This is a genomic window from Nocardia sp. bgisy118, from assembly GCF_057708605.1.
In genome coordinates this window covers 230,687-456,154 of record NZ_JBYISM010000001.1, presented here as the reverse complement: position 1 = coordinate 456,154, position 225,468 = coordinate 230,687, and the positions used below count along the sequence as shown (strand labels likewise).

The window sequence follows — 225,468 nt, the reverse complement described above, 5'->3', positions numbered from 1 at the left end:
CTTGACTGGTGGAATCTGCGACGCTCGACGCGGTCGACCTCGGGTTGCTGCACGCCCTGCAGGTCGACGGGCGGGCGCCGTTCAGCAGGATCGCGCAGGTGCTGTCCGTCTCGGACCGCACCGTGGCGCGGCGGTTCGCGCGGCTGGCCGCGACGGGCGCGGTGCGGGTCACCGGCGTGACCGACAGCGGACGCACGGGCGGCGCGGAATGGGTGGTTCGCCTCCGGGTCCGGCCGCACCGGGCGGATGATCTGGCGCTGGCGCTGTCCGCCCGGCCGGACACCGCGTGGGTGACGGTGCTGTCCAGCGGCGCCGAGATCGTCTGCGTCTTCCGTACGGCGGCCGCCGAATCCGCACCATTGTCCGCGCTGGCGAGACATTCCGACATCCTCGGCGTCGACGCGCAGCGACTCGTTCGCCATCTCACACGTCAGCGCTGGCGCGGCCGCACCTCCGCGCTCGACGCCGACCAGGTGGCCGCGCTGCGCCCCGCACAGCCGGCCCAGAGCGCGCCGGTCGCCCTCGGCGACCTGGATAGGCGCATGCTGCCCCGGTTGGCCGCCGACGGGCGAGTCGCCTATCCGAGTCTGGCCGGTGCGCTCGGCTGGTCGGAGTCCGCGGTACGCCGCAGGCTGGACGAGCTGCGGCGGGCCCGCGTGCTCGGCTTCGACGTCGAGGTGGACGCCGCGCTGTTCGGTTACGGCTTCCAGTGCGTGCTGTGGCTGACGGTGGCGCCCCGGCATCTCACCGCCGTCGGCGCGGCGCTGATCGAGGACCCCGAGATCGCGTTCGCGGGCGCGATCACCGGACCGCACAACATCATCGCCGTTGCGGTCTGCCGCGACGCCGACGCGGTGTTCGACTACGTCGTCGACCGGGTGGGCGCGCTGCCCGGCGTGACGCGTCTCGACACCGCGGCGGTCACCAGGTACGCCAAACGCGCGGCGCCCGCGCTCATCCCGCGGTGAAGAACAGACCCGCTCCGTAGGCGTCGCGGCCGGAGACGAAGAATCCGCCTCGCACCTCACGCGTGGGAATGCCGCCGTGCTCGACCACCCCGCGCGCCGCGGAGACGTCGGCCACGCGGATCGTCATGGCGGCGAGATACGAAGGGGCCGGATCGGGTTCGCCGGGCAGCACGGCGGCGACATCGGCGGCGCGCAGCAGTTCCAGGCGCACGTCCTTCTGTTCGAGAACGGACAGCGGTCCGTCCGCCACCCATTCGGCTCCGAGCAGGTCGGCGTATCGCCGCGCGATGCCGTCGTATTCCTCGGCGGCCGCCACGATCAGCACCGCGGCAATGCCGCGCGCGCCGTTCGGATGCGTCAGATAGCGCGGCTGGTGCACGAAGTCGCGCGTGAGGTGTTGCGCGAGACCGATGTAGCCCTCCGGCGTGGTGCGCGGATCCAGGTGCACGGCGCGCGCCCGGACCGTGCGCGGTCCGTCGGCGGTCTCGACGTCGCGCTCGAGGTCGAGCACGCCGGAGGTCCGCATCCCCAGCGCCGCCAGCCGGTCGTGCGTGCGCGCCGCGTCCTCGGTGTCGAGGTTGAGAATGCGGAATCCCTCGTACCGATCGGCCATTGCCTTGGTGTGCCACGGGTCGGGCGCGGACTCGTCGACGATGCCGAGCAGTTCGATATAGGACCCGCCGAACAGGGCGCACAGATTCGCGGTGCAGCCCGGCTGCGGCGGCTCGCCGGGCCGTGCGCTCAGTAGGTGCCGCGAGCGCGGGCTGAGGGTGAAACCCATGGCGCGGTAGACGCTTTCGAGTCCGTCGAGATCGCGGGTGAGGATGCCGGTGTGGTGCACGGCGGTGATGTGGTTGACCATGGCCTCAGCCTGCGGGCCGCTGCCGCCGAGCACCCGTCCCCGGCCGGGCCGCGCCGGATTCCGGCACGGGCGCATCGCGGCCGGGCGGATTCCGACGCGCCGGATCCTCGTCCGGAGTCAGCGATCCGGGTCGAGCGCCGCGCGCAGTTCCTCGGTGTGCACGGTGGCGCCGTCGAGCAACTTCGCCTCGGTGATCTCCAGCCTGCCGGTGACCAGATCCAGCGCCAAGCGCAGCACTTCGCGCTCGGTCGGCGCGACCACCTGCGACTGCTCGAGCGACCGATCAGGACGCATCACCCACTGGTCACGTTCTCGTCGAGCGGCAAGGGCCACCGGTTCGCGCTGGAGCGCGGGGTGACCCCGTGCCGTGTGATCGCCTCGGCCCGATAGTGATTCGCCGTCATCGCGGCGGGGTACAGCGCCTGGGCCTCGGCCAGCCAGCCGGTCGCCTCCTCGACCGCGAGCGCGGGTGGCCGCGCCGGATCCGGCCCGAGCGCCTCGTCGGCGCAGCGTGGGTCGGCGATCACCGCCGCGGCGAGATGCTGGAGGCAGCGGGCGATGCCGTGATCGTCGCGCAACGCCTGGTAAGCGGTCAGCGACAGCCGCCAGCAGCGCAGCGCGCGCGTCCCTTCGCCGCGAGCCCACCAGACGTGGCCGAGGATCTCGTGCATGTGAGCGCGACCGTCCGGATCGCGGCCCTGCCTGGTCAGCGCCTCGGCCAATTCCAGGCGGTCCTGCGCGTCGTCGAGCAGACCCTGACGCAGCAGCACCACACCGAGGTTGACCAAGGCGCAGACCTCGCCCGGGATGTCCTCGCGCGGCAGCGACCACCAGACCCGATCCAACCGCAGGCGCGCCTGCTCCAGCTCCGCGGCGGTGCTCGCCGACGGGTCGGCGCCCAGCGTTTCGAGCGCTTTCGCGTGTTCGTAGCGTGCGGTCAGATCGGCGTAGCGACCTGCGTCGCCGCCGCGGCGCGGCGGTTCGGCGTCCGGCTGCGCGCGCAGCCGCACCTGCGCGGCGTGCGCGCCGAGCGCGTCCAGCTCGGGCAAGTGGCACAGTTTCAGAGCCAGCTCGGCGTCGTGTCCGCCGGTGCGCGCGTGCCAGACGTCCAGGGAGTCGGCGATCCGGATCAGGCCCGGTATCGCGGTCCTCGGCAGCTCGGCCCCGAAGGACGCGCACTCGATCACCAATCGCCGCAGGAACGGTTCCTCGGCCTCGAACCACCCACGCCCCGCGGCGGCGAAACGCGGCGTGCCGAGACCGATCGCCCACCGCTCGGCGCGCTCCGCGTGATGTCCCACCAGCGCCGTCACCGCGGCTTTCCAGCGCAGCCCGGACCGTGCCTCGGCCGGGGTCGGCGCACCGGGCGCCGCGACGACCCAGTACTGCTGCACTCCTCCGGCACCCCGGACGAATCCCCCATCCGAAAGCTCGGCGAGCAGCAGCGGCGCGGTGGTCGACGCGGGCGCACCGTCGGACGGATCGCGGGCGGGCGCGTCGAGTACGGCCGTGAGCACGGCGAGCAGCGCGGCCGCGCTGTATTCGCGCACCGGCAGCTCACCGAGCACCGCAGCCTCCTCGTGGGTGGCGGCGTACAGCGTCGTCAGCGGCGGCGCGGAGGTGGTCGGGCCTGCCCCGATCGGCGTCTGCGCGTCGTCGAACTCGCTGAGCAGCTCCAGTTCCCGTGCGGTGTGCGGGCTTTCGCGAAGCCTGCGCCGTTCGGCATGCAGCCAGCGACCGACGAGGAACACCACGGCGAGCAGCGCGACCGCCAACAGTCCCACCGACAGCACCACGCCGACACCGCGTTCGAGGAAGAGGCTGGACACGATATTGATGACCAGCCCGAGGAGTACTGCGCCCGCCAGCGCGCCACCGCCGAACCGAAAGCGCAGCAGCGCGGGCGGGGGCGCGGCGACCCCGGGAGACGGCGGCGGCGCGTTCATCGCAGCGCTCCCCCGGTCAGTCCCGGCACGAGGAATCGGCGCCAGGTCGCCAGCAGCAACAGGACGGGCACGATCGCGAACACCAGCGACCCGGCCGCCAATTGCGGCAGGTTCTCCTCGTACTGGCGGGCCTCGCCCCACAGCAGCAGCGACCACGGGCTGACTCCCGCACCGCTGATCATCAGGCTGACGAAGAAGTCGTTCCACACCAGGATGAACTCCAGCACCGCCGCCGTGACCACGGCGCGACCGGCGCCGTCCCACAGCCGTCGCGCCACGGCGCCGGGTCTGGCCAGCCCGTGCAGCGCGGCCGAACTCGGATTCTCCTCGGCCGCTCGCATCGCACCGCGCAGGATCAGCACGCTGACCGGCAGTCCCGCGGCGCCGTGCACCAGCATCAGCGGGTACTGGGTGCCGGACAGCCCGAAGGACTCGCTCACCTGGTCGATCGGCCCGAGATACATCTGGGCGGGCAGCACGGCGAGCACGACCAGGGCGGTGACGACGAGGCGAACAGCCCACGTGTCCGACGGCGTTGTGGCCAGCCACCGTGCGACCGGCAGCGCGGCCGACACCGCGAGCACGGTCGCGACCGTCGCCACCAGCGCGGTCAGCCCCAGCGTCGAGGGCAGCCCGGCCTGCCAGACGCGCCCGATCGCGGGCCAGCCGAGACCGTCCGGCCGCCGCATCGAAACCCACGCCAGCATCAGCAGCGGTGCCACGGAGACGACGGCCATCAGCACCGCGAATCCGGTGGCGAGCCCTCCGGCCCGCCGCGCACCGTACGCTTCGTGCGCGCTCGGGTGCGGCGGCAACCGCAGTTCGCGCGCGCCACCCGCCTGCCACAGCGCGAACGCGCAGACGCCGACCAGGACGGCCAAGGGAACCGAATAGGTCGCCACCCCCGCGGGGCCCTCCGTGGTGAGCAATCGCCACCAGCGCACGGTCGCGCTGTCGCTGTCGTACTGGTAGGCCGAGGGAATGCCGATGAGGATGACATCGAACACCCTGGCCGCCGCGACGACCGCCGCGATCCCGGCGATCAACACCACCGGCTGCACCAGCTGCCGAGCGCGCCACGCCATGACCGCGAACCGGAAACGCCCGGTCGGCGCGTTGAGGTACCCCCAGCGCACCGGGTCGGTCTCGATCGCCCGCAGACCCGCCGAGAACATCCCGGTGAGGAACCCGAACCAGGTCCAGCAATACGCGAGCACCGGCATCCACCGGTAACCGGACTGGAACGTCGCGACATCGCCCTCGGGCACCGCCGCCTCGAACATCACCCGGAACGCGAGGCCCGAGACGAAAGCGGCGACGCCGAACGGCACGACCAGCGGCAGCCACAACCACCGCACGTCGCGACTCCACCACGCGGTGCACAGCGCGGCCGTCATGACGCCGAGTCCGGCCAGCACGAAGAGCAGCGTCCGGCGGTAGACGCCCAGCGCGTCCGCGTCCGCGTTCACGACGAACAGCAGCGGCCCCGCCACCAAGAGAGCGACGGCGGCGACTTGCGCGACGACCCGCGACGCGCCGTGCGCGAACAATCGCGTCACGATCACGGTCCCGACGCCGACGGCGAAGACCAGCAGCGGCACCCACACCCACGTTCCCGCGGTGAGCAGCGTCCAGCCGGAAGCTAGCAGCAGGAGCGCCGCGAGCGACCACGCGGGCGCCACCCTGGCCCACTCCCATCCGCGCCAGGGATGGCGACCGCCGATCAGCGCCCCGCGCATGCGCCGGGTGGCGAGCTCGAGATGCAGTCCGTTGCTGGAGAATCCTGGCGGCGTCGTCATGTCGCGCTCACCGCCGATCGAGGGCGTGGACGGCGGCGTCGATCGCGGGACCGACGCGAAAGGGATCGCCGTCGACGGCGATCAGGAACTCGGTGAGTATCCGCCACAACCCGTTTCGGCCGCCGAGCGGTCCGATCCGATCGGACAGGTCGAACACCGTCTGGTCGTGCGGATCGGAGGCCGCCGACTCGCGCAGCCGCTGGGCCGACGGACGCAGGAACGGCGAATAGGCGGCGTCCGTGTGCGTGTTCGGCGCGAGAAAGCCGTGAAACCCGTTGATCCACGGCAGCGGCGCCGAGGGGGCGGCGAGGGCGGCGAGCACTCGTCCCGCGCGATCGTCCGCCGACCGGGTGAGCACGAGGACGTCGCCGCCGACGATGCGCGGGCGCGGCCCGCCGGGGCCGACGCCGGGAAAGGCCGTCACGCCGACGATATCGGCGGGATTGCGGCCGGAATCCGCGACGGCCTTGCGCACGACCGGTTCGGCGAAATCGGGCGCGACCACCATCACCGCGCGCTTGCGCTCGAACACCTCCCGGACGGCATCGGAGAACTGCATGGTCAGCGCGGTGCCGACCCCGCCGGCGAACGCCTCGCTGTTCGCCGCCCACGATCCGAGCAGCGCGAGCGCGGCGCGCACCGCGTCCTTCTCCCAGGTCACCGCCCCGACGCGCCGGGCGAGCGCCGCATAGGTGTCCGGGTTCTGCGCGTAGAGCAGGTTCTCGAACAGATCGGTCAGCGCCCATCCGTCCGCCGCGGCCAGCGCGAGCAGCCGCTGATCCTTGCCCGCGAGGAATTCGATGCGGTCGAGCCAGTAGTCCAGTGCCCACAGCGCCGGGGTGCCGACCCCGGATTCGGCCGCCGACTGACGGTCGAACCAGACCATCGACTTGTCGGCCGCTTTGAACGGCACACCGTACGGGCGTTCGTCGTAGTAGAGCAGGTCCGCCCACACGTCCGAATAGTTCGGCTGCTGGGCCTCGTCGAGCCACAGCGATTCGGGCACATCGCGCAGCACGCCGAGCTCGGCCAAGTCGCGAACCCAGCCCGCCTGCGGCAGCATGACCAATTCCGGCGCCGACCGGCCGCCCGTCAACGCCGTCTCGATCTCGTCGCCGAGCGGGATCACGTCGACCGAGTGCGACAACCGCAGCGCGTCGAGCACCGTGCGGAACGCGACCAGCTCGGAACCGCTCCACGACACCGCGATCCGCACCGTGCCCGGCGTGCCGAGCACGCCCGCGCCGCAGCCCGCCAGCGGCGCGACCAACGCCATCTGCACCAGCGCCCTACGGGTCAGCATGTTCCCCCGGATGTCGGTTTGCACGCGAGCACTGCCGATTATCCGCCGGGCCGGGGTTTTTCGGCGGAACACGGCGAAAAGCACTGTGCCCCTGATTACTTGGGCAACTCTCGAGTCACGACCGCACGCCGAGAAAACCGGCCCGCCGCTCGACGATCGGAGCGGCGGGCCGGTGCGAAAGGGCTACTGCCGGTAGTTCTCCGGCGGCTGCCACGGGCGCCCGTGCGGGTCGTCCGGGCGGTGCGCCGGGGGCTGCTGAGCGGGCAACGACTCGCCGCCGGGTGGGATCACCTGCTGGTGCGGGGAGGGTTCCTGCGGACGGGGCAGCGGGGTGGGCGTCAACCCCTCGACGGGCTGGCGCGCACTGGCCTCCGCGGCCCGCACGGCGCGTTCGATGGTGGGATCCGGTGCGGTGTCGAACCAGTCGGCGACGTCGGAATCGTCTTCCACCTTCACCGCGGCCACCTCCTCGGCGGGCGGCTCGTAGCGGAACACGCCGTCCTCGCCCTGGGTACCGAAGCTCTTGGCGAAGCCCTCGAGCGCCTTCCCGAAATCGCTCGGCACCAGCCACACCTTGTTCGCGTCGCCGCGCGCCACCATCGGCAGTGTCTGCATGTACTGGTAAGCGAGCAGTTCCGGCGTCGGCTTGCCGGATTTGATTGCGGCGAAGACCTTTTCGATGGCCTTCGCCTGACCCTGCGCTTGCAGGTAGGCGGCGGCGCGCTCACCCTGGGCGCGCAGGATGCGGCTCTGCCGTTCGCCCTCGGCGCCCAGGATGGCGGACTGCTTGGCGCCCTCGGCGGAGAGGATCTGCGCCTGCTTGGCGCCCTCGGCCGTCTTGATCTGCGACTCCCGCGTGCCTTCCGCGGTGAGGATCATGGCGCGCTTCTCGCGGTCGGCCTTCATCTGCTTTTCCATCGACTCCTGGATCGACGGCGGCGGATCGATGGCCTTGAGCTCCACCCGCGCCACGCGCAGGCCCCAGCGGCCGGTGGCCTCGTCGAGCACTCCGCGCAGCTGGTTGTTGATCTGGTCGCGGGAGGTCAGCGTCTCCTCCAGCGTCATGCCGCCGACCACGTTGCGCAGCGTGGTGACGGTGAGCTGTTCGACGGCGGCGATGTAGTTGCTGATCTCGTAGACCGCGGACTGCGGGCTGGTGACCTGGAAGTAGACCACCGAGTCGATCTGCAGCGTCAGGTTGTCCTGGGTGATCACCGGCTGCGGCGGGAAGGACACCACGCGCTCGCGCAGGTCCACTTTGGCGCGGATCCGGTCGGCGAACGGCACCAGGAAGGTCAGCTGACCGGACACCGTCCGCGAGTACCGGCCGAGCCGTTCGATGACCGCCGCCTCGGCCTGCGGCACCAGGGCGATGGATTTGAACACCACCACCACGACCAGCAGGACGAGCACGGCGGCGACGATCAGTACAGCCATTACGGCCCCTTCCAGACGACGGCCGTCGCGCCGTCGATCTTCATGACGTACACGGTCACGCCCGGCTCGTACACCTCGTCCGGGTTCATCGGCCGCGCGGTCCACACCTCGCCGCCGAGCTTCACCCGGCCCGAATGAGCGGCGACTTCCTCCAGCACCAAGGCCGACTTCCCCGGCAGCGCATCGACATTCGTCGGAATCGGCGGCGGCGTGCCGAACCGGCGGCGCAGCATCGGCCGCACCCCGAGCAGCAGCACCGCGGTGATCACCGCGAAGACCACCGCGTCGACCACCAGCGAGGTGTCCGCCGCGGCGCTCACCCCGGCCGTGCCGAGGGCCGCGACGCCGATCATCAGCAGCGTGAGGTCCCCGGTGAGCATCTCTGCCGCCGCGAGCAGAATCCCCGCGACCAGCCAAGCTATTGCGGCCACGCACCCCACTCTAACGGCGCTGTCGGCCGATGTCCGTCGAAAAACCCAGCCCAGCGCCGCACACCGCGCCCTTCCACGGCGGAACACACTGCGTCGCGCCCGCGAAATCCGCGCGCCACCGGGTAGTTTCGGGCGGGTGGGTACGCGCGACAGGTACGGCGACATCTTCGCCGGACACGACAGGTCCAAGAAGAATCCGGCGCCGCGGGTGACCGCCGAACGCGACCTGGTGGTGGAGGACGCGGCCAGCGGATTCTGCGGCGCCGTGGTCGGATTCGACCGCAGCTACGACGGCGAGTTCGTGAAACTGGAGGACGCGCGCGGTGCGGTGCGGCTGTTCGCGATGCGAGAGGCCGCGTTCCTCATCGACGGACGGCCGGTCACCCTGGTACGTCCCACCGCGGGCGCGCCGCGGCAGCCGACCAGGTCGGCCTCGGGTTCCACCCGCGTGACCGGGCTGCGCGCCCAGGTCGCCAAGGCCAGCAGGATCTGGGTGGAGGGCGTGCACGACGCCGCGCTGGTGGAGCGGGTGTGGGGCCACGACCTGCGGGTCGAGGGCGTGGTGGTGGAGCACCTGGAGGGTCTGGACAACCTGGCCGAGCGGCTGACGGAGTTCGGGCCCGGACCAGGCCGCCGGGTCGGCGTGCTGGTCGACCACCTGGTCACCGGCTCCAAGGAAACCCAGCTCACCACCGGCCTCGGCCCGCACGTGCTGGTGACCGGGCATCCTTACATCGATGTCTGGCAGGCCGTCCGGCCCGCGGCGCTGCGCATCGAGGCCTGGCCGCAGGTGCCGCGCGGGGAGGATTGGAAGACGGGCGTGTGCCGTCGCCTCGGCTGGGGCACCCCGCAGGACGGGTGGCGGCGGGTCTACGACGCCGTCGAGTCCTTCCGCGATCTGGAGGCTCCCCTGATCGGCGCGGTCGAACGTCTGATCGACTTCGTCACCGAGCCGGAGTAGCAGGCAGACGCGACGAGCGCGAGCGGACGCGACGCCGTCCCTGGCCGCCCGATTCGGGAGTGCGTGCAGCTCACGAGGGTTGGTGCGCCGATGCCCGCCGGTAGCGCCAAGCGTTTATGCTCGATGATTATGTGCTCTCCTAGTGCCACGCTGACGGTCTGGGCCGGCTCATGGCTGGCCGGATGCAGCGCGCCCGACGACGTCTTGGAGGCGCTGCACGCGTGGGCGCCGCGGCACACCATCGCCGCGGGCGACCCGATGACCGGCGGTCGCACCGACCTGCCGTGGTCCTCGCGCAGCGCGCTACCCGGGTCCGGTCTCATGGCGCTGCTCAAGGTGATTCGCGAGGCGATGGCCCAGCCCGGCGCACAGCTGCGCCTGGTGCTTCCCGTTCCCGGCGACGTGCGCGGACTGCCGCCGGGCACCGTGTTCACCGCCGACGCGATGGACGCCGAGGAGGGCACGCTCGTCGGCGTGCCCGGCGCCGAGGGCATCGGGCTGATCCCCCAGTGGACGGACGACACCACCCTCCAGTGGACGCTCTACAGCACTCCCATCCCGCCCCCGCCCGGCCCCGACATGTCGCTCGGCGAGGCCGAGTACACCATGCGAGAAGCCGTCCGCGACGCCGCCGACGCGCTGATGCAACTGCACACCACCGCGGTCGGTTCCGTCGAATCCGATCCGCGCGAACTCATCGAGGCCGAGCTGGCCGACTACGCCAGGCACGAATACCCCGGCTCGATTCCGCTGCGCGCCAAGCGCATCCTCGACACCGCCGATCACGTCGCCGCGATTCTCACGGTGGCGCAACACGAACCGGCCTCCGCTCCGACCTCTGCCAGCGCCATCGGCGCGCAGGAGACGCTGCTGCGCCCGCTGTGGGACGCGATCCGCGCGGCCCGGCTCGTCGCGGTGCACGCCGCGGCTCGCGGCGAGCGCTAGCAGGCCGCCGCCGCGAGCCCGGCGCCGCGGTACGCGAATCAATCACCCTGACAGCCACTTTCGGCGCTCTCTCCGCTTTGTCGCGCGAACAGGCGTTTCGGCGATCCGCGCAGACGGTGCAGAAAGTTTGTTACCGCATCGAAAGAGAACTCCTCGCATTGCTGCTAACGTGGGCGAGTTGTCGAGTTCTGGACGCTTGGGTCGGGATGTGCTCGGATCGACGGCGATCGCAGGCCCGGATCGCCTGTCCGGCAAGGACTGCGCGGTGAACCTGGCGAACGACGGTGCACCCCACCAGAGTTCCGGTCCTCGGCGCGGAGCACATGTCCCTCGTCTGGAGTACCGTCTTTTGACCTCGTCACAGCCCGCGGTCACCGCGCCGCACGCTACCGCACCCGGAGTCTGCCCCGTCCAGCACGGATCCCCGATCGGGCCCGACGGCCCCAGGATCCCGCTGCACGGACCGGAATTCGCCGCCGACCCGCATGGCGCCTACGACGGCATGCGTCGCCAGTACGGTTCGGTGATCCCCATCGAGCTGGCGCCCGATGTGCCCGCGACGCTGATCATCGGGTACAGCACGGCGCTGCGCATCCTCAACGACCCCGACCATTTCCCCGCCGACCCGCGGACTTGGCAGAAGGACATTCCGGCCGACTGCCCCGTCAAACCGATGATGGAGTGGTACCCGAACGCGCTGCGCAACGCCGGGGCGGTGCACGCGCGCTATCGGCAGGCCTACGTCGCCAGTATCGACGGGATCGACCTGCACGCGCTACACGCGACCGTCGAGAAGATCGCCATCCCGCTGATCAACTCCTTCTGCGAGGCAGGCTCGGTCGACCTGGTCACCCAGTACGCCTTCCCGCTCGTCTTCGAGGTCCTCAACCAGATGGTCGGCTGCTCGGCCGAGCTCGGCCAGCGCGTGGCGACCGGTATGGCGATGCTCTTCGACACCGTCGAGGCCGCCCGCGGCATGGAGATGCTCAGCGCCGCGCTGCTGGAACTGATCGCGCTGCGGCGTGCCGAGCCCGGCGACGACGTCACCTCACGGCTGGCGCACCACCCGGCGAAGCTGGACGACGAGGAGATGCTCTGTCAGCTGATCAGCTTCTACGGTGCGGGGATCGAGCCGCAGCAGAACCTGATCACCAACACCCTGCTGCTGATGCTCACCGACGACCGGTTCGGCGGGCACGTCCTCGGCGGCAGCCTCTCGACCCGCGACGCGCTGGACGAGGTGCTGTTCAACGACCCGCCGATGGCGAACTTCTCCATCACCTACCCGCGCCAGCCGATCCTGATCGACAACACCTGGCTGCCCGCGCACCAACCGGTCCTCATCAGCCTCGCCGGATGCAACAACGACCCGGCCGTCCGCGGCGGCGACCGCACCGGGAACCGCTCGCATCTGGCGTGGGGCGGCGGACCGCACGCGTGCCCGGCCCGCTCGGTGGCCTACCTGGTGGTGCAGGACGCCATCGATCAGCTGCTCGACGCGCTACCCGAGCTGGAGCTGGCGGTGCCCGCCGCCGAATTGTCCTGGCGGCCAGGGCCGTTCCACCGCGCCATGGCGGCGCTACCGGTCGTCTTTTCCCCGTCCCCTCCGTTGCATCTCGGGTAAGGAGCCCACCGATGGAGTATGAACCGATCGTCCTCGACCTGACCGGCGCCGATATCCAGGGCGAGTCCGCGCGGATTCGCGAGCGCGGGCCTGCCGCGCTCGTGGAACTGCCCGGCGGCGTGCCCGCCTGGTCGGTGACCGACGCCGCCGTGCTCAAGAGCCTGCTGGCCGATCCCCGAGTGTCCAAGGACGCGCGCCAGCACTGGTCGGCGTTCATCAACGGCGAGATCACCGAGGCGTGGCCGCTGCATCCCTGGGTGGCCGTGGACAACATGTTCACCGCCTACGGAGCCGACCACCGCCGCCTGCGCAAGCTAGTCGCCCCCGCGTTCACCCATCGGCGCACCGCGGCGCTGCGACCGCGCATCGAGGAGATCACCACGCAGCTGCTCGACGCCCTCGCCGCCACGACGCCCGGCGAATCGGCCGATCTGCGTGAGGGTTTCGCCTACCCGGTGCCGATCCAGGTCATCACCGAGCTGCTCGGGGTGCCCGAATTCCTCGGCCCGGGGCTGCGCAAGTGCGTGGACGGGTTCTTCGACACCTCGCTCGGTCCAGAAGAAGGAGTGGCCAACTACCTGGAGATGTACGGGCTCGTCAGCGAGCTCGTCGCCTACCGGCGCGACAACCCCGGCGACGACGTCACCAGCGTGCTGATCGCCACCCGCGACGAGGACGGCTCCCAACTGGCCGAGAAGGAGCTCGTCGACACCCTGATGCTGGTGATCAACGCCGGGCACGAGACCACGGTCAACCTGCTCGACCAGGCCATCTTCGCGCTGCTCACGCATCAGGGCCAGCGCGCCGACGTGGTCGAGGGCCGGGTGCCGTGGTCGGACGTGGTCGAGGAGTCGCTGCGCCACGAGTCGCCCGTCGCGCACCTGCCGCTGCGCTACGCGGTGGAGGACATCGAGATCGGCGACATCCGCATCCCGAAGGGCGAGGCGATCCTGGCGTCCTACGCCGCCGCGAGCCGCGACCCGAAGGTGCACGGCGCGACCACGAACGAGTTCGACGTGCACCGCGCGAACAAGGAGCACGTCGCCTTCGGCTACGGCGCCCACCACTGCCTCGGCGCTCCCCTGGCCCGGCTGGAGGCCGAGATCGCACTGCCTGCGATCTTCCGGCGGTTCCCGGCCATGCGGCTGGCCGTCGACCCGTCGGAGTTGCTGCCGGTCGGCAGCTTCGTCTCCAACGGGCACCGCACGCTGCCGGTGTATCTGGACGCGGCGCAGTAGGTTTCGATCGCGCTCGGGTGGGGTCCGTCCACCCGAGCGCCCGGCCTTCGCGGCCCGGCCCGTCCGCCACACGCGGTAGGCGTCGAAATGGGTTGCCGGACCGGCACGTTCACCGCAATCGCGCGCGGTGCTGCGGTCAGTAGTGCGGCGGGTACTGCGGCTGCTGCTGATACTGCGGCGGGTAGGGCTGCTGCGGATAGGGCGGCGGATACTGCGGCTGCTGCGGGTAGGGCACGTGCTGGTACTGCTGCTGCGCGTACGGGGCCTGGCCGTAAGGCTGCTGGCCATACTGCTGCTGCGGATACTGCTGCTGTTGCGGATACTGCTGCTGCGGCGGCAGCTGGTGCGGCGGAGGGGTTTCGGAGCTCTTCTTGTTGAAGTACCGAATCACCAGGACGAGCACGACGATCACCACGATCGCGAGGATGATCCACATGACGTATTCGGAGACTTCGACATCGGCGCCGCCTCCGCCGCTGCTCCCACCGCCTCCGCCGCGCCGGGCTTCATAGGAATCCAGCGCCGTCGTCCAGACGGCGCCGTCCGCCAGCAGATCGGCACTGGATAGCAGCTCGAGATACATCGAAAGGGCCTCCCCGGCACGAGTTACGGTCGGCCCTCCTCCCGAAGGCCGGCCCCGATGCTATCGCAGGCCATGGCGCCCGACGCAACCGGTGCGCTCGTAGCGACGACGCCCCGATCACGCTCGCGTCCAGGCAATGACGAATGCGGCTCGCGCACCGTCGTGGCACAGCGGCCCGGGATCGAGGCTCAGCCCCGCCCAGGCCGTCCGCCGCGGGCCGGTGCGCAGCAGCCGACGGCGCACGGCTCTCCGTCGCGGGTGCAGCCGTAACCCGGCACAGCGCCGAGCCGCCGCGGTTCGACACCGCCGATGCGCTCGCCGACCAGCTCGATCACCAGCCGCGCGAATCGCGGGTCGGTGCCGGGCGTGGCGGCGCGGGCGAAGGCCATCCCGAGTTCGGCCGCCTTGTCCTTGGCTTCGTTGTCCAGATCCCAGATGACCTCGAGGTGGTCCGACACGAAACCGACGGGACAGATCACCACGGCCCGCACGCCCTTCCCGGACAGCACGTCGAGGTGGTCCACGACGTCGGGCTCCAGCCACGGCATCTGCGGCGGACCGGAGCGCGACTGCCAGACCACGTCGTAATCGTCGAATCCGGTGGCGGCCGCGCACAATCGGGCCGCCTCGGCGACCTGGCGGCTGTACAGCCCGCCGCCGTCCGCGGGCGGGCCCGCGGTGGCGTCGGCGGACACCGGGATGGAGTGGGCGGTGAACACCAGACGAACATCGTCGCGGCGCTCCGCGGGCAGTTCGGCCACGGCGGCGCGGATCGCGTCGGCGAACGCCTCGATCAGCAGCGGGTGGTCGAAGTACTGCCGCAGCTTCACCAGTTCCGGTGCGCCGTCGCCGAAAGCCGTTCGCGCCCTGGCGATGTCCTCGTGGTATTGCAGGCAGCCGGAATAGCCGCCCCACGCCGAGGTGGGAAACACCAGGGCGGTGCGGACACCGTCGGCTGCCATGCGCGCGACGGTGTCCTCCACCAGGGGATGCCAGTTGCGGTTGCCGAAATACACCGGCAATTCCAAACCCGCGGCGGCCGATTCGCGCTCCACCGCCGCGATGATGTCGCGGTTGAGCGCGTTGATCGGGGATACCCCGCCGAAGTGCAGGTAGTGCCGCGCGACCTCTTCCAGGCGTTCGCGCGGCACCCCGCGGCCCCGAGTGACGTTCTCCAGGAACGGCATCACGTCCTCGGGGCGCTCCGGCCCGCCGAAGGACAGCAGCAGCAGTGCGTCGACGGCCGGTGCCACGGCATCTCCTCCGTTACGAACTCAGTTGTCCGACCAGTTCTCCGGGAACCAGGTGTTGTGGCTGGCGCCGCCGTCGACGTAGATGATCGAGCCGGTGGTGCCGGGCAGCCAATCCGAGAGCAGCGCGACGATCGACTTGGCGACCACGGTCGGGTCGTCGACGTCCCAGCCGATCGGCGAGGCGCCATCCCAGTAGGTGTTGAGCTGGTTCAGCTTGGCGGCGTCGTCGGTGGCGGTGCCCGCGATGGCCTTGGCGGCCAGGGTCTTGATCGGGCCCGCGGCGATCAGGTTGGAGCGGATCCGCTTGGCGACGCCGACCTCGCGGGCGACGTAGCGGTTGACCGACTCCAGCGCCGCCTTGGCCACGCCCATCCAGTTGTAGTACGGCATCGCGGTGCGCGGATCGAAGTCCATGCCGACGATGGATCCGCCCTCGTTCATGACGGGCAGCACCGCGCGGGCCAGCGAGGCGTAGCTCCACGCCGAGATCTCGAACGCCTTGGCGGCGTCGGGGCCGGGACCGTCCAGGAACGGACGGGCCTCGGGACCCATCAGCGTGCGCGGCGCGAAGGCGATCGAGTGCAGCACGCCGTCGACGCCCTCCGGCGCCAGCTCGCGCACCTTGTCGGCCAGCGCGGCCAGATCCTCTTCGTTGGTGACATCGAGCCCGATGGCGGGCGGGATCTCCTGGGGCAGCCGCTTGCCGATCCGGTCGATCAGCCGCAGCCGCTCCGGAATGCCGGTGATGATGACCTTGGCGCCCTGCTCCTGCGCGACCGCGGCCGCGTGGAACGCGATCGACGCGTCGGTGATGATGCCGGTGACCAGGATGGTCTTGCCTTCGAGCAATCCGCCCATGAGTTCTCGGTTCTCCTGAAGTTGAAAGTCGAGTGTGTCGCCCGTCGCCTGCGAGACATCGTCCCGCCGCGCGACGCCGCGGTGTTCGGGGCGCGCGCCCGGAACGAAAGTACTAGTGGCCCATGCCCATGCCGCCGTCGACCGGGATGACCGCGCCGTTGATGTAGGAAGCGTCGTCGGAGGCGAGGAAGCTGATCGCGGCGGCGACCTCCTCCGGCTGGCCGGGACGGCCCGCGGGCACGCCGTACTTCAGGACCACCTCGCGCATCTCCTCGGTGACTTCCTCGCGCGTCATGTCGGTCTCGATGAAGCCAGGGGCGACCACGTTGGCGGTGATGTTGCGGGAACCGATCTCGCGGGTGATCGAACGCGCCATACCGATCAGGCCCGACTTGGACGCCGCGTAGTTGACCTGGCCGGGACCGCCGCCGAGGCCGACCACCGAGCCGAGGAAGATGATCCGGCCGAACTTCGCCCGCAGCATGGCGCGGTTGGCGCGCTTGGCGCAGCGCCACGCGCCGGTCAGGTTGGCGTCGAGAACACGGGTGAACTGGTCTTCGCTCATCCGCATCAGCAGGGTGTTCTCGACGATGCCCGCGTTGGCCACCAGCACCTCGACGGGGCCCTGGTGGGCCTCGACCTCGGCGAACGCCCGGTCCACCGACTCGGTGTCGGTCACATCGCACTTCACGCCGAACAGTCCATCCGGCGCCCCCGACCCACGATGAGTGACGGCCACCTTGTGGCCGTCGGAGGCCAGACGCTGTGCGACCGCGAGTCCGATGCCGCGGTTACCACCGGTCACCAGGACCGACCGGGATGTGATGTTCGACATAAGCATCAACCTATCTGTTCGGGTTCGTGCACCGAGCCCCGGGCACCGCACCCTGTGCGATGCCACAGCGAGCGCGGCGTTACGGCAGGCGTTGACGATAGAGCAATCCGGTCACGATGCCTGCGGCGACGACCAGCATGCCGAGCAGCAGCCACGGCCTGCTCGCGTCGCCACGCGTCGTCTCGTAACCGATCTGCTCTTCGAGAGTGTCGTAGACGGCGGTGAGTTCCTCCAGGCTGGAGGCGGTGTAGAACTCGCCGCCGGACAGCTGGGCGATCTCTTGCAACGAGTCGTTGTCGACGGGCACCTTGACCCGCTGCGCGCCCTGCCCGTCCTGATCCGGGATCTCCACCGAACCCCATTCGGTGCCGAAGGAGATCGTCGACACCGGAATGCCCTTGTTCTTGGCCAAGCGAGCGGCGGTGAAGGCGTGCCTCGGGTTGTCCACGTCCTTGTCGTCGGGCACGGTCTGCTTACCGTCCGACATCAGCACGACGCGCGCCGGCGGCGGGGTCTCCGCTCCACCGAGCACGGTGGCCAGGGTGTCGATGGACTGGAGCGCGGTCAGGATGCCTTCACCGGTCGCGGTGCGTTCGGCGAGCTTGATGTTGTCGATGGCGGCCTTGACCGACTCACGGTTCGTCGTCGGCGACACCATCACCGAGGCGGTGCCCGCGAAGGTGACGAAACCGAGGTTGATGCCCTGGGTCAGCCCGTCGACGAACGCCTTGCCCGCCTCCTGGGCGACTTGGAGCCTGCTCGGCGGCACGTCGGTGGCTTCCATGGACAGCGAAACGTCCATCACCAGAACGACTGTCGCGCGGTTGCGCGGCACCTTCTTGACCGCCGTCGGACCGGCGGCGGCGACGGTCAGGAACATCAGGCCGACCAGCATCAGCGCGATCGGCACGTGCCGCATCGGACTCGGCCGCGCGGGCGCGACCTTCTCCAGCAGCTCCATATTGGTGAAGCGCAGCATCTGGCGGTGCCTGCTGCGCTGCACCAGCACGTAGCCGAGCGCGATCAACACGACGATCGCCAGGAAACCGAGCCAGATCAGTGCGGTGAAATGCGAAATACTCACTGGCGCGGCACCCGCCCGGTCGGGGCGCCGAAGCTGTGACGCCGGGTGGATACGAACCGGACCACGTCGGCGATCCAGTCCCGGTCGGTCTGCAGGGTCAGCACAGGCGCGCCGCAGCTGCGCAGCGCCTGCTCGACCTGCTCGCGGTGCCGCTGCGCGGCGGCCGCGAAATCGCTACGGAGCGTGGGGGTCACGCTGAACTCGCGGGTGCGGCCGGTCTCCGGGTCGTGCAGCACGACATCGCCCACATCGGGCAGCTCCAGATCCCGCGGGTCGAGTACCTCGACCGCGAGCAGATCGTGGCGCGCGGAGATGGCGCGCAGCGAACGCTGCCAATCGATCTCGCCGAGGAAGTCGCTGATGATCACCGCCAGACCGCGTTTGCGTTGCGGGCGGCGCAGCGACTCGATGGCGCCGCGCAGATCGCCGCGCACTCCGTCGCGGGCGTGCGGGGTGGTGGCCACGCCGCGCAGCAGCGACTGGGCGTGAATTCGCCCGCTGCGCGCGGGAATTCGCACCAGTTGCTCGCCCGTGGCGACGACCGCGCCGATCCGGTTGCCGCCGCCGCTGGTGAGGTGGGTGATCGCCGCGGCGGCCGCGATGGCCAGATCGCGTTTCTGGCAGGCCGCCGTGCCGAAGTCGAGACTGGCCGAGAGGTCGACGACCATCCAGGTCTCCAGCTCGCGATCGGCGATCATCTGCCGCACGTGCGGATGCGTGGTGCGGGCGGTGACCGACCAATCCATCTGGCGCACATCGTCACCCGGCTGATACATCCGGGATTCGCCGGGCTCGGAGCCAGGGCCGGGAATGAGGCCGAGGTGGTCGCCGTGCAGCACGCCGTCCAGCCGCCTGCGCACGGTGAGTTCCAGGGTTCTCAGCGCCGCCGAGAGCCGCGGGTCGGTCAGCTCTCCGGCTCGGAACGACGGCGGTGCGTGCGATGACGTTGTCACTCGGGAACCCTCGGGCGCGGCCGACGCGGCCGTCACTTGGTCTGGTGGTTGCCGGCGGCCGGAGCCATCTGCGGCTGGCTCTGCTGCTGCGGCGGCTGCGGAATCTGCTGCTGGTGCGGCGGCTGGGGCGCACCCGGCGCGGGCGCGGGCTGGCCGGAGTGCACCGCCTGCGGCGCGACCTGCGGCAGGCCGACGGTCTGCAGCACCCGCTTGATCACGTCCTCCGGGCTGACCTCGTCGGCCAGCGCGTCGTAGGACAGCACGAGGCGGTGGCGCAGCACGTCCGGGATCACCTCGACCACGTCCTGCGGCACCACGTAATCGCGGCCGCGGATCAGCGCGACGGCGCGGGCCGCGGCGATGATGCCGAGGCTGGCGCGCGGCGAGGCGCCGTAGGCGATCCAGTTCGCCACGTCGGCCATGCCGAAGTCGAGCGGCTTGCGGGTCGCCGCGATCACCCGGACCACGTAGTCGACCAGCGCGTGGTGCACGAAGGTGTTGGCCGCGACCTTCTGCAACCGGATCAGGTCCTCGGGGCCGAGGATCGGCTTGGCCTCCGGCGGGGTGACGCCCATCCGGTAGATGATCTCGCGCTCTTCCTCGACCGAGGGGTAGTCGACGACGACCTTGAACAGGAAGCGGTCGCGCTGCGCCTCGGGCAGCGGGTAGACGCCCTCGCTCTCGATCGGGTTCTGGGTCGCCATGACCAGGAACGGATCGGGCATCGGGTAGGTCTTGCCGCCGATCGACACGTGCCGCTCGGCCATCACCTCGAGCAGTGCGGACTGCACCTTGGCGGGCGCGCGGTTGATCTCGTCGGCGAGCACGAAATTGGCAACGACGGGGCCGAGCTCGGTATCGAATTCCTCGCGGCCCTGGCGGTAGATGCGGGTACCGATCAGGTCGGTCGGCACCAGGTCGGGGGTGAACTGGACGCGGGAGAACGAACCGCCGACCACCGTGGCGAAGGTCTCCACCGCGAGGGTCTTGGCGATACCCGGCACGCCCTCGAGCAGCACGTGGCCGCGCGCGAGGACGCCGACGAGCAAGCGTTCGACGAGCCGATCCTGACCCACGATGACCCGCTTGACCTCGTAGATCGCCTTCTCCAGGGTCTGAACGTCACGCTCCAGGGTGCCCGACGCGGGCTCCGGCGCCTCTTTCGCCAGATCTGCCCCGCTCACACTGTCCGTCGAAGTCACCAACATCCCCGCTTTCGCCTTGGTCTTAGTGCGTGCTCGCCCCAACTATTCCAGGTATTCGCGCAGCATGCCGCAACCGGCTCCGGTATCAGGGGAATTCGTGCCGTATCGATAACGGTTTCTCAGGTCACGATGCGGACCGCGTACGGCATGATGCCGCTCTCGCGGACCGGGGACACCTTCACCACGTCGCCGGATTGGGGCGCCTCCACCATCTTTCCGTCGCCCAGATACAGCGCCACGTGCTGGCTGCCGTTCGGGCCCCAGAACAGCATGTCGCCGCGGGCGCGCTCGTCCACGGGAACGCGGGTGCCCGCGTTGTACTGATAGCCGCTGTAGTGCGGCAGCGAGACGCCGATACCCGCGAAGGCGTAGATCATCAGGCCCGAGCAGTCGAAGCCGACCTTGTTGAAATCGCCGTGGCTGTCGGCGACGCCGCCGTCGCGAATACCGAGCGTCGGACCGTCCTCGTCGCCGCCGCCCCACGCGTACTGCACGCCGAGCTGCGAAAGTGCCCGGTCCACCACGATTTCCACCGCCTGCGAGCCGCGCACCGACGGCCCGCTCGGCCGCGGCGTGCTCTGCCTCGGGGCGGGCGCGTTCTCGAGCTGGGTGTGCGGGCGTCTGCCGTTGCCCGCCTGGGCGGCCCGGTCACGAGAGGCCTGGTCGGCAGCGGCGCGGGCCGCCGCGGCCGCCGCGGCGGCGCGGATCGCGGCTTCCTCGGCGCGGCGTTGTTCGTCCCAGGCCAGGAAGGCGTCGCGCTGGCTCTGCAATCCGGCGACGTTGGTACGGGCGATGTCGAGCCTGCCCTGCGCGGCGTCGCGCTCGCGCAGCAGTTCGTCGCGCCGCACGGTCTGCTGATCGAGTTCGGCCTTGGCCGCGGCCACCGCGTGCTCGGCCTCGTTCTTCTTCTCCTCGGCCAGCGCGGCGGCCGCGTCGGCCTCCGATTTGGCTTGGCGCGCACTGGAGTTCCTGTTGCCCTGGGCGATCTGGGCGCGGCGCAATTCGTCGAGCACCTGCTGCTGGTTCTTCGTCACCAGGCCGAGCAGCTGCGACCGGTCGATCGCGCCGCCGGGGGTCGAGGCCGACAGATGGGTGATCATCGAGCCGGTGCCTGGCCGGGTGTAGGCCTGGGTGGCGAACTCGTCGAAGTTCCGTCTGGCCTGCGCGACCTCGTCCCCGGCCTGCGAGAGGTCGGTCTGGGTCTGCACGACGACGGCGGCGGCCGCGTCGGCGGCATCGCGCGCGTTCTGCAGGTCGACCAGGGCCTTGTTGACTTCCTCGCGCTTGCGCGCCACCGCGTCGTCGAGTTCCTGCAGCTGCTGGTTCACCGCGCCGACCTGGTTGATCAGCGCGCCGACCTCGGTGACGCCCGCGTCGACGCGGGCCCCGGCAGCGGCGATCTCACCATCGCTCGGATTGGGCGGGGCGGGTGGCACGGCGGCGGTCGGTCCCGCGGTCAGCGCGACGGAGACCAGCAACCCGAGAGCGACCGATAGTCGGCGGCACCGACCGGTCGGACCTTTTTTGTGCATCGCATCTCCCAAGGACTCGAACGCGGCTTCGCCTCACGAGCCCCGACCGAACCATCCAGCTCAGTGGTCGGCGGGCAACCCTCGACTACACAGTTTCCCCATCAGTAGCCACTTGAACCGTACGACACTTCTTTCACCAAGAGAACTCCAGCAACACAATCACACGCACGCAATTTGCACATTGCCCGGAATTAGCCGGATCGCCGATCGGAGTGTGGGAGATGAAACAAACCGAACGTCAGGAAAAGTGACGGAAGGGAAACCGCTTATCGAATGGGAGCCGCGAGCTCATCGCCCTCGGCAACCGGCACGGCCGCGGATTCGCGAGCCGCACGCCGCGACTTCACCCAGTACAGCCCGGCGATGGCGATCGCCGTGCCCGCCAGCAACACACTGGTGATCGCGGTCCACGAGAGGGCCTCCGGCTCCTCGAGGCGGTCGACGAAGACCCGCGCGGCCTCGACCGAGTTGCCCTGCTTGCCCTTGGCGACGTCCTCGGCCCATTCCAGCTGCACGCGGCTGATGGAATCGCTGTAAGTGCCGACCCAGTCGTCGCTGAGCACGACCACGGTGCCGTGCTGGGACTTGCCGATCTCGGTGGCCAGGTCCCGTAGATTGGAGTCGTGGCCTGGATTGCCGGGGATGACCACGATGCTGAGCGGGATCCCGTGCGATCGAGCCTCCGTCACGATCGCCTCGAGTCCCGCCTGATCCTTCCCCTTCGGCGTCGCCACGTGATTGTCGGCGACGTCGGCCTTGATGGTCCGCAACGCGCTGTCGTTGATGGTGGGCGGCAGTTCCGCGGCCATGGGGGAGAACACCGAGGTGTACGAGGGGGCCATCTTCCATCCGGTCTGTCGATCCGCGTCAGCGGGCGCTGCGACGGGCATCCAACTCTGCAGGGTGAGCTACCTATACCCCGACTAGCTCGAAAGCACAGTACGCGACACGATGTTCGTTCACCGCCACCCGCCACACCGAACGGCCCCCGCGCATTTCACAGGACAAGCGTACTGTTAGAGTCGTGGCGCGAGGAACCGGCGCTCCCCCAGGCGCTGGAGCCCCTCCAAAGACTCGAGTCGCCGGCACAGCCCCGCCGGTGACCAACCCTCACAGACGAGTGGAGCTGACGTGACGACAAGTATCGATACTTTCGGCGCCAAGGGCACCCTCGAGGTCGGAAGCAACTCCTACGAGATCTTCCGTCTCTCGGCCGTGCCCGGCACCGAAAAACTCCCCTACGCACTGAAGGTCCTCGCGGAGAACCTGCTTCGCACCGAGGACGGCGCCAACATCACCGCCGACCACATCCGCGCCATCGCGAACTGGGATCCCTCGGCCCAGCCGGACACCGAAATTCAGTTCACCCCGGCCCGCGTGATCATGCAGGACTTCACCGGTGTGCCCTGTGTCGTCGACCTCGCCACCATGCGCGAGGCCGTCACCGCTCTCGGCGGCGACCCGAACAAGGTCAACCCGCTCTCCCCCGCCGACATGGTCATCGACCACTCGGTCATCCTCGACGTCTTCGGCCGCGCCGATGCCCTCGAGCGCAACGTCGACCTGGAGTACCAGCGCAACGGCGAGCGCTACCAGTTCCTGCGCTGGGGCCAGGGCGCCTTCGACGACTTCAAGGTCGTCCCGCCGGGCATGGGCATCGTGCACCAGGTCAACATCGAGTACCTGGCGCCGACCGTCATGGTCCGCAACGGCCAGGCCTACCCCGACACCTGCGTCGGCACCGACTCGCACACCACCATGGTCAACGGCCTGGGCGTGCTGGGCTGGGGCGTCGGCGGCATCGAGGCCGAGGCCGCCATGCTCGGCCAGCCGGTCTCCATGCTGATCCCGCGCGTCGTCGGCTTCAAACTGACCGGTGAGATCCAGCCGGGCGTCACCGCTACCGACGTCGTGCTCACCGTCACCGACATGCTGCGCAAGCACGGTGTGGTCGGCAAGTTCGTCGAGTTCTACGGCAAGGGCGTCGCCGAGGTGCCCCTCGCCAACCGCGCCACCCTGGGCAACATGAGCCCCGAGTTCGGCTCCACCGCCGCGATCTTCCCGATCGACGCGGAGACCATCAACTACCTGCGCCTGACCGGCCGCAGCGACGAGCAGCTCGCGCTCGTCGAGGCGTACGCCAAGGAGCAGGGCATGTGGCACGACGCCGATCACGAGCCCGCGTACTCGGAGTACCTGGAGCTGGACCTGAGCACCGTGGTGCCGTCCATCGCAGGCCCGAAGCGTCCGCAGGACCGAATCCTGTTGTCGGAGTCCAAGACCGCGTTCCGCAAGGACATCCACAACTACACCAGCGACGCCGAGAGCGGCCCCGCCGCCGTGACCCCGCACTCGCACCTGGACGAGGCCGTCGAGGAGTCCTTCCCGGCCAGCGATCCGGCCGTGCTGTCCTTCGCCGACGACGACGCGATCCTGCCGTCCGCCGCCAACGGCAGCGTCGGCCGCCCGTCCAAGCCGGTCAAGGTCTCCGATCCGGAGCGCGGCGATTTCGTGCTCGATCACGGCGCCGTCGTGGTCGCGGGCATCACCTCCTGCACCAACACCTCCAACCCGTCGGTCATGCTGGGCGCCGCCCTGTTGGCTCGCAACGCGGTCGAGAAGGGTCTGTCCTCCAAGCCGTGGGTGAAGACCAACATGGCGCCGGGCTCGCAGGTCGTCGCCGACTACTACGAGAAGGCCGGCCTGTGGCCGTACCTCGAGAAGCTCGGCTTCTACGTGGGTGGCTTCGGCTGCACCACCTGCATCGGCAACACCGGCCCGCTGCCGGACGAGATCTCCAAGGCGATCAACGACAACGATCTGTCGGTCACCGCGGTGCTCTCCGGTAACCGCAACTTCGAGGGTCGCATCTCCCCCGACGTGAAGATGAACTACCTGGCCTCGCCGCCGCTGGTCATCGCGTACGCGCTCGCGGGCACCATGGACTTCGACTTCGAGACCGACGCCCTCGGCCAGGACACCGACGGCAACGACGTCTTCCTGAAGGACATCTGGCCGTCGCCGCAGGAGATCGACGACACCATCAAGTCGGCGATCAACCGCGACATGTTCACCAAGTCCTACGCCACCGTCTTCAAGGGCGACGAGCGCTGGCAGAACCTGAGCACCCCGGAGGGCGACACCTTCGCGTGGGACGAGAACTCGACCTACGTCCGCAAGGCGCCGTACTTCGACGGCATGGAGATGGAGCCGGCCCCGGTCACCGACATCAAGGGCGCTCGCGTGCTCGCGCTGCTCGGCGACTCGGTCACCACCGACCACATCTCCCCGGCCGGTCCGATCAAGCCGGGCACCCCGGCGGCGCAGTACCTCGACTCGCACGGCGTCGAGCGCAAGGACTACAACTCCCTTGGCTCGCGTCGCGGTAACCACGAGGTGATGATCCGCGGCACCTTCGCCAACATCCGGCTGCGCAACCAGCTGCTCGACGATGTCTCGGGTGGCTACACCCGCGACTTCACCCAAGACGGCGGCCCGCAGGCCTTCATCTACGACGCCTCGCAGAACTACCAGGCCGCGGGCATCCCGCTGGTCGTGCTCGGCGGCAAGGAGTACGGCTCGGGTTCCTCGCGTGACTGGGCCGCCAAGGGCACCAGCCTGCTGGGCGTGAAGGCCGTCATCACCGAGTCCTTCGAGCGCATCCACCGCTCGAACCTCATCGGTATGGGCGTCATCCCGCTGCAGTTCCCGGCCGGTGAGTCGGCCGCGTCGCTGAAGCTGAACGGCACCGAGACCTTCGACATCGAGGGCATCACCCAGCTGAACGAGGGTGTGACTCCGAAGACCTTGAAGGTGACCGCCACCAAGGAGACCGGTGAGAAGATCACCTTCGACGCGGTGGTTCGGATCGACACCCCCGGTGAGGCCGACTACTACCGCAACGGCGGCATCCTGCAGTACGTGCTGCGCAACATGATCCGCGGCTAGGTCGGGTTCCGGGGATGATCCCCCAGCGGTCTTCCCCGACCGTCAGCTCGTGAAGGGTCCGCGCATCGCTTCGGCGATGCGCGGACCTCTCCGCATCCCGCCGCGCCACCCGCTTCGGAGGAGCCACGCCATGCCCAAAGTCAGTGATGATCACCTCGCCGCCCGGCGCAGTCAGATTCTCGACGGGGCGCGGCGCTGCTTTGCCGAATACGGGTACGACGGCGCGACCGTGCGCCGCCTCGAAGAGGCCATCGGCCTGTCCCGCGGCGCCATCTTCCACCACTTCCGCGACAAAGACGCGCTGTTCCTCGCGCTGGCGCAGGAGGACGCCGAGCGAATGGCCGACGTCGCGGCCAATCAGGGCATCGTGCAGGTGATGCGCGATATGCTCGCCCACCCCGAGCAATTCAATTGGCTCGGCACCCGTTTGGAGATCGCGCGGCGGTTGCGCACCGATCCCGAATTCCGCGCGGGCTGGACCCAGCGCTCGGCCGAACTGACCGCCGCGACCCTGGCGCGCTTGGAGCGCCGTAAGGCCGCGGGCGCACTGCGCGACGACGTCCCCACCGACGTCCTGCTCGGCTATCTCGACCTGGTCCTCGACGGCCTCATCGCCCGGATCGCCTCCGGCCACACCAACGAAAACCTCTCCGCCGTCCTCGATCTCGTCGAAGCCTCGGTACGCCGCAAGGACTGACCGGCGTCAGTGCGTGGCGTTCAGGTAGTCGGCCGCGTGTGTGGTCCAGAGGACGTTCGTGCCCGGCATGTTGTGGCCCGAGTAGAGGACGTGCTGACCGTCCGGCCACGGCGTGAGGTAGCCGATGACGCCCTGCACGGCCTTGGTGTAGCGGTCCAGGTTGGCCAGCGGGTTCTGCAACAGGAAGCGCAGCAGTTCGTCGAAGATCAGCGGGGTCACGTTCCCGAAGCGAGCGCCCTCGACGAACGAGAACGGGGAGATGCCGACGTCGATCACGCGCAGCGGCGAGTCCGCGGGCGAGGCCGTGATGATGTCGCCGGGATTGGCGTACTCCTTGACGTCGAGACTCGGCCACGCGCCGCGCTGCCCGTGCAGCCCGTAGGTGGACGGCGGGCACAGGTTGCCCACGGACTGGCCCGCTTTGCGCAACGGGTTGGCGATGTTCACCGTGAACGCGATCTCGAGCGGCGAACCGTCGACGTTGCGGTACTTGCCCGACCTGACGCCCTCCAGAATGCGGCTCGCGCAGATCCCGCCCAGCGAATAGCTCAGCAGCCCGCAGACATTGGGCGAATCCTGGATCGCGCGCACGCCGGCCGCGATACCGAGCCGCACCGAGGTCTCCAGCGAAGGACCCCATACGTCGGGCGCCGGGCCGACCGACGCGGGCCAGTTCGGCTCGAACGCGGTGAACTTCTCCGGATCGAGCAGCTTGGTGACGTCGCGCAGCATGCCCGCGGGGGCGCCGTCCGCGTTCCGGGGCTCGCCGGTGCCCCGGAGGGTGATGATGTCGATCATCGGTTCTCCTTGCCCGCCTGGAATTCTGGAGCCAGGGCCACACGGTAGGTCCGCGCGGCGCGGGGCACACGAGTAGCGCACTACTCGATTTCGCACGACGCTTTCCGCGACGCGCCCGGCCGAATGTCAGTCCTTGCCTTCGAGACTGGCGAGCAGGCGCCGCGCGATGCGGTCCAGATCCTTGCGGTCCTGCGCGGAGAGCACCGAGAGGATGCGGGTCTCGTTGAGGGTGTGCGCGGTCACCACGGTGTCGACCAGTTCCCTGCCCTCGTCGGTCAGCGCCACGCGAACGGCACGCCGGTCGGTCGCGTCGGCCAGGCGGCGCACCAGACCCGCCGATTCGAGCCGGTCGAGGCGCCCGGTCATGCCCGCGCGGGAGAGCATCAGCGTGTCGGCGAGCACCGAGGGGTTCAACTCGAAGGGCGCGCCGGAACGGCGCAGAGCGGCAAGCACATCGAACTCGCCGCGTTGCAGTCCATGCGCGGTGAACACCGCCTCGATCGCGTGCTGCGCCACGATCGTCAGCCGCCCGAGCCGCCCGATGATCGCCATCGCCTCCAGGTCGAGATCGGGTCGCTCGCGCCCCCACTGCTCGGCGATGGCGTCCACGGGATCCGTTGTCGTGTCAGTCATGGACACGATTCTATTCGCTGATATATAGTTCGGTAGCGAATTATCAATCACCGAACTACTGGAGTAGTCATGACCACCTCCCTCCCCCGCCGCGACTTCGCCATCCGTCAGCCGCACGAGGCGGAGAATCTCGGCACCGACACCGCGCGCATGCGTCTCTTGATCGACGCGAACGAGACCGGCGGGTCGGTCAGCAGCCTGGAAGTCACCATGGCCCGCGGCGCCGACGGGGCCGCGCCGCACTACCACACCAAGTCCGACGAGCTGTTCTACGTGGCGGAGGGCGAACTCCAGGTGCTGGCGGGCGACAAGATCGTCACCGTCGGCGCGGGCGGCGCGCTCGTGGTCCCCAAGCTCATGCCGCACGCGTTCGGCGCGTCGCCGGACAGCTCCGCGCGGCTGCTGATCGCGCTCATGCCGGGCGTCGAACGTTTCGAGTACTTCCGCCTGCTCGACCGCCTCGGCAGGGGCGAGGCGACGCTCGACGACCTGGCCGCTGCACAGGAGGAGTTCGACAACCACTTCGTGGACGCACCGCAGTGGTGGGCGGAGCGGAACGCCAACCGGCGGTAATGCGTTGGCGCGCAGGACTGTGGCGCATACTTCAGCCGGCCCGGGAACATCCGTGGGCCGCGACGGGTTCGACTTGGCATGACCTTTTCCGTCCCCGTCGTCGTCCGCGGATACGAGCTCGACACTCAGGGCCACCTGAACCAGGCGGTATACCTGCAGTACGCCGAGCACGCCCGCTGGGAGCTGCTACGCGCCGCCGGGATCGCGCAGGAAAAGCTCATCGCGGCAGATATCGGCCCGGTGGTCCTGGAGACCACGATCAAGTACTTCCGCGAACTGCGCGGCGGCGACGAGGTGACGATCAGCTGCGAATTCGAGTGGGCGGCGGGCAAGATCTTCCGGATGCGCCAGCAGATCCGGAAGCTGGACGGTACCGTCTCGGCCGAAGTCGCGGTGACCGGCGGCCTGCTCGATCTGTCCGCGCGCAAGCTGGTCGCCGAGCCGGGCGAGCGTTTCCGAGCTCTCGCCGAGCGACCGGATCTACTCGGTCTGTAGCACCGAGGCGCGGGCGGTATGGCCGCCAATCTTGGGCAATACTCGTCCGCTACCCCCATATGGAATTAGCTGAAAGATAGCGGCAGGGCTATTTTCGGACTGCCGAAAATCTTTCGGCGCTAGCGCCTTCCGCGTCCGGATCCGGTTTGCCAACGGCCGTGAAATCTTTCGATCTGGGCCGAGGGAGCCCCCTCCCGCGTTATGATTCGGTTCACGCTCGGGGGTCCTGGCAAATCGCGAGCAGATCGGAGAGCAGACCATGGCCGACGCAATCCACCGCCCCGGTGCCACGTCGACGGAAGACCGCGTACCCGCGCTGCAGGGCCGTTTGGTGGCCGAGTCGGAACGCGAGATCACCGTCCGCGTCGCCGAGGGCACGTGGACCTTCCGCCGTGACGATGTGCTCCGCGTGCTCGACAACGCCGCCGACGACCGCGTGGGCGACGGCAGGCCGGTGCTGGTGGACATCCGCCCCGGCGCCACCGCGGATTTCACCCGCAGGCTGCGCATCGATCTCGTGGACCGGCCGATGACCATCGCCGGGCCGCCCTCGGAAGCGCTGGGCGACGAACTGCTGCAACAACTCACGGCCACCTGGGCCGATCGGTTGCGGCTGGTGGACTATCCGGCGGGCAGCGGTGCGACCTATACCTATTGCCAGACGAAATCGTTCGCGACGAGCGACGACGGCATCAACTGCGACAGTCTCGACTGAGCGGATCTGTTGCCCATGGTGAGCCGTCTCCCAGGCTCGGTCCTGATCGTTTCCGAATCCGATGATCTGCACGCCACCGCGATGGCGGCGACATTGCGAGAACACCACGGACTCAGTCCGATACACCTCGACCTGCGCGATTTCCCGCGCGAGTCAGGCAGTTTCCGGCTGGACCGGCTCGGCACCACGCGCTCGCTCTCGCACGTCATCGGGCTCGACACCGTCCGCTCGGTGTGGTGGCGGCGACCGCACCCGTGCCAGGTGCCCGGCGGCGTCCGCGCCTCCGACGACGCCTACCGTCAGGCCGAATGCGACGGCTTCATCCAGGGCCTGCTGTGGTCGATCCCGGCGTTCTGGATCAACGATCCCGGCGCCGACCGCACCGCGGCCCGCAAGATCGTCCAGCTCGAGACGGCGCAGCGGGCCGGATTCGCGATACCGGAGACGCTGATCACCAACGATCCGGACGAGGCCCGCAGCTTCGCCGAATCACGGCCCGGCCCAGTGGTTTACAAGCGCACCGGCACGGGGCGCGCGGAGTTCGCCGAGACCAGGATCATCACCTTGGCCGACTTCGGCAAGCTGACCGGCATCAGGTCGGCGCCGACCACCTTCCAGGACTACATCCAGGCCGAATGCGATCTGCGGGTGGTATGGGTGGACGGCATCGCGTGGACGGTGCGCATCGACTCCCAGGCGGGCGTCGGCCGGGTCGATTCGCGGCTGGACACCTCCGTCGAGTTCGCCCGCGACCAGCTGCCCGCCTCGGTGAGCAAATCCCTGGCCACGCTCATGGGGGCGCTCGGCCTCAGCTTCGGCGTGCTCGACCTGCGCCTCGGGCTGGACGGCGAGTACTACTTCCTGGAGGTCAACCCGCAGGGCCAGTTCGCCTACCTGGAGATCAAGACCGGCCTGCCGATCTTCCGCAGCCTGTCCAACCTGCTCGTGCACAGCGACGGCATGGTTCCCGGCTACTGACCGAGGCTCGTCGGCCTCTCGCGATCTCTCGCCGGACCGGGTCCGCCTCGCCGCGCACCGTCGCGACATCTCGCCCGGTGCGGGCATCACGAAAGACCCCGCGGTGGCTGCGAAAGATACCGCGCAGCCACCGGATTCGAGCCGGCGCGGACGGCTACTTGCCTACGCCCTTACGGCGGTTCGCTCCACCGCGGCTGCGGAGTTGCACATGCGACTCCACCAGCACGTTGTGGATGAAACCGTAGGAGCGCCCCGTCGACCGCGCCAGCGAGCGGATGCTTGCACCCGCCTCGTATTGCTTCTTCAGCTGCGATTGCAGACGGTCACGCGATTTCCCCGTGACGCGTGTGCCCTTACCCAATACGGCCTTGCTTTGTGTGGCCCTGTCGCTCATGGCTTCCTCCGAGTCGCCGAGCAGCGCGTCTTTCCAGGCTAAGCACTGAGCAGTCCGTGATCAACGGGTTCGTGTGATGAAACTCACGCAAGCTGAATAAGTTCCAAATATTCCGCGGACCAGTGGTCTTCGGTGCCATCGGGGAGGAGAATGACCCGCTCCGGGGACAGCGCCTCCGCGGCGCCCGGATCGTGGGTGACCAGCACGACGGCCCCCGCGTACGTGCGCAGGGCGTCGAGCACCTGCTCACGGGACACCGGATCCAGGTTGTTGGTCGGCTCGTCGAGCAGCAGCACATTGGCCGCCGAGGACACCAGTCCGGCCAGCGCCAGACGGGTCTTCTCGCCGCCGGACAGGGTGCCCGCGGGCTGGTCGAGCTGCGGACCGGTGAACATGAACGCGCCGAGCAGCCCGCGCAGGTCCTGCTCCCCCGCGTCCGGCGCCGCGTGCCGGATGTTCTCCCAGACCGTGGCGTCGTCGTCGAGGGTGTCGTGCTCCTGGGCGAAGTAGCCGATCTTCAGACCGTGACCGGGCACCAGCCCGCCCGCGGTCGGCTGTTCCACCCCCGCCAGCAGGCGTAGCAGGGTCGTCTTGCCCGCGCCGTTGAGGCCGAGCACGACGACCCGGCTGCCGCGGTCGATCGCCAGGTCGACGCCGGTGAAGATCTCCAGCGAGCCGTACATCTTGGTCAGGTTCTCGGCCATCAGCGGCGTCTTGCCGCAGGCGGCGGGCTCGGGGAACTTGATCCTGGCCACCTTGTCGGCGACTCGCACGTCGTCCAGCTCGTCGAGCAGCCGCTCGGCCCGCTTGACCATGTTCTGCGCCGCAACGGCTTTCGTCGCCTTGGCGCCGAGCTTGGCGGCCTGCGCCTTGAGCGCGGAGGCCTTCTTCTCGGCGTTGGCGCGCTCGCGGCGGCGGCGCTGTTCGTCGGTGGCGCGAGCGTCGAGGTACTTCTTCCAGCCCATGTTGTAGACGTCGGCCTCGCCGCGTACGGCGTCGAGGAACCACACCCTGTTGACCACCGCGTCGAGCAGCTCGACGTCGTGGCTGATCACGATCAGGCCGCCGTCGTGGCTCTGCAGGAACCCGCGCAGCCAGGTGATCGAGTCGGCGTCGAGGTGGTTGGTCGGCTCGTCCAGCAGCAGGATGCGGTCCGAGCGCCCGCCGCTGCCGTCGGAGGCGGAGAACAGGATGCGCGCCAATTCGATTCGGCGGCGCTGACCGCCGGAGAGGGTGCGCAGCGCTTGACCGAGCACCCGGTCCGGCAGACCGAGGCTGTGGCAGATGCGGGCGGCCTCGCTCTCCGCGACATAGCCGCCGAGCGCCGAGAACCGCTCCTCGAGCCTGCCGTACTTGCGGATCGCCTTCTCGCGCTCCTTCTCGTCGGCCACCTCGGCCATCAGCGCCTGCTGCTTCTCCATGTCGCGGATCAGCGTGTCGAGGCCGCGGGCCGAGAGCACCCGGTCGCGCGCGAGCACGTCCAGATTGCCTTCCTTGGGGTCCTGCGGCAGATAGCCGATCTCGCTGGAGCGCAGGATCTTTCCGGCGTACGGCTCGCCCTCGCCCGCCAGGATGCGCAGCGTGGTGGTCTTGCCCGCGCCGTTGCGCCCGACCAGTCCGATGCGGTCACCGGCCTGCACCCGCAGCGCGGGACCGGGCGCCGACAGCAGGGTGCGGACTCCGGCCCGGACCTCGAGGTCGGTCGCGGTGATCACAGATGGGCTCCTCACGGATGGCGGTGCTGGGGTGTTACGGCCGGGGCCGGGCTCGCTGCCCGATTGTGCGCCCCGAAACGCACAAGAACCACCGATTTTACCTGTGCCCCGACGGGGCCTCGCACCAGAGGAAGCCGGTGTGACCGCGGTAACTGTCGTTCGCCCGGCTTCGGTAGCGTGCGGTGTCATGAGTACCGATCTGTTGGGCAAGAGCGCGCTGGTCAGTGGGGCCAGCCGGGGCATCGGCAAAGCGGTGGCGGCCGAGCTGCTGCGCCGCGGCGCGAACGTGGTGATCACCGCGCGGAAACCCGAACCGCTGGAGGCGGCCGCCGCCGAGCTGCGGGAGCTGGGCCACCAGGGCGAGGTCGTGGCGCTGGCGGGCAACTCCGGCGACGCGGACAGCCGCGCGGCCGCGGTCGCGCGCGCGGTCTCGGAGTTCGGTTCGCTCGACATCCTGATCAACAACACCGGCATCAATCCGACCTACGGCGCGCTGATGGACGCCGACCTGGATGCCGTGCGCAAGATCTTCGATGTCAACGTGGTCGCGGCGCTCGGGTACATCCAGGAGGCGTACAAGGCGTGGATGGGCGAGCACGGCGGCGCGATCGTGAACGTCGCGAGCGTCGCGGGCATCCGCTCCAGCGGCGTGATCGCGGCTTACGGTGCCTCCAAGGCCGCGCTCATCCACCTCACCGACGAGCTGGCCTGGCAGCTCGGCCCGAAGATCCGGGTGAACGCGGTGGCGCCCGGCGTGGTCAAGACCAAGTTCGCCGACGCGCTCTACTCCGCCGACGAGGAGCGGGCGGCGGCGATGTACCCGATGAAGCGGCTCGGCGCGCCCGAGGACGTCGCGCGGCTGATCGGGTTCCTGGTGTCGGACGAGGCCGCGTGGATCACCGGCGAGACCGTGCGGGTCGACGGCGGACTGCTCTCCACCGGAGGCATCTGAGCCGCACTGCTCAGGCGACGGCCGTCGCTGCCGCTCGGCGCCGATCGGCCCGGAACCAGGCCCTGCCTCGAAGTCCGGCCGGATGCATCCGTGGCGGCGATCTGGGCCGCGAAGGCGCCTGATGGGACTTCGCGACAGGGCCTAGGCTCGGCGGGACCGAGTCGATGGGAGGGCAGCAACCGATGCGCCGAGTCGTGATCGCGCCGCGCCGTCGTCCCGCGCCGCCGTCGTGACGGCCGACGTCGCCGTCTGCGGCCTCGGCCCGGCCGGACGCGCGTTGGCGCATCGGTGTCTGAGCAGAGGTCTGTCCGTGGTCGCGGTCGATCCGTCGCCCGAGCGGCGGTGGACCGCGACCTACGCGGCCTGGGCCGACGAACTGCCCGAGTGGCTGGATCCCACGCTCGCTGCGGCGACCGTGGCGCGCCCGACGGCGTGGGGCGCGCGGCGGCACGAGCTGGATCGGCCCTACGTCGTGCTCGACACCGAGCGGCTGCGCGACTCGCTCGCACTCGACGGGGCGGAGATCGTCGCCGATCGCGCCGTACGGCTCGATCGGCGCGCGGTGACGCTGGCCTCGGGCCGGGTGCTCACCACCGAGCGCGTGATCGACGCGCGCGGAATCGCCCGCTCCCCCGCTCGCGCCGAGCAGACCGCCTACGGGGTGGTCGTCGGCGCGAGCGCGGCCGCGGGGATCGAGCCGCTGTTCATGGATTGGCGCGCCGACAACGGCGCGGGCCCGGCCGCGCCGCGCTCGTTCCTGTACGCGGTGCCGCTCGGCGGCGGCGCGATGCTGCTCGAGGAGACCTGCTTGGCCGGGCGGCCCGCGCTGGACATCGGCGAGCTGCGCACCCGGCTGCTGCACCGGTTGCGTGCGCGCGGTATCGCGCTCGGCGGTGACGAGCCCGTCGAGCGGGTGCGCTTTCCGGTGCAGGGCGGCCGACCGGGCCCACGCGCGTTCGGCGCGGCGGGCGGATTCACCCATCCCGCAACGGGTTACAGCGTGGCGGCCGCGCTCGCCGCCGCCGACACGGTGGCCGCGGGACAGAATGCGTGGCCGCCGTCGGCGCGCGCCGTTCATGTCCTGCGCGCGGCCGGGCTGCGCGCGCTGCTCGCGCTGCCGCCCGCCGACGTTCCCGGGTTCTTCGACGCCTTCTTCGCACTGCCCGCGCCACTGCAACGCGCCTACCTGTCGGGTCGCGCCGACCTCGGCGGGACCGTCGCCGCCATGCGCGCGCTGTTCGCCGCGCTTCCCGCCCGATCGAGGGTGCGAATCGCCGCCGCGACCTCGGCGATTCCGGTTCGGTCGCGCGGGCGGGGTGGTTCGGCCATGATGGAGTGATGGCACGAGCTATCTGGAAGGGCTCGATTGCATTCGGGCTGGTAAACGTCCCGGTCAAGGTGTACACCGCCACCGAGGACCACGACATCAAATTCCACCAGGTGCACGCCAAGGACGGCGGCCGGATCAAGTATCAACGCGTCTGCACCGTCGACGGCAAGCCGGTCGAGTACGTCGACATCGCGAAAGCGTACGAGTCCCCGGAGGGCGACACGGTGATCCTCTCCGACGAGGATTTCGCCCGCCTGCCCGCCGCCGAGAAGCACGAGATCCCGGTGTTGCAGTTCGTGCCGTCCGAGCAGATCGACCCGATATTTTTCGACAAGAGCTACTACCTCGAGCCGGACTCCACCACGCCGAAGGCCTACGTGCTGCTGGCGACCACGCTGGAGCGCATCGACCGGACCGCGCTGGTCCACTTCACCCTGCGCCAGAAGACTCGCCTCGCCGCGCTGCGGGTGCGCGAGGGCATGCTGGTGCTCCAGACGCTGCTGTGGCCCGACGAGGTGCGCGCCGTCGAGTTCGAATCACTGGAGGACGCGACCGAGCCGCGGCCGCAGGAGATCAAGATGGCCGAGACGCTCGTCGAGTCCATGTCCGACGATTTCGACCCGAGCCAGTTCACCGACGAGTACCAGGCCGAGCTGCAGAAGATGCTCGACGAGGCGATCGCCAGCGGCAGCGACCGGGTGACCGCCAAACCCGAGCCCGTGGCCGCCGAGATGGACGCCGAGGTGGTCGATCTGGTCGCGGCGCTGCAGCGCAGCCTGGAGGCCAGCGGCAGGCGCGCGGCGGGTTCCGGCGGCGCGGCGAAGAAGACCGCCGAGAAGGCCGTGCCCGCGAAGAAGACCGCGAAGGCGGCCAAGACCACCAAGGCGGCCAAGGCCACCAAGAAGACCCCCGAGAAGCCGGCCAAGAAGGCCGCGAAGAAGACCCCCGCGCGCAAAGGCGCCTAGCGCACGGGCGAATTCGCGGACTGGACGCCGACCGTGGCGTCGGTGATACAGTGCCGGTCGAGTTTCGACGGAGGGGACTCGACGTATCACCTACCGGGCCCGGCCCGGCGCTCGACGGGGGGACGCATGAACCACCTCGGCAGAACGGTCATCGGCTTCGCGGCGCTGACCGCGCTGCTGCTCTCGGTCGTCGGCTGCGGCAAAGACATCCAGAGCGCACGCGATTTCATCGCCGCCAAGTATTCCCGGGCCACCTCGCTGGATCAGGTGAACGACGGCCGCGCCTACACCGCCGCCCTGGCGCCCGCCGCGGTCGGCAACGCCATCGCCGCGGCCGAGAAGCCGCTGGACAACCGTCGTGTCGGCGACCGCACCTATCTGCAGTACCGCAACGACATCGTCACCGTCGCCCCGCACGGGACGGGCTCGATGATCCTCGTCGACCAGTACGGCAACGGGTACCGCCGCCATCACTCGACGGTGTCGGGCTTCGGCTGGCCGAGCCAGCCGCCGGGCAGCGAATACCGCAGCCAGGGTGGCAAATAACGCCCGCGCGCTCGGGGATCGTCGGAGTTTCAGGAGGAATACATGCTGGCAGACCTAGCTGCCGACGCGGGCGCCGCGCTCGCCTACACCGGCGTCGGCATCGCGTTGATGGCGTTGGGGTTCGTGCTCGTGGACGTCATCACGCCCGGGAATCTGCGCGAACAGATCTGGGTCGAGCGGAACCGGAACGCGTCGCTGCTGGTGGCGTCGAATCTGCTCGGCGTCGGGATCATCGTGGCCATGGCGATCTGGACCTCACAGGGCGCGATCGGCGAGGCGCTGGTGGCCAGCGCGGTGTACGGCGTGATCGGTCTCGGCGCGATGGCGTCGTCGTTCCTGCTGCTGGATCTGCTCACCCCGGGCCAGTTCCGAGACGTGGTCGCGGACAGCGCGATTCACCCGGCCGTGTGGGTCACCGCGGCGCTGCATCTCGCGGTGTCCTTCGTGGTGGCGGCGGGCCTGTCGTAAATGCGCGCGGGCACCGATACCGCGCCGCTACCGCCGCTGCGGCGCCGCCCGGCCCGCATCGCGTTGCTCGTCACCGCGTTCGTGTGCGCGGCCTGCGGCCTGGTCTACGAACTGTCGCTGGTGACGCTGGGCAGCTACCTGCTCGGCGACACCGCGGCGCAGGCCTCGATCACGTTGAGCGTCATGGTCTTCGCCATGGGCTTGGGCGCGCTCGCCGCGAAACCGCTGCGCGGGCACGCGGCGGCGGCGTTCGTGGCGGTGGAGTTGCTCCTCGCGCTGCTCGGCGGGCTGTCGGTGGTGATGCTCTACGCGGCCTACGCCTGGCTGAACATCTACACCACGGCGCTCATCGTGATCGCGAGCGTTCTCGGCATCCTGGTCGGCGCCGAAATCCCGCTGCTGATGGAGCTTTTGCAGCGGATACGCAAGCAGGAGCCGGGCAGCGCGGTGGCCGACCTGTTCGCTGCGGACTACGTGGGCGCGCTGCTCGGCGGGCTGGCTTTCCCGTTCCTGCTGCTTCCGATGTTCGGCCAGATCCGCGGCAGCCTGATCGTCGGCGTCGTGAACGCGGCGGCGGGACTTGCGCTGGTATTCCTGTTGTTCCGCACCGAACTCCGCCCACGTGCCCGCTGGGCCTTCGGCGCGCTGACCGCGTTCGTCGCGGCGACGCTGCTCGGCAGCTATCTGTACGCCGACCGGTTCGAAGCGACCGCGCAGCAGGCGCTGTTCGCCCACCCGATCGTGCTGCACGAGCGGACGAAGTATCAGAACATCGTGCTCACCGAATCGATCTCGCCGTTCGGCACGCCGGAAACCCGGCTCTACCTCAACGGTGATCTGCAGTTCTCCTCGGTGGACGAATACCGGTATCACGAGGCGCTCGTGCATCCTGCCCTCGCCGGTCCGCGCCGCACCGTGCTGGTGCTCGGCGGCGGCGACGGCCTCGCGCTGCGCGAGATCCTGCGCTACCCCGACGTCGAGACGATCACCCTGGTGGAGCTGGACCCGGAGATGATCCGGCTGGCCCGCACCGACGAGCGGCTGATCGCGTTGAACCGCAACGCCTTCGACGACCCGCGGGTGCGCGTGGTCAACGAGGACGCCTTCTCTTGGCTGCGCGACTCCCCCGGCGCGTTCGACGCGGTGCTGGTCGACCTCCCCGATCCCGACCAGACCTCGATCGCCAAGCTGTACTCGAAGGAGTTCTACGCGATGGCCGCCCACGTGCTCGCGCCCGGCGGCACGCTCGCGGTCCAGTCCGGTTCCCCGTTCTTCGCGCCGCGCTCGTACTGGTGCATCGCGAACACCATCCGCGCGGCGGGTCTGCGGACGCTGCCCTACCACGTCGACGTGCCCAGCTTCGGCGACTGGGGTTTCGTGCTGGCGACCAGGGAAGCCGAACCGCGCCTTCGCCTGGACGCGCCCGCCCCGCCGCGCTCGCTCGACGAGGCCTCGCTGGCGGCCGCCGCGGTGTTCGCGCCCGACCGCCGCGACACCGGCGCGCCCGTCTCGACGCTCATGCATCCGGTCATCGTGGACCTGGAACTTCGGGAGTGGCGGCGCTGAGTCACCGCGAGGTCACCAGCGCGAGGCGCGCGCTCGCGCCTCGGCCGCACAGCGGCGGGCCCCTGGCACACTGGCCGCCATGGACAACGCCACCGTGCTCGTCCCGATGGGCCTCGGCCATCTGCGCCAGGTGCTCGATCTCGGGCACCAGGTCTTCGACACCAGCACCAAGCCCTACACCTCGTGGTCGCTGACCAGCGTGGCCGAGCACCTGGACAGTCCGGACAACGCGTGCTGGGTGGCGCTGGATTCCGATCGGGTGGTGGGATTCGTGCTCGGCTCCATGGAATTCGAGCTGCGTGACGACTGGGGCTACCTCGAGTGGATCGCCGTCGCACCCGATATGCAGGGAAACGGCATCGCGCGCAGGCTGGTCGACGCGTGCTCGGCGGCGCTGTTCGCGCGCGGCGCGCTGCGCATCGTCGCCGACGTGGAGAACAACAACACCGCCTCGGCGACATTGATGACCCGCAGCGGCTTCCGTCCCGCCGCGACCGTCACACTGTTCGTGCGCCCCAATCCCGAAGAGCCGACGGCCGACGCCGACGCGGCGCTGCCGCCCATCGCTCCGGGCACGAAACGCGATCTCATCCGCCGTGGCCGGCTGGCAGGCGAGGGCCGCGGCGGACGCTGAGTGCACGGCGGCCCACCGGCGAATCGTGCCGAGTGCCCCCATTTTTAGTGGCTTGACCATTAATTCCGGCACACAGTTCTCACAGCCACGTTTCCAACCCTTGCGGTAAGTGTTAACGGATCGGGAACACTTCAAGCCGAATTGTGCGCTGCGGAACACCTGGGTTGTGGAGACAACCGTTTACGGATAGGGTCACTTCCTATAACCGGTCTCAGGTTCCAAATGCCAAGTGTCGGTGGTCGTTTCGACGCCGATTCGAGGCGGGGCCGGTTCTCTGGTTCATCGGCGAACAGAATCCAGCGGGTTGATGCCGTGTGCTGTCGTGGCATCGGCCGACGGGTCGGCAACGTACGGGGGTGTCACAAGGATGCTTGCCGTGCGCCCGACTCAAGCAACCCCGAGGTGGATGTGGTGAAAATGAGTGGAACCGCCCGAGTAAGACGCTCGGCAAACATCGAAAATGCGGCGCCGGACGCCATTTCGGAATGTTCCGCTCCACGCCTCGTCTCGGTGATACCGACAAACGATATGGCGCAACGGGTCGTCAACATTCAGATTGTGACGGACAACTTTCTCACCCGCGAGATGTTGTGCGGTTTCCTGAATTCCGAAGAGGATTTCGCGGTGGTCGGCGACGTGTCGTGGAGCGAGGCCGGATATCTCGCCGCGGCCGTGCATCCGGACGTGATCGTGCTCGACAACGACGAAATCGGCAGCGCCACCGTGCAGATGGTGCGCGCGCTGACCCGCGCCTGCCCGGCCGCGGCCGTCGTCGTGCTCAGCTCGACCGGCACCGAGACGCTGCTCTACGACATGCTCGACGCCGGCGTGCGATGCTTCCTGCACAAGAAGATCTCGCGCAGCGAGCTGGTCAGCGCGATTCGCGGGATCGCCTCGGTGGAGGACCAGATCACCGTCAGCGTGCCGCGCGACTTCCTCACCGGCTCGGCGGCGAATCGGGGCAGGCTCTCGGCGCGCGAGGAGCAGGTGCTGCGCCTCGTGGCCGAGGCGATGACGAATCGTCAGATCGCCAACGCGCTCTCGATCACCGAGGGCACCGTGAAACGGCACCTGCGGAGCATTTTCGACAAGCTGGGCGCCGTCTCTCGAATAGACGCGGTGAATCGGTACCGGGCCCATACGGGACAACAGAATTCCGCATGACGGCGCCGCCGGGCATGGTCCGCCCGGCGCCCGCGCGCGGTTGTGGCGTCGGCGACCGTTTACCCTGATCCGACCGGGGCATTCGAGCAGCAACCGGAACTGGTCGCTATCCGTCTACCCGTACACTGGGTCGACCAGAAGTAGCCGCGGACGGGAGGCGGATATGCGTATCGCCGAGTTGAGCAAGGTCTCGGGCGTGCCTGCACCCACCATCAAGTACTACATGCGCGAGGGGCTGCTGTTTCCGGGCGAACGTACCAGCCCGAACCAGATGCAGTACGACGATTCCCACGTGCGACGGCTCAAGCTGGTCCGGGCCCTGATCGAGGTCGGCGGCTTGTCGGTGGCGGCGACCAGGGAAGTGCTGGACAAGATGCACACACCGGGGATGACGGTGCTGGAATCCGCGGGCAAGGCACAGTTCGCGATGTCAAGGCCGCCTGCCGCCGAGCCGGACGAGACGCAGCTGGCCGCGGCTCAGCAGGTCCGCGAACTCATCGCCAAACGCGGCTGGCAGGTGCGCGAGACCAACCCGGCCCGCGGCACGCTCGCGGCGGTGCTCGCCACCCTGGGCAGGCTGGGACAGGAGTACTGGGACCTGCTCGACGACTACGCCGAACTGGCCGAACGGATCGCAGCCAAGGAGATCGACACGCTGTTGCGCCAGCCGAACGCGGAGAGCATGGCCGAGGCGCTGGTCGTCTGGACCGCGCTCGGCGATGCGATGTTCAGCGCTCTGCGCCGGCTGGCGCACGAGGACGCGGCCTCGGCCTATATCGCGACGCCCTCGCCGACGAGCTGACGCACCGCGGCGTCCACCTCGGCGGTCGCGGTCGCGGCGTCACGGAACTGCACCGCGCGCCAGCCCGCCGCTCGCGCGCCCTCGCAGTTCTGCGGCAGGTCGTCCACCAGGACGCACCGCTGCGGGTCGATGCCCGCACGCGCGGCCGCCAGCTCGAAGATCCCGGGATCGGGCTTACGGCAGCCGACCTGCGCCGAGTTCACGATCTCCTCGAACAGCTCCTCCGCGACGACCATCCGCCGCCAGTGCGGCTCCCACGCGGGCGGCATGTTGGACAGCATGCCGACGAACAGGCCGGCGTCGCGGTAGCGCCGCAGCGCGTTCTCCCACGGCACGTTGGCCTTTCGGCCGTCGAACCAGGCGTCCGCGAGGCTGGGGACCTCCGTGTGCACGCCCTGCTTGCGCAGCGCCGCGCGCACCAGCTCCAGCCACTCGTCCTCACTGATCAGGGGCGTGTCCAGCGGCAGCATCATGTCCTCGGTACCGAACGACGCGGTGACTTCCGCGATCGCACGGCGCAACGGATCCGGCGCCAATCCCGTCTTCGCGCAGAATGCGGCGAATGTTTCGGCTACCGGCGGCGTGAGCACTCCCCCGAAATCCGACCAAATGGCGATGCGCTCCCGCGCTGTGTTGCTCGTCACAGTTTTTCTCCGCTCTGTGTTCGGCAATTCTTCGGTGCAGCGGGACCGTATCCGGCACACTGCATCGATCGCCATTACACAAAGGTGACAGTTCCTCCGGACTATTCCTTCCGAAAGATTTCCGTCCGAAAGTGATATGTCTTCCGATCGCGCACGCGTCGCCCTTCGGACCCCGTTCTATGCCTGTCCATTTCATCGCTTGCGCCCGTAATGTCCCTGTTCTGTCGGCACCGTCGTGAGGGGCTGCCGGCTGATAGAGGAGGGATTGCGATGGAAACCACACTCCGGGCTCGAACGCTCGCCGAGGCAATTTCGCAGCGCGCCGCCGACGCTGCCGATAGAATCGCGTACACATTTTTACCGGACGGCGAAAACGAATCGCATTCCTGGACCTTCGGCGAAGTCGAGCAACTGTCCCGCGCACTGGCCGCTCGAATTTCGCAGGACGCCGCGCCCGGCGATCGGGCGCTCATCGTGGCGCCGGATTCCGCGGATTTCGTGCTCGCGTTCCTGGCCTGCCAGTTCGCGGGCGTGGTCGCGGTGCCGGTGTACCCGCCGTTCCCGATCACCTCGCCGCGGCGGGCGCAGACCCTGCGCACCATCGCCGAGGACTGCGGCGCCACCGCGGTGCTGTGCGCCGCGCCCGAGCAGACCCGCGGGCTGCTGACCGAGGCCGTCCCCGAACTGGACCGACTGCGCTGGATCGGCATCGAGGCCGACGCGCAGGGCGCACCGGACTTCGAGCCGGTGCCGGTGACCGGGGCCGACGTGTCGTTCTTGCAGTACACCTCGGGATCGACCTCCGCGCCGAAGGGCGTGGTGGTCACCCACGACGCGCTCATGCACAACCAGGAAGTGATCCGCCAGTCCATGGGTTTCCACCCGGGAACGCGTTTCGTCGGCTGGCTGCCGCTGTTCCACGACATGGGCCTGATGGGCACCGTGGTCCCGGCGATCTACGTGGGCAGCCGCGCGGTGCTGCTGCCGCCGCTGACCTTCGTGCAGCGGCCGATCCGCTGGCTGCGCGCCGTGACCCGCTACCGGGCCACCATCACCGGCGGCCCCAATTTCGCCTACGAGCTGTGCTGCCGCCGGATCCCCGCCGCCGACCGAGAGGGCCTCGATCTCAGCTCGCTCGAGGTGATGTTCAACGGCGCCGAGCCGATTCGCGCGGAGACCCTCGCCAAGTTCGCCGCCGAATTCGCCGGGCATGGCTTCGATTCGAACGCCTTCTACCCCTGCTACGGGCTGGCCGAGTCCACTCTCATGACCACCGGTACGGTCCGCGGCACGGGCGCGGTCACGCTGAGCGTGAGCCGCGACGAACTGGCCGAGGGTCGCGTCACGCCGGGCGCGGATCAGACGCTGGTCGGTTCCGGCCGTGTCTCGTTGCACCGCGAGCTGCTGATCGTCGACCCGGACACCAGGGTCCCCGCGCCCGACGGACAGGTCGGCGAGATCTGGATCGGCGGCCCGGACGCGACGCTGGCCTACTGGGGCAACGACGCGGCCACCCAGGACACGTTCCACGCCGAAACCGTTGCGCCGCAGTCGGGTCCGTACCTGCGCAGCGGCGATCTCGGCGCGCTGATCGACGGCGAGCTGTACGTGGTCGGCAGGCGCAAGGATCTCGTCATCATCGGCGGGCGCAACTACTACCCGCAGGACATCGAGCACACCGTCGAGAACGCCGACTCGCGAATCCGGCGCGGCTGCACCGCCGCGTTCGCGGTCGACCGCGAAGGCGGTGAGGAGCTGATCGTGGTGGCCGAGCTGAAGGCGGACGCCGAGCCCGACGTCGCCGGGCTCACCGCGACGCTGCGCGCCGCCGTCACCGTCGATCACTCGATCACCCCCGCGCGGGTCGTCCTGGTGCGGGCGGGCTCGGTGCCCAAGACCTCCAGCGGCAAGCTGCAACGGCGCGCGACCCGCGCGGCGTTCGAGGACGGCACGCTCGACGAGATCACCTCGCAGGCCGCGACCGAGGCGGTGCGGTGATGAGGTCCACACCCGAGATCGAAGCCTGGCTGATCGCGCGGATCGCCGAGCTACTCGGCGTCGATCCGGCGGGCCTGCCGGTCGACGTACCGTTCGCCGCGCTCGGCCTCTCCTCGATGCAGGCGGTGGAGCTGTCCGACGACCTACAGAGCTGGGCCGGGATCAGCCTGTCGCCGACCTTCGCCTACGACCACCCCAGCGTCGCCGCCGCGGCCGCCGCCCTGGCCGCCGCACTCGCGGGCACGAACGAGACCACCGAGCAGAAGGGATCCGCCGCCGACCCGGCCGATGGCATCGCCATCGTCGGGATCGGCTGCCGATTTCCCGGCGCCGACGGGCCGAAGGAGTTCTGGGACCTGCTCCGCGCGGGCGTGGATGCCATCACGGAGGTCCCCGCGGATCGCTGGGACGCCGCGGCGCTGTACGACCCCGACCCTGACGCGCCGGGTCGAATGACCACCAAGTGGGGCGGATTCCTCGACGACGTCGAGCATTTCGACGCCGGGTTCTTCGGCATCGCGGCCAAGGAGGCCACCAGGATGGACCCGCAGCAGCGCCTGCTGCTCGAGGTCGCCTGGCACGCCATCGAGGACGCGGGCATCGGCCCGAGCAGGCTGGCGGGCACGTCGACCGGAGTCTTCCTCGGCGCGTCGTCGTACGACCACGGCGGGGCGATCCTCGCGCCGGGCACCGAGGTGTCGGCGACAGACGGCACCGGCTCCGCGCTGAGCATCGTCGCCAACCGGCTGTCCTACTGCCTGAACTTGGCGGGCGCGAGCATGGTGGTGGACACCGCCTGCTCGTCCTCGCTGGTCGCGGTGCACCTGGCCTGCCAGTCGCTGCGGGCGGGCGAGTCGGAGGTGGCGCTGGCGGGCGGTGTGAACATCATCGCTTCGCCCAGGGTGGCGCTGAGCTTCAGCAAAGGGCGGCTGATGGCGCCGGACGGGCGCTGCAAGCCGTTCGACGAGCGCGCCAACGGCTACGTCCGCAGTGAGGGGGCGGGCGTGGTGGTACTCAAGACGCTCGACCGTGCCCGCCGCGACGGCGATCGCGTGTACGCCGTGATCCGCGGCGGTGCGGTGAACCAGGACGGCCGGACGAACGGACTCATCGCCCCGAGCCGCCCGGCGCAGGAGCGGGTGCTGCACGCGGCCTACCGCGCCGCCGGCGTCGACCCGAGCCGGGTCGCCTTCGTGGAGGCGCACGGCACCGGAACCGCGGTCGGCGACCCCATCGAGGTCGGTGCGCTGGCGGCGGTGCTCGGTCCGGGCCGCGACCAGGAAAGCCCGCTGCGGGTGGGCTCGGCGAAATCGAACCTCGGTCACCTGGAGGCCGCCGCCGGCGTCGCCGGAATGATCAAAACCGCTCTCTCCCTGCATCATCGGGAGATGACGCCGACCGTCCACTACCGGCGGCCCAACCCGCTGCTCGAGCTGGACCGGGTTCCCGTCGTGGTGCAGTCGCAGGTCGAGGCGCTGCCGGTCGACGCCGAGGGTGCCGCGATCGCCGGGACGAGCTCGTTCGGATTCGGCGGGACCAACGCGCACGTCGTGTTGTCCACCGCGCCCGCGACCGAGCCCGACGAACCGGTCGGCACAACGGATTTCGTGCTCTTCCCGGTGACCGCCCGGTCCGAGGCGGGGTTGCGGCGGCGGGCGCGCGGCTGGGCACGCGCCGCCGAACGTCATCGCGACGATCCGCACTGGATCGCCCGCGCCGCCGCCACCGCCGCGCTGCGCGGCGACCACGACGGGCACCGCGCCGCGGTGGTGGCCCGTGACGTCGACGAGCTGATCGACGGCCTGCTCGCGCTGGCGGACGGCGAACGGGTGCGCGGGGTCTGCGAGCCGCAGGCCCCCGGCCGTCGCGCCAGGCGCACCGCGCTGGTCTTCCCGGGGCAGGGCTCGCAGTGGGACGGCATGGGCCGCGCGCTCGCCGCCGCGCTGCCCGCGTTCGACGACGCGATGCGCCGCTGCGCCGCCGAGCTGGAGCGACTGCTCGGGGTGCGGCTGTGGTCGGCCGAGCGCGGCATCGTCGCGCAGGGCACCGCCCACGTGCCGCCCGCGCTGTTCGCCATGCAGGTCGCCCTGGCCGAGACCTGGCGGGCCTTCGGCATCGAGCCGACGGCGGTCTGCGGGCACAGCATGGGCGAGATCGCGGCGGCGCACGTCAGTGGCGCGCTGTCGCTGGCCGACGCCGCGCTCATCGTGTGCGTGCGCAGCGCCCTGCTCACCGAGATCTCCGGACACGGCGGCCTCGCGCTGCTCGAACTCGATGCGGCGCAGGTGGATTCGGCGCTCACCGAGTACCGCGACCGGGTGTCGGTGGCGGCGGTGAACGGGCCGCGCGCGACCGTCATCTCGGGCGAGCCGGACGCGCTGGACGAGATCGTGGCGCGGCTGGAGGCCGACGGGGTGTTCGCGCGGCGCATCGCGGTGGACTTCGCGGCGCACAGCCCCGCCGTGGAACCGCTGCGGCCCCGGCTCCGGGAGGCCGTGCGCAACATCGCGGTAGGGCAGCCCACCGTGCCGCTGTACTCGACGGTCACCGGCGGCCCGCTCACCGAGACGCTCGTCGATCCCGACTACTGGGCGCGCAACCTGCGCGACACGGTGCTGTTCGACACGGCGATCACCGCGCTGCTCGACGGGGGCCACGACACGTTCGTCGAGATCGCGCCACACCCGGTGCTGGCCCGTTCGCTCACCGAGATCGCGGCCGCGGCCGCACCCGGCGCGGAGGTGGTCGCGGTGTCCTCGGCCCGGCGCGACGAGGACGAGGTCTTCGCATTCCTGCATTCGCTCGGCCTGCTCTACACCCGTGGCGCCGACGTGGACTGGACCCGCCTCTACCAGCCGACCAGTCCGGTGCCGATCCCCTCGCAGGGCTGGAATGCCCAGCGCTACCCCCTGCTTCGCGCCGAGGCCGGGGCCGCCGCCGCGGCGAAGGCCGTGGGCTGGCTCGGGCCTCGCGCGCGGATCGCCACGCACCCCGAGCTCGGTGTGTGGCCGTTGCAGCCGGAGGCCGCGCCGGAACTCGCCGATCACGTGGTGGACGAGGTGCCGGTCATCCCCGGTGCGTACTGGCTCGGCGCGGCCGCGCGGGCCGCCGGTGATCTCGCCGACGGCGAGACGCCGACCGTTGTGCTCACCAACGTCACGTTCGAGGCGCCGCACGTGCTGCTGCCCGGGACGTCGTCGCCGCTGCAGCTGGTGGTCGAATCCGCAGGCGGGCGTTCGGAATTCGTGATCGTCTCCGAGCCGCAGGGCGGTACCGTCACGCACGCGCGCGGCTGGCTCGACCGGGCGGCCGCGCCGCTCACCGATCGACCCGCCCCGGAGATCGCGGAACTGCTGGAGCGGTGCGCCGAGCCGGTGCCGCTCGAGGAGTTCTACGCGCGCCTGGCCGCGAACGGCCTGCACTACGGCCCGGCGTTCCGCGGGCTGACCCAGCTCTCCCGCGGCGGCGACGAAGCCGTCGGAAAGCTCACGCTGCCCGCGTCGCTCACCGCCGACGCGGCGGGCCTGCACCCGGCGTTGCTCGACGCCTGCCTGCACACCGTCGCCGCGGCGGCCGGACCGCGACTGACCGACGCGCTGGCCCTGCCCGCGGGAGCCACCCGCGTGCAGTTCGCCACCCCGGCCGCGCCCGTCACCGAGGTCTGGTGCCACGCCCGGATCGTGCAGTACGGGGAGCGGGATCTGATCGCCGACCTGGTCGTGCTGACCGAGGACGGGCGAGTCCTGTGCTCGGCCATGGACTTCCGGGTCACCACGGCCGAAGCGTCCACCGCCGAGCACGGCAGGCTGTACCGGCTCGCCTGGCAGCCGCTGGAATCCACCGGCGGGCGCGCCCCGCGTGGCAGCTGGCTCGTCCTCGGCGAGGAGCACCCCGCCCTGGCGGCGCTGGCCGAACGCCTCACCGCCCGCGGCGACCGCGTCGTGCGCACCGACGCGCACGACTACGAGGCGGCGGTGGCGGCCGTCGACGAATCCGCCGAAGGGTTGCGCGGCATCATCGACGCGCGGGCCTACGCGAGCGCCATCGAGGACCCGGTCGTCGCGGCGAGCCACACGGCGAACGCGGTGGAGCTGGCCAGGTTCGTGATCGGTCGCACCTGGCGGGAAGCGCCGCGGCTGTGGCTGCTCACCCCCGGCACCCAGCGCGCGGCGCGTCCGGCGCGGCTGTCGGCGGCCAGTCTGTGGGGCGCAGGCCGGGTGATCGCGACCGAGCATCCCGAAGTGGCCTGCGGCGTCATCGATCTGCCTGGCGCGCCGAGCGGCGCCGACGTGGACCGCCTGGTCGCCGTCCTGCGTGATCCGCAGGCGCCGCAGCAGGTTTCGGTCGATCGGGAGGCGCTCGTGCCCCGCTTGGTTCCGGTGCCGCGCACCCGGAGCTCGGTGACCGTCGATCCGGAGCTGTGCCAGGTCGTCACCGGCGGTCTCGGCGCGCTGGGGTTGCGCGTCGCCGACTGGCTCAGCGAGCACGGCGCGCGCAAGCTGCTGCTGCTCGGTCGTTCCGCGCCGGACGCCGACGCCGACGAGGTGATCACCGAGCTGCGGTCGCGGGGCGTCGAGATCGCCGTGGCCGCCGTCGACGTGGCCGACGCCGCCGCGCTCGAGGCGGTACTCGCCGGCGCGGGCCGGATCGGCGGCGTCTTCCACCTCGCAGGCGTGCTGGAGGACGCGGTCGTCGCGGATCTCGACGAGTCGCGACTGGTCCGGGCGCTGGCGGGCAAGGCGCGCGGCGCCTGGCACCTGCACCGGGCCACCCTCGATCAGCCACTCACCCATTTCGTGCTGTTCTCCTCGCTCGCCGGGCTTTTCGGCTCGCCGGGCCAGGGCGCCTACGCGGCGGCCAACACCTACCTGGACGCGCTCGCCACGGCTCGGGCCGCACAGGGACGGCCCGCGCACAGCATCGCCTGGGGTCCGTGGGCCGCGATCGGCCTGGCCGCCCAGGTGGGCAGCGAACGCCGCTTGGCCGCCCTCGGTGTGCCCGCGCTGGAGACCGAGGCCGCGATGGACCTGCTGGAGGCGGCGCTGGCCGACCCGGGCCCGGTCCTCGCGGCGGCCGCCTTCGACCTGCCGACGCTGGCCGGTCCTGGCACACCGCCCGTCGCCCGCGAGCTGCTGGCGAATCTGCTGCCCAGCGGCGAAAACGCGGGCGGCCCAGCCGTACCGGCACTGTCGCTGCACGAGATCGACGATCCCGCCGAACGACTCGAGCTGGTGCGCGGTTTCGTGCTCGCCCAGGTCGCGTCCATCGTCGGGACCACGCGGCCGGTCGACCCCACGGCGCCCTTCCGCGATCTCGGCTTCGACTCGCTGATGGCGGTCGATCTGCGCAATCGCCTGGAAACCGGCTTGGGCCAACGGATTCCGGCCAGCCTGATCTTCGCCCACCCCACCGTAGACCAGCTCGTCGAGGAGCTGGCGCAGCGGATGTTCCCGACGTCGGAGCCCACCCCCGACGCGCCGGCACCGCAGCACGCCCGGCCCGAGATCGACGCGGACCTGGACCAGGCCACCGATGAAGAACTGGCCGATCTCCTGTCGGCCGAACTCGACCTGTCCACCGAAGGGGATGCCCGATGACGACCGAACCGAACGACGACAGGCGCGCGCTACTACGCCAGGCGCTGCGCGAAATCCGAACCCTGCGAGCCGCAGTCGACTCGCACACCGAACCCGCGGCGATCCTCGGCGCCGCGGTGCGGATGCCCTCGGGCATCGACGATCTCGGCGCCTACTGGTCCGCGCTGCGCGACGGCCACGACGCCATCACGCCGCTGTTCGACAACGAGGACGGCCGCCGCACCCTGCGCACCGCGCACAGCAGCCGCTTCGCCGGGCTGCTCGCCGAGGTCGACGGCTTCGACGCGGAGTTCTTCGGCATCTCGGCCGCCGAGGCCGAGCGGATGGACCCGCAGCAGCGGCTAGTGCTCGAGGTCGCCTGGGAGGCGATGGAGGACGCCGGGCTGACGCCCGCCGAGCTGCGCGCCGCGACGACCGGCGTCTTCCTCGGCGTCTACGGCAGCGACTACATGATGATGCAGTTCGCCGACCCGTCGAGCATCAACGCCTACACCGCGCCCGGCGGCGCGCACAGCATCGTCGCCAATCGGCTGTCGTACCTGCTCGACCTGTCCGGTCCGAGCATGGCGGTGGACACGGCGTGCTCGTCGTCGCTGATGGCGGTGCACCTTGCGGTGCGGGCACTGCGCAACCGGGACTGCGACATCGCCTTGGTCGGCGGGGTCAACACGATCCTGTCGCCGCTGTCCACCACCGTCACCGAGAAGGTGCTTCCGCTCGCGCCGGGCGGGCGCTGCCGCACCTTCGACGCGGGCGCGGAAGGCATCGTGCGCGCCGAAGGCTGCGGCATGGTGGTGCTCACCAGGGAATCGCTGGCCAAGGCCGAGGGCAGATCGGTGCGCGCGCTCATCCGCGGCACCGCGGCCAACCACGACGGACGCACCAACGGTCTGACCGCGCCGAGCCCGCGCGCCCAGACCGACCTGCTGCGGCGCGCGCTGCGCGACGCCGCGGCCGCACCCGCCGACGTCGTCTACATCGAGGCGCACGGTACCGGGACGCCGCTGGGCGATCCGATCGAGTTCGATGCGCTGCGCGCGGTGTACGGGGCGGGCGACGAGCCGTGCCCGGTCGGCGCGGTCAAGACGAACTTCGGGCATCAGGAGGCCGCCGCGGGCATCGCGGGCCTGATCAAGGCGATGCTGGTGCTCGAACACGACGAAGTCCCGCCCAACCTGCATCTGGAGCGGCCCAACCCGGAGCTCGATCTCACCGGAACGCGACTGCGCCTGCCGCGCGAGCGCACCCCGCTCGGCGGTGGAACCGGCTCCAAGCTGGCCGCGATCAGCTCGTTCGGCTTCGGCGGCGCGAACGTGCACGCCGTGCTGGCCGCCGCACCGCGCGAGGAGATCGATCCGCACGCGGAAGGCGCTCTGGTGCTTCCTGTTTCGGCGCGCAGCGCGGCCTCGGCGCGGGCGCTGGCCGGTCGGTACGCCGATCTGCTCGCGGCCGCCGACCACGCCACCGCGGCCGAGATCTGCGCGGCCGCGGCCACCCGGCGCGCACATCTGCCGGTGCGGCTGTGCCTCACCGGTGACACGGTCGACGAGCTGGTCGACCGTGCCCGTACCGCCAAGGCGGCCAGGCACATCGGCAACGCGCCGCGGCACCGGACGCTGTTCGTGTTCAGCGGGCAGGGTTCGCAGTGGCCGGAGATGGGCCGCCTGCTCGCCGACGAGCCCATCGCACGGGCCGAGATCGATGCCTGCGACGTGCTCGTGCGCAAGCTGGCCGGCTGGTCGCTGTGGGAGGAGCTGCTGGCGGCCGAGTCCGACACCAGGCTGCACCGCACCGATGTCGCGCAGGTGTGCATCGCCGCGGTGGAGCTGGCGCTGGCCGCGCTGTGGCAGTCGTGGGGCGTCCGCCCCGCGGCCGTCGTCGGGCACAGCATGGGCGAGATCGTCGCGGCGACCGTCGCCGGAATGCTCAGCAGGGAGCAGGCTTTCGAGATCCTGGTGCGGCGGGCCGCGCTCACCGAGCGGCACGCCCGCGGCGGCGCGATGTGCAGCATCGCCCTGCCCGCCGCGGCGGTGACCGAGCTGCTGGCCGGACAGTCCGAGGTCACCATCGGTGCTGTGAACGGCCCGCGCTCGACCGTGATCACCGGACCGGCGCCCGAGGTGCGCCGGATCGCGGCGGAGGCGAGCTCCCGCGGCGCGTCGACCAAGGAGCTGCCGGTCGAATACGCCTTCCACAGCACGCTGCTCGCCACGTGCGCACCGGAATTCGCGACGCACGCCGACACGGTGCGCGCCGCGCCGGGGACCGTCCCGATGTACTCGACCGTCACCGGCGAGCGCGTCACCGCCGAACACCTCACCGGCGCGCACTGGGCGGCCAACCTCGTCGACGCCGTCCTGTTCGCGCCCGCGATCCAGGCGGCGCTGGCCGACGACGCCGCGCTGACCACCGTGCTGGAAGTCGGCCCGCATCCGGTGCTGATCCGCGATATCGCCTCGGCCGCGGGCGAACTCGACCGCTCGGTCATCCTGGCGGCGAGCCTGCGCCGCGACCGGTCCCGATCCGCGTCGCTCGATCACAGTGTCGCCGAGCTCTACCTCGGCGGTCACGACCTGAACTGGTCGGCCGTGCTGGGAGCGCCCAGCGGCCGGGTTCCGCTGCCGCACTACCCCTGGAACCGCAGCAGGCACTGGCTGCCGGAACGGCGCGTCGCCGAGGAGCAGCACGTGCACGCCACCGTCCGCCCGGCGACGGCCAAGCGCAGGCCGTCCGGCCCCGTGGCGCTGACCCGCGCCCACCACGTCGACCGGCCGACCCGGCTCGACGCGCTCACCGGATTCGTGCGGGAACGGATCGCGCGTGCGCTGCGCAAGCCCATCACCGAGATCGACGAGGCGACCCCGATCCGCGACTACGGACTGGAATCGCTCGTGGTGGTCGAGATGAAGAACGAGATCGAGGCCGAGTCGGGCACCGTGGTGCCGCTGGCCCAGCTGCTCGAGGTGCTCGAACAGGGCAGCGCGCGCGACCTGGCCAAGGTGATCGTCGAGGCCGAGTCCGCCGCCGCGCTGAGCGGCGACGAAGGCGGAAGCGGGTCGCTGCTGACGAGCGTCGGCGAGGCGGAGTCATGAGCTCCTCGACGGCAGCGCCGCTGCCCACCGGGCACCGCGGCGTGCTGACCTGCCCACGCCCGCAAGCCAATCCGGCGATCCGGTTGCTGTGCTTCGCCCACTCGGGCGGCAATCCGCGGATGTTCCAGCCCTGGATCGACCAGCTCGCCCCCGCGATCGAGCTGTGGTGGGTCACCCTGCCCGGACGCGGGCCGCGCTGGCGCGAACCGCACGCCAGGCAGTGGGAGCCGCTGATCGCCGACATCACCGAGGCGGTCGTGGCGCACGTGCCGCGGCCGGTCGCGCTGTTCGGGCACAGCCTCGGCGCGCTGCTCGCCTTCGATGTGGCGCTGCGGCTCACCGAGGCCGAACTGCCGCCCGAGCACTTGTTCGTCTCGGCCCGCGCGCACCCGCGGCGACAGTTCGCCCTCGAGCTGCCCGAGGACGACACCGGCCTGCTGCGGCTCGTCGACCAGGTGTACCGCGGCGTGCCGGAGGCGATCCTGAATACCCCCGAACTGGCCGAGCATTTCGCGCCGACGCTGCGCGCCGACCTGATGCTCGGCGCCGACTACCGCTATCGCGGCGCACGCACCCTTTCGGTCCCCATCACCGCCCTCGGCGGCGTGGACGACCCGATGACCCCGACCGAAGAGCTGGCCGCCTGGCAGGACTGCACCACCGCGACGACGCGGTGGCGTCAGTTCCCCGGGGGCCACTTCTACCTCGACGAGTCCGAAGCCGGCGTGCTCCGGACGATCCGCCGCGGTCTCGCCGCACCGATGGGCAAGGAGTGAAACGATGACCGAAACCGAAACCCGGTTCCCCGCACCGCCTTCCACGCTGACCTTCGATCGCACCGTGGCGCGGTCGCACGCGCACCGGCGCGCACTCGGAGAGGTGTTCGTCTCCGACTCGGTCGCCGACGGCGATTCCACCTTCTACACCGCGGTGCAGGTCCCGCGGGCGCACAGCCTCTGGTACGACCGGACCACGGTCTACCACGATCCGTTCGCGATGGCCGAGGCCGCGCGGCAGGGCTCGTTCGTGATCCTGCACCAGCACGTCGGTGTCCCGGTGGGGCTGCCGTTCAGCATGCAGCGCTACGAGTTCGACGTCACCGATCGGGAGGCCTTCCGCGACGACGAGAGGACCCCGTTGCAGGGCGTTCTCCGCTACGAGATCGTCTCGCGCGTGGACCGCAGCGCCGATTTCAGCGACCTGACACTCGCGGGCGATCTCACCGTCGACGGCCGCGTCGCCATGGAATTGAGCGCGGACGTGGTCTTCCTGGCCCGCGCCGACTACGAGGCGCTGCGCGCCTACCAGCTCGGGCGGGTCGCCGCGGGCGGCCCCGACTACACGGCCGCGCCGCTGCCCCCGGCGGCCGTCGGGCGCCGGGATTCGCGCAATGTGGTGATCGGCGCGCCGGTCGCGGTCGGCTCGGCCTGGGACTATCCGCTGCTGCCCGACCGCCGTCACCCCGCCATGTTCGATCACGACTACGACCACGTGCCAGGCCCGTTCATCATCGAGGGCTTCCGGCAGGCCGCGATCGACACCGTGGTCAGGGAAGGCATGCTCGGCACCCCGAACACGATGGTCATGTCCTGCTCGTCGCGTTTCTCGCAGTTCGCCGAGTTCGGCGCCCCCATCGAATGCCGCAGCACGCCACTGGATCCGACGCGGCCCGGCACGGCCCGCGTCGAGCTGGAACTGCGCCAGTTCGACAAGGTCCTCACCATCGGCACGATCGAGCTGGCGGAACTGACCGGTCACGAAGACCCCTTCCTGCACCGAACGGAGCACCAGGCATGAGTGAGACGCTGCACGTGCTGGTGGTCGGCGCGGGGCCGACCGGTCTCGCACTGGCCACCGAACTGCGCAGGCACGGACTGACCTGCCGGATCATCGATCGCGCCGTCGACAGGCCCGCCAATCAGGCGCGCGCGCTGACGATGTGGGACGGCGCCCTCGACGTGCTCGACCGCCACGGCACCGGGGACGCGGTGCGCGCGCGGGGCCTCCCGATGACCGCCGCCCGCTACTTCTCCGGCGGACGTCCCGTCGCGCAGGTGCGTTTCGGGCCGACGACCGGCAACGACGCCGAGCCGCTGATCATCACCCAGCCGTCGGTGGAATCCGTACTCGTCGAGAACCTTCGGGCGCTGGGCGTCCCGGTGGAGTGGCGCACCGAACTGCTGGAGCTGACCGATCGGGGCGAGCACGTCGAGGTGCTGCTGCGCCACGGCGACGACGTCGAACGACTCACCGCACAGTGGGTGGTGGGCTGCGATGGTGCGCACAGCGCGGTGCGCACCCTGAGCGGAATCACCTTCGAGGGCAGCACCTATCCGCAGTCCTACACGCTCGGCGACGGCGTCATCACGGCGCCGGTGCCGCCGGGCGAGGCGCACTACCATCTGCACCCCGACGGCGTGCTCGTGGTCGTGCCGCTGCCGGACGGCCAGGTGCGGGTCTTCGCCGACGCCAGCACCATCGGCGGCGATCCGGACGCCGCACCCACGGTGGATGACTTGCAACAGCTGGTCGACAAGCGCGCGCCCTACCCCATCCGCATCCACGAACTCCAGTGGGCCACCAGGTTTCTGGTGCACATGCGGCATTCGGCCGCCTTCCGGTCGGGCCGCTGCGTGCTGGCGGGCGACGCCGCGCACGTGCACAGCCCGGCGGGCGGGCAAGGCCTCAACACCGGCATCCAGGACGCGGCCAATCTCGGCGGAAAACTGGCGGCGATCATCAGCGGCGGCGCGGACGCCGAGGTGCTGCTGGCCGGCTACGAGTCCGAGCGGATGCCGATCGCGCGCGAGGTGATCCAGGCCGCCGACCGGCAGACCAAGCTGTGGACGGTGCGTTCCCGCCCGGGACGCGCGCTGCGCGACCTGGTGCTCAGCAGCCTGAGCCGCAGCGGGCTGCTGGAGAAGCGGCTGGTGCCCTCGCTGGCCCAGTACGAGCTCGACTACCGGCACAGCCCCGCCGTCGGCAAGCGCGGCGGACGGCGGGCGCTCGGGCGCGCGATTCCGGAGGCGACGCTCGTCGGCCCGGACGGCGCGGGGACCGGGCTGCGCCGGTTGCTCTCCGCGCCGGGGCATGTGCTGCTCGCGGTGCTCGACGCGACGCCGTCGGCCGACGACGCCGGGCGGGTGTCGATGCTGCGCGCGCGAATCAAGGAGTCGGGCTTGCCTTTCCGGCTGCACGTGATCGTGCCCGGCGATCCGTCGGCGACGACCGCGCCCGATCTCGGCGAGGTGTTCTACGCCCCGCCCGGCTTCGCGCCGAAGCACGAGCTCGCGGGCTGCAAGCTGATCGCGATCCGGCCGGACGGCTATGTCGCCGACGCCTCCCCGACGCTCGACCTCGACGAACTGCTCGGCAAGCTGCCCGGCTTCCGCGCACCGCACGGCGTTGTGCCCACCCCGCTCGGACGGAAGGTCTCCTGACATGTGCTCCCCGCAGATCCTCGCCGCCGCCCTGGCCGAGGCGCCGCCGCACGACGACCTGTGCGGCGGACACGGACACCCCGCGGGCGCGCATCACGAGCACGGCGCGCACGCCGGACGCAGCGCGGACGCGCATCATCAGCACAGCGCGACAGCGCATCATCAGCACAACGCGGCCGCGCACCCCGGACACCACACGGCCACGCACCACGAACTCGGTGCGCGGGCGCCGCACGACCGCAGCGCGTCTGCGACGCACGAGCACGGCCGCGGCGCGGCACCCACCGCCGAGGGCATCGGCCGTCGTCGCGCGCTGCGCACCGCGCTGGGCGCCGCGCTCGGCATCGCGGGTGCGTCGGCCGCCGCCGGGGCGATCGGCGCGCCGCGCGCCCAGGCCCAACCGCTGAACCTGAGCGGCTTCAGCGTGCGCGACCTGACCCATGCGGTGGGGCCGGAATTCCCGGTGTTCAACCTGTACGTGCGCCAGCCGGTGCAACGTCAGGTGATGTTCGAGGAGATCATCGGCTTCAACACCGCCGAGTGGACCATGAACGAACACACCGGAACTCACATCGACGTGCCCGCGCACTCGCAGCGCGGCCTGGCGCACGCCGACGCGATCCCGGTGGAAAACCTGGTCGCCCCGCTGTGCGTCGTCCGCATCACCGAGCGCGCGGCCCAGGACAACACCACCGAGCTGCACGTGGAGGACCTGCTCGACTGGGAGCGCCGCAACGGCCGCATCCCCGACGGCGCGTTCGTCGCGATGGACACCGGCTGGTACCACCGGGTCCACGATCCCGCCGCCTACCTGCCCTTCGACCCACTGCGGCTGGCCCTGCTGATCCCCGGCATCGGCCCCGACGCCGCCGAATTCCTGCTCACCGAACGATCCATCGTCGGCTTCGGCACCGACAGCAGCAGCCTGGACGTCGGCACCAGGTTCGAGCCGATGGTGCACCGGATGCTGCTGCGCTCCGGGCGGTACGGCATCGAGAACCTCGCCGCGCTGGACACCGTGCCGGAACGCGGCGCGACGCTCGTGGTCGGCGCCGCGAAGTTGCGTGGCGGCTTCGGCGCGCCGGTGCGGGCGCTGGCCTTCGTCTGATTGCTGTTGCCGCTCTTGGCAACCCGCCGTAGCATTCCAGATAGATAGCAGCACTATCCGTAGTGGATAGTTCGACTCTATATAGGTGGAGGAATCGTGTTCGAAAAACTCGGCAGGTGGTCCGCCGCCCATCGCAGATGGGTGGTGGTAGGCACCGTTCTGTTCATCCTGCTCGGCGGCTTGTGGGGCTCGGGCGCGGGCAATCTGCTCGGCGGCGGCGCCGGACTCGACGATCCGACCAGCGAGTCGTCGCACGCGGACGAGATCCTGGAGACCACCCTCGGCAGGCACGTCGCCGACGTGGTGGTCATGTACGAGAGCGCGGACATGACCGTCGACGATCCGCGCTACCGCGAGCGGGTCGAGAACGCGGTCGCCAAGATCCCCCGCGACTCCTACACCTGGCTGGAGACGTTCTGGAGCACGGGCTCCCCCGATTTCGTCTCGGCCGACCGGCACAAGACCTACATCTCCATGCAGCTGCCCGGCCAGATCGAGGAAAAGCGGGTGGTGGTGTGGCGCGAGATCGAGCACCTGTTCGATCAGCCCGGCCTCGAGGTCCGCTTCGGCGGACTGGTCGCGGTGAACGACCAGTTCAACGAGATCACCGAGGAAGATCTCGCGCGCGCCGAGTTGATCTCCTTCCCGCTGCTGCTGCTCCTGCTGATCGTCATCTTCCGTAGCGCCATCGCCGCGGCGCTGCCGCTCGCGGTCGGCGTCGTCGTCTCGATCGGCTCGCTCGCGGTACTGCGCGTGGTCGGCACGTTCACCGATCTGTCCACCTTCTCCATCAACCTGGTCGTCCTGCTCGGCCTCGGCCTCGCCATCGACTACGCGCTACTCATCGTCAACCGGTTCCGTGACGAGCTGGCGGTGGGCCGCTCGGTCGACGATGCCATCGGCATCACCATGGCCACCGCTGGCCGTACCGTCGCCGTCTCCGGCATCACCGTCGCAGTCACCCTGGGCGGCCTGGTGATCTTCCCGTCGCGGTTCCTCACCTCGCTCGGCTACTCGGGCGTCAGCGTGGTGTTGTTCGCGGTGCTCGGCGCGCTGATCGTGATGCCCGCCCTGCTGCGTTTCGCCGGCCTGCGCATCAACTCGCTGCGCATCCCGCTGCCGTCGTTCGGCAAGGGCGGCGGCGAGCCGGGCTCGCGCTGGTACAAGGTCGCCCACGCGGTGATGCGCCGCCCCGTGCTCGCCGCGTCGAGCATCGGTCTCGCACTGGTGCTGCTCGGCCTGCCGCTGCTCGGCGCGACCTGGACGCGGCCCGCCGACTGGGCGCTGCCCGACGGCACCGACAGCCGGGTCGTCTCGGCGGAGCTCGATCGGGACTTCCCGCTCGATCCGACCAAGGTGATCACCGCGGTGGTCGACATGCCCGGAGACGCCGCGAGTCCGCAATCCCAGCAGGCGCTTTCGGCCTACCTCGACCGCCTGCGCGCGGTGCAGGGCGTGGACAGCGCCACCGTGACCGGAACGGCGGGCGATCTGGCCCGCGTCACGCTCGGTTACTCACTGGACTCGATGGACGCGCCGATCCGCGACGTGGTGCGCGAACTGCGGGCCGTCGAACCGCCCGCCGACGCCACCTCGTCGTTCACCAACCGCCCCGCGGCGGTGGCCGACCTGCTCGACATGCTCACCGAGCGGCTGCCCTGGATGCTGCTGATCGTGACGTTGGTGTCGTTCGCGGTGCTGTTCCTTGCCTTCGGCTCGGTGCTGCTGCCGTTGAAGTCGGTGCTGATGAACCTGCTGTCGCTGTTCGCCGCCTTCGGCATCGTGGCGCTCATCTTCCAGTACGGTTTCCTCTCCGGCCCACTGAATTTCGTGCCCGCGGGCTACATGGACGCGAACATGCCGATGATGATCATGGCGATCGCCTTCGGCCTGGCGATGGACTACGAGGTGTTCCTGCTGGCGCGCATCCGCGAGCACTATCTGCGCAGCGGTGATCCGGTGGAGTCGGTGGCCTTCGGCGTCCGCCACACCGCGCGACTGATCACCAGCGCCGCGCTGCTGCTCGCCGTCGTGCTCGGCGCCTTCGTCTTCTCCGGCATCACGATCGTCAAGATGATCGGCGTCGGCCTGGTGGTGGCCATCTTCCTGGACGCCACCATCGTGCGCGGCCTGCTGGTGCCCGCGACGATGCGGCTGCTCGGCAGCAAGGCGTGGTGGGCTCCCGCGCCGCTGGCGAGGTGGTGGGACAAGTACGGAATTCCCGAACCTGGAGCCGACGCGGCTCCGGAGACCGGCGGTGCAGGCCGGCCGAGCGAACCGGCAAACGCGCTCGGCACTACGGCGGCGACCTCGACAGCGCTGTCGCGGTGATCGTCGGTATCGCGGCGGGCCCGGCATCCTCCTCTTGCCGGGCCCGCCGTACCGGAAGGACATAGAGCATGGCAGCGCAGTACCAAGCCGGTCCGGTCCGCAAGGTCCTCAATCGCGCCGTGATGGCGTTGGCCGCGCGCGGCGCGGGACCGGACGGCATGTACATCCTGGAGACCACGGGGCGGCGCAGCGGTCTGGCGCGCCGAAACCCGGTGCGCATCATCGAATTCGACGGCCAGCGGTGGCTCGTCTCCCCCTACGGGGAGGTGGCCTGGGTGCACAACGTCCGCGCCAGCGATCTCGTCCGCCTGCGCCGCGGCGGCGACGACCAGAGGGTACGCGCCGAGGCGGTGCACGGCGAGCGCGCGGGCGCGGTGCTGCATCAGTACATCAGGAAGGCACCGGTGACCATCCCCTACTTCGACGCCTCGCCGCGCTCCGCGCCGAGCGAGTTCGCCGCCGAGGCGCACAAACACCCCGTCTTCGTATTGCACGGCTGGAGCAAGACCGCATGACCACCACACGCCCGACGACAGCGCCGAATTCGACGGTGCACGAACCGGTCACGGATCCCAGCCGGTGGTGGGTGCTCGCCACGGTGTGCGTGTCCACCTTCATGCTCACCCTCGACATCACGGTGGTGAACGTCTCGCTGCCCGCCATCCAGGCCGACCTGTCGGCGAGCTTCAGCGCGCTGCAATGGGTGGTGGACGCTTACGCGCTCGGCATGGCCGCGTTCCTGCTCACCAGCGGTTCGCTGGCGGACCGGGTGGGCAGGCGCAGCCTGTTCGCGGGCGGGCTCGTGGTGTTCACCGCGGCGTCGGTGGCCTGCGGTGTCGCTGGTAATCCCCTGCTGCTCAACGTTTCTCGTGGCGTCCAAGGCGTCGGCGCGGCCATCCTCTACGCCGTCGGCCCTGCCATGCTTGCGGCGGCCTTCCACGGCAAGGAGCGCGGTACCGCGTTCGGCCTGTTCGGCATGACGACCGGAATCTCGGTCGCCGCGGGTCCGCTGGTCGGCGGCGCGCTCACCGAAATCGATTGGCGCTGGGTGTTCTACCTGAACGTGCCAACGGGGCTGCTTGCGCTGCTTGTGGTGCTGGCGAAGGTGCCCGAAAGCGCCCGGCGCGGCAGCAGGCCGGTCGACCGGGCCGGGCTCGTGCTGTTCTCGGCGGCGCTGTTCCTGTTGGTGTACGGGATCATTCGCGGTCCGGTGGCCGGGTGGACAGCGGGCTCCTCCATCCTGTGCTTCACCGGGTGCGTCGTGCTCGTCGCGGCATTCGTGCTGGTGCAGCGCCGGGGCAGGCACCCGATGCTGGATCTGAGGCTGTTCGCCAACCGCACCTTCGACGCGCTCTCGGCCGCGACCTTCGTGCTGAATTTCGCGGTCATCCCGGTCATCCTGTTCGGGGTGCTGTGGATGCAGGGCGTGCTCGGCCACTCCGCGATCGAGACCGGGCTGCGCTTCCTGCCGCTCACCGGCATGCTGCTGGTGGCGGGCGTGCTCGGCGGCATATTGAGCGTGCGGGTGGCGACCAACCGGCTGATCGGCGCGGCGCTGATCCTCACCGGCGTCGGATTCCTGCTGCTGAACTCCATCGGCCCGGAGGACGATTGGACCGCGGCCCTGCTGCCGTTCCTCGTCGCAGGCATCGGCATGGGACTGTTCAATCCGCCCCGGGCCAACGCCGCGGTCGCCATCGTCGCGCCGGAGGACTCCGGCATGGGCTCCGGGGTCAACGAGACCTTCCAACAGGTGGGTTCGGCGCTGGGCGTCGCGGTGCTCGGCGCGGTCGCGCACGCCAGGATCGCCGACAGCCTGTCCGGGCAGCCGGTGCCCGCCGCGGCCGTCGACGCGATCGCCGCGGGCTCGATCGATCGGCTCACGGCCGAAACCTCCCCCGCGCACGCCGCCGAACTGACCACCGCCGCGCACGCGGCGTTCGTCTCCGGCCTGCACGCCGTGGCGACCATCGGCGGCCTCGCCAGCGTGATCGTCGGCGCGGCGGCGCTGGTGCTGATCCGCCGCCAGGATTTCGTCCAGGATCCGGCCGCACCCGAACACGACGACGCACCCGTCCCTGCCTGACCGGCTAGTGACTTCCCAAGGAGAGACATGAACTGTCGCAAGCACATCGGAAGGTCCGTCGCGGCCGCGGCGGCCGGCGCCGCCGCGCTCGCGTGCGGCACCGCCGGCGCCGACGTGGTGGTGCCGCTACCCGGCGCCGAGAAAGTGCAGACGCTGTCGGACGGCACGGTGGTCACCGTCCGGCTCGTCGGCGAATCGGTGACCATCAATCCCTCGCTCGGCGGCACCCCGCTGCATCGCAACGCCTGGGTGTCGGGCAGCGCGCAGGTCGAGGTGGCCGGGGCGGGCGATCGGCCGGGCGGCAAGCTCATCCCCGGCTACACCGTCGGCTGTCAGGTGGACATCTCCGGCGGCGGCGTGGAGGGCGGGGTGGAAGGCGGGCTCAACTGGAGCAACGGGCAGAACGTGCGTCCGAACGTCGGCGCGGAGTCCGGCGGCGCGCTCTCGCTCGGCCCGGGCCAGACCCGGTCCTTCTACCTCATGGACGTCGAGGTCCCCGACGACTTCGGCAACGAAGACCACAAGCCCGTCAACCGTTTTCGCGGCAACACCGGGTCGGTGACCTGGGCCGACTCCACCATCGCGCTGTCCGGCTGCGCGGGCTACGCGCAGGCACGGGCCTTCATCCGCGTCGAGATCGAAACCGCGACCGTCGCCTCCCACCTCACCGTGTGGGGCGCGCCGTTCAGCCTGGGCTGAGCATCAGCTTCCGTCAGAACATTCCGTGCGGGATCTGCGCGGCGTCGGGCACTGGCTGCACCACATCCCAGTGCTCGACGATCTTCCCGTCCTCGAGTCGCCAGATGTCGACGACCGCGCTGCCGCGCTCCGCGCCCGGCTCGATCATGTGGTAGTGCACCACCGCGTATTCGTCATCGGTGACGACGCGCTTGATGTCGAGCCGGGCGCCGGTCACCGGCGCCGTGGCGAGAAATTCGAGGAACGCGTCGCGGCCCGACGGGTTGCCCGGACTGTGTTCCAGGAAGTCCTCGTGCAGCAGGTCGCGCAGCACTTCGACATTGCCGCCGGTGAATTCGGCGAGGCCGTGCAGCACGAGGTCTTTGTTCTTGGCGGCGAGAGTGTTGTTCGTCATGGGACAACCATGGCGGCCCGAGGGCGACGCGTCGATTACCAGACATGTCATGGCGTCGCGGCGGGAACACCGTCGATACTGGCCGCATGGATCACGATCGTCCGGTCGGCGCGTTGCTGCGCGAGTGGCGGGTGCGCCGAGGGTTGAGCCAGCTCGCGCTTTCGGTGCGCTCGGGGATCTCCACCAGGCACATCAGTTTCGTCGAGACGGGCCGGACGCTGCCCAGTCCGGACATGCTCGATCGGTTCGCCGGACACCTGGACATTCCCCTGCGGGAACGGAATCGGCTGCTCGTCGCGGCCGGGCACGCGCCGCGCTACCGGCAGCGTCCGATCGACGACCCCGAACTGGCCGAGGCGATGGCCGCGGTGCGGCGGGTGCTGACCGCGCACGAGCCGTATCCGGCGCTGGCGGTGGATCGCCGCTGGAATCTGTTGTACGGCAACGCCGCCGCGCAGATCTTCCTCGACGGGGTCGCGCCCGAGCTGCTCACCCCGCCGATCAACATGATGCGACTCGGCCTGCATCCGCGCGGATTCGCCCCCCGGGTGCGCAATCTGGCCCAGGTGCGCGGCTTTCTGCTCCCCCGGCTGGCGCGGCAGGCATTCCACACCGGCGATCAGGAACTCGCCGCGCTGCACGAGGAGTTGTGCGGCTATGCCACCGAAGACGCACCGGATCTGGTCGATCCGGCCGCCGTCGCGCTACCCATTCACCTCGTCCACGACGGCATGCGACTGTGCTTCCACAGCACGATCATGACCTTCGGCGCGGCCTTCGACATCACCCTCGACGAGATCGCGATCGAGACCTATCTCCCTGCCGACGCGGCCACCGCGGAGCACCTGCGCACCCTCGCCGAACAGCGAGCGCGGGAACCCGTCGCGGCCGCTCGCCGACCAGGCGCACTCAGCCCGCGAGATCGCACATGACCGTGTCGAGCATGTCCTGGATGCCACCTCGCGGGGCGAGCGAGGCGGCGAGGGTCGGCAGCTGATTCATGGCGAGGGTGACCGCGAAACGGTCGGTGGCCGCGCCGACCACGCTGCTGCCGGTGATCGTGCCGCCGTGACCCCACGTCTCCACGCCGCACCTGTTCACCCGCCGGAACAGCCCGAGACCGATCTCCTGGTCGACCAAGGGCACGCCGCTCGGAATCGTCGTACGCATCTGCTCCAGTTGCGCGAGCGGGACCACCCGGCCCGAGATCAACGCCATGAAGTAGCGATTCAGATCCCGTCCGGTGGCGACCATCGCGCCGTCGGCGAGCCCCCAGTTCGGATCGATGTCGGTGACGTCGACGCGTTCGACGCCGTTGACGAGATAGCTGCGGGGATGCGGGAGGCGCACCACCTGCTCGAGCGGATACAGCGGCCAGTAGGTGTCGTGCAATCCGAGCGGCAGGATGATCCGCCGCGTGACCTCCACGCCCACCGGGAGGCCGGTCACCCGTTCGATCATCGAGCCGATGATCAGGTAGTTGGTGTTGGAGTAGCCCCAGCGCGCGCCGGGCTCGAACTCGGCGGGCCGGTCGAGCGCGCCGCGGATCAGCTCCGACGCCGGACGGTAGTTCTGCATGCCCGCGACGCTGTCGAGATCCACCTGGCTGAGGTAATCGGGGATGCCGCTGGTGTGCTGCAACAGATTGCGCACGGTGATGCGCTGCCCGTCGCCACCCGGGCCCGTGACGACGCCTGGCAGGTATCGATCGATCGGCGCGTCCAGGTCGACGCGCTGCTCGGCGACCAGCTGCAAGGCGACGGCGGCCACGAACGCCTTGGTGTTGCTCGCGATCCGCACCTGCGCGTTGTCGGGGAAGGGCGCTCCGGTGCCGAGATCACCCGATCCGCTGTTCAGCTGGAGCTCGCCGAAGTCGCCGCTGACCACCAGCTGCGCGCCCGGCACCCCCGACACGACCACGACGCGATCGAGATCGGGTTGCCAGGACGGCCGCGCGAGGCTCGGTTCCGCCCCCACAGAACCGGACACCGGACACAGCATCATCGCGACCAGCATCGCCGCCACCGTGAACCAGCGCATGTTTTCCCCTCTCACCGGAACACCGCGGCCCGCCGCCGGGCGGACCACAGGGCCGGGCACAGAGCGAATGACCCTCAACAGGTGTGGACACATCTGATTCGAGCAACCGTTCGGCACGGTTTCCGGCTCCCGAGCGACTCCGATCGGTATGCCGTACCCATACCCAGCCTTCCGCATGTCACGCCCGGGAGGTAGCCCCCACCGCACGCGATCCAGTCGCCGGCTCCCACGCCGGGGCCGCACGCTGCGAGACCTGCCGCTCTTCACCGCCACGGAGGTCGTCACGCGCTCGGCCGATCCGCCGCCTCGATGCCACGATCCAACGCCCCGGTGCCCCGATCCGAACTCCGCGGTCGGCGCCATCGGCCGAACGCACCGCCGAGCGCGAGCACGACCACCGCGGCCGCCGCCACCGACCAGGTCACCGCGGACGCTTCGGCCAACGCGATGAGCGCGGAGAGCCTGTAGCGCGGCGCACTGCCCCGGTGAGAGCACCTCGAAGCGGCCTTCCTCGCCTTCACCAACGGAACCACGCAGGAGCTCAGTGGATTTCGCGTCGCCGACCCCACCTTCGTCCGTGGCGTCATCGGCCATTTCGAACAGCTCTGGTCGGCTGGTCGTGAACTGTCCCCGCCCGCTGACGATGGCCCGCAGTGAACGGGGTAGCGGCGGCAGAACGGGCGGCAGATCGCGACGGCGGAGCCACACCCGGGTGGGGCCCCACCGGATTGCCGGATCATCGTGCTCGTCCCCTCCACGCGCCGATGCTCTACCGGTCGAATCGTGGTCGGCCCCAGGCTCGTTACCGACTGTCGGCAGCGATCGCGGCGGGTAGCAGATGGTTGCGGGCGAAGGCGCGGGCGTCTTCGTCGGTGTCGAGGCGGAAGTAGCTGTCGGGGATCAGAAGCAAGGTGAGGGAAAGGCGAGCGGCGATCTCGGCGGCGGCGTCGGGATCGATGCCATCCGCATCGTCGGCTTGGCGGAGCTGGTCGGCGAAGAAGGTACGCGCGGTATCGACCAGGGCGCTGCCATAGGTGATGAGGAACGGCTTGCCTGCTTCGTCGGCGAGCAGGATGCGGTTGGTCAGCGGGTCGGCGCGCAGCGTCCGCAGCGCGATGGTGAAGCCTTCGACCGCTCGCGTACGGACGTCGGGGTGGCCCGCGACGGTGTCCGCGATGTCACCGAGCACGCGCTGCACCCAAGTGGTCAGCGCGACGCCGACGAGGGTGTCCTTGTTGGGAAAGGCCCGGTAAACGGTCGCGCGGTGCATCCCGGCGCGGCGCGCGATGTGTTCCATGCGCACACGATCGAGCCCGTGCTCGCGGAACTCGTCCAACGCCGCGTCGACGATCCGCGCGGCCTGCGGATCGGCGTCGGCCGCCGATCCCCGGGAGGCGACCATCTGCCGGGCTGTGAACATCGCTTCATCCCTGACTGAGTGCGGCATGCTCGCGCATGCCTTGGCGGGCACGGGGATGGTAGCGCAGCGGTTCGGGCAGCAACGGCCACGCGTTGCGGATCAGCGTGACCGCGGCGCGGAACCGGGCGCGGTCGACGGCCGAATAGCGCAGCCCGAGCCGATCCCGCGCGGATTCGGGCAGCAACGCGGTGGTGATCACCCGGTATTCGGACATGATCACCGGACGCACCACCGCCTCGATCGGCCCGGGCAGATACGGCAGCCGCAGCCCGCTGGTGACACCGAGCTGCCCGGCCAGCCACCGCGCGGATTCCGTTGCCTCGAGCACGTTCTCGCACATGTCGTCGAAGTAGCGGGTGAACGCGGCGTAGTCGGCGGGCATGGGCCGCTCGCTGAGCCCGTAGCGGCGGTACCAGGTCTTGCCTTCCTGATAGAAGGTCTCGCGCTGCGCGTCGGTCAGCCCGCCGTCGTAGACCTCGGCGATGGTGATCACACCCTGCAGGATGGTGGCGTGGGTCCAGAAGTAGACCTCCGGATTCAGTGCGTGGTAGCGCTTCCCGTGGTGATCGACTCCCCCGATGTCGCGGTGGTAGTCGCGCACCCGCGCCGCGGTACCGGACCGGGGTGAGTCGTAGACGGTGCCGACGATTTCGGGAATCGAGCGAAACACGCGGTCCCACGGATCGACGAAGAAGTCGGAATGGTCCGCCACGCCCGCGCCCACCGCCGGGTGCATGAGTTGCAGCATGCCGTAGGGCGCGGTGACCAGAAGAAGGCGAAGATCCCCCGCGTAACGCCAGGTCAGAGAGCCGGGACCCAGCTCGGGCGCGATGTCGGCATTCGTGTCGTCGATCCGGTGGGCGCGTGCGGTCATCGTTGACCCCTTTCAGTGTGCGACAGAATTACGTTATCTGTCGCACACGTCGCGAGCAAGGCCGCTCGTCAGCGGGCGCCGCACCTCAGCGCTGCCGCACCGGCCGGACGACGATCTCGTTGACGTCCACATCCGGCGCTTGACCCACCGCATAGGCGACGGCGTCGGCGATCGATTCGGGCGCGATCGCGTTCCGCCGGTACTCGGCCATCACTGTCCGCGCGTGCGGGTCGCTGATGGTCTCGGCCAGTTCGCTGTGGACCACGCCGGGCGAGATCGTGGTGACCCGGATGCCGGGCGGCGATTCCAGCCGCAGCCCCTCGGTGATGGCCCACGCCGCGTACTTGGTTCCGCAGTACACGGCCGCGGTGGGGCTGACGGCGTGCGCACCGATCGACGCGATCGTCACCAGGTGGCCGCTGCCTGTGGCGTGGAAATGCGGAAGCGCGGCCGCGATGCCGTACAGCAGACCGCGGATGTTGACGTCGATCATCCGGTCCCATTCGCCGACCAGACCGGCGTCCAGCCGCGACAGCGGCATCACCCCCGCGTTGGCGACGAACACATCGAGCCGGCCGTGCCGGGCGACGAGGTCGTCGACGGCGCGGCGGACGGCATCCCGATCGGTGACGTCGAGGGCGCACGGCTCGATCGCTCCCCCGCTCGCCTCGGCGAGCTCGTGGAGCCGGTCGATGCGTCGCGCGGCCGCGACGACGCGCATGCCGTCGGCGGCGAGCCGCCGCGCGATGGCACGGCCGATGCCGCTGCTCGCGCCGGTGACGAGGGCGACGGAGTCTGTCATGTTCTCTCCCTTGGATATTCGGCGAGACGCCGCGCCGGCCGGGCGGTCGGCGCGGTGTCCACTCTCGAAGCCCGTGGCCGCCGCTGGAAGAGCGAAACGTTCCTGGGAGCAGCGCACCCAGGCTCTCGGCGGGTCGCCGCCCTACGATGCGACCATGGCAGATACCGAGCTCGGCGCGTTCCTGCGCGCCCGCCGCGAACAGATCGCGCCGTCGCGGGTCCGGCTGCCGATGGCGGGCCGACACCGTCGCGTGCCCGGCTTGCGCCGCGAGGAGGTGGCGCTGCTCGCCGGGGTGAGCGCGGACTACTACACCCGCCTCGAACAGGGGCGGGAGCGCAGGCCGTCGGCCCAGGTCGTCGACGCGCTCGCCGCCGCACTCGACCTCGACGAGGACGCGCGCGGGCACCTGTTCCGGCTCGCGGGCCTCGGCCCGCGCGCGCACGCGGCGACCGACGACCGCGTCGACCCGCGCCTGCTCGAGCTGGTCGCCGCTTGGCCGAACAATCCGGCGGTCGTCTACAACCGCGCCTACGACGTCCTGGCCGCCAATGCCATCGCCGACGCGCTGTTCTCCGGCTGGCGCCACCCCCGCAACCTGCTGCGCATCGTGTTCACCGATCCGGCCGCGCGGACCTTCTATCGCGACTGGCCCGACGTGGCCCGCAACGTCGTCGCCGGATTCCGCCTCGGACACGGTGCGGCGCCGCACGATCCGCGCGTCCGCCGAGTACTCGCCGACCTGCTCGACACGAGTCCCGAGTTCGCCGAACTCTGGGCCCGTCACGATGCGCGCGGAAAATCGTTGGAGCGCAAGCGTTTCGACCACCGCGACGTGGGGCTCGTGGAATTGACCATGCAGACCTTCGACGTACGATCCAGTCCCGGACAGGAACTGGTCGTCTACCACGCCGAGCCGAACTCATCGAGCGCCGAGGCGCTAGCGTTGCTCGGCTCCCTCGCCGCCACTCCACGTCCGTCGCACTGATTTGGCCTTCGGCGGCGGAGAGCTCAATGCGTCGATGCGCATATCTTCATAGTGCAATTTTTTCCACGTCGGTCACGCATCTGCTGAACGAGAGCGTGGCAAGGATTCGGCACCGATTGGCCGATGTTCTCGTACGACCTCAGAGACCCCGCGGTCGCCGACGAGCATGGGAAGAACTTCTACACGCGATGCTCGGGCTGTTCCGCAAGCCGTTAGGCGACTCCCCTCCCCCTGGATGCGTCGCCCAGGCCGCCGAAACGACGACATGCGACGCTCGCAGAGCCGCCGAAGCATACGCTCGGAGCATGGTCGATGATGCTGATCTCGTGTACCTGCGACGGTGCGTGGACCTGGCCCGGGAGGCGCTCGACGATGGCAACGCGCCGTTCGGCTCGCTGCTCGTCGGCGACGGCCGGGTGCTCGCGGAGGCGAAGAACGGCGAAGGCGGCGGTGATCCGACCCGGCATCCGGAACTCGAATTGGTGCACTGGGCCATCGCCCAACTCGCACCCGCCGAACGCGCGACCACGACCGTCTACACCTCCGGCGAGCACTGCCCGATGTGTTCGGCCGCGCACGCCTGGGCCGGTCTCGGTCGCATCGTCTACGCCAGCTCGGCGGCGCAGCTGACCGAATGGCTCGACGAGATGGGCATCCCGCCCGCCCCGGTCCGGGCCTTATCTATCAACGTGGTCGCGCCGGGCATCCCCACGTCGGGGCCCGCCCCCCAGCTGGCCGGCGCGCTGCGTGAACTCCACCGACTCCACCGGAGGCCCCACGACTGATCAGCCCGGCCCGCACCGGCAAGTTCGCCGCGCCCCGCGGCATCCAACAGCACTCTTGGCCGGTCCCGCTCGCCCGGCGCGTTATTGCGGCCGCAGCACCACGATCCCGGGTGTCGATCGCACATAGTCGGCCAACGGCGAATCGACCACCTGGTTGTTCGCCGCGAGGGAGGACGCGTTGCGGAAGATCGGTCCGTCGGACGTCATCACGAAGATGCCGACGTGAGTGACGTCCAGTCCGGGCTGGTCGGTGTAGGCGCCGATGTAGTCGCCGGTGCGGAGCTGCCCGATGACGTTCCCGTCGACCGCGGCGCTCGGGATGTAGGTGATGTCGCGGCCGACCACGGGCAACCCGGGGAGATACGTTCCCCCATCGGCTTTCGCGTTGAGCCGCTTGCCGACCGTCACCGCCGCGGGGCTCAGCGTCGCGGTGATATCGGTCGCGGCGATTCGCGGCGTGTGCGACCAGTCGCTGAAGAAGTGTTTGCGCTGGAGGAAGTCGACGCGTCCGCCCGCGTAGCGCGTCTCGATCAGGTTCGCCACGAACTGGTCGCGGTCGGCGGACCTGCTCAGCGCTTCCACGTAGTCGAGGAAGGTGAAGCAGTCCACCCGCCGCAGATCGACGACCAATTGCTCGGGTTGGGTCGCGGAGCCGACCAGCATGTTCGCCCCGTACGGCGTGCCCAGAAACCGGCTCGACAGCAGCGCGAGCAACTCCCCCTTGGCGGCGGTGGGCGCGGTGGCGCGCAGTGCCAGCAGCTCATCGATCTTTCGCGCGGTGGCGTCGTCGAAGCTCGCGGCGTTCGGCGCTCCCACCGCCGCGGGCAGCGCAGGCACCATGCCGCACGCCAGGGCCAGCAGGACGAGCAGTACGCGGGCGATGGTGCGCAAAACGCCTCCCGAGAGTGGACCGGTGCAAGAACCCACCGTAGCCCGCCGCCCCGTCGGCCCGAAGTCGTCCATCCACAGGATTTAGTTGCTTAGCTCAAGCAAGTGAAATATAGTTGCTGACTGCAAGCAAATTATCTCCTGCGGGGAGCGGACATGGCGGTATCACCCGATACGGCACAAAGCCTGATCAAGGAGCTCTACCTGATCGGCAGGGCGATCCGGATCACCCTTCTCCATCCGGAAGAAGGCCAGCTACTGCCCGGCGGCGTCGGCGTGCTGGGGACCTTGGAAACCAAGGGCCCCTGCCGCCAGGTCGACCTGGCGGTGGATCTGTGCATCAGCGCCTCGGCGCTGAGCAGGCACGTCACCGAACTGGTCGGCGCCGGCTACATCAGCCGCCACGCCGACCCCAGCGACGGCCGGGCCACCCTCATCCAGGTCACCGACGCGGGCCGGGACCTGCTCGGCCGCGTCCGGGCGTCGCGGGCGCGCGGCCTGCAGACCGTCCTCGCCGACTGGAGCGAGGACGACGCCGAGCTCGCCTGCGAGTCGGTCCGCAAGCTCAGGAATTCGCTCGCCGCGCACGCGCAGCGCGCGGGAACGACGGAACCCCAGCCGGTTTCGACAGAGAGTCAGGGAGTAGATGTCTAGTTCAGTCGAGACGCCCGTGCGGCGCGACCCGACCGCGATGAGCCATCGCGAAGTCCTCGAGGCGATGACCGGCCTGCTGGCCGCGCTGTTCACCGCCCTGTTGAGCACCACCATCGTCGCGACCGCGCTGCCCACCATCATCGGCGATCTCGAGGGATCACAGACGGCGTACGCGTGGGTCATCACGACGGCCCTGCTCGCCAACGCCGCGTCCACCCCGATCTGGGGCAAGTTCGCCGACCTGTTCAACAAGAAGCTGCTGGTCCAGACGGCGATCGTCATCTTCGTGATCGGCTCGATCATCGCCGGATTCGCGCACACGGTGGCCCTGCTGCTGGTCGCCCGGGTGATCCAGGGCATCGGCATGGGCGGGCTGACCGCGCTGGCGGTCGCGATCATCGGCAGCATCGTGGCGCCGCGCGAACGCGGCCGGTACTCCGGCTACATGGGCGCGGTGATGGCGGTATCGATGTCGGGCGGCCCGATCCTCGGCGGCGTCATCGTCGACAGCCCGCTCGGCTGGCGCTGGTGCTTCTTCGTCTGCGTGCCGCTGGCGGTGATCGCGCTGATGCTGCTGCACCGGACGCTGCGGCTGCCCACCGAACGGAAGCCGGGCGTGTCGATCGACTGGCTCGGCGCCGCGCTGCTCACCGCAGGGGTCTCGGTGCTGCTGATCTGGGTGTCGTTCGCCGGGAAGGCGGGCTACTACGAGTGGATCTCGCGGGAGTCGGCCCTGTACGTCGGCGGCGGCGTGCTGCTGCTGATCGCGACCGTGTGGGTGGAGTCCCGCGCCAAGTCACCGATCATCCCGCTGCCGATCATCACCGAACGCACCACCGGACTGGCGATCCTCGCCTCGATCGCGGTCGGCGTCGGCATGTTCGGCGCCACCACGTTCCTCGGCCAGTACTTCCAGACCGCGCGCGGCTATTCGCCGACCGCCGCGGGCGTGCTGAGCATCCCGCTGGTCGTCGGCATGCTCATCGCCTCGGTCGGCTCAGGTCAGCTGATCACCCGCTTCGGCAAGTGGAAGCGGTTCGTGGTCGCGGGCGGCGCGCTGCTCGTGGTCGGGTTCGCGCTGCTGTCGACCATCGATCACGCGACGAACCTGTGGCTGGTCGGCGCGTACACCGTCGTCGTGGGTCTCGGCGTCGGCATGATGATGCAGAATCTCGTTCTCGCCGTACAGAACACCGTGAGCGTGCACAACATCGGCGCCGCCTCCAGCAGCGTCGCCTTCTTCCGCACCTTCGGCGGCGCGATCGGCGTTTCGGTGCTCGGCTCGGTGCTGGCCACCCGGGTGACCGAACTGTCCACCGAGGGGTTCGCCAAGCTCGGCATCCAGACCCGCTCCTCCGGCAGCGGCAACCTGAATCTCGACGCGCTGCCCGGACCCGTCGCGACCATCGTGCGCACCGCCTACGGCGACGCGACCGGCCGCATCTTCCTCATCGCCGCGCTGGCCACGGTCGTCGCGCTGATCGCCACCGCGCTGCTGCCGAATCGCCCGCTGCGCAACACGATCGACATCGATCCGGCGCTCGACCCGATGCGCGCGCAGGCCGAGGACACTCCCCCGGTCGGCGCATCGACAAGCAGCCGTGACGACGACAAGGTGCGGGTACTACAGAGCTGAGCGACCAGAGCGGGGCGACTCCGAACGGGGGTCGCCCCGCTCGCCGGTACGGGAAAGTGGCCGTGTCGCAAAGCAACTCGCCGACAACGTGTGCAAGTGCGCCGATGGATCGGCAGCTACCTTTCAGCTCACAGGGAATGTAATTATCGCCACGACGCGCGCCGATTCCTACGGTCGGTAGCCGTGACAGCGAATGTGAGCACGTCGTTGAACGACATCACGGAGGCCACCGCGCGGGCGGTCGCGGAGAATCCCGCCGCCGCGCAGGTGGTCTTCCGTGCGTCGGGGGTGCCGGAGGGCACGGTCGGCAGCGCGATCGCGCTGGGCCAGTACATGATTCGGGTGGACGAGCCGCCCGCGCTCGGCGGTGCGGGCACCGCGCCCAACCCGGTCGAGGTCTATCTGGCGTCGCTGATCGCCTGTCAGGTGGTCACCTATCGATTCTGGGCGCAGCGGCTCGACATCACCGTCGACGACATCGCGGTGGAGGCGGAGGGGGATCTCGACGTCTGTGGCTTCTTCGGCCTGGACGACACCGTCCGTCCGGGCTTCCAGGCCGTGCGCGTCACGGTCCGCATCACCGGGCCGGAGACCGCCGAGCGCTACGCCGAACTGCAACGGGCCGTGGACGCGCACTGCCCGGTCCTCGATCTCTCGACCGCGGCGACGCCGGTCGAGACCACGCTGATCACCGCCTGACCTTCCCCGCGCCCGCACGCGGGCCTTTCGCACTGGTCGGCGGGCACGGCACGGCCATCGGCGGCGTGATCGTCGACGGCGGCACGTTCGACTGGACCGGCGGGCGGTTCCCCGGCTTCACCGAACCCGACCCCAGCTACCACGGCGTCCGGTACGCCGATCTCGGCGCTCCCGCCTACACGCTCAAGGCCCGGGTGCAGCTGCTGCGCGATCTCGGCGCGGCCATCTCGCCGTTCAACGCCTTCCTCATCAGCCAGGGCCTCGAGACGCTGAGCCTGCGCGTGGAACGCCATGTGCGCAACGCCCAGGCGGTGGCGGAATTCCTGGTGGCGCGGCCCGAGGTCACCTCCGTGTCGTACGCGGGACTGCCCTCCTCGCCGTGGTACGACCGGGGCCAGGCGCTCGCTCCCAAGGGCGCGGGCGCGGTGATCGGTTTCGAGCTGGCAGGCGGAGTGGACGCGGGCAAGCGTTTCGTCGAGGCCCTCACCCTGCACAGTCATGTCGCCAACATCGGCGACGTGCGCTCGCTGGTGATCCACCCGGCCTCGACGACCCACTCCCAGCTCACCCCCGACGAGCAGCTCGCCGCGGGCGTCACGCCTGGTCTGGTCCGGCTCGCCGTCGGCATCGAGGGCATCGACGACATCCTCGCCGACCTGCGCACCGGTTTCGCCGCCGTCTGACCACGCTCGATTCGAGGATCCTCCGCCGCCCCGGCGACGGAGGATCCTCGCCGCCGATCCGGACGACGCGCGAAGCGCGCTGACACATGACTCGCTCACTCCGTTCGCTCATGCGGGAACCCCTGTCGTGATGCTCGTCGGCGTCGCGGGACCGCTGTCGCCCTCGCGATTCGATCACTGCCGCGTGCCCGCTCGCCTCATCCGTCGCGGGTGAGATCCCGTCCGGGCGGCAACATCGGGAACGTCCCGAACGCGCCGCATTTCGGCCCACTCAGCACACCTCGGGCTACTATCCTGGGGTCGTTGCTGTTTCGACCGGAATTCACTCGATTCCGATCGGTTCGGACCATGCGTTCCGGCGTCCGGCCTCCGAGACCGACCCTCGGTGGCCGAGGCGATAGCGGAGAGGACGGCCATGGAACACCGCCATCACGACGAGCCCAGGGGATGCTGCGCGCCGAACGCTCGACGAACGGTCCTTCCCGGCGCGCCGACCGAGACCGAGTCCGAGGGCGACGCTCCCGCCACGCTGATCCTCTTGCCCGGCGGAGAATTCCTCATGGGCGACGAGAGCGCATGGGCCTATCCGGGCGACGGAGAAGGTCCCCGCCACCAGGTGACCGTCGGTTCGTTCGCCATCGACCGGTACACCGTCAGCAACGCCGCCTTCGCCGCCTTCGTCGACGCGACCGGTCACCGCACCGACGCCGAGCGGTACGGGTGGTCGTTCGTCTTCGCCGGTCTGCTCCCCGACGACGCGCCGCCGACCAGGAGCGTGGTGGGCGCACCGTGGTGGCGGCAGGTGGAAGGCGCCGATTGGCGCCACCCCTCGGGTCCGGGATCGCGCATCGACGACGTCCTCGACCATCCGGTGGTGCACGTCTCCTGGAACGACGCCCAGGCCTACTGCGCCTGGTCGGGCACGCGGCTGCCGACGGAAGCCGAATGGGAGTACGCCGCGCGGGCCGGATCGGCCGACTCCTTTCCCTGGGGGCCGGACCTCGAACCGGACGGGCAGCCTCGGATGAACGTCTTCCGCGGCCGGTTCCCGCGCACGGACCCCGGCGCGCACCTCGGCACCGTCGCGATCGATGCCTTCGCGCCCAACGACTTCGGCCTGCACAATGTCACCGGCAACGTGTGGGAGTGGTGCGCCGACTGGTACGCCCGCGACTACTACCGGCACAGCCCCGACCGCGATCCCACCGGCCCCGCGACGGGAGCAGGCCGGGTCATGCGCGGCGGCTCCTATCTCTGCCATCGCTCCTACTGCCGCCGGTATCGCGTCTCCGCGCGGCAGGGCAGCGAACCGGTCTCCTCGACGGGCAACCTCGGATTCCGCGTCGCGCAGGACCGCTGAACAGCTGCCACAATCGAGACCGCCAGCAGGGGCAGATCTCCGAGTACCGCGCCAATCCGGGACACGGTAGAGCGAGGACACTCGGTGTTCGTCATACGTCGCGGGTGAGACGGCGGCTCAGGTCGAGGGCGTCTCGGTGTCTTTGCCGGGCGTCTCGGTGCCCTTCGAATCCTCGGTGCCCTTCGAATCCTCGGAGACTTCCGCTTCCCCGGTGTCCGGCGCTCTTTCGGCGATCAGCACATTGGCCCAGCGCGTGGTGGGGTCGATGTCGAACAGGGCGCCCTTGACCAGCAGCGTGAGCGGGATCGCCAGCAGCGCGCCGAGCGGGCCGAGCGCCCAGGACCAGAACGCCAGCGACAGGAAGGTCACCGTGACGCTCAAACCCACGGCGTCACCGACGAACTTCGGCTGTATCACCGACTGGATGACGAAATTGATGACGCAGTAGACCACGATGACCCAGAGCATCAGCCCGACCCCGCCGTCCAGCAGGGCGAGCAGCGCGGGCGGTATCAGTCCGATGATGAATCCGATGTTCGGGATGTAGTTCGTGATGAACGACAGCAGCGCCCACAGCAGCGGCAGCGGCACGCCGAGCAACCACAGCGCGGCGCCGTCGAGCACCGCGACGATGAGGCCGAACACCGTCGACACGAGCAGGTACTTGCGCGTGCCGAGCGCGAAAGCGGAAAGGGCATACGCGATTTCGGGCCTGGTGCGCTCGACGAACGTCATCTTCTTGTCGATCACCATGCCGTCGAACGCCATGAACACCAGCAGCGCGAACACGAAGAACAGATTCGAGAAGACGCCGAGCAGCCCGCGCAGCGCCGATTCCAGCACGCCGACGACCTTGCCGATGTCGAGCGAATTCAGCATGTTCTGAATCTCTTCGGGGCTCACCCCGGCGCCGGCCAGCGCATCGCGCAGCCGGTCCACCAATTCGTCGGCTCGGTCGCTGTAGTTGGGCAACTCGGTGGCCAACTGCGCGGCCGACACCACCACCGCGCCGATGAGCCCGATCAGAATCGACACGACCGCGACGAGGGCGACGACCATGCCGACCCACGGCCGCAGCCCGCGCCGCTGCGCCCACGTCTGGAGGGGTTGGACGGCCATGGTCAGCATCAGGGCGAGGAACACCGGCCCGAGAATGCCCGCGAACGCCTTGATCCCGCCGACGGCGACCACCGCGCTCGCCGCGGCGAGCAGCACGACGAGACCGCGCGGAATGGCCCAGATCCCCGCGGTGGCGGCCGGTGGCCGCACGGCACGCGCCTCCGTCGGCCGTCGCCGCGGCGTTCGCATCGTCTTCCGCCCTGGTCCGGTCAGTCCGCGAAGGCTGGGCGCGAGGTGGCGAACGCGGTGCTCGCCCCGAGCGGGATTGCGGCCATGACCTGCTCCTTCGCTGCTCGATTCGCGCGGGTACGCCGACGCTAGGTCCGCCGCGCCGATGGCGCCTCACCCGTTGCGGGTGAGATCGGCGACCTTGCCCTGCTCGTCCCGATGGTCGCCGCGATTCGGCTCTCGGTGATCGGAACCGGTGTCCGGCTCGGTGCGGCCCACTAGCGTCGGCCGCATGAGCGAACGGAGTGAGCGAATCGTGTGCCAGCGCGCCTCGCGCATGCCGGAGCCGAGCGCCAGCGAGGCGCAGGCATGAGTGTGGGTGGGCGACGGCGGCCTTTGAAGATCGTCACGGGGGTCAGTGGCTCACCGGACGTGTACGGGGCGGCGGTGGATCCGCGACGGTCCACGCTGGCGTCCGCGGTGGAGATCGCGAAGATCGCGGAGGCCGAGAGGTTCGACGCGCTGTTCGCGGCGGACCTGCTGAGCTTCGGCTCGCAGGGCGCGATCGGCGCGCAGGAGCCGCTGATCTTCGTCTCGGCGCTGGCCGCGGTGACCTCGCATGTCGGGCTCATCGCGACGGTGACGACAACCTTCCACCACCCGTACAACCTGGCCCGTCTGTTCGGCACCCTCGACCACGTGAGCAACGGTCGCGCCGCGTGGAACGCGGTGACCTCCTCGGTGGGTGAGGAGAACTACGGCGACCAGGAGCTGCCGAGCCCCGAGGAACGGTACGCGCGAGCGGCCGAATCCCTGACGGTGGTCAACGCGCTGTTCGACAGCTGGGCGCCGGGCGCGCTGACCCCCGACGGCCGCGGCGGCGCGGTGCTGCGCCAGGAACTGGTGCGTCCGATCGACCACGCCGGACCGTACTTCACGGTGCGCGGCCCGCTGAACATCCCGCCGCTGCCGCAGCGGCGGCCGGTGCAGTTCCAGGCCGGTCAGTCCGAAGGCGGCATCGAGCTCGGCGCCCGCTTCGCCGAGGTGGTGTTCACCTCGCTGCCCACCTTGGCCGACGCCATCACCTACACCAAGCGCATCCGCACCCGCGCCGCCGAACTCGGTCGCGCCGAAGGGCTTCCGTTCATCATGAGCTCCTTCCACGCCACCTACGGCGCCACCGAGGCCGAGGTGCGCGCCGCGGTACGGGAACGTGCGGAGGCCACCGACTTCGACGCCGGGCGCCTCGCGCTGGCCGACATGCTCGGCGGCGCCGTCGACCTGTCCGAGCTGCCGCTGGACGAACCGATCCCCGAACACCTGCTGCCCGATGTGCACGCGGTGCACCGCCGCCGCGGCCGGGTCGAGATCTTCAGCAATTTCGCCAGGTCGGGAAAGACGCTGCGGGAGTTGATCATCGCGGCGAAGGACACCGGGCACTGGGCCGCGGCGGGCACACCGGAACAGCTCGCCGACGCCATCGAGGAACGCTACGACGCGGGCGTACTGGACGTCATCGCCCTCGGCGGCTTGGACAACCCGCGCACCAGCGACTTCCTCCGCAACGGTCTGCTCCCCGAACTCCGCCGCCGCGGCATCGTCGGCGCCGACTACGTCGGCGACACCTTCCGCGCGAATCTGGAGCTGCCGCCGCTGCCGGAGTGAATGCCGCCGCATCCGCTCCGTGTCGGCGCGTCAGCCAAGGGCGGCGAGTTTGCCTGTCAGCACCGATCTTTCGCGTTCGTTGGCGCACAGCCGCACGGCGAGTTCCAGCTCGGTGCGCGCCTCCGCCGTGCGACCGAGCCGGGTGAGCAGCTCGCCGCGCACGCTCGGCAGCAGGTGCGAATTCGACAGCGCCCCAGCGGCTACCAGATCGTCCACGATCGGCAGCGCCGCTGCGGGCCCGTGCGCCATGGAGACCGCGACCGCCCGGTTGAGGTCGATCACCGGGGAGGGCGCGAGCCTGCCGAGCGCCTCGTAGAGCAGCACGACGCGCTCCCAGTTCGTCTCCTCGACAGATGCCGCGACGGCATGGCATTCGGCGATCGCCGCCTGCAAGCCGTAGGCGCCGAGGCCACGACCGAGCCGCTCCGCGGCGGCGAGTGCGGCGCGGCCACGCCGAATCGCCGCGCGGTCCCACCGGCGGCGGTCCTGCTGCTCGAGCAGGACCGGCGTGCCGTCGGGCGCGGTGCGGGCCGGGAAGCGCGCCGCGGTCAGCTCGAGCAGCGCGAGCAGGCCGTTGGCCTCGGTTTCGTCCGGCACCAGGCGGGTGAGCACCCGCGCGAGGCGCTGCGCCTCGCTCGCCAGATCGAGCCGGATCAGATCGCTGCCGGAGCTGGCCGTCGACCCTTCGGTGAAGATCACGTAGACCACGTTCAGCACCGACCCGAGCCGGGCGCGCCGCTCCTCGGGCGAGGGCGCCGCGAACGGCACCCTGGCCGCCGCCAGGGTCTTCTTCGCCCTGGTGATCCTGGCCTGCACGGTGGCGGTCGGCACGAGGAACGCCTTGGCGATCTCGTCGCTGGTGAGACCGCCGACCACCCGCAGGGTGAGCGCGATCCGCGCTTCCCGCGAGAGCACCGGGTGGCAGGAGATGAACATCAACGCGAGCACGTCGTCGTCGATCTGGTCCGGGTCCCAGAGCACGTCCTCGGCCGGCTCGGCGGGCGCGCCCCCGGAGGCGGCGCCGCCCTCGCCCAGCTCGTGGGCGAGCGCGGCGTACCGCTCGTCGAGGGCGGAGCGCCTGCGGAACGCGTCGATCGCGCGGCGCTTGCCGACGGTGAGCAACCATCCGGCGGGATTGCGCGGCACGCCCTCGCGCGGCCAGGTCACCAGCGCCTCGGCCAGCGCCTCCTGGGCCAGGTCCTCGGCCAGCGCGAAGTCGCCGGTGTAGCGCGCGAGCGCGCCGACGATCCGCGCGGACTCGATCCGCCAGACGGCGGCGACGGCCTCACGGCCGGTGTGGTCGGCCATCGCCGGAGGGCCCGCTCAGAGCTGTCCGGTGGCTTCGCGCCACGCCCGCTCCTTCTGGATCCACTCGTTGTCCTGCGGGAACTCGTCGATCGTCGTGACCCTGCGGATCTCGGTCTTGAGCCCGGGGCCGGTCAACGGCGCCCGCTTGGCCCACTCGATGGCCTCTTCCTTCGAGGCCACGTTGAGGATGTAGAACCCGCCGAACAGCTCCTTGGTCTCGCCGTACGGGCCGTCGGTGACGACAGGCGTCTCGGAGGAGTGGTCGACGACCACACCCTCGGCGGCGTCGTCGAGGCCCTCCGCGGCCAGCAGCACACCGGCCCGGATCATCTCGTCGTTGAACCTGCCGATGGTCTCGAGCATCTTCTCGAAATCGACGTCGGCCATACCCGCCCAGGCCTCGTCGGTGGCGCGCATGATCAGCATGTACTTCATGGTCTGTCTCCCTGTGCTGTGCGGGTCCCGCTCGGACCCTCTCGCCCATAGGTCGAACGGGGATCGCGGCGGATCGACACCCGCGCCGAAGTTTTTTCCGCGATCGCGGGGCAGCATATGACGGTGTGTCCGCGGATGCGGGGCGGTTGGCCGTCGTCGGTCAGCCGCGCGTGGTCGCGGGCTGGGTCACCGACGCCGCACCGCCGGGTGCGGCGCCCACCCCGGTTCGCGGATTCGGGTGGTGATCGCGACAACGATGTCCGGCGCCTCAGTCGGCCTTCCAGCGCCCCGCGCCAAGGCGCCGCGCCCGCCAGGTGATCGTCGCCGACACCGTCCGCAACTCGCCTGACAGCAGGAACGCCTGCACGAGCCCCTCCACCTCGTCCAGCACCGCGCCGTCGGGCCCGCACACCAGGCAGTGGTACCAGCATCGGCCGCGGTGCAGGCCGCCCGCGCCCGGCCCGAGCAGGTCACGGTAGATCCGCGTCGCCAGCTCGGACAGCGCCGCCGCCGTCTGCGCGGGCGTGCCGGTGTTGCTGATCCGCCACCACTGCTCGTCCAACCGGCCCGGCAGCGAGATCTCGACCACGTAAGTCAGCTCCGAGCTCGGATCACCCATAGCAAGCAATGGTGCCCAGCGAAGACCGTCCTGTTCGTCAACGACGCGCCGTCCGGGACTCCGCCCTCGGTCAGCGCCACCTCGACGAATCGATGTGACCCTTGCCACACGTGGTACATGAGCGTACCGTGCGGGTGGTACGCCGAAGTACCACGCTGGGAGATGGCGCATGAGCACAGTGCAACTGCCCGAAGGACCATCCACGCCGCCGTTCGTCCAGAACGTCGCGATCCTCGCGGGCCGGACCCGCGCCTGGCGACACTGGCACCGAAAATACGGGTCCGCGTTCACGGTCCACGCACCACGATTCGGCCGGACCGTCGTGATCTCCGACCCCGCCGAGGTCAAAGCGCTGTTCACCGCGAGCAGCGACGTCGCGGACAACTTCGAGGTCAACCTCGGCCAATTCCTCGGTCCCGGTTCGCTGTTCGCGTTGCGCGGAGCTGAACATCGCAAACAGCGCAAGCTGCTCACCCCGCCCTTCCACGGCAGGCGGCTCGCGGTGTACGAATCGCTCGTCGAGGAGGAAACCGAACGCGAGCTGGCGACCTGGCCGTCGGGTGTCGAGTTCGCGACGATGGACTCGATGATGCGGATCACCCTGAACGTGATCCTGCGCGCGGTCTTCGGCGCCGAGGGCCGGGAGTTCGACGAACTGCGCGCCCTGCTGCCCCGGCTGGTCCTCGTCGCCTCCGCGCTGGCCGCCGTGCCGGTGCCGCGCGGATTCCTCGGCCGTTATGGCCCGTGGTCCCGCTTCGTCGCGCACCGCAAGAGCTACGACGAGATCGTCGGGCGACTCATCGCCCGCGCCGCCGCCGACCCCGCTCTCGGCGACCGCGACGACGTGCTGTCGATGATGCTGCAGGCCCGCTACGACGACGGCTCCGCGATGACCCACAGCGAGATCGCCGACGAACTGCTCACCCTGCTCACCGCCGGGCACGAGACCACCGCGACCACGCTGGCCTGGACCGTGGAGCGGTTGCGCAGGCATCCGGACGTGTTGCGGCGCTTGGTCGCCGAGGTCGACGCGGGCGGGTCGGAGCTGCGCGAGGCGACCCTGCTCGAGGTGCAGCGCGTTCGTCCCGTGGTCGACGCGACCGGGCGTCAGGTGCGCGCGGAGACGATGTCATTGGGGCGCTGGACGCTCCCGAAGGGCCAGCGAGTGCTGGTGAGCATCCGCCTGATGCACGACAACGAGGAGCTCTTCCCGAGGGCGCGCACCTTCGACCCGGACCGGTTCGTCGGGGTGCGGCCCGGCACCTTCACCTGGATTCCGTTCGGCGGCGGTTCGCGCCGCTGCATCGGCGCGGCCTTCGCCACGATGGAGATGAACGTCGTGCTGCGCACCCTGCTCAGGGATTTCACGCTGGAGACGACCGACGCGCCGGACGAGCGCACGCACTTCCGCGGCGTGGCGCTGGTTCCCGCCAAGAAGGGCCGCGCGGTCGTGCGCAGGCGAACGCCGCGCCCTTCCGTTTCCACCGACGCGCGAGCCGCCGAGGTGACGGCATGACCGAGGGCCTCGGCGACGTCGGGAACGACGTCCGCCTCGCCTATCAGCGTCTCGGCGATCCGGACGGCACACCGGTGGTCCTGATCGCCGGACTCGGCCAGCAGATGCACTCCTGGCCGGACGGTCTGTGCCGTCTGCTCGTCGAACGCGGGCATTCGGTGCTCCGCTTCGACAACCGCGACGTCGGCGAGTCCACCCACTGCACGTTTCCGCCACCGAGTCCGCTCGGCTTCCTGCGCAAGCGGTGGCATCCCGCGCAGTACCGACTGGGCGACATGGCCGCCGATACCGTCGGCCTGCTCGACGCGCTCGACATGGATGCTGTGCACCTGGTCGGGGTGTCGATGGGCGGCATGATCGCGCAGACCGTCGCCGCACGCTATCCCGAGCGGGTAGCGTCGCTGACCTCCATCATGTCCACGACGGGCGCCCCGCGCGTCGGCCGCCCGGCGCTTTCGACGTGGCGGCGGATGTTCGGCAAACCGGCGCGCACCCGCGACGAGCACGTGGACGCCGCCGTCCGCATGTTCCGGCACATCGGGTCCGCGGGCTATCCGTTCGACGAGGCCGCGGTGCGCGCGGCGGCGGCGCTCGCATGGGATCGCGATCCGCGACCGGCGGCCGGAGTCGCCCGCCAGCTCGCGGGAATCCTGGCGTCCGGCGACCGAACTCGCGAACTGGGCGCGGTGACCGCGCCGACGCTGGTGCTGCACGGCGATCGCGACCGCATGGTGGCGCCGACCGGCGGCGCGGTCACCGCGCGTGCCATCGCGGGCGCCCGCCTGCACACGCTCACCGGCATGGGCCACGACCTACCGGAGGGCGTCTGGCCGGCGCTCGCCGACCTCATCGACGACCACATCCGCACCGCAGCCACCAGGAGCACCGATGCCCCGAAACGCTAGGCCACTGTCCGGCCATCCGGCGATGATCACCGGCGCCGCCTCCGGCATCGGACGCGCACTCGCCCACCATCTCTCGCACCGCGGGTCCCCGGTCGCCATCGCCGACATCGACGCGGCGGGACTGAAGGAGACCGCCGCGTCGCTGCCCGGCCCCGTCCTCACCCGCGTGCTCGACGTCAGTGACGCGGCCGATCAGCGGGCCTTCGCCGACGAGGTCAGGGAGTGGCTCACCGCGCCCTTGGCCGCGGTGTTCAACAACGCGGGCGTCGCGGTGTCCTCGTCGGTGCTCGACGCGGACGCCGAGGACGACGAATGGTTGCGCCGGATCAACTTCGACGGCGTGGTCAACGGCACGCGCGCCTTCCTGCCGCTGCTCGTCGAGCAGGACAGCGGCGTGATCGTCAATACGTCGAGCGTCTTCGGATTGGTCGGGATGCCGAACCAAAGCGCCTACTGCGCGGCGAAATTCGCGGTCCGCGGCTTCACCGACGCACTGCGCCAGGAACTTCGGGGCACCGGGGTGTCGGCGGTGACAGTGCATCCGGGCGGCATCACCACGAACATCGCGCGAAACGCCAGGATGCGCAAGGATCCCGAGGGGCGCGGGCGCAGCAAAGAGCAGATGGCGGCCGAGTTCGAAGCGGTCACGCTGACCTCGCCCGAGAAGGCGGCCGACATCATCCGGCGCGGTGTCGAACAGGGCAAGGCTCGGATCCTCGTCGGCCCGGACGCTTACCTCTTCGACGCGCTGGCGCGGGTGACGCCCACCCACTATTTCGCGGTGATCGCGCTGCTGGAACGAACGCTGCGCGCCAGGGGACGGAAGCAGGCGCGGACATGAACCACCATCTCGACGTGGTGATCGTCGGTGCGGGCCTGTCCGGCATCGGCGCGGCGCACCACCTGCAGACCGCGTTCCCCGGCCGCACGTATCTCGTACTCGAGGCGCGCGAGGCGATCGGCGGCACCTGGGACCTGTTCCGCTATCCGGGCGTGCGCTCGGATTCGGATATGCACACCCTCGGCTACCGATTCCGGCCGTGGACCGACGCCAAGGCCATCGCCGACGGCCCGGCGATTCTCGACTACGTGCGCGCGACGGCGACGGAAGCGCGCATCGACCGGCGAATCCGCTTCGGGCACAAGGTCGTCGACGCGTCCTGGGACAGCGGGACGGCGCGCTGGACGCTCACCGTCGAACACGACGGCGCCTCGATCACCATGACGTGCTCGTACCTGTACGTCTGCGGCGGCTACTACCGCTACGACCGCGGCTACACCCCCGAGTTCGACGGTATCGAGGACTTCCGCGGCCGGGTCGTTCACCCGCAGCACTGGCCTGACGATCTCGATCACGAAGGCAAGCGCGTCGTCGTGATCGGCAGCGGCGCCACGGCGGTGACACTGGTCCCCGCCATGGCGCGTACCGCTGCCCACGTGACGATGTTGCAGCGCTCCCCCACCTACATCATGTCCGTCCCTACCGTGGACACGGTGGCGACCCGGCTGCGTGCGCTGCTCGGTAACCGGCGCGCCTACACGATCACCCGGTGGAAGAACGTGGTCATCGGCACGCTCATCTATCAGCTCAGCCAGCGGCGGCCCGCGATGATGCGCAAATTCATTCGCACGCAGACCGTCAAACAGCTGCCCGAGGGCTACGAGGTGGACGTCCACTTCAACCCGACCTACGGTCCCTGGGATCAGCGGCTGTGCCTGGTGCCCGATGCCGACCTGTTCCAGGCGATCGGCGACGGCAGCGCGTCGATCGTCACCGACCGGGTCGACCGGTTCACCGAGCGCGGGGTGCTGCTGGCCTCCGGCACGGAAATCGAGGCCGACGTCGTGGTGACCGCGACGGGTCTGCAATTGCTCGCCCTCGGCGGCATTCGCCTCACCGTCGACGGGCGGGAGATTCCGCTGCCGCAGACCATGGCCTACAAGGGCATGATGCTCGGCGGAGTGCCGAATTTCGCGTTCACCATCGGCTACACGAACGCGTCGTGGACGTTGAAGGCCGATCTCGTCGCCGAGTACGTCTGCCGGCTGTTGCGGCACATGGACACGCACGGGTACGACCACTGCGTGCCCGTGCCCGACCCGGCGATGGACGCCAGACCGCTGCTGGATTTCCAGGCCGGCTACGTCCTGCGTTCGCTGGACCGGTTCCCGAAGGCGGGATCGCGGGCGCCGTGGCGGCTCGGCATGAACTATGCCCAGGACGTGCTCACCCTGCGTCACGGCCGGATCGCGGACGGCACCATCCGGTTCGGGCGAGCGACGCCGCGCAGCGTCGACTCCGAGATGCTGGCGGGACCCGCTGGTCACTAACCTGGTCGATGTGACCCGTGCCGAGCCCGTCCCCACGACCGCCGCCGAGCATGCGCCGGAATCCGGATTCCGGCGCAGGCTGCTCGACGCGATGGCGGACGCGGTGCGCGAGCGCGGCTACCGCGACGCCACGGTGGCCGACGTGGTCCGGGCCGCGCGCACCTCGCGGCGGACCTTCTACGAGCACTTCGCCAGCAAGCAGGACTGCTTCATCGCGCTGCTGACCGAGCGGAACAACCAGACCATCCGGCAGATCTACGACGCCGTCGATCCGGAGGCGCCGTGGCGGACACAGGTCCGCCAGGCCATCGAGGCGTGGCTGAGCGCGTCGAAGACCGACCGGACGATCACCCTCGCCTGGATTCGCGACACCCCCGCGCTCGGCGAGAACGCGCGGCAACTGCACCGCGACGCCGCCGACGCGTTCATCGCGTTGATCCAGAACCTCACCGCGACACCGGAATTCGGGGCGGGTGGTGTCCATCCCGCGACGCGGAAGACGGCCACCATCCTGTACGGCGGCTTCCGCGAGCTCATCGCCTCCACCGTGGAGGACGGCGAAGACATCGCCGATATCGCCGAGGTGGCCGTGGAGACCGCCATCGCACTGCTGGGCCCGCGCTACGAACCCGAGGGCCGCGACTAGCACCTGACGCCACTCGACGCCGTCCACCTCCACGGCGTGTGCTGCGCCTTTGTGCACATGCACAAGTGCCACGGCAGCAGAGCTGTCGGTCTGGCGGTAGGCAGCCGCCGATATCTCGCGTGGAATGGTCGTCGATGGCGGCCGTGACCCAGACGGCCGGTCGAACGAACGGACGCTTCGATGAGGAAGAGCCTGCTGCGGCAGTTGGTCGCGGTGTATTCGTCGGTGTGCTTGACGACGCTCGGCGCGGGTGTCGTCGCGGCGGAACCAGTGTTTCCGCCCGCGTTTCCGCCGGATCAGAATCAATTGCCGCGACTGCCGTCGGAACCGCAGTTGTACGACCTGCTGCCGATTCTGCCGCCGGACCGCGACCCGTGGTACAACGATCCGCCGGACCTGGCCGACTACCAGCCGGGCCAGATCGTGCGCACCAGGGAGGTGCAGACCCGGCTGCTCGGCATTCCTTTTCCGGTCTACACCAAGCAGATCCTGTTCCGCACCAACGACGTCCACGACAACGCGATCGTCACCGCGACGAGCGTGCTCGTCCCCGGCATTCCCTGGCAGGGCAGCCCGCGCCCGGTGCTGTCGTTCCAGGAGGCGATCGATGCCAGCGATTCGGCGTGCAATCCCTCCTACACGTTGCAGGTCGGAACGATGAAAGAGGCCGCGCTGGCCCAGTTCTGGCTCGCGCAGGGCTTCGCGCTGAACGTGCCCGACTTCGACGGCAAGTTCAACACGTTCAACACCTACGACGAGGGCAAGATGGTCCTCGACAGCCTGCGCGCGCTGAAGAACGACCCGGCGCTCGGGCTCGCCGATTCCGGCATCGCGCTGTACGGGTACTCCGGCGGCGGCTCCGGATCGCTGCGCGCCGCCGAGCTGCGCGCAGGTTACGCCCCCGACGTGCGGTTGCTCGGCACCACGATCGGCGGGACGCCGGGCAACCTGATCGAGCTGGCCCGGTACGCCACGGCCAGGCAGCCGGGGTTGACCGGAACCAGCAGTTTCACGATGTGGCTCGGCCTCGCCTCGTTCGCCAAGGAGTACCCGGAGGTGTTCCGGGTCGACGAACTGCTCACCCCGGAGGGGCAGGCGATCGTCGCCGATCTCCAGAACCGCTGCGTGTACACCGCCGCGCTCACCGGCGTGTACCGGCCGGTCAGCGAGTACTACCAGCCGGGCAAATCGCTGGAGACCTCGCCGGAGATCCTGCGCATGCTCGCCGAGAACAGCCTCGGCAAGCACATTCCCGACACGCCGATCCTCTGGTGGCACGGCATGTGGGACGAGCTGATCCCGCCCTCGACCGTGTTGCCGACCGTCGAATCCTATTGGGAGCGCGGCGCGGATCTGCGCTTCTACACGGTGCCGGTGCCCGAGCACATCACCAACGCGGTGACCGGCTGGATTCCGGCGGTCGCCTGGACCAGCGCGATCCTGCGGGGACTGCCGCCGGGGCCGAGGTTCAACGCGGCCTTCCAACCGCTGCCGCCAGGGTTTCCCGGCAGCTGAGGTCCTCCCCTGAGCGCCACAGGAATTCGTGTCTGGTGAGTGTTCACAGTTTCACGAACACTGCTATTCGCAGAACCGGGTAGTCGACTACCTTCCCCTGCGACGGCTCGCACCGAAAGGATCTCCCGTGTCCGGACCGATCAGAATCGCCCTGGCGATCGTCACCGTATTGGCCGGTGTCGCACTCACTTTCGTCCCCAGCACCACCGCGACGGCGGCGGGCATCGTGCGCTGGGAGGCGCGGGTGAGCGACCGCATCCTCGACATCGGCATCTCCTCACCCAACCTGGAAGGCCCCGACTGGTCGGTCAAGGTCGTCCGCCTACTGCTGCCGCCCGGCTGGTCCAAGGACGCGAACCGCACCTGGCCGACGGTGTGGGTGCTGCACGGCGGCTTCGACGACCACAAGTCCTGGACGGACAAGGGCGATCTCGAAGCGCTCACCGCGGGTAAGGACGCCCTCTTCGTATTGCCCGAAACCAGCTGGTGCAGCGCCTATTCCGATTGGTACAACAACGGCTCCTTCGGCGCGCCCGCCTGGGAGAAGTACCTCCTCGAAGACGTGCGCACCATCCTGGAGACCGGCTACAAGGCCAACACCACGCGCGCCGTGGCGGGCAACTCCATGGGCGGGCTCGGGGCCATGAAGTTCGCGGCCGAATACCAGGGCTGGTTCCGCTCCGCGGCCGCCTTCAGCGGCAACGTCGACCCGTTGCACGCCTCCGGCGCCCCCGGTGATCCGGACAAGCCGGGCCAAGGCTGCGGCGCCGACTGGAAGCGCGTCTGGGGCGACTACACCATCCCGGCCCAGCGCGCGATCTGGGAACAGAACAATCCCTACAGCCAGGCCGCGCGGCTCACCGGCAAGCCCCTGTTCGTCTCCTACGGAAAGAACGACGCCGTCGAATCGGCGGTCTACGAACAGAATTACCGTTTCGTCGACCGGCTGCAACAGCTCGGCGCCACCGTCGACGAGCGATACGTCCCCGGCCACGGCCACAACTGGGACGCGTGGCGGGCGCAGATGCAGAACGCGCTGCCGATGCTGCTGTCCTCGGTAGGCGCCTGACCCGCGCCGCCGCCGGGCGACCGGGTCATGCCGGGCCGCGCCGCCGCACTGCGTCGTGACCCTGGAATGTTCGGATCTGGCACTCGGAAATGATTACCCGCCAACGGAATACAACGGCCCTGACGACCCGCCGGGACCGTTGCCGAGCCCGGAACTCCAGCGAAACATGCGGCCCCACGCGGCGACTCACTCCGTACGGAGCACCCCTTCGACCAGGGCGGTGACCAAGGTCGACGCCTTGGCGATGTTCGACTGCCGACCCGCCAAAAGGTCGGCGTACAACACGGATTCACCGAGCCGGACCACCGCGAACGCGAGCGTGCCCAGGTCCACCGAGGGCCGCAGACCACCTTCGCGGACGTCGTGCTTCAGCAAATCCGTGATGGCGGTGATCATCCGGGGTTGCACCGCGCCCTCCGGATCGGTCAACGCCCGGATGGCCGCGATCGGCTCGTCGTCGAGGAGCTTCTGAAAACCGGTGTCGCGCCCGGTCCGCGCGCAGTGATCGGTCACGATCCACATGCTGCGCAGCGCTCCGCTCTCGCTGCGCACAGCGTCGCCGTTCGCGTGCCGCCAGCGGCCGATGGAGGATTCGAGGCTGCGCTCGTTCAGCCACCACAGCGCCTCGCTCAACAGCTGATCGCGGTTGCCGACGCGCCGGAACAACGTCACCCGCGAGATGTGCAGTTCGGCCGCAAGCACACCGAGATCGAGTCGCTTGCCCTCCTCGATCTCGGTTGCCGCGTACCGAATGATGTCGTCGCGTCCCACCGGCATAGCTCCCTACCGTAAGCGCATCGCACCCGCGCGATGGAATCCGCATGCCACCCACGTCCGCCTCGGGTGAGCCGGGGTGCCACGAGGCGCGTCACACACTCCGGCGCTCGCGCGGGCCGGTCAGCAATTGCTTTGGGCGGAGCGGCCTTCCAGTCGATCGGCGAGCCAGTCCATCGCGGGTCCGCCGCCCGTGACGGCGGCAGGTCCGTGCCCGGCCAGCGGATAGGTGTGCCACTCGACGGAGGCGCCGAGCGCGCACCAGTCCGACCGGAGCTGCTCGCCGAGCCCGTAGGGCACGACCTCGTCGGTGGTGCCGTGGTAGAGGTACACCGGGGCGGCGGGCGACCGAGTCCCGAGGCGGTCCTCCCCGAGGCGCCGCTGCCATTCCGGCGAGTCGATCGGATTGCGGGCGAGGAGATCCTCGAGCGTCCTCCCCCTGCTGGCGACGACGTTCTCCAGCACGCAGCCGCCGCGCAGCTTCTGGACGAGCGTGCGCCCATCCCCCGTCAGGTACGAATCCAGCTTCAGCTCGGGATAGGCGGCGTCGTGGCCGATGGCGATCATCATCGAGAGCCCGACATTGCGTGCTTCCTGCCCTTTCCCGTCGGAGGCGCCCTGCAGGACGTCCGCGGGCACCCCACCGCTGGCGATGCCTTCGACCTGGAGTTCGGGCGCGTAGTCGCGGGCCAGCTCACCGGCCCACGCGCTGGCGTGACCACCTTGGGAGTAGCCCATGATGCCCACCGGCGAGCTGGTCGTGACGCCCTCGCGCTGCGCCTCGGGCAGCCGCTGCGCGGCGCGGGCGGCGTCCAGCACTGCGTTACCCTCGGCGCGGCCGACGAGATAGGTGTGGTCGCCGGGCGTGCCGAGCCCCGGATAGTCGGTGATGACCACGGCCCAGCCGTGTTCGAGCGCTCTGGCGATCGAGGGCGCCTCGACGGCGGTGCCCGTGGTGAGGGTGGCCGACGGCGCGCACTGGTCACCCATTCCGACGGTGCCCACCGCGTAAGTCACCAGCGGGCGCGTTCCGGTCCGGCCGTCCTCCGGCACGATGACGGTGCCGGAGACGACGTCCGGCCGGCCGGTGGCGTCGGTCGAGTGATAGAAGATCTTCCACGCTCTGGTCGGGGTGGGAAGAACCGGCAGCACGCGGAAGGTGTACGGCTCGACGCCTGCCAAGTCCCCCGGACGCCCACCGGCGATGTCGGCGCCATCCTGCCCCGCCGACGGGCCCGCACCGGTGACATGTGCGAGAGCGCCGACCAACGCGACAACTGCCAGCACGGCGAATCTATTGCGGTGGTAGAGCTTTCGCCCGCTTCGTTTCATGGTTCTCCTCGAGATCACGGCTCGCGCCGATGGCGGGCGTCGCGCGGACGGATGTGGCGCCGATCCGTCCGACGCGAGGCGCCCGGACTCTCGTCATGAAACACCTAAGCGATCTGTTTCACAAGACTTGTACACCTCAGAAGGCAGGCGTACAGACCCACGCCGCCGACGACCGACTGGTTCCGGCGGCGCGGGCGCTCGCAGCGCTAGTTCGCTTGCGCGAGACCAGGATTCGAGACCGCGATGTCGAGTTCGTCGGCCGCGTAGCGGGCGCGAAGGACCTTCTTGTCGAACTTGCCGACGCTGGTCTTGGGCACCTCGGGCAGGAATGTCCAGCGTTCCGGCACTTGCCATTTCGCCACCTTGCCGGTCAGGAACTCGCGCAACGCGCCCGCGTCGGCCTCGGCGCCGGAGCGCAACGTGGCGGCGACGACGGGGCGCTCGTCCCACTTCTCGTCGGGCACCCCGAACACCGCGGCCTCGACGACATCGGGGTGCGCCATGATCGCGTTCTCGAGTTCGACCGACGAGATCCATTCGCCGCCGGACTTGATGATGTCCTTGGCTCGATCGACCAGGGTCAGGTAGCCGTCGGCGGTGATGGTGCCGACGTCGCCGGTGCGCAGCCAGCCGTCGCGGAACGCGTCGGAGCCGACCGTGCCCGCGTCCGGCGAGTAGTAGGAGGCGGTGATCCACGGCCCGCGAACCTCCAACTCGCCCACCGCTTTTCCATCATGCGGCAGCTCCGTGCCGTCGTCGCCGACGAGCCGGGCTTGCACCGGAGCGGGAAAGCGGCCCTGGGTGACTCGGTACGCGTAGGCCGCCTCGCCTTCGGCGCCGGGCGGCGGCCACGCGACGGAGCCCAGCGGCGAGGTTTCGGTCATGCCCCACGCCTGGATGATGCGCACGCCGTGGCGCTCCTCGAAGGCCCGCATCAGCTGCGGCGGCACGGCCGAGCCGCCGACCACGACCGCCCGCAGATGGCCGAGGTCCTGCGGGGCGGCGTCGACCGCGGCGAGCACGCCGTTCCACACGGTCGGCACGGCGGCGGCGAAATCGGGGCGCTCGGCCGCCATGAGCTCGAGCAGCGGCGACGGCTGCAGGAATCGATCGGGCATCACCAGCGAGGCGCCTGCCATCAGCGCCGCGTAGGGCAGGCCCCAGGCGTTGGCGTGGAACATGGGCACGATCGCCAGCACCCGATCCCCCGCCCGGATGCCCATGCCGTCGGCGGTACAGGCGTGCATGGAGTGCAAAAAGTTCGACCGGTGCGAATAGACGACGCCCTTCGGGTCGCCGGTGGTGCCGGAGGTGTAGCACATCGCGGCGGCGGACCGCTCGTCGAGCACGGGGAAGTCGAACGTGGCCGGATACGCGGCGAGCAGCGTGTCGAGTTCGTGCACCGCGACACCCTCGGGTGCGGGCAGGGCCGACGCGTCACCGTTGGCGACGATGACGTGGCGGACGGTACGCAGCCGCGGCAGCACCTGCGCGAAGGCGGGCGCGAGCGATCCGTCGACGATCACCACCTGGTCGGCCGCGTGGTCGGCCACGTAGGTGATCTGGTCGGGAAAGAGCCGGATGTTGAGGGTGTGCAGCACCGCGCCCATGGCGGGCACGGCGCAGTAGGCGACGAGGTGTTCGTTGTTGTTCCACATGAACGTGCCCACCCGGTCGCCGCGGCCGATGCCGAGCGCGGTGAGCGCGTTGGCGAGCTGGGCCGCCCGCTCGCCGAGCTCGTGGTAGGTCATGACGCGCGAGTCGCTGCCGGTCCAGGTGCGCACGGTGGCGTCGGCGTGCACGGTGGTCGCGTAGCGCAGCAACGTCGCCAAGGAGAGCGGTTCGTCCTGCATGGTGCTCGGCATCGGCAGGTCGTAATCGTGATAGGTCATCGGGGTTCTGGTCTTTCTCGGAGAATGCCCGGCAGGCTGGAGCGGCGGTGAGCCCGGGCCGAGGGCGTCGCCTCGGCCCGGGCTCACCTGTGTGCTCAGCCGCGTAGTGCGGAAGCGAAGATCGACGGCAGGGCTGCGACGCGGGGGTTCTTCGCGAAATCGGTCAAGCGCCGCAGGGTCGTGGCGCCGGTGCGGTTGGTGACGAACCACGGCGGCTTCGGCGAGAGACTGAATTCGCCGTGCAGCAGCGACCGCGGCGCGGGACGGAACGGGCCGCGGACCACCGTGCGCTCCGGTTCGGCGATCAGCAGCGCGTTGTGCACGACGCCGATGCCGCTCTGGATGTCGGCGAGGGTGTGCCCGGGGAAGGCGCCCCACGAGGCGCGAGCGGTGAGATAGCCGAGGCCGGTCCAGGCGTTGACGGCGATGGTGCCGTAGCGCAGGTCGGTCACGGCCTTGTCGAATCGCTCGCCCAACCGCTTGATGCTGGCGGGATGGGCGATGATGTTCGCGCCGAGCGTGCCCTCGAACTCGTCGTTGCACACCTGAACCGCCCGCGCCAGGAATGCGGCCGGGTCGCCGGGCAGTTCGATCACGCCGAGCACCGGCGCGAAGTATTCGGTGTGCAGCGCGGGCTCGCCGCGATCCGGCGCCAGGCCCTCGATGAGCGTGCGCGCGCCGATCGCCTCTGCCTGCGGGTAGGTCCGGCGCGCGGCCGCGACCCGGTCGGCCGATCCCGGGTAGTAGTCGGGCCGCTGCGGCGCCCGGTCGATCGCCGCGCGCAGTTCGTCGAGGAACCGCTCCTTCTGCGGCCAGTCCGCGGAGATCACCGCGACCTGCGCGGCGACGCAGTTGTACCCGTTGTTGTGCAGCCGCTGCGTGGCCAAGTGCTCGGCCTGGAAACGCAGGTCCGCGTTCGACCAGCGACCCGGCACCACGATCGTGGGCGAGACGCCGCCGAGCTCGCTGGTGATCGGCTTGTTCAGTGCGGGCGTGCCCGCCGCCTTGTTCCGTTCGCCCTCGGCCCCGGTGCCGAACACGATGGCGTCGTGGGTGAGCGAGCTGCCGGTCATGTGGACCGCGTTCACATCGGGGTGGTGCACCAGCGCCGAGCCCACGTCGGCGCCGCCGGTGATCACCCGGACGAAACCGCGCTCGATCGCCGGAGCGAAGATCTTCTCCAGCACCGGCAGCAGCGGATCGGTGATCGGGTTGAGCTTCAGCGCCACCACCCGGTTGTCCGCGTAGAGCTGGTACAGCACGTCCAGCGGGGCGATCGAGAAGATGTTGCCCGCCCCGAGCACGACGCCGATACCGCCGGTGTCGGCGGGAGTGCGCTGGCCGAGACCTGCACGGGCGCGCACTGTTGCCGAGTCGACGCCGGGCCGCGACCAGACCTCGGCGCTGAAGCCGTTGAGCAGCAGGGCATCGAAGATGCCGTGCGGGAACACGTCGACGGCGGTGCGGCCGCCGGGCGCCGGACGCATCGGGTAGCCGTCGACCGGGCTGCGCCCTTCCTCCAGCGCCAGCAGCGATTCCGCGAGCCCCGCGGCCCCGGTGAGCAAGGAGTACGGGCCGCTGACCCACTCCTCACCCAGCAGGGGCGAGTCCAGGGGCAGTTTCTTGATGCGGGCGGCGGTCTCGACCCACTCCTGCGCGTGCCGTGCGGTATTGGCGTGAATCTGGTCCAGCAGTTGCCTGCGGGCGGACAGCGCGGTGCGCGCCCACTCGATCTCACCGCGTCGTAGCGCGGAGACGGCGGCCTCGACGGTCGCGGTCACAGTGGTGGTCACGGCTGGTTTCCTTCCGAATCGGCGTCCTCGAGGAGCATGGCGGCGGCCTTCTCGCCGATCATGATCGTGGGCGCGTTGGTGTTGCCACGGACGACCGACGGCATGACCGAGGCGTCGGCCACGCGAAGGCCGCGCAGTCCGAACACGCGCAAGCGCGGGTCGACGACGGCGCCGATGGCGCAGGTCGAGGTGGGGTGATAGAGCGTCTGCGCGGTGCGGGCCGCGAAATCGAGCAGCTCGGCGTCGGAATCACCAGCGGGAGTGAGGAATTCGCCGGTGGTGAGCTCCCGGAGCGCGGGCTGGTCGGCGATCTCGAGCGCGCTGCGCAGACCGGCGAGGATGCTCTGCCGGTCGGCTTCGGTGCCGAGGTAGTTGTGGCGGATACGCGGCGCCGTACCCGGGGCCGCGGAACGCAGGGTGAGTTCGCCGCGACTGGTCGGGTTGACCAGGCAAGGACCGAACGCGTACCCGTGCTCGGTCGCCGCGCCCATGCCTTCGCCGTGGAAGAGCACCGGCGCCATGTGGAACTGGATGTCCGGACCGGCGAGACCGGCGCGGGTCTCGATGAAGCCGCCCGCCTCACCGACATTGGAGGTCAGCGGCCCGCGGCCCGCTTCCTGCAACAGACCGAGGTTCTCCGGGGTGAGCGCGGTCATCAGCGACTCGCGATCGGTGCGGTAGTTGAGAAACACCGACAGGTGGTCCTGCATGTTCTGGCCGACCGGCAGATCGCGGACCGTCTCGATGCCGAAGGCCGCCAGCTGTTCGGCCGGGCCGACGCCCGAGAGCAGCAGCAACTGCGCCGATCCGTAGGCGCCCGCGGCCAGCACCACCTCGCGCCGAGCGCGAATCTCTTCCGTGCTCCCGTTCCGGCCGATGACCACGCCGGTCGCGCGACCGTTCTCGAACACCACCCGGTGCGCGAGCGCGTCGGTGATCACGGTCAGGTTGGGGCGCGACGCGGCCGGGTGCAGATAGCCGACGGCGGCGCTGCACCGCATGCCGTTGCGCTGGGTCAGCTGGTAGCGGCCGACGCCGAGCTGCGTGGCGCCGTTGAAGTCGTCGTTGCGCGGGTGGCCCGCCTGTTCGGCGGCGAGCAGGAACGCCTCGCCCAGCGGATGCTGCGATCGGCTCTCGCTCACCGCCAACGGTCCGCCCGCGCCGTGGTAGGCGTCCTTCCCGCGTTCGTTGTCCTCGGCCTTCAGGAAGTACGGGAGGACCTCGTCGTAGCTCCATCCGTCGGCGCCGCCCGCGGCCCAGCCGTCGTAGTCGGCACGCGCCCCGCGGATGTAGATCATCGCGTTCATCGAACTCGACCCGCCGAGCACGCGCCCGCGCGGCAGGTAGGCGCGACGGAAGGACAGACCGGGTTCGGGCTCGGTGTCGTAATCCCAGTCGAGCGGGCTCTTGAACAGCGCGGGGAAGGCGACCGGCAAGTGGATCTCGTCGGCGGTATCCTGCGGACCGGCCTCGATCACGGCCACCTGGACCCGCGGGTCCTCGGACAATCGACTGGCCAGCACGGATCCGGCGGATCCAGCGCCCACGACGACGTAGTCGTACACGGTCGGCACCTCTCTCGAAAGCATCCTCGAATCGGGGTGCTATGACCCCGGTCACTGTCGCAGTCGATAGTGCGGGCCAGGGGCTGCCGCCCACCATGTGCGCGAGTTTGCCGATCCCCGGACCCCGACTGTGCGCCAGCACAGTCACAATCCAGAGCGAATGCCTACCATCGAACCCATGACCGCGCTGATCGAGCCGCCCACGAACGATTCCGCCGCCGTGGCCCGCACCCTGCTCGCCGAGGTCGACGATCTCACCGCGGAGCTCGTCGGCCGCATTCGCACCGGCGATCACGCGTACGCGGAATCGACCGCGCTCACCGACGCCGAACTCGGGCTCGTCGTGCGCGACAACCTCGTCTCGGTGCTCGGCCAGCTCTCCGGGAATCTCGGGCGCAGGCTACAGCCCGCCACCGTCGTCGGTCGCGTCAAAGCCGAGCTCGGCGTGCCGCTGGCCGCGGTGCTGCACGCGTACCGCCTGGCCGGACGACTGCTGTGGGAACGCGCGCTCAGCGCGTCGACCGGCACGAACCTCGACGTATTGCCCCAGCTCGGTTCGGAGATGTGGCGGATCATCGACGACTACTCGGGTGCGGCCGCCGAGGCGTACGGCGACTACCTGACCGAGCGCGTCCGGCGCGACGACTCCGAGCGCCGCGCGCTGTTGCGCAGACTGCTCGACGGTGATTCCAACGATCCGACCCAGCGCGACATCGCCCGCGCCCTGCACTTGCCCCCGCTGGGCAGCTTCCTCGTCGTGCACGCCGAGGCCGAGCCCGAGGCGCTGGCGCCGCTGCTCGGCATCGAGGACCGGCTCCGCGCCGAATTCATCGAATCGATCTGGATCACCGAGGCGGGCGCGCGCATCGGCCTGCTCAACCTGGCCACCGCACGCGTGCACGACCGGGTGGTCGACCGGCTCAGGGACCACGCCACCGGCCGCATCGGCGTGAGCCGCACGTTCACGACCGCGGGGCACGCCAGCACCGCGCTGCGCGAGGCCGAGCTGGCGGGCCGCTGCGCACCGCCCGGCGCCGCCACGGTCACCGTCTACGGCAACACGCCCATTCCGCTCGTGCTCGCGCACGCTCCGTCCGCCTCACATCACCTGGCCGACGACGTGCTCGGGCCCGTCCTCGACCTGCCCGCCGAGGAACGCGACACCCTCCTCGACACGCTCGCTCTGTGGTTCGAATGCGGTGGCTCCAATACCGAAGTGGCGCAACGCCTGCACTACCATCGCAACACCATCCACTACCGGCTGCGCCGCATCGAAACCCTCACCGACCGCCGCTGCTCCGATCCGAAGGCGGCCGCCGAGCTGTACATCGCGCTGACGGCCGTGCGGCTCATCGGACTGGACCGATCCTGAATTCACAGCGCCGCCGGACCCGCGCGCTCGCCGGGCCCCCGGAGCACAGAGCCGTCATAGGCGGCGAGGATGCAGCCGATCGGTGGATGTGGCGTGTCAGGCAGACGGCGCCTGCGGGAGCAGCGGCGAGAGGTGGGGCCACCACGTCGGATGGTCACCCACCAGATCACGCAGCGCCGGACTGCTTCGCAGCGTAGCGCGGCAGTAGTGGTCCCAAGGCTCGGCGCTGTTGCTGTTGGGGATCTGGTTGTGCGTGTGTATGCCGCTGGTCATGACATCGGCCAGCAGTTCGGCGATGGTGAGGATTTCGTCGCGCTGTTCTCGCTGCTCGGGCAGTGGTTTGTTGCCGTAGAAGTATCGACGCGAGCCGGGTCGTTCGAGCATCAGCAGGTGCACCTCGCGCAGCGCGCTCAGCACCGCGTTGTTCGCGGCGACCGCGGCCGTCGCGTTGCTGATCTCGGTCTGCCCGGCCACCGCGCGAGTCTGCTCGGCGACGGTGCGAGTCTGCTTGGCCAGGTAGACGGCCGATACTGTGGACACGATCAACGCGAGTGTCGCGACGAAAGCGGCCGCGAAAGCAGCCACCGCTTCGGCCGATATCTCCCCCATGACATTCCCCCTGATGTGGATCCGGGTGAAATATGTTGTGGCCCGGAGGATATCAATTCGAACCAGGCAGTGGCAGGAGACCCACGCACTCGAAAAGGCCGGAATTCCAGCGCGTCACATGCCGGAAAGGAGCAGTGACGCAGACCGTCCGGAGTCGATAGCGCCTTCCCGGGTCCGCCGACGTCGTCGCCGACGGCCCCGGGTGCCGGTGGGTCAGCCGATCAGATCAGCGATGCGATCGACCTGTCCGGGATCGCCGCCGTAGCAGTACAGCATCACCTCGTCGGCGCCGAGATCGGCGAATTGCTTTATCGTCGTGCGGATCTCGTCGGGTGTGGTGCGCAGGCCGGACACCATGTTGTCGGCCCAGCCGCTGAACTCGTAGTACGCGCCGATGGCCGCGCGGGCGTCATCGATCACGTGCTGCGGGCCGAGGGCGACGTTGACCTGGGCGACCATGCGCGGTTCGCCGTGGCGGCCGTGGTCGTGCCAGGACTTGCGGACGGAGTCGAACAGGTCACCGGCCCAGTGCGGCGGGACCGCGGAGAGGAACCCGTCGCCCCAGCGGGCGATGCGTTCCAGCGCGGCGGGTTTGAAGCCGCCGAAGAGGATCGGCGGGCCGCCCGGCCGGACCGGCGCCGGGCCGATCGGGCCGCAATCGGCGCCGAACGGCTCGCCCGACCAGAGGCTGCGCAGGTGCGCGAGCTGGGTGTTCATCCGGCGGCCGCGGCCGCGCAGCTCGGTGCCTGCGGCCAGATGATCGTCGTCACGGCCGCCGACACCGAGACCGAGCACCAGCCTGCCGCCGGACATCCGGTCCAGTGTCGCAACCTGTTTGGCGAGCAGCGCCGTGTCGCGCAGCGGGGCGAGCAGCACCTCGGTTTGCACCTTGACGCGTGTGGTCGCGCCGGCGATGACCGACAACGCGATCAGCGGTTCGGGGTTGTCGTAGACGAGGCGATCGAGCAGGCCGAGCGTAGCGAACGGTCCCGCGTCGGCGCGGCGAGCCCAATCGAGCAGAACGACGGGGTCGGAGATCGGCAATCCGAGTCCGATATGCATGGATTCCTCCAGGGAAATGGGTGGGCAAACTCTGCCGCCCACTCCATCGCCCGGCATCACGCCGGCGTGGGCTCCCATTCTGCGGCTGTACTTCTAGGGAGCACCAATCGGATTACCGCCACTATAGATTCGGCAAGCCGCGACGCACAAATCGGAGAGCCACGACTGGCGAAACAGACGGCGCGGCAAGCACTGTCGTTCGGCTCAGCAGTCGGTGGTCAGCGGGCCGCCCCGCAACGCGGCGTCGATCAGCTGCTGGAACGCGGCGTCGATCGGTTCGTCGGCGTGGGATACCCGGCGTCCGGGGCAGAACGACTGCACGCTCGCGTTCGTCGCGCCGGACAGCGGTTCCCGCTCCGCGCCCGCGTCCTCGGAGAACAGGTGATAAGCGGGCAGGTCAGAGGGAATGGCCGGTGCGGCGTTCAGCGCGGCGAGAAACGGCGACCCCGGGGTCAGGTCTCGGCAGCCCGGATAGAACGGGGAGCACAGCAGGGCGAGCGGTTCGCCGTTCTCGGGCGTGCCGAAATCGACGTAGACGCCCACCGACGCACGCCCGTCGAGGAACTTCACGTAGTGGCGTTGTGCGAGTCCACCCATCGAATGGCCGACGAGATCCACTCGCGCCGAACCGGTTTCGCGACGGATCTCGGCGACCTTGTCGGCGACGGCGCGAGCGGAGTCGGCCAGCGGCGCGGTCGCGGAAGGTTGGCCGGGCAACACCATCGCGTAGGCGATGTAGCCGCGCCCACTCAACCACACCCGCAGGTTCTCGAGTTTGCTCACATTCGCGTCGAACCCGCCGATCATCAGAACGGGATTCATTGCTGGTCCTATTACCGGGGCCGCGGCAGCGGGACCGGCCCCCGGGGCCGCGGCAACGGGACCGACCACCAAACACACAGCGACCGGAACCAGACGGGTGAGAATCCTGCGTACCGTGTCCATCGACCTGCTTCCTCGGGGCGGGATGTCGGTGGGGACAGTAGCGGACACACGCTTTTCACGCGGACCACGTCATCGAAATCGCGGACGTGTCGCAGGTAGCCTCTGACGAGCAGCATCCCGCTTCCCGGAAGTACCGGCCGGCACGGATCAGGTGTGGCTCCGGCAGAATGCCAAGTCCCCCACCTCGAGCCGCATTATCCGAATCACCCTTGGCTCCAAGAGCTTTGATGCGGTCCTAGTAGTCGCAGAGCTTCACCCAATCGTTGTCCCGATCGCGGTTGTCTCGCGCGAACAGGCCCGAATCGGAGACATACGGGACGGCCAGATCGAAATCACCGCTGCGGTAGATCAACCATTTGCGGTCCTTCCCGTTCAGCAGTTCGGCATCCTCGGCGCCTTCGAGGAATCCGCTGAAACTGAAGCTGTGGCTCTCGCTCTCGATCTTGTTGTTGCTGATGTAGGCGTACTGGTAGGTGTAGGCGTAGAAGTAGCCCCACCCGTCCACCGTGTCGGAACAGCTGCCCGAGTGCGAGTCCGAGTAGGACTCGGCCTTCGCCGTCCCCGCACCCGCCGCCAGCGCGACACTCGAAGCCAGCAGCGTCAACAGAATTCGCTTCATGATTCCCACCCACGGTTGCGATGGACCCGATGCCCATCGTCGAACAACACCGATCGTATGACGCTGTTCATTCGGTCTCCTTAACGGAGACATAAAGCGCCACAACACGTGTCGGACTACGGTGCGGATCAGTTGCGTCCTACGGCCGGATGAGCATGCCGTGCAAGGCCGCGACCGGCAGCGCCGAATGCGGGGTGAACGGCTGTCGCCAGAGCCCGCCGTGCGCGGCGTCGTGGCTGAACAGCGCCTCCGGATGCGCGGCGGGGGGCGGTGTGAGACCTGAGAGGTCCGCGACGAGCTTGGCCGCCATCAGCGCCGACGCGGTCTCCGGGTGGAAGATCTCGACACCGTAGTGGTGGGCGGCGCGGAACACCGCGGCCAGCGCCTTGTTCTTCGTGACCGAATGCGTCCATGCCGAGGGCGCCACATTGGCGGAGACGGCGATGCCGTCGGCCGCGGCCACCATGGCGCGCCAGCGTTGGGCGCGTTTGGCCAGTGCGTAGTTGGGGCCTTGGACGTCGACGAGCGTGTTGACGACGGACCATTCGACGCCGCTCTCGTCGCGGCTGCGGGTCTCGAAGCCGCGCCGAAAGAGCGTGCCGCCGCTGATCGTTCGCAGCGCGCGACGCGGCAGCGTGTTCCACCGCGGGTCCGCCCACCGCGCGTGCGCCTGCCGAACCGCGTCGGCGGGAACGAGGAACGAATCGGTCGGGGTGGCCAAGTAAGCGAGGGCGGCGTCGTCGCGCGCCCGGCACACGTCCTCCGCGACGAGATCGGCTGCCGCCGTGAGCTCCACGTGCGTGCCGCTGTCCGCGTAGAAGTGGGCCGCCACCACGGGCCCTGGCAGGTCGGCCAGTACGGAGCGCAACCAGGCCGCGGTTTCGGGCAGCTCGTCACCGAGACTCAAACCGCAGTGCTCGCGGGTCCGCAGCCGCGGGACGACGGCTCGGCCGGAGCCTTCGCGGACCAACTGCTCGATGCGGGCCTGCACCGACGCCACGGGAACATCGATGACGACGACGTCCGCTCCCCACCCGGCGAGATGCGCCAGCGGCCCCATCGCGGCTGCCGCGCCGAGCAGGACGACGGTCCGGCCGGGCAGGCGCAATGCGGCGGGTTCGGCGACGACGGCGGAGATCGCCTCCGCGAAAGCAGGTTCGACGACACCCGCCTCGACCCAGCGGCCCAACTGGTCGAGCAGATCCGTTCCGCCGAGCAGCCGTCCGCGATAAGGGACCCGCAACCGAGTGACGGTGTCGCCTCGTCCGAGCACGGTGGTCGTGTCCACCGGCATGGCGGACGAAAGGACGTCCGTGTCCAGCGGCAGGTCTTCCCGCGGTGTCGCCAGCCGCATCCGGGTTCGCAGTGCGGTGAGACCGTCTCGGGCGATCCTCAACGCAGCGGAGCCGGAGCGCGCGGTGAGCTCAGTGGCGGAGGCGAAATGATGGACGTAGTCGCGGCGCCAATTCGACGCGGACGCCATAGTTTTCGCCAGTTCCGGCGCGACGCCGCGCACGGCATCGGCCAGTACCGCCCGGCCGGTGGCGCTGGTGCTGCGACTGCCGTCGCGCAGCGGGAATGCCACGCGGGGACGGTCCGCGACGGCGCCCTGCCGATCATGCTGCGCGGACGTCGTCATCGCGTGCTCCGCACGGTACGGCCGCCGAGCCCGGCTCGACGGCGCTTCTCGGCACGCCGAATGATCCTGCGGCAGCGCCATTCCAGGGCTATGACGGCGATGCCGAACCAGCGAAACGCCGGGTTGGTGGTCTGGCCGTGGTAGTAGCGGTGATAGATCTGCTGGCAGATCCCGGCCAGCCGGAACAGCCCGAAGACCTCGTAGAAAACCCACTGGTCCTCGGTGAGCTCGATACCGGTGCGGCGGCAGTAGTAGTCCACCACCTCGGCGCGAGTCATCATCCCGGGGACGTGGGTCGGCTGCCTGCGGAACCGCCGGAACAGCGGCCCGTCGTCGGCCTGCACCCAATAGGCCAGCGCGCCACCGAGATCCATGAGCGGGTCGCCAACGGTCGCCATCTCCCAATCCAGCAGTGCGACAGGCACCGTCGCATCGTCGGGATCGAAAACGATGTTGTCGAAGCGGAAGTCGTTGTGGATGAGTACCGCGCCGCGATCGGCGGGCTGGTTCCGATCCAGCCAGGCCATGACGCGCTCGAACGAGCCGACATTACGAGTCCGGGCGGCGCGATACCTGGCGGACCAGCCGGTGACTTGCCGGGCGACGTACCCCTCCCCCTTGCCGAGGTCCGCCAGTCCGGCGGTCTCGATATCGACCTCGTGCAGGTCGACGAGCAGATCGATCACCCGGCGGCACAGCGCGGCCACGGACTCCGGATCGCGTGGCGTGTGCCGGGGCAACTCCTTGCGCGGAATGGGACCCGCGACCCGCTCCATCACGTAGAACGGGCCGCCCAGTACCGCGGGGTCCTCGCAGAGGGCCACCGTCGCGGGCGCCAGCGGGTAGACCGGATGCAGCGCGGACTGGATTCGGTACTCGCGGGCCATGTCGTGCGCGCCTTCGGCCTTCGTTCCCGCCGGCGGCCGTCGCAGAATCAGTTCGGCGCCACCGGGATAGCGCAGCAGGTAGGTGAGATTCGAAGCGCCGCCGGAGAACTGCTCGACCACCGGAACACCCGTCAGCCGTTCGCGCCAGCCGGGCCGTGCGTGGTCACCGAGCCACCGAGCCAGCGCGGCGACGTCGAACGCGTCCTCGTCCCGGACGGCGCGGGCATCGGCGGTGGTGGCGGTACTCGTGGTCACGTCAGTTTCCTCACCATCGAGAGCGGCAGAACCCGCATCGCGGCGCCGATCGGAACCCACGGCCACGCGGGCACATACGCCTTGGCGCGGCGCTTCTCGATGGCGGCGACCATGGCGCGGACTCCGGTGACGGTGTCCACCAGGAACGGGGTCCGTTCGCGCACATGGGCATTCATCTCCGAGGCGATGTAGCCGGGATAGACGACCGACACGTCGATATCCGTCAGCCCTTCGGCGCGAATCCCCTCGGCGATCGCGGCGACACCGGCTTTGCTCGCCGCGTATGTCGTCATCGCGCGCCGCATGCCGCGGAGCGCCGACATCGAGGAGATCAACACCAGGTGTCCGCGCCGCCTGCGACGGAAGACCTCCATCGCGGCGTCGCACTGGGCCAGCACGCCGACGAAATTCGTTTGCGCGGTCTGGTTGTTGGCGTCCCAGCCGCCGGTGCCGAGGGCTGCGCCCGCCCCGCTGCCCGCGTTGGCGACGAGCCGGTCGATGCCGCCCAGACGCCGATCGAGGTCGGCGATCACCGCGTGCACACCGGCGCCGTCGGTGACGTCGAGTTCGGCGAGCTCGACGACGCGGTGCGGGTGCCGGGCGTGTATCTCGGCGCGCACGTCCTCGAGGCGGTCGAGCCGCCGGGCCGCCAGGCCCAGGTCGTAGCCGAGGTCGGCGAACTGCCGCGCCATTTCCGCACCGAGTCCGGAACTGGCGCCGGTGATCACGATGGTCCCGCGCCGCGGGGACGGTCGATTCGACTCGCTCATCGGGCCGCTCCGTACTTGCCGAGTTCGACTCGGGCGACCATGCCGCGGTGCACCTCGTCGGGGCCGTCGGCCAGCCGGACCGCGCGCGCGGCGGTCCAGGCGGCCGCCAGCGGGAAGTCGTTGCTCAAACCGCCGCCACCGTGGATCTGCATGGCGAAATCGATGACCTGCTGCGCCATGTTCGGCACCGCCACCTTGATCTGGGAGATCTCCGACAGGGCGTGCAACGGGCCACCCTGGTCGAGCTTCCACGCGGCGTGCAGAACGAGCAGGCGCATGGAATCGATCGCGATGCGGGCGTCGGCGATTCGTTCCCGGTTGCCGCCGAGGTTGGCCAGCGGCTTGCCGAACGCGACACGGTCCAGGCCGCGGCGGCAGGCGAGCTCGAGCGCGTGCTCGGCCAGGCCGATGAGCCGCATGCAGTGGTGCACACGGCCGGGCCCGAGCCTGCCCTGCGCGATCTCGAAGGCCCGTCCGGGACCGGCGACGATGTTGTCGGCGGGCAGACGGACATCGGTGAAGACGACCTCACCGTGTCCGTACGGCTCGTCTTGGAAGCCCATCGTGTCGAGCATCCGTTCCACGTGGACGCCGGGGGTTTCCCTCGGCACCAGCACCATCGAATGCCGTCGGTGGCGCTCCGCGCCCGGATCGGTCACGCCCATGACGATCAGGAGCTTGCAGTCGGGATGGCCCACACCCGTCGACCACCACTTGCGGCCGTTGAGCACCACCTCGTCGCCGTCGAGGATGGCGGTGAGTTCCATGTTCGTGGCATCCGAGGACGCGACACCGGGTTCGGTCATGCAGAACGCGCTCCGGATCTCGCCCGCCAGCAGCGGATCGAGCCACTCCCGTTGTTGGTGCGGTGAGCCGTATTTCAGCAAGACCTCGGCGTTGCCGGTATCGGGCGCATGGCAGTTGAACACGTACGGGGCCATGAAGGAGCGACCCATCGCCTCCGCCACCGGCGCGTAATCGGTGTTGCTCAGACCCGCGCCGCCGCGGGTGCCGTACCGCTCGGCGTAGGGCCCCTCGTGACCGGCCGGGAGGAAGAGGTTCCACAGTCCCTCGGCGCGGGCCCGTTCCCGCAACTCGGCGAGCACCGGCAGCGGCTGCCACGGGTCGCCGCCCTGGGCGCGCGTGCGGGCCACCTGTCGGTGGTAGTCGTGCTCGATCGGCGTGACGTGCTCGTCGAGGAAGGCGCGGACCGCCTCGGTGAGCTCGGCTGCCCGCGGTGACGGAGAAAAGTCCATGGCCACGACGGTAGGAAGCGGCCCAGCGGAAAAGTTGACCGATTACGCCAACAAATTGACCGATCACGACACCAGCCGGACACTGGACCCATGGCATGGGTGCGATCGGCGGGTCTGCGTGGCGTGCGGACCGTCGTCGAGCAGTTGGGCGGCGACGCGGACGACCTCGCGCGCCGCGCCAACGCGCCGGACGGCGCCTTGGACGACGACGAACTGATGGTCCGCGACAGCACCATCGCCACCATCCTCGAATCCGCCGCCCGTGAACTGCGCTGCCCCGACTTCGGGCTGCGGGTGGCCCTCGAACAGGACCTCAGCATGCTCGGGCCACTGGCCGTCGCCTTGCAGAACGCGCCGACCGCCATCGACGCCCTCGACTACACAGCCAAATATCTCTTCGTCCACGCGCGCAACCTCAGCGTGCGGCTCGTCCCCGACCCGCGAGGATCCCGGGCCGTGATCGGTGTGCGCTACGGCTACCCCGACGGCGTGCAGGCGCCACCCCAAAGCATCGACATGGGACTGCTCTTCCTGCACCGCGCGCTCATATACCTGCTCGGCGGCAACTACGGGTTGCGCACCGTCGAGATACCCCACCGCCCGGTGGCCCCGCGGCGACGCTACGAGGAACTGTTCGGCACCCAGGTGCATTGGCAGCAGCCCGCCGCAGTGCTGCGCGTTCCGAAGGACCTCCCGCAGCGCGCCATCGAAGGCGGGGACCGGACGACACGCCTGCTGGCCCTGTCCTATTTGGACTCCCAGACCTTCGCCGCAGGCTCCGCCATCGCGGGCCGCGTCAAAGTCGCGCTTCAGCAGTCGCTCGGCACCGGGCCCACGACGATCGCGGCCGTCGCCGATCTGCTGGCGATATCGCCCCGCAGCCTGCAACGCCACTTGGCGGCGGAGGGAAGGACGTTCGCCGCCGTCCTCGATGACGCCCGCCGCGAGCGGGCCATGACCCTGCTGACCAAGTCCGACCTCCCGCTGGCGCAGATCGCCTCCACCGTCGGACTGCACAGCCCGGCCAGCCTCAGCCGATACGCGCGCCGCTGGTGGGGAACGACGGCGCGCGACGTCCGCCGTGACCACTCGAGGCCGGTGCGCGATCTCCGTTCGGAGCGCGTTCGCGGAGATGAATGATCCGCCGCCGCAGACGTTTCCGAGTCCGCCATAGGTGGCGATCCGCTGTCTGCCGGAGACCGTCATTCGAATGACCTCGGCTATGCGTATACATATACTGCAAACCATGGATCCCCTCAGCCTCGTTGTCGGCGCCGGCCTGGTCGGTATCGGCTGGGTATGCGGCCGGTTCGGGCATCGGTGGCGGGCCCGATCGGGGGCGAAACCGCTCGCGCGTTGCGGTTGCGGTCACGACCTGTCGCTGCACGACCGTGCCACGGGCACCTGTCACGCCGAGATCTCCCGCAAGGGCACGCACGGCCTACGCGAGTGGGTCCGCTGCAACTGCCGCCGGTACACCGGCCCGACGCCACTGGAAGAAGTGTTCAGCTCGCCGATCCTTCCGCCGGAATCCTGAACGGGCAGAAGGCAATTCACGCCTGCTACCGAACCGGCTAGCTTGGCGTGCATGCTTGGATTCGCACTACCGCAGTTCGGTGAGGCGGCGTACGACGACGTGACCCACTACGCGTCGACCGCCGAAAAGCTTGGCGCAGAAAGCTTCTGGGTCGGCGACCGGCTGCTGCCCGGATTCGGTATCGGCTGGTCGCCGGAGGAGTTCCAGGCAGCAGGGGCGTCACTTCGCCACCGCGGCGCCGATCTCGACGAATTGCTCGACATCCTGGACGCGCTGTGGACCACGAATCCGGTTGCGCATCAGGGCCGTCGCTGGTCGATTCCGCCGTCGTGGGTCGACCTGAAGCCGGTTCGGCGACCGCGGCCGCCGATCTACCTCGGGGCGTTCACCACAGCGGGCCTGACCCGGATCGGGCGGCGAGCCGACGGCTGGCTCCCGGTGATCCAAGTGCCCAGCGGGCGACACAACCTCGACTTGCTGAAGCAGCAGCGCTCGATCATCGATGACGCCGCCCTGGCAGCGGGCCGGGATCCGGCGGCCATCCACACCCACGTTCGCGTCAACGTCGCGGCGGGCAGCGAGGTCGAGCAAGTCACCGAGACGGTCCGCCTTCTCGCCGACAGCGGCTATCCGGACGCGTTCGTCGACCTGATGTTCGCGGTGTCCGGGATCGACGAGCACCTGGAGTGGGTGGAACGGCTGCTGGCGCGGTAACTCCTGGCGCGCGCCGAGTCGTCTCGTGGCGGGCCGAAGAATGCCGCAGCGCCCGGGTCGTGCATCGACCCGGGCGCTGAAATATCCTGAGCGGCAGAGATTCACGGCGAGCTGCGGAGTTCCTCGGCGAGCCCCGCGTGCAACCCCAATTCGTCCAGGAACCGGTCGATGCTGTCCGACACGGCTCCGGGCGAGACGAGACGTTCTCGCACCACGCACTCGGTGCGGTCGAGCACCGCCACGGTCAGGTCGTGCCCGAGTTCCTCCCGCAACTGCCGATTCACCTGCGCGATGCGGTCCACACCGTAGCGGCGCACCCGCTCGACCTCGGCCGCCGCGGTTCTGCGCAGCTCCGCGACGATGCGTTCCGCGTCGGCACGGGCCTCCTCGTGGATATGGGCCACCTCGGTGCGCGCCGACGCAGCCGCCTCCGCGAAAGCTCGTTCGGCCGCGGCCAATCCGGCCGTGGCTTGCGAACTCTCCTCCAGTTGCCCGTGAACCGCCTGCTGCGCGCGCAGCATCGCCGCTTTCACCTGCGGCACAACCCATTTGACGAGCGCGCCGACGATGACGGCGAAGCCGAGCAGCTGACTCAGGAATACCGGCCAGTTCCAGGTGATGTCGTAGATCCCGTCACGTTCGCTCACCGGCGCCACCTCCGATCACTCGGTCGGCCAGCTCACGAGCCAGCGGATCGATGTGTCCGCGCAGCCGCGCGGCCGCCGCGTCCGCGTTGGCTCGCAACTCGATCACTGCTCCGGCGACCATCTCGTCGGACTCGTCCCGCGCCCGCTCGCCCGCCGAGGTCAGGATTGCCCGGCCTTCGTGTCTGGCCTGTTCGCGCAGCCGCGCGGCCTCGCCGCGAGCCTGCGCCACCGAGGACCGATACCGATCCTTGGCCGCCTCGAAGATTTCCCGCGCCCGCCGCCCGTCGACGGCGGTCTTGGCGACGCGGGCCTCCCGCTCGGCGAGCACATCGCGAATCGGCGGCACCACGAACAACCAGATGACCGCGAGCACGAGCAGGAAGATCGACAGTTCGACGAAGAAGGTGCCATTGGGGATCAGGAAGTTCTGTTCCGCAAGGGTTTTCGTGGTCATCGCATTACTTTCCCGGCGCGGCGAAGGCGAACAGCGCCATGAACGTCAGGTTGATGAAGTAGACGGCGTCGACCAGGCTGACCGCCATCAAATAGTTGCCGCGCAGCCTGCCCTCGGCCTCCGGCTGCCGGGAAACGCCGTTGATCAGCGCCGAACCCGCCATGCCGTTGCCGTATCCCGCGCCGATCGCGCCGCCGACCATCATCAGCCCGCCCGCGAGCAGGGCCGCCGCCTGGACGATCGTCTCATGGGTCACGTCTGCCATTTCTGTTCTTTCCTTTCCCCGTTGACATAGGAATCTGGTGGCCGGAATGCGAAGGCGCCCGGCGTGGTTCAGTGATTTTCGTGCTCACGCACGGTGGCCTGACCGAAGTAGAGAATCGTGAGCAGCGCGAAGATGAAGGCCTGGATGAGCCCGACGAACAGATCGAACAGCTTCCACGCGGCGTTCGGGGCCCAGCTGAGCCAGGCGGGCAGCAGCGCGATCACGGAGATCATCACCCCACCCGCGAACATGTTGCCGAACAAGCGCAGCGCCAGCGACAGCGGTTTCGCCAGTTCCTCGATAACGTTGACGAAATCCATTGGCCCCCAACCGGTATGCCCCTTCAGCAGCTGCTTCACATGCCCGAGCGGACCGCGCCGCGCCATACCCGCGGCTTGGTAGCACACGAAGACGAACAGGGCGAGCGCGTAGGTGAAGTTGACATCGGCGGCGGGCGGTTTGATCAGTTCACCGTCGCCGTATTGCACCGGCAGCACGGACAACCAGTTCGACAGCAGCACGAAAACGAACAGCGTCACCGCCAGCGGCAGAACGAAAGGCGCGACCCGAAGGCCGACAGCACTTTCCACCTGACCGCGCAGCTGCACCGTCACGGTCTCGAAGAACAGCTGCACTCCGTTGGGAACCCCGGACGTCAACCTGAGGCGCAGCCAGAACGCGAGCCCCAGCACGACAACCGCCGCGACCACGGTGGCGAGGATGGTGTCCACATGGAACGCCATACCGAATACGTACGCCGTCTCATGGTGCCCCACTTCTACTTTCGTCATCGTGCACCTCGCACGACCGGCGCCGACACAGTGAGCAGCACGGCGAGCTGAAAAGCCACCAGCCCGAAGAGGATGCCGAATCCATCAGGCCGCGCGAGCACGCCCACGATCAGCGCGAGTCCCGTGACACCCAACAACCGCACCCCGCTCGTCGCCGCCAGCCACTCCTTGCCCGACGCGGTGTCACCACCCGCAATCCGCGCGACCGCGACGCGGGTGAGCCACGCGTTGAGATAGCCCAATGCCATTCCCGCGCAAACGAATAGGCCCAAAACCAGCCGATCCAGCATCCCGGCCACCGCCAGAACCACGGCGCCAACCCCGACGGAGACGATGATCGGACGACGGTCCGCCCCGACCGACATAAACCCTCCCATAGCAATGATGCGATGTCCTGTAGCAGAAGCGCTACATCCGGTCACACTCTCATTCTCGCTTACTACGGCTCGTAGTACAAGAGTTTCGGACAAATCGGACATCCATTCGGTCGAATCCCCCACTAGGGCGGCACAACCCAGTCACAGCCCTCTTTGGTGATATAATCATACCACATAGATGGTATGGCAATACCACCAAAACGCTCGATCGGCTCGACAGAAGCGTTAGAACATCCCGTTCTGATTCAACGCATCCTCGGGGATGTCCTGTAGAACGTCCCAGTGCTCGGCCAACCTGCCGTTGTCGAGACGGAAGATGTCCATGATCGCCACCCCTCGCCGACCGGGGACGCGGATCGCGTGGACGTGCGCGACAACGTAATCGTCCTCGGCCACCATGCGTTTGACCTCCACGGACAGTGCCGGGAACGTCTCCTTCAGAAACGCCAGTCGCGCTCGCAGCCCTTCGACGCCGTCTGCGATGAGCGGGTTGTGCTGGATGTAGTCGTCGGACAGGTATCGGCGCGCGGCACCGAAATCCTTTCTGTTGAACGCGGTCTCGTAGAAGGCCGCCACGATCTCTTTGTTCGAGTTGGGCGTGTTGTCAGTGGTCATCAGATCGCTCCATAACTGAACAGCTGTAGCGCTACAACCGTAGCGCTACAGCTGTTCGAATACAATGGCGGCCATGGCGGACGATCAGGCAGACAACCGGCGATCGCGCGGACGGAACCCGCGCGGCCAGGGTGAGCGCTTGCGCGAGGAGATCTTGGTCGCCGCGATGCGGATACTCGACGAACTCGGCGACGACCAGGCGCTGTCGATGCGCGCGGTGGCACGGGCGATCGGCACCGCCGCCACGTCGGTCTACCTCCACTTCGACGATCGGGACACCTTGGTGCTCGCGGTGTTGAACCGTTGTCACGACGATCTGATGCGGGCGATGGCGCAGGCCGAGTCGAGCCATCCCGATCCGGCAGATCAATTACGCTTCCGCACAATGGTTCTCGGCGAATGGGCGTACAACCATCCGGGGCTGTACGCGGTGCTGCACGAGAGCGCCCTCAACCAGCGCACGGAAATGGCCTTCCGGAAGGAGCTGGCCGACAGCACCGTCGCCGCGGTGCAACGATGCATGGACGCCGGTCTCGCTCCGGCCGGGGACGCCGCCACGATCGCACTAGACCTGCGGGCCGCGGTGCACGGCGCGGTGTCGATGCGTCTGCACCAGCCAGATCAGCCTTGGCCGCCACTCGACGATCAGGTCGAGCGCTTCCTCGTCAAGCTCGTCGGAGTGCGGCCGCGGGATCGCGGGGCCGCGGCCGATCCGAATCCGTCAGGTCACTTTCGCCAGAAGAAGTGATGCACCACCCCGCTCGGGCTCGGGATCCGCTCCAGATGGAAGCGGTCGACGAGTTCGTCGGGGCTCGTCCACAGCCTTTCACCGCGACCGAGCTCGACCGACGAGACGGCGACGTGCATCGTGTCGATCAGGTCGGCGTCGAGGAACTCACGAACTGTGGCGACGCCGCCGCCGATTCGCACGTCCTTCCCTTCGGCGGCATCGAATGCCTGCGCCAGTGCGTCCTTCGGCGACGCATCGAGGAAGTGGAACGTGGTGTCCCCCAATGTGAACGAGGGCCGCACGTGGTGTGTGAGGACGAACACCGGTGTGTGGAACGGGGGTTCATCGCCCCACCATCCCTGCCAATCGTAGTTCTCCCACGAGCCCCGCTGCGGACCGAATTTGTTGCGCCCCATGATCTCCGCGCCGATGTTGTTGCGGAAGTCGCGGGTGCAGTAGTCGTCTAGGCCATAGGTGCCGCCGGGTTCGGTCCGGGTCGGCCAGTGGGCGGTGGCGCCCGCCCAGGAGAAGAGCGCACTCGGATCGGCGTGGCCGAACGGTCGCTCGAAGCTCTGCCCCTCCCCCGAACCGTATCCGTCGCTGGACACGTTGAAGTTCTGCACGCGGACCAACTGTGTCATCAAGATCCCCTTTCTGGTTGCAATATGCAATCGGTTAGGAACCTACCTAGACTGATCCCATGTCGCAACCAGTTGTTCATGACAAGCTGCCGGTGTCCCCGGGAAAATCGGGCTGTCCGATCAATAGGACGATCGAACTCCTCGGGGACCGATGGAGCCTGATCGTTCTGCGCGACATCATGTTCGGCGGCAACACCCACTTCCGCGAACTGCTCACCGCGTCCATCGAGGGCATCGCATCGAACATCCTGGCCAACCGCCTGGCGAAACTCGTCGACGCGGGCCTGCTCACTCGCCACGACGACCCGAGTCACCGCCAGAAGGTCGAGTACCACCTCACCGAGGCGGCGATCCAGCTCGTCCCGGTGATGGCCCAGCTGGGCACGTGGGGCGCACGCTGGTTGGACACGACGCCGGAACTGACCGTGCGAGCCGAACTGCTCGCCGCGGGCGGTCCCCCGCTGTGGGAGCGATTCATGGCTGAACTCCGCGCCACCCACTTGGCCGGGTTGCCAGCCCCCTCCGATGGGGTGCTCGCGGAACTGACCGCCGCCTACCACGAAGCGGTTTCGGCCACCTCCAACCCCGAATAGATCCCGCGCCGCTCACCAATTCGGGCCGGAATGCCTTGCGGCTGGATCGAATTGGGTATCAGCGCCGGGGCGCGGCGAGCCCGGCGAAGATGATCGACAGGACTCGTTCTTGCCTGCGCGGATCCCACCCGCCTCGAACCGCGCCTTGGGTGGTGCTGATCAGCAGCGCGAGGACGTCGTCGGCGGTGACGTCTCGGTCGACGGTCCCGGCGGCTTGCGCCTTGTCCAGCAACCTCGCCAACGTGTCGGCGAATCCGCCGATCGCGGTGTCGATCGGGACGGCGGTCCCCACGTCGGCGAGGAGTTCGACGATCGTCTTCTTCTCGGCCGCTTCGGCGACGAGATGCGCGAAGAACGTGAACAACGCGGTGGCAGGATCGCCGTCGCGGACGAGCCGGTCCGCTTCGTTTTCGAGTCCTTGCAGCAGGTCTTTGACGATCGCGGCCAGCAGGTCCCGCTTGGTGGGAAAATGACGGAAGATCGTGCCGACCGATACCCCTGCGCGCCGGGCGATTTCCTCGGTCGACCCCGCGAACCCTTGGTCGCCGAAGACCTGCTCGGCCGCGGCCAGAATGCGGGCACGGTTACGCCGCGCGTCTGCCCGGCGTGGTGCGGCGCTACCCGATTCGCTGGACGCCACCGATACCGTTCCCTTCCACGAACACTGGACAAGCGGAGTGCCGACTCATATTCTCATTTCGAAAACGGAGTCGCCACTCATCTTGTGGCGGTTCCGATCGAAAGATCCCGGCGGGGGAAGGAATCGAGATCATGACCATCACGACCCAGCAGATGTCGGCCGAGCAGCTGTTTCACCGATTTCTCCGTTACGTGCTCAGCGATCCCGCCGAGCCCATCGATGCGGATCTGTGGGCGACCGACGTGGTGATCGAGGTGCCGTTCGCCCCGGGCGGGATGCGACGGATCGAGGGTCGCGGCCTGTTCCTCGCGCTCGCCGAAGAGGGCCGCCGAACGCTTCCGGTGCGCTTCGAGGAGGTCCACGACGTCGTCGTCCATCGAAGCGTCGACCCGGACACCGTCATCGGCGAATACGAACTGGCAGGCACCCTCACCACAACCGGACAGCCCGCCTCGGCGCGGTTCATCAGCGTGCTCACCGCAGACAACGGGCAGATCGTGCACTGGCGCGAATATCAAGACACCCTCGCGATGCTCGCCGCGCTGGGTCCGCAGTCGCCGTAATCACAGCAGCACCAACGATATTCGACACTGACAGTTCTCCTGCCATCAGTCGGCGGGATCTGGCGTGATGTCATCGGCGGTCACGGCGTACGCCTCGCAATCCCCGCCACCTCGATCACCGGTTCGCATTTCCGGACGAGTCACTAGTTCTGGGCTGCGGCCAAGTGGGTTCGGAAGAACCGGATGCACAGGTCGAGCCATTCGGGCTCGTGCTTCATGGCGCAGTGGTCGTCGTCGGCGTAGAGCACCAGCTGGGCATTGGGCGCGTAGGTGGCGATATCGATGGAATCCTCGACCCTGCACAGGGAGTCGTCGGCTCCGTTGACGACCAGCAGTGGGATCTCGATTCGCCGTAGGTGATCGCGCAGCGACAGCGCCGAAAGCTTGCCCACCATATCCGGCACGCTCGTGGCTCCTACGGTCCGGCGGATGGTGGAGACGATGATTTCGGGAACGCCGATCGACCCCGTCGGCGCGAAGGTGCGGTCGGCCAGCGCACCGTTGGCGACCGCGGCACGCAACCGCGGCTCGACCGCGGCCATACGGGTCGACCAGTACGCGCCGAAGCTGACGCCCAGCATGCCGATTCGCTGCGCGTCGACACGGTGATCGGCGGCGAGGAAGTCGACGACGGCCGAGTACACCCGCTCCGATTCCGGCGTCAGCGGCTGCCGGTAATGGAAGGTGCCGGGCATCTCCATGACGAAATAGGTCATGCCCTCGGCGCGATGCTGCAACAGCGGCAACGTCAGCTCGCCGAGGGTGCCCTCGAGGCCGTTGGTGATGAGCACGGTCGGCAACTGCTCGGCACCCTCCGGCGAGATCAGGTATCCGCGGACTTCATCGGCGCTGCCGAGGGGGATTCGCACCGCCTCCACGGTGATGCCCATGGCCGGGGCGAGCGCGGTGAGCAGGATCTCGCACAGCCGGTGGGAGGTCTCGTATGCCTGCAACCGGCGCGGGCTCCAACCCGGCCAGGACGCGGCGAACTCGTACACCACGACCTTGATCAGCGCATCCAGAGCGACTGCGGCATCACAGTTTTCGGGGTGCAGCGCGCAAAAGCGGTCCACGGCGTCCGGTGGTGCGATCGGGCCGCGGTCGGCGAGGATCTCCACCGCCGGAGCGAGCAGTTCGCCGAGCTTGCGGACCTCCACGTCGGTGGTCGAATCGAGCAGTTCCCGCGTCGACGGCCCGCCGAGTACCGCCAGCGCGGCATCGGCCGTGGCGGTGTGTTCGTCGGCGAACGTCTCCCAGTGCGTGGTCCATCGGTTGTCGTCGAAGGAGTTGCACGCGGCCAATTGGGCGCTGAACACCGCGGGGTCGATCCCACCGAGGTGAGTGAGCCGATCGGCGAAGAGTGCGGGCAGAAACGGCGCCGTGCCGAAACGGTTCGCGGCCCGTTCGGTAGTGCCGGTCAGTGCGAGGGTGCTGACGAAAAGCCTGCGGGCCCGGGATGTGGTCGATGCCACAGTCCTGCCTCCCTATCGGATCGAGGTGCCATAACGGTTGCGGCCGCGGGGCCAGCGTAAGCACCGTCGATGCTAAAAGCAAGACTATTGCGTTAAGAGTTCGCCGGGTTCCGTAGCCAGCGCCAGTGGTCGCGCTGCGGCGTGCCGCACCAACCCAGCCCTATCCGGCCAGGCCTCGCAGGAGGGTGTCGACCATCTGCGCGATCAGCTGGTCGTCGACGGGTCGACGGACGAGCAGGGCCCGGAAATGCAGTGGGGCGATGAGCATTTCGAGGGCAATCCAGGGATCGGCCCCCGGGGCGAGTTCGTCGCGGGCGGCAGCGCGGTCGAAAATGACACTTGCCGCGTGGTACCGGGCTTTCCAGAACTCGGAGCGACCGCCGGCGGTGGCGGGATCGTCGTCGGCGACCGCCATCGCCCTGGCCAGCGCGGTACCCAGCGGCGTGGCCAGATAGGCCTCGACCGCTCGCGCCAGCGCGATCATGTCGCCGCGCAGCGATCCGGTGTCGGGGACCGGCAGCAGCTCCTCGCTGCGCTCCAGCAGCGCATCGAGCACCACGTTCTCGGTTGTCCCCCAACGTCGTTGGATCGATGTCGCATGAACCCCGGCCCGTCGAGCGATATCGCTCATCGTCACCCCGCCCGGGCCGTGTTCGGCCAGGACCTCCAGAGTTGCTTGCAGCACCGCGGTGCGCACTCGCGCGGACCGGCCGCCAGGGCGGCGCCGCACCTCGTCACCAAGCTCATCCTGACTCATCACCCTCACCCTAATGCATGCCTATTGCGTTAACGACGCGCCGCGCGTACTGTTCGTTAAAGCGGAATCTCTGCGTTAAAGGCACGGATCGCCGAAGGAGTCGACATGCCCTACCTATGGCCGCTGAACCCACAGGAGCTGTTCAGCGAGCGGTACGCGCAGATGACCAACACCGGATTGCCCGTCGACGACGTCGACGCGATGCGTGCCGTGATCACGGACATGTGGGCGGACGCCCCGGGCGGCGCGATCCGGTCTGGCCGGTGAGGTCGATGCCGCCGTCGACATCGGCGGGCCGGTCGAAGCCACCTTCGCCGGAACGGGGCCGACCCGGTTCGGCATGGCCGACATCATCGGCAACGCACTGGGATTCGACGCGCCACCCAGCGCCGAGGAACGGATGGCCCGCTACGCGGAAATGTCGCTGCGCCCGCTACTCGATCAGGATCGCAACGCCCCGATGCTGATCATCAACGGCGCCGACGATGTCCACGTCCCGCAGCACGACACCCTGGTCTTCGAGGGACGCCGCGACACCGTCGTCGAGCCGCTGCCCGATACCGGGCATTGTGCGGTCACCAAGCTCCCCGAGGTGGCCTCGACCGTGCTGGACTGGCTCCCCCGCGCCCTGGCCTCCGCCGAGGTCGCCCGGTGACCGGCCTCGAGCTCCTCGACGACTACATCGCCCGGTTCAGCCGTGGGGTCGCTAGGGTGACGACGATCAGCTCGGCGACCTGAATCCGATAGGCCCCCAACAGATTCGCGCGGCAGCCACGCTGGGGTAGGCGTCGTCGAGCGTCAGTGCCGATCGAACCTCGAACACCGCGATCGACCTCATATTCATCCGACATGGTCTTCGGCTTGTCAGCTCGCCACGCCGTCACCAACGTCCATGGTCAGTACACCTAGGTCGTGGGTTCGGTGGCCGTTCGGGCTTGGATGGTGTCGAGGGTGTCGAGCGCTTCTCGGCACCAGTCGACCCAGAGTTGTTCCATCGCGATTCCGGCTTTGAGGACGAGGTGCCGCAGGGCGTCGGCGTCGGTGTCGACAGTGGAGAAGTCGCGAGTCTCGATCTCTGTGTGTTTGACCAGGTCGCTGCCGTGCACGGCGAGATGGTGGGCGATCACTGCGCGCAGCCCGTCGAAGTCGCCGACGGAGGCCGCGGCCCGCGTTTTCACGATCAGGGATTCGCGGGCATGCGTCGGTTCGTCGATCTCGCCGGTCCAGTCGCGCAGGGCGGTTGTTCCCGCCTCGGTGATGGCGAAGCGTTTGGGTTGGCCGCGCCCAGGGCGTTCGGGTTGGGGCACTTCGGCGACCAGGCTGGTGGCGTGGAGCCGGTCGAGCTCCCGGTAGATCTGCTGATGGGAGGCCGACCAGAAGTATCCGTAGAGACGATCGAAGCGTTTGGCCAACTCGAAACCGCTGGATTCGCGTTCGGCCAGCGCTGTGAGGATCGCGAACTGCAGTGCCATTCGCCGAATCTTAGAGAGGTCGCCCGACGGCGGGTTCGTCAGTAGCCGGCGAATACCGGGGCGGACTTGGCCAGAAACGCTGCCACCGCCGTCTTGTGATCACGGGTGCGGCCCGTGCGGGTCATCTGGTCGGCTTCGAAATCCACGGCGGCATCGAGGGTTGTTCCGCAGGCGTGGTTGACCGAAGCCTTGATCGCGGCCAGCGCCGTCGTCGGGCCTGCGGCCAGTTCGTTCGACAGCGAACGCCAGCGTGCTTCGAAGTCGGTGTCGGCGACCACTTGGTGGACGATGCCGAGGCGCAGGGCTTCGGCGGATCCGATGACGCGTGGACGCATCAGTAGGTCCAGCGCGGCGGCACGGCCCGCGATACGGGGCAGGGTCCATGACATCCCGGTGTCGCAGGACAGTCCGATTCCGGCGAAGGCGGTGGTGAAGGCCGCCGACTCCGTGGCGATGCGCAGGTCACACGCCAGCGCCAGCGCCATCCCCGCTCCCGCGGCGGTTCCGTTGACGGCCGCGATCACCGGTTTGGGCATGCTCACCAGCAACTGCACGATCGGGTTGAAGTGTTCGCGCACCAGGTCGCCCAGAACGGTTGCTTCCGGAGCGCTCTGCAATTCCCGCAGGTCTTGTCCGGCGCAGAACGCGCGACCGTTGCCGGTGAGGACGACCGCGCGCACATCGGGATCGGCGGCTGCGGCGGCCAGGTCCCGCCGCAGCCGGTTGCGGGCGGCGGTGTCGATGCTGTTGAACTGCTGGGGCCGATTGAACCGGATGATGGTGGTCGCGCCTTCGGTGCGGGTGTCGATCACGGGAGTGTTGTCGTTCATCGGTTGTCGCTTCCTTCTCGGTTTCAGAGGGTGTCGCAGCGGTGGTGTGGGGTACTGGCGTTGGTGGGTGAGCGCAGATAAGGGCAGTGCTCTTCGAGCAGATGACCGATCACACTCAATCGGCGCGCGTAGTGCCCGATCGAGTCGCGGGCCGCGGGGCCGGGGCGGGTCATCGCGTCGTGACCGATCCAGCGGGCCGTGTCGGTTCGACGGGTCGCCCGCGCCGCGGCGTCGATGGCCCGATCGGGGTCGTCGAGCAGGGTCGTCGTTGCCCACGGGGCGCTGCGGCGCGCGAACTCGATCGCGAGGTACCAGTCGGCGACGCCGGCTCCGGCTGCCTCGTCGTAGGTGAGGGCGGCACCCTTTCGCCGTTCGCCGGTGGAATGGTCGACGATCAGCTGCAGTGCGCGAGCCATCGCGCCGACCGCCTCGTGGCAATAGGCGATGCGCGCGCGGGCGAGCGCGGTGGCAATGGTGGCCGAGTGATCGTGCTCGGGCGTCCCCAGTGGTGTCGCCGCGGCGCGGTCCAGGATCAGCCGCGCGGCGCGGCTGCCGTCGAGGAGGGTGTAGCCGTCGATCTCGACGGCGCGCTGGTCGGGTTCGATCAGGAACAGCCCGGTGCCGTCGCTGTCGGTGTGGGCACTGACGATCAGCAGCGAGGACTCAGCGCCGTAGACGACGGATTCCTTTGTGCCGGACACCGACCAGCCATGCCCCCGTCGGCTCGCCCGGCTGCCCGGATCCCCAGTTGCGTCGGCTTCGGAATGGGCGAATACCGGCAACAAGGTGCCTTGCCCGAGTGAGGTGAGCAGTTCTCGACGTTGTGGCGCGCCGGCCGCGCCGGTGATCAGAGCACCGGTCAGGACCGCCATGGCGACGTAGGGTTCGGGTGCAAGCACCCGGCCGATCTCCTCGGCCACGATTGCCGCTTCGGTCGGTCCGGCCCCGGCCGGGACAGGCTCCCCGCTGCGGCGCGAACCGAGCACGTCCAGCTGCGCCAGCGAACGCCAGATACCGGCATCGAAACCTGACGCGGTGGCGAGGCTGTCGCGACGGGCGTCGAGGTCGGGGTAGCGCAGCGCGAAGACGTCGTGCAGGTTCTTGCGCAGCGCGGGCTGATCGAGTTCGAAGGTCGAATCCATTGTTGGCCTTGGTTGTTCGTGGTCGCATGCGAGTCCTACCGCGGGGGTTGCGTGATCATCTCGCCGATGACTGTGCGGCTCGGCGCGGAAGGCTGCCCGGCGCGCTCGAGCATGGATGCCAGGTCGCGGCGGGCTCGGTCGTACTGCTGGGTGAGCGACCCGACCACGGGCAGGGACAGACGGCGGGAAAGCCACAGCGGTGAATCCTTCGAGACGGAAAGCGGCGAAGACGCCGCCGGGACTGCGCTTGAACCCGACGTTATTTCCAGCGAAGGCTTTATGTAACAAGTTGCACAAAAAGTGTGGCATCGCTCACTTTGCGGACCCCTCCAGCCCGGGGCCCGTGGGTTATCCGCCAGCTGCCAACCGAGGTGCAGCAGTCCGACCAAGGGCGTGACCAGCACGTTCACCGACGTCGGCGGATTGGACGACAAGCGATCGTGATTGCCGACACACTTTTTATGCAACTTGTTGCACAATGCGCGGCGGTCCCCATAGCCTCCTGTGCACCGCCTCGGGCCACCCCGCACCAGTCATGCGAACCCGGGCGATCCATCCACGTTCGACGCGCCAAGGAGAGCCGCGCATGGACATTCAGTTCGATTTCACCGGTAAGAAGGTCGTGATCTTCGGAGGCACGACCGGCATCAACTTCGGCATCGCCGAAGCCTTCGCCGCCCATGGCGCGGCCGTGGTGGTGGTCAGCCGCAAACGCGACAACGTCGACGCCGCGATCGCGCGGCTCGACGTGCACGGCGTGCCGGTCGGCGGCTTCGTGGCCGATGTGCGCGACATGCGGGCCGTGGAAGAGGTTTTCGAGTCGATCCGCACCGAGTGGGGAGCCATCGATGTCCTGATCTCGGGCGCGGCGGGCAACTTCCTCGCCGAGGCCTCGGCGCTGTCGTCGAATGGCTTCAAGGTGGTCGTCGACATCGACCTCAACGGCACCTTCCATGTGATGCGCGCCGGGCTCGACTACCTCGCTCCGGGCGCTTCGGTCATCAACATCACCGCCCCGCAGGCCTCGATCCCGGTCCGCTACCAAGCCCACGTGTGTGCGGCCAAAGCCGGTGTCGACCAACTGACCCGGGTGCTGGCCCTGGAATGGGGCGCCAAGGGGATCCGCGTCAATGCCATCGCTCCCGGCCCGATCGCCGGCACCGAGGGGATGGCGCGGTTGACCCCGCACGACGACGGCGCCGCCATCAAGACGGTGCCACTGGGAAGGCTTGGCACCAAAGACGATGTCGCCGGCCTGGCGATGTTCCTGTCGTCCTCGGCGGCCCGCTACATCTCCGGGGCGATCATCCCCTGCGACGGCGGCGGCTCGGGCGAAAGCGTTCTCCAGATCCAGGAAGCCGGACGGTTCCTGGCAGCAGCCGCCCAACAGTAAGCCCCCGTCGCGACACCTTCCCCGCTTCGCCAGCCGCGGGCCGCTACAGCCCGACAGCACTGGCCCCCAATGGTTTCCGTTCACCGCCTCATCGCCGCCACCGCAGAAAGATCCGACGTGCAACGCCACATCTTCGACACCGAACACAACGACTTCCGCGACCTCGTACGCACCTTCCTCGCCAAAGAGGTACTGCCGCACTACGAACAGTGGGAAAAGGACGGCGCAGTCTCCCGTGAGGTCTGGCTCGCCGCAGGCCGCCAGGGCCTGCTCGGCCTGTCCGCACCGGAAGAATTCGGCGGCGGGGGCACCACCGACTTCCGCTACAGCGCCATCATCGCCGAAGAACTCGCCAGTGCGGGCGTGCCCGGACTCGCGCTGGGACTGCACAACGACATGGTCGGCTCCTACCTGATCGGCCTGAGCAACGAGGAACAAAAGAGGCGCTGGCTGCCCGGCTTCTGCAGCGGCGAAACGATCGGCGCGATCGCCATGACCGAACCCGGCGGCGGCTCCGACCTCCAAGGCATCAGCACCCACGCCCAGGATCGCGGCGATCACTGGCTGCTCAACGGCTCCAAGACCTTCATCTCCAACGGCATCCTTGCCGATCTGGTCATCGTGGTCGCCAAAACCACCCCAGAAGGCGGGTCACGAGGCCTGTCACTGCTCGTGGTGGAACGCGGCATGGACGGCTTCGAACGCGGCCGCAACCTCGACAAACTCGGCCAGAAGGCCCAGGACACAGCGGAACTGTTCTTCAACGACGTCAAGGTGCCCAAGGAGAATCTGCTCGGACAACTCGACGGCGCGTTCCTGCACCTGGTCACCAACCTGGCCACCGAGCGGCTCCACATCGCCGCAGCCGCGATCGCGGTGGCGGAGCACATGCTCGACATCACCACCCGGTACGTCAAGGAGCGCGAAGCGTTCGGGCGACCGCTGGCCAAGCTGCAACACGTGCGCTTCGAGATCGCCGAGATGGCCACCGAGTGCGCCGTCACCCGGAGCTTCATCGACCGGTGCATCATCGATCACTCCGGCGGCGAACTCGATGCCGTGCACGCCTCCATGGCGAAATGGTGGGCCACCGAACTGCAAAAACGAGTCACCGACCGGTGCCTGCAACTGCACGGCGGCTACGGCTACATGACCGAGTACCCGGTCGCGAAGGCCTTCGTGGACGGACGCGTGCAGACCATCTACGGCGGCGCCACCGAGATCATGAAGGAGATCATCGGCCGCTCACTTCTCGCCTCCTGACCAATCCCTCGACCGCAGCAAACCGGCCTTATATTCAACCAAGTGGTTGACCATTGCCGCTGATGCGCGCATACTCAACCATGTGGTTGAACATGAATCCGATCGGCTGGACGCGCTGTTCCACGCGCTGTCGCACCCCACACGGCGGGCCATGTTGCGCACGCTGGCCGAGGGCGCGCACAGTGTCGGCGAGTTGGCCGAGCCGTACGCGATGACACTGGCCGGGGCGTCCAAGCACATCCAGGTGCTCGAGCGCGCGGGGTTGGTGCGGCGGACGGTGCACGGTCGGGTTCACGTCTGCCGCCTCGACGCGCGGCCGATCCGGGACGGCGCCGAGTGGATGCGCTTCTACGAGCGCTTCTGGACCGAGCGACTCGACAGGCTCGAAGAACTACTCCGAACCGAGGATGAATCATGACGGCACAACGGATTTCCGACTACGGCACCGTGACCGAACCCGGCGCGGTGCGCATGGAACGGCTGCTGCCCGGCCCCATCGAGCGGGTGTGGCGGTACCTGACCGACGCGGAGCTGCGGCGCACCTGGCTGGCGGGCGGTGAGATGACGCAGGCGGCAGGCGGCTCGGTCGAATTGATCTTCCGCAATTCCGAACTCACCGATGCCGACGATCCGGCGCCGCCGCAGTACGCGAACGAGCACCGGATGCAGGGCGAGGTGCTGGCGTGTGAGCCGCCGCGGCTGCTGTCGTTCACCTGGGGCGACGGGTCGGAGGTGACGTTCACGCTGGAACAGGTGGGCGAGCAGGTCCGCCTGGAACTCACCCACCGCCGCCTCCCCGACCGCGACGCCCTGCTCAACGTCTCCGGCGGCTGGCACAGCCACCTCGACCTGCTCGTCGCCCGGCTGTCCGGAGGCACGCCGGAACCGTTCTGGCCCAAGCTCGCTCGGCTCGAGAAGGACTACGCCGAGCGCATCCCGGAGTAGCGGCCGAGCCGCCCTGCTCGCTCGGCGAGCAGGGCGGCGGACAGCTCGCGATCCCTCGCTCTTCGCCCGACAGCTGATGGCCCGACGTTCAGGCGACGAGCAGGCTGATCGTCTCGGTGACGCGGGCGGGTTTGCCGGAACCTCAGCGGCCGGCGAATTCGGCTGTCGTGCGGGTCAGGAAGGCCTGGATGCCGATGGCGGCGTCCTCGGTGGTGAACAGCTTCTGCACGGTGGGCACGAGCTCGGCTTCGGCGGCGGCCTCGCCCTCGCGTTCGGCCAGGCGCGCGTTGCGCAGGGTTGCCTGCACACCGAGTGGCGCCTGTCGCGCGATGACTCGCGCGATCTCGATCGCCCGTTCGACGTGCGTGTCGTCGGGTACGACTTCCTGGACGACGCCGATCCGGTGCGCTTCGGCGGCGTCGAACTCCTCGGCCGTCAGCAGCCAACGCATGGCGTTACCCCACCCCGCGGCACGCGGGAAGCGGATGGTCGTTCCGCCGAACGGGTAGATGCCGCGCGAGATCTCGAGTTGGGCGAAGGCGGTCGATTCGGCGGCCACCACGATGTCGGCGGCGAGCATCAGTTCGATGCCGAGGGTGAGGACTTTGCCGTGCACCGCGGCGACGATCGGCTTGGAGACCCGTTTGCCCTCGACTTGCCACGGGTTGATCCCGCCCTCCGGGACCATCGAGTTGCCCGCCTGGATCTCCCCGGCGACGCTGGCCAGATCCAAGCCGGAGGTGAACATCGTTCCCTCGCCGTAGAGAACGGCGGCGCGCACGCTGTCGTCGCGGTCGAGTTCGCCGAAGGCGGTGGCCAGTTCCCGCAGCATCGTGATGTCGAAGGCGTTGCGTTTGGCCGGGCGGTCGAGGCCGATGATCTGCACCGCGCCGCGGCGGCGAACGGTGAGGGTTTCGTAGGTCATGAGTATTTCAGTCCTTTCGGGGGTTCGGGCACGATGACGGCTTCAGGCATGGGGCTGCTTCTTTCGCTGGAACGCGGTGACCGCCGAGAGCACCAGCGCCGAGGGATTGACGTGATCGGGGAACCTCGACCGCATGTGCGTGACCAGTTCGCGCGAGTTCGCGCTGCTGTCGACGTGCGCGGCGAATTGTTCTATGTAGTCACGGGTTTCGGCGATGCAGTCGGCGGTGTCGGCGGCGCCGGGCCGTTTGTGCCCGGCTACGACGGTGGCGGGGTTCAGCGCGGCGATGACATCGACGCTGCCCAGCCATTTCTGCCATTCCGCGGGCCCGCTGACGGCGAGGAAGGGATTGACTCCGTTGTAGATCGCGTCGCCCGCGACGACCGCCGCGATCGAGGGGATGTGCAGGATCGCCGTGGGAGCGATGTCGGCCTGGGGGATTTCGAGGACGTGGACCGCGATGCCGTCGACCGACAGGGTCGGCTCGTCGAGAGGTTCGGGCACGACCGCGTTGTCGAGGGCCTGCCCGGCGAAGAATTCGCGGGCGTAGGCGCGATCGGAGTCGATGCTCGCGGCGATGTGCGCTGCCACCGATGCCACCGCTACCGGCCGGGCTTCGGGGAACCGGTCGAGCAATCGCTGGAGCCCGAAGTAATGGTCGGAATGGCCGTGGGTGACGAAGATCGTGGTCAACCGCTTGCCGGAGGCTTCGATGCGCCTGATGACCTCGTCGACGTCGGCGGCCCGGTACTGGGTGTCGACGAGCAGCGCCTCGCTGGGACCGGTGACGAGGGTCGAGGTGGTCGGCGAGAACATCCCTCCGTTGGGGAGGTCGAATGCCTCGCTGGTGTAGACGTCCAGTATCAGTTTGTCGCTCATTGGATTTCGCCTTCGCGGATGGCTTCGGCCAGGGAGTGGACCCGGCTGAGGTGGTGGGCGCCGTAGAAGTCGGCCTCGCGCAGCCGTCGCAGGTCGTCCTCGGTGGGTTCGGGATGGGCGAGCAGCGCGGCGGAAATGATGCGCGCGTGCATCCACGCCCCGGCGATGAGGGCCATCATGGTCAGGTAGTTCACCGAGCCCGCGTACGCGTCGCGTCGATCGTTCGCCGCCAGTTCCAGCAGCCTTCGAGTCGTGTCGCGGGCGCACTCGATCGCACGGTCCAGCCGCTCGACAGTGCGCCGCACCACCGGATGTTGCGATTGCCGCAACGGAACCAAGTCGCCGGCGATCAACCCGAGCGCCAGTTCTGCGGTGGCGCCTTTGTCGCGAATGACCTTGCGGCCCACCAGGTCGTTGGATTGGATCCCGGTCGTGCCCTCGTAGATGGGCAGGATCCTGGCGTCGCGGTAGTACTGGGCGGCGCCGGTCTCCTCGATGAACCCCATGCCACCGTGCACCTGGATGGCGTCGGAGGCGATGCGCACGGATTCCTCGGTGAACCAGCCCTTCATGACCGGCACGAAGAATTCGGCCAGCTGCGCAGCCTGCTGGGAGTCGTCGCGCCGCCAGCGGTCGCACCACTCCCCCAGTTGCAGTGAGAACGCGCGCATCGCCGAGAGGGAACTCGACATCGACAGCAGCAGGCGCGCGACATCGGGGTGCTCGGCGATCGGGGAGTCTGTGGGGCGTCCGAGCACCCGGCCCTGCACTCGCTGTTCGGCGTAGTCGCGGGCCTGCTGGTAGGCGCGGTCGGCGATGCCCAATCCCTGCAGGCCGACGCCGATGCGCGTGTTGTTCATCATGACGAACATCGCCATCAGGCCGAAGTGTTGTCGTCCCACGAGATGACCGACCGCGTCGTCGTATTCGAGTACGCAGGTGGGGCTGGCGTGGATGCCGAGCTTGTGTTCCAGCGCGAGAGTCGTGACGCGGTTCCGTTCCCCGACGCCGCCGTCGCGGCCGGGCAGGAATTTCGGCACCACGAACAGCGAGAGCCCGGCCAGCCCTTCCGGTGCGTCCGGGGTCCGGGCCAGGACCAAATGGACGATGTTCTCGGTCAGGTCGTGGTCGCCCCAGGTGATGAAGATCTTCTGGCCCCGCACGGACCAGGTGCCGTCGTCGTTGGGACGGGCGGTGGTGCGGATGGCGGCCAGATCCGTCCCGGACTGGGGTTCGGTCAGGTTCATCGTTCCGGTCCATTCGCCGGACACCATCTTGGGCAGGTACGTCGCGCGCAGTTCCTCGCTCCCGGCGGTCTGCAGCGCGGTGATCGCGGCGGTGGACAGCCCCCAGCACAGCGAGAACGCCGTGTTGGCCGCGGTCCACAATTCCGAGACGGCGTTGTAGACCATCAATGGCACACCGCCGCCGCCGATCTCGCTGTCCAGGCCGAAACCGACCCATCCGGCTTCGGCGAAAGAACGGTAGGCCTTGACGTACCCGGGCGGGGTGGTCACCACGCCCTCGGCCAGCACGCTGCCGACCCGGTCGCCGACGGGATTGAGCGGATGCATCACCTGCACCGCGAAATCGGCTGCGGTGGTGAGGATGTCGTTCACATCGGCGGCGTTCAGCTCGCCGTTGCCGAGGGTGTGCAGCAGCTCGTCGCCGAATACGTGGGTGTAGAGGAAGTCGTAGTCGTCGATGGGCGGTCGATACATCGATCTGCCTTTCAGAGTCGGATGCCGACAGTGGTGGCGAGACCGCCGTCGAGCGGAATCACCGCGCCGGTCACGAAATTCGAGGCACGCGAGCTGAGGAACACCGCGGTGGCGGCGATGTCGGCCGGCTCGCCGATGCGGCCGAGCGGGCTGGCAGCCCGCAGTTCGTCGCCGACCTCTTCGAGGGTCTTGGCCATCATCTTCGACGGGAACGGACCAGGGGCGATGGCGTTGACGAGGATGGACGGCGCGAGTTCGGCGGCCATGTGCCGGGTCAGGTGATGGACCGCGGCCTTGGACGCGGAGTAGGAGTAGTTCCCGACCCCGGGAACTACCAGCCCGTCGATGGAACCGATGTTGATCACCCGGGCCGGATCTCCCTCGGCGGCAGCCTGTTCCAGCAGCGGACGAGCCAGCCGGGTCAGCGTGAACGGCGCTTTGACGTTCGCGTCGAGCACCTTGTCCCATGCGGCGTCGGGGAATTCGTCGAACGGCGCTCCCCAGCTCGCGCCCGCGTTGTTGACCAGCACGTGCAGCGCGGATTCGCGGGCGGCGACGGCTTCGATCAGCGTCCGGCACTGGGCCTCGCTGCTGACGTCGCAGGGTATGGCGTGCACTTCGCCGTACCGCGAGAGGTTCTCGGCGGCTTCGGCGCAGGCGGCTTCTTTGCGCGAGGAGATGTACACGCGCGCACCGGCTTTCAGGTAGCCCTCGGCGATCATGTAGCCGATACCGCGGGTGCCGCCGGTGACCAGCACCGTCTTGCCTTCGACGGAGAAGATTTCGGGAAACATTCGTACCTTTCGGGGTGGGGGAAGGTCAGGAGTAGAGGTCCGCTCGATGAACGACTCACCGGCCAAGCGGTTTTCGATCGCGGCGGGAGCGATGTTCTCGCCGGAAGACGTGATCAGCAGGTCCTTCTTACGGTCGGTGATGTGCAGTCGGCCCGCCGCGTCGAAGTAGCCGAGGTCACCGGTGTGCAGCCACTGATCGGTGAACAGTCCCGCGCTGTCCTCGGCGCGCCAGTAGCCCGTGGTGTTGCCGCGGCTGCGAACCAGGACCTCGCCGTCGGCGGCGATGCGAATATCGGCGCCCGGCAGCGGAAGACCTACCGAGTCGCGGCTCCCGGATCCGAGCCGGTCGCAGGCCGCCGGACCGGATGTCTCGGTGAGGCCATAGCCCAGATGGATGTCCACTCCGATCGCGGCGAGCGTGATCCGCAGATCGTGGGACATCGGCGCGGCGCCCGTGCCGGCGAACAGAACCTTGTCCAAACCCAGCGTCCAGCGGACGTCGCGCAGCAGACCCTCTCGCGCGCGAACAGCCGCGACCGCCTCCGGGGCGGGTACCGGCCGGTCCTCCCATCGCGCGTGGGCCACCTGCCGGAGGATCTGCCGGTCGCGATCGAGATCGGCTCGGCGGGAGTCGAATTCGGCGCTGCCGATGACCCGCTGCGCAGCGGCGTGCAGCTTCTCCCACACCCGGGGGACAGTCATCAGGAAGCTGGGCCGGTGCGTTTGGAGCGCGTGGATCAGCCGCCTCGGTTCCGGGCAGCAGAACACGTGGCCGCCCAGCCGCATCGGCAGATACAACGACCACAGGCGCTCGGCCACATGCGCCAGCGGCAGGTGCGAGACGGCGCGGTAGTCGTAGTCGACGGTGCCGGTGCGCACCATGGCCTCGACCTCCCACAACAGGTTGTCGTGGGTGAGGACGACCCCCTTGGGAAATCCGGTCGTTCCCGAGGTGTAGACGATGGTGACCGGATCCGACGGCTCGATCGCCGCGATCCGGGAGTCCAGTTCCTCGGCCACCCAGTCGCGACTGTCCGCGCCGAGGGTGAGCAGCTCGTCCCAGGTGAACTCGGTCGGTGGATTCGGGTCGTCGAGGGGATCGAACAGCACCAGCTTCGGCTGGTTGGCCACGACCCACGGCAGATGACGCACGATCCGCTGCTGAGGATGTTCCTCCACCACGATAATCCGAGGCATGCAGTCCGCGAGGACGTGATCGATCCGTTCGGCGGCCATCGTCGGATACACGCTCACCGGGACCGCACCGCAGTGCAGCGCCGCGAGGTCGGCCATCAGGTGTTCGGGACAGTTGCGGCCGAGGATCGCGACGGTGTCGCCGGCCCGTACCCCGAGCCGCAGCATCGCACCGGCGAGGTTCAGCACACGTTCGCGATAGTCGAACCAGGTCATGGTGCGCACCAACATGTCGTCCCCCCACGACACCGCGAACCGGTCCGAATGCCGGGCCGCCGCAACGGAGAGCAGATGGCAGAAGGTCGGCACCTCCGTCGCGGCCCCGATCTCACCCGCAGCCTCGTAGTTGCTGGTGCTCATGAACTTGCTCCTTCGACAAAACCCGTGGTCAGCGCCGACCGACCGGGCTAGACTAAATCGTCTAGACTAAATCGTCAACATTCGCGGGGCGCGAAAGACGATGCCGCTATGCTTGGTTCGGTGAAAACGCAGGAAGCCGCGACGAACGGCGACAAATCGGCACGTACCGTGCCCTCGCACAAGGAGCGGCTGCTCCGTCAGGGCATGCAGCACTTCTATGCCTACGGCTTCCACGGCACCACGGTCGATGCGGTCCTGGAGGCCTCAGGGGTCCCGAAGGGCTCCTTCTATCACCACTTCGGATCCAAGGAAGCCTTCGGCCGAGCGGTGCTCGAGCGCTACAGCCGCTACCAACTCGATCTGCTCGCGAAGTGGGCGGCGAAGTCCGAGTTGAGCACCGCGGACAAGCTCTGCGGCTACTTCTCGGCGATGGCCGATCACTTCGTCGAGTCCGGGTATCAGCACGCCTGCTTGTTCGGGAAGTTCTCCACCGAGGTCGCCGCGACCTCCGATACGTTCCGCGAGCAACTCGACACCGATGTGCGCGCCTGGCAATCGCACCTGCGCGATGCGATCGCGGCAGGCCAGTCCGCGGGCGATGTCCGGAGCGACCGCACGGCCGACGAGCTCGCAGACACCGTCCTGGCCCTGATCCAAGGGGCGTTCGTCGTCGCGCTGTCCACCCGCGACGACGAATCCCTTCGCTCGGTCTGCCGGTCTATTCCGAGTTTGATCTCATGATCCGCGCGGGCTCGGATGTACCGGCATCCTGGCCAGCCCGCGCCAGCACATCGCCACCGTCGCCTCCACGGCGTCCGCCTTGGCGACCGGACGTCCGCTCTCGACCCAATCCGTAGCCGCGGCTTGCCACGCCCCGACGAGGCCGGTCGCCACCATGCGGGCGCGAAAGTCGTTGCCCTCCCGGTTCATCGCCTCGCAGACCGCGTCGACGCAGTCCTCGGTGGAGCGCGCCAGTCGGCGGCGGACCGGGGGTTCGCCGCCGGCGTCCGAATCGAAGACGAGGCGATAGCTCCGTGGCCGACGGTCGACGAAGTCGAAGGTGGCCGACGTCGCGGCCCGCATTCGGCGCTCGCTGTCGGTCGCCGACCGAAGGGCCTTTCGCACGCCGCCGACCCAGGCGTCGACGTGCATCTCGACAACAGCGAGATAGAGTCCCAGCTTGCCGGGAAAATGCGCGTACACAATCGGTTTCGATACTCGCGCCTGCTCGCAGACATGTTCCATCACCGTCGCGTAGTAGCCCCGTAACCCGAACACCTCACTGGCAGCGGCCAAGAGCTGCGCCCGTTCGCGGCGACCGGACGGTCGTAGCGACCGACGAATCGAGGAGTCAGCCGATGCCGGTGCATCGCCGTTCATCATCACCTTCTCTATGAAATTCGAGGACATGCACCGAGACCCGGGAATCCCCTAGGGGCGTACCGGAATCAGACGCCCCTACTGTCATGGTCGGGCCGAGCGACTCAGACGTTCGCGTTCCGGCTCCTGGCCAGCGCCTTCTCCGCCAGCTTGCGGCCGAGGTCGGCATCCCCGACGGCGAACGACAGGATGTCGGCGAGGCGCACCACCTGGCCGCCCGCCCCCCATGTGCCCTCCGGGATGTCGGGCGTGAACACCCAGACGCGTTGCGGATCACGGGGATAAGCGCCCGCTTCGGCGTCCAGCACCGCTTCGGTGATCTCGGCGACCATCGCGCGGCGTCGTTCGTCGTCGAATTGACCTTCGGGCGCGGCCGTATAGAACCGGTAACGCGGTGCGTCCGTGGCCGGTTCGCCTGCGACATACATTTCAGGCCGGTGCAGGGCCAGCCATGCGATGGACCGCACGAGCGGGTTGGCCGGGTCGGCGCCCTCGTGACGAAGGACGATATCGGTGACGGTCGCGATGAGCGCCCGCTCCGCGTCAGGGGACAGCGCGCCGGCGGGGATGTAAGCGTCGATATTGGGCATGAAAGTACCTCCAAGGTTGGGATGTGGTCAGCCCGAAGCAGCGACGGGGGATGGCAACTCGGGCGAGGATCGCCTCGGTTCACCCGAGGCTTACGAGATTCGCGTGTCAGCGCGCCCCCGCCGAAGCGGGCAGCACCCCTTCCGCGACGAGACCGGCGACGACCTTGTCCGAGACGGCGCCCAATGCGCTGCCCGGCCGGATCATCACGGTGAATTCTTGAATAAGACCCTGCTCGTCCAGCTGGATCAGATCGATCCCTTGGATCTGCAAGTCGCCGACGGCCGCCCGGAAGACCAGCAGATGCGATTCGGCATCGACTCCCGCTGCCGTCTCGGCCGATCCGATGAGTTCGCCGGTGTACCGGAAGTCCTCGAAAACTTGCGTGAGCAGCACACCGAACACAGTTCGTATGACGGCGCGGCCAGCGAAAGGCGTGAACTTCATCGGGCTGTAGAAGCGGGCGTCGGCGGCGAAGAGCGGCTCCAACGCCGGAAGATCACGCGCTTCGACGGCCGCGCGGAAGGTGTCCACAGCGGACATGCGACTCGACCTCCATAGTCAATAAGTTTGCTATCAACGTTCTAGACCATATCGTCTAACGATCGCTTTGGCCAGAGGAACTTTCCTCGCATCACGAGGCTGCGCAGGCGCGAGGCCGGGCAGCGGTTTCGCCGAACCGGGATGGCACACAGCGCTGTTCGGGCAGCCACTCGCGATGCCCATCGGTGGCGACGCGACTCCACCCGCCCATGCGACCTCGGGCCTCGGTGCGGGGTTGCCGACGGGGCCGGGCGGCCTGTGCCGGTCGGGTCGCGGGCGATCCGTCGCGCGGCGAACGGGGCGCGGCCGGTGGGCGAGCCCACCCGAGGTCTGAGCATTTCCAACCCGCGGGTGGATGATCTTCCGCGCGCTCTACGAGGAGAGTTGATGGTGTCATTCCGGGACGCCTTTCCAGGGTGTCCCGAAAGCGCTCAGTTGAAGGAAAGATCATGAAATCAACCACAATGCGCGCAGCCGTCGCAGCGGTAGCGCTCGCACCTATGATCGCCCTCGGCTCAGGCGTTGCTACCTCGGCCCCGGCCGTCGAACCTCCTGTGCCCGTTCAGGTGGCGCCCGCCTCCGACCAAGTTCCCGCGCAGGTCGAGCCGGCCCTTCTGTGGTGGAACCCATTCCTCTGGTGGGTCTGCTTCGTCCCGCCGATCTTCCCGTTCGGTACGGGCATCTGCTTCGCATGACCTAGCAGCAACACGACAATGCGCCGACAACGCCGCGCGTCACACACCAGTTGGCGTGGTGACCTGTAGTAAAAGTGCTATTCGATACAGCACCTCCGACCGGACTCGATACCAGGGAAAGAACAACGACAAGGCCTGACGCCGTCGCGCCGCGAGGTCTTGTGCGAGAAATGTGCCGACGTCATTCGCGCCGCACGGGAGCGTTGCGGCTCCAGCGATGGGATGGACATGTTCAGGAAACTCGAAGTGGCCGTCCTCGCGGTGGCGGCAGTCCTGATGCCGGCCGGGGCGCAACTGGGCATCGCGCATGCCGCGGCCCCGGCGGTGCTCGGCGGCGGCTCCGGCATCGTCGTCGGCGACCAGGGCATCTGCACGCTCACCACTATCGGGCACGATGCCGCGGGTCGGCTGGTCGGTCTCACCGCGGGTCACTGCAGCGAGGCGGGCACCTCGGTCACCGCCGAGGCCAACCGGGACGCGGGCGTGGTCGGCACCTTCGCCTACACGAACGCGGAGATGGACTACGCCGTCATCGTGTTCGACCCGGACAGCGTCGTCCCTGTGAATCGCGTGGGCAACACGACGATCACCGCAGTGGGCGGGCCTGCGCAGTTCCCGGACATCGCCTGTAAGCAGGGCTACACCACGGGCCAGACCTGCGGACTCGCCTACGGCGACGTGTTCCAGACCAACAACTGGGCCTGGACCCAGATCTGTGTCCTACCCGGAGACTCCGGCGGGCCGGTGGTGGTCGGAACGACGTTGGTCGGCATGGTCAACGGCTACCTGTACGTGCCGTGCCTCGGGCCGCAGCTGGGCGGGAACATGGCCGCCATCATCGAGGACATCGACCGACGCGGTGGCGTCGGCGCGGGCTTCCGCCCGATCTGACCTGCCACCGCACCGAAAGGAGTCACCGCTCCGACGGCGGCGCCGAGGCCGCGAACGGACCTCACCGCAATTGCCTGCTCCTACCGATCGTGGTGATCGAGCACGCCGCTCTCGATGGCGCGTTCGACCAGGAATACCCGCTTCTGATTCGGCGGCAGGGCTTCGACATCGAAAATCTTGAACAAGGCTCGCATGTGGGTTTTGACCGTGGCGACGCTCAGGCACAGATCATGGGCAACCTGCCAGTTCGACGCGGGGTAGGTGAACGTGGTCTCCGAGTCGTAAGGGCGACACAGCGCCTCGAGAATCAGATACTGGGCGTCGGTCAGCGAATTCCGGGTCGGCAGCCTGACCTGGACGACCGTTTTCTCGTCTTCGGACGGGTGGCCGTCGTTGAAGACGAATACCGATTTCCCGAGGCGAATCGAATCGCCGGACGCGAGCTTCCGAAATCCGCCGATGCGCTCGCCGTTGACGAAAGTCCCGTTCGTCGACAGCCCGTTGTCGATGACGACCCAGCAACCGCCGACTCGCTCGATGATGGCGTGCAGACGCGAAACGGTCGCGTCGGCCGTCACGATGATGTCGGCGGCGTCCGACCGCCCGATCGTCATGCGGGTCGCGCCGTGATCGAGGGAAATCTCGCGCCGGCCCCCGTGGCGGTCCCGGTGGGACAGAGTGGCACAACCGTCCGGCTGTGGCCGCGCACGCGCGTCCGCTGCTGAGTACGACCCGTTACGCAGCGCCTTTTGTCCGTGTGGCGTGGACATGATGCGTAGTTCCCGTTCCGAAGTACGTCATGACTACGAGCACCCGACCCATAACACAGAATGCGCTATCTCGTGGCTAATTGCACGCGATCGTCGGATCCTGCTCCGGCAACTCCCGTGCGTGCCGCACGCTCACGGGCGGAAGACGGCTCGTACGCAGCCTTCGCGCCTGTTCTTGAACAGGTCGTAGCCGCGGACGGAGTCCTCGAGCGACATGTCGTGGGTGATCAGATACGTCGGGTCGAGCTCACCGCGCCGGACGTAGTCGAACAACAGGGGCACATACCGCTGGCCGTGCTGCTGCGCGCTGCGGATGGTCACGTTCTTGGTGGTCACCGCACCCATCGGGAACTTGTCGATCATGTCGTGGACGCCGAGCACGGCGACGATCCCGCCCTTGCGGCAGGCGAGAATCGCCTCGCGCAGCGGGGTCGCGCGATCGGTCTCCAGGCGCAGCAACTGTTTGGCACGGTCGTAGATCCGGTGCAGACCCGTGCCGTGCCCCGCCATGCCGACGGCGTCGATGCACGCGTCGGGTCCGCGTCCACCGGTCTCTTCGCGCAGCGCCTCCAGCACGCTGTCCACGGCCGTGCAGTCGATCGTCTCCGCATCGAATGCCTTGCGCGCCAACGCGAGCCGTTCGGGCAGCCGATCGATGACGACCACCCGTTCCGCACCGAGCAGACGCGCGCTGTGCCCAGCCATCAGACCCACGCCGCCGCTCCCCCACACCGCGACCGTGTCGCCCGGCGAGATGTCGCAGAAGTCGGCGCCCATGAACCCGGTCGGCACCGCGTCCGACAGGAACAGCGCCTGCTCGTCGCTCACGCCCTCGGGGACGGCGAAGCAATTCACGTCCGTGAACGGCACCCGGACGTACTGCGCGTGCGAGCCCTGATAGCCGCCGAACGGGTGGGTGGACCCGTACCTGCCCGCGGTCGGGTAACCGAGCATCGGCTGTTGCATTTCGGCATTCGGATTCGTCGTGTCGCACAGCGAGTACAGGTCGTTGTCGCAGTACCAGCACGCGCCGCAGCCGATGAAGGACGGCACGACGACGCGCTCGCCGACCGCGTGCGCGCGGACCTCCCTGCCGATCTCCACCACCTCGCCCATGAACTCGTGACCGAACACGCTGCCTTCGCGCATGCCCGGCAGGTATCCGTCGATGACGTGCAGGTCCGAACCGCAGGTCGTGGTCAGCCGGACCCGCACGATGGCGTCGTGTGGATTGACCAGGGTCGGCTCGTCGACCGTTTCGACCGTCAGATCGTCGACACCGTTCCAGCAGAGTGCGCGCATGTCGCCTCCTCGGTCAGCGGGCGGCCGCCCGTGTGCTGGGATCGTGTTCGAGAGTGGGCAGCTCACCGGTCTGCATCAGTGCGCGCGCCCGGTAGAGCGCCTTGAAGGCCGCCGCCCCGGCCAGGAAACCGGGCAGCGGCGCCGCGGCGCGGATCGTCACCTCGGTGCCGAGGCCGCGTGGCGCGTCGGCGAAATAGACCCCGATCTCGGGGCCGTCCTCGCGCGCCGCGCCGTCCTCGGCGACGTCGACGAACCGCAGGCCGTCCTCCTCTGTCACCAACATCGTCTGCCAGGTCAGCACGCCCTCGTCGCCGTACAGTAGCGTCCACTCGTAGTCCGCCGGGCTGGTCGCGCTGACGTCGCCGATATCGCCGAGCACCCGAGACAAGTTCTCGGGATCGCGCCAGAACCGCTCGACCTCGGCGCGTGGCCGGGCGACCGTCACGGTCTGCCCGCCCGCTGTCCGGCTCGCCGCATCGCGCAGTTTCCCGACCAGGTCGGTCAGTTGATCCTTGGCCGCGTCGATGTAGTACATGGACGTCCCTTCGAGCGGTCTCCTGGCACGTCCTCGGTGCCGGACTCCCGTGTGCGCTTCCCCGACCGCCTACCCGACCGATGGCCGGGCAAACACCGCCCGCCGGTGCGGACCCGCCCCCTCACGGCGGTCCGCACCGCACGAGACCGCACACGGCGCAGCATTCACCTTGCAGGCAAACTAGACGATCGTCCAATTCTCCGCGAGGGTTCCGCTCACCACTATCGAAATTCTTGTCGCCGCGCCGGGCGCACCGCTTGGATTGCCGGGTTCAGAAAAGGCGGGACGGTGCGAACGCGCGGTCCCGCCCCCTTCGCGACGAGCATTCGGGAGCACGAGTGAAATTCCATCGGGTACTGGCGATCCCGGTCCTGGTAGCAACCGCGGCCCTCACCCTGACGGCGTGCGGCACCGACGAGGCGTCCTCCGGCAAGGTGGTCCGCATCGGCACCACCGACCGGGACCAGGTCTGGGACGTCTTCGAGCGCAAGGCGAAGGACCAGGGCATCACCCTGCGGATCACCAACTTCTCCGATTACCAGCAGCCGAATCTCGCGCTCGCGCAACGCCAGATCGATGTCAACCTGTTCCAGCACCTGCAGTTCCTCGGCCAGTACAACGTGTCCAACAACGACACGCTGACCCCGATCGGCTCCACCTACATCGTGCCGCTCGGGCTGTACTCGAAGAAGCACAGGTCACTGGCCGACATCCCGCAGGGCGGCCAGATCGCCATTCCGAACGACCCGACCAATCAGGCGCGGGCGCTGTTCGTGCTCCAGGCGGCCGGGCTGCTGAAACTGTCCGGCGACAGCCGCCAGCCTTCCCCCGCCGACATCGACAAGGCCGCCTCGAAGGTCACCGTGACACCGGTCGATGCGGCACAGACGGCGCTGTCGCTGGCCTCGACGGACGGCTCGATCATCAACAACACCTTCCTGGAGCGCTCCGGCATCGACCCGAATTCGGCGCTGTACAAGGACGATCCGAAGAATCCGGCGGCCGAGCCGTACATCAACGTGATCGTCACCAGGGCCGAGGACAAGGACAACCCGCTCTACAAGCAGATCGTCGACGTCTGGAAGGACCCGGAAGTGCAGGCGGCGCACGCGGCGTCGACCAAGAACACCGCGGTGGCGGTGACGCGCGGCGCGCCGGAGTTGGAGCAGATCCTGCAGCGGGTGCAGCAGACCATCCGCGACGGCAAGTGAGCGCGGTCGAATTCCGCGGGGTCACCAAGGTTTTCGGCAAGGGCGCCGACAGCCAGGTCGCGCTCGACGGTATCGACCTGCGCATCGAGCGCGGCGAGATCTTCGGTGTGATCGGCTATTCCGGCGCGGGCAAGAGCACGCTGGTGCGCCTGATCAACGCGCTGGAGAAGCCGACAAGCGGCACCATTCTGGTCTCGGGTACGCCGATCACCGGCGTGCCCGAGTCCCGGGTGCGGCAGATCAGGCGCGATATCGGCATGGTGTTCCAGCAGTTCAACCTGTTCCGGTCGCGGACCGTCGCGGGCAATGTGGAGTACCCGTTGAAGGTCGCGGGCAGGCCGCGCGCCGAGCGCAAGGCGCGGGTGGCCGAACTGCTCGAGTTCGTCGGCCTGTCGGAGAAGGCGCGCAGCTACCCCGATCAGCTCTCCGGCGGCCAGAAGCAGCGGGTCGGCATCGCGCGGGCGCTGGCGACCTCGCCCGCGCTGCTGCTCGCCGACGAGGCCACTTCGGCGCTTGACCCGGAGACCACCGGCGAGGTGCTGCGGCTGTTGCGGAAGATCAATCGTGAACTCGGCGTCACCATCGTGGTGATCACGCACGAGATGGACGTCATCCGCGCGGTGGCCGACCGGGTCGCCGTGCTCGCGGACGGCCGGATCGTCGAGCTGGCCGAGACCTTCGACGTCTTCGCGACGCCGCAGGCGGCGCCGACCAAGTCGTTCGTCGGCACCGTGCTGCACAACCGGCCCGATCCCGGCGAATTGGCCACGCTGCGGGAACGCCACGGCGGCACCCTGGTGACCGTCGACGTCGACGACGACCGCGGCCTCGGCGACGCGCTGGCGCTCGCCGCGCACGCCGACGTGCGATTCGAGGTGGTGTACGGCGGGGTCGGCACCTTGCAGGACAAGACCTTCGGCAGCGTCACGCTGGCCCTGCACGGGCCGGACGACGCGGTGGCGAAGGTGATCGACGAACTGGAGCGGCGGTAACGACGGTGCACACGGATTGGGAGAAACTGCGTCCGGTGCTGTCCGAGGCGATCGGCACCACCATCTATCTCGTGTCGATCACCTTCCTGATCGGCGGGCTGATCGGGCTGTTCCTCGGCACCGCCCTGTACACCACACGCAAGGGCGGCCTGCTCGCCAACGCGCCGGTCAACGTGCTGCTCAACGTGCTGGTGAACGTGGTGCGGCCGATCCCGTTCATCATCCTGCTCGCGGCACTGGGACCGGTGACGCTGGAGGTGGTCGGCACGACGATCGGCACCGAGGCGGCCGCCTTCGTGATGATCGTGGCGGCCTCGTTCGGCATCGCCCGCATCGTGGAACAGAACCTCGTCACCGTCGATCCCGGCGTGATCGAGGCGGCGCGAGCGGTGGGCGCGGGACCGCTGCGCATCATTCTGACGCTGCTCATCCCCGAGGCGCTTGGCCCGCTGGTGCTCGGCTACACCTTCGTGGTGATCGCCATCGTCGACATGTCCGCGATGGCCGGCATCGTCGGCGGCGGCGGGCTCGGCGATTTCGCCCTGGTGTACGGGTACCAGCGCTTCGACTGGCAGGTCACCCTGGTCGCCACGCTGATCATCATCGCGGGGGTGCAGGGCATCCAGTTCCTCGGCAACTGGCTGGCGCGCAAGGTGTTGCGTCGATAGCCGCCGCTCAGAGGGCCTGGATGTACCAGTCGAGCGGGCCCTCGCCGGGTTCGTCGCTGCTGCGCAGGTAGTGGAACCTGGCCCGGCGGGCGACGCCCACCGCATCGGCGTTCACGGGATCGATCCGGAGCACCACTTCCTCGGCCAGACCCGTACGGGCCAGGTACCGGCACCCGAGGACGACCGCCTTGGTGGCGAAGCCATGGCCGCGCCACATCGGATAGATGCCGTAGGTCAGGTCGGCCTGCCCCGCGGCCAGAAAGGGCCGACCGATCTGGATATCCAGGGTGCCGACGAGGGTGTCGTTCCTGGTTATCGCGAACGTGCGCTGCGGCCCCTGCGCCGCCCAGTTCGCCGCGCACTCCTCGAAGTACGCGGTCACGCTCTCCAGCGAGCCGCGGCCTCCGTTGAGCCAGCGCACCAGCTCACGGTCCTCACCGGCCAGATGCGCCTCCGCATCGGACACCGCGATCGGCCGCAGCGTGATCACACCGTCGGAAAGCTGCACGCCTCCATGATTGTCAACAAGATCACGATCCGGCAACCGACATCCCGAGGATTCGCACAACAAACCGGGTCGGGCAGACCTCAGCCGGCGTTCGAGGTGCAGGCCGAGAGCACGGTGCTCGCCGGGCGCGGCGAGGCGCTGCCGAGATCGGGGAACGGCGGGGCGCTGAGGCCGAGCACCTGGATCGCGGCCCGCTCCGCCCCGCCCTTGGTGGTGTCCCACGCCCAGCCAACGCGTCCGTCGGCGCCCTGCGCCACGGCGCCGCATGCGTTGCGGAAGTGGACGACGACCTGGCAGTCCCGCGCGCCGCACTCGTCGATCGCTTCGGCGTCGGCCGCCCCGAGGCTTGCGTAGTTCACCGCGTAGGACACCGCGCCGGTGCTGCGCGAAATGGCCATGGCGCCGTAGAGATCCCCGAGCCGGGTCTCCCACGGCTCCGCCTGCTCGGCCAGCGCCGGGCCCGCACCGGCCACCACCGCGCCCGCGGCGATCGCGCCCACGAAAAGACTGCGCGACAAAGACATTGGAATTCCTCCCCGTAAAAAGACTATCGACGACAGATCATCGTCCACGGCATCGGAAATGTCCAAACCCTCTGCGCAGACGCCGTCCTCCTGTGAAACCCGACCGCGCAAGAATCGAGTAGTCCAATACTCGCGACCCTGTCGCCACGCGGCAGCAGTATCGGCGCATGTACCGCGTGTTCCTGAGCCACTCCAGGCGGGACAACGCAGCCGCGCAGGCCCTCCTCCGGTGGCTGACCGACAATGAGCCCAGCCTGAAAGGCCAGATCTTCCTGGACATCGACCCCGACACCGGGTTTGCGCCGGGAGTGCGCTGGAAGTCCGAACTGACTCGCGCGGTGGATCGTTGCGAGGCGGTCCTGTGCCTCGTCTCCCGGCACTGGGAGAATTCGCACGAGTGCCTGGCCGAAGCCCGGCTCGCGGAATCTCTCAACAAGCGCGTCTTCTGCGCCCGCATCGATCCGGCGGCGCAGGGCGAGCGAGTGCGCGAGTGGCAGATCTGCGATCTGTTCCCCGACGGTGACGGCGAGATCACCACGGTCTTGTCCGATGCGGGTGAACCGGTGCACTTCGCCACCGACGGGTTGGCGCGGCTCCTGCGCGGGTTGCACGACGCGGGAATCGGCGCCGAGTACTTTCCCTGGCCGCCGGACGACGACACCCAACGCGCGCCGTACCGCGGATGGCAATCGATGGAAGATGTCGACGCCGCGGTGTTCTTCGGACGAGACCCCCAGATCCTGCGCGGCCTGGACACGTTGCGCGGGATGCGCGCCGCGGGTGTGGAAGGGCTGTTCGTGATCCTCGGCCCCTCCGGTGTCGGCAAGTCGTCGTTCTTACGCGCAGGTCTGCTGCCCCGGCTACGCCGGGACCCCACGAACTTCCTGGTGTGTGAGATCGTGCGCCCCGAGCGCGCCGCGTTGACCGGTGATCAGGGCCTGGCCGAAGCCATTTACCGGCTGCGGGCGCAAGCAGGCCCGGGCGGCCCGACGCTCGGCGATGTCAAGGCCGCCTGCCACGACACCGACACCGCCCGGCTCGCCACGTGGTTACGCGAGGCCCAGCTGGCGGCGGCAGGCGACGCGGGCGTGCCGACCGTGGTGTTGCCGATCGACCAGGGTGAGGAGTTGTTCTCCGCCGACGCAGGCCCCGAGGCCGCCACATTCCTGGCGCTGCTGGGCGCTCTGCTGCAGACCGGAGCGCTCGATGATCTGCCGCTGATCGCGGCGATGAGCATCCGGGCCGACCGCTACGAGTCGCTGCAGAACGCACCGGAGCTGCTCGCGGTGCACACCCGGGAGTTCGGCGACCTGAAGCCGATGCCGGTCACCGAATACAAGGACGTGATCACTGGACCCGCCGCCCGCGCCACCGCGGCGGGGTTGCGGCTGAGCCTGGACGCCGCGCTGGTGGCCCGGCTGCTGGACGACACCACCGGGGGTGCGGACAGCCTGCCGCTGCTGGCATTGATGCTGTCGCGGCTGTACCTCGACTACGGCAGCGCCGGGCGGCTCACCCTGGCCAACTATGAGGCCATAGGCGGCATGCGACGCATCGTCGAAGCCGAGATCGACACGTTGCTGGCCGCGAATCCCGACCGGCGCGCCCAGCAGCTCGATACGCTGCGCGGTGCGTTCATCCCCTGGCTCGCCACGATCGATCAGGACACCGACGCACCCTCACGCCGCGTCGCGCGCTGGGACGAGCTGCCACCGGACAGCCACGAGCTGATCGATGCGATGGTCACCCGCCGGCTGCTCGTCAAGGACGAGCGCGGGGGTGAGACGGTGGTCGAAGTTGCGTTGGAAAGCCTACTGCGGCAATGGGACTCGCTGGCGTCGTGGCTGTCCGAGCATGCCCAGGATCTGAAGGCCGCCGACAGCCTCGACCGCGCGGCCGCCGATTGGGAACTCAATCGACGCAGCCAGGAATGGCTGTTCGAAGGCGTGCGCCTGGCTACGGCTGAGCAACTGGCCGGCTCCACCATGTTCCGCGACCGAGTACGACACGCCGCCGACTTCCTCGCGGCATCACGCGAGCATGAGGACGCCCGCGCCGACGCCGAGCGACAACGCCGTGAGGCCGAGCTGCGGAACGCGCAGCAGCGCCGTGAAGAGGCGGAAGCCTATGCGGCGGCCCTGCGCCACCGCGCGAGGGTCCTCGTCGCCGTGCTCGCCGGGACGCTGGCGGTGGCGCTCGTGGCGGTGATCGCGCTCGTGGTGGCAGTGCACGCCAGCAAGGAGGCCGACGCCAAACGCCACGAAGCAGAAGCCCGCAGCCGCGACGCGTTGAGTGGGCGGCTGACCTCACAGGTGCAGGCCATGCTCAGCGGTGGCCGACCGGGAACCGAACTGGAAGTTGTCGTCAAAGCTCTTGCGGCGCATCGCTTGTCGGAAAGGGAGGGGATCGGGGCGCTGCTGAGCGTGCTGGACGAGAAACCGCGAGTCGACATGGTAATGGACGTGGCCGGCGCACAGGTCAGCGCTGATGGTCGGCGGATTGCCGCCCGCACCGCGTCTAGCATTCAGTTGTGGGACACCGAGACCGGCGAACCGATCGGGGACCCGTTCACAGACCCGCAGTTCTTCGCCATATTCGCCATGAGTCCTGATGGACGGTATCTCGCAATGGGAAGCGAAGATTTCGCGATCCGTATCTGGGACTCGGACAGCCGTCAGTTCGTCGGCCAGCCGATGATAGGCAGCGAAAAATACGTCGACGAGGCCGCCGTCAGCGCCGACGGACGACGGGTCGCCGCCATCGACGGCAATGACAATCTGCGGCTGTGGGATGTGCAGACCAGCCAGCAGATCGCGAGCCCACTGAGAGGACACACTGGGGACGTGAACGCGCTGGCATTCAGCCGGGACGGGCGCCGCCTGGCCTCCGCCGGAGATGACCAGACCGTCCGACTGTGGGACGCCGACAACGCAGCGCCACAGGGTGAACCGCTGCGCGGCGAAGATGTGGGCCTTTTGAGCAGTGTGGCGTTCAGCCCGGACGGCCACATCGTCGCCGCCGGCGGATATGGCGCCTTGTCGTACGACAAGGCGCCGCTATTGATCTGGAATGCCGACACCGGCGCCCCCATCGGAAGACCTGCCACCGGAACCTTCAAGGCTATTTGGTCGGTGGCATTCAGCTCTGACGGAACACGAATTGCCACCGGAGGCACGGAACACTCGGTCCGCCTATGGGATGCGCGCACCGGTGATTCGATCGGTGATCCGATCACCCTTCAGATGTCGGTCTGGGACATTGCGTTCACCCCTGGAGACGACCGCATTGTTTCCGGTTCCCCCGACACCGTCCAGGTATTGCGGACCGCCCCCGGTTCCGGACTGAGTGCCGAGATGGCGGGCAGCAAGGCGGCGGAAGGCCACGGGACCTACTGGCTCGTGAACACGAAGGGCGGACCGCGACTCGTCGTGTTCAACGACAACACGATGCGATGGTTGGACATCGACACCGGTCGACAGATCGGTGCGGCCATGGTCTCCGAGGCGCTTCGAGACGTGAGCAAGATCGACTTCAGCGCCGATGACCGCTGGCTGGCAGTGCTGTCACGCGACAACGAACTCCGCGTCCTCGACGCCTCGAACGGGCAGCCTTACGGCGAAGTGATCAAGACATACGACGAGGTGGACAGTGTGGCATTGAGCCCCGACGGACAGACACTCGCGATAGGGAGCGACGACAACACCGCTCGACTCTGGGACTGGAGACACAGCAGGCCAATCGGCGAGCCGATGGGAGGTCACAAGTACTTCGTTGGGAGGGTTGCCTTCAGCGAGGACGGCCGACGCCTCTATTCCCAAAGTTTCGATTCGGTCAGGATCTGGGACACCGCGACACAGCAGTTGCTCGGCGAGGTGCGCTCCCCCGCAGCCGTCACCAGCATGGCGATCAGTCCCGATGGCCGGCGCCTCGCGATCGCCGACTACAACTACATCCAGGAGTTCGATGCCCGAGACGCCAAACCTGTCGGGTCGCAGATCCCAGGCCGCGGTCTTGCCCCTGAAGCTCTCAGTTACAACAGCGACGGTCGTTACCTCGTCTCGATCGCACCGGACAAGACCGTGCGGTTCTGGGATGTCGCCTCGCGGACTCAGATCGGCGACGCGGTCGACGCCACGGCGACCGGCGAGGGCACCGAGATCGAATTCAGTCCCGATCAGCGCCGCGTCTTCGTCACGGCGAACGCCGACTACTTGCCCGTTCCCGGCGGGTTGTCCTGGGTCGGCGGCGGGGTCTGGGAGCTGCCCGCTCCCGCCGTCTGGAAGGAAGAGCTGTGCAAGAAGCTCGTAGCGAATCCGACCCAGAGGCAGTGGGAGGAGTGGGTCTCCCCCAATCCCGACGTTGCCTACACGGAGCTGTGTCCAGGCAAGCCCGGGGGCTGACGTCACGATCCTGCTCGACAGCCGCGGCGTCGTGCTCGGGCCGGTTCATGGCGTCGCCTCGTCGCCCATGAGGCGGGCCGAATCGGACACAGTCCCGTGCCACGGCACGCGCTGATAGCGTTCCGGTTCGGCAACGACTTCCTGACAGCAGGGTTGCCAGGAGAACCATGGCGCCGGAAATCCACGCTCATGCGTCGTGCCCGGCTCCGCCCCGCCACGGCAAAGCGTTCACGACCAGATCGGCGACGGTACGCAAACTTTCCCGGTCGGTACCGTCACGAGCCTGTTGAGCCATGCCCTGGATCACCACACCGATCATCTCGGCCAGCACTCGCGCGTCCGCGTTCTCGGCGAGTTCGCCACGCGCGATACCGGATTCGATTCTCGCCCGTAGCGCTTCCAGGCTGGTGACGCGTTCCTCGCGGAGCCCATTGCTGACCGTCACCGAACCGCAATTGACCGCACCGCTGATGATCAGACAACCCGCCGGATAGCCCGGGACGGTGTACGCGTCGGCGGCTTCACGCAGCATGCGGGCGATCCCGGCGCGCAAGGTCGGCTCCTCACGCAGGGCTTGTGCCAGGAATCCGCGGTGCTCCCGCGAATAGAACCGCACCGCTTCGCCGAAGAGTTGCTCTTTGCTCCCGAAGGCCGCGTACAGGCTGGCCGCGCCGATGCCCATGGCTTCGGTCAGATCGGCGAGGGTGGTCGGTTCGTAGCCGTGTTCCCAGAACAACTCCATCGCGCGCCGCAGAGCGAGGTCGCGATCGAACTCGCGCGGTCGCCCGGTGCGCTTCGAAGCCATTGCCCAATTATATAGCAAACATTCCAGAAGTCGCGTAGCGTCACTTCTGGAATGTCCGATACAGAAGATTGGGTGGGAAACGATGAAACCTCTGGACACCAAGATCGCACTCGTCACCGGCGCCAGCCGAGGCATCGGCAAGGCCGTCGCACAACGACTCGCCCGTGACGGCGCCACCGTCGCTGTGCACTACGGGACCAACGAAGCCGCCGCCCTCCAGACTGTCGCGACGATCGAGGCCGAGGGCGGCACCGCCTTTCCGCTCGGTGTCGAACTCGGCGTTCCCGGTGACGCCGAGGCGCTCTGGGATGCCTTCGACGCCACCGGACTCGGCGCGGTGGACATCATCGTCAACAACGCGGGAACGGTCGTCTACAGCACCATCGAAGGCGTCAGCGAGAAGGATTTCGACGCCGTCTTCGCGGTCAACGCCAAAGCGCCGTTCTTCGTCATCCAGCAGGGACTGCGGCGACTTCGCGACGGCGGACGGATCATCAACATCTCGTCGGCCGCGGCGCGGGTGGCCACACCGCTGACGATCGCCTATTCCATGACCAAGGCCGCCCTCAACGGCCTGAGCCGCACGCTGGCGCTCGAACTCGGAAACCGGGGAATCACAGTCAATTCCGTCGAGCCCGGCATCGTCGAAACCGACATCGCCGCCTGGTTGGCCGACGATCGGATGCACGCACAGGCCGCCGCCTGGTCGGCGTTCCACCGTGTCGGCCAACCACATGACATCGCCGACGTCGTCGCCTTCCTCGCCTCGCACGACGCCCGATGGGTGACCGGACAGTACATCGATGCCACCGGCGGCCTGGCGCTCGGACCGACCGTCGACGTCGGATCCCTGCGGTAGGGGACGGCTCGAGCCTGCGGCGGACGCGCCAGAAGTCAGGTCAGGCGATGTTCTTCGTGCACGCCGACACGGCGACCTGCGCCGCGCGCGGCGACGCGCTGCCGAGATCCGGGAAGGGCGGAGCGCTTTCGCTGAGGGAGGCGATCGCGATCCGTTCGGCTTCCTCGCGGGAGCCCGCGGCAGCCCAGCCGAAGCGCCCGTCGGCGCCGCGCGCGATGGCGCCGCAGCCGTCGACGATGTTCAGCACCAGATCGCAGTCGTAGACACCGCACTCGCGGATGGCGGCCGCGTCGGCCTGCACGCGGCTGGTGTGGTCCATCGCGGCCACCACTTTGCCGGTGCTCGGCGAGAGCGCGAGGGTGCCGTAGAGCTTGGGCGCCGCGTCGGCCGCACCGGCGGCGACGATCCCGAGGGCGGCAGTGGAGGACACGGCGACGGCCAGGGCCGACTTGCGCAGCACGGACAACAGAATCTCTCCGTTTCAGAAGCGTTGACGGAGAGATCCTTGCCGAGCGTCCCTGAATTGTCCAGATATTCCGCGGTTTTCGGTCGGCGGGACCGCGCAGTTCAGAAATGCGTCGGCTCCGCGCACGATATTCGCGAAGCGAAATCCCCGATCTGCGAACGCACACCGATCGAAAAACGCGAGCGGGCCCGGCCCCCATGGGGATCCGGGCCCGCAATCTCACCGACGAATCAGCGTGCGTTCGACGTGCAGACGACCTCGACGATCCGCGCACCGCTCAGGTTGGCGGAGCCGACGTTGGCGAGCTGCGCCGTCGGGGTGATCTCCGCGAGCCGCTGGTAGGCGGCACGCTCGGCCTCCGCCCGGTTGGGACCGGACGCCGCGGCAACCCCTTCGTTGCTCTCCACCAGCGCGCCGCAGCCGTTCGCCCACGAGGCGAGCACCTCGCAGTCGGCTGCGCCGCAGTTGGCGATCGCCGCGGCCTTTGCTTCGTCGAAGCCCGCCTCATTGGCGCTCACCCCGTACGTCCACGAGCCACCGCTCACCGCGATCGCCCCGTACAAGCCCGACGCGTTCGCCGACCCGGCACCCAGAACCGACCCCACCGCAAGGCCGGTCAACGCGACGGCGAAGCCGACCCTACCCATGAATTTCATAGAAGATCTTTCTCTTGAAACGGCTCCGTTATCGGAGTCGCACAATCATCGCCGATGCCGTCGAATTCGTCCAAAACGCAAGTCGGACAATGGACGGGCGGGCATACGGGTCGGGCCCGGATCACGCGGATCCGGGCCCGATATCGAACGGCAGCCAGCGAAAGGCGCAGGTATTCCTACACCGTGAAGCCGAGGGCGCGCAGCTGCTCGCGGCCGTCCTCGGTGATCTTGTCCGGACCCCACGGCGGCATCCAGACCCAGGTGATCTCGAGGTCGTCGACCAAGCCGCTGCGGACGAGGGCGTTGCGGGACTGGTCCTCGATGACGTCGGTGAGCGGGCAGGCCGCGGAGGTCAGCGTCATGTCCAGCTTGGCGATCTCGTTCTCGACCTTGATGCCGTAGACCAGGCCGAGGTCGACGACGTTGATGCCGAGTTCGGGGTCGACGACGTCGCGCATCGCCTCCTCGATGTCCTCGAGATGCTTGATCTGCTCGGCCGAGAGCTCGACCTGCTCGACTGTTTCCGTCGCAGGTGTCGACTCACTCATGACGTTCCCCATTCTTCGGCAGGGCGCTGCCCATCGCGCGCTTGGTCTCTTCCGCGGAGGTTATCCGGACCACGGCGTCCTTGAACGCCATCCAGCCCAGCAGTGCGCATTTGACCCGCGCCGGGTACTTCGACACGCCGGCCAGCGCGATGCCGTCGCCGATCATGTCCTCGTCGCCCTCGACGGTGCCGCGGCTGGAGATCATCTCGTTGTAGGCGTCGACGACCTTCAGCGCCTGCTGCACGGGCAACCCGATCACCTGGTCGGTGAGGATCGACGTGGCGGCCTGGCTGATCGAACAGCCCTGACCGTCGTAGGAGACGTCGGCGACGTCGCCGTTGCCGTTCAGCTGGACGCGCAAGGTCACCTCGTCACCGCAGGTCGGGTTCACGTGGTGCACTTCGGCGCCGTACGGCTCCCGCAGCCCGCGGTGATGCGGGTGCTTGTAGTGGTCCAGGATCACTTCCTGGTACATCTGCTCCATGCGCATGATCTATGCAACCCCGAAGAAGCTCTGAGCCTTCCGCACCGCGGCGATCAGCGCGTCCACCTCGTCGAGGGTGTTGTAGACCGCGAACGAGGCCCGCGCGGTGGCGGGAACGCCCATCCGCCGCATCAGCGGCCAGGCGCAGTGGTGCCCGACGCGAATCGCGACGCCTTCGTCGTCCAGGATCTGTCCGACATCGTGGGCGTGGATGCCGTCGACCACGAAGGACACCGCGCCACCGCGTTCCACGTTCTCGGTCGGGCCGACGATACGCACGCCGTCGATCGCGCCGAGGCCCTCCAACGTGGCGCCGACCAGCATGTGCTCGTGGGCGGCGACGGCGTCCATGCCGATCTCTTCGAGATACCGCACCGCGGCGCCCAATCCGACCACCTGCGAGGTCATCGGTACGCCCGCTTCGAACCGCTGCGGCGGCGGGGCGTAGGTGGTCACCTCCATGGTGACCGTCTCGATCATCGAGCCGCCGGTGATGAACGGCGGGGTCTCCTCGAGCAGCGCGCGACGGCCGTAGAGCACTCCGACGCCGGACGGTCCGAGCATCTTGTGCCCGGAGAACGCGGCGAAATCGACACCCAGCTCGCGGAAGTTCACCGGCATGTGCGGCACCGACTGGCAGGCGTCGAGCACCACGAGCGCGCCGACTTCCTTGGCGCGGCGGACCATTTCGGCCACGTTCGCGACCGCGCCCGTGACGTTCGACTGGTGCGTGAACGCGACGACCTTGGTGGCGGGCGACAATTCGAGCGAATCGAGATCGATCCGGCCGTCGTCGGTGATGCCATACCACTTCAGCGTCGCACCGGTGCGCCGCGCGAGTTCCTGCCACGGAACGAGATTCGCGTGGTGCTCCAGTTCGGTGATGACGATCTCGTCGCCGGGTCCGACGTGGTACGGGAACCGGTCGTCGCCGAACGCGTAGGTCACCAGGTTCAGCGACTCGGTCGCGTTCTTGGTGAACACGATCTCGTCGGCGTCGACACCGACGAACCGGCCGATGTCGGCCCTGGCGCCCTCGTAGGCGTCGGTCGCTTCCTCGGCCAGCTGGTGCGCGCCGCGGTGCACCGCCGAATTGCTCTCGGTCAGGAACCGCCGTTCCGCATCGAGCACCGCGAGCGGCCGCTGCGAGGTCGCGCCGGAGTCCAGGTACACCAACGGTTTCCCGTCCCGAACCGTGCGGCTCAGGATCGGGAAGTCGGCCCGGATGCGGGCGACGTCGAGGGTGCGGACCGTAGCGGTCATGTCAGGCTCCAGCGGTCGCGGTCTGAGTAAAACGAACGTAGCCGTTGGCGTCGAGTTCCTCGGCCAGCTCGGGGCCGCCCTCGGCGACGATGCGGCCGCCGACGAAGACGTGCACGAACTGCGGCTGGATGTAGCGCAGGATGCGGGTGTAGTGCGTGATCAGCAGCACGCCGCCGTCCTCGCGCTCCCTGTAGCGGTTGACGCCCTCGGAGACGATGCGCAGCGCGTCGACGTCCAGGCCGGAGTCGGTCTCGTCCAGGATGGCGATCTTCGGCTTGAGCAGGCCCAGCTGCAGGATCTCGTGGCGCTTCTTCTCACCGCCGGAGAAGCCCTCGTTCACGCTGCGGTCGGCGAAGGCGGCGTCGATCTCGAGCTCGTTCATCGACTCCTTCACCTCCTTGACCCAGGTGCGCAGCTTGGGGGCCTCGCCGCGGACCGCGGTGGCGGCGGTGCGCAGGAAGTTCGACATCGAGACGCCGGGCACCTCGACCGGGTACTGCATGGCCAGGAACAGGCCCGCACGCGCGCGCTCGTCGACCGACATCTCGAGCACGTCCTCGCCGTCGAGGGTGATCGAGCCGGAGGTCACCGTGTACTTCGGGTGGCCCGCGATCGCGTAGGACAGGGTCGACTTGCCGGAGCCGTTGGGGCCCATGATCGCGTGCGTCTCGCCCGACTTCACGGTCAGGTTCACGCCCTTGAGGATCTTGATGGGCTCGCCGGTCTCGTCCGGGTTGGCGACCTCGACGTGCAGGTCCTTGATTTCCAGGGTGGTCATGGAGTTCCTTTGCGGGGTAAGTAAGTGTTTCGGTGATCAGGCGCCGATCGCGGCGAGCTCGGCCTCGATGGCCGTCTCGAGCCGCTCCCGGACCTCGGGGACCGCGATCTTCTGGATGATCTCGTGGAAGAAGCCGCGCACCACCAGACGGCGGGCGGCGTCCTCGGGGATGCCGCGGGCGCGCAGGTAGAACAGCTGCTCGTCGTCGAAACGGCCGGTGGCCGAGGCGTGCCCGGCGCCGAGGATCTCGCCGGTCTCGATCTCGAGGTTCGGCACCGAGTCGGCGCGGGCGCCGTCGGTGAGCACCAGGTTGCGGTTCACCTCGAAGGTGTCGGTGCCCTCGGCGGCCGCGCGGATCAGCACGTCGCCGATCCAGACCGTGCGGGCATCGCCCTTCGGCGAATGCGGGTCGCCTTGCAGGGCGCCCTTGTACAGCACGTTCGACTTGCAGTGCGGCACAGCGTGATCGACGAGCAGACGCTGCTCGAAGTGCTGGCCCGCGTCGGCGAAGTAGAGGCCGAGCAGTTCGGCGTCGCCGCCGGGGCCTGCGTACTTCACGGTGCCGGTGAGCCGCACCAGGTCGCCGCCCAGGGTGACCGAGGTGTGCCGCAGGGTGGCGTCGCGCCCCAGCTTCGCGTGGTGCGCCGTGGCGTGCACGGCGTCGTCGGCCCAGTCCTGGACGGCGACGACGATCAGCTTGGCGCTGTCGCCGAGCACGAATTCCACGTTCTCCGCGTAGGTTCCGCTGCCGCGCTGGTCGATGACGACGGTGGCGACGGCGAAGTTTCCGAGCCGGACCTGCAGGTGACCGTAGGCGGTCTTGCCCTCACCCGGACCGGTGATGGTGATGGTGATCGGCTCGGCCACTTCGGTTTCCGCGCCGACCGACACGACGGTGGCCTGGTCGAAACCGGAGTACGCCTGCGCCGCGACGCGATCCGAAGGGATGCCCGCCTCGCCGAGGCGGGCGTCGGCACGCTCGACGGTTTCCACGGTGACGCCTTCGACCGGCGCGACCTCGACCTGCGTCCGGCCGTCACGCGTGGCGGTTCCGTCGTGCAGGCCGCGCAGGCGGCGCAGCGGGGTGAACCGCCACGCCTCGTCCTTGGCGTGCGGAACTTCGAACGCGTTCACGTCGAACGAAGTGAAGACCTCGCCCTTGTTGATCGCGGGAGTACGAGCCTCAGCGGCTACGGCAACGTTCTCGACGGCCATCAGCCGACGGCTCCTTCCATCTGCAGTTCGATCAGGCGATTGAGCTCGAGGGCGTACTCCATCGGGAGTTCCTTGGCGATCGGCTCGACGAAGCCGCGCACCACCATCGCCATCGCCTCGTCCTCGGTGAGGCCGCGGCTCATCAGGTAGAACAACTGGTCCTCGGAGACCTTGGAGACGGTCGCCTCGTGGCCCATGGTGACGTCGTCCTCGCGGATGTCGACGTACGGGTAGGTGTCCGAGCGGCTGATCGTGTCGACCAGCAGCGCATCGCACTTCACCGTCGACTTCGAGCCGTGCGCGCCCTTGTTGACCTGCACGAGGCCGCGGTAGGACGCGCGACCACCGCCGCGCGCCACCGACTTCGACACGATGGTCGAGGAGGTGTGCGGCGCCAGGTGCAGCATCTTCGCGCCGGTGTCCTGGTGCTGGCCCTCGCCCGCGAAGGCGACCGAGAGGACCTCGCCCTTGGCGTACTCGCCGGTCATCCAGACCGCCGGGTACTTCATGGTGACCTTGGAACCGATGTTGCCGTCGATCCACTCCATGGTCGCGCCCGCCTCGGCCTTGGCCCGCTTGGTGACCAGGTTGTAGACGTTGTTCGACCAGTTCTGGATGGTGGTGTAGCGGCAGCGGCCGCCCTTCTTCACGATGATCTCGACCACCGCGGAGTGCAGCGAGTCGGACTTGTAGATCGGCGCGGTGCAGCCTTCGACGTAGTGCACGTAGGCGCCCTCGTCGACGATGATCAGGGTCCGCTCGAATTGGCCCATGTTCTCGGTGTTGATGCGGAAGTAGGCCTGCAGCGGGATGTCGACGTGCACGCCCGGCGGCACGTAGATGAACGAGCCGCCCGACCACACCGCGGTGTTCAGCGCGGAGAACTTGTTGTCGCCCGCGGGGATCACCGAGCCGAAGTACTCCTGGAAGATCTCCGGGTGCTCGCGCAGGCCGGTGTCGGTGTCCAGGAAGATCACGCCCTGGGCCTCCAGGTCCTCGCGGATCTGGTGGTAGACGACCTCGGACTCGTACTGCGCGGCGACGCCGGCGACCAGCCGCTGCTTCTCCGCCTCGGGGATGCCCAGCTTGTCGTAGGTGTTCTTGATGTCCTCGGGCAGGTCTTCCCAGCTCTCGGCCTGCTTCTCGGTCGAGCGCACGAAGTACTTGATGTTGTCGAAATCAATACCGTCGAGGTTGGAGCCCCAGTTCGGCATCGGCTTGCGGTCGAAGATGCGCAGCGCCTTCAGCCGCTGCTCGAGCATCCACGGCTCCTCGTTCTTCTTGGCCGAGATGTCGCGGACGACAGCCTCGGACAGACCTCGTTGCGCGCTGGCGCCGGCCTCATCCGAATCGGCCCAGCCGTAACCGTAATTGCCCAGCGAGGCGATGGTCTCTTCCTGGGTGAGCGGTTGCACCTGGTCGGTGGTCGTCGTCATTCGGCACTCCTTCCGGAGTCGTTCGTTCGTACCGTCGCGGGCTGTGCGGCGGCTTGGGGTGCGGCTTTCGAAGTGGTAATCGGCAGAACGAGCAGCGGCACGTGCGTGGTGCACGCGCAATCGCCGTTGGCGATCGTCGCGAGCCGCTGGACATGGGTGCCCAGCAGATCGCGGAACGCCTCGAGTTCGGCCGCGCACAGCTGGGGGAATTCCTCGGCGACGTGCGCGACCGGGCAGTGATGCTGGCAGATCTGCACGCCCGTGCCCACCTTGCGGGTGGTCGCGGCGAACCCGGCGTCGTTGAACGCCTCGGCGATCTCCTCGGCCTTGGCCTCGGTGGTCTCCGGGGTGTGCTCCCCGACGGGTTCGATCCCGGCCACGATAGTGCGTGCCCGTTTGCGCGCGAAGTCGGTGATCGCCTGGTCGCCGCCGATCTCACCGAGCTGGCGGATCGCCGCGCCCGCGAGGTCGTCGTATGCGTGCCCGAGCTTGCCGCGACCGGTCGCGGTCAGCTGATATTGCTTGGCCGGACGGCCGCGCCCCTTCTGCTGCCACGGCGCGGATCGGCTGGCTCTCGCCTGCCCGGAATCGATGAGCGCGTCCAAGTGGCGGCGCACCCCGGCCGGGGCGAGCCCCAGCTTGTTGCCGATCGCCGTCGCGGTGATCGGCCCCTCCTCCAGCAGCAGCTGGACGATCGCGGCGCGGGTGTGATGTCCCTCGGCGCCGACCGTGACGACGGCAGCGGACGACGCGGCGCCGGCCTTGCGACCGGTCCTCTCGTCTTTCTTCCGCAAACCCACGGTTTTCACAACATCAGTGTGGCGGAATTCGTTCCCGAAATCTAATAAGGGTGCCCTGAGTAGAACGGGGGTTGACCTGCGCCAGCGGGGCGACGGGCAGCCCTCCTTCCCGTGAGCGACAAGGCCCGCGATTCAGCAAACCGGACACCGTCTCTCCGCCTTCACAGGGCTTGCGCGGCCCCAACCTGGCGCTTTCCGCTTCGACCCGCGTCTGCGTCCGTCCCGTCCGGTGGCGGCTACATCGCGCTCTCGCGCCCCCGCCACAACCCTTCGATGCGAGGTCCGGTTCCGTTGCGACATTGGCCACACCCACTCCGGACGCCCGGGAAATACGCACAGGCATCTTTCGTAAATGCCCGCGGACGGGTCGCGCTCGATGCTCGATCCCACGGTCGCTCGGTGCGGCACGAGACCGACGCCCGGTCCTGCGCGCGGACTGTTGACGGACTTGCGCCCGGCAACGCCCATTAGGCTGCGTCTCGTGGTGGTACTGGAGGGCGCGCGGCGTAAGGCAGTGGCATTCGGGCGCCGGGCACTCGGACTCGACGTGCCCGCGGCCGATCACACCATCGCGGTGTTGCACCGGGACGAGTCCGAGGTGCCCGAACTCGACCGCAGAGAACTGGTTCAGCTCGACCGGATCCGGCTCATGGGCGCGACCGGCACGGTGCTGATGGCGATCAGCGCGCTCGGCATCGGCGCGCAGCCGGTGCAGCAGAACCCGACATCCGGCATGCGCGTGCTCGGCATCTTCGCCAGGGCGCACACCGGGTCGCTGGCCATGTGCATGATCGGCGCTGTAGTGGTGGTGCTCGCGTGGCTGCTGCTCGGCCGTTTCGCGGTGGGCGGCATCGGCGGCTCCCCCCTCCACCGGCTGACTCGCTCGCAGCTCGACCGCACCCTGTTGCTGTGGATCATCCCGCTCAGCGTCGCACCGCCGCTGTTCAGCAACGACGTGTACTCCTATCTGGCGCAGAGCGAGATCGCCGCGCGCGGCATCGACCCGTACGAGGAGGGCCCGGTCGCGGGCCTCGGGATCGACAACGTCCTGACCAACAACGTCCCGACCATCTGGCGTGACACCCCGGCCCCCTACGGCCCCCTGTTCCTGTGGATCGGCCGCGGCATCGCCGAATTGACCGGGGACAACATCATTCTCGGCGTCTGGGTGCACCGGGTGCTCGCGCTGGCGGGCGTGGCCTTGATCGTCTGGGCGCTGCCGCGCCTTTCCGTCCGCTGCGGCGTCGCGGGGGTGAGCGCGCTGTGGCTCGGCGCGGCGAATCCCCTGGTGCTGTTCCACCTGGTGGGCGGCGTGCACAACGACGCGCTGATGATCGGACTGATGCTGGCGGGACTCGAGTTCGCGTTGCGCGCGATCGAGGACACCCATCCGTTCGACGGACGGGCCTACGCGCTGCTGATCGCGGGCGCCTTGATCATCGCGCTGTCCTCCACGATCAAGATCACCTCGATCATCGCGATGGGTTTCGTGTGGATGGCGCTCGCACGGCGCTGGGGTGGCGGGTGGCGGGCCGTGGTGACCGCGGCGGCGATGCTCGGCGCCATAGCGCTCGGCACAACGTTGGTGATCAGCTCGGCCAGCGGGCTCGGCTTCGGGTGGATACACACGCTCAACACCGCCAGCGCCGTGCGCAGCTGGATGTCCCTGCCCACCGCGCTCGGCATCATCACCGGTTTCGGCGGCGTATTACTCGGACTGGGCGACCACACCACCGCCCTGCTCAGTATCACCCGCCCGATCGCCGCCACGGTCGCCGCGTTCGTCACGGTGCGCATGCTCGTCGCGACCGGCACCGGACGCCTGCATCCGGTCGGCGCGCTCGGCGTCGCACTCGGCGCCATCGTGCTGCTGTTCCCGGTGGTGCAGCCGTGGTACCTGCTGTGGGCCATCGTGCCGCTCGCGGCGTGGGCGACCCGGCCTGTGTTCCGCGTGCCCGCGGTGGCGTTCTCCGCCGTGGTGAGCGTGTTGCAGATGCCGCGCGGCGCCGATCTCGAGGTGTTCCAGATCGTCGGCGCCGCTATCGCCACCGTCATCGTCGGCGTGCTGTTCATCGTCATCACTCGCAACGCCCTGCCGTGGCGCGCTCAGGCGGGGGTGTCGGCTCCGTCACAGCAGCCGACGTCTTACGGTGTCTCTTCGTGACCGCTGCCTCCGGACCCGCCGTTAGTGTCGACGGCGTCGTCAAGCGTTATGGCGAGACCACCGCGGTCGACGGCCTCACCTTCGATGTCGAACGGGCCCAGGTGCTCGCGCTGCTCGGGCCCAACGGCGCGGGGAAGACGACGACCGTCGAGATGTGCGAGGGCTTCGTGCGCCCGGACGCGGGCGGCGTGCGCGTGCTCGGACTCGATCCGATCGCCGATTCCGACCGGCTGCGCCCCCGCATCGGCGTCATGTTGCAGGGCGGCGGCTCCTATCCCGGCGCGCGAGCGGGCGAAATGCTCGATCTGGTCGCGGCGTATTCGGCCGATCCGCTCGACCCGCAGTGGCTGCTGCGGACGCTCGGGCTGCAGGACAATCGCCGCACCCCGTACCGGCGGCTCTCCGGCGGCCAGCAGCAGCGCTTGGCGCTGGCCTGCGCGCTGGTCGGGCGGCCGGAGATCGTCTTCCTCGACGAACCCACCGCGGGTCTGGACGCGCAGGCCCGGCTGATCGTGTGGGAGCTGATCGACGCGCTGCGCCGCGACGGCGTCACCGTCGTGCTCACCACGCACATGATGGACGAGGCCGAGCAGCTGGCCGATCAGCTCGTCATCATCGATCACGGACGGATCGTTGCCTCCGGCACGCCCGCCGAGGTCACCGCGCACGGCGCCGCCGGGCAGCTGCGCTTCACCGCGCCGCCCAAGCTGGACCTGAAGCTGTTGAAATCCGCGCTCCCCGAGGGTTTCTCGCCGCGGGAGACGGCACCGGGCTCGTATCTGGTGGAGGGCGAGATCGACCCGCAGGTGCTGGCCACCGTGACCGCGTGGTGCGCGCGGCTGAACGTGCTGGCCACCGACATCCGGATCGACCAGCGCCGCCTCGAGGACGTCTTCCTGGAACTGACCGGACGGGATCTACGCGGATGAACCAGCCCGACCTGACCGCCAACCGCTTCGCGCCGGGCACCTTCGCTCCCGATCCGCGCCCGACCACCCGCGCGGCCATGCTCGCCGCGCAGACCAGGCTCGAGCTGATCCTGCTGCTGCGCAACGGCGAACAGCTGCTGCTCACCATGTTCATCCCGATCACGCTGCTGGTCGGGCTGACGCTGCTGCCGTTCGGCGGTCTCGGCGAGGACCGGGTGGACAAGATCGTGCCCGGCGTGATGATGGTGGCAGTCATGTCCACCGCCTTCACCGGGCAGGCCATCGCCGTCGGTTTCGACCGGCGCTACGGCGCGCTCAAACGCCTCGGTGCCACCCCGCTGCCGCGCTGGGGCATCATCGCGGGCAAGAGCGCGGCGGTGCTGATCGTCGTGGTGCTCCAGGCGATCCTGTTGGGCGCCATCGGTTTCGCGCTCGGCTGGCGGCCGGAGGTCGCCGGTCTGCTGCTCGGCGCGGTGGTGATCGCGCTCGGCACCGCGACGTTCGCCGCGATGGGCCTGCTGCTCGGCGGCACGCTGAAAGCGGAGATCGTGCTGGCGCTGGCGAACATCCTCTGGTTCGTCATGCTCGGCATCGCGAGCGTCGTGTTCGCCGCCGACGATCTGCACGTCGCGGTGAACGTGCTCGCCCGCCTCGTGCCCTCCGGCGCGCTCGCGGTCACCCTGGAGCACGCGCTGCGCAGCAGCGTCGACTGGTTCGGCCTTGCGGTGCTCGCGGTGTGGGGCGTGGTGTCGGGGTGCCTGGCGGCGCGCTGGTTCCGTTTCGAGTGAGCATCGGTACAAACGACGGTATGTAGTAGACCGGGTGCGGCGCCCCGATCGCCGGTCGCTACCATCGTTGCGTGCTGTATCGCGCATTCTTGCGACTCGTCGACAAGCTCCCGCTCCCCTCGCTGCGGGTGCAGCGGCTGATCGCTCTCGCGGTCGTGCTCACCCAGGCGGGTATCGCGGTGACCGGATCGATCGTCCGGGTCACCGCCTCCGGTCTCGGCTGCCCGACCTGGCCGCAGTGCTTCCCCGGCAGCTTCACCCCGATCGGCGTGTCCGAGGTGGCGGTGCTGCACCAGGCCGTCGAGTTCGGCAACCGGATGCTGACCTTCGTGGTCTCCCTGTTCGCCGGACTGATCGTGCTCGCGGTGACGCGGGCGCGACGCAGGAACGACGTGCTGCTCTACGCCTGGCTGATGCCGGGCGGCACCGTGCTCCAGGCGGTCATCGGCGGCATCACCGTCCGCACCGGGCTGCTCTGGTGGACCGTGGCGGTGCACCTGCTCGCCTCGATGCTGATGGTGTGGCTGGCCACCGTGCTCTACGCCAAGATCTGCGAGCCGGACGACGGCGTCGAGACCGTCCAAGCGCCCGCGCCGCTGCGCTGGCTGACGGCGTTGAGCGGCGTCGCGCTGGCCGGCGTCCTGGTCGCGGGCACCCTGGTCACCGCCGCGGGACCGCACGCGGGCGACAAGAGCATCGAACGACCGGTCGCGCGGTTGCAGGTCGAGATCGTCACGCTGGTGCACCTGCATTCCCAGCTGCTGGTGGGTTACCTGGCGCTGCTGATCGGCCTCGGCTTCGGGCTCTACGCCGTCGGCATCTCCCGCGCGGTGCGCACCCGCCTGTTCGTCTTGCTCGGCGTCGTGGGCGCGCAGGCGCTGGTGGGCGTCGTCCAGTACTTCACCGACGTGCCCGGCGCGCTGGTCGCCACCCACGTGGGCGGCGCCGCCGCGTGCACCGCGGCGACGGCCGCCCTGTGGGCCGGGTTGCGCACCCGCGAACCGATCCCCGCCGTCGCGCCCGATCCGGCGGTGCAGTCCGCCTGAGCACCCGCGCGGGAGCCGGGGCGGGTCAGACCACGGACGGCCGCGTCAGGCTCGACCAGAGCGGATCTCCCTGGGCGGCAAGCCGATTCGCGATCTCGGCGCGCGCGTCGGTGACGCCGCCGGTGCCGGAGACGCAGAACGCGGTCTCGGCGACGGTGAGCACCTTGATGTTGACCATGCGGATCTCCGACAGCGGACCGGCGACGACGTTCGGGAAGCCTTCGCCAGTCAGGCCGAGCAGCACGGTGACCAGCCCGTCGCCGTCGACGTAGGTACCTGCGGCCTCCGGGGGAAAGTCCAATCCGGGGAGCGAGATCGACAGCGTCCCATAATGTTCCAGATTCCGGGTGAAACGGAATCCGTGCTGTGATGCCGTCCGCGCGACGGCCGCCACCACCTGCCCGAGCCACGAACCCATGACATCGGCGAACGACGCGTCCGCCGGGATCCCGGTGGCGGCCGCGTGGACCTCGACCTCGATGCCGTTGGTCGGCTCCGCATCGGACCAGGTGGTGGGGAACGACAGGCCGAGGCTGGTCACCACCAGCCCGTACTGTCTGCGCACCACCCGGTAGCTGGGGTGATCGATGCTGGGCGGCTCGGGCTCGTTGATGCCCATGTTCGCCCAGATCTCGGTCGGAAGGAATCTCGATTGATAGCGCGGGGCCGACACTTCCTGATCGAGTCGCCCCCACGCGCTCCAGACATCGTCGTGCAGCGCCCACATCTGGGCCTCGTACCGCTCACTGATGTCCAGTTCGTCCATTTCACTCACGACGCGACGCTACCCACGCCGCGGGATCAGGGGCAAAACCGCGCCGCGTGGCTCGGCGGGCGATCCGGCGGCGGCTGCCACGATAAAAGGGAAGAGTGGAGACACAGGGTTGAGCCAACGACCACCTAGGAAAGACACAGCGTCCGAGAAAAGACCGTCCGAGAAAAGACACAGCGCCGAGACCACCGGAGGGCAGCGAGATGACCAGGTTCGCCAATCAGCAGTCCATTGTCGTCGGCGTGGACGGCAGCCCCGCCGCGCTGGCCGCCGCGCGCTGGGCGGGCGCGGTCGCCGCGCGCGAGGGCGTGCGGCTGGTCGTCCTCAGCATCGTGCCGACCATCGACTATCGGATCACGGCCGCGATCGTCGCCGACGCGGACATCCTGCCGACGCTGCGGTTCGTGGCGAAGAAACACGCGGGCGAGGCGGTCGACGCGGTGCGTGCCGACCAGCCCGAGCTGGAGATCACCCAGACGGTGGTGGAGGGCGTGCCGGGCGACGAACTCGTCGAGGCGAGCGAGACCGCGCTGCGGCTGGTGGTGGCCGCCACCGCCGACGACCGGATCACCACCCTGCTGATCGGTTCCACGGCGCTGCGGGTCGCGAACAAAGCGCACTGCCCCGTGGTGGTATGGCGCGGTGACGTCGGCAACCCGCTGCCCGACGAACGCCCGGTCCTGGTCGGCGTCGACGGCAGTCCCGGCAGCGATGCCGCGGTCGGCCGGGCCTTCGAATTGGCCGCGCTGCTCGACGTCGGCGTCATCGCCCTGCACGCGTGGAACGATCCCGACCTGCTGCAGTGGACGCCGGTGCCCGATGCCTGGGAGACCTTGGCCCAGGAGGAGCACGAGTTGTTGAGCGAGCGGCTCGCGGGATGGTCGAGCCAATACCCGGATATTCGAGTCGAGAAGATGGTGCTGCAGAGCCCGGCGGCCCGCGCGCTACTCGAACACGGGGCGGAGGCCCAGGTGATCGTCACGGGAAGCCAGGGCCGCAACCGGCTCACCGGCCTGCTCCTCGGTTCGACGAGTCAGAACCTGCTGCACCACGCGCCGTGCCCGGTGCTGGTGGTCCGCGCCAAGTCCTGAGACCGGCCGGGCCGCCGCATCACTTCTCGTTGCGCGCCTTCGGGAAACGGGTCTGCTTCGCCACCCAGCCCGCCATCTGCGCCCAGTGGCCCTTGCGCGGAGTGACGACGGAGGTGAGCTCACGGTCCCACTCGTCGGCCTCGGTCAGGCCGTCGATCACCTCGACGAGGCGCTTGGCGGTGGGCAGGTCGTCGACCACGCGGTCGCCGAGGATGCCGTCCTCGCCGACCAGGGTGACGCGCACGCCGATGCGGCCGATCGGCTGCAGGACGGCCGTGGCCGAACCGCCGTGATCGGCGAGGAATCCCTTCACCGAGTCCACGAGGGAGCTCGACAGCTTCACAGGAGCCGGGGCGGCGGTCTCAACGGTCATGCACGCGAGTTTACCGACCGGTAGGACGTGGTCCAGACCCGGCGGGTGTAGAACTGAATGCCATGCGCGCCATTCAGGTTTCCGAACACGGTGGTCCCGAGGTACTGCGGTACACGGAGATCGAGGAGCCGAGCATCGGGCCGGGTCAGTTGCTGGTGACGACCGAGGCGATCGGCGTCAATTACATCGACACCTACATCCGCACCGGGACGTACCCGCAGCCGGTGCCTTACGTGCCGGGCGCGGAGGGCACCGGCGTGGTCTCCGCGGTCGGCGCGGACGTCACCGAGTTCGCGGTGGGCGACCGGGTCGCGTGGGCGGCCGCGCCGGGCAGCTACGCCGAGAAAGTCGCGGTCCCCGCGGCGGTCGCGATTCCGGTGCCCGCGGGCGTCGAACCGCCGGTCGCCGCCTCGGCGCTGCTCCAGGGCATGACGGCGCACTACCTGCTCGAGTCGATCTACCGGCCGGAACCGGGCGAGACGGTGCTGGTGCACGCGGGCGCGGGCGGTGTCGGCCTGATCCTGACCCAGCTCGCCGCCGCGCGCGGCGTGCGCGTCATCACGACGGTGTCCTCCGACGAGAAGGAGGCGCTCTCCCGCGAGGCGGGCGCGGCCGAGGTGCTTCGCTACGGCGACGACCTCGCCGACCACGTCCGCAAGCTGACCGACGGCGTCGGCGTCGCGGCGGTCTACGACGGCGTCGGCAAGTCCACCTTCGACGCGAGCCTCGCCTCGTTGCGCGTGCGCGGCACGCTGGCCCTGTTCGGCGCGGCGAGCGGCCCGGTCCCGCCCTTCGACCCGCAGCGCCTCAACGCGGGCGGTTCGCTGTTCCTGACCCGCCCTTCGCTGGTCCACTACACCCGCGACCGCGCCGAATTGCTCTGGCGCGCGGGCGATATCCTCGCCGCGCTCGCGAACGGGACGCTGCGCATCCGCGTCGGGGCCACCTACCCGCTCGCGGAAGCCGAACGGGCGCACCGTGATCTGGAGGGGCGCAAGACCACCGGTTCGATCGTTCTGCTGCCCTGAGTCGTCCCGGGGCGGGGTGTCCCTCCGGAGCCGCGTCGTTCGTTCGCGGCAGCACCCCGCTTCCGGACCACGTTGTGTCCGGGATGTTTTCGGTCCGCGGCGCGCCCGGAGGCGCACCGTTCAGTAGTCGCGGCCGGTGAGCCCGCGGTAGACGAAGCGGGTCAGCCCGTCCACGGCCTGATCGTCGTCCAAGTCGACGGTGCCGTCCTCGACGGCGGCGAGCAGCGCCTGGGTGAGCAGGAACATCATCGCGAGACTGGCGTCGGGCGTGCTCGGCAACCGCAGGCCCGCCGCGGCGAAACCCTCCACGTGGTCGGCGATGTCGGCGCGCTGCTCCCGCGCGAATTGCCCCATGCGACGGGCGAATTCGGCGTTGACCAGGGCTGCTTGATCGACCGATCGCAGCACCGCGACGTGCTCGCGCGCGAATTGCCAGTAGCCCGCGATGTGGTACCTGACCGCGTCGGGATCGCTGAAATCCGGCTCGTGGCCTTCCCCTTCGGCGCGCACGTCACCCGCGTCGGCCATATCGCGCAACAGCGCCGTGAGCAGGTCTTCTTTGCTCGCGAAGTGGTTGTAGAAGGAGCCGGCCGCGCGTCCGGCCGCCGCGGTGATGTCGGTGATCTTGGTGTTCAGATAGCCGCGTTCGGCGAAGACACGCAGTGCGGCCTCCTTCAGCGCCTGCTCCGTCTCGACCGACTTCTCCTTGCGGTTCGTCGCCACCCGCGCCACCTCCTTGACAGCACAACGTATCAACCCCATACTGAATCCGAATTCAGTGAATATCGATTCAGTATGGAGACATCGTGCAGGTACTCATCGCAGGCGCCGGACCCACCGGCCTCACCCTCGCCATCGATCTGGCCCGGCGGGGCGTGCGGGTGCGCCTCGTGGACCAGGCCCCCGAGTTCTTCGCCGGGTCACGCGGCGACGGAATCCAGCCGCGCACGCTCGAGGTGTTCGACGACCTCGGCGTGCTCGACGCGGTGCTGGCGGCGGGCGCGCCCACACCGGTGATGCGCGCCTACCTGGGTGGCGAGTTCGTCGGCGAGCGCCGGATGGCCGAGCCGGTCGCGCCGACGCCCGCGGTCCCCTACCCCAACCTGTGGACGCTCGGGCAGTCGCGGACCGAGGCGATCCTGCGCGACCGATTGGCCGAATTCGGGGTGCGGGTGGAGACCGGCACCGCACTGGTGTCGTTCGAGCAGGACGACTCCGGCGTCACCGTGGTCCTCGACCGCGACGGCGTACGGGAGACCGTCCTGGCCGCGTACCTGGTCGGCGCCGACGGCGGGCGCAGCACCGTGCGCAAGACGCTGGGCATCCCATTCGAGGGCAGCACCGACGAGTCGCTGCGCATGCTGCTCGGCGACGTGCGCGCCGACGCGCTGGACCACACGTACGGCTATTGGTTCGCCGCCGCGGCCGACCGTCCGATGGAGGGCATCGCCCTCTCGCCGCTGCCGGGCGGCAAGCACTTCCAGGTCGCCGCGCCGCTGACCGAGGACGCGGAGGCGGGCCTCGACCTGTTGCAGGACTACGTCGACCGGCACAGCGGCCGGACCGACGTCGTCCTCACCGACCTGGCCTGGGTCACCGTCTGGCGGCCGAACATCCGGCTGGCCCGCACCTTCCGCGCGGGCCGGGTGTTCCTCGCAGGCGACGCCGCGCACGCGCACCCGCCCACCGGCGGCCAGGGCATGAACACCGGCATCCAGGACGCCTACAACCTCGGCTGGAAGCTGGCGAAGGCACTGGATGGCGACGAATCCCTGCTCGACAGCTACGAATCCGAACGGCGGGCGGTGGCGGCCCGCGTGCTCGGTCTCAGCACCGAACTGCTGGACAAGCTGGTGGAGGGCGACGAGGACGCCATGGCGCGCGGCGAGGACACTCGCCAGCTGGACATCAGCTACCGCGCGCCCGGCGATCACCGGACCATGGCGGTCGGCGACCGCGCGCCCGACGCGCCGGTGAAGGACGCCGACGGACACGCGGTCCGGCTGTTCGACCTGTTCCGCGGACCGCACGCGACACTGCTCTGCTTCGGCGAGACCGGTCAGCTGCCCAGCGAACCGGGCGCGCGCAGCATCGCCGTGCTCCGGCCGGGCGCGACGACCACCGAACCGCACGTGGTGGACATCGACGGGCACGCCGTCACCGCCTACGCCGCCGCCGAGGGCGAGCGCGTCCTCGTTCGCCCGGACGGATACCTCGGCCGCCGCTCTTGATCACCGCCCGAACGACGAAGGCCGACGCACACGCGGTGCGTCGGCCTTCGCGAATCCGGGGGCGGGTCAGCCGAAGAAGCTCCCGACGGTGTCCCAGCCGAGGACCGAGTCGACCGCCAGACCGCAGAACACCACGGCCAGGTAGTTGTTCGACTGCAGGAACAGCCGCAGCGGCTTCACCGATTCGCCGCGGCGCACGCCCGCGTACAGCTGGTGGGCCATCAGCAGGAACCAGGCGCCCGCCACGAGGGCCACCGCGGCGTAGAGCACGCCGGTGGCGGGTACCAGGGCCAGCGTCGTGAGCACGGTGAGCCAGGTGTAGACGACGATCTGCTTGGTCACCGTGCGCTCGGTGGCGACGACCGGCAGCATCGGCACACCCGCCGCGCGGTAGTCCTCCTTGTAGCGCATGGCCAGCGCCCAGGTGTGCGGCGGCGTCCAGAAGAAGATGACGCCGAACAGCGCGACCGCGGGCCAGCCGATGCCGCCGGTCACCGCCGACCAGCCCACCAGCGCGGGCATGCAGCCCGCCGCGCCGCCCCACACCACGTTCTGCGAGGTGCGCCGCTTGAGGCCGAGGGTGTAGACGAAGACGTAGAACAGGATGGTCGCGACGACGAGCACGCCGCTGAGCAGGTTCGCCTGCCACCACAGCCACGCGAAGGACCCGATGCCGAGCGCGACGCCGAACACGAACGCGTTGCGGGTCGGCACCGCCTCCCGCGCCAGCGGGCGCTTGGCGGTGCGCTTCATGACCTTGTCGATATCCGCGTCGGCCACGCAGTTGAGCGTGTTGGCGCTCGCCGCGCCCATCCAGCCACCGAACAGGGTGGCCAGGATCAGCGGCATGTCCACGTCGCTGCCGCGATCGGCGAGCAGCATGGTCGGAATGGTGGCGACGAGCAGCAGCTCGATGACGCGCGGCTTGGTCAGCGCGATATAGGCGAGCACCCGTCGCATCAGCCGGGACGGCAGGCCGGGACCAGTGAAACGGTCGGCAAGCACCGTCGCGGAGGAGCCGTGTGCGCCATTGCCACCCGGCTGTTGCCCAATCCGCACTGTCTCTCCTCGCACGCTGTGCATCGCATCCGGCAATGAAACGAGCAGCTCGCTCATTCCGCTGTCACGGAGGCGCGAGAGCCGGATGTCCGTCCGCCTCGACGCCCTGACAGCCGAATGCGGCGCGGCTACTACTACAGAGGATGGTAGACCCCCGCCGACATCGGCCCGCCGCGAGCCCCGCCCAGCGCGAGCCCGCCGGGCGCCGTTCGGGGGCTCGCGCCACGCCGCGGACTTCATCCGGTAGGACGCATTGGGCGGGTTCCCGGCATGCCGCTCAGCGGGCACATCTAGGGTGGTTGGGTACACACCCGGTATGCATGCCGCCGCTGCCGTGCGTTCACACCACCGCCAGCAACACCGCCGTCGACGAGACCAATGTCAGGAGAACCTCGGTCGTGTCAGTCACAGACGACATCCGCGCCCTCACTCAGCCGAACTACCCGGACGACTGGACGGATCTGGACACCAAGGCCGTCGACACCGTCCGTGTCCTAGCCGCCGACGCGGTGCAGAACGCGGGCAACGGTCATCCGGGCACCGCCATGAGCTTGGCGCCCCTTGCCTACACCCTCTACCAGCGCGTGCTGCGCCACGACCCGAGCGACCCCAGCTGGGTCGGCCGGGACCGTTTCGTGCTGTCGTGCGGTCACTCCAGCCTCACCCAGTACATCCAGCTCTATCTGACCGGGTTCGGTCTGGAACTGGACGACCTGAAGCACCTGCGCAAGTGGGGTTCGCTCACCCCGGGCCACCCGGAGTTCCGGCACACCGACGGCGTCGAGATCACCACCGGCCCGCTGGGCCAGGGTCTGGCCTCCGCGGTCGGCATGGCGATGGCGGCGCGCCGCGAGCGCGGCCTGTTCGACCCGGCCGCCGCACCGGGCGCGAGCCCGTTCGACCACTTCGTCTACGTGGTGGCGTCCGACGGTGACCTCGAGGAAGGCGTTACCTCCGAGGCGTCCTCGCTCGCGGGCACCCAGCAGCTGGGCAACCTGGTCGTGTTCTACGACGACAACCAGATCTCGATCGAGGACGACACCACCATCGCCTTCACCGAGGACGTCGCGGCACGCTACGAGGCCTACGGCTGGCACGTGCAGACCGTGCAGGGCGGCGAGGACGTCGTCGCGATCGAGGCCGCCGTCGAGGCCGCCAAGGCCGAGACCGGCAAGCCCTCGATCATCGTGCTGCGCACCGTGATCGGCTACCCGGCCCCGAACAAGATGAACACCGGTGCCTCGCACGGCGCGGCGCTCGGCGCCGACGAGGTGGCCGCCACCAAGAAGATCCTCGGCTTCGACCCCGAGCAGAGCTTCCAGGTCGACGACGCCGTCATCGCGCACACCCGCAAGGCCGTCGAGCGCGGCAAGGCGGCGCACGCGGCCTGGCAGCAGGAGTTCGACGCGTGGGCCGCGGCCAACCCTGAGAACAAGGCGCTGTTCGACCGGCTCGCCGAGCGCAGGCTGCCGGAGGGCTGGACCGCCGCCCTGCCGGTGCACGAGCCCGACCCCAAGGGCATGGCCACCCGCAAGGCGTCCGGCAAGGTGCTCGCCGCGCTGACCGACGTGCTGCCCGAGCTGTGGGGCGGTTCGGCCGACCTCGCCGAATCCAACAACACCACGATGCCCGGCCAGCCCAGCTTCGGCCCCGAGTCGATCTCGACCGGCATGTGGAAGGCCGACCCGTACGGCCGCACCCTGCACTTCGGTGTGCGCGAGCACGCCATGGGCTCGATCCTCAACGGCATCGCGCTGCACGGCCCGACCCGCCCGTACGGCGGCACCTTCCTGGTGTTCAGCGATTACATGCGCCCCGCGGTCCGCCTGGCCGCGCTGATGCGGGTGCCCGCGATCTACGTGTGGACGCACGACTCCATCGGTCTCGGCGAGGACGGCCCGACCCACCAGCCGATCGAGCACCTGGCCGCGCTGCGCGCGATCCCGGGCCTGAACGTGGTCCGTCCTGGTGACGCCAACGAGACCACCTACGCCTGGCGCACCATCCTGGAGCGTGAATCGGCCGAGAACGCCTCGCACTTCTCGGTCTCCGAGATGCCGCACCAGGACGGCCCGTCCGCGCTGGCCCTGACCCGCCAGGACCTGCCGATCCAGGAGGGCACCAGCTACGAGGGCGTCGCCAAGGGCGGCTACGTCCTGGCCGAGGCGTCCACCGGCACCCCGCAGGTGATCCTGATCGCCACGGGTTCGGAGCTGCAGCTCGCCGTGGCCGCGCGCACTACGCTGGAGGCGCAGGGCGTCGGCACCCGCGTGGTGTCGATGCCGTGTGTGGAGTGGTTCGACGCGCAGGACAAGGCATATCGGGACGAGGTGCTTCCGCCCGCGATCCGCGCGCGCGTCGTCGTCGAGGCCGGTATCGCGATGCCGTGGCACCGGTTCGCCGGTGACGCGGGCGAGATCGTGTCCATCGAGCACTTCGGCGCCTCGGCCGATTACAAGACCCTGTTCCGCGAGTTCGGCATCACCGAAGACGCGGTCGTTGCCGCCGCGCAGCGCACGCTGGACAACGTGAAGGGATAACACCTCATGACACAGAACGAAAACCTCGCCGCGCTCTCCGCGGCGGGCGTCTCGGTGTGGCTCGACGATCTGTCGCGGGACCGGATCCAGTCCGGCAACCTGGCCGAGCTGGTCGCCACCCGCAGCGTCGTCGGCGTCACCACCAACCCGACCATCTTCCAGGGCGCGCTCAGCCAGGGGCACTCCTACGACGCGCAGGTGAAAGCGCTTGCCGCGCAAGGCGCCGACGCCGACGCGGCCATCCGCACCATCACCACCGACGACGTGCGCTCGGCCTGCGACGTGCTGGCCGGGGTGTACGAGTCCTCCGGCGGCGTGGACGGCCGGGTCTCCATCGAGGTCGACCCGCGCCTGGCCTTCGACGCCGAGAAGACCGTCGCGCAGGCCATCGACCTGTGGAAGACGGTGGACCGCCCCAACCTGTTCATCAAGATCCCCGCGACCGAGGCGGGCCTGCCCGCCATCACCGCGGTGATCGCCGAGGGCATCAGCGTGAACGTCACCCTGATCTTCTCGGTGGCGCGCTACCGCTCGGTGATGGGCGCCTACCTGGACGGTCTGCGCAAGGCCAAGGGCGCGGGCTACGACCTGGCCAAGATCCATTCCGTCGCTTCGTTCTTCGTATCCCGGGTGGACACCGAGATCGACAAGCGGCTGGAGGCGATCGGCTCCGAAGCGGCGCTCGCGCTGCGCGGCAAGGCCGGTGTGGCCAACGCCCGCCTGGCGTACGCGGAGTACCAGGACGTGTTCGACGGTGGCAAGCACACCTCCACCTATGCGCACCTGGGCTCGAGCGGCGCGAACCGGCAGCGGCCGCTGTGGGCGTCGACCGGCGTGAAGAACCCGGACTACTCCGACACCCTCTACGTCACCGAGCTGGTCGCCCCGAACACCGTGAACACGCTGCCGGAGAAGACGCTCGAGGCGGTCGCCGATCACGGCGAGATCCGCGGCGACACCATCCGCGGCACCGCGGCGGAGGCCAAGGAGGTCTTCGACCAGCTCGCCGCCGTGGGCATCGATCTGGCCGACGTGTTCGACGTGCTGGAGCGCGAGGGCGTCGACAAGTTCGAGAAGTCCTGGGAGGAGCTGCTTTCCGCCACCGCCGAGGAGTTGGGCGCAGCGTCGACCGGAAGCAACTGATTCCATGACAGGCTCGGCTTCGAAAACGTCGACTGTCTGGAAGAACCCACTCCGCGACGAGCGGGACAAGCGGGTGCCGCGGATCGCGGGACCCTGCAGCATGGTGATCTTCGGCGTCACCGGAGATCTGTCTCGCAAGAAACTGATGCCCGCCATCTACGACCTGGCGAACCGGGGGCTGCTGCCCCCGGGTTTCGCGCTGGTCGGTTTCGCGCGGCGCGATTACGCGGACGAGGACTTCGCGCAGGTCGTGCTCGACGCGGTGAAGGCGCACGCCCGCACGCCCTTCCGCCAGGAGGTCTGGGACCACCTGGCCGAGGGAATCCGGTTCGTGAAGGGCACCTTCGACGACGACACCGCCTTCGCCAGGCTCGCCGACACGCTCGGCAGGCTGGACAAGGAGCGCGGCACCGGCGGCAATCACGCCTTCTACCTGTCGATTCCGCCGAACATGTTCCCGGTGGTGCTCGACCAGCTGTCCGAGCACAAGCTGGCCCAGCCGTCCGGCACCGACATCGCCGGGCGCAAGCCGTGGCGGCGGGTGGTGATCGAGAAGCCGTTCGGGCACGACCTGGACAGCGCGGTCGAGCTCAACGCGCTGGTCAACCGGGTGTTCCCGGAAGAGACGGTGTTCCGCATCGATCACTATCTCGGCAAGGAGACGGTGCAGAACATCCTGGCGCTGCGCTTCGCCAACCAGCTGTTCGATCCGATCTGGAACGCCAACTACGTCGACCACGTCCAGATCACCATGGCCGAGGACATCGGCCTCGGCGGGCGCGCGGGCTACTACGACGGTATCGGCGCGGCCCGCGACGTCATCCAGAACCACCTGCTGCAACTGCTCGCGCTCACCGCCATGGAGGAGCCGATCAGCTTCGAGCCCAAGCAATTGCAGGCCGAGAAGATCAAGGTGCTCTCGGCCACCAAGCTGGTGGAACCGCTGGACGAGACCACCGCGCGCGGGCAGTACGCGGAGGGCTGGCAGGGCGGCGAGCACGTCGTCGGCCTGCTCGACGAGGAGGGCTTCGACCCGCAGTCGAAGACCGAGACCTACGCGGCCATCACCCTCGAGGTCGACACCCGGCGCTGGGCGGGCGTGCCGTTCTACCTGCGCACCGGAAAACGCTTGGGCCGCAGGGTGACCGAGATCGCGGTGGTCTTCAAACGGGCGCCGCACCTGCCCTTCGACCAGACCATGACCGAGGAGCTCGGTCAGAACGCGCTGGTGATCCGGGTGCAGCCGGACGAGGGCATCACCATGCGCTTCGGCTCGAAGGTGCCGGGGTCGGGCATGGAAGTGCGCGACGTCAATATGGATTTCAGTTACGGCGAAGCGTTCACCGAGTCCTCCCCCGAGGCCTACGAACGTCTGATCCTCGACGTGCTGCTCGGGGTGCCGTCGCTGTTCCCGGTGAACGCGGAGGTCGAATTGTCCTGGCGCATCCTGGATCCCGTGCTCGAACACTGGGCGGCGGACGGCAGACCCGATCCGTATCCCGCGGGCACGTGGGGGCCGGCCTCGGCCGACGAGATGCTGGAGCGCACCGGCCGGGAATGGCGGCGCCCATGATCATCGACATGCCCGACACCACCACCGGCGCGGTCACCAAGCGCCTGGTCCAGCTGCGCGAGAGCAACGGCGTCATCACCATGGGGCGGGTGCTCACCCTCGTGGTGTGCACGCTGGACAGCTCCGAGGCCGAGGACGCGATCGACGCGGCCAACGACGCCAGCCGCGAACATCCCTGCCGCGTGGTGGTTCTCGCGCGCGGCGACCGCGAGGCCGAGACCAAGCTCGACGCCCAGATCCGGGTCGGCGGCGACGCGGGCGCGGCCGAGGTGATCGTGTTGCGCCTGCAGGGCGAGCTGGTGAGCCACGAGAGCAGCGTGGTCATTCCGTTCCTGCTGCCCGACACCCCGGTGGTGGCGTGGTGGCCGCGCGGCGCGCCGGAATTCCCCTCCAAGGATTCGGTGGGACGGCTGGCGACCCGGCGCATCACCGACGCCACCTTCGCGGCGGACCCGCAGGCGACGATCAAGAAGCGCCATGCCTCCTACGCGTCCGGCGACACCGACCTGGCATGGAGCCGGATCACCTACTGGCGGGCGCTGCTGGCCGCCTCGCTGGACGAGCCGCCCTTCGAACCGGTCGACTCGGTGACCGTGTCGGGCCTGCGCGACGAGCCCGCGCTGGACATGCTCGCCGGGTGGCTGGCCGCCCGGCTGGGCTGCCCGGTGCGCAGGCGCTCGGGCGCGCTGCGGGTGGAGGTGCACCGGCCGTCGGTGACCATGGCCATCGAACGCCCGCAGACCGGGCGCACCGCGACGCTCACCAGCACCGGCGATCCCGATCAGCGAATCGCATTGGCGCGGAGGGAAACTCGCGACTGCCTCGCCGAGGAACTGCGTCGGCTCGACGCCGACGAGATCTATCACGAAGCCCTCGCCGGAATCGAGAAGGTGACCTATGAGTGAGCCCACCGCTCAGCAGTACGCCGGTCGGGAGCGCGCCGACAGCGATCTCCCCGCCGACACCGTCGAGGTGCACCCCGACGCGGGCGTGCTCGTCGCCGCGGCGGCCGCCCGCTTCGTGCAGGTGGTGGTGGCGGCGCAGGCCGAGCGCGGCACCGCCTCGGTGGTGCTGACCGGCGGCGGCACCGGCATCGCGCTGCTCGAGGAGGTGCGCAAGGCGCCCGGCGACATCGACTGGTCGCGGCTCGACATCTTCTGGGGCGACGAGCGTTTCGTCCCGGCGGGCGATCCCGAGCGCAACGAGCTGCAGGCCAGGCAGGCGCTGCTCGACCACGTGCCGGTCGACCACGCCAGGGTGCACCCGGTGGCGACCTCCGACGGCGAATATCCCGACCCGGTCGAGGCCGCGGCCGAGTATTCGACGGCGGTGCACGCCCACCTCGCCGAGCACGGCGCGTTCGACCTGCACCTGCTCGGCATGGGCGGCGAGGGCCACGTCAACTCGCTGTTCCCGGACACCGACGCGGTGCGCGAGGAGCACGAACTCGTTGTCACCGTGACGAATTCCCCCAAGCCGCCGCCGGTCCGCGTCACGCTGACGCTGCCCGCGGTGCGTCGCTCGCGCCACGTCATGCTGATCGTCGCCGGAGCGGGCAAGGCGGAGGCCGTCGCCGCGGCCATCGGCGGGGCCGAACCGGTCGACATCCCCGCGGCGGGCGCGGCGGGATCGGAGTCCACCACGTGGTTGCTGGATCGCGAAGCCGCCAGCGCTTTGCGCTGAACGCGTTCCGGCGCACAACGCTGCGTAGTTTCCAGCGCACGACGCTGCGTAGTTTCCAGCGCACGACGCTGCGTAGTTTCCAGCACACGGCGCTGAGTAGGCTCGAGTGCACAACGCCGGGCACTACCTAGCGCACGGCGTTGAGCGCTCTCGATACGGGAGGTCGCATGCCGCACCTGGTCGTTGATAGTTTCGCCGGTGGCTCGTCGGGTCACCGGCGGGATGACGCGGCCCGTGCCGGTCGGCCGAGTTCCTGTCGCGCGGACCGGCGATGAGCGGCATGTCGCCGGAATCCGGCGCGAATCCGGGACAGGCGCTGGACGAGCGTTTTCGCGCCGAGATCGGCACACTGGCGACGCGACCGGCCCGCGACGATGACGTCGCCCCCGGCATCTCCCGCGCCACCCTGCTCGAGGTGTTCGACGCGCAGGCCACCAGCAGGCAGCTCGATCTGGCGGCGCGCGGGCTCGGCGTGGCCAAGCGCGGGTACTACAGCATCGGGTCGTCCGGTCACGAGGGGAATGTTGCGCTCTCGATCGCGATGCGGGCCACCGATCCCGCACTGCTGCACTATCGTTCGGGGGCCTTCTTCGTGCACCGGGCGCGGCGGGTGCGGGGGCTCGATCCGATCCGTGACATCCTGCTCGGCGTGGTCGCCGCGGCGGTCGACCCGATCTCCGGCGGCAGGCACAAGGTCTTCGGCAGCAAACCGGCGCACGTCATCCCGCAGACCTCCACCATCGCCTCGCATCTACCGCGAGCGGTCGGCCTGGCGTTCGCGATCGAGCGCGCGGCGCGGCTCGGCATCACACCGGCGTGGCCGCGGGATTCGGTGGTGCTGTGTACTTTCGGCGACGCCTCGGCCAACCACTCGACGGCGGCGGGCGCCGTCAATGCCGCCGTGCACACCGCGCACCAGGGCATTTCGGTGCCGATCCTGTTCGTCTGCGAGGACAACGGCATCGGCATCAGCGTGCCCACCCCGCCGGACTGGATCGAACACGCCTACGGAACCCGGCCCGGGCTGGCGTATTTCACCGCCGACGGCTGCGATCCGATCGACGCGCTGACCGTCTCCGAACGCGCCGTGCGCTGGGTGCGCGAGCACCGCGCGCCCGCGTTCCTGCGGTTGCGCACGGTGCGGCTGCTCGGGCACGCGGGGTCGGACATGGAAACCGCGTACCGCAGGCCCGCCGATATCGCGGCCGATCTGGAGCGTGACCCGGTCGTCGCGACGGCCCGGCTGCTCGTCGAGCATGGGCTGGCGAGTCCCGACGAGGTCGTCGGGCTCTACGACGAGATCGGCCACCGGGTCTCGGCCATGGCCGAATTGGTCTGGCGGGAACCGAAATTGACGTCCGTCGCGGCCGTCACGGCGCCGCTGGCGCCCGCGCGTCCCGACGCCGTGCGCGCCGACGTGCTGCGGGACACGACGCCCGCACCGGCCGCGACGCACCGGCTGGGGGTGCGGCTCACCGGTTCGGACCGTCGACGGCCGGCGCAGGCGGGCGAGCCCGGGATGACCATCGCGCAGGCGATCAACCACACCTTGGCGGCCCTGCTCGAACGCGACCCCGACGTGCTGGTGTTCGGCGAAGACGTGGGACGCAAGGGCGGCGTGTACGGCGTCACCAAGGGATTGCAGAAGCGCTTCGGCGCGCGCCGCGTCTTCGACACGCTGCTCGACGAACAGAGCGTGCTCGGCACCGCGCTCGGTGCGGGGCTCGCCGGTTTCGTCCCGATTCCGGAGATCCAGTACCTCGCCTACCTGCACAACGCCGCCGACCAGGTGCGTGGCGAGGCCGCCACCCTCCAGTTCTTCTCGCACGGCCGCTACCGCAATCCGATGGTGGTGCGGATCGCGGGCCTGGCCTATCAGAAGGGGTTCGGCGGGCACTTCCACAACGACAATTCCGTTGCGGCGCTGCGTGATATCCCCGGGCTGGTGATCGCGGTCCCGGCCCGCGCCGACGACGCGGCCGCGCTGCTGCGCACCTGCGTCTCGGCGGCGCGGGTGGACGGACGGGTCTGCGTCTTCCTCGAGCCGATCGCGCTGTATCACACCAAGGACCTGCACCCGGGCGACAGCGCCTGGCTCGCGCCAGGTGCCGCAGGGGAGCACGTGGAGATCGGCCGGGCCCGCGTCTACGGCGACGGCGACGACCTCACGATCGTCAGCTTCGCCAACGGCGTCCCCATGAGCCTGCGGGTGGCGGAGCGGCTCGCGGCTCGCGGCGTCCGCACCCGGGTGCTCGACCTGCGCTGGCTGAGCCCGCTGCCGGTCGATGATCTGCTGACGCATGCCCGCGCCACCGGGCGGGTGCTGATCGCCGACGAAACCCGGCACAGCGGCGGCGTTTCCGAATCGGTGTGCGCGGCGCTGGTCGACGCCGGTTTCACGGGCCGGGTCGCGCGGATCACCAGCGCGGACAGCTTCGTTCCGCTCGGGCCCGCCGCGGATTCGGTGCTGCTGGACGAGACCGGCATCGAGAAGGCCGCCGCGGAACTGCTCACCGATTAGCGTGCGATCCGCGTGTTCGCGGTTCGACGGGCGGTCCCGGGAAATACCCTGGAGAAAGCAATGGTGACCAGCGGCGAAAGGGCAGGGCGATGACCACGATGTCCATCCTGGGCGAGGTGCGACCCGAGCACGATGCGAAGACGGGCGACGATCGCGTGCTGCTGCACTATCTGCGGTCCTACCGTCAGCCGGTGCTGGACGTCTGGTCGGCGTGCACGTCCCGCAGCCAGCTGGAACGCTGGCTCGGCGCCGTGTCGGGCGGCAGCGGCAACTTCACGATCGAGCCGGCGGACGGCCCGGTGCCCGGCCCGATCGCGGTCCGCGTCGATCACTGCGTCGCGCCGCACGAACTCGTCGTCCACGTCGACGGCTGCCTCCTCGAGCTGCGGCTCACCCAGGTCGGCGTCGTCACCAACCTCGAGCTCGTCCGCCGACACCTCTGTCACACCGACGCGAGCGCCGTCGGCCCGCGCTGGCAGTACCTGCTGGACCGGCTCACCGCCTACCTCGAATTCCGCCAGCTGCCGCGCTGGGCGGACTACCCGGAGCTGGCGGCGGAGTACCGCTGAGCCACGGACGACGGCCGCGCGGGGGTGCGTCGGCGCGCGGCCTGCTAGAAGACCCAGTACCGGAACCAGACGCCGTCGTAAGGACGGAACTTGTACTCGTACTCACCCTGCGATTCCGGCGCGCCGTTGGGCATGTACGCGTAGCCGCTCAGGCTGAGCAGACCTCGCGTCTCGAACAGACAACCGCCTCGGTACTGCTCGACTTTGGTGATGGTGTACACGCCGTAGCGGGCATCGGCATCGGACACCACGCAGTCGGCGGCAGCCCGTTCGAGGCTGCCCTTCGACAACTGCCACCCCAGATCTTCGGGCAGACCCGTCCAGACCAGCCCCACCGCGCAGACCACCAGCAGCGGCGCAACCAAGCTCAACCTGCCGTTGCCATAGGCGATCAACCCGACCAGTCCGCAGATCAGCCAGGACACTCCGGCCGAGAACAACGCCAGGAGCAAGATCAGGGTGAGGTCTTCGTCGCCTTCCACAGCGTTCTGAAAGATCAATCCGAGGCAACAGAGACCCGAGAGTCCCGCTGTGCCCAGCACCCAGACGATCCACCACCGCGGCGCCCCACGCCGCCAGTCGACTCCCCCGATTCTCATGCGGTCACACTACCGGTCGCCTGGCGCGGCGGCGTCCAGCGAGCACGCCGATACCGCGCGACTCACCGAATGCGCGACACGCCAAGGGATCTCATCCACCCCTGACGCCGCCTCGAATACCTGACGATCGCTGCTGTCCGCGATCACGTGTCGCGCCGAGGTGTCACCTCGGCGGCTCAGTCGTGTGGAAGGCGGTGCCGATATGGCCTTGGAGTTCCTCGTTCCGGTCGCCGCGGCGGTCTCGGCGCTGACGGTCTTCGTGGTGGGTGATCGCCTACGCCCCCAGTCGTGGCGGCAGACGAGCGACGAGGCGTCGGGCACCCTGGTTCTCGACCTCATCAAGACGTTCTTCACGGCGGTCGTCGCCTTCGTGGTGGTGATCTGCTGGCAGCAGTACCAGAGCGCGCACAATCACACGGTCGCGGAATCGAAAGCGCTGGTGGACACTTACGCCGCCGCGCAGGAGTTGCCCGACCCCGATCGACAGCTCGTCCAGAGTTCGGTGCGCGGGTACACCGACCAGGTCGTCACCGGGGAGTGGGCGGTGATGGACACCGAGCACAGGCTCAGTCCGCTCACCCAGGACACCTTCGACACGCTGCGCGCCGACGTCGCAGCCTTGCCCTCGGGCGACGCGGCCGCCGACACGCTGGCCGGACTCGACCGGGTCGCGCAGGCCAGGCACGACCGGGCCATGGACGCCGGCGGCGGGGTGCCCGGATTCCTCTATCTTGCACTGTGTTTCGGCACCATCCTGCTGCTGCTCAGTCCCGTGCTCTCCGGCCTGCGGGTGACCAGGCGCAGCGTCGCGATGACCGTGCTGCTCGGCGTGGTGGTGGGCGCGGCGGTGCTCGCCATCCACAACCTGGACCGTCCGTTCTCCGGCGGGAACCGCGTCCCGAGGGACGCCTACGAGTACGCGCTGTCACGTTTCGAGCAGATCGGCGAACGCACGCCGAATCCCGCACCCGCCACCGCGATCGGCGTCGGCGATGTTCCGCACCGGTAGACACGGCCGCAGCGGGGACGGATCGGGCGAACTCCGATCGGGCGCACGGGGCACGAAAACCCTGTGTGCGACAGTCGGTCTCGCCGCACTCCCCCTGATGGCAGCCTCGCTGGCCTATTCGCCACTCGCCGCCGCCCAACCGGCTCCGCCCCTCCTTCCGCCGAGCCTCGTCAGCGGAAGCGCGGGTGCACAGCCGATCGACACCGGAAGTGTCTCCGCGGCAATCCCTTTGGACCTCACGCCGCGTTACGCACCGATTCTCCCTGCCTCGACCGGCAGCTACACCCCGGTGCACGAGCCCGAGACCGTCCCGGTCGCTCCCGCCGACACCGAACTCGCCCTCACACCGGCCGAAGCCCTCGGCCTCGACGTCGGCAGCGTCCGCGCCGCCTGCACCGGAAGCGCCGCGGCGGGCAGCGCCGCGCTCGCTCTCGGCTCCGCGCTCGGTAGCGGCGGCGGCAGCGGCCCCGTGGGTCCCGGCCTCGTCGGCTTCGGCTCCAGCGGGTCCGCGCTCGGCAGCTCGACCGGCAGCGGCCTGGTCGGCCCCGGTTCCAGCGGTTCCGCGCTCGGTAGCGCCGCGGGAAGCGCTTTCGGCAGCGGCGCACTGTTCACGTGTCTCTTGCTGTTGCCGATGACCCCGCCGACGCCGGGTATTCCGCTCCGCCTCGATCCGCCGACTCCCGTTCCGATCCCGCAGGCCGCGCCCGAACCTGTTCCGGCGCAAGCACCGGAACCCCAAGCTCTGCCCGCGCGCCCACCGCAAGCGGCCGACCCGCAGCCCGTCGAACCCACCGCCGACGCTCTCCCCTGGAACCTCCTGGAGATCGTCACGGTCCTGGTGATCACGGTGCTCACGGCCGTCCGCACCAGGGTCGTCGCCGGTCGTGTCCCGCCGATGCCGCGATGACCGGGCGCTGTCAGGCCGGGAGGTCGGCCGTCGCGGGCGCCAGGTCGGCGAGATGCGCCGTGATCAGCGCGTTCACCTCGTCGCTTCGTTCGAGCTGGACGAGGTGCCCGGCGTCCGAAACCTTCGTCACCGCACGAAGATCCGACACGTACGCGCGCAGCGTCCCCAACGGATCGCGGCCGCTGAAACCCTCCATATCCGGGTCGCGCTCGCCGTAGAGGAAGTAGGTGGGCACGGTCACCCGCGCGTCGGCGTAGTCGGCCGTGAGGCTCCAGTTCCGGTCCAGATTGCGGTACCAATTGAGGCCGCCGGTGAAACCCGTGCGCTCGAAATCGGCTGCCAGGGTGTCGAATTCGTCCTCGGAGAGCCATCGCCACGGCAGCGCGGGCGCCTCGGGGAGCACGTCGAGATAGCCGGTGCCCTCGGCGGGGAACCGCCACGTGTCGAGGTAGTGGTAGTCGGCGCTGAGCGAGTAGTAGACGCGGGCGAGGAATTCGCGCGGACGGGCCCCGAGTTCGGCGTCGGCGACGCCGGGCCGCTGAAAATAGTCCAGGTGCAGGAAATGGCGCGCGGCCGCTTTCGCCCACAGCTCCGAGGGCGCCCGCGGCGGGCGCGGCGCGTACGGATTGTTCAGCACGATCAGGCCCGCGACGCGCTCGGGCGCGCGCAGCGCCAGTTCCCACACCAGGGCGGCGCCGAAATCCAGCCCGACGAACACCGCGCGCTCGGCGCCGATGTCGTCGAGCAGGCCGAGCAGATCACCGGCCACCGCCTCGTTCGTGTAGTGCGCCGGGTCGTCGGGAGCCTCGGTCCGGCCGTATCCGCGCAGGTCGGGCGCGAGGGCGCGATATCCGGCGGCGGCGACCGCGGCCAGCTGTCGATGCCAGACGAACCCGGTGTGCGGGAAACCGTGACAGAACACCACGGGATGGCCGCTACCCTGTTCGGTGACGTGCATCCGGGTACCGTTGGTGGTCACGAACCGATGCGTCGGCTCCACTCTCGCCTCCAAACTTAGAACCTGTTCTATGTTTCACGGTAATGTCCGGGAGTCGTGAGCGGAATACCTCGAGAACTCCACGGCCGGGTCGCGGTCGTCACCGGCGCGAGCCGCGGCATCGGCAAGGGCATCGCGTTGGAACTGGGCGCGGCGGGCGCGACGGTGTACATCACCGGCCGGTCGGCGACGCCGGGCCGACTACCCGGCACGGTCCACGACACCGCGGCCGAGATCGACGCGCTCGGCGGGCGCGGCATCCCCTTTGTCTGCGATCACCGCGACGACGACGCCGTGCAGCGGCTGTTCGAGCGGGTGCGCGCCGAGCAGGGTCGTCTCGACGTGCTGGTGAACAACGTCTACAACTCCCCCGCCGCCGCGCGCTGGCTCGGCAAACCGTTCTGGGAGGTGCCGCCGACCGCCTGGGACGAGACCTTCGACGTGGGCGTCCGATCCCACTACGCGGCAAGCTTCTTCGCGGCGCCGCTGCTCATCGGCTCCGGCGGGCTCGTCGTCAACATCTCGTCGCCGGGGTCGCGACGGTACATGCACAACGCGGTCTACGGCGTCGCCAAGACGGCGCTGGACCGGCTCACCGCGGACATGGCGCACGACCTGGCCGACACCGAGGTCACCGTGGTCTCGCTCTGGCCGGGCATCGTGGATACCGAACTGCTGCAACTGGTCCCCGCCGACGCCGACGGACGGCGCCTGGTCACGCTGCCCGGCGAGGGCACCTTCGACCTCGCCGTCGCCGAGACGCCGCGTTTCCCCGGGCGCGCCGTCGTGGCGCTGGCCGCCGATCCCCGCCGACGCGCCCGCACCGGACGGGCCTGGCGGGTGGCCGACCTCGCCGACGAGTACGGCTTCACCGATGTCGACGGCCGGGTGCCGCGCAACGACTGATTCGCGGCGCGGTACCGTCGGGTCACGTGATCAGTACCGCCGTCGCCGCCCCGTCCGCCACCCTGCGCCCCGCGCTGGCCGCCGCATCGGGTTTGGCCGCCGCGATGGGCGTGGGGCGCTTCGTCTACACGCCGCTGCTGCCGGTCATGGTCGACGCCCACCGCATCACCGCGAGCGACGGAGCGGTCATCGCGACCGCCAACTACGCGGGTTATCTGCTCGGCGCGGTGCTGCTGGCGCGCAAGCCGAAAGGCAACAATCCGCGATCCTTCCGGGTCGCCGCCGTGGCCCTGGTCGCGAGCGAGGCGTTGATGGCGCTGCCCGCGCCGACGGCGCTCGCCGCCGCGTTGCGGCTGATCGCGGGAATCGCCAGCGCCGTGGTGTTCGTCGGCTGCGCGAGCGCGATGGCCAGGCACGACGGCTCCGGCCGGGCCGCCGGAATCGCTTTCGGCGGTGTGGGTTTCGGTATCGCGCTGACCGGCATGCTGGTGCTCGCGGTGCGGCCGGTGCTGTCCTGGCAGGGCATGTGGCTCGGGGCAGCCGCGCTCACCGCGATCCTGCTCGCGCCCGCACTGCGCCTCGACATCCATCCCGGCGGGTCCGCCGGACACGCCGCCTCCCCGCCGAGCCGCGCCTGGCGGGCGCTGCTCGCGGCGTATTTCCTGGAGGGCCTCGGTTACATCGTCATCGGCACCTTCCTCGTGGCGGCGGTGAGCGATCAGCGCGGCGCGGTGCTCGGGTCCTCGGCCTGGATCGTCGTCGGTGCGGCCGCGGCGCCGGCCACGGTGCTGTGGGCGGCGGCCGCGCGCCGCGTGACGCCCGCCGTCGCGCTGCCGATCGCGCTACTCGCTCAAAGCGTTTCGGCGTTGCTGCCCGCGGTGACGGGCGCGAGCTGGGCGATGGTGGTGTCGGCGGCGCTGTTCGGCGCCACCTTCATGGGCATCGTCATGCTCGCCATGCGTGTGGGCGGTGAGCTGTCCGGGGCCGACGCCGCCGCACCGCTCACCGCCGTCTACGGGGCGGGCCAGATGCTCGGCCCGCTCGTCGTCGCGCCGGTGCTCGGCGACGGCTATCCCGCGGCGTTCGGCATCGCCACCGCCGTCCTCGGCCTGGCGGTCGTCACGGCGCTGGTCGTGACGCGCGAGCGAGCGCGCGACACGGCCGCCGAGGTCACTTCTTCGGGAACGGAGTGTTGATCGTCGTGAAGTACTGGGCCGCAGCCAAGACGGCGACGGGCGCGGTCACCAGCAGCTGACCCGCGACGGTGCCGAGGGCGCCGATGGCGACGATGCCGCCGAGACAGCCCACCCCCGCGGCGGGAATGAACGGACCGAACAGCCCGACGATGGTCGCCGACGCCACGGTCGCGCCGACGACGCCGCCGAGGACACAGCCGACCGCCGCGCCGCCCAATCCGCCGACCAGCGTCCCGATGGTGGCCCCCGTCGAGATGGTGGACGTCATCCGGCTCCAGGCCGCCTGCTCCCGCTCGTATTCCGACTTCCACGGCGCCTGCTCCTCGAAGGGCAGGGCGACCGGCCGGTAGGCGGCGTGCGCGAGATCGAATCGCGGCGTCAGCGTGGCCGAGCGCCCGGCGATCTCCGCGGCGATGGGGAACACGAAATCGTCGACGCGGAAAGCCAATTCGGTGCCCGCGAGCACCGTGCCGTCCGTGGCGCGGATCTCGAACACGCCGTCGTCGACCACCATCGAGCCCGCGTCGACGGTGACCACGGCGGATGTCTCGGTGGCGGTAGCGGAGAATCCGACCGCATCGGATTCCGGTGCGGCCCCGGCGGGCGCGGCGCCGAAGGCGAGCGCGGCCGCCAGTAGCGCGCAAGTCGCGAGTGTGCTTCTCATGGGTGTCTCCTCTGGTCGTCGGGTCGGCGCCCGGCGCGCCGACGTCGGCGAGAAGACCGTGCCGTCACGGCGCGTCCGAGCGGCGGTCGACAGCGGGACGTGATTCGCGCGATCGGCTTCTCCTATCGCCCGCTGCCATGCCCCCGCTCCGCCCGACACTCGACAGGTCTCGGTGCGAGAGGAGGACCCGGATGGCCCGGCTACAGATCGACGCGGTGTCGAAACGTTTCGGCGCGACCGACGCGGTGCGCGAGGTGTCGCTGGACATCGCCGACGGCGAGTTCATGGTGCTGCTCGGGCCGAGCGGCTGCGGCAAGTCGACGCTGCTACGCCTGATCGCCGGTCTGGAGACGCCGACCTCCGGACGCGTCCTGCTCGACGGCCGCGACATCACCGGCGCGGCCCCGCAGCAGCGGGACCTTGCCATGGTCTTCCAGAGTTACGCGCTGTATCCGCATCTCACGGTCGAACGCAATATCGCGTTCCCGCTCCGGGCCAGGCGGCTGTCCCGCGCCCTGATCGCCGAGCAGGTGGCGGAGGTGGCCGCGGCGCTCGAGCTGACTCCGCTGCTGCGCCGCCGCCCGGCCGCGCTGTCGGGCGGCCAGCGGCAGCGAGTCGCCTCGGCGCGCGCCATGGTTCGCGATCCGGGGGCGTTCCTCATGGACGAGCCGCTGTCGAATCTGGACGCGAAACTGCGCAGCGCCACCAGGGCGGAGCTCATCGCCCTGCACCGCAGGCTCGGTGCGACGTTCCTGTACGTCACGCACGACCAGGTAGAGGCGATGACGATGGCCACCCGCATCGCGCTGTTCGAGGACGGCGCGCTGGCGCAGGTCGGGCCGCCCGAGGAGCTCTACGACCGGCCACGGTCGACCTTCGTCGCGGGCTTCCTCGGCGCACCGCCCATGAACCTGCTGTCCGCCACCGTCACCGAGCGCGACGGTCGACTGCGTGTGGTCGCGGAGGGACTCGACGCCGCGCTCGGCATCGCGGGCGCCCACGGTGATCTGGCGGTCACCGTGGGCGTCCGTCCCGAGCGGTTGCGCGTGGTCACCCGCGCCGGTGCGCTGACCTCGGCGGCGCGATCCACCTGCGCCACGATCAGCCGGGCCTGTCCCTCGAACTCGCGGCCCGCCGGCGTCAGCTTCACCTCGTGCGAATTCCGCGCGACGAGCCGCACGCCGAGGGACTTCTCCAGCTTCTGCAGCTGCGCGCTGAGGCTCGGCTGGGTCAGGTGCAGCCGCTGCGCGGCGCGACCGAAGTGCAGTTCCTCGGCTAGCACCAGGAACGACACCAGATGCCGGAGTTCCATACCGACTCCTTCCCGTGCTCGTCACGCTAACCGTGTCGAGTAACGGGAAGTGAATCGCGCGCCAACGTTCGCGGCAGGCCCGGTGTCCGGGCCGTTGCCCGCTCAGGCGAACTTGATCTCCAGGCCGATGCCGAGGATGGCGATGACCCAGATGAGGCCGGTGAAGATGGTGACGCGGTCGAGGTTCTTCTCGACGACCGTGGAGCCGGACAGGCTCGATTGCACGCCGCCGCCGAACAGGCTGGACAGGCCTCCACCCTTGGCGCGGTGCAGCAGCACCAGCAGCACCAGCAGCACGCTGGTGATGATCAGGAGGATATCCAGGAACATCCGCATGGCGATCAGTCTATGGGGTGGGTTCATCCCGCGCCTAATGGGGCTCGGCGGCGCTGCCCCGGCTCTGGCTCGGCCGGGGGCCGCGCGCTACCTGCGGTCGACTCCGACCAAGTGGGTGATCTGTTCCTCGCCCGCGCCGAACTCCGCCACCGCGTGCTCGCGGAGTTGGTCCTGCGCGGTCAGACGGACCTGGTGCTGATGCATGTGCTCGGCCCAGGAGCGCACCACGAACGCCTCGACATAGCGGTCGACCACGCCGACGTCGCGGTACAACCGCCATTCCATCGCGCCGGTGCGCTGGCGCGAGCGCCCAACGAACGCCATCGCCTCGAGGAATTCCTCGACCCGGTCCTCCGGCACGTCGTAGGACCGCAGCACCAGCACGGGGCCGTCGGCGGGCTGCGGTTCCACCACCAGCTGCGGCTCCGGCCAGAACGCCGAGGGCGTGTGATCGAGTTCCTCGGCGTTGTGCCGGATGGGCAACCACACGCTGCTCACCGCACTGCCCGCCAACAGCGCCGCGGCGATGAGCAGCGCGGCGACCGAGTCGAGCGCACCGGCCACCAGACCCCAGAACAGCGAGCCGATCGCCTGCCCGCCCATGAAGACCAGCATGTAGACCGAGAGCCCGCGGGCACGCACCCAGGCGGGCAGCAGCAGCTGCATGGTGGAGTTCATCGTGGACATGGCCAGCAGCCAGGCCAGACCCGCGGCCACCAGCAGCACCAGCACCACCGCCACGGTGTGCAGCAGCGCCGCGCCCGCCGACGCCACGCCGAACAGCACCGCGGCCGTGGTCAGCCGCTGCGTCGGCGTCAACAGCGCGCGGATCCGCGATAGACCCGCCGCGCCGAGCACGGCGCCGAGGCCGAGCGCGCCGAGCATCAGGCCGTAGCCGGAGGACGACAGGCCGAGTGAGTCCCGCGCGATCACCGGAAGCAGCGCCCACAGCGCGCTCGCGGGCGCGATGAACAGGATCGATCGCAGCAGCACCCGGCGGATCGCGGGCGCGGCCCGGATGAACCGGGTGCCCGCCTGTAACGCGGCCAGCGGTCGCTCGGTGGGCAGCTGCCGATCGGTGACCGGCCTGCGCCAGACGGCCAGCACCGCGACGATCCCGGCGAAGGACAGCGCGTTGAGCGCGAAGACCAGCGTCGGCCCCGACAGCGAGACCAGCACGCCCGCCACCGCGGGCCCCACCGCGCGGCCGATGTTGATGTTCATGCTGCCCAGCGCCGCCACGGACGGAATCTGTTCGCGCGGAACCAGTTCCGGCTGGATCGCCTGCCACGCGGGCGCGGTGAGCGCCTGTCCGCAGCCCAAGAGGAACAGCAGGGTGAGCAGGACCTCGGGGGTGGTCTGCCCGGTCGCGGTGGAGATCGCGAGCAGCGTCGCGAGCAACGCCATCACGGACTGGGCGCCGAGCAGCAGGCGACGACGGTCCACCAGGTCGGCGATCACCCCGGACGGAATGGCCAACAGCATGACCGGCAGCGTGATCGCCGTCTGCACCAACGACACCAGCGTCGCCGCGTTCGGCTCGTCGACGAGGATCCACTGCGCGCCGACCGTCTGCATCCAGGTGCCGAGGTTGGACACCAATTGCGCGATCCACAGCGCCCGATAGATCGGCGACCGCAGCGGCGCCCAGGTGGAGAGCGGGGTCGTCGCGTCGGCGGTGGTCACTCCGCCGAGCATATCGCCGCGAGCACCGGCACCGTTCCGCACATCCGTCGGGCTGCCATTCAAGGCTGCTCCTGCGTGACCGGACAGCACCGCCCAGTCACCGCCGCCAGCGCGGTCAGGTTTCGCCGACACCACCATCCGCGTCGAGAACCTGTAGCCCTACCGCACAGCGCAGCCCCGGACTGTGCGGGTCCGGGGCTGCGGGGCCTCGAGCTGGTGCGCGATCGACAGCGGCACGGCCAGCACCGCCTCGTGATGATTGCCGAGACGGCTGGCGGTGCGACGCGGAACTAGCGGCCTGCCAGGTAGGACTGCTCGAATTCCTCGAAGCTGATCTGGTCGTCCTTGTTCTTGTCGAGCAACCCGAAGTACCTGGAGCCTGCGGCGTCGCTGACCGGACGAGTGCGATCGAGGTATTCCTTCAGTTCGGCGACGGAAATGTAGCCGTCATCATCGAGATCGATCTCGGCGAATACCTGGGTGGCGTCGGCCATGGCAACTCTCCCTTCGTAGCTGTCCGAATCGGTATCCCATCTTCTGGTCGAACTACGAGCGTCGAGCCCGTCGAATATACCGCCGCGCCCGACGTCCGCGGACCGCTTCCAGCGGCGCCCGCGACAGCGAGGTCTACGCCGATTCGGGGTGCCGTGAAGCGGAAGTGCACTCAGCCTGCGGCCGTCGACGCGATCTTGTGATCGACGATCGGGGTCGTTGCGCCGGATACTCCGAGCGCACCGATCACGACCCCGCCCGCTCGTATCAGCACACCTCCACCGTGCGGCACGATCGGATCGCCAGAGGAGACGGCGCCGGGCAACAGATGACCCGGGTCGCTCAGCGAGGCCATCTGAATGGTGTCGAAGCCGAGCACGATCGCGGCGGCAGCCTTGTGTTGGGCGGAGTCGATGGTCGGCAGCGCGGCGCCAGGCATGCGTGCGAACGCGATCAACCTGCCGTCGCCGTCGACCACCGCGATCGTGACGGTTTCCCCGCGGTCGGTCGCGGCGCGGCGGGCGGCGGCAACCACGGAGTCGGCCTGGTCGAGCGAGATCGTCATGGTGTCCAGCATGACGTACTTCGGAGTGCGGGGTCGGCGGCGATCCGGGCAGCGGCATCGGCTCCGGGCGGGTAGTGGCGGACGCCGACCAGCCATTCGCGGCGCAGCTCCGGCAGCACGATCTGGGTGGCGTCCCATTCGTCGACCGGGACGCCGCGCCAATCCATCGCCGCCTCCTCGGGCCCGAACGCCGGACCTTCGGATCGTCCAACCGCCGCGAGCATGGCCATCGTCTCCCCCAGGTAGTCGTTCCAGCGGGCGTAGGACGTCGCGAGCGCGGCCGAGGGCGGCACGGTCAACCGCAGCAGGCACACGCCGTGCGCCCATTGATCGTCGCCGAGCAACAGGTCCGCGGTCATCCGCACCCGCCTGCGGCGCAGCGCCCGCCCCGGCCAGCACCACACCGGCGGATCGTCGCCGCAGGCGATGCCGCTGCGCTCCATCTGCGCCACCATGGCGCGGTAGGCGGGCCGCCAGTTCACGACCACCCGATCCCACGACGCCCGGTAGCGGCCCCGGCTCCGCAGCGCCGCAACCACTTCCGGCGCTTGCAACGTCCACACTCGCACCCGCGCCCTCCCCACGATTCACGATGATCATCCGAGCTCGATTCGTCCCCGACATCTTGCCTGGTCCGCCGCAAAGGTCGAAGCCGATTTCGGCAGTGGCCGAGTGGCGTGCGCGCTCGTCGTCGGCACTGTCCCCGAACGTTTCTCGTCCCGGGTCCGACCGGCGCAGGCTGGGATCCCGCGGCGCGAGCCCCGATCTCGGTAGCATCGCGCCCATGGCGTCCTCACTCCTGCGATTCGTCCCGGTGCTGTTGCTCGCCTTCGGCGTCGCCGCCTGCTCCGGCGGAAACGACACCGAGCCGAGCGAGCCCGTGGCGACGCCGATGGGACGCACGTTCTTGTCGACGCAGGTGCGGGGAGAGCCGATTCCCGGTGGCGGCCCGCTCTCGTTGCGGTTCGCGGACGGCAAGGTCACCGCGTCCGCGGGATGCAACACGATCTCGGGGGCGGTGACGCTCGACGACCACGTGCTGCGAGCCGAGGAACTGGCGAGCACGCTGATCGGTTGTCCCGGCGAGCTGGCCGACGCGGATCGCTGGGTGGACACGCTGCTGAATTCCGCGCCCACCTGGAAGCTCGACGGCGACACCCTGACCTTGCAGAACAACGAGCAGACCGTCACGCTGCTGGACAAGAAGGTCGCGCGACCGGACAAGCCGTTGCGCGGCACCACGTGGGTGGTGAACGGGCTGATCACCCCGGACGCGCAGATCCGGTCCCAGGCCATCGACGACGCGAAGCCGACGCTGGTGATCGCCGAGGACGGCGCCGTCTCCGGATCGGCGGGCTGCAACCGGCTGACCGGCACGGCCACCATCGAGCCGGGGCAGGGCGGCCAGAAGGTCACCTTCCGGCTGGGCGCCACCAAGATGATGTGCCCGCCGGAGGTGATGGAGGTCGAGACCGTGGTGCTGCGCGCACTCGACGGGACGACCACCGCCACCATCGACGCCGACATCCTGACCCTGCGCAACCAGAACGGGCACGGTCTCACCCTGACGGCGCAGTAGCGATCACGTCCGCCTGAGGGGCGCCCGGCTCGCGTCGTCCACTCGTGGCGGTTGCCGGTCGGTGGACAGCCGAGGGTTCCTGGAGCGCACGGAAATCCTTGTCAGCCTTGAAGATCGAGCCTGCCCAGCATCACGCACGAAACGCGCCACCGGCCGCCGCACGGTTGTCGCCGAGAACGAAGCAGCGCCACGCAAAGCACAGCGCAACACCGCGCTGTCGAAACACAGCGCCGCCCGAACGAAAAGGCCCGGTATCGCACACGCGATACCGGGCCCTTCGATCGAGCGTCAGGGCGACACCCTCACTATCCGAAGGCAGCGCCCTCGATATCTCAGGGCGAAGCCCTCTGGATCACCTCGAGGGCGAAGCCGTCTGGATCACTCAGGGCAGCGGGCCGCCCGCGGCGATCGCGGAGAGGGTGGCGAACTCGTCGCCCTTCAGCGACGCGCCGCCGACCAACGCACCGTCGATGTCCGGCTGAGCGACCAGCTCGCCGACATTCTTGGCGTTGACCGAACCGCCGTAGAGCACCCGCACGTCCATGGCGACCTCGGGCGAGGCCAGCTCGCCCAGCTCGGCGCGGATGGCGCCGCACACCTCCTGCGCGTCGGCGGGGGTGGCGACCTTGCCGGTGCCGATGGCCCACACCGGTTCGTAGGCGATGACGACCTTCGAGATCTCCTCGGTGGTCAGGCCCTTCAGCGAACCACGCAGCTGCTCGAGGTTGTACTCGACGTGCGTGCCCGCCTCGCGGACGTTCAGCCCCTCGCCGATGCAGACGATCGGCGTGATGCCGTGCTCGAGCGCCTGCTTGGCCTTGGCCAGCACGGTGGCGTCGTCCTCGTTGTGGTACTGCCTGCGCTCCGAGTGCCCGACCACCGCGAAGGTGCAGCCGAGCTTGGCCAGCATGCTGCCGCTGATCTCACCGGTGTAGGCGCCCGCGTCGTACACGGAGACGTCCTGCGCACCGTAGGTGATCAGCAGCTTGTCGCCCTCCACGAGAGTCTGCACGCTGCGGAGGTCGGTGAACGGCGGGATGACCGCGACGTCGACCTTGGCGAAGTACTTCTCCGGCAGCGCGAAGGCGATCTTCTGCACCAGGGCGATGGCCTCAAGGTGATTGAGGTTCATCTTCCAGTTGCCCGCGATGAGCGGTTTGCGTGCCATGGATCAGCCCTCCAGAACGCTGATGCCGGGGAGTTCCTTGCCCTCCAAGTACTCCAGCGACGCGCCGCCGCCGGTGGAGATGTGCGAGAAACCGTCCTCGGGCAGTCCGAGCGCGCGCACGGCCGCGGCCGAGTCGCCGCCGCCGACCACGGTGAACGCGCCCTTACCGGTGGCGGTGACGATGGCCTCGGCGACCCCGCGGGTGCCCGCGGCGAAGTTGTCGAACTCGAACACGCCCATCGGGCCGTTCCAGAACACCGTCTTCGCCTCGGTGAGCAGCGCCGCGAACCGGGCGACCGACTCCGGGCCCACGTCCAGACCCATCCAGCCTTCGGGAATCTCGTTGGCGGGCACGACCTTCGAATCGGCGTCGGCCGCGAACTTGTCCGCCACCACGATGTCGCGCGGCAGGTGGATGACGTCGCCGAAGCGCTCGAGCAGGCCCTTGCAGGTCTCGATCATCTCTTCCTGCAGCAGCGAGGAGCCCACCGGAAGGCCTTGTGCGGCAAGGAAGGTGAAGCACATGCCGCCGCCGATCACCAGGGTGTCGACCTTGGGAGCCAGCGCCTCGATGACCGCCAGCTTGTCGGAGACCTTCGAGCCGCCGAGCACGACCGCGTACGGCCGCGCGGGGTTCTGGGTCAGCTTGGCCAGCACGTCGACCTCGGCCGCGACCAGCGTGCCCGCGTAGTGCGGGAGCAGCTCGGCCACGTCGTAGACCGAGGCCTGCTTGCGGTGCACGACGCCGAAGCCGTCGGAGACGAACGCGCCGTCCTCGCCGACCAGCTCGACGAGGGCGGCAGCGAGCTTGCCGCGCTCGGCCTCGTCCTTGCTGGTCTCGCGGGGGTCGAAGCGCACGTTCTCCAGCAGCAGCACGTCGCCGTCGGTGAGGCCCTCCGAGCGCGAGAGCGCGTCGTAGCCCACCACGTCACCGGCCAGCTGGACGTTGCGGCCGAGCAGCTCGGCCAGCTTCGCGGCGACCGGAGCCAGCGAGAACTTCGCGTCCGGCTCGCCCTTCGGACGACCGAGGTGCGCGGTGACGACCACCTTGGCGCCGGCCTGGACCAGCGCCTCGATCGTCGGGACCGAGGCGATGATGCGGCCGGGGTCGGTGATCTGACCGTTGTCGTCGAGGGGGACGTTCAGGTCGGAGCGCACCAGCACGCCCCGACCCTCGACACCCTCGTTCAGGAGATCCTGGAGCGTCTTGACAGTCATGCGGCTCAGAGGCTCTTGCCGACGAGGCCGATGAGGTCGGCGAGGCGGTTGGAGTAGCCCCACTCGTTGTCGTACCAGGACACGACCTTCACCTGATCGTCGATGACCTTGGTCAGCGGCGCGTCGTAGATCGACGAGTGCGGGTCGGTGACGATGTCGCTGGACACGATCGGGTCGGTGTTGTACTTGAGGATGCCCTTCAGCGGGCCCTCGGCGGCGGCCTGGTACGCGGCGTTGATCTCGTCGATGGTGGCCGACTTGCTCAGGGTCGCGGTCAGGTCGGTGACCGAGCCGGTCGGGACCGGCACGCGCAGCGCGTAGCCGTCCAGCTTGCCCTGCAGCTCGGGCAGCACCAGGCCGATGGCCTTGGCGGCGCCGGTGCCGGTGGGCACGATGTTCAGCGCGGCGGCGCGGGCGCGGCGCAGGTCGGAGTGCGGGCCGTCCTGCAGGTTCTGGTCCTGGGTGTAGGCGTGGATCGTGGTCATCAGGCCACGCTCGATGCCGAACTCGTCGTTGAGGACCTTGGCCAGCGGACCGAGGCAGTTGGTGGTGCAGGACGCGTTGGAGATGATGTTCTGGCTGCCGTCGTACTGGCTGTCGTTGACACCCATGACCACCGTCAGGTCCTCGCCCTTGGCCGGGGCGGAGATGATGACCTTCTTGGCGCCCGCCGCCAGGTGGCCCTTGGCCTTGGTGGCGTCGGTGAAGATGCCGGTGGACTCGACGACGACGTCGACGCCCAGGTCGCCCCAGGGCAGGGCCGCCGGGCCTTCCTTGATGGCCAGGGCCTTGATCCGCTGGTCGCCGACCACGATGGTGTCTTCGCCGTCCAGCGAGACATCCTGCGGCAGACGGCCGAGGATCGAGTCGTACTTCAGCAGCGTGGCCAGGGTCGCGTTGTCGGTGAGGTCGTTGACCGCGACGATCTCGATATCGGTGGTGCCGAGCGCCTTCTGCGCCTCCACCGCCCGGAAGAAGTTACGTCCGATACGGCCGAAGCCGTTGATGCCTACCCGGACAGTCACGTTATCGCTCCTCAGCTTTCAAGCGGATTCATTCCGATGCCTCACTCACACTAATGCCCGGCCGTCACCTCTCCGACACGCACCTCGCATGGTGAGCACCGCCGGAGAGCCGTGACCGGTCGCGATCCGGCGGCGGCGCGCCACGTCGCGGCCAGTGCGGACGCCCGTCCGTGCCGCCCGCGTGGCGACCGGGACGGTGACAATCCCCCTCGACAGAATTCCGCGTGTCGCGGAAGCCTAGCGCCCCAACGCCTTTCGCTGTCACGTCGCCCGAACACGCGCCTACGACGCCCGCACGGGGACGCGGCGCGGCGCAGCCCGGCTGAGACGGCCGAATATTCGACGGCGAATCTCATGCGGCACGGCAGTATGGACACAGTGTGTACCGACCAGTCGTCCCAGCCCGCTTCCGTGACCGTGCGACCAGCGGCTCTCTCCGACATTCCCCGCGCCGCCCTGACCCTGGGCCGGGCCTTCGCCGACTACGCCTGGACTCGCCACACCATCGACGCCCGCGACCACGACCAGCGGATTCGCGGCATGCAGGAACTTTTCCTGACCCACGTCGGCCTGCCGCACGGTCGTGTCTGGGTCGCCGACGAGGGCGCGGCCATCGCCGTCTGGACCACCCCCGACACCGACGCGGGCCCGGTCTTCGCCGAACTCGCGCCGCGGTTCGCCGAGCTGGCCGGTGACCGCGCCGCGGCGTACGCGGCGGCGGAGGCCGCGCTCGCACCGCACCGCCCGGTCGAACCCGTCTGGTTCCTCGGCACCGTCGGCGTCGACCCGGACAGTCAGGGACGCGGGCTCGGCAGCGCCGTGATCCGGCCGGGGCTGGCGGCCGCCGAGCGCGCGGGTGTGCCCGCCTTCCTGGAGACCTCCGAGAAACGCAACGTCGGCTTCTACGAGCGGCTCGGCTTTCGCGTCACCGCGACGGTGGAGATCCCGGACGGCGGTCCTGTCACGTGGGCCATGCTTCGCGATCCCGGCGCGTGAACTCCGTGCAGACGAGACGCCCCCTCGGATAGCGGCGAACCTCGAGGCCCCGTACGCGACACACCCCGAGCGCCGGATATCGGCCCTCGGGGCGTGCGGGTGACTCGAGCGCTGTCAGGCCTCGTCGAGAAGCTCAGCGGTCACAGCGGATTCGGTGTCGGGCACGCCGAGTTCCTTGGCGCGCCGGTCCGCCATCGAGAGCAGGCGCCGAATCCGGCCCGCCACAGCGTCTTTCGTCATCGGCGGGTCGGCGAGCTGACCGAGCTCCTCCAGGGACGCCTGGCGGTGCTGGACGCGCAGCTTGCCCGCCGCGGCCAAGTGATCGGGCACCTCGTCGCCGAGGATGTCCAGCGCACGCTCGACCCTGGCGGCCGCGGCGACCGCGGCGCGCGCCGAGCGGCGCAGGTTCGCGTCGTCGAAGTTGGCCAGCCGGTTGGCGGTGGCGCGCACCTCGCGGCGCATCCGGCGCTCCTCCCAGGTGAGCCGGGTGTCCTGGGCGCCCATCCTGGTCAGCAGCGCGCCGATGGCCTCGCCGTCGCGCACCACGACGCGGTCGGTGCCGCGCACCTCGCGCGCCTTGGCCGTGATGCCCAGCCTGCGGGCCGCGCCGACCAGCGCGAGCGCCGCCTCCGGGCCGGGGCAGCTGACCTCGAGCGCCGAAGAGCGACCCGGTTCGGTGAGCGAGCCGTGCGCGAGAAACGCTCCGCGCCAAGCGGCTTCGGCGTCGGCGATGCTGCCGCCGACCACCTGGGCGGGCAGTCCGCGCACCGGGCGGCCGCGCACGTCGAGCAGACCGGTCTGCCTGGCCAGCGCCTCGCCCTCCTTCGACACTCGCACGACGTAGCGGGAGGTCTTGCGCAGACCGCCCGCACCGAGCACGTGCACATCGGAGCCGTAGCCGTACAGTTCGAAGATCTCCCGGCGTAGCCGTCGAGCGATGGAACCCATGTCCACCTCGGCCTCGACGATCACCCGACCCCCGACGATGTGCAGGCCACCCGCGAAACGCAACAGGGCGGAGAGCTCCGCCTTGCGGGAACTGACCTGCGACACCGTGAGCCTGCTCAGCTCGTCTTTCACTTCGGCTGTCATCGCCACGAGACGCGCTCCTTTCCACCCAACCCGGACCGCACATCCGCGCCCATGTGCCGTCCTTCGACTCGAAGTCCTGCCATTTGCGGCCGAGGTTGCCGGATCAGCTGATCCAGTGCGGCGGCAAGCTTTCCGGGGTGATGCCGGTCCGTTCCCGCTTCGGCGACATCGGAGAAGGTTACTCGCGCCCGCAACTGTTCGGCAGCCCTGGCCACATGTTCGCGTTCCCGGCCCTCCGGGACCGAGCCGGAATCGACCAAGACCTCGTCGACCACGAATTCCGGTGCGTGCTGGGACAATACATGCAGATGACGCTCGGCGGAGAAACCGGCCGTCTCCCCTGGCTCCGCGGCGAGGTTGAGCACCAGCACCTTTCTGGCTCTGGTGTAGACCAGCGCGTCGCGCAGCTCGGGAACGAGGACGTGCGGAATCACGCTGGTGAACCACGAGCCGGGCCCGAGCACCACCACGTCGGCGTGTTCGATGGCCGAGGTCGCCTCCGGGCTCGCGGGCGGATCGGACGGGATCAGCCGCACGCGCCGCACCTTGCCCGGCGTCGTGGCGACCGCCACCTGGCCGCGGATACAGCGGCTGACCCGAGGGTCCGCTTCCAGCCCCGAGACATCGGCCTCGATGTCGAGCGCGATCGGCGACATCGGGAGCACCCGGCCGCTGGCGCGCAACATCTTGGCCACCTCGTCCAGCGCGGCCACGGGATCGCCGAGCACCTCGGTGAGCCCCGCCAGAATGAGATTGCCGACCGAATGACCCGCGAGCGCGCCGGTGCCGCCGAAACGATGCTGGACGGTTTGCGTCCACACTCCTTCGGGGTCCGCGGCCAATGCGGCCAGGGCCATGCGCAGATCCCCCGGCGGCAGCACCCCCAGCTCCGCGCGCAGCCTGCCGGAGGACCCGCCGTCGTCGGCGACGGTAACCACCGCGCAGATCTTCCTGGTCAGCCGCCGCACCGCCGTCAGGGTGGCGTACAGGCCGTGGCCGCCACCGAGCGCGACGATGGCGGGATTCGATTCCCACCCGGTCATTCGCGCCCCAGATCCCGGTGCACGACCCGCACGACGTCGGCCGAGCCGTCCGACTCCGATCCGATGAGTTCGCACAGCGCCTCGGCGATCGCCACGCTGCGGTGCTTGCCCCCCGTGCAGCCCACTGCCACCGTCATGTATCGCTTCCCCTCTTGGCGGTAACCGTTCGTCGTCAGGTCGACGAGGTGGCGGCAGGTGTGCAGGTAGTCGGTCGCCCCGGGGCGCGACAGCACGTACTCGCTGACCACCGTCTCCTGTCCCGTGTGTTCCCGCAGTTCCGGTATCCAATGTGGATTGGGTAGAAAACGCACATCCAACACCATGTCGGCGTCCAACGGAACCCCGTACTTGAAGCCGAAGGACTGCACGGTCAGCTGCAAGGCGGCGGGCGCGCCGCCGCCGTAGGCCTCCTCCAGCTTGCGGTGTAACTGGTGAATGGACAACTCGGTGGTGTCGATCACGAGGTCGGCGGCCGTCTTCACGGCGGAGAGCCGCACCCGTTCGGCGGCGATGCCGGCGGACAGCGTGCCGTCGGCGCTCTCGCTCTGCAGCGGGTGCCGCCTGCGGGCGAATCCGAAGCGGCGGATCAGCACGTCGTCGGAGGCCTCGAGGAACAACACCCTGGTCCGCACGCCGAGCGCGCGCAGCTGTTCGGTGACCACCGAGAGGTCACCGGTGAAGAATCTGCTGCGCACGTCCATGACCAGCGCGAGCCGCCGGATCGGCGGTTCCGCGGAGGCGCCGAGCTCGACGAGCCTGCCGATCAGCTCGGGCGGCAGGTTGTCGGCGACGTACCAGCCCAGATCCTCCAGCACGCGCGCGGCCGTGCCACGGCCCGCGCCGGACAGGCCGGTCACGATGACCACTTCGACCTGCTGCCGCAGCTGATTGCCCGCACGCGGACTGCCCGCACTGTTGTTCGATTCGACGCGTGTCATGTCCTACCGGAATCCGTGTCTAGGTGCCTCTCGATCATCCCGCACCGGATTCGGTACCGGGCATGCGCGCTCACCCTCCGTGATGAGGACGGCTTACGAACATGAACGGTACCGAGGATATATGCAGGTCGGACCGGAGCTGGAGATTTTGCGGTCCCTCACTCGTCCCGCAGCGCCGCGAGCACGGCTTTCGCCGTCGCCACGCCGATGCCGGGTACCTCGGTGATCTGCTCGACTGTCGCCTCCTTCAACTTGGCCACCGAACCGAAATGCGTGACCAGCGCGGTCCGGCGCGTCGCGCCGAGTCCGCGCACCGAATCCAGCGCGGAGGCGGTCATTCGCCGCGAGCGTTTGCTGCGGTGGAAGGTGATGGCGAAGCGGTGCGCCTCGTCGCGGACCCGTTGCAGCAAGAACAGCGCTTCGCTGTTGCGCGGCATGATCACCGGGTCGGGCTCGCCGGGCACCCAGACCTCCTCCAGGCGCTTGGCCAGGCCGATCACGGCGACGTCGGTGATGCCGAGTTCGTCCAGCACCTCGGCGGCGGCCGCGACCTGGGGTGCGCCACCGTCGACCACGTACAGGTTCGGCGGGTAGGCGAACTTGCGCGGACGGCCGGTGCGCGGGTCGATGCCGGGGCGCGAGGTGAGCTCGAGTTCGGCGGCGTCGTCGTCCGGCTCGGCGGCCGGGCCCGCGTCGACGAGCGGCGAGGCGACGCCGTCGTCGAGTTCCTCGCGCTCGATCTCGTCGCGTTCCTTGCGCAGCCGGTAGAACCGCCGCCTGGTCACCTCGGCGATGCTTCCGACGTCGTCGGAGCGCCCGTCGCCCGCGGCCTCCTTGATCGCGTAGTGCCGGTACTCGGACTTGCGCGGCAGGCCGTCCTCGAACACCACCAGCGAGGCCACCACGTCGGTGCCCTGCACGTGGCTGATGTCCACGCACTCGATGCGCAACGGCGCGCTGTCCAGCTCGAGCGCGTCCTGGATGTCCTGCAGGGCCGCGGACCGGGAGGTGAGGTCGCCCGCGCGCTTGAGCTTGTGCTGGGCGAGCGCCTCCGCGGCGTTGCGCTGCACGGTCTCGGCGAGTGCCTTCTTGTCGCCGCGCTGCGGGACGCGCAGCTGCACCGCCGAACCACGCAGCCTGCTCAGCCACTCCTGGATCTGCTCGTGGTCGGCGGGCAGCTCGGGCACGAGCACTTCGCGCGGGACGACGGTGGCGGGCTGCTCGTCCGGGCTCTCGTCGGCGTTGGCGACCTGCTCGCCGTAGAACTGGGTGAGGAACTGTTCGACCAACGCGGCCAGCTCACCGCCGGACGCCGCGGTGTCCACGGCGTCGCCGGACTTGTCGACCACCCAGCCGCGCTGACCGCGCACCCGGCCGTCGCGGACATGGAAGATCTGCACCGCCGCCTCCAATTCGTCGGTGGCGAAGGCGATCACGTCGGCGTCGGTGCCGGTGCCGAGCACCACGGCCTGCTTCTCCAGCGCGCGGCGCAGCGCCTGCACGTCGTCGCGCAGCCGGGCCGCGGTCTCGAAGTCCAGGTCCTCGGCGGCGGCGTGCATGCGCCGCTCCAGATCGCGCACCATCCGGTCGGTGCGCCCGGCGAGGAAGTCGCAGAAATCGTCCACGATCTGGCGGTGCTCGTCGGCGGTGACCCTGCCGACGCACGGCGCGGAACACTTGTCGATATAGCCGAGCAGGCAGGGACGCCCGATCTGGTTGTGCCGCTTGAAGACTCCGTTCGAGCAGGTGCGCGCGGGGAACACCCGCAGCAGCAGGTCGAGCGTCTCGCGAATGGCCCAGGCGTGCGCGTACGGGCCGAAATACCGCACGCCCTTCTTGCGCGCGCCGCGGTAGACGAACAGGCGCGGGTATTCCTCGTTCAAGGTCACGGCCAGCACCGGGTAGGACTTGTCGTCCCGGTAGCGCACGTTGAACCGCGGATCGAATTCCTTGATCCAGTTGTATTCCAGCTGCAGCGCCTCCACCTCGGTGGAGACGACCGTCCACTCCACGCCGGCGGCGGTGGTGACCATCTGCTTGGTGCGCGGGTGCAGCGAGGCCACGTCGGCGAAATAGGAATTCAGCCTGCTGCGCAGGCTCTTGGCCTTGCCGACGTAGATGACCCGCTGCTGCGCGTCCCGGAATTTGTAGACGCCGGGTTCGACGGGGATCGTACCGGGGGCCGGCCGGTACCTCGCTGGATCTGCCACTCGACCAGCCTATAGGCGGGGTCGGACACGGTTTCCGGGCAACCCGCGCCGTCCTGGCTCGGCGCGGCGACCTACCTCGGGACGGCCAGCCCGTGCGCGCGCAATGCGTCGACGAGCGCGTCGGGTCGCTGCGCGGTGGGCAGCGGGTCGACGAGGGCGAAGCGCGAGCCGAGCGCCGTCGCGCCGCCGTCGGCGTGGGCGCTGTCGCCGACCATCAGCGCCCGCGCCGGATCGACGCCGAGCTCGTTCAACGCCGCGAGGAAGATCCCCGGCTCGGGCTTGATCACGCCCACCTCGAAGGAGAGCGCCGTCGCGCCGACGAACCGGTCCCAGCCCCGCGCACGGAACGCGGGCCGCACGTCGAATGCGATATTGCTCACCACACCGACCGGAACGCCCTGTGCGGCAAGGAACTCCAGCACGGCGCCGGTGTCGGGATACGGCGTCCACGCCAGCGGATCGATCAGCCTGCCGTAGAGCCGTTCGGCCTGGTCCTCGGTCGGCACGCCCGAGGAGCGCAGCACCTCCAGGTACGCGTGCCGGTGCATCGCCGGATCCAGATCCCGGTTGTCCCAGGCCCGCTGGCCCTCGGCGTCGAAGGTCATGAACTGCTCGACCGGCGCCGTCATCCGCCGCAGAATCTCGGCCTTGGCCTCGACGTCGAAATCCGCGCCGTCGGCGCCGATCAGATCGTCACCCCATGACTCGTCCTCCTCCAGCCGAAAGATCGTCCCGGAGAAGTCGAAAAGCACGGCCTCGATATCCATTCGACCAGGGTACCGACGCCGCGGCGGACGTCCATCGATCCCGGCGGCGCGCGAGAGCGCAAGGGGCACCGGCGATTCGAGCGCTACCTTTGGCGCGAAACGGGTGCGCGCGGTAAATTCACGCGGCGCCGGTCAGTTCCCCGAACCGGGCCTGCCGGGCCGCTTCGTTCGATCTTCCGGGGGAAATACCGCGTGACAACTCCATCACCCGTGCCCGGCCCTGCGCTCGATCCCGCGGGGCCCGCTCCGACGCCGCCGAAACGCGGCCGCGCGGTCGCACTCGGGTTTCTGCTCGGCATGGTCTTGTGCCTGGTCGTCGTCGGCGCGTTCTTCCTCGGCGCGCGGACGAGCGACGAGCCGGCGGGCGCGGCAGGCACGACCACCTCCACCGCGCGCACCACCACCGCACCGCCGACCACGACGACACCGGATCCGCTCGCGGGCATGGCAATCGGCGAATGCGCGGCGCTGCAATCACCGGGTGCGCCGGGCACCCCGGCCCGGCCGATCGCCCGTCCCGAGAAAGCGCGGTGCGAGTCGCTCGGGTCGGTCTACCGGCTGGTGCAGTACGGTCCCTGCACCGAACCTCGGGTGAGTGTGCAACAGACGCAACGGGATTCGACCGGCCGGTTGGTGTACCACTACTGCTTCGCCTACGACTGGCAGGCAGGCACGTGCTACGACGCCTCCGATTGGTCCGAGCCGCTCAGGGTGGACTGCGGTACGCCGGGATCGATCATGGTGACAGCGGTGTTCCACGAGATCACGCCGGTGCAGAACTGTCCGTTGGACGAGAACGGCGCGAGCGCGCGGACCTGGGACAAGCGGAATCTCACCCTCTGCATGCGCGGTTCGGACGGCGCGGGTAACTGACGCCCTCGCCCGAAAGCCGTACCGCTGTCGGTCCGGAGGGCTACAGTCCAGGCCATGACGCGCGCGCGACACAGCTGGACCGGAGCCGCCGCGGCAACGCTGCTCACGGTCGGGCTTCTCACCGGATGTTCCTCGACCGAGGAGACGACAACCGCCGAATGCACCAGCGCACCCAACGGGACGCCCGTGCTCGCGGCGCCGCCGACCGCGGCGGGCACGACCACCAAGAACCTGAGCACCAACCCCGAGATCGCCTCCGGATATCGCAGCGGGATGACGGCGGTGCGCACCGGGTCGTACGCGGTCTCCACCGCGAATCCCCTTGCGACCGAGGCGGCCTGCCGGGTGCTGCACGACGGCGGCACCGCGGCCGACGCGCTGGTCACCGCGCAGCTGGTGCTCGGCCTGGTGGAGCCGCAGGCCTCCGGCATCGGCGGCGGCGCGTTCCTGCTGTACTACGACGGGACGACCAAGACCGTCGAGGCGTACGACGGCCGCGAGGTGGCGCCCGCCGCGGCCACCGAGAACTATCTGCGCTGGATCAGCGACGCCGACCGCACCGAGCCGCAGCCGAACACGCGCGCCAGCGGCCGCTCGATCGGCGTGCCAGGGGTGCTGCGGATGCTGGAGCTCGCGCACCGCGAGCACGGTAAGACCGGGTGGCGCGAGCTGTTCGATCCGGCCATCGCGCTGGCCGACGACGGCTTCGCCATCAGTCCCCGGCTCGCGGGCCAGATCGCGGAATCGGCGCGGGATCTGGCCAGGGACGAGGCCGCCGAACAGTACTTCCTCGAGCCCGACGGTTCGCCGAAACCCGCGGGCACGAAGCTGACCAACCCGGCGATGTCGAAAACGTTGAGCGCCATCGCCTCCGACGGCGCGGACGCCTTCTACACCGGCGCCATCGCCGCGGACATCGTCGAGGCGGCGACCACGGGGGCCGGCGGGCGCACGCCCAGCCTGCTCACCGCCCAGGATCTCGCCGGCTATCAGGTGAAGAAGCGCACGGCGCTGTGCGGCGGCTACCGCGGGCACGAGATCTGCGGCATGCCGGCGCCCTCCTCGGGCGGCAGCACGGTCGCGGCCACCCTGGGCATCCTGGAGAATTTCGATCTGGCCGCGCTGAAACCCGAGACCGTCGATCGCAACGGCGGCAAGCCGAGGGCCGAAGCCGTGCACCTGATCTCGGAAGCCGAGCGGCTGGCCTACGCGGACCGCAACAAATACGTGGCCGACACCGACTTCGTTCCGCTGCCGGGAAATTCGGCCCAGACTCTCATCGACAAGAACTATCTGAAGCAGCGGGCGTCGCTGATCGACCCCGGCCGCAGCATGGGGACCGCCAAACCCGGCGACTTCGGACCGGTCCCGGTGGGCGTCGGTCCGCAGCCGCCCGAACACGGCACCAGCCACATCTCGGTGATCGACAAGTACGGAAACGCGGCCGCCCTGACCACCACGGTCGAGTCCGCGTTCGGGTCCTTCCACGTCGTCGACGGTTTCGTGCTGAACAACCAGCTCACCGACTTCGCCGCGGAACCCGTCGACCCGGACGGCACACCGGTCGCGAACCGGCTGCAACCCGGCAAGCGCCCGCGCAGTTCGATGGCGCCCACCCTGGTCTTCGATCGCGCGCCGGACGGCGCCCGCGGCGAGCTCACCCACGTCACGGGATCGCCGGGCGGTTCGGTGATCATCCAGTTCGTGGTGAAAACGCTGATCGGGATGCTGGATTGGGGGCTCGACCCGCAACAGGCGGTCTCGGCTGTCTCGTTCGGCGCGGGCAATACCCCCACCACCGGCGTCGGCGGCGAACACCCGGCCATCGACGCGACCGACAACGGCGACCACGATCCGCTCGTACGGCGCCTGCGCGAACTCGGCCACCAGGTATCCGTCGCACCCCAGTCCAGCGGGCTGAGCGCGCTGGTCCGCGAGGGCGCCGGGCTGATCGGCGGCGCTGATCCACGGCGCGAGGGCGCGGTCCTCGGCGACACGCGCTGAGCCGCGCGCGGACGATCGTTCAGCGCGACAGCGACATCGGATCCATGAGCGGATCGTCGGCGAAGACGAGCGAACCCGGCGTCATGTCGCGAGACTACCGGCGCGCCGCGGGCGCCGCCGGATCGTGTGCGTCAGTCCTGCTTCGGCTCGTCCGACTGCGTATATCTCGCACCGAGTTCGCGCAGCCGGTCCATCGCTCGCGCGGCGTGCGCCTTGTCGTTGGAGCGGATCGCGAGCAGGGGGACGTAGTCGTCGTCGACCAATTCCAATCGCGCCCAGGACTTCCGGTCCGGAAACGAGACGCCGCGGATGTGTTCCCAGCCGAACAGGGTGTCGCCGAGGATGTTGCGCACCGACACTCCGCGCGAGCCGACGCGCACCCGGGGGCGGGTCAGCATCAGCACCGCGGCCGCGCCGAGCACGCCGATGCCGATCATCGCGATCTGGTCGGCGAGCCGGAAGTTGACGCCGGTCGAACCGCTGCGCAGCCAGATGCCGCCCACCGCGAACACGGCCACGATCAGCACGGCGACGATCCGCGCCGTCAGCACCGCGCGGCGCGGGCGCACCTCGAGGTCCCACTCGGCGTCGGCCGCACCGCCGACAGGCCGCGTGCCGTCGTTCCTCCTCCAGATGCGGACGACCGGCATGACTTACGCGGACTGCCGCAGCGCGCGCAGGGTGAGCGCGGCGTCCAGCGCCGCAGCGCAGGCCTGCTCGCCCTTGTTCTCGGCCGAACCGGGCAGCCCGGCGCGATCCAGCGCCTGCTCCTCGGTGTCGGTGGTCAGCACGCCGTTGGCGACCGGCGTGGCGGCATCCAGCGAGACCCGGGTGAGGCCCGCGGTCACGGCATCGCAGACGTATTCGAAATGCGGTGTGCCGCCGCGGATCACGACGCCGAGCGCGACGACCGCGTCATGCGTGCGGGCCAGTTCCTGAGCGACCACCGGCAGCTCCATGGCGCCGGCGCAGCGCACCACCGTCACGTGCCGGACACCCGCCTCCTTCGCCACCCGCTCGGCATTCGCCACGAGCGTGTCGCAGATCTCGGTGTGCCAGCGTGAGGCGACGATGCCGAGCTCGAGGTCCTTGGCATCCGACAGCTCGAAGCTGGGTACGCCGGTGCCGCTCATCGTGTTCCGCCTTTCCGAAGGTCGTGGAAGCTCACTGCGCCGTTTCGCCGAGGTCGAGTTCGTCGAGACCGATCAGGTCGTGACCCATCCGGTCGCGCTTGGTGCGCAGGTAACGCAGGTTCTCGGCGTTGGCGCGCAACGGCATCGGGACGCGCTCGGTGATGCGCAGGCCGTAGCCGTCGAGGCCGACCCGCTTGGCCGGGTTGTTGGTGAGCAGGCGCATCGACCGGATACCGAGGTCGACCAGGATCTGCGCGCCGGTGCCGTAGTCGCGGGCGTCGGCGGGCAGGCCGAGCTCCAGGTTCGCGTCGACGGTGTCGTGGCCCGAGTCCTGCAGCTGGTAGGCCTGCAGCTTGTGCATCAGCCCGATGCCGCGGCCCTCGTGACCGCGCATGTACAGCACGACGCCGCGGCCTTCGCTGTCCACCATCTCCAGCGCGGCGTCCAGTTGCGGGCCGCAGTCGCAGCGCAGCGAACCGAACACGTCACCGGTCAGGCATTCGGAGTGCACCCGGACCAGCACGTCCTCGCCGTCGCTGATGTCGCCGCGCACCAGCGCGACGTGCTCGACCTCGTCGTAGATGCTCTGGTACCCGACGGCCGTGAAATCGCCGTGCGCGGTGGGGATGCGCGCCTCGGCGACCCGCACCACCTGCTTCTCGTGCTTGCGCCGCCAGGCGATCATGTCCGCGATGGAGATCAGCGCCAGCTCGTGCTCGTCGGCGAAGACGCGCAGCTCCTCGGTCCGGGCCATGTGGCCCTCGTCCTTCTGGCTGACGATCTCGCAGATCACGCCCGCCGGGTGCAGGCCCGCCATGCGGGCCAGGTCGACGGCGGCCTCGGTGTGGCCGGGACGGCGCAGCACGCCGCCCTCCTTGGCACGCAACGGCACCACGTGGCCGGGTCGGGTCAGGTCGTCGGCCTTGGCGGCGGCGTCGGCGAGCAGGCGCATGGTGGTGGCGCGGTCGGCGGCCGAGATACCGGTGGTGATGCCCTCGCGGGCGTCGACCGACACGGTGTAGGCGGTGCCGTGCTTGTCCTGGTTCGTGGCGTACATCGGCGGCAGGCCGAGGCGATCGCAATCGTCACCGGTCAGCGGCACACAGATGTAACCGGACGTGTAGCGGATCATGAAGGCGACCAACTCGGGGGTGGCCTTTTCCGCGGCGAAGATGAGGTCGCCCTCGTTCTCGCGATCCTCGTCGTCGACGACTACGACGGCCTTACCCGCGGCGATGTCGGCGACTGCGCGCTCGATGGTGTCGAACCTGGTCACGTCTGCTGTGCTCCATCTCGAATTAGGTGCCTCACTACAGTAAGGCCTGTCCCGTGCGCCCGCGGCGGCGCACCCGCCCGCGCGCTCAGCCGCGCTGCTGCAGGCGTTCGACGTACTTGGCGATGACGTCGACCTCGAGGTTCACGGTCGTCCCCGCGACCGCGAAGCCCAGATTCGTCAGGGAGAGCGTGGTGGGGATCAGCGAGACCTCGAACCAGTCGCGGTTGCCGTCGGCGGCGGGCTCGTCGGCGATGCCGAGGCCCGAGACGGTGAGCGAGATGCCGTCGACGGTGATCGAGCCCTTCTCCACCACGTAGCGGGCGATCGCGTCCGGCAGGGAGATGCGCACGACCTCCCAGTTCTCCGAGGGGGTGCGCGACAGCACCGTGCCGGTGCCGTCGACGTGACCCTGCACCAGGTGTCCGCCGAGGCGGCTGTTCAGCGCGGCGGCGCGTTCCAGGTTGACCCGCGAGCCCTCGCCGAGCCCGCCGATGGAGGAGCGGTTCAGCGTCTCCTGCATGACGTCGACGGTGAAGGAGTCGCCGCCGACGACCTCGACCACGGTCAGGCACACGCCGTTGACCGCGATCGAATCACCGTGTCCGGCATCGGAGGTGACGAGCTTGCCCTTGATGGTCAGGCGCGCGGCGTCGGCCAGCTGCTCGGTGGTGACGATCTTGCCCAGCTCCTCGACGATGCCTGTGAACATGCGTGACTCCCTGTCGCGTGTGTACGTACGGTTGCGGAACAGCCGGGACCCCGGCGCTATTCCCGGCGTTCGGTGCACTCCCAGCGTAACGACGCGGGGTCGTACCAGCCCCCGCACGGTGGGCCCGCCGACCCGCATCAGAAACCGTAATTCTGCGACACGCCACCGAAACAGCCGGGCAGACTTTTATCCACCACCGGAAGAGCATTATTCGAGTTCTTTCGAAACAATTCCGTACAGTCATACCGGAATTTCCACGTTCACCTGTCGACGACAATTGTTCAGCGGAACTTTCGACGCGTTCGCCGGTCGATTTCACCCGGCCCCCGTAACGTCCAACCTGTGCTGATACCCAGCCGAAACACAGATACACCAACTTCTTGCGCCGCGGCGAAAACGGACGCAATATTGTTATGTAGCTGACAACTACCGTTCAACTTCCGATCCGCGCAGTTCGCCGTCGAATGATTCGACGAGGTCGACGCCGCTTCGCCAGGGCAGTGCCCGCGTTCGAACGCAGTGCCCGAGTTCGACCCAAGGAAATCCACCACTCGAGGAAGCCGGAAAGCGCAGTCGGCCGACACGAGTTCGACACCGATGGGGGTGCCGCGTGACCACGTTTGTCGATTCGACACTGGAAGTCCGCTGCCTGCAGTACCGGCGCGAGTTCCATATGCCCGCATCGATCGATCCCACGTCGCGCCGCATCCTGCTGCACATCGGCACCCACTACGGCGCCGTCACGATGCCCGCCGAGCTCGGCGACCAAGTGCAAGGGAAACTCACGCAGGCACGGATCGCCGCACCGGTCGTCCATCATCCGCGCGCGCGGCGGTGGACGTTCATCACCGGGCCCGCTCGACCCGATGCGCTCACCGCCCACATCTCCGCCGAACTCTTCCGTCTGTACGCGACGGTCGCCTGCACCGGAAGCCAGGTGGTGCTGCCCTCGCCCGACGACGAGCGCACCGGCTACCGCGTCTGGGTGCGGCCGCCCGAGAGCGCGACGACACTGCCGCCGTCGAACGTGGTCATCGAGGCGACGCTCGCCCTCGGGACACCGAAAAACCGCGCGCTGTAACCGAATTCGGCCGCGTCGCCGCGGCCTCTTCCGGCGCCGCCGCTCAGTGCCAGACGGCGGCCGCCTGCCGCCGCAGCGCCGCCACGGTGGCGCCGGGATCGGCGGTGTTGTAGACCGCCGAGCCTGCCACGAAGCAGTCGATCCCCGCCTCGGCTGCCTGCTCGATGGTGTCGGCGTTGATGCCGCCGTCGATCTCGACGATCAGTCGCAGCTCGCCCGCATCGACCAGCCTGCGCACGGTGCGCGCCTTGTCCAGCACGTGCGCGATGAACGACTGCCCGCCGAAGCCCGGCTCCACGCTCATCACCAGCAGGGTGTCGAACTCGCGCAGAATCTCCAGGTACGGCTCGATCGGCGTGTTCGGCTTCACCGACAGACCGGCCTTCGCGCCCGCCGCGCGGATGTCGCGCGCCACGGCGATCGGGTCGTCGGTCGCCTCGGCGTGGAAGGTGACGTTGTGCGCGCCCGCCTCCGCGTACGGCGGGGCCCAGCGGCCCGGGTCCTCGATCATCAGGTGGCAGTCCAGCGGTATGTCCGTTACCTTGAGCAGACTCTCGACCACCGGAAGGCCCAGCGTGAGATTCGGCACAAAATGGGCGTCCATCACGTCGACGTGCAGCCAGTCCGAGCCTTCCACCCGGCGGGCCTCGTCCGCGAGATGGGCGAAATCGGCGGACAGGATGGACGGCGCGATCATCGGCTGGCCAGGGCGGGAAAACGTCGGAGAGGACACAGCCCGGGAGTGTACCGAGCCGGGATCACATGTCCTACCGCAGGGAATCGGTGATTGTCGGCGGCCTCCAGTGGGTAGCCTGTGCAGAGTGATCAACATTTCGGCGGAACAGGGGCTCTACAGCACCCCGGTGGAGATTCGGGTGGCCGCATCGGTCACGCAGCTGCCCATCGTGCGCGGGCTCGCCGAAACTCTCGTCCTGCTCAGCGATTTCACCCTGGACGAAGTAGCCGACATCCGGCTGGCCGTCGACGAGGTGTGCTCGACCCTCATCGCGCTAGCCGCGGCGGGCACCAGCCTGGACTGCCGATTCACCATCGGGGAGGCCCAGCTGCTGGTCGAGGTCACCGGTGTGGCCGAGACCGAGGGGCTACCTGACCAGCGCAGCTTCGGCTGGCATGTGCTGCGGACGCTCACCGACTCGGTCGAGGCGACGCAGAATTCGTACGATGCGGCGCTCTCCGGATATCCGACGACGGTGGAGTTCCGTCGGGTCCGGGGGAAGGCGTAGTGGCGGACGAGGACACCGTGTTCGACCAGGACCGCGATGAGGAAGCCGAATCCGAGCCCACCGACGCCGCCGAGGACGCGGAAGCCGTCGCGGAGGCCGGTTCGGTCACCGGCTACGACGATCTGAACGCGTTGTTCGAGCGGCTGAGCTCGGCCGAACAGGGCACCGCCGAGCATGCCGCGGTGCGCGCCGAGCTGATCGGCCGCTGCATCCCGCTCGCCGACCACATCGCGCGCAAGTTCAGCGGCCGCGGCGAACCGTTCGACGACCTCACCCAGGTCGCCAGGGTGGGGCTGGTGCACGCGGTGGACCGTTTCGACATCTCGCGCGGATCGAACTTCCTCTCGTTCGCTGTGCCGACCATCATGGGCGAGGTCCGGCGCTACTTCCGCGACAACACCTGGGCCATGCGGGTGCCGCGGCGGGTCAAGGAGACCCACCTGCGCATCGGGTCGGCCATCGACACGCTCTCGCAGACCCTCGGCCGCTCCCCGACCGCCAAGGAGATCGCGGCGGAACTCGACGTCGATCCCGACGAGGTGACCCAGGCCGTCATCGCGGGCAACGCCTATCAGCCCAGTTCCATCGACGCCGCGGCGCTCGGCCGCGACACCGAGGCCTCGCTGCTGGACACGCTGGGCGAGGAGGAATCCCAGTTCGACCGGGTGGAGGAGTACGTCGCCATCCGGCCGCTGCTGGCCGGACTGCCGGAGCGCGAACGCCGGATCCTCACCATGCGTTTCTTCGAATCCATGACCCAGACCCAGATCGCCAAGCAGATGGGCATCTCGCAGATGCACGTCTCGCGCATCCTGGCGAAAACCCTTGCCCGGCTGCGGGAGCTGTCGAGCCGGGACTGACGGTTCATCCCGCCGCGCGCTGCTTGCGGATCTTCGCGGGCGCCGAAAGCCACCAGGCGGCGTCGATCAGTTCGCGTAGCTGATCCGGTGCGATCCGGTCGAGATCGATGAGGATGTACGGGTATCCGTCGTAGTGCGGTGTCGTGTAGAAGGCCGGATCGCCCGCGGCGAGCAACGCCTCCTTCTCCACCGTCTCGCACAGCAGCACGAGCCCGCCCTCGGCCTCCGACCGCAGCCGCGCGATCCCCTTGCCGCCCACCTTCAGCGCGGGGCTGCGCCACCACGTCGACTCCTCGACCGCAGGGAGCTCGGTCGCGATCGCCACCACGTCTTGCCACGTCAGAGTCATGCGACCAGTGTGCGTCGCGCGGGCTCCGAGGGATTGGACGGATGGAACCGGCGCGTTCGCACGGACCGGTTCCATCGGGCCGGTTTACCTCAGAGCGGTTTACCTCAGATCGGTTTACGCAGCGCCGCCATGAACATGGCGTCGGTGCCGTGGCGATGCGGCCAGAGCTGCGCGGCGGGGCCGTCGCCGACGTCGGTGACGCCGGGGAGCAACTCGCCGGTGTCGAGTTCGACGGCGCCCGTGCGGCGGACATGGTCGGCGACGATCGACACGGTCTCGGCCAGGTGGGGCGAGCAGGTCGAGTACACCACCACGCCACCGGGACGGACCAGATCCCATGCCGCGGTGAGCAATTCGCGTTGCAGCACGACCAGGTCGCGCACGTCGGCGGGGGTGCGCCGCCAGCGCGCCTCCGGCCTGCGCCGCAGCGCGCCGAGGCCGGTGCACGGCGCGTCGACCAGGATGCGGTCGTAGCCGGGCGCCAGACCGCTGTCGCGGCCGTCGACGACGTGCACCCGCACCGGAAGGTCGTGGGTGGCCTTGCGCACCAGTTCGGCGCGGTGTTCGGCGGGCTCCACGGCGTCCACTTGGAAGCGATCGATCGCCGCGAGCGCGCCGAGCAGGGCCGCCTTGCCGCCAGGTCCGGCGCACATGTCGAGCCAGCGCCCGCCGTCCGGACCCTCCAGCGGCGCCCGGGTCAGGCTCAAGGCCACCAGCTGGCTGCCCTCGTCCTGTACCGCGGCCATGCCTTCGCGCACCGGCTCCAGCCGCCCCGGATCACCGCCCTCGAGGTACACGGCGTACGGCGACCAGCGGCCCTCTTCGCCGCCGGTGACCAGCGCCAGTTCCTCGGCGGTGATCTCACCGGGCCGGGCGACCAGGTGCACGACCGGCCGCTCGTCGTCGGCGGCGAGCAGGTCACGCAGTTCGCCCGCGCGGGCGCCGAGCGCGTCGGCGAACGCCTGAGCGATCCAGGCCGGATGCGCGTACTCGAAGGCCAGCCGTCCCACCGGATCGGCAGGGGCCAGCGTCTCGACCCACTCCTCGGCGGACTTCTCCCCCACGCGCCGCAGCACCGCGTTCACGAAACCCGATTTGCCCGCGCCGAATTCGGCCCTGGCCAATGCCACCGAGGTGTCGACCGCGGCGTGCGCGCCGATGCGGGTGCGCAGCAGCTGGTAGGCGCCGAGCCGCAAGATGTCGAGCAGCGGTCCGTCGATCTCCTCGACCGAACGGCCCGCGCCGTGCGCGATCACCGCGTCCAGCAGGCCCGTTGTCCGGCAGGTCCCGTAGGCCAGCTCGGTGGCCAGCGCCGCGTCCCGGCCGGACAGGTGCCGGTCGCGAAGCAGGCCGGGCAGGACGAGATTCGCGTAGGCGTCGCGCTCCCGTACCGCCCGCAGCACCTCGAGCGCGACCTCGCGCACGGGGTCCACGCTCACGGTGCGCCGGGACCGCTTTCCTGCCGAGCCCCGATCCTTCTCCGTGCCAGTGGTTTTCGCCTCACCGCGCCCGGCTCGCTTGGCGCCCGACGACCGCTCCGCCGGGCGTCCGCCGCGCTCGGACCGTCCGCCGACGGCGTCGTCCGCACGCCGCTTCCCGTGCGCTCCCGCGCCGGAATCCGAGCGGCGCCCGGAGGCATCCCCGCCGCGTGCCTCTGGCCTGCCTTCCGACCTGTCGTCCCAGAATCGTTCGCGACCGCTCTTGCCGCTGGGCGCCTGCGCCGATCGGTCGGCGCGGCCGTAGCCCGCTCGTCCCGCCTCGGAACGTCCTGCGCCGTAACCGGACTCGCGTCCCGCCCGGCCACCCGTCGGCTTGCCGCCGCCCGGCTCCTCGAAGCCCCGAGTCGATTTCCCCTCGAATCGACGGTCGTCTCGACCCCGGTAGTCCGCCGCGTCCCGATCGGAACGGAACGGTTTGCGCGGCGAATCCGATTTCCGTTGCGCGCCACGGCTTCCGGTGTACGACTCCGACTCGCGAGCCAGCTTGCCCGACGCGGCGTCCCGGCGGGTCTCCTGCTTGCGGGCGGCGCGTTTGGCCCATCCGCCGTCGACGTCGTCGGACTTGCGTGGGCGATCCGCGGGGCTCATTCGACCACCGCGCCGGGCTGCAGGCGCGCGCCGCGCGCCCAATCGAGGGCGGCCATCATCCGTTTACCCTGCGGCTGTACCTGATCCAGGCGCACGGCGGTGGTCGCGGTGCCGACGAAGACGCCGGTCTTGCGCACCTCGATGACGCGTTCGGGCAGCGCCTCCTGCACCATCTCGACCGGTCCGAGCTTCAGCCGGGTGCCGTTCACCTCGGTCCAGGCGCCGGGCGCGGGGGTGACGGCGCGAATGCGCCTGCTGATGGCGAGCGCGGGCAGATCCCAGCGGATGTGGCCGTCCTCCGCGGCCACCTTCGGCGCATAGGAGACGCCGTCCGTGGACTGCGGCACCGCATGCAGGGTGCCGTCCTCGACGCCGTCCAAGGTGGTTTCGAGCAGATGCGCGCCGGTTTCGGCGAGCTTGCCGAGCAGGGTGCCCGCGGTGTCGGTCACCGCGACCTTCTCGGTGACCACGCCGAAGACCGGTCCGGTGTCCAGACCAGCCTCGATGAGGAAGGTGGACGCGCCGGTGATCTCGTCACCGGCGTCGATGGCGGCCTGCACCGGCGCCGCGCCACGCCACGCGGGCAACAGCGAGAAGTGCAGGTTGATCCAGCCGAAGCGCGGGATGTCGAGCACCCGCTGCGGCAGCAGCGCGCCGTAGGCCACCACCGGACAGCAGTCCGGGGCCAATTCGGTGAGCTGCCCGATGAATTCGGGTTCGCTGGGGCGGCGCGGGGTGAGCACGGGGATGCCGTGCTCGTCGGCCAGCGCGCCGATCGGCGACCGCGTCACCTTGCGACCGCGGCCTGCGACGGCGTCGGGCCGGGTGACGACGGCGACCACTTCGTGGCGCTCGGACTCGATGAGCCTGCGCAGCGAGGGCACGGCGGGTTCGGGGGTGCCTGCGAAGACGACGCGCATCAGCGGCTCCGTCCGAACGGTCCGGCCTGACCCGCACCGCGCGAGTCGCGCACCGTGATGCCCGAGACGAACCAGTCGGATTCCCGGATGGTGCGCATCGCCTCCTTGCGGGAGGCCGGATCGAGGCGGTCGATGAACAGCATGCCGTCGAGGTGGTCGGTCTCGTGCTGCACGCAACGCGCCAACAGCTCCTCCGCGGCGAATTCCACGGGCTTGCCGTGCATGTCGACACCGGACGCGCGCACTCGCAGCGCGCGGCGCGTGTCGTACCGCAGGCCGGGAATGGACAGGCAGCCCTCGGGACCGACCTGCTCCTCGTCACCCACCACCGTGTAGGTCGGATTCACCAGATGTCCCGTCGCGTCGCCGGTGTCGTAGACGAACACCCGCAGGCCGACGCCGATCTGCGGCGCGGCCATGCCGACGCCGCCGTCGTCGTGCATGGTGTCGGTCAGGTCGGCGACCAACTGGCGCAGCTCACGATCGAATTCGGTGACCTCCGCCGCACGGGCGCGCAGAATCGGATCGCCGAACAGGCGAACGGGCTGAATGGTCACGGCGGCTCCTGGAAGCGACGAACACGGTCGTCTCATTCTAGAGAGCGACGCCGATCACCCCGATCTCCCCAACGCGAGCCCCCCGACCTGGTAGAACTCCATTGCGGACCGGGCGGGGTGTGCACACCCCCGCCCGGCCGCCTGGAAACAGCAGTCATGGCCGCATCCGACCCCGTATTTCTGGACGCGATCAGCGATTCCTCACGGAGACTCCGGAGATCGGCGGCTGTTCGCGTGTGCGGCAGGCTCGATCACGGCCACTGGAATTGCCACTGCTGGGTATCGCTGTCGGGCGCGTACTGCGTCAACGCGATCTGCTCCGCGCGACCGCATTCGTGGCCGGGTACGGCGAGGACGAATCCGCCGGCGGCCCAGACGGCGATGCGATAGCGGTCGGTGTGGGCTTCATCGGACGCGATCTGCCATCCCAGCGGCGTCCCGCTGCACTCGACATGGGCTCCTTCGGTCACCAGACCGTCGCCGAGGCCGAGCCGGCTGCCAGTGCGGCCGCTGGCGATGAACCATATCCCTTCGCCGAATTCCGGCGCACTCGACAACAGCCAGTGCTGCCAGCCGTCCTCGACACTCGGCTCGCCCACCACTCTGACCTGATCGTCGCTGTCGAGCGCCAGTACACAACCGGTGCCGACATTGACGATTCGATAGACGCCTTCGGTCAATTCAGCCATGGCCCGTCGTCCTCACCGTCCGCGAACTCCGACGCCCCGGTCGTCGCACCGGAGCGTCCCGAATCTTCGAGATTCCGACACCGCCGAACTACCCGCCCGCTCGCCGATCAATCATCTCGCCCCGGATCCTGGTTCGCACGGGTGGTCGACGACGGTGAACGACCGGCGGACTTCCGCGGTCCTCACTGCGGCGCATCCTCGCGAACGGCGTCGCCGTAGCGGCGGGCCAGCCGCGCGCAGGCCTCTCGGAGTTCTCGCGGGCCGACGATGTCGATGTCCGCGTCGAATGCGCCGAGGGCGGCCGCCAGGCTCGGCCAGGACCAGGAACCGAGAACGAGCCGGCAACGGTCGGGGCCGAGTTCCTCGACGACTCCGTCGGCGGCGAAGGGAGCGACCGCCGCGGCGGGGAGGTCGAGGATCGCCTCCCCGCGGCACGGCCAATCGCCGGAGGTATGCGAGCCGCGGAACCGGCCTGCCACGAATTGGGCGACATCCTGTCCGGGCAGTTCACGCGGAGAGAAGCGCGGCCCGGTCGGGATGCGCGGGGTGATGCGGTCGACGCGGAAGATTCGCCAGTCGTCGCGGTCGAGATCCCACGCGATGAGGTACCAGTGGCCGCTCCTGGCAACCAGGTGGTGCGGTTGCGTCCGGCGCGGTGGAGCGCAGGTGTCGGCCGACGTCGCCGCCCGGCTTGCCGTCGTGTAATCGAAGCGCAGCACTTCGCGGGCGTGGATGGCGGCGCTGAGCGCCGTGAGCACGCGAGTGTCGACGGGCGGTGCGGGCGGGCTCGCGCCGACGGCGGTGATCCGCAGGGCGTCGATGCGGCGCCGCAGCCGGGCGGGCATGACCTGCCGGACCGTGGTCAGCGCGCGCATCGCGGCTTCCGCGATGCCCGCACCCGACGCGACGGCGAGCTGGAGCGCGACGGCGAGCGCGACGGCCTGCTCGTCGTCGAACAGCAAGGGCGGCAACTCGGAACCGGGATCGAGGCGGTACCCGCCCTCGGGGCCTTTGACGGCGGCGATCGAGTAACCGAGCTCGCGCAGTCGATCGATATCGCGCCGCACGGTCCGCGGGCTGACGTCCAATCGTTCGGCCAGCAGCACCCCTGGCCAATCCCGACGCGCCTGCAAGAGCGACAGCAGCGCCAGCAATCGCGCTGAGGTTTTCGGCATGAATCCACTATCCCCGGAGAAGCGGACACATCCTGGCCTCTTCCCCTGCGACTGTGATCGGCGGGCCCACCAATTGCATGGGCGCCCTTGTACGGGATGCTGCGGGATCGGTTCGGCGTCACCTGGGTGCTGGACGTCGCCATCTCATACGACGCGTCCTGACCATCGAAATCCGATAGCGGGCAGAGAGACATCGGCAGGGCCGTGTGCGAAGTGCGTCACACGTGGGTTGCAACATACCCCCAGGGGGTATTACATTTTCGATCGCGACGAAACGACAAGATCGGAAAGGCCGGAGCGATGACCACGCAGACTCACACCAATCACGAGGGCGCGCACGGGGCTCACACCGGGCACACGGCCCATGCCGGACATGGCGACCACACCGCGGCTCACGCCGGGCACGGAGACCACACTCAGCACACAGCGCACGCCGGGCACGGCGACCACGCCCAGCACGCGGCTCACGCCGCACATGCCGGTCACGCCGGGCATGCCGCTGCTCAGCACGGAGCCCACGCCGGGCATGACGACCACGCCGCGGGCGGCGGATTGCCGGGCGGTCTCCAGATCACCCAGGACGGCTACACGCTGGCGCTCGCGGAGCCGATCATCGGAACGGGCGAGGTCGACTTCCGTTTCCGGATCCTCGGCCCCGACGGCGCGCCGGTCACCCGCTACGACGCCATCCACGACCGCGATCTGCATCTGATCGTGGCGCGGCGCGAGCTGACCGGGTTCTGGCACGTCCATCCCGAACTCGACGTGGACGGCACCTGGGCCGTGACGCTGAATCTCCCGGAAGCGGGCGCGTACCGCGTCTTCACCGATATCGCCCCGCACGCCCTCGGCAAGACGATCACCCTCGGTGCGGATCTCGCCGTGGCGGGCGCCTACGAACCGCGGCCGACGCCTGCCGCCGCGCGCACCGCGACCGTGGACGGATACGAGGTGACCCTCGACGGCGATCTGGTGCCGGGCACGGGACAACTGCTCACGCTGACCGTTCGCAAAGACGGGCAGCCGGTCACCGACCTGCAGCCCTATCTGGCCGCCTACGGGCATCTGGTGATCCTGCGGGCGGGCGATCTGGCCTATGTCCACGTCCACCCGAACGGCGAGCCCGGCGACGGCGTGACCGCACCCGGCCCGGACATCACCTTCCACACCGCCGTGCCCGGCCCCGGAACCTACCGCCTCTTCCTGGATTTCCAGCACGGCGACGTCGTCCGCACCGCCGCCTTCACCCTGCACACCACCAACTAGCGCCGAAAGCCGTTGGGCGAGCGCGGATTCCGCCCGCTCACCAGCTGTCGGAGAGGAGACCGAGATGTGCGAGTGCTGCTGTCGAAGCACGCGTGATCCACCCCGACTCATCCCAGAGGAAGTGTTTTCCGATGCGTTCCACGCCCATGATCACCGCACTGTTCGGCAACCACGATTACCTGCGACTGTTCACCGCCCAGGTGTCGGCGCTGTTCGGCACCGGACTGACCACCGTCGCTCTCGGACTGCTCGCCTACGAGCTCGCCGGGGCCGACGCGGCCGCCGTTCTCGGCACCGCGCTGACGATCAAGATGGTGGTCTACGTGACGGTCGCGCCCATCGTGGCCGCCTACGCCGATCGATTCCCGCGCCGATCGTTCCTGGTCGGGCTCAACGTCGTTCGCGCGGCGGTGGTGCTGGCACTGCCGTTCATCGACCAGATCTGGCAGATCTACGTACTGATCGCCCTGCTGCAAACCGCCTCGGCCGCCTTCACCCCGACCTATCAGGCGATCATCCCCGACATCCTGCCCGACGAACGCGAATACACCAGGGCGCTGTCGGCCGCACAGCTGGCCGCCACCATGGAAACCTTGCTCAGCCCGATGCTGGCCGCGGCGGCGCTGGCCGTGATCAGCTTCCACTTGCTGTTCGTCGGTACCGCCATCGGGTTCGCCGTCTCGGCGGCCCTGGTGATCGCGACCCGCATCCCGAACGCGACCGCCGCCACCCAGGGCTCCTTCCGGGAGCGGATCACGGTGGGCATGCGGATCTTCGCCGCGACGCCGCGGCTGCGCGGCCTGCTCGGGATGAACCTCGTGGTCGCCGCCGCCGGATCGGTGATCATGGTCAACACGGTCAACTACGTGCGCGACACCCTCGGCGGCACCCAGTCCGGAGTGGCGCTGCTGTTGGCGGCCAACGGGTTCGGCACCATGCTCGTCGCACTCTCGCTGCCCCGGGTCCTCGATCGCGTCGGCGCGCGGCCGGTGATGCTGACGGGCGCGGCCGCGCTGATCACCGGACTCGGCTCGGCCATCGCCCTGTCGCTGGCGAACGCGGGCGACTGGCGGTGGGGCGCCGCGATCGCGGTGTGGGCCACCGTGGGCGCGGGCACCGCGGCGGTGCTCACCCCGACCGGTCAGGTGCTGCGGCGCTCGTCGCGACCCGCCGATCGGCCCGCGCTCTTCGCGGCCCAGTTCTCGCTGTCGCACCTGGCCTGGTTGGTCACCTACCCGATCGCCGGGTGGCTGACGACCGCCGCCGGTTTCACCACCACCTGGCTGACGCTGGCCGTCCTCGCCGCGACGGGAATCACCGTGGCGGTGCGGATGTGGCCGCGCCACGACCCGGAGGAGCTGACCCACCTGCACGAGGTCGGCACCATCGACCCGGCCCTGCTGGCCGATGCCGTGCGCGTGGACGACCGTTTCTACCGGCACACCCACGCCTACGTCATCGACGCCGAACACCGCCACTGGCCGGCCCGGGCGGAGCGGCAGCTCGCAACCGCCGCGGCCGCCTAGCGAAACCGATCGCGGAATCACGAGGCGGGCACCCGATTTCGGGTGCCCGCCTCGTTGGCATCGAAGAACTCGGCGAGTCTTGCGCAGACCACACTGTTTTCACTCGTGTCAGTCCGCGCGGCGGGCACGGGCCAGACCCACCCCACCGAGGACGGTCGCGATCAGACCCACCACCAGCGCCACGATGGCGCCGCCCAAACCGTTGCCGGTGCCGATCCCCCCGTCGGACGTGGCCACCACCACCCCGCCGAGGCCCACGCCGATCAGTCCCGCCACCAGCGCGACGCCTGCCCCGAGCCTCCCGTTGCTCGCGCCGAGACGGCCCGCCCGGCGAGCCAGGACCATCCCACCGACGACCACGCCGGTCAATCCCGCCAGCGCGGCCACGATGGCGCCGAGTCGCCCAGCGCTCAGGTCGCCGAAACCGGCGGCCGACTGAACCGAGAGGTGCGAGGTCGCCGGTGTGGCCAGCGCGAAGCCTTCGCGCAGGGCGACCGCCGCGGCGGCGGGCAAGTGAGGGAGGGACACGAGGTTCTCCTTGGTCGTTCGGCTGAATGTCGTTCGATCATCTCCGGCCGAGCCGTCGCCGATCATCGTGCGGGCGTGGGCAATTCGCGCTGTCACAGCGGCGGTAGCCGACTGCCGCGGACGCGGTAGCAGCCGCGAAAGTACTGCGTACGCAGCAGACGATTGATCCTCCGTGTGCCGGAGTCGCCCGCGCGAATATCCGGCTAGGGTGCACGCATGAGCAGCCGATGGATCGGAGACTGGGCGATCGCCGTCGGCGTGGCGGCGATCCTGTTGGTCACCGGGCTGTCCAAACAGCACTCCCCCACGGATCTCGACCCGCTGGGCCACACCTTGTTGACGAGCGGCGGACTGGCGCTGGCCGCCCGCCGCCGGGCTCCGGTCGCCGTGCTCATCGTGACCGGGTTGTGCGCGCTGGGTTACCAAGCCGTCGGTTTCGACGTGCCCGCCGTCGCGTTCTTGTTCGCGGTGTACGCCGCGGTGCGGGCGGGGTACCGGACGATCACGGTGGCGGCGTCGGTGACCCTGCTGGCCGCTCTCCCGCTCGCCGCGCTGGCCTCGCTGCACGACACAGGTGAGGCGTTCGCGCGAGCCAGGGATGCCCTCGAGCTGGCCTGGTTGATCGCGGCGGGCGCCGCGGGCGAAGCGCTGCGGCAAGCGGAGCGGCGGGCGGACGAAGCCGAGCGCACCAGGGAGGAGACCGCGCGGCGCCGCGCCGACGAGGAGCGCCTGCACATCGCCAGGGAGCTGCACGATTCGCTCACCCACCAGATCTCGGTCATCAAGGTGCAGTCCGAGGCCGCCGTCCACGTCGCTCGCAAACGGGGCGAAGAGGTACCCGAGGCCCTGCTCGCGATCCGGGAGGCAGGCCGGGAAGCGGCCAGGGAACTGCGAGCGACGCTCGAGGCGCTGCGAGACGACGGCAAGAGCCCGCCTCACGGGCTCGACCACCTCCCGGATCTGGTGGAACGGGCCCGGACGACCGGCCTCGACGCGACGCTGACGATCGAAGGGCAACGCCAGAATCTCCCGGCCGCGGTGGACCGGACCGTGTATCGGATCGTTCAGGAGTCGCTGACCAACATCACCCGGCACGCCGCCGCCTCCAACGCGTCGGTCCGAATCGATTACCGCCCCGACACTGTGGTAGTGCGAGTCGACGACGACGGCACGGCGACATCGGACACCGCGCCGCCGCACGGCGTCGGATTGCTGGGGATGCACGAACGCGTCACCGCGCTGGGCGGTCGCCTGCGGGCGGCTCCGCGCGGCGCGGGCGGCTTCTCGGTCCGAGCCGAACTTCCTGTGGAGCGGACGCTGTGATCCGCGTGCTGCTGGTCGACGATCAGCCGCTCATCCGCAGCGGATTCCGCGCGTTGCTCGACCTCGAGGACGACATCGAGGTGGTGGCCGAGGCCGCCGACGGCGCCGAGGGTTTGGCGCTGGCCAGGGAACACCTTCCCGACATCGCGCTCATCGACATCCAAATGCCCGGCCTCGACGGCATCGAGACGACCCGCCGCATCGCCGCGGACCCGCGCCTGGCCTGCGTGCACGTCGTCATCCTGACGAACTACGGCTTGGACGAGTACGTCTTCCACGCATTGCGCGCGGGCGCGGCCGGATTCCTCGTCAAGGACATCGAGCCGGAAGACTTCCTGCACTCCGTCCGCGTCGCCGCCCGCGGCGACGCGCTGCTCGCACCGTCGATCACTCGCAGGCTGATCGACCGGTACGTCACCCAGCCGTTCGCCGGCGCCGTCGGCAAAGCGTTGGAAGAACTGACCAACCGCGAACGCGAGGCCGTGACGCTGGTCGCGCAGGGCTTGTCCAACGAGGAGATCGCCGACCGCATGGTGATCAGCCCACTGACCGCGAAAACCCATGTCAACCGGGCCATGACCAAGCTCGCCGCCCGCGACCGGGCCCAACTCGTCGTTCTCGCCTACGAATCCGGCCTGGTAGCCCCGCGACGCTCGTGACCTCCCGCGCCACACGGTTCTCGCCGAACTCCGGCGGCTTTCCTCGCAGGTGCGGGTAGATGCGCATCGCCGGGAAAGAGCGCAGAATGGACACAGAAAGGTCGTCATGCGAGCGCTAACTGGCCTGCTCAACTTCGTGGTGGGACTCGTGACGGCCGTGCTCGGCACGGTAGTCGGATTGCTCGCGGCCGTGGTGTGGCTCCTCGGCGCGGTGTTGTGCGCGACGATCCTCCTGATTCCGCTGGGGCTTCCCGTCATCAGGCTCGGCAGCCGCCTGTTCGGCCTGGCCCGGCAGCTGATGCATCTCCCCTGACGCACCTCCCAGACGTCCTCAGCGCGGCCCGCAAGTACGGCTCGACCGGGCGGCGGGCTACGCCGCGGTAGAGCTTCCCCACCCTGTATCGAATGACGATGCTGGCCGACCGATGAGCTGCGCCAACAGATTCGAGCGATTCCCCTCACGTTCGTCTCGGCTGTCGGCGCGCACATTCGCGATTTCGACGCGCGCTCTTGACTGACACTTCGTTCGTATATGACGATACCGTCAGTCACCTGGCCGATGAGGAGAGGTTTCGCCACACATGCCCGAAGAACCGAAACTCGGCCGTCGCGAGGTGCTGGCCATGATGGCGGCCGTTCCGGCGCTGCCCGTCCTGGCCTCCGCAGCCCCGAGCGCGGGCGCGGCACCCAGGTCCCGGCGGCCGAACATTCTGGTCGTCATGACCGACCAGGAACGCGCGGATGTCACTCTGCCATTGGGGTTCACGCTGCCCGCCCGCGCCCGGATCGCAGCGGCGGGAGTGCGTTTCACCATGCACCACACACCGACCGCTCCGTGCTCGCCCGCCCGGTCGACGTTCTTCACCGGGCGACAGGCGCCGGTCACCGGCATGCTCGACAACGTGCGCGGCAGTGAGCCGATGGGGGCGCTGCTCGGCGCGATGCAGGCATTCAGCCCCGATCTCGACACCACCGTCCCTACGCTCGGTACGGTCCTGCGCCAGGCCGGGTATCGCACCGCCTACATCGGCAAGTGGCATCTGTCCGACCCGGTCGGCCCAGGGATCACGGCGCTGTCGCCGTACGGGTTCGACGAGGCGCTCGACATCCTGTCCGGCGGCGGACCGAACGAGGGTCTCCACGAGGACCCCGGCGTCGTCGATCACGCGACGGAATGGCTGCGTCGCCGCGGCGCCGACTCCGAGCCGTGGCTGTGCGTGGTCAGCATGGTCAATCCGCACGACATGATGTTCTGCCCCCGCTTCTACCGGCTCGAAGACGTCCCCGACCACGGCGCCGACGTCCCGCCGAACTTCGAATCCGACCTGTCGTCCAAACCACGGGTGCAAACCGCTTGGCGCACCGCCAATTCCGTGGTCGGCGGCGCGATGCCCGACACCGTGACCTCCCCGCTGGGCGAGCGGCAGTGGCGACAGTGGGGCAACTGGTACCTCGAACTGCTGCACCGCACCGACGAGCTCATCGACAGGGTCCTGACCGCCCTCGACGACAGTGGCGCCGCTGCCGACACCGTCGTGGTCCGGGTCGCCGATCACGGCGAACTCGGTGGCGCACACGGACTCCGGCAGAAGGGCGCCATGATCTACCGAGAGAACAATCGCGTCCCGCTGGTGATCGCCGACCCGCGCAACCCCGGCACACATGGGACGACCGCCAACGGCTTGACCTCCCATATCGATCTGGTGCCCACCCTCGCCGCGCTCGCCGGAGCGAACCCCGCGACACTCGGCCCCGTCGCGGGCCGCGACCTCACACCACTACTGACCGATCCCACCCGAACGGTTCGCGACGCGATCCTGCTGACCTCCGACGCCAAATCCAGCGGCGGCCTCCCGTCGGGCGTGAACTACTGCCTGCGCGGCGCGATCACCTCGCGATACAGCTTCGCCCGATACTCCACGCCGGAGACCATCTCCAGCCCGCACGCGGACTTCGAATACGAACTCTACGACCGCCAGGACGACCCCCTGGAACTGCACAACCTCGCCAACGAGGGCGGCGCGCGGAATCTCGTCTCGGAGCTCGACGACCTCGTGGATTCCCTTGCCGCCCAGGAGCTGTGACGCCTGATCCTGCTTTCCGAACCGGAGCCTCAGCCGTTGGTCAGGGTGCGGGCGGAGGAGAAGCATGCGGTCCCAGTGGCGCTGTAGTGCGGACTCGCTACGCCACTCTTTGGCAAGGACTATTGCCAAAAACTTAGTTCTGGCAGAGGATCTTGCCAGAAGCGGCGGGTGCGGCGCACCGCCCCGATCGCGAAGTGCTGGCATCACCTCGAAGGAGAGAGTGACCATGGAATCGACGATCCCGAGTCGACACCCGGCCGCACCGCAGGCTGTCCCCGGCCCGGGTTTGGGGCTGGTCACGCGGGTGCTGGGCCTGCGGAAGCCGACCCCGGTCCAGTTCCGCGAGCTGGGGGAAGCGCTGAATGTCGGTGACCGGCCGATGGACGAGCTGGTGGACTGGATGTATCGCGAAGGGATGACGACTACTCGGCCGCTGTTCGAGCGCGCACTCCGCGAAGGGATCGCGGCGGTTTCCGAGGCGCCCGGCCCGCTACGCGAGTTCTTCGACTACCTCGAGGCCGTGCCGGACTGGGTGGACTGGGACAAGATCCGCCGCGCAGAACGTGTGTTCAGTATCGGCGGCCGCGACGGGCTCTACGTCGCGCGCGACATGTCTTTCCTCGGCGGATACCTGGCCTCGGGATTCAACAAAACCCTCCTTCGCACAGGGGCTTTGGAGAAGGGGCCTGCCAAGCGTTTCGCCGAGACGACGCAATGGGCGATGGATGTCACCTCCGCCGACGGCATGCTGCCGCTGGGACTCGGTTATCGCTCCACGGTGCACGTGCGGATGATCCACTCGATGGTCCGCCGCCACGTCGCGGCACTGCCGGACTGGCGCGGCGAAGAATGGGGACTGCCGATCAACCAGACCGACATGGCAGCCACCCTGGTCGGCGCCTTGATCGCGCCCATGGTGGGAGCCATGGGCATGGGGTGGCTGGTCACGCCACGCGACGCCGACGCCGCGGCGCACTTCACCCGCTATGTCGGATGGGTGATGGGAGTGGAAGAACGCTTCCTGCCCAAGGACTTCCGGGACAGCGTCCGCATCCTGTATCACACGATGACCGCGATCACGAACCCCGACGAGACCTCGCCCCAGCTGGCGCTGCCGATGCGCGACGAACCACTGGGCTGGCACTACCGCCACCTCGCCGGACTACGCCGGCGCATCGCACGCTCCCAGCACCTGTCGATCGCGACCATGTTCCTGGGTCCGCCCGCGATGAGAAAACTGGGTCTGCCCGCCTACACCCCGCCGTGGTATCCCTTGCTGCGCCTGCCGTTCAATCTCGCCCGGTCGATATCGACGTGGATCGCGCCCGGACGATTCGAACGGGCCGCCGCACGAGGTCGCGCAGAGCAGCTGGCGTTCATCCGCACCCTGACCGGCGCGGACACCGCGGTCATCGGTGACTCCGCCCAGCACATCGGACACGCCGCTTAGACCACCCCGCGCCCGCGCGCCGGGATCCTCGCCGCCCTGCGGCACACGCACCCGATTTCAGCGATCGATCGAAACTGCAACGGCCGCAGGAAGTTCGGCGATGCGGTCGCCCGCTCACCGAGCCGAGCAGCACAGCCACGACGACACGAAAATCCCAGCACCGACCGAAGGCGCAAGGCCGCCAGTCGTCACTGCGCGGTGGTCGACCGAGCGGCGGGGCGGCGGGTCCGAACCCATCCGCCCCGCGTCATCCACCGGCGCGTGGCCGCGGCCGACGATCAGGAATTGCCCGCGATGATCACCTGCGGGATGCCGGTGCCGAGCGCGACAGGCTCGCAGGTCGGCGCGGGAGCGTGCGCGGGGTCGAGCGCCCGCAGCACCAACTCCTGCACGAACGGGTCGTAGACCATGTGGAAGTGGCCGGTGAGGTTGTCCGGACACAGGTCCTGCACGACGATGTTCTCCGCGCCCGCCCCGCGCAGCGCGATATTGCTGAACGGCTGGATCATCTCGTCGACCCGGCTGCCGATGGTCACGTAGCGCATACCGGGGACGGTGTCACCGCCCGCGTTGAGCTCGAGCATGATCGGCGAGCCTTGCGCCTGCTGCACCGCCGCGGTCGAGGTGACTTTGGCGAACACCTCCAGCGCACCCGGAATCACCTGCGCCACCGGCACCAGCCCGTACATCACCCCGCCGTAGGTCGGCGAGGCCACGCCGACCCAGTTGCCCACCTTCGCCGCCCCGCCCAGCTTGTTGGTGTAGTACCGCGTCACGTTGGCGCCCTGGGAGAATCCGACGAGATCCACCTCCGCCGCGCCGGTCGAGTCGAGCACGAGGTCGACGAATTGGCCGACTTGATAGGCGCTGGCGCGCAGGTCCTCGGTGCCGTAGGTGTCCGCACCCGGCGCGCCGCCGTAGTTGAGCGCGAAGACGCAGAATCCCGCCGCCACCAGCTGGGGTCCGATGGCCGACCAATCGGAATAGGCGGTGGAGTCGGTGCCGTGCGCGAGCACCACCGGACGGGGGTGGGCGGCCGTGGGACGGCAGCCGAAATCGTTGGTGCCCATCGGCGTAGCGTTCTTGTGGCCCTTCAGATACCGGGCCGCGGCGAGGTGGTCGGGCTGCGGCGGCGCGCCCTCGGTCGGCACGTCCGGCGGCCGGACGACGAGCGGTTCGGCGATGGCGGCCGGATCGGCCGCGGCGGTTGTCAGACCGCCCGCGCCCGAACCGACCAACGCCCCCGCGGCCAGCGCACACGCCATGACGACGCGACCCCACTGTGATCTACCCCAACCCCACAAACCAATTGGCTGTTCCATATCACAATGATCTACCCCATTTGCTCGAAAATCGCACGCCCACGGGCTGTTTCGTGATCATTACTATTCGGTAGCGTCATCCTCGGCGAGAACGCGGTAGAGCGAACGACGAGTTTCCTTGAGGATCTCCGCCGCCTTCGCCGCCTGCTCGGGGGTGCCCGCCGCGGCCACCTGGGCGACCGCGCCCATCACCTGACCGACCAGACCGCGCAGGTCGATGGCCTGTGCGCCGACGTCCGCCTTGACCTCGGCCCAGGGATCGCCGAGTTCCTCGCGGTGCTCGGTGACGTATTCGGTGCCCGTGTCGGTCAGCTTGGCGGTCTTGCGCCCGGCAACCTTCTCGATGAGCACCAGGCCCTCGTCCTCCAACTGCGCCAGCGCGGGGTAGATCGATCCGGGGCTGGGCCGCCAGATGTCGTCGCTGCGCTCGCGGATCTGCTGGATCAGTTCGTAGCCGTGCATCGGCCGCTCGGTGAGCAGCAGCAGCACGGCGGCGCGCACGTCGCCGCGCCGACCACGGCCACCGCGGCCGCGCCCGCGTCCGAAGTGCGGACCGTAGCCGGGCCCGAAGCCAGGGCCGAAGCCAGGCCCGAACTCGGGACCGAAGCCGTGCCTGCCGCCGCGACGATGCTGCCGACGGTCGGGGCCGAACTCCCCCCGACCCGGCTTGCGCCAGCGGCCGCCGCGTCCGAAATCTCCGTTGTGCCTGTTCTCGATGTTCTCCATGAAAGCCTCCTCGGGCTCTTGTGTTCGTTTCACAGTATCGACGATATATCGACAATGCATCGAACGCAAGGGTGCTCTCCGGCATTCCCACCCCGAGAAACGACTCGGGCGCGCCCGGCACCACGCGGTGCACGGACGCGCCCGGCGCGCGCGTCGCTACAGCGAATCGATCCAGCCCTGGAGCCGCTTCCCTTCTGCCGTCATCAGCTCCGGATCGCGAAAGGCATTGGTCAGCAGGGAGATTCCCTGATAGGAGGCGATGAGCGCCACCGCGAGCTCGCGCGCGTCGGAGCGACCGATTTCCGCGAACTGCCGCTCGGCCCAGTCCAGCAGCGTCCGCATCACCTCGGCCGCCCGCCCGTCCAGCGGGTCGGGACGCTTGTGCAACTCGGCGGTCAGGGAGCCGAAAGGACAGCCGTATCGGACGGCCATCTCCCGCTCGTCGACCCAGCCCTGAATCAGCACCTTCAGCCGCTCCCGAGGCGTCGGCAGCTCATCCAAGCCTGCGATCAGCTCGTCGAGCCCGCGCGCGTGCGCGCCGATGGCGGCTTCGAGCAGCTGATCCTTGGTCTTGAAGTAGTAGTACACATTGCCCACCGGCACCTCGGCGGTGTGCGCGATGTCGGCGATGGTGGTCTTCTCGATGCCCCGCTCGTAGAACTCGCGCACCGCCGCCTCGACCAGCCGCTCGCGCTTGCCCGCCTTCTCGACTGAGTTAGTCACACAACTGACTATAGACAGCCGGGGAATCCTCGGCTACGTTCGTTTTAGTCAGCCAACTAACTAGGAGTGCACATGATCGTGGTGACCGGGGCGACCGGCAATATCGGACGCTCGCTCGTACCGCTGCTCGCGGCGGCGGGCGCCCAGGTGACGGCCGTCTCGCGCGGCATCGGCGACGTCGCGCTGCCCGAAGGAGTCCGCCGTGTCGCGGGCGATCTCGGCGATCCCGCGAGCCTCTCCCCCGCCCTCGCGGGCGCCGAGGCGCTGTTCCTGCTGATCACCGGCGAGCAACTGATCGCGGGACCGGAACCGGAGGAAGTCCTCGGCGTCGTCGCGGCCGCAGGAGTGCGGCGGGTGGTCTTCGTGTCCTCGCTCGGCACGCAGACCCGGCCGGAAGCCGCAGGCTACGACCGAATTCGCGCCTACGAGAACGCGATTCGCGCCTCGGACGTGGAATGGACCATCCTGCGGCCGGGCGGCTTCTTCAGCAACACCTACGCGTGGGCCGAATCGGTGCGGGCCGAGAGTGTCGTCGCCGCGCCGTTCGGATCGGTCGGACTGCCATCGGTGGACCCGGCCGATATCGCGGCCGTCGCCGCCGCGGCGCTGCGCGATGACGGGCACGCCGGCCGGATCTACACCCTGACCGGACCCGCGCTCAGCACCCCGCGCGAGCAGGCCACGGCACTCGGCGCGGCGCTCGGAACCGAGGTTCGCTTCGTCGAGCTCACCCCCGCGCAAGCCCGCGAGGGCATGCTGCGCTTCATGCCGGAAGCGGTGGCCGACCACACGCTGGAGATTCTGGGCGCGCCCACGCCCGGCGAGCTGCTGATCAGCCCGGACATCGAGGAAGTGCTCGGCCGACCGGCGGGCACGTACGCCGAATGGGCCGAACGGAATCGGGCCGTCTTCGTCTGAGGGCATCCTGCGGGAGTCGAGTGGTGGCCGGACGACGATGTTCGGCCGCCTTCGACCGCATCTGTTCGAGGTTTCGGACGCGGCCCGTGCGATCAGCCTATGTCGATCGGGTCGATCTGGACGCGGAGCGGGGCGTCGGAGCGGTGGGTGCTGCGGACGGCCTGCGCGGCGGTGAGCGCGCGGGAGAGGGCGGCGCCGGAACGGCGGGGCACGCGCAGGAGCATGCGTTCGACCTCGGCCGGGGAGTCGCCGGAGAAGGGTTTGCGGGC

Annotated in this window: 215 protein-coding genes and 4 pseudogenes (1 of these 219 running past the window's edge); 101 read left to right on the top strand and 118 right to left on the bottom strand. The window is 69.3% G+C overall.

Annotated features, from left to right (window positions below; all coding sequences use genetic code 11):
* Positions 1-8 precede the first annotated feature (8 nt).
* Positions 9-968: an Lrp/AsnC family transcriptional regulator gene (locus AC3EO7_RS02005; RefSeq protein WP_435590287.1), complete on the top strand. Its 960-nt coding sequence runs from the start codon at positions 9-11 to the stop codon at positions 966-968.
* On the opposite strand, the gene AC3EO7_RS02000 is transcribed toward AC3EO7_RS02005, so the two are convergent.
* The 7 genes from AC3EO7_RS02000 to AC3EO7_RS01970 form a co-directional block, all read right to left on the bottom strand.
* Positions 955-1,830, bottom strand: coding sequence for a VOC family protein (locus AC3EO7_RS02000; RefSeq protein ID WP_431968888.1), 876 nt, complete (start codon positions 1,828-1,830; stop codon positions 955-957). The two genes, AC3EO7_RS02005 and AC3EO7_RS02000, sit on opposite strands and share 14 nt — an antisense overlap.
* Before the next feature lie 117 nt (positions 1,831-1,947).
* Positions 1,948-2,127 carry a hypothetical protein gene (locus tag AC3EO7_RS01995; protein ID WP_435590286.1) on the bottom strand — a complete coding sequence of 60 codons (180 nt, stop codon included), beginning with the start codon at positions 2,125-2,127 and terminating at the stop codon, positions 1,948-1,950.
* Entirely contained in the window at positions 2,124-3,776 is a 1,653-nt protein-coding gene (locus tag AC3EO7_RS01990) for a hypothetical protein (protein ID WP_431968892.1), read from the bottom strand. Before AC3EO7_RS01990 ends, AC3EO7_RS01995 begins: the two co-directional genes overlap by 4 nt.
* On the bottom strand, positions 3,773-5,575 hold the full coding sequence (locus AC3EO7_RS01985) for an ABC transporter permease family protein (protein ID WP_435590285.1): 1,803 nt from the start codon (positions 5,573-5,575) through the stop codon (positions 3,773-3,775). Before AC3EO7_RS01985 ends, AC3EO7_RS01990 begins: the two co-directional genes overlap by 4 nt.
* Before the next feature lie 7 nt (positions 5,576-5,582).
* Entirely contained in the window at positions 5,583-6,878 is a 1,296-nt protein-coding gene (locus tag AC3EO7_RS01980; protein ID WP_435590284.1) for an ABC transporter substrate-binding protein, read from the bottom strand.
* Between the two features lie 183 nt (positions 6,879-7,061).
* A complete protein-coding gene (locus tag AC3EO7_RS01975; protein WP_431968898.1) occupies positions 7,062-8,315 on the bottom strand; it encodes an SPFH domain-containing protein in 1,254 nt (417 codons plus the stop codon).
* A complete protein-coding gene (locus tag AC3EO7_RS01970) occupies positions 8,315-8,746 on the bottom strand; it encodes an NfeD family protein (protein ID WP_431968900.1) in 432 nt (143 codons plus the stop codon). Before AC3EO7_RS01970 ends, AC3EO7_RS01975 begins: the two co-directional genes overlap by 1 nt.
* A 136-nt stretch (positions 8,747-8,882) precedes the next feature.
* On the opposite strand from AC3EO7_RS01970, the gene AC3EO7_RS01965 reads away from it, so the two are divergent.
* The 4 genes from AC3EO7_RS01965 to AC3EO7_RS01950 all read left to right on the top strand — a co-directional run bounded on the left by AC3EO7_RS01965 (position 8,883) and on the right by AC3EO7_RS01950 (position 13,514).
* Positions 8,883-9,707, top strand: coding sequence for a DUF3097 domain-containing protein (locus AC3EO7_RS01965; RefSeq protein ID WP_435590283.1), 825 nt, complete (start codon positions 8,883-8,885; stop codon positions 9,705-9,707).
* 129 nt (positions 9,708-9,836) lie between these two features.
* A complete protein-coding gene (locus AC3EO7_RS01960) occupies positions 9,837-10,652 on the top strand; it encodes a hypothetical protein (protein ID WP_431968904.1) in 816 nt (271 codons plus the stop codon).
* A gap of 349 nt (positions 10,653-11,001) precedes the next feature.
* Positions 11,002-12,276 (top strand): cytochrome P450, encoded by a 1,275-nt coding sequence (locus AC3EO7_RS01955; RefSeq protein WP_431968906.1) that lies wholly within the window; start codon positions 11,002-11,004, stop codon positions 12,274-12,276.
* An 11-nt stretch (positions 12,277-12,287) separates the two neighbouring features.
* Positions 12,288-13,514, top strand: coding sequence for a cytochrome P450 family protein (locus tag AC3EO7_RS01950; RefSeq protein WP_435590282.1), 1,227 nt, complete (start codon positions 12,288-12,290; stop codon positions 13,512-13,514).
* Between the two features lie 136 nt (positions 13,515-13,650).
* On the opposite strand, the gene AC3EO7_RS01945 is transcribed toward AC3EO7_RS01950, so the two are convergent.
* From AC3EO7_RS01945 to AC3EO7_RS01905, 9 genes are all read right to left on the bottom strand, one after another.
* Entirely contained in the window at positions 13,651-14,097 is a 447-nt protein-coding gene (locus tag AC3EO7_RS01945) for a hypothetical protein (protein WP_435590281.1), read from the bottom strand.
* Between the two features lie 188 nt (positions 14,098-14,285).
* The gene (locus AC3EO7_RS01940; protein ID WP_435590280.1) at positions 14,286-15,350 is read right to left on the bottom strand and encodes a ferrochelatase; all 1,065 of its coding nucleotides are present in this window, start codon (positions 15,348-15,350) and stop codon (positions 14,286-14,288) included.
* A gap of 21 nt (positions 15,351-15,371) precedes the next feature.
* Complete coding sequence (inhA, locus tag AC3EO7_RS01935; RefSeq protein ID WP_431968914.1) at positions 15,372-16,208, bottom strand: NADH-dependent enoyl-ACP reductase InhA; 837 nt, start codon at positions 16,206-16,208, stop codon at positions 15,372-15,374.
* 112 nt (positions 16,209-16,320) lie between these two features.
* Complete coding sequence (fabG1, locus tag AC3EO7_RS01930; RefSeq protein ID WP_431968916.1) at positions 16,321-17,043, bottom strand: 3-oxoacyl-ACP reductase FabG1; 723 nt, start codon at positions 17,041-17,043, stop codon at positions 16,321-16,323.
* Between the two features lie 79 nt (positions 17,044-17,122).
* Positions 17,123-18,127, bottom strand: a complete 1,005-nt coding sequence (locus tag AC3EO7_RS01925; RefSeq protein WP_431968918.1) for a VWA domain-containing protein — start codon at positions 18,125-18,127, stop codon at positions 17,123-17,125.
* Complete coding sequence (locus AC3EO7_RS01920; RefSeq protein WP_431968920.1) at positions 18,124-19,080, bottom strand: DUF58 domain-containing protein; 957 nt, start codon at positions 19,078-19,080, stop codon at positions 18,124-18,126. The genes AC3EO7_RS01925 and AC3EO7_RS01920 overlap by 4 nt, the downstream gene beginning before the upstream one ends.
* Before the next feature lie 32 nt (positions 19,081-19,112).
* On the bottom strand, positions 19,113-20,288 hold the full coding sequence (locus tag AC3EO7_RS01915) for an AAA family ATPase (protein ID WP_431968922.1): 1,176 nt from the start codon (positions 20,286-20,288) through the stop codon (positions 19,113-19,115).
* A gap of 116 nt (positions 20,289-20,404) precedes the next feature.
* Entirely contained in the window at positions 20,405-21,817 is a 1,413-nt protein-coding gene (locus AC3EO7_RS01910) for an NlpC/P60 family protein (protein ID WP_435590279.1), read from the bottom strand.
* A gap of 266 nt (positions 21,818-22,083) precedes the next feature.
* Positions 22,084-22,659: an Rv1476 family membrane protein gene (locus AC3EO7_RS01905; RefSeq protein ID WP_435590278.1), complete on the bottom strand. Its 576-nt coding sequence runs from the start codon at positions 22,657-22,659 to the stop codon at positions 22,084-22,086.
* Between the two features lie 289 nt (positions 22,660-22,948).
* On the opposite strand from AC3EO7_RS01905, the gene AC3EO7_RS01900 reads away from it, so the two are divergent.
* The gene (locus AC3EO7_RS01900) at positions 22,949-25,765 is read left to right on the top strand and encodes an aconitate hydratase (RefSeq protein WP_431968928.1); all 2,817 of its coding nucleotides are present in this window, start codon (positions 22,949-22,951) and stop codon (positions 25,763-25,765) included.
* Positions 25,766-25,895: 130 nt separating this feature from the next.
* Positions 25,896-26,462, top strand: coding sequence for a TetR/AcrR family transcriptional regulator (locus tag AC3EO7_RS01895; RefSeq protein ID WP_011210017.1), 567 nt, complete (start codon positions 25,896-25,898; stop codon positions 26,460-26,462).
* Between the two features lie 6 nt (positions 26,463-26,468).
* Here the strand turns inward: AC3EO7_RS01895 and AC3EO7_RS01890 are convergent, their stop codons facing one another.
* Complete coding sequence (locus tag AC3EO7_RS01890) at positions 26,469-27,260, bottom strand: hypothetical protein (protein WP_435590277.1); 792 nt, start codon at positions 27,258-27,260, stop codon at positions 26,469-26,471.
* A 126-nt stretch (positions 27,261-27,386) separates the two neighbouring features.
* Entirely contained in the window at positions 27,387-27,893 is a 507-nt protein-coding gene (locus tag AC3EO7_RS01885; RefSeq protein ID WP_431968932.1) for a MarR family winged helix-turn-helix transcriptional regulator, read from the bottom strand.
* Between the two features lie 150 nt (positions 27,894-28,043).
* Between AC3EO7_RS01885 and AC3EO7_RS01880 the strand changes: the two genes are divergently transcribed.
* The 4 genes from AC3EO7_RS01880 (at position 28,044) to AC3EO7_RS01865 (ending at position 30,654) form a co-directional block, all read left to right on the top strand.
* On the top strand, positions 28,044-28,466 hold the full coding sequence (locus AC3EO7_RS01880) for a cupin domain-containing protein (RefSeq protein ID WP_431969108.1): 423 nt from the start codon (positions 28,044-28,046) through the stop codon (positions 28,464-28,466).
* A 78-nt stretch (positions 28,467-28,544) separates the two neighbouring features.
* Positions 28,545-28,961: an acyl-CoA thioesterase gene (locus tag AC3EO7_RS01875; protein WP_431968934.1), complete on the top strand. Its 417-nt coding sequence runs from the start codon at positions 28,545-28,547 to the stop codon at positions 28,959-28,961.
* 259 nt (positions 28,962-29,220) lie between these two features.
* Positions 29,221-29,676, top strand: coding sequence for a hypothetical protein (locus AC3EO7_RS01870; RefSeq protein ID WP_435590276.1), 456 nt, complete (start codon positions 29,221-29,223; stop codon positions 29,674-29,676).
* 15 nt (positions 29,677-29,691) lie between these two features.
* On the top strand, positions 29,692-30,654 hold the full coding sequence (locus AC3EO7_RS01865) for an MvdC/MvdD family ATP grasp protein (protein ID WP_431968938.1): 963 nt from the start codon (positions 29,692-29,694) through the stop codon (positions 30,652-30,654).
* Positions 30,655-30,808: 154 nt separating this feature from the next.
* Here AC3EO7_RS01865 and AC3EO7_RS01860 read toward each other — a convergent pair whose 3' ends face one another.
* Both AC3EO7_RS01860 and AC3EO7_RS01855 read right to left on the bottom strand, forming a co-directional pair.
* Complete coding sequence (locus AC3EO7_RS01860; RefSeq protein WP_357459224.1) at positions 30,809-31,048, bottom strand: helix-turn-helix domain-containing protein; 240 nt, start codon at positions 31,046-31,048, stop codon at positions 30,809-30,811.
* A gap of 83 nt (positions 31,049-31,131) precedes the next feature.
* Positions 31,132-32,763, bottom strand: a complete 1,632-nt coding sequence (locus tag AC3EO7_RS01855; protein WP_431968940.1) for an ABC-F family ATP-binding cassette domain-containing protein — start codon at positions 32,761-32,763, stop codon at positions 31,132-31,134.
* Positions 32,764-32,950: 187 nt separating this feature from the next.
* On the opposite strand from AC3EO7_RS01855, the gene AC3EO7_RS01850 reads away from it, so the two are divergent.
* The 9 genes from AC3EO7_RS01850 (at position 32,951) to AC3EO7_RS01810 (ending at position 41,190) form a co-directional block, all read left to right on the top strand.
* A complete protein-coding gene (locus tag AC3EO7_RS01850) occupies positions 32,951-33,715 on the top strand; it encodes an SDR family oxidoreductase (RefSeq protein ID WP_431968942.1) in 765 nt (254 codons plus the stop codon).
* Between the two features lie 229 nt (positions 33,716-33,944).
* Positions 33,945-35,054 (top strand): lycopene cyclase family protein, encoded by a 1,110-nt coding sequence (locus AC3EO7_RS01845; RefSeq protein WP_435590275.1) that lies wholly within the window; start codon positions 33,945-33,947, stop codon positions 35,052-35,054.
* Positions 35,054-36,010 (top strand): non-homologous end joining protein Ku, encoded by a 957-nt coding sequence (gene ku / locus AC3EO7_RS01840; protein WP_435590274.1) that lies wholly within the window; start codon positions 35,054-35,056, stop codon positions 36,008-36,010. The genes AC3EO7_RS01845 and ku overlap by 1 nt, the downstream gene beginning before the upstream one ends.
* A 126-nt stretch (positions 36,011-36,136) precedes the next feature.
* Positions 36,137-36,556: a DUF4247 domain-containing protein gene (locus tag AC3EO7_RS01835; protein WP_435590273.1), complete on the top strand. Its 420-nt coding sequence runs from the start codon at positions 36,137-36,139 to the stop codon at positions 36,554-36,556.
* Positions 36,557-36,598: 42 nt separating this feature from the next.
* Entirely contained in the window at positions 36,599-37,024 is a 426-nt protein-coding gene (locus tag AC3EO7_RS01830) for a DUF350 domain-containing protein (protein WP_431968950.1), read from the top strand.
* On the top strand, positions 37,025-38,590 hold the full coding sequence (locus AC3EO7_RS01825; RefSeq protein ID WP_435590272.1) for a polyamine aminopropyltransferase: 1,566 nt from the start codon (positions 37,025-37,027) through the stop codon (positions 38,588-38,590). It begins immediately after the preceding gene.
* A gap of 79 nt (positions 38,591-38,669) precedes the next feature.
* Entirely contained in the window at positions 38,670-39,224 is a 555-nt protein-coding gene (locus tag AC3EO7_RS01820) for a GNAT family N-acetyltransferase (RefSeq protein WP_431968954.1), read from the top strand.
* A 222-nt stretch (positions 39,225-39,446) separates the two neighbouring features.
* The gene (locus tag AC3EO7_RS01815) at positions 39,447-40,388 is read left to right on the top strand and encodes a response regulator transcription factor (RefSeq protein ID WP_435590271.1); all 942 of its coding nucleotides are present in this window, start codon (positions 39,447-39,449) and stop codon (positions 40,386-40,388) included.
* Positions 40,389-40,551: 163 nt separating this feature from the next.
* The gene (locus AC3EO7_RS01810) at positions 40,552-41,190 is read left to right on the top strand and encodes a MerR family transcriptional regulator (RefSeq protein WP_431968958.1); all 639 of its coding nucleotides are present in this window, start codon (positions 40,552-40,554) and stop codon (positions 41,188-41,190) included.
* Here AC3EO7_RS01810 and AC3EO7_RS01805 read toward each other — a convergent pair.
* Positions 41,160-41,834 carry an HAD family hydrolase gene (locus AC3EO7_RS01805; RefSeq protein WP_431968960.1) on the bottom strand — a complete coding sequence of 225 codons (675 nt, stop codon included), beginning with the start codon at positions 41,832-41,834 and terminating at the stop codon, positions 41,160-41,162. The two genes, AC3EO7_RS01810 and AC3EO7_RS01805, sit on opposite strands and share 31 nt — an antisense overlap.
* A gap of 270 nt (positions 41,835-42,104) precedes the next feature.
* Between AC3EO7_RS01805 and AC3EO7_RS01800 the strand changes: the two genes are divergently transcribed.
* From AC3EO7_RS01800 to AC3EO7_RS01750, 11 genes are all read left to right on the top strand, one after another.
* Positions 42,105-43,832: a fatty acyl-AMP ligase gene (locus tag AC3EO7_RS01800; RefSeq protein ID WP_431968962.1), complete on the top strand. Its 1,728-nt coding sequence runs from the start codon at positions 42,105-42,107 to the stop codon at positions 43,830-43,832.
* Complete coding sequence (locus tag AC3EO7_RS01795; RefSeq protein ID WP_435590270.1) at positions 43,832-49,429, top strand: SDR family NAD(P)-dependent oxidoreductase; 5,598 nt, start codon at positions 43,832-43,834, stop codon at positions 49,427-49,429. Before AC3EO7_RS01800 ends, AC3EO7_RS01795 begins: the two co-directional genes overlap by 1 nt.
* Positions 49,426-52,521, top strand: a complete 3,096-nt coding sequence (locus AC3EO7_RS01790; protein WP_435590269.1) for a type I polyketide synthase — start codon at positions 49,426-49,428, stop codon at positions 52,519-52,521. The genes AC3EO7_RS01795 and AC3EO7_RS01790 overlap by 4 nt, the downstream gene beginning before the upstream one ends.
* On the top strand, positions 52,518-53,297 hold the full coding sequence (locus AC3EO7_RS01785; protein WP_435590268.1) for a thioesterase II family protein: 780 nt from the start codon (positions 52,518-52,520) through the stop codon (positions 53,295-53,297). The genes AC3EO7_RS01790 and AC3EO7_RS01785 overlap by 4 nt, the downstream gene beginning before the upstream one ends.
* 4 nt (positions 53,298-53,301) lie before the next feature.
* The gene (locus AC3EO7_RS01780; RefSeq protein ID WP_435590267.1) at positions 53,302-54,318 is read left to right on the top strand and encodes an AfsA-related hotdog domain-containing protein; all 1,017 of its coding nucleotides are present in this window, start codon (positions 53,302-53,304) and stop codon (positions 54,316-54,318) included.
* A complete protein-coding gene (locus tag AC3EO7_RS01775; protein ID WP_435590266.1) occupies positions 54,315-55,961 on the top strand; it encodes an FAD-dependent monooxygenase in 1,647 nt (548 codons plus the stop codon). The genes AC3EO7_RS01780 and AC3EO7_RS01775 overlap by 4 nt, the downstream gene beginning before the upstream one ends.
* A gap of 1 nt (position 55,962) precedes the next feature.
* Complete coding sequence (locus AC3EO7_RS01770) at positions 55,963-57,069, top strand: cyclase family protein (protein WP_435590265.1); 1,107 nt, start codon at positions 55,963-55,965, stop codon at positions 57,067-57,069.
* A 96-nt stretch (positions 57,070-57,165) separates the two neighbouring features.
* Entirely contained in the window at positions 57,166-59,400 is a 2,235-nt protein-coding gene (locus tag AC3EO7_RS01765; protein ID WP_435590264.1) for an MMPL family transporter, read from the top strand.
* Positions 59,401-59,468: 68 nt separating this feature from the next.
* Positions 59,469-59,915: a nitroreductase family deazaflavin-dependent oxidoreductase gene (locus AC3EO7_RS01760; RefSeq protein ID WP_435590263.1), complete on the top strand. Its 447-nt coding sequence runs from the start codon at positions 59,469-59,471 to the stop codon at positions 59,913-59,915.
* Positions 59,912-61,486, top strand: coding sequence for an MFS transporter (locus AC3EO7_RS01755; RefSeq protein ID WP_435590262.1), 1,575 nt, complete (start codon positions 59,912-59,914; stop codon positions 61,484-61,486). Before AC3EO7_RS01760 ends, AC3EO7_RS01755 begins: the two co-directional genes overlap by 4 nt.
* Positions 61,487-61,513: 27 nt before the next feature.
* Complete coding sequence (locus AC3EO7_RS01750) at positions 61,514-62,185, top strand: MspA family porin (RefSeq protein ID WP_431968982.1); 672 nt, start codon at positions 61,514-61,516, stop codon at positions 62,183-62,185.
* 13 nt (positions 62,186-62,198) lie between these two features.
* On the opposite strand, the gene AC3EO7_RS01745 is transcribed toward AC3EO7_RS01750, so the two are convergent.
* On the bottom strand, positions 62,199-62,579 hold the full coding sequence (locus tag AC3EO7_RS01745; protein WP_431968984.1) for a nuclear transport factor 2 family protein: 381 nt from the start codon (positions 62,577-62,579) through the stop codon (positions 62,199-62,201).
* Between the two features lie 86 nt (positions 62,580-62,665).
* Between AC3EO7_RS01745 and AC3EO7_RS01740 the strand changes: the two genes are divergently transcribed.
* On the top strand, positions 62,666-63,511 hold the full coding sequence (locus AC3EO7_RS01740; RefSeq protein ID WP_431968986.1) for a helix-turn-helix domain-containing protein: 846 nt from the start codon (positions 62,666-62,668) through the stop codon (positions 63,509-63,511).
* On the opposite strand, the gene AC3EO7_RS01735 is transcribed toward AC3EO7_RS01740, so the two are convergent.
* The 5 genes from AC3EO7_RS01735 to AC3EO7_RS01715 form a co-directional block, all read right to left on the bottom strand.
* Positions 63,489-64,634, bottom strand: coding sequence for a serine hydrolase domain-containing protein (locus tag AC3EO7_RS01735; RefSeq protein ID WP_435590261.1), 1,146 nt, complete (start codon positions 64,632-64,634; stop codon positions 63,489-63,491). The genes AC3EO7_RS01740 and AC3EO7_RS01735 overlap by 23 nt on opposite strands.
* Before the next feature lie 266 nt (positions 64,635-64,900).
* On the bottom strand, positions 64,901-65,062 hold the full coding sequence (locus tag AC3EO7_RS01730) for a hypothetical protein (protein WP_435590260.1): 162 nt from the start codon (positions 65,060-65,062) through the stop codon (positions 64,901-64,903).
* Positions 65,063-65,421: 359 nt separating this feature from the next.
* The gene (locus AC3EO7_RS01725; RefSeq protein WP_435590259.1) at positions 65,422-66,039 is read right to left on the bottom strand and encodes a TetR/AcrR family transcriptional regulator; all 618 of its coding nucleotides are present in this window, start codon (positions 66,037-66,039) and stop codon (positions 65,422-65,424) included.
* Between the two features lie 4 nt (positions 66,040-66,043).
* Positions 66,044-66,913 carry an oxygenase MpaB family protein gene (locus AC3EO7_RS01720; protein WP_435590258.1) on the bottom strand — a complete coding sequence of 290 codons (870 nt, stop codon included), beginning with the start codon at positions 66,911-66,913 and terminating at the stop codon, positions 66,044-66,046.
* 85 nt (positions 66,914-66,998) lie between these two features.
* On the bottom strand, positions 66,999-67,715 hold the full coding sequence (locus AC3EO7_RS01715) for an SDR family oxidoreductase (RefSeq protein WP_435590257.1): 717 nt from the start codon (positions 67,713-67,715) through the stop codon (positions 66,999-67,001).
* Between the two features lie 154 nt (positions 67,716-67,869).
* Between AC3EO7_RS01715 and AC3EO7_RS01710 the strand changes: the two genes are divergently transcribed.
* Both AC3EO7_RS01710 and AC3EO7_RS01705 read left to right on the top strand, forming a co-directional pair.
* A complete protein-coding gene (locus AC3EO7_RS01710) occupies positions 67,870-68,700 on the top strand; it encodes a helix-turn-helix transcriptional regulator (protein WP_431968998.1) in 831 nt (276 codons plus the stop codon).
* A 305-nt stretch (positions 68,701-69,005) separates the two neighbouring features.
* Positions 69,006-69,485: a nucleoside deaminase gene (locus AC3EO7_RS01705; protein ID WP_435590256.1), complete on the top strand. Its 480-nt coding sequence runs from the start codon at positions 69,006-69,008 to the stop codon at positions 69,483-69,485.
* An 81-nt stretch (positions 69,486-69,566) separates the two neighbouring features.
* Here AC3EO7_RS01705 and AC3EO7_RS01700 read toward each other — a convergent pair whose 3' ends face one another.
* Positions 69,567-70,325: a DUF1460 domain-containing protein gene (locus AC3EO7_RS01700; RefSeq protein ID WP_431969110.1), complete on the bottom strand. Its 759-nt coding sequence runs from the start codon at positions 70,323-70,325 to the stop codon at positions 69,567-69,569.
* Positions 70,326-70,529: 204 nt separating this feature from the next.
* Here AC3EO7_RS01700 and AC3EO7_RS01695 point away from each other — a divergent pair, with 204 nt between their 5' ends.
* The 5 genes and pseudogenes from AC3EO7_RS01695 to AC3EO7_RS01675 all read left to right on the top strand — a co-directional run bounded on the left by AC3EO7_RS01695 (position 70,530) and on the right by AC3EO7_RS01675 (position 75,405).
* Positions 70,530-71,027, top strand: a complete 498-nt coding sequence (locus AC3EO7_RS01695; protein WP_431969002.1) for a MarR family winged helix-turn-helix transcriptional regulator — start codon at positions 70,530-70,532, stop codon at positions 71,025-71,027.
* The gene (locus tag AC3EO7_RS01690; protein ID WP_431969004.1) at positions 71,020-72,663 is read left to right on the top strand and encodes an MDR family MFS transporter; all 1,644 of its coding nucleotides are present in this window, start codon (positions 71,020-71,022) and stop codon (positions 72,661-72,663) included. The genes AC3EO7_RS01695 and AC3EO7_RS01690 overlap by 8 nt, the downstream gene beginning before the upstream one ends.
* Positions 72,664-72,846: 183 nt before the next feature.
* The gene (locus AC3EO7_RS01685; protein WP_435590255.1) at positions 72,847-73,362 is read left to right on the top strand and encodes an OsmC family protein; all 516 of its coding nucleotides are present in this window, start codon (positions 72,847-72,849) and stop codon (positions 73,360-73,362) included.
* Between the two features lie 35 nt (positions 73,363-73,397).
* A pseudogene (locus AC3EO7_RS01680) lies at positions 73,398-74,045 on the top strand (PLP-dependent transferase); the annotation flags it as partial.
* 415 nt (positions 74,046-74,460) lie between these two features.
* A complete protein-coding gene (locus tag AC3EO7_RS01675; RefSeq protein WP_435590254.1) occupies positions 74,461-75,405 on the top strand; it encodes a formylglycine-generating enzyme family protein in 945 nt (314 codons plus the stop codon).
* Positions 75,406-75,522: 117 nt separating this feature from the next.
* Here AC3EO7_RS01675 and AC3EO7_RS01670 read toward each other — a convergent pair whose 3' ends face one another.
* The gene (locus AC3EO7_RS01670) at positions 75,523-76,713 is read right to left on the bottom strand and encodes an AI-2E family transporter (RefSeq protein ID WP_435590253.1); all 1,191 of its coding nucleotides are present in this window, start codon (positions 76,711-76,713) and stop codon (positions 75,523-75,525) included.
* A 348-nt stretch (positions 76,714-77,061) separates the two neighbouring features.
* Here AC3EO7_RS01670 and AC3EO7_RS01665 point away from each other — a divergent pair, with 348 nt between their 5' ends.
* The gene (locus tag AC3EO7_RS01665; protein WP_435590252.1) at positions 77,062-78,357 is read left to right on the top strand and encodes an NtaA/DmoA family FMN-dependent monooxygenase; all 1,296 of its coding nucleotides are present in this window, start codon (positions 77,062-77,064) and stop codon (positions 78,355-78,357) included.
* 30 nt (positions 78,358-78,387) lie between these two features.
* On the opposite strand, the gene AC3EO7_RS01660 is transcribed toward AC3EO7_RS01665, so the two are convergent.
* The 3 genes from AC3EO7_RS01660 to AC3EO7_RS01650 form a co-directional block, all read right to left on the bottom strand.
* Positions 78,388-79,665 carry an RNA polymerase sigma factor gene (locus AC3EO7_RS01660; protein WP_435590251.1) on the bottom strand — a complete coding sequence of 426 codons (1,278 nt, stop codon included), beginning with the start codon at positions 79,663-79,665 and terminating at the stop codon, positions 78,388-78,390.
* A gap of 15 nt (positions 79,666-79,680) precedes the next feature.
* Positions 79,681-80,100, bottom strand: a complete 420-nt coding sequence (locus AC3EO7_RS01655; RefSeq protein ID WP_431969014.1) for a YciI family protein — start codon at positions 80,098-80,100, stop codon at positions 79,681-79,683.
* Between the two features lie 268 nt (positions 80,101-80,368).
* On the bottom strand, positions 80,369-80,719 hold the full coding sequence (locus AC3EO7_RS01650; protein WP_431969016.1) for a hypothetical protein: 351 nt from the start codon (positions 80,717-80,719) through the stop codon (positions 80,369-80,371).
* A 169-nt stretch (positions 80,720-80,888) separates the two neighbouring features.
* Between AC3EO7_RS01650 and AC3EO7_RS01645 the strand changes: the two genes are divergently transcribed.
* From AC3EO7_RS01645 to AC3EO7_RS01615, 7 genes are all read left to right on the top strand, one after another.
* Positions 80,889-82,235 (top strand): cytochrome P450, encoded by a 1,347-nt coding sequence (locus AC3EO7_RS01645; protein ID WP_431969018.1) that lies wholly within the window; start codon positions 80,889-80,891, stop codon positions 82,233-82,235.
* Positions 82,232-83,140, top strand: coding sequence for an alpha/beta fold hydrolase (locus AC3EO7_RS01640; RefSeq protein WP_435590250.1), 909 nt, complete (start codon positions 82,232-82,234; stop codon positions 83,138-83,140). Before AC3EO7_RS01645 ends, AC3EO7_RS01640 begins: the two co-directional genes overlap by 4 nt.
* Positions 83,124-83,981: an SDR family NAD(P)-dependent oxidoreductase gene (locus tag AC3EO7_RS01635; protein ID WP_435590249.1), complete on the top strand. Its 858-nt coding sequence runs from the start codon at positions 83,124-83,126 to the stop codon at positions 83,979-83,981. Before AC3EO7_RS01640 ends, AC3EO7_RS01635 begins: the two co-directional genes overlap by 17 nt.
* The gene (locus AC3EO7_RS01630; protein ID WP_435590248.1) at positions 83,978-85,471 is read left to right on the top strand and encodes a flavin-containing monooxygenase; all 1,494 of its coding nucleotides are present in this window, start codon (positions 83,978-83,980) and stop codon (positions 85,469-85,471) included. The genes AC3EO7_RS01635 and AC3EO7_RS01630 overlap by 4 nt, the downstream gene beginning before the upstream one ends.
* Positions 85,472-85,481: 10 nt before the next feature.
* Positions 85,482-86,117: a TetR/AcrR family transcriptional regulator gene (locus AC3EO7_RS01625; protein ID WP_431969026.1), complete on the top strand. Its 636-nt coding sequence runs from the start codon at positions 85,482-85,484 to the stop codon at positions 86,115-86,117.
* A gap of 180 nt (positions 86,118-86,297) precedes the next feature.
* Positions 86,298-87,632, top strand: a complete 1,335-nt coding sequence (locus tag AC3EO7_RS01620) for a lipase family protein (RefSeq protein WP_435590247.1) — start codon at positions 86,298-86,300, stop codon at positions 87,630-87,632.
* 127 nt (positions 87,633-87,759) lie between these two features.
* Positions 87,760-88,701 (top strand): alpha/beta hydrolase, encoded by a 942-nt coding sequence (locus tag AC3EO7_RS01615; RefSeq protein WP_431969030.1) that lies wholly within the window; start codon positions 87,760-87,762, stop codon positions 88,699-88,701.
* 186 nt (positions 88,702-88,887) lie between these two features.
* Here the strand turns inward: AC3EO7_RS01615 and AC3EO7_RS01610 are convergent, their stop codons facing one another.
* The 5 genes from AC3EO7_RS01610 to AC3EO7_RS01590 all read right to left on the bottom strand — a co-directional run bounded on the left by AC3EO7_RS01610 (position 88,888) and on the right by AC3EO7_RS01590 (position 96,057).
* Positions 88,888-89,478, bottom strand: coding sequence for a QsdR family transcriptional regulator (locus AC3EO7_RS01610; RefSeq protein ID WP_435590246.1), 591 nt, complete (start codon positions 89,476-89,478; stop codon positions 88,888-88,890).
* 120 nt (positions 89,479-89,598) lie between these two features.
* Positions 89,599-90,807 (bottom strand): lipase family protein, encoded by a 1,209-nt coding sequence (locus tag AC3EO7_RS01605; RefSeq protein ID WP_435590245.1) that lies wholly within the window; start codon positions 90,805-90,807, stop codon positions 89,599-89,601.
* A gap of 206 nt (positions 90,808-91,013) precedes the next feature.
* A complete protein-coding gene (locus tag AC3EO7_RS01600) occupies positions 91,014-92,672 on the bottom strand; it encodes a long-chain fatty acid--CoA ligase (protein ID WP_435590320.1) in 1,659 nt (552 codons plus the stop codon).
* 122 nt (positions 92,673-92,794) lie between these two features.
* On the bottom strand, positions 92,795-94,492 hold the full coding sequence (locus AC3EO7_RS01595) for an aldehyde dehydrogenase family protein (protein WP_431969036.1): 1,698 nt from the start codon (positions 94,490-94,492) through the stop codon (positions 92,795-92,797).
* Positions 94,489-96,057: a GMC family oxidoreductase gene (locus AC3EO7_RS01590; protein ID WP_431969038.1), complete on the bottom strand. Its 1,569-nt coding sequence runs from the start codon at positions 96,055-96,057 to the stop codon at positions 94,489-94,491. The genes AC3EO7_RS01595 and AC3EO7_RS01590 overlap by 4 nt, the downstream gene beginning before the upstream one ends.
* 178 nt (positions 96,058-96,235) lie before the next feature.
* Here AC3EO7_RS01590 and AC3EO7_RS01585 point away from each other — a divergent pair, with 178 nt between their 5' ends.
* Positions 96,236-97,429, top strand: a complete 1,194-nt coding sequence (locus AC3EO7_RS01585) for a PucR family transcriptional regulator (RefSeq protein ID WP_435590244.1) — start codon at positions 96,236-96,238, stop codon at positions 97,427-97,429.
* Positions 97,430-97,525: 96 nt separating this feature from the next.
* Here AC3EO7_RS01585 and AC3EO7_RS01580 read toward each other — a convergent pair whose 3' ends face one another.
* From AC3EO7_RS01580 to AC3EO7_RS01545, 8 genes are all read right to left on the bottom strand, one after another.
* Positions 97,526-98,038 carry a hypothetical protein gene (locus tag AC3EO7_RS01580; protein ID WP_431969042.1) on the bottom strand — a complete coding sequence of 171 codons (513 nt, stop codon included), beginning with the start codon at positions 98,036-98,038 and terminating at the stop codon, positions 97,526-97,528.
* Positions 98,039-98,251: 213 nt separating this feature from the next.
* Positions 98,252-99,100, bottom strand: a complete 849-nt coding sequence (locus AC3EO7_RS01575) for an LLM class flavin-dependent oxidoreductase (RefSeq protein WP_431969044.1) — start codon at positions 99,098-99,100, stop codon at positions 98,252-98,254.
* A gap of 204 nt (positions 99,101-99,304) precedes the next feature.
* Entirely contained in the window at positions 99,305-99,922 is a 618-nt protein-coding gene (locus AC3EO7_RS01570; RefSeq protein WP_431969046.1) for an esterase/lipase family protein, read from the bottom strand.
* A gap of 358 nt (positions 99,923-100,280) precedes the next feature.
* A complete protein-coding gene (locus AC3EO7_RS01565) occupies positions 100,281-100,664 on the bottom strand; it encodes a hypothetical protein (RefSeq protein ID WP_435590243.1) in 384 nt (127 codons plus the stop codon).
* Positions 100,665-100,803: 139 nt separating this feature from the next.
* The gene (locus tag AC3EO7_RS01560) at positions 100,804-102,303 is read right to left on the bottom strand and encodes a hypothetical protein (RefSeq protein WP_435590242.1); all 1,500 of its coding nucleotides are present in this window, start codon (positions 102,301-102,303) and stop codon (positions 100,804-100,806) included.
* Positions 102,300-103,445, bottom strand: a complete 1,146-nt coding sequence (locus AC3EO7_RS01555) for a phosphotransferase family protein (protein ID WP_435590241.1) — start codon at positions 103,443-103,445, stop codon at positions 102,300-102,302. The genes AC3EO7_RS01560 and AC3EO7_RS01555 overlap by 4 nt, the downstream gene beginning before the upstream one ends.
* Entirely contained in the window at positions 103,442-104,215 is a 774-nt protein-coding gene (locus tag AC3EO7_RS01550; protein ID WP_431969054.1) for an SDR family oxidoreductase, read from the bottom strand. The genes AC3EO7_RS01555 and AC3EO7_RS01550 overlap by 4 nt, the downstream gene beginning before the upstream one ends.
* Positions 104,212-105,471 carry an acyl-CoA dehydrogenase family protein gene (locus tag AC3EO7_RS01545; protein WP_435590240.1) on the bottom strand — a complete coding sequence of 420 codons (1,260 nt, stop codon included), beginning with the start codon at positions 105,469-105,471 and terminating at the stop codon, positions 104,212-104,214. The genes AC3EO7_RS01550 and AC3EO7_RS01545 overlap by 4 nt, the downstream gene beginning before the upstream one ends.
* Positions 105,472-105,561: 90 nt before the next feature.
* Here AC3EO7_RS01545 and AC3EO7_RS01540 point away from each other — a divergent pair, with 90 nt between their 5' ends.
* From AC3EO7_RS01540 to AC3EO7_RS01530, 3 genes are all read left to right on the top strand, one after another.
* The gene (locus tag AC3EO7_RS01540; RefSeq protein WP_435590239.1) at positions 105,562-106,611 is read left to right on the top strand and encodes an AraC family transcriptional regulator; all 1,050 of its coding nucleotides are present in this window, start codon (positions 105,562-105,564) and stop codon (positions 106,609-106,611) included.
* A 106-nt stretch (positions 106,612-106,717) separates the two neighbouring features.
* Positions 106,718-107,008 carry a hypothetical protein gene (locus AC3EO7_RS01535; RefSeq protein ID WP_431969060.1) on the top strand — a complete coding sequence of 97 codons (291 nt, stop codon included), beginning with the start codon at positions 106,718-106,720 and terminating at the stop codon, positions 107,006-107,008.
* 51 nt (positions 107,009-107,059) lie between these two features.
* Positions 107,060-107,722 (top strand): LLM class flavin-dependent oxidoreductase, encoded by a 663-nt coding sequence (locus tag AC3EO7_RS01530; protein ID WP_435590238.1) that lies wholly within the window; start codon positions 107,060-107,062, stop codon positions 107,720-107,722.
* Between the two features lie 101 nt (positions 107,723-107,823).
* Here the strand turns inward: AC3EO7_RS01530 and AC3EO7_RS01525 are convergent, their stop codons facing one another.
* The 6 genes from AC3EO7_RS01525 to AC3EO7_RS01500 form a co-directional block, all read right to left on the bottom strand.
* Complete coding sequence (locus AC3EO7_RS01525; protein ID WP_431969064.1) at positions 107,824-108,369, bottom strand: F0F1 ATP synthase subunit B family protein; 546 nt, start codon at positions 108,367-108,369, stop codon at positions 107,824-107,826.
* Positions 108,356-108,823, bottom strand: coding sequence for a F0F1 ATP synthase subunit B family protein (locus AC3EO7_RS01520; RefSeq protein WP_435590237.1), 468 nt, complete (start codon positions 108,821-108,823; stop codon positions 108,356-108,358). Before AC3EO7_RS01520 ends, AC3EO7_RS01525 begins: the two co-directional genes overlap by 14 nt.
* 4 nt (positions 108,824-108,827) lie before the next feature.
* Entirely contained in the window at positions 108,828-109,088 is a 261-nt protein-coding gene (gene atpE, locus AC3EO7_RS01515) for an ATP synthase F0 subunit C (RefSeq protein ID WP_068063744.1), read from the bottom strand.
* 68 nt (positions 109,089-109,156) lie between these two features.
* The gene (gene atpB, locus AC3EO7_RS01510) at positions 109,157-109,879 is read right to left on the bottom strand and encodes a F0F1 ATP synthase subunit A (RefSeq protein WP_435590236.1); all 723 of its coding nucleotides are present in this window, start codon (positions 109,877-109,879) and stop codon (positions 109,157-109,159) included.
* On the bottom strand, positions 109,876-110,244 hold the full coding sequence (locus tag AC3EO7_RS01505; RefSeq protein ID WP_431969071.1) for a hypothetical protein: 369 nt from the start codon (positions 110,242-110,244) through the stop codon (positions 109,876-109,878). The genes atpB and AC3EO7_RS01505 overlap by 4 nt, the downstream gene beginning before the upstream one ends.
* Before the next feature lie 237 nt (positions 110,245-110,481).
* Positions 110,482-110,871: a nuclear transport factor 2 family protein gene (locus AC3EO7_RS01500; protein WP_431969073.1), complete on the bottom strand. Its 390-nt coding sequence runs from the start codon at positions 110,869-110,871 to the stop codon at positions 110,482-110,484.
* A 73-nt stretch (positions 110,872-110,944) separates the two neighbouring features.
* Here AC3EO7_RS01500 and AC3EO7_RS01495 point away from each other — a divergent pair, with 73 nt between their 5' ends.
* Entirely contained in the window at positions 110,945-111,619 is a 675-nt protein-coding gene (locus tag AC3EO7_RS01495; RefSeq protein ID WP_435590235.1) for a TetR/AcrR family transcriptional regulator, read from the top strand.
* On the opposite strand, the gene AC3EO7_RS01490 is transcribed toward AC3EO7_RS01495, so the two are convergent.
* Positions 111,598-112,242 carry a dihydrofolate reductase family protein gene (locus AC3EO7_RS01490; protein WP_431969077.1) on the bottom strand — a complete coding sequence of 215 codons (645 nt, stop codon included), beginning with the start codon at positions 112,240-112,242 and terminating at the stop codon, positions 111,598-111,600. The genes AC3EO7_RS01495 and AC3EO7_RS01490 overlap by 22 nt on opposite strands.
* 59 nt (positions 112,243-112,301) lie before the next feature.
* Here AC3EO7_RS01490 and AC3EO7_RS01485 point away from each other — a divergent pair, with 59 nt between their 5' ends.
* Entirely contained in the window at positions 112,302-112,835 is a 534-nt protein-coding gene (locus AC3EO7_RS01485; RefSeq protein ID WP_431969079.1) for a winged helix-turn-helix transcriptional regulator, read from the top strand.
* 58 nt (positions 112,836-112,893) lie between these two features.
* On the opposite strand, the gene AC3EO7_RS01480 is transcribed toward AC3EO7_RS01485, so the two are convergent.
* Entirely contained in the window at positions 112,894-113,475 is a 582-nt protein-coding gene (locus tag AC3EO7_RS01480; RefSeq protein ID WP_435590234.1) for a TetR/AcrR family transcriptional regulator, read from the bottom strand.
* 131 nt (positions 113,476-113,606) lie between these two features.
* On the opposite strand from AC3EO7_RS01480, the gene AC3EO7_RS01475 reads away from it, so the two are divergent.
* Positions 113,607-114,038, top strand: a complete 432-nt coding sequence (locus AC3EO7_RS01475; RefSeq protein WP_435590233.1) for a nuclear transport factor 2 family protein — start codon at positions 113,607-113,609, stop codon at positions 114,036-114,038.
* Between the two features lie 143 nt (positions 114,039-114,181).
* Here the strand turns inward: AC3EO7_RS01475 and AC3EO7_RS01470 are convergent, their stop codons facing one another.
* Positions 114,182-115,510, bottom strand: coding sequence for an alpha/beta hydrolase family protein (locus AC3EO7_RS01470; protein WP_435590232.1), 1,329 nt, complete (start codon positions 115,508-115,510; stop codon positions 114,182-114,184).
* A gap of 160 nt (positions 115,511-115,670) precedes the next feature.
* Positions 115,671-116,267 (bottom strand): TetR/AcrR family transcriptional regulator, encoded by a 597-nt coding sequence (locus AC3EO7_RS01465; protein ID WP_435590231.1) that lies wholly within the window; start codon positions 116,265-116,267, stop codon positions 115,671-115,673.
* Positions 116,268-116,372: 105 nt separating this feature from the next.
* Here AC3EO7_RS01465 and AC3EO7_RS01460 point away from each other — a divergent pair, with 105 nt between their 5' ends.
* Together AC3EO7_RS01460 and AC3EO7_RS01455 are read left to right on the top strand one after the other, a co-directional pair.
* Positions 116,373-116,534, top strand: a complete 162-nt coding sequence (locus AC3EO7_RS01460) for a hypothetical protein (protein ID WP_435590230.1) — start codon at positions 116,373-116,375, stop codon at positions 116,532-116,534.
* A 73-nt stretch (positions 116,535-116,607) separates the two neighbouring features.
* Positions 116,608-116,922: an alpha/beta hydrolase gene (locus AC3EO7_RS01455; protein ID WP_435590229.1), complete on the top strand. Its 315-nt coding sequence runs from the start codon at positions 116,608-116,610 to the stop codon at positions 116,920-116,922.
* 250 nt (positions 116,923-117,172) lie between these two features.
* Here the strand turns inward: AC3EO7_RS01455 and AC3EO7_RS01450 are convergent, their stop codons facing one another.
* Genes AC3EO7_RS01450 through AC3EO7_RS01440 form a run of 3 tightly spaced genes read right to left on the bottom strand, consistent with a single transcriptional unit; the run spans position 117,173 to position 119,711 of the window.
* Positions 117,173-117,739, bottom strand: coding sequence for a PadR family transcriptional regulator (locus tag AC3EO7_RS01450; RefSeq protein WP_435590228.1), 567 nt, complete (start codon positions 117,737-117,739; stop codon positions 117,173-117,175).
* 38 nt (positions 117,740-117,777) lie between these two features.
* The gene (locus AC3EO7_RS01445) at positions 117,778-118,569 is read right to left on the bottom strand and encodes an enoyl-CoA hydratase-related protein (RefSeq protein ID WP_431972664.1); all 792 of its coding nucleotides are present in this window, start codon (positions 118,567-118,569) and stop codon (positions 117,778-117,780) included.
* A gap of 23 nt (positions 118,570-118,592) precedes the next feature.
* Positions 118,593-119,711, bottom strand: coding sequence for an acyl-CoA dehydrogenase family protein (locus tag AC3EO7_RS01440; RefSeq protein ID WP_431972665.1), 1,119 nt, complete (start codon positions 119,709-119,711; stop codon positions 118,593-118,595).
* 535 nt (positions 119,712-120,246) lie between these two features.
* Here AC3EO7_RS01440 and AC3EO7_RS01435 point away from each other — a divergent pair.
* From AC3EO7_RS01435 to AC3EO7_RS01420, 4 genes are all read left to right on the top strand, one after another.
* Positions 120,247-121,104, top strand: coding sequence for an SDR family oxidoreductase (locus AC3EO7_RS01435; protein ID WP_431972666.1), 858 nt, complete (start codon positions 120,247-120,249; stop codon positions 121,102-121,104).
* A gap of 117 nt (positions 121,105-121,221) precedes the next feature.
* Positions 121,222-122,367 carry an acyl-CoA dehydrogenase family protein gene (locus tag AC3EO7_RS01430; RefSeq protein ID WP_431972667.1) on the top strand — a complete coding sequence of 382 codons (1,146 nt, stop codon included), beginning with the start codon at positions 121,222-121,224 and terminating at the stop codon, positions 122,365-122,367.
* 82 nt (positions 122,368-122,449) lie between these two features.
* Positions 122,450-122,785: an ArsR/SmtB family transcription factor gene (locus AC3EO7_RS01425; RefSeq protein WP_435590227.1), complete on the top strand. Its 336-nt coding sequence runs from the start codon at positions 122,450-122,452 to the stop codon at positions 122,783-122,785.
* The gene (locus tag AC3EO7_RS01420; protein ID WP_431972669.1) at positions 122,782-123,312 is read left to right on the top strand and encodes an SRPBCC family protein; all 531 of its coding nucleotides are present in this window, start codon (positions 122,782-122,784) and stop codon (positions 123,310-123,312) included. The genes AC3EO7_RS01425 and AC3EO7_RS01420 overlap by 4 nt, the downstream gene beginning before the upstream one ends.
* A gap of 142 nt (positions 123,313-123,454) precedes the next feature.
* Here the strand turns inward: AC3EO7_RS01420 and AC3EO7_RS01415 are convergent, their stop codons facing one another.
* The 5 genes and pseudogenes from AC3EO7_RS01415 to AC3EO7_RS01395 all read right to left on the bottom strand — a co-directional run.
* Positions 123,455-124,237 carry a crotonase/enoyl-CoA hydratase family protein gene (locus AC3EO7_RS01415; RefSeq protein WP_435590226.1) on the bottom strand — a complete coding sequence of 261 codons (783 nt, stop codon included), beginning with the start codon at positions 124,235-124,237 and terminating at the stop codon, positions 123,455-123,457.
* 42 nt (positions 124,238-124,279) lie between these two features.
* A complete protein-coding gene (locus AC3EO7_RS01410) occupies positions 124,280-125,116 on the bottom strand; it encodes an MBL fold metallo-hydrolase (protein WP_435590225.1) in 837 nt (278 codons plus the stop codon).
* Positions 125,113-126,837 carry an acyl-CoA dehydrogenase family protein gene (locus tag AC3EO7_RS01405; RefSeq protein WP_431972672.1) on the bottom strand — a complete coding sequence of 575 codons (1,725 nt, stop codon included), beginning with the start codon at positions 126,835-126,837 and terminating at the stop codon, positions 125,113-125,115. The genes AC3EO7_RS01410 and AC3EO7_RS01405 overlap by 4 nt, the downstream gene beginning before the upstream one ends.
* 11 nt (positions 126,838-126,848) lie before the next feature.
* Positions 126,849-127,631 (bottom strand): SDR family oxidoreductase, encoded by a 783-nt coding sequence (locus AC3EO7_RS01400; RefSeq protein ID WP_431972674.1) that lies wholly within the window; start codon positions 127,629-127,631, stop codon positions 126,849-126,851.
* A gap of 240 nt (positions 127,632-127,871) precedes the next feature.
* Positions 127,872-129,185, bottom strand: a pseudogene (locus AC3EO7_RS01395) (AMP-binding protein); the annotation flags it as partial.
* Between the two features lie 120 nt (positions 129,186-129,305).
* On the opposite strand from AC3EO7_RS01395, the gene AC3EO7_RS01390 reads away from it, so the two are divergent.
* On the top strand, positions 129,306-129,926 hold the full coding sequence (locus AC3EO7_RS01390) for a TetR/AcrR family transcriptional regulator (RefSeq protein ID WP_431972673.1): 621 nt from the start codon (positions 129,306-129,308) through the stop codon (positions 129,924-129,926).
* Here AC3EO7_RS01390 and AC3EO7_RS01385 read toward each other — a convergent pair.
* From AC3EO7_RS01385 to AC3EO7_RS01375, 3 genes are all read right to left on the bottom strand, one after another.
* Complete coding sequence (locus tag AC3EO7_RS01385; protein ID WP_435590224.1) at positions 129,921-130,481, bottom strand: TetR/AcrR family transcriptional regulator; 561 nt, start codon at positions 130,479-130,481, stop codon at positions 129,921-129,923. The genes AC3EO7_RS01390 and AC3EO7_RS01385 overlap by 6 nt on opposite strands.
* A gap of 188 nt (positions 130,482-130,669) precedes the next feature.
* On the bottom strand, positions 130,670-131,155 hold the full coding sequence (locus AC3EO7_RS01380) for a tautomerase family protein (RefSeq protein ID WP_435590223.1): 486 nt from the start codon (positions 131,153-131,155) through the stop codon (positions 130,670-130,672).
* Between the two features lie 106 nt (positions 131,156-131,261).
* Positions 131,262-131,696, bottom strand: coding sequence for a nuclear transport factor 2 family protein (locus tag AC3EO7_RS01375; protein ID WP_435590222.1), 435 nt, complete (start codon positions 131,694-131,696; stop codon positions 131,262-131,264).
* 923 nt (positions 131,697-132,619) lie between these two features.
* On the opposite strand from AC3EO7_RS01375, the gene AC3EO7_RS01370 reads away from it, so the two are divergent.
* Positions 132,620-133,282: a S1 family peptidase gene (locus tag AC3EO7_RS01370; protein ID WP_435590221.1), complete on the top strand. Its 663-nt coding sequence runs from the start codon at positions 132,620-132,622 to the stop codon at positions 133,280-133,282.
* Positions 133,283-133,362: 80 nt separating this feature from the next.
* On the opposite strand, the gene AC3EO7_RS01365 is transcribed toward AC3EO7_RS01370, so the two are convergent.
* From AC3EO7_RS01365 to AC3EO7_RS01355, 3 genes are all read right to left on the bottom strand, one after another.
* On the bottom strand, positions 133,363-133,896 hold the full coding sequence (locus AC3EO7_RS01365) for an FHA domain-containing protein (RefSeq protein WP_431972711.1): 534 nt from the start codon (positions 133,894-133,896) through the stop codon (positions 133,363-133,365).
* A gap of 288 nt (positions 133,897-134,184) precedes the next feature.
* A complete protein-coding gene (locus AC3EO7_RS01360) occupies positions 134,185-135,354 on the bottom strand; it encodes a zinc-dependent alcohol dehydrogenase (RefSeq protein WP_431972710.1) in 1,170 nt (389 codons plus the stop codon).
* Between the two features lie 13 nt (positions 135,355-135,367).
* Positions 135,368-135,889 (bottom strand): hypothetical protein, encoded by a 522-nt coding sequence (locus AC3EO7_RS01355; RefSeq protein WP_435590220.1) that lies wholly within the window; start codon positions 135,887-135,889, stop codon positions 135,368-135,370.
* A 338-nt stretch (positions 135,890-136,227) separates the two neighbouring features.
* Between AC3EO7_RS01355 and AC3EO7_RS01350 the strand changes: the two genes are divergently transcribed.
* Genes AC3EO7_RS01350 through AC3EO7_RS01340 form a run of 3 tightly spaced genes read left to right on the top strand, consistent with a single transcriptional unit; the run spans position 136,228 to position 138,760 of the window.
* Positions 136,228-137,100, top strand: a complete 873-nt coding sequence (locus AC3EO7_RS01350) for a MetQ/NlpA family ABC transporter substrate-binding protein (protein ID WP_431971596.1) — start codon at positions 136,228-136,230, stop codon at positions 137,098-137,100.
* Positions 137,097-138,092: a methionine ABC transporter ATP-binding protein gene (locus tag AC3EO7_RS01345; protein ID WP_431971597.1), complete on the top strand. Its 996-nt coding sequence runs from the start codon at positions 137,097-137,099 to the stop codon at positions 138,090-138,092. The genes AC3EO7_RS01350 and AC3EO7_RS01345 overlap by 4 nt, the downstream gene beginning before the upstream one ends.
* A 5-nt stretch (positions 138,093-138,097) precedes the next feature.
* Positions 138,098-138,760 carry a methionine ABC transporter permease gene (locus AC3EO7_RS01340; RefSeq protein ID WP_435590219.1) on the top strand — a complete coding sequence of 221 codons (663 nt, stop codon included), beginning with the start codon at positions 138,098-138,100 and terminating at the stop codon, positions 138,758-138,760.
* 7 nt (positions 138,761-138,767) lie between these two features.
* On the opposite strand, the gene AC3EO7_RS01335 is transcribed toward AC3EO7_RS01340, so the two are convergent.
* Positions 138,768-139,268, bottom strand: coding sequence for a GNAT family N-acetyltransferase (locus AC3EO7_RS01335; protein ID WP_435590218.1), 501 nt, complete (start codon positions 139,266-139,268; stop codon positions 138,768-138,770).
* A gap of 80 nt (positions 139,269-139,348) precedes the next feature.
* Positions 139,349-139,792, bottom strand: coding sequence for a DUF4189 domain-containing protein (locus AC3EO7_RS01330; RefSeq protein WP_435590217.1), 444 nt, complete (start codon positions 139,790-139,792; stop codon positions 139,349-139,351).
* Between the two features lie 167 nt (positions 139,793-139,959).
* Here AC3EO7_RS01330 and AC3EO7_RS01325 point away from each other — a divergent pair, with 167 nt between their 5' ends.
* The gene (locus tag AC3EO7_RS01325; protein ID WP_435590216.1) at positions 139,960-144,192 is read left to right on the top strand and encodes an nSTAND1 domain-containing NTPase; all 4,233 of its coding nucleotides are present in this window, start codon (positions 139,960-139,962) and stop codon (positions 144,190-144,192) included.
* Positions 144,193-144,379: 187 nt separating this feature from the next.
* On the opposite strand, the gene AC3EO7_RS01320 is transcribed toward AC3EO7_RS01325, so the two are convergent.
* Positions 144,380-144,997: a TetR/AcrR family transcriptional regulator gene (locus AC3EO7_RS01320; protein ID WP_435590215.1), complete on the bottom strand. Its 618-nt coding sequence runs from the start codon at positions 144,995-144,997 to the stop codon at positions 144,380-144,382.
* Here AC3EO7_RS01320 and AC3EO7_RS01315 point away from each other — a divergent pair.
* Positions 144,981-145,856, top strand: a complete 876-nt coding sequence (locus AC3EO7_RS01315; protein ID WP_488186251.1) for an SDR family oxidoreductase — start codon at positions 144,981-144,983, stop codon at positions 145,854-145,856. The genes AC3EO7_RS01320 and AC3EO7_RS01315 overlap by 17 nt on opposite strands.
* 40 nt (positions 145,857-145,896) lie before the next feature.
* Here AC3EO7_RS01315 and AC3EO7_RS01310 read toward each other — a convergent pair whose 3' ends face one another.
* The 9 genes from AC3EO7_RS01310 to AC3EO7_RS01270 all read right to left on the bottom strand — a co-directional run bounded on the left by AC3EO7_RS01310 (position 145,897) and on the right by AC3EO7_RS01270 (position 153,511).
* Entirely contained in the window at positions 145,897-146,316 is a 420-nt protein-coding gene (locus tag AC3EO7_RS01310; protein ID WP_435590213.1) for a DUF4189 domain-containing protein, read from the bottom strand.
* A 236-nt stretch (positions 146,317-146,552) separates the two neighbouring features.
* Positions 146,553-146,978: a DUF4189 domain-containing protein gene (locus AC3EO7_RS01305; protein ID WP_431971605.1), complete on the bottom strand. Its 426-nt coding sequence runs from the start codon at positions 146,976-146,978 to the stop codon at positions 146,553-146,555.
* 176 nt (positions 146,979-147,154) lie between these two features.
* Complete coding sequence (locus AC3EO7_RS01300; protein WP_431971606.1) at positions 147,155-147,526, bottom strand: metal-sulfur cluster assembly factor; 372 nt, start codon at positions 147,524-147,526, stop codon at positions 147,155-147,157.
* Positions 147,519-148,016 (bottom strand): Fe-S cluster assembly sulfur transfer protein SufU, encoded by a 498-nt coding sequence (sufU, locus tag AC3EO7_RS01295; RefSeq protein WP_431971607.1) that lies wholly within the window; start codon positions 148,014-148,016, stop codon positions 147,519-147,521. Before sufU ends, AC3EO7_RS01300 begins: the two co-directional genes overlap by 8 nt.
* Positions 148,017-148,019: 3 nt before the next feature.
* Positions 148,020-149,273: a cysteine desulfurase gene (locus AC3EO7_RS01290; RefSeq protein WP_431971608.1), complete on the bottom strand. Its 1,254-nt coding sequence runs from the start codon at positions 149,271-149,273 to the stop codon at positions 148,020-148,022.
* Between the two features lies 1 nt (position 149,274).
* Entirely contained in the window at positions 149,275-150,051 is a 777-nt protein-coding gene (gene sufC, locus AC3EO7_RS01285) for a Fe-S cluster assembly ATPase SufC (protein WP_431971609.1), read from the bottom strand.
* A 36-nt stretch (positions 150,052-150,087) separates the two neighbouring features.
* The gene (gene sufD, locus AC3EO7_RS01280; RefSeq protein WP_435590212.1) at positions 150,088-151,266 is read right to left on the bottom strand and encodes a Fe-S cluster assembly protein SufD; all 1,179 of its coding nucleotides are present in this window, start codon (positions 151,264-151,266) and stop codon (positions 150,088-150,090) included.
* Positions 151,266-152,702, bottom strand: a complete 1,437-nt coding sequence (gene sufB / locus AC3EO7_RS01275) for a Fe-S cluster assembly protein SufB (protein WP_431971611.1) — start codon at positions 152,700-152,702, stop codon at positions 151,266-151,268. The genes sufD and sufB overlap by 1 nt, the downstream gene beginning before the upstream one ends.
* Complete coding sequence (locus tag AC3EO7_RS01270) at positions 152,699-153,511, bottom strand: helix-turn-helix transcriptional regulator (RefSeq protein ID WP_435590211.1); 813 nt, start codon at positions 153,509-153,511, stop codon at positions 152,699-152,701. Before AC3EO7_RS01270 ends, sufB begins: the two co-directional genes overlap by 4 nt.
* Positions 153,512-153,983: 472 nt before the next feature.
* Here AC3EO7_RS01270 and mptB point away from each other — a divergent pair, with 472 nt between their 5' ends.
* The 4 genes from mptB (at position 153,984) to AC3EO7_RS01250 (ending at position 158,429) form a co-directional block, all read left to right on the top strand.
* Positions 153,984-155,666: a polyprenol phosphomannose-dependent alpha 1,6 mannosyltransferase MptB gene (gene mptB, locus AC3EO7_RS01265; protein WP_431971613.1), complete on the top strand. Its 1,683-nt coding sequence runs from the start codon at positions 153,984-153,986 to the stop codon at positions 155,664-155,666.
* Complete coding sequence (locus AC3EO7_RS01260) at positions 155,663-156,595, top strand: ABC transporter ATP-binding protein (RefSeq protein WP_431971614.1); 933 nt, start codon at positions 155,663-155,665, stop codon at positions 156,593-156,595. Before mptB ends, AC3EO7_RS01260 begins: the two co-directional genes overlap by 4 nt.
* The gene (locus tag AC3EO7_RS01255; protein ID WP_431971615.1) at positions 156,592-157,383 is read left to right on the top strand and encodes an ABC transporter permease; all 792 of its coding nucleotides are present in this window, start codon (positions 156,592-156,594) and stop codon (positions 157,381-157,383) included. Before AC3EO7_RS01260 ends, AC3EO7_RS01255 begins: the two co-directional genes overlap by 4 nt.
* A 71-nt stretch (positions 157,384-157,454) precedes the next feature.
* Positions 157,455-158,429 carry a COX15/CtaA family protein gene (locus tag AC3EO7_RS01250; protein ID WP_431971616.1) on the top strand — a complete coding sequence of 325 codons (975 nt, stop codon included), beginning with the start codon at positions 157,455-157,457 and terminating at the stop codon, positions 158,427-158,429.
* 25 nt (positions 158,430-158,454) lie between these two features.
* Here the strand turns inward: AC3EO7_RS01250 and AC3EO7_RS01245 are convergent, their stop codons facing one another.
* Positions 158,455-159,204 (bottom strand): hypothetical protein, encoded by a 750-nt coding sequence (locus AC3EO7_RS01245; RefSeq protein WP_435590210.1) that lies wholly within the window; start codon positions 159,202-159,204, stop codon positions 158,455-158,457.
* A gap of 200 nt (positions 159,205-159,404) precedes the next feature.
* Between AC3EO7_RS01245 and AC3EO7_RS01240 the strand changes: the two genes are divergently transcribed.
* Entirely contained in the window at positions 159,405-160,292 is an 888-nt protein-coding gene (locus AC3EO7_RS01240; protein ID WP_435590209.1) for a universal stress protein, read from the top strand.
* A 19-nt stretch (positions 160,293-160,311) separates the two neighbouring features.
* Here AC3EO7_RS01240 and AC3EO7_RS01235 read toward each other — a convergent pair whose 3' ends face one another.
* Entirely contained in the window at positions 160,312-160,665 is a 354-nt protein-coding gene (locus AC3EO7_RS01235) for a hypothetical protein (RefSeq protein WP_431971619.1), read from the bottom strand.
* Between the two features lie 62 nt (positions 160,666-160,727).
* Here AC3EO7_RS01235 and AC3EO7_RS01230 point away from each other — a divergent pair, with 62 nt between their 5' ends.
* A complete protein-coding gene (locus AC3EO7_RS01230) occupies positions 160,728-161,693 on the top strand; it encodes a quinone oxidoreductase family protein (protein WP_435590208.1) in 966 nt (321 codons plus the stop codon).
* Positions 161,694-161,813: 120 nt separating this feature from the next.
* Here the strand turns inward: AC3EO7_RS01230 and AC3EO7_RS01225 are convergent, their stop codons facing one another.
* A complete protein-coding gene (locus tag AC3EO7_RS01225; protein ID WP_435590207.1) occupies positions 161,814-162,416 on the bottom strand; it encodes a TetR/AcrR family transcriptional regulator in 603 nt (200 codons plus the stop codon).
* Positions 162,417-162,499: 83 nt separating this feature from the next.
* Between AC3EO7_RS01225 and AC3EO7_RS01220 the strand changes: the two genes are divergently transcribed.
* Positions 162,500-163,924, top strand: a complete 1,425-nt coding sequence (locus AC3EO7_RS01220; protein WP_435590206.1) for an FAD-dependent monooxygenase — start codon at positions 162,500-162,502, stop codon at positions 163,922-163,924.
* A 66-nt stretch (positions 163,925-163,990) separates the two neighbouring features.
* Here AC3EO7_RS01220 and AC3EO7_RS01215 read toward each other — a convergent pair whose 3' ends face one another.
* On the bottom strand, positions 163,991-164,983 hold the full coding sequence (locus AC3EO7_RS01215; protein WP_067835303.1) for a heme o synthase: 993 nt from the start codon (positions 164,981-164,983) through the stop codon (positions 163,991-163,993).
* A 398-nt stretch (positions 164,984-165,381) separates the two neighbouring features.
* On the opposite strand from AC3EO7_RS01215, the gene tkt reads away from it, so the two are divergent.
* The 7 genes from tkt to AC3EO7_RS01180 all read left to right on the top strand — a co-directional run bounded on the left by tkt (position 165,382) and on the right by AC3EO7_RS01180 (position 175,012).
* On the top strand, positions 165,382-167,523 hold the full coding sequence (gene tkt / locus AC3EO7_RS01210; RefSeq protein WP_431971623.1) for a transketolase: 2,142 nt from the start codon (positions 165,382-165,384) through the stop codon (positions 167,521-167,523).
* 6 nt (positions 167,524-167,529) lie between these two features.
* On the top strand, positions 167,530-168,666 hold the full coding sequence (gene tal / locus AC3EO7_RS01205) for a transaldolase (RefSeq protein ID WP_431971624.1): 1,137 nt from the start codon (positions 167,530-167,532) through the stop codon (positions 168,664-168,666).
* A gap of 4 nt (positions 168,667-168,670) precedes the next feature.
* Positions 168,671-170,239 (top strand): glucose-6-phosphate dehydrogenase, encoded by a 1,569-nt coding sequence (gene zwf / locus AC3EO7_RS01200; RefSeq protein ID WP_435590205.1) that lies wholly within the window; start codon positions 168,671-168,673, stop codon positions 170,237-170,239.
* Positions 170,236-171,144, top strand: a complete 909-nt coding sequence (gene opcA / locus AC3EO7_RS01195) for a glucose-6-phosphate dehydrogenase assembly protein OpcA (protein ID WP_431971626.1) — start codon at positions 170,236-170,238, stop codon at positions 171,142-171,144. The genes zwf and opcA overlap by 4 nt, the downstream gene beginning before the upstream one ends.
* A complete protein-coding gene (gene pgl / locus AC3EO7_RS01190) occupies positions 171,137-171,922 on the top strand; it encodes a 6-phosphogluconolactonase (RefSeq protein ID WP_431971627.1) in 786 nt (261 codons plus the stop codon). Before opcA ends, pgl begins: the two co-directional genes overlap by 8 nt.
* Before the next feature lie 271 nt (positions 171,923-172,193).
* Entirely contained in the window at positions 172,194-174,443 is a 2,250-nt protein-coding gene (locus tag AC3EO7_RS01185; protein WP_431971628.1) for a thiamine pyrophosphate-dependent enzyme, read from the top strand.
* A gap of 89 nt (positions 174,444-174,532) precedes the next feature.
* Entirely contained in the window at positions 174,533-175,012 is a 480-nt protein-coding gene (locus AC3EO7_RS01180) for an SRPBCC family protein (RefSeq protein ID WP_435590204.1), read from the top strand.
* A gap of 44 nt (positions 175,013-175,056) precedes the next feature.
* Here the strand turns inward: AC3EO7_RS01180 and AC3EO7_RS01175 are convergent, their stop codons facing one another.
* Positions 175,057-175,611, bottom strand: a complete 555-nt coding sequence (locus tag AC3EO7_RS01175; protein ID WP_435590203.1) for a hypothetical protein — start codon at positions 175,609-175,611, stop codon at positions 175,057-175,059.
* A 202-nt stretch (positions 175,612-175,813) separates the two neighbouring features.
* Between AC3EO7_RS01175 and AC3EO7_RS01170 the strand changes: the two genes are divergently transcribed.
* A complete protein-coding gene (locus AC3EO7_RS01170) occupies positions 175,814-176,620 on the top strand; it encodes a bestrophin-like domain (RefSeq protein ID WP_435590202.1) in 807 nt (268 codons plus the stop codon).
* Positions 176,621-176,717: 97 nt separating this feature from the next.
* A complete protein-coding gene (locus tag AC3EO7_RS01165) occupies positions 176,718-177,527 on the top strand; it encodes a hypothetical protein (protein WP_435590201.1) in 810 nt (269 codons plus the stop codon).
* Between the two features lie 10 nt (positions 177,528-177,537).
* Here AC3EO7_RS01165 and AC3EO7_RS01160 read toward each other — a convergent pair whose 3' ends face one another.
* Positions 177,538-178,485: an alpha/beta fold hydrolase gene (locus AC3EO7_RS01160; protein WP_431971717.1), complete on the bottom strand. Its 948-nt coding sequence runs from the start codon at positions 178,483-178,485 to the stop codon at positions 177,538-177,540.
* A gap of 96 nt (positions 178,486-178,581) precedes the next feature.
* Between AC3EO7_RS01160 and AC3EO7_RS01155 the strand changes: the two genes are divergently transcribed.
* The gene (locus tag AC3EO7_RS01155) at positions 178,582-179,430 is read left to right on the top strand and encodes an SDR family NAD(P)-dependent oxidoreductase (protein WP_431971633.1); all 849 of its coding nucleotides are present in this window, start codon (positions 178,582-178,584) and stop codon (positions 179,428-179,430) included.
* Positions 179,431-179,456: 26 nt separating this feature from the next.
* On the top strand, positions 179,457-180,626 hold the full coding sequence (locus AC3EO7_RS01150) for a YbfB/YjiJ family MFS transporter (protein WP_435590200.1): 1,170 nt from the start codon (positions 179,457-179,459) through the stop codon (positions 180,624-180,626).
* Here the strand turns inward: AC3EO7_RS01150 and AC3EO7_RS01145 are convergent.
* Positions 180,601-181,290: a DUF8020 domain-containing protein gene (locus AC3EO7_RS01145; protein WP_435590199.1), complete on the bottom strand. Its 690-nt coding sequence runs from the start codon at positions 181,288-181,290 to the stop codon at positions 180,601-180,603. The genes AC3EO7_RS01150 and AC3EO7_RS01145 overlap by 26 nt on opposite strands.
* A gap of 191 nt (positions 181,291-181,481) precedes the next feature.
* Between AC3EO7_RS01145 and AC3EO7_RS01140 the strand changes: the two are divergent.
* Positions 181,482-182,351, top strand: a pseudogene (locus tag AC3EO7_RS01140) (ABC transporter ATP-binding protein); the annotation flags it as partial.
* 125 nt (positions 182,352-182,476) lie between these two features.
* Here AC3EO7_RS01140 and AC3EO7_RS01135 read toward each other — a convergent pair.
* The 6 genes and pseudogenes from AC3EO7_RS01135 to AC3EO7_RS01110 form a co-directional block, all read right to left on the bottom strand.
* A pseudogene (locus AC3EO7_RS01135) lies at positions 182,477-182,602 on the bottom strand (LysR family transcriptional regulator); the annotation flags it as partial.
* 102 nt (positions 182,603-182,704) lie between these two features.
* Positions 182,705-182,938: a preprotein translocase subunit SecG gene (gene secG, locus AC3EO7_RS01130; protein ID WP_067835097.1), complete on the bottom strand. Its 234-nt coding sequence runs from the start codon at positions 182,936-182,938 to the stop codon at positions 182,705-182,707.
* Between the two features lie 87 nt (positions 182,939-183,025).
* Complete coding sequence (locus tag AC3EO7_RS01125; RefSeq protein ID WP_435590319.1) at positions 183,026-184,636, bottom strand: MFS transporter; 1,611 nt, start codon at positions 184,634-184,636, stop codon at positions 183,026-183,028.
* Positions 184,637-184,914: 278 nt separating this feature from the next.
* A complete protein-coding gene (locus tag AC3EO7_RS01120) occupies positions 184,915-185,118 on the bottom strand; it encodes an EF-hand domain-containing protein (RefSeq protein ID WP_431971636.1) in 204 nt (67 codons plus the stop codon).
* A 170-nt stretch (positions 185,119-185,288) separates the two neighbouring features.
* Positions 185,289-185,681 carry a GlcG/HbpS family heme-binding protein gene (locus tag AC3EO7_RS01115; protein WP_431971637.1) on the bottom strand — a complete coding sequence of 131 codons (393 nt, stop codon included), beginning with the start codon at positions 185,679-185,681 and terminating at the stop codon, positions 185,289-185,291.
* The gene (locus AC3EO7_RS01110; RefSeq protein ID WP_435590198.1) at positions 185,678-186,250 is read right to left on the bottom strand and encodes a hypothetical protein; all 573 of its coding nucleotides are present in this window, start codon (positions 186,248-186,250) and stop codon (positions 185,678-185,680) included. Before AC3EO7_RS01110 ends, AC3EO7_RS01115 begins: the two co-directional genes overlap by 4 nt.
* Positions 186,251-186,465: 215 nt before the next feature.
* On the opposite strand from AC3EO7_RS01110, the gene AC3EO7_RS01105 reads away from it, so the two are divergent.
* A complete protein-coding gene (locus tag AC3EO7_RS01105) occupies positions 186,466-187,260 on the top strand; it encodes an META domain-containing protein (RefSeq protein ID WP_435590197.1) in 795 nt (264 codons plus the stop codon).
* 382 nt (positions 187,261-187,642) lie between these two features.
* Here the strand turns inward: AC3EO7_RS01105 and tpiA are convergent, their stop codons facing one another.
* The 3 genes from tpiA to gap are packed head-to-tail and all read right to left on the bottom strand — an operon-like array spanning position 187,643 to position 190,671.
* Positions 187,643-188,428, bottom strand: coding sequence for a triose-phosphate isomerase (gene tpiA, locus AC3EO7_RS01100; RefSeq protein WP_431971640.1), 786 nt, complete (start codon positions 188,426-188,428; stop codon positions 187,643-187,645).
* A 3-nt stretch (positions 188,429-188,431) separates the two neighbouring features.
* Complete coding sequence (locus tag AC3EO7_RS01095) at positions 188,432-189,646, bottom strand: phosphoglycerate kinase (RefSeq protein WP_431971641.1); 1,215 nt, start codon at positions 189,644-189,646, stop codon at positions 188,432-188,434.
* A gap of 5 nt (positions 189,647-189,651) precedes the next feature.
* A complete protein-coding gene (gene gap / locus AC3EO7_RS01090; protein WP_431971642.1) occupies positions 189,652-190,671 on the bottom strand; it encodes a type I glyceraldehyde-3-phosphate dehydrogenase in 1,020 nt (339 codons plus the stop codon).
* Positions 190,672-191,040: 369 nt separating this feature from the next.
* Here gap and AC3EO7_RS01085 point away from each other — a divergent pair, with 369 nt between their 5' ends.
* A complete protein-coding gene (locus AC3EO7_RS01085) occupies positions 191,041-191,667 on the top strand; it encodes a GNAT family N-acetyltransferase (protein WP_435590318.1) in 627 nt (208 codons plus the stop codon).
* A gap of 114 nt (positions 191,668-191,781) precedes the next feature.
* Here the strand turns inward: AC3EO7_RS01085 and whiA are convergent, their stop codons facing one another.
* From whiA to AC3EO7_RS01060, 5 genes are all read right to left on the bottom strand, one after another.
* A complete protein-coding gene (gene whiA / locus AC3EO7_RS01080) occupies positions 191,782-192,759 on the bottom strand; it encodes a DNA-binding protein WhiA (RefSeq protein WP_357459559.1) in 978 nt (325 codons plus the stop codon).
* On the bottom strand, positions 192,756-193,802 hold the full coding sequence (locus tag AC3EO7_RS01075; RefSeq protein WP_067780407.1) for a gluconeogenesis factor YvcK family protein: 1,047 nt from the start codon (positions 193,800-193,802) through the stop codon (positions 192,756-192,758). The genes whiA and AC3EO7_RS01075 overlap by 4 nt, the downstream gene beginning before the upstream one ends.
* Complete coding sequence (gene rapZ, locus AC3EO7_RS01070) at positions 193,799-194,740, bottom strand: RNase adapter RapZ (RefSeq protein WP_431971644.1); 942 nt, start codon at positions 194,738-194,740, stop codon at positions 193,799-193,801. Before rapZ ends, AC3EO7_RS01075 begins: the two co-directional genes overlap by 4 nt.
* A gap of 158 nt (positions 194,741-194,898) precedes the next feature.
* Positions 194,899-196,950, bottom strand: a complete 2,052-nt coding sequence (gene uvrC, locus AC3EO7_RS01065; protein WP_435590196.1) for an excinuclease ABC subunit UvrC — start codon at positions 196,948-196,950, stop codon at positions 194,899-194,901.
* Positions 196,951-197,021: 71 nt separating this feature from the next.
* Positions 197,022-197,717 carry an HAD family hydrolase gene (locus AC3EO7_RS01060; protein WP_431971646.1) on the bottom strand — a complete coding sequence of 232 codons (696 nt, stop codon included), beginning with the start codon at positions 197,715-197,717 and terminating at the stop codon, positions 197,022-197,024.
* Between the two features lie 192 nt (positions 197,718-197,909).
* Between AC3EO7_RS01060 and AC3EO7_RS01055 the strand changes: the two genes are divergently transcribed.
* Together AC3EO7_RS01055 and ggt are read left to right on the top strand one after the other, a co-directional pair.
* A complete protein-coding gene (locus tag AC3EO7_RS01055) occupies positions 197,910-198,590 on the top strand; it encodes a hypothetical protein (RefSeq protein ID WP_435590195.1) in 681 nt (226 codons plus the stop codon).
* Positions 198,591-198,644: 54 nt separating this feature from the next.
* Positions 198,645-200,594 carry a gamma-glutamyltransferase gene (ggt, locus tag AC3EO7_RS01050; protein WP_431971648.1) on the top strand — a complete coding sequence of 650 codons (1,950 nt, stop codon included), beginning with the start codon at positions 198,645-198,647 and terminating at the stop codon, positions 200,592-200,594.
* A 131-nt stretch (positions 200,595-200,725) separates the two neighbouring features.
* On the opposite strand, the gene AC3EO7_RS01045 is transcribed toward ggt, so the two are convergent.
* From AC3EO7_RS01045 to AC3EO7_RS01030, 4 genes are all read right to left on the bottom strand, one after another.
* Positions 200,726-201,244: a PH domain-containing protein gene (locus AC3EO7_RS01045; RefSeq protein ID WP_431971649.1), complete on the bottom strand. Its 519-nt coding sequence runs from the start codon at positions 201,242-201,244 to the stop codon at positions 200,726-200,728.
* Positions 201,245-201,247: 3 nt separating this feature from the next.
* Entirely contained in the window at positions 201,248-201,727 is a 480-nt protein-coding gene (ribH, locus tag AC3EO7_RS01040; RefSeq protein ID WP_431971650.1) for a 6,7-dimethyl-8-ribityllumazine synthase, read from the bottom strand.
* A gap of 31 nt (positions 201,728-201,758) precedes the next feature.
* A complete protein-coding gene (locus tag AC3EO7_RS01035; RefSeq protein WP_431971651.1) occupies positions 201,759-203,003 on the bottom strand; it encodes a bifunctional 3,4-dihydroxy-2-butanone-4-phosphate synthase/GTP cyclohydrolase II in 1,245 nt (414 codons plus the stop codon).
* 85 nt (positions 203,004-203,088) lie between these two features.
* The gene (locus AC3EO7_RS01030) at positions 203,089-203,712 is read right to left on the bottom strand and encodes a riboflavin synthase (protein ID WP_435590194.1); all 624 of its coding nucleotides are present in this window, start codon (positions 203,710-203,712) and stop codon (positions 203,089-203,091) included.
* A 610-nt stretch (positions 203,713-204,322) separates the two neighbouring features.
* Here AC3EO7_RS01030 and AC3EO7_RS01025 point away from each other — a divergent pair.
* Positions 204,323-204,793, top strand: coding sequence for a hypothetical protein (locus AC3EO7_RS01025; protein WP_431971653.1), 471 nt, complete (start codon positions 204,323-204,325; stop codon positions 204,791-204,793).
* A 43-nt stretch (positions 204,794-204,836) separates the two neighbouring features.
* Here the strand turns inward: AC3EO7_RS01025 and rpe are convergent, their stop codons facing one another.
* A complete protein-coding gene (rpe, locus tag AC3EO7_RS01020) occupies positions 204,837-205,490 on the bottom strand; it encodes a ribulose-phosphate 3-epimerase (protein ID WP_431971718.1) in 654 nt (217 codons plus the stop codon).
* 124 nt (positions 205,491-205,614) lie between these two features.
* Here rpe and AC3EO7_RS01015 point away from each other — a divergent pair, with 124 nt between their 5' ends.
* A complete protein-coding gene (locus AC3EO7_RS01015) occupies positions 205,615-206,037 on the top strand; it encodes an ATP-binding protein (RefSeq protein WP_431971654.1) in 423 nt (140 codons plus the stop codon).
* Positions 206,037-206,897 (top strand): RNA polymerase sigma factor SigF, encoded by an 861-nt coding sequence (locus tag AC3EO7_RS01010; protein WP_431971655.1) that lies wholly within the window; start codon positions 206,037-206,039, stop codon positions 206,895-206,897. Before AC3EO7_RS01015 ends, AC3EO7_RS01010 begins: the two co-directional genes overlap by 1 nt.
* Positions 206,898-206,901: 4 nt before the next feature.
* On the opposite strand, the gene AC3EO7_RS01005 is transcribed toward AC3EO7_RS01010, so the two are convergent.
* The 6 genes from AC3EO7_RS01005 to AC3EO7_RS00980 all read right to left on the bottom strand — a co-directional run bounded on the left by AC3EO7_RS01005 (position 206,902) and on the right by AC3EO7_RS00980 (position 212,674).
* Positions 206,902-207,246: an MmcQ/YjbR family DNA-binding protein gene (locus tag AC3EO7_RS01005; protein ID WP_431971656.1), complete on the bottom strand. Its 345-nt coding sequence runs from the start codon at positions 207,244-207,246 to the stop codon at positions 206,902-206,904.
* Between the two features lie 104 nt (positions 207,247-207,350).
* The gene (locus tag AC3EO7_RS01000; protein ID WP_431971719.1) at positions 207,351-208,685 is read right to left on the bottom strand and encodes an RsmB/NOP family class I SAM-dependent RNA methyltransferase; all 1,335 of its coding nucleotides are present in this window, start codon (positions 208,683-208,685) and stop codon (positions 207,351-207,353) included.
* 644 nt (positions 208,686-209,329) lie between these two features.
* Positions 209,330-210,253, bottom strand: a complete 924-nt coding sequence (fmt, locus tag AC3EO7_RS00995) for a methionyl-tRNA formyltransferase (protein WP_431971657.1) — start codon at positions 210,251-210,253, stop codon at positions 209,330-209,332.
* Complete coding sequence (gene def, locus AC3EO7_RS00990) at positions 210,253-210,810, bottom strand: peptide deformylase (protein ID WP_435590193.1); 558 nt, start codon at positions 210,808-210,810, stop codon at positions 210,253-210,255. Before def ends, fmt begins: the two co-directional genes overlap by 1 nt.
* Before the next feature lie 251 nt (positions 210,811-211,061).
* Positions 211,062-211,490 (bottom strand): RICIN domain-containing protein, encoded by a 429-nt coding sequence (locus AC3EO7_RS00985; protein WP_435590192.1) that lies wholly within the window; start codon positions 211,488-211,490, stop codon positions 211,062-211,064.
* A 191-nt stretch (positions 211,491-211,681) separates the two neighbouring features.
* The gene (locus tag AC3EO7_RS00980; RefSeq protein WP_435590191.1) at positions 211,682-212,674 is read right to left on the bottom strand and encodes a helix-turn-helix transcriptional regulator; all 993 of its coding nucleotides are present in this window, start codon (positions 212,672-212,674) and stop codon (positions 211,682-211,684) included.
* 300 nt (positions 212,675-212,974) lie between these two features.
* On the opposite strand from AC3EO7_RS00980, the gene AC3EO7_RS00975 reads away from it, so the two are divergent.
* Entirely contained in the window at positions 212,975-213,940 is a 966-nt protein-coding gene (locus AC3EO7_RS00975) for a hypothetical protein (protein WP_431971661.1), read from the top strand.
* A 146-nt stretch (positions 213,941-214,086) separates the two neighbouring features.
* Positions 214,087-215,466 (top strand): MFS transporter, encoded by a 1,380-nt coding sequence (locus tag AC3EO7_RS00970; RefSeq protein WP_435590317.1) that lies wholly within the window; start codon positions 214,087-214,089, stop codon positions 215,464-215,466.
* A 108-nt stretch (positions 215,467-215,574) separates the two neighbouring features.
* Here AC3EO7_RS00970 and AC3EO7_RS00965 read toward each other — a convergent pair whose 3' ends face one another.
* Positions 215,575-215,994 carry a DUF6223 family protein gene (locus tag AC3EO7_RS00965; RefSeq protein WP_431971662.1) on the bottom strand — a complete coding sequence of 140 codons (420 nt, stop codon included), beginning with the start codon at positions 215,992-215,994 and terminating at the stop codon, positions 215,575-215,577.
* A 216-nt stretch (positions 215,995-216,210) separates the two neighbouring features.
* Between AC3EO7_RS00965 and AC3EO7_RS00960 the strand changes: the two genes are divergently transcribed.
* The 5 genes from AC3EO7_RS00960 to AC3EO7_RS00940 all read left to right on the top strand — a co-directional run bounded on the left by AC3EO7_RS00960 (position 216,211) and on the right by AC3EO7_RS00940 (position 221,510).
* The gene (locus AC3EO7_RS00960; protein WP_435590190.1) at positions 216,211-217,317 is read left to right on the top strand and encodes a sensor histidine kinase; all 1,107 of its coding nucleotides are present in this window, start codon (positions 216,211-216,213) and stop codon (positions 217,315-217,317) included.
* Positions 217,314-217,976, top strand: coding sequence for a response regulator (locus AC3EO7_RS00955; RefSeq protein WP_431971664.1), 663 nt, complete (start codon positions 217,314-217,316; stop codon positions 217,974-217,976). The genes AC3EO7_RS00960 and AC3EO7_RS00955 overlap by 4 nt, the downstream gene beginning before the upstream one ends.
* Positions 217,977-218,082: 106 nt before the next feature.
* Positions 218,083-218,289, top strand: a complete 207-nt coding sequence (locus AC3EO7_RS00950; RefSeq protein WP_431971665.1) for a hypothetical protein — start codon at positions 218,083-218,085, stop codon at positions 218,287-218,289.
* A 268-nt stretch (positions 218,290-218,557) separates the two neighbouring features.
* The gene (locus tag AC3EO7_RS00945) at positions 218,558-220,060 is read left to right on the top strand and encodes a sulfatase family protein (RefSeq protein ID WP_435590189.1); all 1,503 of its coding nucleotides are present in this window, start codon (positions 218,558-218,560) and stop codon (positions 220,058-220,060) included.
* Positions 220,061-220,286: 226 nt separating this feature from the next.
* On the top strand, positions 220,287-221,510 hold the full coding sequence (locus AC3EO7_RS00940; protein ID WP_431971667.1) for an oxygenase MpaB family protein: 1,224 nt from the start codon (positions 220,287-220,289) through the stop codon (positions 221,508-221,510).
* 278 nt (positions 221,511-221,788) lie between these two features.
* Here the strand turns inward: AC3EO7_RS00940 and AC3EO7_RS00935 are convergent, their stop codons facing one another.
* The 3 genes from AC3EO7_RS00935 to AC3EO7_RS00925 all read right to left on the bottom strand — a co-directional run bounded on the left by AC3EO7_RS00935 (position 221,789) and on the right by AC3EO7_RS00925 (position 224,281).
* Entirely contained in the window at positions 221,789-222,775 is a 987-nt protein-coding gene (locus AC3EO7_RS00935; protein ID WP_431971721.1) for an esterase/lipase family protein, read from the bottom strand.
* A gap of 120 nt (positions 222,776-222,895) precedes the next feature.
* A complete protein-coding gene (locus tag AC3EO7_RS00930) occupies positions 222,896-223,558 on the bottom strand; it encodes a PadR family transcriptional regulator (RefSeq protein WP_435590316.1) in 663 nt (220 codons plus the stop codon).
* A 156-nt stretch (positions 223,559-223,714) separates the two neighbouring features.
* On the bottom strand, positions 223,715-224,281 hold the full coding sequence (locus AC3EO7_RS00925; protein ID WP_431971668.1) for a TetR/AcrR family transcriptional regulator: 567 nt from the start codon (positions 224,279-224,281) through the stop codon (positions 223,715-223,717).
* Between the two features lie 72 nt (positions 224,282-224,353).
* Between AC3EO7_RS00925 and AC3EO7_RS00920 the strand changes: the two genes are divergently transcribed.
* Positions 224,354-225,199: an NAD(P)H-binding protein gene (locus AC3EO7_RS00920; RefSeq protein ID WP_435590188.1), complete on the top strand. Its 846-nt coding sequence runs from the start codon at positions 224,354-224,356 to the stop codon at positions 225,197-225,199.
* A gap of 92 nt (positions 225,200-225,291) precedes the next feature.
* On the opposite strand, the gene AC3EO7_RS00915 is transcribed toward AC3EO7_RS00920, so the two are convergent.
* A protein-coding gene (locus AC3EO7_RS00915; RefSeq protein ID WP_435590187.1) for a primosomal protein N' crosses the window boundary here: on the bottom strand, positions 225,292-225,468 show its final stretch. 2,439 nt of this gene lie beyond the right edge of the window; only the last 177 of its 2,616 coding nucleotides appear in the window; its start codon lies off the right edge, out of view; its stop codon occupies positions 225,292-225,294.

What these genes read in the sequence shown, in the direction of transcription:
- AC3EO7_RS02000 (WP_431968888.1), bottom strand. Translation starts at nt 1,830, where the DNA reads ATGGTCAACCACATCACCGCCGTGCACCACACCGGCATCCTCACCCGC.
- AC3EO7_RS01990 (WP_431968892.1), bottom strand. Translation starts at nt 3,776, where the DNA reads ATGAACGCGCCGCCGCCGTCTCCCGGGGTCGCCGCGCCCCCGCCCGCG.
- AC3EO7_RS01985 (WP_435590285.1), bottom strand. Translation starts at nt 5,575, where the DNA reads ATGACGACGCCGCCAGGATTCTCCAGCAACGGACTGCATCTCGAGCTC.
- AC3EO7_RS01980 (WP_435590284.1), bottom strand. Translation starts at nt 6,878, where the DNA reads ATGCTGACCCGTAGGGCGCTGGTGCAGATGGCGTTGGTCGCGCCGCTG.
- AC3EO7_RS01975 (WP_431968898.1), bottom strand. Translation starts at nt 8,315, where the DNA reads ATGGCTGTACTGATCGTCGCCGCCGTGCTCGTCCTGCTGGTCGTGGTG.
- AC3EO7_RS01960 (WP_431968904.1), top strand. Translation starts at nt 9,837, where the DNA reads ATGTGCTCTCCTAGTGCCACGCTGACGGTCTGGGCCGGCTCATGGCTG.
- AC3EO7_RS01950 (WP_435590282.1), top strand. Translation starts at nt 12,288, where the DNA reads ATGGAGTATGAACCGATCGTCCTCGACCTGACCGGCGCCGATATCCAG.
- AC3EO7_RS01945 (WP_435590281.1), bottom strand. Translation starts at nt 14,097, where the DNA reads ATGTATCTCGAGCTGCTATCCAGTGCCGATCTGCTGGCGGACGGCGCC.
- inhA (WP_431968914.1), bottom strand. Translation starts at nt 16,208, where the DNA reads ATGGGCGGATTGCTCGAAGGCAAGACCATCCTGGTCACCGGCATCATC.
- fabG1 (WP_431968916.1), bottom strand. Translation starts at nt 17,043, where the DNA reads ATGTCGAACATCACATCCCGGTCGGTCCTGGTGACCGGTGGTAACCGC.
- AC3EO7_RS01915 (WP_431968922.1), bottom strand. Translation starts at nt 20,288, where the DNA reads ATGTTGGTGACTTCGACGGACAGTGTGAGCGGGGCAGATCTGGCGAAA.
- AC3EO7_RS01910 (WP_435590279.1), bottom strand. Translation starts at nt 21,817, where the DNA reads ATGCACAAAAAAGGTCCGACCGGTCGGTGCCGCCGACTATCGGTCGCT.
- AC3EO7_RS01905 (WP_435590278.1), bottom strand. Translation starts at nt 22,659, where the DNA reads ATGGCCCCCTCGTACACCTCGGTGTTCTCCCCCATGGCCGCGGAACTG.
- AC3EO7_RS01895 (WP_011210017.1), top strand. Translation starts at nt 25,896, where the DNA reads ATGCCCAAAGTCAGTGATGATCACCTCGCCGCCCGGCGCAGTCAGATT.
- AC3EO7_RS01890 (WP_435590277.1), bottom strand. Translation starts at nt 27,260, where the DNA reads ATGATCGACATCATCACCCTCCGGGGCACCGGCGAGCCCCGGAACGCG.
- AC3EO7_RS01885 (WP_431968932.1), bottom strand. Translation starts at nt 27,893, where the DNA reads ATGACTGACACGACAACGGATCCCGTGGACGCCATCGCCGAGCAGTGG.
- AC3EO7_RS01880 (WP_431969108.1), top strand. Translation starts at nt 28,044, where the DNA reads ATGCGTCTCTTGATCGACGCGAACGAGACCGGCGGGTCGGTCAGCAGC.
- AC3EO7_RS01875 (WP_431968934.1), top strand. Translation starts at nt 28,545, where the DNA reads ATGACCTTTTCCGTCCCCGTCGTCGTCCGCGGATACGAGCTCGACACT.
- AC3EO7_RS01870 (WP_435590276.1), top strand. Translation starts at nt 29,221, where the DNA reads ATGGCCGACGCAATCCACCGCCCCGGTGCCACGTCGACGGAAGACCGC.
- AC3EO7_RS01865 (WP_431968938.1), top strand. Translation starts at nt 29,692, where the DNA reads ATGGTGAGCCGTCTCCCAGGCTCGGTCCTGATCGTTTCCGAATCCGAT.
- AC3EO7_RS01860 (WP_357459224.1), bottom strand. Translation starts at nt 31,048, where the DNA reads ATGAGCGACAGGGCCACACAAAGCAAGGCCGTATTGGGTAAGGGCACA.
- AC3EO7_RS01850 (WP_431968942.1), top strand. Translation starts at nt 32,951, where the DNA reads ATGAGTACCGATCTGTTGGGCAAGAGCGCGCTGGTCAGTGGGGCCAGC.
- ku (WP_435590274.1), top strand. Translation starts at nt 35,054, where the DNA reads ATGGCACGAGCTATCTGGAAGGGCTCGATTGCATTCGGGCTGGTAAAC.
- AC3EO7_RS01835 (WP_435590273.1), top strand. Translation starts at nt 36,137, where the DNA reads ATGAACCACCTCGGCAGAACGGTCATCGGCTTCGCGGCGCTGACCGCG.
- AC3EO7_RS01830 (WP_431968950.1), top strand. Translation starts at nt 36,599, where the DNA reads ATGCTGGCAGACCTAGCTGCCGACGCGGGCGCCGCGCTCGCCTACACC.
- AC3EO7_RS01825 (WP_435590272.1), top strand. Translation starts at nt 37,025, where the DNA reads ATGCGCGCGGGCACCGATACCGCGCCGCTACCGCCGCTGCGGCGCCGC.
- AC3EO7_RS01820 (WP_431968954.1), top strand. Translation starts at nt 38,670, where the DNA reads ATGGACAACGCCACCGTGCTCGTCCCGATGGGCCTCGGCCATCTGCGC.
- AC3EO7_RS01815 (WP_435590271.1), top strand. Translation starts at nt 39,447, where the DNA reads ATGCCAAGTGTCGGTGGTCGTTTCGACGCCGATTCGAGGCGGGGCCGG.
- AC3EO7_RS01810 (WP_431968958.1), top strand. Translation starts at nt 40,552, where the DNA reads ATGCGTATCGCCGAGTTGAGCAAGGTCTCGGGCGTGCCTGCACCCACC.
- AC3EO7_RS01800 (WP_431968962.1), top strand. Translation starts at nt 42,105, where the DNA reads ATGGAAACCACACTCCGGGCTCGAACGCTCGCCGAGGCAATTTCGCAG.
- AC3EO7_RS01795 (WP_435590270.1), top strand. Translation starts at nt 43,832, where the DNA reads ATGAGGTCCACACCCGAGATCGAAGCCTGGCTGATCGCGCGGATCGCC.
- AC3EO7_RS01790 (WP_435590269.1), top strand. Translation starts at nt 49,426, where the DNA reads ATGACGACCGAACCGAACGACGACAGGCGCGCGCTACTACGCCAGGCG.
- AC3EO7_RS01785 (WP_435590268.1), top strand. Translation starts at nt 52,518, where the DNA reads ATGAGCTCCTCGACGGCAGCGCCGCTGCCCACCGGGCACCGCGGCGTG.
- AC3EO7_RS01780 (WP_435590267.1), top strand. Translation starts at nt 53,302, where the DNA reads ATGACCGAAACCGAAACCCGGTTCCCCGCACCGCCTTCCACGCTGACC.
- AC3EO7_RS01775 (WP_435590266.1), top strand. Translation starts at nt 54,315, where the DNA reads ATGAGTGAGACGCTGCACGTGCTGGTGGTCGGCGCGGGGCCGACCGGT.
- AC3EO7_RS01770 (WP_435590265.1), top strand. Translation starts at nt 55,963, where the DNA reads ATGTGCTCCCCGCAGATCCTCGCCGCCGCCCTGGCCGAGGCGCCGCCG.
- AC3EO7_RS01760 (WP_435590263.1), top strand. Translation starts at nt 59,469, where the DNA reads ATGGCAGCGCAGTACCAAGCCGGTCCGGTCCGCAAGGTCCTCAATCGC.
- AC3EO7_RS01755 (WP_435590262.1), top strand. Translation starts at nt 59,912, where the DNA reads ATGACCACCACACGCCCGACGACAGCGCCGAATTCGACGGTGCACGAA.
- AC3EO7_RS01750 (WP_431968982.1), top strand. Translation starts at nt 61,514, where the DNA reads ATGAACTGTCGCAAGCACATCGGAAGGTCCGTCGCGGCCGCGGCGGCC.
- AC3EO7_RS01745 (WP_431968984.1), bottom strand. Translation starts at nt 62,579, where the DNA reads ATGACGAACAACACTCTCGCCGCCAAGAACAAAGACCTCGTGCTGCAC.
- AC3EO7_RS01740 (WP_431968986.1), top strand. Translation starts at nt 62,666, where the DNA reads ATGGATCACGATCGTCCGGTCGGCGCGTTGCTGCGCGAGTGGCGGGTG.
- AC3EO7_RS01725 (WP_435590259.1), bottom strand. Translation starts at nt 66,039, where the DNA reads ATGTTCACAGCCCGGCAGATGGTCGCCTCCCGGGGATCGGCGGCCGAC.
- AC3EO7_RS01720 (WP_435590258.1), bottom strand. Translation starts at nt 66,913, where the DNA reads ATGACCGCACGCGCCCACCGGATCGACGACACGAATGCCGACATCGCG.
- AC3EO7_RS01715 (WP_435590257.1), bottom strand. Translation starts at nt 67,715, where the DNA reads ATGACAGACTCCGTCGCCCTCGTCACCGGCGCGAGCAGCGGCATCGGC.
- AC3EO7_RS01710 (WP_431968998.1), top strand. Translation starts at nt 67,870, where the DNA reads ATGGCAGATACCGAGCTCGGCGCGTTCCTGCGCGCCCGCCGCGAACAG.
- AC3EO7_RS01705 (WP_435590256.1), top strand. Translation starts at nt 69,006, where the DNA reads ATGGTCGATGATGCTGATCTCGTGTACCTGCGACGGTGCGTGGACCTG.
- AC3EO7_RS01700 (WP_431969110.1), bottom strand. Translation starts at nt 70,325, where the DNA reads ATGGTGCCTGCGCTGCCCGCGGCGGTGGGAGCGCCGAACGCCGCGAGC.
- AC3EO7_RS01695 (WP_431969002.1), top strand. Translation starts at nt 70,530, where the DNA reads ATGGCGGTATCACCCGATACGGCACAAAGCCTGATCAAGGAGCTCTAC.
- AC3EO7_RS01690 (WP_431969004.1), top strand. Translation starts at nt 71,020, where the DNA reads ATGTCTAGTTCAGTCGAGACGCCCGTGCGGCGCGACCCGACCGCGATG.
- AC3EO7_RS01675 (WP_435590254.1), top strand. Translation starts at nt 74,461, where the DNA reads ATGGAACACCGCCATCACGACGAGCCCAGGGGATGCTGCGCGCCGAAC.
- AC3EO7_RS01670 (WP_435590253.1), bottom strand. Translation starts at nt 76,713, where the DNA reads ATGCGAACGCCGCGGCGACGGCCGACGGAGGCGCGTGCCGTGCGGCCA.
- AC3EO7_RS01665 (WP_435590252.1), top strand. Translation starts at nt 77,062, where the DNA reads ATGAGTGTGGGTGGGCGACGGCGGCCTTTGAAGATCGTCACGGGGGTC.
- AC3EO7_RS01660 (WP_435590251.1), bottom strand. Translation starts at nt 79,665, where the DNA reads ATGGCCGACCACACCGGCCGTGAGGCCGTCGCCGCCGTCTGGCGGATC.
- AC3EO7_RS01655 (WP_431969014.1), bottom strand. Translation starts at nt 80,100, where the DNA reads ATGAAGTACATGCTGATCATGCGCGCCACCGACGAGGCCTGGGCGGGT.
- AC3EO7_RS01650 (WP_431969016.1), bottom strand. Translation starts at nt 80,719, where the DNA reads ATGGGTGATCCGAGCTCGGAGCTGACTTACGTGGTCGAGATCTCGCTG.
- AC3EO7_RS01645 (WP_431969018.1), top strand. Translation starts at nt 80,889, where the DNA reads ATGAGCACAGTGCAACTGCCCGAAGGACCATCCACGCCGCCGTTCGTC.
- AC3EO7_RS01640 (WP_435590250.1), top strand. Translation starts at nt 82,232, where the DNA reads ATGACCGAGGGCCTCGGCGACGTCGGGAACGACGTCCGCCTCGCCTAT.
- AC3EO7_RS01635 (WP_435590249.1), top strand. Translation starts at nt 83,124, where the DNA reads ATGCCCCGAAACGCTAGGCCACTGTCCGGCCATCCGGCGATGATCACC.
- AC3EO7_RS01630 (WP_435590248.1), top strand. Translation starts at nt 83,978, where the DNA reads ATGAACCACCATCTCGACGTGGTGATCGTCGGTGCGGGCCTGTCCGGC.
- AC3EO7_RS01620 (WP_435590247.1), top strand. Translation starts at nt 86,298, where the DNA reads ATGAGGAAGAGCCTGCTGCGGCAGTTGGTCGCGGTGTATTCGTCGGTG.
- AC3EO7_RS01610 (WP_435590246.1), bottom strand. Translation starts at nt 89,478, where the DNA reads ATGCCGGTGGGACGCGACGACATCATTCGGTACGCGGCAACCGAGATC.
- AC3EO7_RS01605 (WP_435590245.1), bottom strand. Translation starts at nt 90,807, where the DNA reads ATGAAACGAAGCGGGCGAAAGCTCTACCACCGCAATAGATTCGCCGTG.
- AC3EO7_RS01600 (WP_435590320.1), bottom strand. Translation starts at nt 92,672, where the DNA reads ATGCCGAGCACCATGCAGGACGAACCGCTCTCCTTGGCGACGTTGCTG.
- AC3EO7_RS01585 (WP_435590244.1), top strand. Translation starts at nt 96,236, where the DNA reads ATGACCGCGCTGATCGAGCCGCCCACGAACGATTCCGCCGCCGTGGCC.
- AC3EO7_RS01580 (WP_431969042.1), bottom strand. Translation starts at nt 98,038, where the DNA reads ATGGGGGAGATATCGGCCGAAGCGGTGGCTGCTTTCGCGGCCGCTTTC.
- AC3EO7_RS01575 (WP_431969044.1), bottom strand. Translation starts at nt 99,100, where the DNA reads ATGCATATCGGACTCGGATTGCCGATCTCCGACCCCGTCGTTCTGCTC.
- AC3EO7_RS01570 (WP_431969046.1), bottom strand. Translation starts at nt 99,922, where the DNA reads ATGAATCCCGTTCTGATGATCGGCGGGTTCGACGCGAATGTGAGCAAA.
- AC3EO7_RS01565 (WP_435590243.1), bottom strand. Translation starts at nt 100,664, where the DNA reads ATGAAGCGAATTCTGTTGACGCTGCTGGCTTCGAGTGTCGCGCTGGCG.
- AC3EO7_RS01560 (WP_435590242.1), bottom strand. Translation starts at nt 102,303, where the DNA reads ATGACGACGTCCGCGCAGCATGATCGGCAGGGCGCCGTCGCGGACCGT.
- AC3EO7_RS01550 (WP_431969054.1), bottom strand. Translation starts at nt 104,215, where the DNA reads ATGAGCGAGTCGAATCGACCGTCCCCGCGGCGCGGGACCATCGTGATC.
- AC3EO7_RS01545 (WP_435590240.1), bottom strand. Translation starts at nt 105,471, where the DNA reads ATGGACTTTTCTCCGTCACCGCGGGCAGCCGAGCTCACCGAGGCGGTC.
- AC3EO7_RS01540 (WP_435590239.1), top strand. Translation starts at nt 105,562, where the DNA reads ATGGCATGGGTGCGATCGGCGGGTCTGCGTGGCGTGCGGACCGTCGTC.
- AC3EO7_RS01535 (WP_431969060.1), top strand. Translation starts at nt 106,718, where the DNA reads ATGGATCCCCTCAGCCTCGTTGTCGGCGCCGGCCTGGTCGGTATCGGC.
- AC3EO7_RS01530 (WP_435590238.1), top strand. Translation starts at nt 107,060, where the DNA reads ATGCTTGGATTCGCACTACCGCAGTTCGGTGAGGCGGCGTACGACGAC.
- AC3EO7_RS01520 (WP_435590237.1), bottom strand. Translation starts at nt 108,823, where the DNA reads ATGACCACGAAAACCCTTGCGGAACAGAACTTCCTGATCCCCAATGGC.
- atpE (WP_068063744.1), bottom strand. Translation starts at nt 109,088, where the DNA reads ATGGCAGACGTGACCCATGAGACGATCGTCCAGGCGGCGGCCCTGCTC.
- atpB (WP_435590236.1), bottom strand. Translation starts at nt 109,879, where the DNA reads ATGACGAAAGTAGAAGTGGGGCACCATGAGACGGCGTACGTATTCGGT.
- AC3EO7_RS01505 (WP_431969071.1), bottom strand. Translation starts at nt 110,244, where the DNA reads ATGTCGGTCGGGGCGGACCGTCGTCCGATCATCGTCTCCGTCGGGGTT.
- AC3EO7_RS01500 (WP_431969073.1), bottom strand. Translation starts at nt 110,871, where the DNA reads ATGACCACTGACAACACGCCCAACTCGAACAAAGAGATCGTGGCGGCC.
- AC3EO7_RS01495 (WP_435590235.1), top strand. Translation starts at nt 110,945, where the DNA reads ATGGCGGACGATCAGGCAGACAACCGGCGATCGCGCGGACGGAACCCG.
- AC3EO7_RS01490 (WP_431969077.1), bottom strand. Translation starts at nt 112,242, where the DNA reads ATGACACAGTTGGTCCGCGTGCAGAACTTCAACGTGTCCAGCGACGGA.
- AC3EO7_RS01485 (WP_431969079.1), top strand. Translation starts at nt 112,302, where the DNA reads ATGTCGCAACCAGTTGTTCATGACAAGCTGCCGGTGTCCCCGGGAAAA.
- AC3EO7_RS01475 (WP_435590233.1), top strand. Translation starts at nt 113,607, where the DNA reads ATGACCATCACGACCCAGCAGATGTCGGCCGAGCAGCTGTTTCACCGA.
- AC3EO7_RS01465 (WP_435590231.1), bottom strand. Translation starts at nt 116,267, where the DNA reads ATGAGTCAGGATGAGCTTGGTGACGAGGTGCGGCGCCGCCCTGGCGGC.
- AC3EO7_RS01460 (WP_435590230.1), top strand. Translation starts at nt 116,373, where the DNA reads ATGCCCTACCTATGGCCGCTGAACCCACAGGAGCTGTTCAGCGAGCGG.
- AC3EO7_RS01455 (WP_435590229.1), top strand. Translation starts at nt 116,608, where the DNA reads ATGGCCGACATCATCGGCAACGCACTGGGATTCGACGCGCCACCCAGC.
- AC3EO7_RS01450 (WP_435590228.1), bottom strand. Translation starts at nt 117,739, where the DNA reads ATGGCACTGCAGTTCGCGATCCTCACAGCGCTGGCCGAACGCGAATCC.
- AC3EO7_RS01445 (WP_431972664.1), bottom strand. Translation starts at nt 118,569, where the DNA reads ATGAACGACAACACTCCCGTGATCGACACCCGCACCGAAGGCGCGACC.
- AC3EO7_RS01440 (WP_431972665.1), bottom strand. Translation starts at nt 119,711, where the DNA reads ATGGATTCGACCTTCGAACTCGATCAGCCCGCGCTGCGCAAGAACCTG.
- AC3EO7_RS01435 (WP_431972666.1), top strand. Translation starts at nt 120,247, where the DNA reads ATGCGAACCCGGGCGATCCATCCACGTTCGACGCGCCAAGGAGAGCCG.
- AC3EO7_RS01420 (WP_431972669.1), top strand. Translation starts at nt 122,782, where the DNA reads ATGACGGCACAACGGATTTCCGACTACGGCACCGTGACCGAACCCGGC.
- AC3EO7_RS01415 (WP_435590226.1), bottom strand. Translation starts at nt 124,237, where the DNA reads ATGACCTACGAAACCCTCACCGTTCGCCGCCGCGGCGCGGTGCAGATC.
- AC3EO7_RS01410 (WP_435590225.1), bottom strand. Translation starts at nt 125,116, where the DNA reads ATGAGCGACAAACTGATACTGGACGTCTACACCAGCGAGGCATTCGAC.
- AC3EO7_RS01405 (WP_431972672.1), bottom strand. Translation starts at nt 126,837, where the DNA reads ATGTATCGACCGCCCATCGACGACTACGACTTCCTCTACACCCACGTA.
- AC3EO7_RS01400 (WP_431972674.1), bottom strand. Translation starts at nt 127,631, where the DNA reads ATGTTTCCCGAAATCTTCTCCGTCGAAGGCAAGACGGTGCTGGTCACC.
- AC3EO7_RS01380 (WP_435590223.1), bottom strand. Translation starts at nt 131,155, where the DNA reads ATGCCCAATATCGACGCTTACATCCCCGCCGGCGCGCTGTCCCCTGAC.
- AC3EO7_RS01375 (WP_435590222.1), bottom strand. Translation starts at nt 131,696, where the DNA reads ATGTCCGCTGTGGACACCTTCCGCGCGGCCGTCGAAGCGCGTGATCTT.
- AC3EO7_RS01370 (WP_435590221.1), top strand. Translation starts at nt 132,620, where the DNA reads ATGTTCAGGAAACTCGAAGTGGCCGTCCTCGCGGTGGCGGCAGTCCTG.
- AC3EO7_RS01365 (WP_431972711.1), bottom strand. Translation starts at nt 133,896, where the DNA reads ATGACGATCGGGCGGTCGGACGCCGCCGACATCATCGTGACGGCCGAC.
- AC3EO7_RS01360 (WP_431972710.1), bottom strand. Translation starts at nt 135,354, where the DNA reads ATGCGCGCACTCTGCTGGAACGGTGTCGACGATCTGACGGTCGAAACG.
- AC3EO7_RS01355 (WP_435590220.1), bottom strand. Translation starts at nt 135,889, where the DNA reads ATGTACTACATCGACGCGGCCAAGGATCAACTGACCGACCTGGTCGGG.
- AC3EO7_RS01330 (WP_435590217.1), bottom strand. Translation starts at nt 139,792, where the DNA reads ATGTCTTTGTCGCGCAGTCTTTTCGTGGGCGCGATCGCCGCGGGCGCG.
- AC3EO7_RS01325 (WP_435590216.1), top strand. Translation starts at nt 139,960, where the DNA reads ATGTACCGCGTGTTCCTGAGCCACTCCAGGCGGGACAACGCAGCCGCG.
- AC3EO7_RS01320 (WP_435590215.1), bottom strand. Translation starts at nt 144,997, where the DNA reads ATGGCTTCGAAGCGCACCGGGCGACCGCGCGAGTTCGATCGCGACCTC.
- AC3EO7_RS01305 (WP_431971605.1), bottom strand. Translation starts at nt 146,978, where the DNA reads ATGAAATTCATGGGTAGGGTCGGCTTCGCCGTCGCGTTGACCGGCCTT.
- AC3EO7_RS01300 (WP_431971606.1), bottom strand. Translation starts at nt 147,526, where the DNA reads ATGAGTGAGTCGACACCTGCGACGGAAACAGTCGAGCAGGTCGAGCTC.
- sufU (WP_431971607.1), bottom strand. Translation starts at nt 148,016, where the DNA reads ATGCGCATGGAGCAGATGTACCAGGAAGTGATCCTGGACCACTACAAG.
- AC3EO7_RS01290 (WP_431971608.1), bottom strand. Translation starts at nt 149,273, where the DNA reads ATGACCGCTACGGTCCGCACCCTCGACGTCGCCCGCATCCGGGCCGAC.
- sufC (WP_431971609.1), bottom strand. Translation starts at nt 150,051, where the DNA reads ATGACCACCCTGGAAATCAAGGACCTGCACGTCGAGGTCGCCAACCCG.
- sufD (WP_435590212.1), bottom strand. Translation starts at nt 151,266, where the DNA reads ATGGCCGTCGAGAACGTTGCCGTAGCCGCTGAGGCTCGTACTCCCGCG.
- sufB (WP_431971611.1), bottom strand. Translation starts at nt 152,702, where the DNA reads ATGACGACGACCACCGACCAGGTGCAACCGCTCACCCAGGAAGAGACC.
- AC3EO7_RS01255 (WP_431971615.1), top strand. Translation starts at nt 156,592, where the DNA reads ATGAACCAGCCCGACCTGACCGCCAACCGCTTCGCGCCGGGCACCTTC.
- AC3EO7_RS01240 (WP_435590209.1), top strand. Translation starts at nt 159,405, where the DNA reads ATGACCAGGTTCGCCAATCAGCAGTCCATTGTCGTCGGCGTGGACGGC.
- AC3EO7_RS01235 (WP_431971619.1), bottom strand. Translation starts at nt 160,665, where the DNA reads ATGACCGTTGAGACCGCCGCCCCGGCTCCTGTGAAGCTGTCGAGCTCC.
- AC3EO7_RS01230 (WP_435590208.1), top strand. Translation starts at nt 160,728, where the DNA reads ATGCGCGCCATTCAGGTTTCCGAACACGGTGGTCCCGAGGTACTGCGG.
- tal (WP_431971624.1), top strand. Translation starts at nt 167,530, where the DNA reads ATGACACAGAACGAAAACCTCGCCGCGCTCTCCGCGGCGGGCGTCTCG.
- zwf (WP_435590205.1), top strand. Translation starts at nt 168,671, where the DNA reads ATGACAGGCTCGGCTTCGAAAACGTCGACTGTCTGGAAGAACCCACTC.
- opcA (WP_431971626.1), top strand. Translation starts at nt 170,236, where the DNA reads ATGATCATCGACATGCCCGACACCACCACCGGCGCGGTCACCAAGCGC.
- pgl (WP_431971627.1), top strand. Translation starts at nt 171,137, where the DNA reads ATGAGTGAGCCCACCGCTCAGCAGTACGCCGGTCGGGAGCGCGCCGAC.
- AC3EO7_RS01185 (WP_431971628.1), top strand. Translation starts at nt 172,194, where the DNA reads ATGAGCGGCATGTCGCCGGAATCCGGCGCGAATCCGGGACAGGCGCTG.
- AC3EO7_RS01180 (WP_435590204.1), top strand. Translation starts at nt 174,533, where the DNA reads ATGACCACGATGTCCATCCTGGGCGAGGTGCGACCCGAGCACGATGCG.
- AC3EO7_RS01175 (WP_435590203.1), bottom strand. Translation starts at nt 175,611, where the DNA reads ATGAGAATCGGGGGAGTCGACTGGCGGCGTGGGGCGCCGCGGTGGTGG.
- AC3EO7_RS01170 (WP_435590202.1), top strand. Translation starts at nt 175,814, where the DNA reads ATGGCCTTGGAGTTCCTCGTTCCGGTCGCCGCGGCGGTCTCGGCGCTG.
- AC3EO7_RS01165 (WP_435590201.1), top strand. Translation starts at nt 176,718, where the DNA reads ATGGCAGCCTCGCTGGCCTATTCGCCACTCGCCGCCGCCCAACCGGCT.
- AC3EO7_RS01160 (WP_431971717.1), bottom strand. Translation starts at nt 178,485, where the DNA reads ATGCACGTCACCGAACAGGGTAGCGGCCATCCCGTGGTGTTCTGTCAC.
- AC3EO7_RS01145 (WP_435590199.1), bottom strand. Translation starts at nt 181,290, where the DNA reads ATGAGAAGCACACTCGCGACTTGCGCGCTACTGGCGGCCGCGCTCGCC.
- secG (WP_067835097.1), bottom strand. Translation starts at nt 182,938, where the DNA reads ATGCGGATGTTCCTGGATATCCTCCTGATCATCACCAGCGTGCTGCTG.
- AC3EO7_RS01125 (WP_435590319.1), bottom strand. Translation starts at nt 184,636, where the DNA reads ATGCTCGGCGGAGTGACCACCGCCGACGCGACGACCCCGCTCTCCACC.
- AC3EO7_RS01120 (WP_431971636.1), bottom strand. Translation starts at nt 185,118, where the DNA reads ATGGCCGACGCCACCCAGGTATTCGCCGAGATCGATCTCGATGATGAC.
- AC3EO7_RS01115 (WP_431971637.1), bottom strand. Translation starts at nt 185,681, where the DNA reads ATGACGATCTCGCTCGACCAGGCCGACTCCGTGGTTGCCGCCGCCCGC.
- AC3EO7_RS01105 (WP_435590197.1), top strand. Translation starts at nt 186,466, where the DNA reads ATGGCGTCCTCACTCCTGCGATTCGTCCCGGTGCTGTTGCTCGCCTTC.
- tpiA (WP_431971640.1), bottom strand. Translation starts at nt 188,428, where the DNA reads ATGGCACGCAAACCGCTCATCGCGGGCAACTGGAAGATGAACCTCAAT.
- AC3EO7_RS01095 (WP_431971641.1), bottom strand. Translation starts at nt 189,646, where the DNA reads ATGACTGTCAAGACGCTCCAGGATCTCCTGAACGAGGGTGTCGAGGGT.
- AC3EO7_RS01085 (WP_435590318.1), top strand. Translation starts at nt 191,041, where the DNA reads ATGGACACAGTGTGTACCGACCAGTCGTCCCAGCCCGCTTCCGTGACC.
- whiA (WP_357459559.1), bottom strand. Translation starts at nt 192,759, where the DNA reads ATGACAGCCGAAGTGAAAGACGAGCTGAGCAGGCTCACGGTGTCGCAG.
- AC3EO7_RS01075 (WP_067780407.1), bottom strand. Translation starts at nt 193,802, where the DNA reads ATGACCGGGTGGGAATCGAATCCCGCCATCGTCGCGCTCGGTGGCGGC.
- rapZ (WP_431971644.1), bottom strand. Translation starts at nt 194,740, where the DNA reads ATGACACGCGTCGAATCGAACAACAGTGCGGGCAGTCCGCGTGCGGGC.
- AC3EO7_RS01060 (WP_431971646.1), bottom strand. Translation starts at nt 197,717, where the DNA reads ATGGATATCGAGGCCGTGCTTTTCGACTTCTCCGGGACGATCTTTCGG.
- ggt (WP_431971648.1), top strand. Translation starts at nt 198,645, where the DNA reads ATGACGCGCGCGCGACACAGCTGGACCGGAGCCGCCGCGGCAACGCTG.
- AC3EO7_RS01045 (WP_431971649.1), bottom strand. Translation starts at nt 201,244, where the DNA reads ATGCCGGTCGTCCGCATCTGGAGGAGGAACGACGGCACGCGGCCTGTC.
- ribH (WP_431971650.1), bottom strand. Translation starts at nt 201,727, where the DNA reads ATGAGCGGCACCGGCGTACCCAGCTTCGAGCTGTCGGATGCCAAGGAC.
- AC3EO7_RS01030 (WP_435590194.1), bottom strand. Translation starts at nt 203,712, where the DNA reads ATGTTCACAGGCATCGTCGAGGAGCTGGGCAAGATCGTCACCACCGAG.
- rpe (WP_431971718.1), bottom strand. Translation starts at nt 205,490, where the DNA reads ATGATCGCGCCGTCCATCCTGTCCGCCGATTTCGCCCATCTCGCGGAC.
- AC3EO7_RS01005 (WP_431971656.1), bottom strand. Translation starts at nt 207,246, where the DNA reads ATGACTCTGACGTGGCAAGACGTGGTGGCGATCGCGACCGAGCTCCCT.
- fmt (WP_431971657.1), bottom strand. Translation starts at nt 210,253, where the DNA reads ATGCGCGTCGTCTTCGCAGGCACCCCCGAACCCGCCGTGCCCTCGCTG.
- AC3EO7_RS00980 (WP_435590191.1), bottom strand. Translation starts at nt 212,674, where the DNA reads ATGCCGAAAACCTCAGCGCGATTGCTGGCGCTGCTGTCGCTCTTGCAG.
- AC3EO7_RS00975 (WP_431971661.1), top strand. Translation starts at nt 212,975, where the DNA reads ATGACCACGCAGACTCACACCAATCACGAGGGCGCGCACGGGGCTCAC.
- AC3EO7_RS00970 (WP_435590317.1), top strand. Translation starts at nt 214,087, where the DNA reads ATGATCACCGCACTGTTCGGCAACCACGATTACCTGCGACTGTTCACC.
- AC3EO7_RS00960 (WP_435590190.1), top strand. Translation starts at nt 216,211, where the DNA reads ATGAGCAGCCGATGGATCGGAGACTGGGCGATCGCCGTCGGCGTGGCG.
- AC3EO7_RS00950 (WP_431971665.1), top strand. Translation starts at nt 218,083, where the DNA reads ATGCGAGCGCTAACTGGCCTGCTCAACTTCGTGGTGGGACTCGTGACG.
- AC3EO7_RS00945 (WP_435590189.1), top strand. Translation starts at nt 218,558, where the DNA reads ATGCCCGAAGAACCGAAACTCGGCCGTCGCGAGGTGCTGGCCATGATG.
- AC3EO7_RS00940 (WP_431971667.1), top strand. Translation starts at nt 220,287, where the DNA reads ATGGAATCGACGATCCCGAGTCGACACCCGGCCGCACCGCAGGCTGTC.
- AC3EO7_RS00935 (WP_431971721.1), bottom strand. Translation starts at nt 222,775, where the DNA reads ATGGCGTGTGCGCTGGCCGCGGGGGCGTTGGTCGGTTCGGGCGCGGGC.
- AC3EO7_RS00930 (WP_435590316.1), bottom strand. Translation starts at nt 223,558, where the DNA reads ATGGAGAACATCGAGAACAGGCACAACGGAGATTTCGGACGCGGCGGC.
- AC3EO7_RS00920 (WP_435590188.1), top strand. Translation starts at nt 224,354, where the DNA reads ATGATCGTGGTGACCGGGGCGACCGGCAATATCGGACGCTCGCTCGTA.